Here is a 229,462-nt window from a genome sequence, read left to right on the forward strand (position 1 = left end):
GGCGGTTACCATCTGGAAAGCCTGGGAGAGAAGCGCTGAATATCGACGCAGTTAATGTTATGTTATAACATATACATTAACGAGAACCGAAACGCCGACCCTTTCAGGAGAAAACCAATGCCGCTCACAGAAAAACGACTTCCGGTTACTGTTCTATCGGGCTTTCTCGGTGCCGGGAAAACCACGGTACTGAACCACATCCTGAACAATCGCGACGGCAAGAGAGTGGCGGTCATCGTCAACGACATGAGTGAAGTCAACATCGACGCCGCCCAGGTACAACAGGAAGTCACGCTGAACCGCTCGGAAGAGAAGCTGGTTGAGATGAGTAATGGCTGCATTTGCTGCACACTGCGTGAAGACCTGTTAATCGAAGTGCGCAAGCTGGCCGCAGAAGGTCGCTTTGACTGCCTGGTAATCGAGTCCACAGGAATTTCAGAGCCACTGCCCGTAGCCGAAACCTTCACCTTCGCCGACGAAGATGGCGTCAGCCTGTCGGATATCGCGCGGCTCGACACCATGGTGACTGTGGTGGATGCGGTTAATTTCCTGAAAGACTATGACGAGGCACAATCGTTACAGGAAACCGGAGAAAGCCTCGGCGAAGAAGATGAACGCAGCGTGGCGGACCTGCTGGTAGACCAGGTGGAGTTCAGCGACATTCTGCTGATCAGCAAAACCGATCTGGTGTCCCCAGACAATCTGGCCAGGCTCAAAGGCGTGCTGCGCAGCCTGAACTCCGAAGCAGAGATCCTTCCCATCGAACAAGGCGCCGTGCCGCTGGATAAGGTACTGAATACCAGTCGTTTCAGCTTTGAACGCGCCCAGCAGGCGCCAGGCTGGTTGAAGGAAATGCGTGGCGAACACATCCCAGAAACTGAAGAGTACGGCATTTCCAGCTTCGTCTACCGGGCCCGCCGCCCGTTCCACCCGGCGAAGTTCTATGATTTCCTGCATCAGGGCGTCTCCAGTGGAAAACTGATTCGCTCAAAAGGTTATTTCTGGCTTGCCACCCGCCCGGAGTTTGCCGGCAACTGGAGCCAGGCGGGCGGCATTGCCCGTCACGGGTTTGCCGGAATGTTCTGGAAAGCAGTACCGGAAAAAAACTGGCCCGAAGACCCGGAGTATCGCCAGGCGATTATGGAAAGCTGGGTAGAGCCATTCGGCGATATGCGCCAGGAGCTGGTGTTTATCGGCCAGAATCTCGACCAAGACAGCATCACCCGCCAACTGGACGAATGCCTGTTGGATGAAGAGCAGCTGCTGGCCGGAAAGTCTTTCTGGAAAACGCTGAACGATCCGTTTCCGGCCTGGGACTAACATCAGATGACACTGACAAAAGATGAGTTGTTAAAGGCGCCCGCCGACGAGTACATGAACGAGGCGCAGCTGGCGTTCTTCCGACAGTTGCTCGAAGACCTGCGCCAGGAAACCATGGACAACATTGAAGCGGCAAAGCAACAGCTGGCCAGCCCTCCGGAAATGAACGATGAAGCAGACCGGGCCTCATATGAGGAGGAATCCCGGCTGGCCCTACGCATAGTCGACCGGGAGCGCCGCCTGTTGCCGAAAATAGATGCGGCGATGAAGCGCATTGCCAACGGTGACTATGGGTACTGCCTGGAATCTGGCGAGCCCATCGGGATACCCAGGCTGCTGGCACGCCCCACAGCGGAGCTATGTGCCGAGGTGAAAACCCTGAACGAGCGAAAGGAGCTTAACTTTCGGCACTGAGCATTGCCTTCCCCACGTCCGGGTGGGGAAGCAACTCAGCCAGCGACTTTCAGCGGCCCGTGGTCATCACAATGATCGCCATGGGGGTGATGCTTATGGACATTACAGCTCATCTTGGCCCCCTTGGAAGACAATCTTGTCTCTGGAAAGTTTTGACTGATTCTCTATTTCCTGACAAGAGATTGATCAGCTAACAACCAGTATAGAAGACGGATGCAGACTTTGCTGTCCGCACGATTCAACGAGAGTTCTGCGGGGCACTTCGGCCCCCGGACCTGCCAGCCTTTACGCCGAGACAGGGGCCTATCACGTCAAAGCTTGGTCGGATTGGGCGCATCGCCATAGACATCAGCGGGATCAAAGGTTTTGTCCTGCTCAACAAACACCAAGGCCTCGCCATTTGCCCTGTCAGCCCCCACAAGCACCTGCCGGTAAAAGCATGAGCGGTAACCAACATGACAGCTGGCCCCGGAGCCGGCCACGTTGACCCGCAGCCACACCGCGTCCTGATCGTCGTCAATCCGCATCTCGACAACCTGCTGGACTAGCCCGCTGGTTGCTCCCTTGTGCCAGAGTACTTGCCGGCTGCGGCTCCAGTAATGGGCCTCGCCGGTAACAATGGTTTTCTCCAGCGCCTCGGTGTTCATATAGCCCAGCATCAGGACCTCGCCGCTGTCGGCATCGGTGGTCACACAGGTAATCAGTCCATCATCATCGAATTTGGGGGCCAGTTCTGTCTGCTCCTCCACCTGCTCAATGGAGTTTCTGGGGGCAAAGCTAACGGCATCCGGCCCGGCGGGCTGAGACTGGTCAGACGTTTCTTTCATGATATTTTCACTCTCAATGGTTGTGGCAATTCAAACGGTGACGTTTTTTGTATCGGGCGTTTCCAGAAAGCGGATGGCTTGGCCTTCGGGAGCGCCGACCAAGGCTTCATCCCGTACGACCACTTGTCCACGCACAACGGTGTGAACGGGCCAACCGGTAACGACTTTGCCATCGTAGGGAGTCCAGCTACTGCGACTGGCAATCCAGTCATTTGTGATGGTGCGCCGGGCGGCAAGGTCAACCAATGTCAGGTCAGCGTCGTAGCCAAGGGCAATGCGCCCCTTACCCTCAATCCCGAAGATGCGCGCCGGGCCGGCACTGGTCAGGTCCACCAGGCGTTGCAGGCTGAGGCGCCCGGCATGGACGTGATCCAGCATCACCGGCAAAAGCGTCTGTACGCCGGTCATGCCACTGGGCGATTGCGGATAGGGTTTTGCTTTCTCCGTCAGGGTATGGGGCGCGTGGTCACTGCCAATAACATCCACAACGCCCTTGCGAATAGCCTCCCACAAAGCGTCCTGATGTCGCTGTTCCCGGACCGGCGGGTTCATTTGCGCGAGACTCCCCAGTCGCTGGTAACACTCGGGGGCCGCCATGGTCAGATGATGGGGCGTTACTTCCACCGTCACGCAGCGTTTGTGGCGGGCCAGGTACTGCATTTCCTCGGCCGTGGAAACGTGTAAAACATGGAGCCGGCGGCCTGTGTCTTCAGCCATGGTCACGATCCGTTGCGTGGCGAGGAGTGCGCTGTCCACATCCCTCCATTCCGGGTGCTGGCAAACGTCTCCGCTCGCTTCGACAATCGACCTGCGCTCTTTCAAACGGCCCTCATCTTCGGCGTGCACTGACATGCGCCGGCACCCGTGGCGTACAATTTGCCGCAGCACCGTGTCATCGTCTGCCAGCAGGTCGCCGAATGAGCTGCCCATGAAGACTTTCACGCCGGCACAACCTGGCAGACTCTCCAGGCTCTGTAGCTGCTCCGCATTGACTCCGGAACCGCCAATATAAAAGGCATAGTCGCACCAGGCCCGGCCCTTGGCCGCATCCAGCTTGGCCTGGAGATCCGCCTGCCAGAGCGTCAAGGGGTTGGTGTTCGGCATCTCGAAGACACCCGTCACACCACCCAGTACCGCGCCCCGGGTTCCAGCTTCAAGATCTTCCTTATGGGTTAAACCTGGCTCACGAAAGTGAACCTGACTGTCGATCACCCCAGGCAGAACATGCAACCCGGTCGCATCAATGGTCGTATCGGCGGTCCAGTGACCTCTCAGTGCACCGAGGGCCACAATGCGCCCGCCCCGACAGGCGATGTCCGCACTCTCCGCACCATTCGGAGTAATCAATGTTCCGCCGCTGATCAGAAGATCTGCATGTTGTGGCATTGCGCTCAAAATATGGACCTCCCTGCTTGCCTCCAGCGTGTTCCGTCAGGCGTGTCCTCGATGGCAATATCAAGCAGTTCCAGCTCTTCCCTCAGCGCATCCGCTCGGGCAAAGTCGGCCTGACGGCGGGCTTCCTGCCGCTGGCGCACCAGGGCCTCAATGTGCTCGGATGAACATTCGTTTTCGGCGGGTTCGATGCTTTCGCCATGCAGCTCGTATAGTTCCTGCCGGGCGGATTTCTGGAGCAAACCAAGCAGCCCGGCCGAGGCACGAAACGCCCGCGCCGCTTCTTGCGCATGTTCGGCGGTTTTCGCCTGTTCCAGCAGATGACAGAGCTCGTGCAGACGTTTCAGCGCGCGAGAGACGTTGAGGTCATCCCTCAGGGCCTCCAGCACTTCGCCGTCCGGCTCTGTCTCTGACCAGTCTGCGTGCGCCTCGCCTTCCGTGCGTGCAAGGCGTGTGTACCAGCGGGTCAATGTTGCCCGCGACTGGCTCAGGCGCCGGTCATTCCAATCGAGGGGATTACGGTAATGGGTAGACAGGAGTGCCAGCCGGATGGCCTCGCCGGGAGCCTTCGCGAGCAGGTCCCGGACCAGCATCACATTGCCCTGGGACTTGGACATCTTTTGCCCGTCCACGGTCACAAAGGAGTTGTGAACCCAGGTACGGCAATAAAGGGCTCCATTGGCACAGGTTCCCTGCGCGATTTCGTTCTCGTGATGGGGAAAGATCAAATCCTGCCCACCGCCATGGATGTCTATGGTCTTGCCCAGATGCTTGCCAATCATGGCTGAGCATTCCACGTGCCAACCTGGCCGTCCGCGGCCCCAAGGGCTTGCCCAGCCGGGCTGGTCTTCTGTTGACGGTTTCCAGAGCACGAAGTCCAGCGGGCTGCGCTTGTAGGGCGCGACTTCAACACGGGCACCAGCGAGCATGTCTTCCGGTTTGCGTTTGGACAGAGCGCCATAGGCGGAATAGGACGGCACGTGGAACAGCACATGGCCAGCTGCTTCGTATGCATGGCCACGTGCAATGAGCGCCTGAATCAGCTTTACAATCTCCGGAATATGCTCAGTGACACGGGGTTCCAGATCCGGGGATTCAACGCCGAGGGCTGCCAGATCCTCGTGGTATGCCTGGATATACCGATTCGTAATGGCGTCAATGCCAACACCTTCTGCCGCTGCAGCGGCATTGATCTTGTCATCCACATCGGTGAAATTGCGCGCATAGAGTACACAGGCGTAGTCATGGCGCAGCAGTCTGGCCAGCACATCAAAGATAACCGCCGGTCGCGCATTACCAATGTGGGCAAAGTTGTAGACCGTTGGCCCACATACATACATGGTCACCCGCCCGGGAAGCTCCGTGCTCAGTGGCTCTTTGCGGCCAGCAAGCGTGTTGTAGAGCTGGATACTGTCAGAGCCCATCAGATAACTCCCTGAAAATCCCCACTGGCAGACGCCACGGCATCATGGGAATGGAGACTTTCCAGGTGCCGCACATGAGTCTGGAGATTGTCATAAGAGCTGGTAAGCGCGCTCTGGATTCGCCGGGCTGCATCCTCCACATACATCAGGTTCTGGCCATTAAGCCATGCAAACGCTTGCTCATCCGCTCGTTTAACGGCGGTCTGGACAGGCGTTGCCAGAACCGCCTCCACCTGATCAATGAGCCTCATCAGGCCGAAATCACCGGCAGATTCGGGAATATCGACACTCACACGTGCCTCGCTGCGCTGGCTGTGGGGTGTGGCCAGCGTGGCGTTCTGTTCCAGCCAGACGGCCACATCCTCGCTCATCAGCCCGGCACTCTCAGGGAAACTCTTCCTGAAACCATCGGCCACCAACTGACGGGACAAGGCTGCGGAACAGGGGCAGGTGGAGGAATATTCCACCTGAACCGACGCTCTTAACGAGAACGACTTTTGGTCCAACCTTGCCTCAAACTGCACTGGATAGGCCTTCCACCCCGCCAGTTCCGGTGACCGCAGTGCCACCCGCCGGGCAAGCAGGCTGAAATCCAGAACCACTCTTGCGCCATCGGTGTAGCAGTCGTGGTGGCTATCGACCATCTGTTCCAGTAGTTTTCGTAAATGCCCGGGCGCTATTGCCTCCTGGCTCGACATTTCATCAAGCATTCGGTAGATACGGGACATGTGAATGCCTTTAACCGTCACTGCGGGCAAGTTGACCTGGGCATCCACAACGGCATGAACTGGCCCCGGGCAACCCGGTTCGGACAGATGGATGGGTATATCAATCCGGCTCATCCCGACCCACTCCAACGGTGCACGGATTTGCGGGGCTTCATTGCTGGCAACATCTGGCAATTCTTTGTTCATGCTAAGCCTGTGTCGATTTAGGTTTACACCCGCTCTCGGCATTGCTCGGGGCCGCTCATTAGCTTTTTGATCAACTGTGGATATCGAAGTTGCGCCGGCCGCAAGCACACCAAGATGACGCTTTAAATGTTATGTTATAACATATCATTAGCTATGAGAACCCGCAGGTTGTCAGGTACCAGCGTATCCCTGACCTGCCCTGCTTCTGTCAACATTGAACCCAGACCTCGCCATAGCGAGGGCATTTCACCTGGCCGGGATAAACCTTCCATACCCCATCTCCCGCCCTAATGCGGGAGCCAGCTGTTCGTCATCCACCGCCAGCTTGCCGTTGATCAGTACGGTTTTCACGATTCCGGGGTTGCGGTTAACCAGGCGTTGAAGGTCGAAATTTTCCATGTCACCCCAGTGCACCTGCTCGAGGTTCTGGTTAAATCCTGACGGGTCCAGCACCACCACGTCGGCCTTGTCTCCCTCCCGGATTTTCCCGGCGTCGATGCCAAACCAGTCGGCCTGGTCCCCGGTCAGGCGGTGAACGGCCTGCTCCATGGTCATGATCGGGTCGCCTTCCTCAATGGATTCATGCACCAATTTCAACATGCGTAGCGACAGGTTGTAGAACGCCATATTGCGGATATGAGCGCCGGCGTCGCTGAAGGTAATGAGCGAGCGGGGGTCTTTGACGATCCGCTTGAGTACCTGTTTCCGGTGGTTACCCACGGTGGTATACCAGCGAATTTTCTTGCCGAACTCCACGACCAGGTCCAGGAACAGGTCCACCACGTGGACGCCCCGGGCCTTGGCCACTTCCGCGAAGTTCTTTCCGATCAGGGATTGGTCCGGGCAGTCGATGATCATGGCGTCACCAAAGTCGCGCTGCCACACCCTCGGGCTCAGTTTTTCGCCATAGAACTTACGGAACTTACGCCGGTACGCCTCGTCTTTCAGGAGCTCGTTGCGCTCAACCGCATCTTTCAGGTCAAGGGCCATTTCGCCAGCACCGAACTCCTCAAAAAACACCACATCAATGCCGTCGGCATACACCGTGAACGGCGTGGGCAACACCTGCCAGCGGAAATCCCCCCGTAACGCATTGGTAAATACCGAGGTCAGGCGGGTCAGGTTGGTGAGGTAGGCACTGCCCTTAAGATCCATCTGGCTGATCAGTGTCGTCTTCAGGGGCCGGCGCAACCAACCCAGGCATTCGCGCACGTACTGCAGAATCTGTAGCGGCGTGGCGGCATTCGGCGCCCCCTGATGCACACGGTTATACTGGCGCACCAGCCTGTTCAGGCGCGCTACCTCTTTCCATTTAGCGTATGTGCTGGGCAGGCTCTTGGACCACTCCCGGTCGCCGTCCACCTTGTCCCATTTCAGGCACATGGTGGAGAGCCCCAGGAAGCCTTCATCCAGGGCCTCTTTCAGCAATCGTTCCATGGTTTGCATTTCGTCCTCGGTGGGCTGAATCGCCAGGTCGGTGGCCCGGCTCAGGCCCATAACACCCACCCGCAGGTCACTGTGCCCCAGAAAACTGATCACGTTTGGCCCCAACGGCACCTGTTTGACATGCTCCACCCATTGTTTGGGGGTAGACCAGGTTTTGTGTTCCTTCAGAATCGGCAACACGCGCTCCCGGGGCACGGTTTCCACCCGGGTGAAAATGTCGGAAGCGTCCTCATACTCACTGCATATCATGCTCAGGGAACAACTGCCCACCAGCACTGTGGTTACACCATGGCGCACGGATTCCGACAGGCTGGGGCTAACCAGCAGCTCAGCATCGTAATGGGTGTGAGTATCCAGAAACCCCGGCGTCACCCATTTGCCCGAGGCATCAATCACACGGTCAGCCTCAGCATGATCGATGGCCTCATCAGTGACCTTGGCAACTCGGCCATCCTTGATCGCCAGAGTGCGGATGGAAGCCGGGGCGCCGGTGCCATCGAAATAGCGGCCACCTTCAATAATGAAGTCGTAGTGAGCCATAGCGGTGTTCCCTTTCACTGGTCTTGTTATTGTCAGGGCATTGGCCAGAATCAAATGCGATGCAGTGTCTGGCCTGAGACTAATCAGGATAGCTCAAGAGCGGACGATTATCGCCGCAAAACAGGTCTCAGAGTATCAACGTTAATCCGCCGGTAAACAGCGCGAGCAGAATTGACAAACCTATCAGCGTCTTCCAGGGGAATGGCGGTGGTGTTGGCTCAACAGCCAACTGTTGCTCCAGGTACGTTCTGAGCAATCCAGTGTTGCGGGTATTGGCTTTGTAGATGGCATCAAAGGCGTCGCCAACCACGGGTAACAGGCCGCCCAAAAAATCGATAATCATATTGCGCCGCATGCGTCGCTTCACGGCTTTGCTTGCGCCAACCCGATGCGCTTCGATCAGGACATAACTCGACAACACCAAGCCTACGAAGTCTCCCACCACCGGCACCAGCCCAATAATGGCTTCGACGCCAAACTTGAAGCGGGTAAAGGGAATGCCAATGCTGCTGTCCATCAAACGGCTGAACTTATCCAGCCGCTTCAACGTAGCCCGCTGCTGGGCTTCAGTGGGTTGCTTCGCCATGCTCGCTCCAAACGCCGTTCTGCGGATAACGCCCCATTACTTCGCCATCAATCCAACATAGGCTGCGGTGAAGGCGGTTTCCTGGAAGGCTTTCAAACCGGTCGCTTCAAAATGAATGGGCAGCGGGTTGGCAGCCAGCGTAGATTTGATCAGAGCAGGAGGCAGCAATCTAACGTCCAGATCCGGGTCGGCAATCAGCTGTATCGTCGCCTCCAGTTTGAAGCTGATGGCTCCGCCAGCAAACTTGCCTTTGGGCATGCGTTCCTTGATCGCGACACGGGTTACCTCGTGCTCTGCCATCAGTTCCGCGAACGCCGCCTGGAACTGTTTCAGGTCTTCGCGGGTGTGGTTTTTAACCAGCGATAGCTTGCGCACCTTGCATTCCGGCAAGCTGATCAGCCCCCGATCCAGTTTCAGCAAACACAGCACTGCGTCGCTCGCGGTAAGTTCAACGCCACAAATAATCATAATGTTGCTCTCTTTGTTCGCCACACCTTCAGCCACAGCACTTTTTGAACTTCAAGCCACTACCGCAACTGCACGGGTCGTTACGAGACGGCGTTTTCGTGGTGACGACCGTCGCAACCTTGTTCAGAAGTACCGTCAGCTCGGCTATGGATTCAACCGCACCCTCGCGGCTGTCTACGGTAATGTTGGCATGCAGCCCGGCCTCGGCCACCTGGGCTTCGATCTCTTGCTTGCGTGCCTCACTGGTGACCACCAGCGTTAGCGGAAATTTCTTGCTGCCGCTTTTCTGACTGGCCTTGGTCTTAAACCCGCCGTAATCGGTGTGATGCTGGCGAGCATCCTGCCGGCCTTTATAAAAGAACTTGTCTGACATGCTGATATCCTGATGAAAGGGGAGGCCTAACAGCTCCAAGAATTGCTGCAGCCGCAGAGCCGAGTCGTTTTAGCATGCTTACGGCGTCGAATATATAGGCACAAGCAATGGCAACAGATCCCGACCACCCTGGAAGTGTCGACATTTAATACACTTCATCTTTTAGAAGATTTCATGGTGCCAGTAATCCTTTGAAACAAAAGAACTCCTCTTTGATGGCCCGGCTCTTGCTGAAAACCGCACTGGCCGAGGCCGCTAAACGGACCTTCCTAATGTAGTAAAGGAGTTGATCGACCATGAAAGTGACCAAATCAGTTATTGCTGCCGGCTTGTTAAGCATCGGAGCCGCTACAAGCGCCCACGCTGTCCAGATCACTGTATCTGAAGCCGGTATCTACGAGACGGGCATTGCCGGCGCTACTATCCTGGATTTTCAAACGGCCGCACCATGTGCAGGCTATGCCTCCTGCTCCGGCGATTTTGGCGTGGTGACAGGGTCTCAAAGTGGCCAATACGCGGCTCCGGCGGGCATTCCATCCCCAAATGATGATCCTAACCTATACCTCACTGTGCCAGACGCACAGAATGCAGGTTCCGCAATCTTCGGTCTGGGCACTACAGCTAACTATTTTGGACTTTACTGGGGGTCCATCGACAATTACAACACTCTCGAATTCTACAATGGCCAAGACTTATTGGCTTCAATTGGCGGCCAGTTCCTGCAATCGATTGATCCAAATATTCTGGTTCAGGGCAATCAGGTTAGCCTTAACGACAATCGCTATATCAACTTCTTTTTCGGTGATTCTCTGTTCGATACAGTAAAACTGATCAGCTCTCAAAACGCGTTTGAAAGCGATAACCACGCGTGGGCAAGGATTGCTCAAGTACCGGAACCTGGCACACTTGCCCTGTTGGGGCTTGGGCTTGCCGGTTTAGCTGTTTCTCGGCGCAGAAAAGGCTAACTTTGTCAGGGAAAAAAGCCTGGGTGTCGATGCTTTTTACACATCGACACCCAGGCTTTCTCACTGGAACTGTGCACGCCCCATCAGCTTAGAAGCCGCTCCTTCGCCTCATTGATACGTGCCGCCAGATAATTACTACCGCCACGGTCCGGATGCATTTTCTGCATCATCCGGCGATGGGCCTGAACAATCTCTTCTTCGCTGGCGCCGGGTTCCAGGCCAAGGATATCCAGCGCTTCGGCCTCGGTAAGCGGGCCGCCCGCCCGTGACTGCTGGCCGGATTCGCTGCCAGCGGTATCGCCCTGATCATCCGCGCGCCAGGAATCACCAAAACGGCGGTCCAGATAGGTTTCCAGCAAGCGGGCCGAGTCTTCGTCTTCCATACGACAGTACTGCAGAAGCTCCAGAAATTCGCTCTCGCTCAGATCCGACAACGCTCGCCCGGCCATTCGGCCTTTAAGAACCTTGCCGCTCATGGTTCCGGAATCGTGGTCCAGGCTCATTTCCAGGATATCGCTGGCGACCCGGGATTGATTACCCGTTTTCGCCTGGCCACCGCCCGGTAGGTTCCCAGTCAGTATTGACGGCAACACCCTGCGCAACAGCGGGTAAAGAAACGCCAATAACGCGAACAGAAAATGCAGCCGGCCGGTAACAGCCATAACCAACACCAACCCGATCCCAACAATCAACGTCAGCTTGATAATCGCCGGTTTGCGTTGACTGGCCGGCTGGCTGCGCAGCCAGACCCACGCAACAACCGTTAACACAATAACCAACAGCGTTAGTGGCACTCAGATACTCCGGGTTCTCTCAGTCTACTCAGCAAATGCTAGCGGATTTGCTGAGTAAGACGTTTCACTTCCGCAGAGCTGCGGCTGGAAAAATCCTCCAGGGCTTTTGCTCCCCCGGAAGCATAGACCGCGACAGCCGCCATAAGATCCTTCAGTACCTGCGGGCTGTTTCGGTCAAAGGGTACGTAAGCGCCGCCAGACAACTTGCTCACCTGCTGGAACACCGCCTTGGCGTGGGGATCATGCCCCTCGTGGAACATGAACACCGGCGTTCGCAACAGGCCCAGTTCGCCCGCGGAGTGGCAAAGCTCATCCACCGGCTCCTCGCAACAATCGCCGATAAACACCACGGCTTTTACCGCTTTTGCCCGGGTTTCCTTCACCGCATGGGCCAACACCCGGCTAATCTGGGTGCGGCCACCCAGGCAAGACACGCCGTTCATCAGGTTCAGCAGCTGGCCGGTCTCATTCACAAACCCGGTCGCCTTGAACTCACCAAAGCCACGGTAATAACACAGCTGAATGGCCAGGCCTCCCAAATCTTTGGTAGCCATGAACAGCTCGCTCTGAAGATGGCAGGCCTGGTCCCAGGTTGCTTCCCGGCTGGCGGTGGCATCCAGGGCGAAGATCAGGCGCCCCTCACCACCCCCCTTCGCGGGCAGCGTGCGAACCTGGTGGATAAACTGGTCGATGGCCTGTTTATCGGATTTGGTACGTAGCTCTTTATCAGCCATAAGCCTCCGCCACCTCCCATGTAAGACTAGAACGAGCTCGACATCACCTCTTGCAGATCACGCTTGAGTTCTTCCGCCGGGGTTATCCATAATTCCCCCTCACCACCGGGGAAGACACCCACTTCCAAGCCGTCCCGGGTTAAACCTGGCACCCACTTCTTGAAGAAGTCAGGCAAAGAGACCGCCTTCGGTGAGAGGTCGCCGGAATCCTTGGCGTAATCCGCCGCGAACTCAGCACCCGGCCAAACTGGCAAATACCCAACACCGTCCTCTTCCGAGACAATTTTCAAAAACTGATTGTCGGTATTGATCAGAATCCAGATTTCGCGCTCGTCGGCGACGGCATCCAGAAAGTAGTCATACCGTTCCTCGCCATCCATCTCAAGAATCTGGGCCAAGGGGTTATCGCTCATGAAGACTCCATTATAGGGAACCAATACCGGTTTCACCGCCCGAAGCGGCCATGTATAAACTGAAGCCTATCAGGAAAGAAACCAACTTGCCTGAACAAGCGCTATGGTTAGATGACACCCCGAACAATGGCAGGCCCCATGGTGTTCCGCGACTCCAGTGCCCAAAGCAGACATCGGCCCACAGCAACACAAGCAGCTGCAACGGCCATACTGTTAATCTCACTTGCGCAACCTGGCCCGGTTAACGCTGCAGGCACTTTCTACCTGCAGTATCGTCATTGGCAACCGTATAGCTGGCCCGGCAAAGAGCCCACCGCCAAAGACGTCAGCCGCTCCCAGCGGGAGCTGGGCTGGCGCTATCAAGGCGCAACCTCCACCGTTGGCCTGGACTACGATTACCAGCCGCTTCGCATACGCACGGGCACTCCGGCCCACAACGGCCACCTGCACCGGCTGACATTCGGGGGCGAGTGGCAACACAACCTTTATCACCTGGAGACTCAAGTGGGCGTCGCAGGCACCTCCAATATGTTCAAACATCAGGACTTCCACCGCCAGGTACTCAATGGCCGCCTCGCTGTATTCAGGGCCTGGCACGAGGGCTCAGCCGTGAGCGTGGGTGTTGGCGGTGATCATCGCTTCGGTTCGTTCCGCTGGCTGCCGCGGTTGAGATGGGCGCAGTCCACGGATAACGGCCACTGGTTGATGGATTTGCCCGTTTTGCTGCAATGGCAAAACGCCGATCATCGCTGGACCATCCGGATGGAGCGCGCGGGCGACCGTTGGGCCACACTCGACAAGTCCCGCGAGGTTGAAAGCGCGCTGTATCTTCGGGAATGGCGGGCGGAACTGAGCTACCGGCTCGGCTTTGGCAATGATTCGTGGCCTGCGGTTGTGCTGGGGCTAGGCGCCAGTATCGACACCCGCGTTCGATACCAGGATCTGAACGCGGGCACCCGGGATATTCGCCTCGGCGATCGTATCTTCGGCCGGGTGATGCTCAGCTGGTAGGAATTAAAGCTTTGCCAGGGCATCAACCACCGGCGTGTCGCCTGAAACCACATCGAACACCCGGTTGTCCGTGTTATCCGAGTCCAGCACGGCCAGCAGCACCCGAGCCACGTCCTGCCGGGGAATCTCCGCGAAAGAGGCCAGCCGTTCACTCACCGCCACCTTGCCGGTACCGTCATCATTGGTCAGCCGCCCCGGCCGCACAATGGTGTAATTCAAGCCGCTGTTCTTCAGGTGTTCATCGGCATTTCGCTTGGCCCGAAGATAGTGCTGAAGTTTTTCGGGGCCCTTCTCCGGCTCCTCGGCGCGCATACTGCTCACCATGATGAACCGCTTTATACCCATGGCCCTGGCAGTGTCTACCAGGCGGATAGCACCGTCCTGATCCACATCAATGGTTTTATCCGGGCCAGTATGAGGGCCAGAACCCGCGGTAAAGATGACGGCATCACAGCCGCGCATGGCCTCACTGCAGTCGTGCTCCAGATCCCCCAATACGGTTTCGGTGGCGCCCAGCTTCTGCAGTTCCGGCCCCTGATCGGGATGACGGACCAACGCTCGGGCCTCATGATTGCTGTTTGCCATCTCCTGCAACAGATGTTGCCCGATCTGCCCGTTGGCGCCTGCTATAAACACGTGCATGTAGACCTCCTGCTTCGCTGTTCAGCGTATGTATCTTTTATAGTTGAGTGCCCGCTGAACGCAATTCAAGCCACAAAAGCGGTTTATTCAGAAGCATCATTAAAAATGAATTACATCAAAGGTGAACCAAAAGGCCGCTGACACACTATTCTACTACCCGAACACTCTTTTTAACGGGAACGGAGCTTCCGCATGATTACAGTCCACCACCTCAACAACTCCCGCTCACAACGGGTTCTCTGGATGCTCGAAGAACTGGGCGTGCCCTACGAAATTCAACGTTACGAGCGCGACGCTGAAACCATGCTGGCCCCCGCCAGCCTGAAGAAGGTGCACCCGCTGGGAAAATCGCCGGTGATTACCGACGGTGATCTGGTGGTGGCAGAATCCGGCGCCATCATTGAATACCTGGCCCACACCTACGGCAAAGACACCATGCTGCCCGAAAACGGCGGCCAGCAATGGTTGGACTACACCTACTGGATGCATTACGCCGAGGGTTCACTGATGCCGCCGCTGGTCATGCGCCTGGTGTTTGAAAAAGTGAAAACCAGTCCGATGCCATTTTTCATCCGGCCGGTGGCGAAAGGCATCGCCGACAAGACAAACCAGATATTCATCGGCCCTATGATCAAAACCCATCTGGACTTTGTGGAAGCGCACCTGGCGAAGAACACCTGGTTCCTGGGGGACGAACTGAGCGCAGCCGATATCCAGATGAGCTTCCCGCTGGAAGCCTCAGTGGCACGCGGTATTGTGGGTGCAAGCCGCCCCCACATCTCTGCCTGGGTGGCGCGAGTACATGCCCGGCCGGCTTACCAGCGGGCCCTTGAGAAAGGCGGCGAGTACGACTTCGCCTGAGGATAGCAGCGAGGGCCCGTGGCCCTCGCCTTCAAAACAAAAGGGGGCGGTGCTCAGCCCGCCAGTGCGGCCCGCACCTTCTTGCTCAACTGCCCCATATCCACCCGGCCCGTCACTTTCGGGCGCAGCTCGTTCATCACATTCCCCATATCCTGCATACCTTGGGCACCGGTTGAGCTGATCGCCTCAGCAATCAAGCCGTCCAGTTCTTCCTCGGATAACGCCGCCGGCATGAACTCCTCAATAATCGCCATTTCCGCCCGTTCCTTGTCCGCCAGCTCACCCCGGCCGGCGTCATCGTATTGGCTGGCGGCATCCCGGCGCTGTTTTAGCATCTTGTCCAACACCTTCAGCACATCGTCGTCACTCAGCTCGCGGCGCTCATCAATTTCAATCTGCTTGATGGCAGACTGGGCCATACGCAGAGTAACCAGCCGGTCCTTGTCTTTGCTGCGCATTGCGTCTTTCACCGCATTGCCGAGCTGTTCCTTGAGAGATGCTTGTGCCATGGTTGGGCTCCTGTTTGAAGGAAAAAGAGTGTGGGCATAATATCAAAGAACCAGCCCTGGGCCCTCAAAACCAACTCGACAACCACCGCCATGGAGTTTCAATGCCCTATCAGTTCGAAGACCTCAAAAACGCCTTCCCCAACGAGTGGCGGGATTACATCGAACACAGTTTTGTGCAGCAGCTGGGTAACGGCTCGCTGGCCCCGGATGCTTTCCAGCATTACCTGAAACAGGACTACCTGTTCCTGATCCAGTTTGCCCGGGCCTATGCCCTGGCGGCTTACAAAAGCCCAACCCTGGCTGACCTGTTGCAAGCCAAAGACGGGCTGATGGCCATTCTGGATACCGAGCTGGGGTTACACATCAGCTATTGCAAAAAGTGGGGAATCTCAGAGCAGGAACTTAACAACCTGCCCGAAGCCCGCGCCACCCTCGCCTACACCCGCTACGTGCTGGATACAGGCAATCGCGGCGACCTGCTGGACCTGCACGTGGCCCTATCGCCCTGCATGGTCGGCTACGGCGAGATCGCCAACTGGCTGAACCAGCGCGCAGAAACCCTGCGGGGCGAGGGCAACCCCTACGATGCCTGGATCGCCATGTACGAAAGTGACGAATTCCAAGGCGCCATGCAGGCGGAAATCCGCTGGCTGGATGAACGGCTGGCGGACGTAACCCCGAGCCGATTTGAACAGCTATCCCACATCTTCCGGGATGCCACCCGGCTGGAAATCGACTTCTGGGATATGGGCCTGCATCTGCGCGACTAGGTTTGCGCCCACTACTCCACCGTGATGGTGATTTTCTCAGACATCACCGGCGGCTCATGGGGAATATGCAGGTGATCACCCACCAAAAGCTGGAGCGTGTATTCGCCCGGCTCTAACTCCAGAGTGGTCTGGGTTTGGCCTCCCCCAAAATGAATATGCCGTTCATCCGCAGGGATCGGTTTGTCCATCGGGGGCAGGTCATCCACATTAACCAGCAGATGGTGGTGCCCGGTTTTCTCGCGCTCCACGCCCGCGGGCGCAACGCCCAGGCCCTCCAGGCCAAACCTTACCGTCACCGGAGAGCTCACTGTTTGCCCGTCGAGCGGTGTCACAAAATACACCGCCGCCCCCTCAGGCGCAGGCGTTGCTCCATGGGCACCGGCGACCATCGAAGCGGCAAGGATCAAACCAAACGTGACACGCTGTGTCCTGATCATGGTGTTCATAACCTATTCCTTCAGTGAGTGAACCACTCCCTAATAGTAGGTTAACTTTCCCGGTTATGAAAAACTCAACCACCCTCACCTTTAATCCAGCTGTATACCCGCATGGGCGGAATGTTCAGCAGTTCCAGCGTACAGCTGGTATGAGCCCCCATGACCGGATCGGTAAACCGGGCGACATCTCTCCGGAATTGGTAGGCGATAAACCGCCCGCCCTCTACCAGGTTGTCATTCACCGCCTGTACGACACGATGAGCCACAGCTGCCGGCATCTTTGAGAAGGGAATCCCAGAGATGATCACATCTGGCTGTTGCATATCGTAAACAGCCAGAATCTCGGTGAGATCCTCGGCGCTGCCCAGGTGGTTGCAAAAGCGGGGGTCAACAATGTCGCCAAGCAACTCATGGAAGAAAGGGCTCAGCTCGATTGAGAGAAGCCGTGCGTCTTGCCCCAGGTGACGAAGAAACGCGCGCGTGGTGCCGCCCGTACCGGGGCCCAGCTCTACGACCTGTCGGGCGACAGATAGACCAGACGCCTCAACGATTCGCTGCTCCAGAAATCTTGAACTGGGGATAACAGAGCCCACCTGGCCCGGTTCCCGCAGGAATCCGCGAAAGAAGGCCGCCGGATTCGTCCTCCGGCTCGAATCGGCCTTCGGCTCGCCACTTCCTCCATCCATTTCGCTCGCCCCACTAACGACCTCAACTGTTCATCGAGTATAGCAGTGCGACCCTTAACCCGACTTACCCAGCCGTAAGCAAAGGCTGCAGTGCGCTATCCACGTGGCGTGCCCAATCGTTTGGCGACATTTCCTGGTAACCGTCCTTGTCGGCAAATGCACTGGAAATGACCACATCTGGCTGCAACTCACGCAACATCCGTAAGCTGGCCACCAGAGTGTCACAGTCACTCCAACCCTTTATGAAGCCATTGCTCCATTGCTCTTTTCGGTTTCGATAAACCGTGTCGCCCGTGAAAAGGTAGGTCTTACCAGTCGCCGATCTCACCTGAAAACAAGTACTGCCAGGTGTGTGGCCAGGGGTTGGAATCACCTCGATGTTGCCAGCCAGAGTCTGTCTTCCAGTGAACAGAACATCCGGCTCCAGGATCTCCGCGAAGGATTCCCGCTCAAGTGCATGCCCGCCCAGCTTGGCTCCGTAGCGTTCACGCACCCGCAAGAGCGACTTACCCAATTCATCCTGATGACTCAACAATTGCCAATCAACGCCACCTAGGGTGGCCATGGCATCAATTTCATACTCGTGACCGGTGTTATAGAAGAGCACATTGCCCTCTTCTCTCGTCAGCAGATAGGCGTGGGTGGTAAGTCCGGGGAATGGATTCTCGACGTCAGTTTGCCAAAGGTCTGGAAAAATCTGTTTCATGACATCCTCCTGAATAGTCACTGATTGAACAGTTAGTCACTGCACCGCCAGCCTAATACCTAAAGTTAAGTTGAGGTCAACGAACAGAATCATGGAAAATGGCTATCGGGAGAATAGCCAGACCAAGCCCCTCGGAGGCAATCATGAAGACAGAAAATAACCAGGAGCTGCGAGCCACGCTCAGTGTTGGGGAAGTTGCCAGACGCAGCGGCGTGGCAGTATCGGCCGTCCACTTTTATGAACAAAAGGGGCTGATCAAGAGCTGGCGCAACGCGGGCAACCAGCGGCGCTTCCAGAGAGATGTGTTACGGCGAATCGCCGTGATCAAGGTGGCGCAGCGGCTTGGGATTCCATTGGCCGAGATCGGCGATGCCCTGGCCGCACTGCCAACGGATCGCACTGTTACCGCTGACGACTGGAAACACCTTTCAGAGCTCTGGCGGGCAGACCTGGACCGCCGCATAGACATGCTCACCGGACTGAGGGACCAACTCAGCGACTGCATTGGCTGCGGCTGCCTGTCTATCGACGCCTGCCGGCTAAGGAACCCCTGGGATGAATTGGGCGAGCGAGGCCCCGGGGCTCGGCTCTTGGAGCCGGATGCCGAGTAACCGGGTTACCCCGAGATCATCAATTGCTTTTCAGGTTGATCTGCTTTGTGCCGGTGGAAGTCAGTTGCCCACTTTTACCTTTGCCCACCTGCTCAACACGACCGCCGGACTTTAAAAAGGCTGCAGTCTGCGCTTCAATTTCGGCAGATGTTAAGGTAGCTTTAACAGCTTTCTTACTCATATTGTTTTCCATATCAGGTCTTGGCTTAAGTGCCAGAATCAGCGCTCCCAGTCTATCTGAAACAAAAATATAATGCTGAACTGATTCCAACCGGCGAGCCTAACCCATGACCATCAACCGTGAACGCCTTGCTGCCCTTGCCGCAGAACCCCATTGCCATGGGGGAAGGTATCGAAACCTGGAGCCGGTGCCCCGCCACGGCCTGGGGGATTTCCTGCGCTGGCAATTGGCGCCAGGCCGCCGCTTCCCGCAGGGTAAACGCTTCACGCTGCTACGCCCGGATGGCCATTTGCTGGCAAAGCCACCCCAAAAGCCACAACTGGTCTGGCTGGGGCACTCGTCTTTCCTGTTCCAGCATCGGGGCCTGAACGTGCTGACCGACCCGGTATTGTCAGACCGTGCCAGCCCTTTCCAGTTGATCGGGCCAAAGCGGCACACACCGCCGGCCCTGACCGTAGCAGACATGCCACCAATCCACCTGGTATTGATTTCACACAATCACTACGACCATCTGGACGAAGCAACCGTGCGCCAGTTGCACCGGCGCTTCGGGACACACCTGCGCTTTTGTATTCCCATGGGCTTGCGCCCCTGGTTTGAAAAACGCGGCATCCATAACCTGGTAGAACTGGGCTGGTGGCGGTCTGACCGTATAGCCGACGATCAGGAGGTGTTCTGCCTGCCAGCCCAGCACTTCAGCGGCCGCACCGCAACGGACACCAACACCACGCTCTGGTGTAGCTGGCTTCTGGAAATCGACGATTTCCGTCTCTATTTCGCCGGGGACACCGGCTACGGCGGAATATTCAGGCATATCGGCGAGCTGTTCTCACCCATTGATCTGGCGCTGCTACCGATCGGCGCTTACGACCCGCGCTGGTTCATGGCCCCGGTGCACGTGGCACCGGAAGAGGCGGTCAGGATTCATCAGGACATTGGCGCCCGCCAATCCGTCGCCATGCATTGGGGCACCTTCGTACTCACTGATGAGCCCATGGATGAGCCACCACGGCGACTGCGGCTGGCGCTGGAGAGACAAGGGTTGAGCGAATCGGAGTTTCGGGTAATGCAACATGGAGAAGTCTGGTCGCCAACGTAGCCTCCCTAAGAACCGTCGTCAGCTCTCTGCTGTTTCTGCTCTGCGTCAAGCAACGCTCGCTTTCTCTCCAAGCCCCAACGATACCCACCAAGCCCGCCATCACCCCGCAACACCCTGTGACAGGGAATCAGTACGCCTATCCGGTTTTTGCCGCAGGCAGAGGCCACGGCCCGCACCGCTTTGGGCTTGTCGATCTTCGCGGCCAATTCGCTATAGCTAAGTACATCGCCTTCCTGGATGCTCAACAGGAATTGCCACACCTTCATCTGAAAAGCCGTCCCTCGCATATCCAGCGGCAGATCCGGCCTCGGGGCGCCTTGGCTGATGTGTTGATCCAAAGCCTCCACCCAGGCATCAAGCTCCGGGGCATTCCGGGCCGGTGACGCCCTCACTTCGGCCTTGGGGAATTCTGCTTTCAAACCACTCACCAACGAGGACTCACTGTCACCAAACTGGACAAAACAGACGCCCCTCGCCGTTGCAGCCATCGTCATCAAGCCCAGAGAGGTGGGTCGGCAAGCGTAAACGATGACCTCACCCTCACCCCCAGCCCGATAGGCCCTGGGCGGCATTCCAATATTTCGATGCGCTTCCCCATAAACCCGGCTGACGGACCCAAACCCAGAGGCAAAGATCGCATCCGTGACCTTATCGCCATCTTTCAGGGATTGCTTGAACCGGCGCATCCGCACCGCGTCCTGATAGGCTTTGGGAGAAACGCCAAACGCTTCCTTGAATTGCCTTTGTAACCGCGAGGGAGAAAGCCCAACAATAGCCGCCAAGCCTGCCAGCGTCAGAGGCTCGTCTGCGTGCGTTTCAATATAATGTGCGATTCTTACCAGTCGGGTCATTCGTGAATCCCCCTCCTGGCGGTCGTCCCCGGATTCCAGGACAGCCCGCATCTCCTGCTCCACTGGCAACGGCATGTCATTCCCCTATATTCGCCAAGCACGGGGTTATTACAACGGACATTGCCAGGCGTTTCCATCCGATTCTTGCCCTGTTACTCCTTGCCAAGCCAGCCGACGTTTACTGGCCAGTCCTCTCGCATCGGGAAACAACAAAAATCAGGCTCTTGGGATCGGCATTTCCTGCAGTTGGTGCCAGCATCCGGGAAACGCCTAAACCCGCCTCACTGAATAACCGGCTCCAGTCGTCCAGTGTCCGAACATAAAGAGGAGACGGTTCACCGAAATCGCCGGGCAAGTCGGCCCAGGTGCCTTCCCGCCAACCGCTCTTGGCCACCTCGTTTCCGCTGAACATCATCGGGTGCAGTGTCTGGATAATCAACACGCCGCCTGGGGTCAGCATTTGAGGGACAGACATAACGCATCGGCGCACAGTTTCGTCGCCAAACAGTGAAAAGTTACAGACGACCAAGTCAAATATTCCAAGCCCCAACTTAGCGAGATCAGACTGATCTCCAACCACATAATGCCCCTTGCGATGCTCTTGGGCGTATTCGATCAGCTCGCGGGATGCATCCACGCCGACGGCACGAAAACCGGACCCGGTCAGTAAATCCACTAACCAGCCCTCTCCGCATCCCACATCCAGGACCCGAGAGTTCGGCTGAACATGGTCATTGATTGCGGCAAGCAAAGCGTCACGCGACGCCACGCCCGGCGCACGGATTCCGTGATCCCGAACGGCATCAATCCAGGCCCTCCCGTTCTCATCCCATGCCTGGACAATCAACTTTTCATAGAGATCTGGGGTCTTTTTGAGGGACATCAGGGGCTCCGCAGCGCTTCAAATGCCCCATTGTAACCTGCAGCAACGGCCAGCGGTGCTGCAGTGACGAATGGCAAACAAGCCTCTCTAGCCCTGCCAGATGCCAAGCATCGCTCCTAGTCCCAAAACCAGGCTACCACCCACTTCCCCGAGTATCAGCAGCATCATGAACACCCCAGTCATCCAGGGCGGTAGAAGTCGCTTTCCCAAGCGATGAGGGCGGCGCAGTTGGTTGTCGGTATCCTGAAGCAGGCCATGGAGGATATAGGTGCCGATGGCAAAGGCGAAAAACGCTAAGGCCGAGACAGCCGCCACAACGTTAACCCAGTCCGCAAAAACACTGCGGGCGCTGAACGCAGCCAACAGCAGTGCCGCAAAGCTGTAGAGTAGTGAACTGCGGTGAGCGATGTCGACATAGGTCGGCGACGAAGCGTCCTCGCTTCGGGCCATGTGCCGGTATTTCCAGATGCCAGTGAGAAGCCCCGTCATGAAGAACAGGAACGCCGCTGAAAGACAGATCTTTTCGGCCAGAGACATACATTTACTCCTTGGTTATAGTTGTGAGGCTGAAGTATGCCGGACAAGCTCCGGTACAACTTGTACGTTTGGGCTATTCGATGACACAGGAAAAACGCATCTGGCTGGCGCGTGACCGGGCTCTGTTCCTGGGTGAGCTCCCTCCGGCAAGAATGCACGCACATGCCGCGCCGGTGCTCTTGATTGGCCTGAGTGGCCCCATCACGCTGCATTTCCCGGATGGTCGCCGTGAGACCTGCCACAGCGCCCTGGTGAATGCCGATGTGAAGCACGGGCTGGATAGCGGAGGTGAGTACATAGCCTCCCTCTACCTGGAACCGGATGCGCTGGAGACCCGACTCCTGAAAGCAGGGTGGCTGAGTGATCGCCCGCTGGTGTTCGACCCAATCCCCTCTCCCGCGCGGCCGAGAAGTCTGGAGCGAAGGCTGCAATCCTTTGACATGTCCCAACTCCTCCCCGCGTCGGCGCTTGGGCACCGAGCCGAGCTGGACAACCGCATTGCCCGAAGCCTTGACTACTTGCGGGAAGCGGGAGACCAACCCTTCAACCGCGCCAATCTGGCCAACCAGGTGCACTTATCGGAATCGCGATTCAACCATCTTTTCCGGGAGGAAGTGGGCATCAGTTTCCGGCGTTACCGAAGCTGGTCGCGCCTGCGTTCCGTGTTCTACCACGTAGCGAAGAACCAGTCGCTCACCGAGGCAGCCCTTAGCGCGGGCCTGCACGATTCTGCACACCTCAGCCGGATGTTTCAGGATATGATTGGCATCGCGCCGTCACGGGTGCTTCGGGGCCTGCAAGGGTTGCAGGTTCTGCGTTAACGCCTGAAGAGGAATCTCATTCTTGGAAAAATGGCAGAGTTAACGGCCATCGTAGGGTTGGCATGCGTCTCAGCGAGCTTAGGGGACATCAGGCCCATCTTCCAGCGTTTGCTAGTTGTACCCTGCGGCGAAGTCTCTCAGGAAGATGAGCCCCGCGCCTTCCTCCCTCAAGTCATTCAGATTGATCGGCCACAGCGCGTCCATTGCTCCATCAGCTCCCAAGTCCAGAGATGCGTCGATGATGTTACTGTTCATCGAACCAAAATCGATATACAACAGGCTCTCCCCATCTGAAATGACGGATCGCGAGGATTCCCCGTCGCCCGGCCAGAGTTCAAAGCTTCCATGCTCCGCCAGTGAAAGCAGCCCGCCCCACTGCAGCTTTTTTAGCCCATCATTTTGATAGACCAGAGCCGCATCGAACCCAATGACCGGCACTTCCGAGCCATCCTCTCGGACCAAATTTGAGATTTCACTTTGAAAGGCCGAGCCTTCATTGACTGAAAGCACAAACACCCCCGAGGACATTCGCGGCGTTATCGTGTTGGCGTCAGATACTGCAAAGTGTTCCAGCTCCACGACATAGGCCGTTGACTCAGAGTTCCAGTACACCCCCAGCGTCCCCTGGTAAATCTGATCCTCTGATTTCATACAGCTGTCAAAATCGAACCTGGAACCAAAAAGCTCATTACCCTGAGGATCATCAACCGGCGATTTAACACCGTAAGCAAAGTCGGCCTCCCCTTCTAAACAAATAACATGAAGAATCTGACTCCATGGATAGAGGCCTTCATAGGCGCGGACATACTGATGTAATGAAAGCGCCTCGATGACAGACTTCGTTGCCTGTCTGCTGATTTCCTGCGCGTTATCCAAAGACAGAGTTCCGAGAGACGGCACCTGGGAGCCTTCGTCAGAACCACCGGCCTGTATCGGATCATCAGCGGGAGTAGTGCCTCCGCACCCCAAAACTCCGAGGAACAATCCAGCCGTCACAACCCGGAGCACAGACTGATATCGATTCAACAAGGCACCTACTCCATAGTGAATTTACTTATCCATTTGTTTGACGTAATTCTAAATCAGGCAACCAAATAAACCTTTGTGCAGAGTCTCAGAATATTGCAAAAGAAGCGGCTAGAACTGCGTTAGCTTGGAGAAGTAAATTAGTCCCGGCTGCTCCTCCCACTCCACTCCTTTAGGGCATCACACCTCATTCGCTTTCCGATACTGCCCCCGATAATCAAATATCCGCTCCTGCACTCGCCAATAATGTTTCTGCTTACGGGCAATCACAAAATCCGGCGCCGGCAACAGAGCTTGCAACTCTAGTACCTCCTCCGCCTTACCGAAGGTTTTCGGAGCCTGGCCGTTAGCAAATCTGCGGCCGAACAGTTTGTTAAACACGTGGCGCTGTGCCGGCTTGCTGAAATCAAACGACTCGCCAAGCTCCTCCCCATCCTCACCGTGGTAGGTCATCTTCAGCTTGCTTCCGCCAAGGCCCAGGGTGATCCCGGCGCAACGAATCACCATGGCATCTTTGAGTTTCAGGGCATCCCTTAGCTGATCGTCCGGGTCGATAATCGCTTTATGACAGTGCCCGCAATTTCTGGCCGCAATGTCATTCTCGCCACCACAGTGGGGGCACTCCTTGAAGCGAAAACGGTAGTCGCATTGCAAGGCACGCGCGCTCTCCCCCTCCACGGGCTCCAGCAGCCCCTGGCAACGGCGCCCGTAATGCTCAATCACCTGGCCGTCACTGTCGGTTTTACCCCAGAAAATATTGGCAAACCCACAGCCCGGGCAGAACACCTGCACCGGTTCACTGTCTGGATTTGGTTTCGGCTCCCCAACCTCCGGGTGATGCAGGTTCATATGGTTGCCGGCGTAATCAATCACCAGGCAGTCCTTTTTGCCGTCATCCAGGCGAAGACCTCGGCCCACCATCTGCTGATACAGGCTCACCGACTGGGTGGGCCGAAGTATGGCGATCAGGTCCACATGGGGCGCATCGAAGCCCGTGGTGAGCACAGACACATTCACCAGGTACTTTAGCTGCCGCTGCTTGAAGCGCTGAATCAGCAGGTCCCGATCCTTCTGGTCGGTGGCGCCGGTCACCAGGGCGGTCTGGTTCTCCGGGAAGTAGCCGGTGATCTCCCGCGCATGCTCCACCGTTGCCGCGAATACCATCACCCCCTGACGTTCAGCGGCCAGCTCCACCACCTGATCAATAATGGCGCGGGTCACCCGCTTGTGTTTGCTCAGCAGCTGGTTGACGTCTTTCTCGGCGTATTCACCAAAGCGGTTCTGAGCCAGCGACGAGAAATCGTATTGCGCCACCGCGGCGTTCACCAACTCCGGCCGGGTGAGATAGCCACGATTGATCATATAGCTCAACGGCAGTTCGTAGATGCAGTGCTGGAAGGGCTTGTCCTCTTCACTACGAACAAAGCCCCGGTAGTGATAGCGATAGATCCAGCCCATGGCCAGGCGATAGGGCGTCGCAGTCAGCCCGAGCACTTTGAGGGAGTCGTTCTGCTGTTTTAACAGGTCAATGATTTGTTGATATTGACTGGTTTCCTCACCGCTGACCCGGTGGCACTCGTCGATGATCACCAACGAGTATTCATCCCGGAACTGATCCAGGTTCGCCGCTACCGACTGCACACTGGCAAAGGTGACCTGATGCTGGCTCTCTTTGCGTTTTAACCCAGCGGAGAAGATGCCACCGGCTAACCCATACCCCTCGTATTTGGAATGGTTCTGCTCCACCAGCTCTTTCACGTGTGTGAGTACGAGAATCTTACGGCGAGCAAGGCGGGCCAGTTCGGCAATCACCAGGCTTTTGCCGGCGCCGGTAGGCAGCACGATCACGGCAGATTCGTCCGATTTGCGAAAATGATTCAGCGTGGCGTCGACAGCTTCCTGCTGGTAGGGGCGAAGGTGTATGAGCAAAAGACTTAAACCTCTTTACTGCATTTATTCAGTATCGATTCAAAAATACCCCAATAACCTCCCAAGAGTCAGCGCACCAATCCATACAAACAAAGACAACGCCGCCCCCACTCGCACAGGAAAAGGCATTTTCGCCATCAGAGGCAGGTTCTCCACATCCCGGCGCTTCAATACCTTACCCAGTACCAAAGCATTCGACACACCCAACAGCACCAGCGCGATCTTGGCCTGGAACAGCCACGAACCCGCGTAGTCCACGGCTGCCGTGGCGAATAGCAGCAGCCCGCAAACAATCGCCAGCACCAGCCCCATCGCCGATGTTATTCGAAGTACATCTACGAACATTGTCACGGGGTACCTGCGCCAAAGCCCCAGCAAACGCAGATCCAGCGGCACAATACCGCCAACCAGCATTGCAACCCCGAGAATATGCCCAGCGTTTACCAACGGGTACATGAACGTGGAATTACGCAAGGCCGAGACCAAAGCCAACTCCTGGATGAGGCTCAACGCCGGTTCAATCATCCCCGGGCTCAGGAAGCACGGCCAGGGTAAAGATTGAAGTCCTGACCGTCGATCACAACGCGCTCGGCCTTCACTAACCGTTCACCCTCCCGGGCCGAACGGTGACCATGCACGGTAATCTCCCGCCCCTCGCTCAACATTTCCCTGGTCAGTCCAACCCGCTCATTACGCCAGGGCTGACCCACTTCCACCACCCAATCCTCACCATCCGCGCGTATCGTCACCTCGCCATGGGGATTCCCGAGGCGCACCGATTGGATAACACCAGTGATTTCGAATTCCTCATCTGTGGCCCAGGCCCAACCGTGATGTGCCTGAGCTGTCGAGGTGGCCAGAAATACAGCAAACACTGCAGTACTCAGCAAAAAGATGAAACGAAGCTGAGGCATGATTAGTCCTCCTGTCGCGATAGTGTCAAAGCAATCACTCAGGTTTTACATCAACCTATTGAGCAAATACGAGGATGCCCTGTCACCAGACTAGGACAGATTCCCCAGCAAAGCAGCACGGAAGACTTCGGTTCCCCGGATTGGCCCCAAAACATAAGTAACCAAAGGTTATTTACATGCCGAAAGCGCCGGCGTATATTAAATAACCACAGTTCACTTAAATGGAGAAGAGCATGTCATACGTGATTATCACCGGCGCCAGCGCCGGAATTGGTGAGTGTTTCGCCCGAGCACTGGCATCCGAAAAACAAAACCTGATTCTGGTAGCCCGTCGGGAAGAGCGCCTTAACACGCTGGCTGCCGAGTTGAAGCAACAGCACGGAATAGACGCCATTGTTCTGAAAGCCGATCTGGCAAACCAGGCAGGCACCGATGCACTGGCCCAGCAACTGAACGATGGCGGCTGGGCCCTCACTGGCCTGATCAACAACGCTGGGTTTGGCGATCGTGGTGCCTTTGCCGACATCGAGCTTGAACGGCAACTGGCTATGATCCAGGTGAACGTTACCTCCCTCGTCTCCCTCACCTGGCAGTTGTTGCCGGCGCTGCGCAAGCAGCCAGGCAGCTTTGTAATTAACGTAGCGTCTCTGGCGGCGTTCCAAGCCGGCCCCAATATGGCCATCTACTACGCCACCAAGGCCTTCGTACTCTCCTTCTCCGAGGCACTGCATGAGGAGCTAAAGGGCTCAGGCGTTGCCGTCAGTACGCTGTGCCCGGGTGCCACAGAGTCGGAATTTGCCCAGGAAGCCCACATGACCAACACCAAACTGTTTAAAGCCGGCACCATGTCCGCTGAAGCGGTGGTCAAGAAGTCCCTTGCCCAGCGCCGAAAAGCCATCGTGATTCCCGGGCTGCGTAACCTGCTGATGGTATGGTCTGGTAAACTCTCGCCCCGGGCCGTAACACGGCGCCTGGCCGGCTGGCTACAAGCCTGAACGCGGCCAACAATCGAGTGATTTGAGGTGGTTTTGAAGTACAGACTATGCGGTGGTAAACAGCGCGCCCGTTCCGAGTCGGATAAGGCGCTGCGGGAACAACAGATACTCAATGCGGCGGAAGACCTGTTTCTGGAGCATCGGTTCCATGGCGTCACGCTGGCAGACGTGGCCCGGGAAACCGGGGTCACCAAAGCCGCCCTGTACCGTTATTTCCGCAGCAAGGAGCTACTGTTCATTGCGGTGTACCGCCGAGCCATGTCGGACTGGGTGTCAGAAGTGGAAGCCTCCGGCCCGGCAGGTTTCCCGGAGCGGTTTGTTGATCACATTCTGGCTCATCCCGTATTCTGCGGCCTGACCGCAATCCTGCACATTGCCCTGGAAACCGGCCTGAGCGAAGACGAAGCCCGGGAGTTCAAACTCTTCCTTCTGGCTCAAACCCGCCGCATCAGCACGATTATCGGGGCAGCTACCGGCCAGGAAGAAGCCGCCTGCCTGCGGTACCTGATGCAATGCCAGCAGGCGCTGATCGGCAGTTGGCACATGTGCCACCCACCGGAGCCGGCCCGCAAGGCCATGCAGAAAGAACCGCTGACCGTGTTCCAACTGGAGTTTTCAGACACCCTACGGCAACATCTGGGCGTTTTGACCGAGGCATTTATTTCGTAACAAATCGAAGGTTCGATTGTCAGGTTTATCGTACACCTAACTACCAGGGAGGACCTGACATGAACAAACGCATCACACTGATTGCTACCTTCTGGCTCCTGGCCAGCATGGCCTGGGCTGCTGAACCGCCCGTTTACACCGGCCTGTTGAGCAATACTGGCGCCGGAGGGTACGACACCGTTAGCTATTTCACTCAGGGCAAACCGGTCAAAGGCTCGCCCCGTTACACTACAGAGTACCAGGGTGCGACCTGGCGTTTTGCCAATGCGGAGAATCTTGCGCAGTTCAACGCCAACCCTGAAAAATTCGCACCGGCATACGGCGGCTATTGCGCCTGGGCTATCAGCCAGGGCTACCTCGCCAAAGGCGACCCACAGCACTGGAGCATAAGGGACGGACGGTTGTTTCTGAACTACAACCAATCGGTACAGACGTCTTGGCTGGCGAACACCGACCAACTCATTCGCGAGGCCGATGCGAACTGGCCAGCCGTTCTGAAATAGGAAAAACGCATTGATGACCTCTCACCTGCCCTTTTCCCAAGCCTGCGAAAACAACAAAGGCCCCATACTGGAAAGACTGCGCGAGGTCTTCAATGCACCGGGCACCGTGCTGGAAATAGGCACCGGCACCGGCCAGCACGCCGTGCATTTCGCAGCAGCCCTGCCCCACATAAAGTGGCAGCCAACGGACCACCCTGCGGCCGCGCACCTGGCGATTGGCCGGCTCGAACAGGCTGCGCTGCCAAATATTCTCCCCATCCGAGAGTTGGACGTAAGCAACACTCCGTGGCCCACACTGGATTTCCAATGGGCGTTCTCTGCCAACACCGCCCACATCATGGCCTGGACAGAAGTGGAACAAATGTTCCAGGGCATCGGCGCAAGCCTGCCTGATGACGGCGCGTTTTGCCTGTATGGGCCGTTCAGGCACCAGGGTGAGTTCACCAGTGAAAGCAATCGGGCGTTTGACCGGTCACTCAGATCTCAGGCGCAACATATGGGCATCCGCGATATCGAGGATCTGTCTGCGCTGGCCAAGGCGGTGGGGTTGTTACTGTGGGAAGATTATGCAATGCCGGCAAACAACGAGATGCTGGTGTTTGTTCCAGTGCATGCGACCGGTATACAACCGACAGACTGAGGATCAGGGGCTGTATCCGCGAATAGGAAACCGGCGGTGTCTCGCGCCTAGTGGCTTGCCTTACTCACGACTTTCGGTGTTGCCGATTTACCGCGCTTACCAGCAAGAATACGGTCTGCATCCAGCGAAGCGATTGGCACCCGGGTATCCCTCGGCACGTCACCACTCAGTTGCAGCTCAAGGTAGCGCAGCGCGCAGACACGGAGAAAGGATGTGAAATTGCCCAGATCATGGCCTGCATCAATGGACTCGTGATAAAGCCGGGTGATCATCTGCGGCAGATTCATGCCATCGCGCTCAGCCAGCTCCGACAGCACCTGCCAAAAGGCGTTTTCCATCCGCACACTGGTGACCATGCCGTCAATTCGCAGGGAGTGGGTGCGACTAACCCAAAGCTCCGAATCGGCGTTAATAAAGAGCTTGCACATAAAGGCCTCCCCGAATGTGGTTGATGGCGCTTGAGGGTACTGAGGGGCCAGCGCCCTGGCCCCTGCTGCGTTACTGATCCAGCAACTTGAAGAACTGCGCAAGCCAGGCCGGATGGGCAGGCCACGCAGGTGCTGTTACCAGATTAGCATCGGTGACCGCCTGATCAACCTCGATACTGGCGAAGGTGCCACCTGCGAGCTCAACCTCTGGTTGGCAGGCCGGATAGGCAGAGCATTTACGGCCCTCCAGAACCCCTGCTGCGGCCAGCAACTGAGCACCGTGGCAGATCGCCGCCACCGGCTTGTTGGCTTCAAAGAAATGGCGAACCAGCTTCTGCACATCCTGGTTAAGCCGCAGATACTCCGGAGCACGGCCGCCGGGCACCACCAGCGCGTCATAGTCGGCGGGGTCCAGTCCTTCAAAATCCGCATTCAGCGCAAACCGATGGCCGGGCTTCTCAGTGTAGGTCTGGTCACCCTCAAAATCGTGAATCGCCGTGGCGACCGTGTCGCCTGCTTTCTTGTCGGGGCAGACGGCGTGAACCGTATGGCCAACGGCCTGCAGTGCCTGGAACGGCACCATGGTTTCGTAGTCCTCGGTGAAATCACCGGTAATCATCAGAATCTTTTTCCCGCTCATGGCTGTCTCCTTGTGTTTGTATTGCCAGGTCAGGAAACATTAGCAGCGGTGGTGTCGGGGCGGGTATTAAGGGGTTACTACAGGTCTTAAAGCGGCAATCACAGCTCCAGCATCAGATTCCTGCCCCCAAGAAAAAGCACCCAAACCGTTACCGCAGCCCAGTGAATAATCACCGGAACCCAGATAGAGCGGGAAACGACGTAGGCCCAACCACAGGTAACTCCCATAGCGCACACGATAATCAGAAACCATGGGTCCAGGAAAAGAGGAACGGCCGTCGGGTTAAACAACAGCGCATTGAAGGGATGCCACGCAACAAAAACCAGCGTGCTGATTGCCACACTCCAAGCAGCCTTTCCAGGCCCTGAGGACAATACATTTCGCGGTATCAGTAAGCCCCTGAAGAAGACTTCTTCAAGCAGAGACGGGAAAACAAACAACAGGATGGGCAGCACCGGAGTGATCGGCGAATCCAGCCAACCGAATTGAAACAAGCCGGCGCCGAAACCGACGGAGACCGCGATAACGGCAAACACCGGCACAAGCGCCCAGGCACTCAACGAAGCCCGAAAAGGAGAAGCCAGAAAGCTCTGGCCCAAGTTGTCACGGAAGTATTCTACTATGTGCTTTGGCGCCATAGGATTATCTGCATGGAGCGGACCAACAGGAGCATGCGCCAGGACTACCGCATGTCGGGATAGCGCGGTTTCTTAACGGACTCGCATTCCTCAAAGGCATACCCCCTGGTACCACCGCCCTTGATCTGGTACTTGCCGAAACACGCCATACTTTCCCTATACCGCTGCATCTCCGCCTCATAATTGGCCATACGCTGCTCACGGGTCAGGCGCCCCTGACCCGGCTTCACCTCCTGCGGCAGGGTAGACACATTCTGCTGCGCGGGTACTTGCTCTGACTCATCCAAGCGCTCTTTTTCCCGTCGCTGCTCACCCAACTCTCCTGCTACGCGTCGCAACGATCAGCACGAGCTTCAGCCTGGCGCTGTTCTTCAGCAGAAGGTATGCGAACTGAAAGGTCGACAGACTCTCCTGACTGCTTGTGTTGTTCCGGAATGCGGTCTCCGAAGTGAACGTTGCCAGCATCATCAACCCATTTATAAACTTCAGCAGAGGCTGGTGGCAAAGGGGAGATAAAGAACACGCAAAACGGTAACATCGTCCTGCGAAACCACATAACAAAGTTCCTTTTTTGGCTTCTTGATATCTTCACCATAGCAAAAGGGAGATTGTTTAGCGTAATGCCCGCCTACCAGATTAGCGGCCGCAAAGACTTGGACAAATCAAAGCCCAATTGCTGCCGCAACCCCATCGCCTCCGGAGCCACAAGCAACCAGCCCAACGCGCCCAGATTGGCCAGCACCGCCAACCAGAACACAAACTGATAACTGCCTTTCCGCGTTTTGTGGCAGAAAACCTGCTGCGCCATGAGTGCACCGGGCCAACCGCAGCAGAGCTCAAAGAAGTGCAGCGTTTTCTCAGCGGTGCGCTGGGCTCCTCGCTGGGCAGCCTTTTTGTCAATCCAGTACATGACAAACAAAACCAGACTCGCCCCGCCGTAGGCGGCGGGGATCGAGACCGGCAGATAACCTTGATAGAACAGGCCAGCGAGCAGACTGAAAAACACCAGCACGACAACAGTTGCCACCCAAACTCCCGGCGCAATGTTGGCACCCAGCTTTGCCGCCCCAACGTATTGAAACCGACCAGCCCTCGAACGGCCCTGGTCATCTTTCGTGGTGCTGAATGTCACCTTGCGATTAGCAACCGGCCGGCCCCGGCCTGCATAGCTGCTGATGTGAGCAAACACACGCTCACCGCCACCCTCCGGCGAGATAAAACCAAAACCCTTGGCGTCATTCCAGGCAGTGAGCATTCCTTTCTGATTCAACGCGCTCACAAATACCGCCCGCCAGCCCCAATCCCGACCACAATCAGCCCAAGATCATCACGATACCCAGCGCCTGCATCAGATGGATATGCCAAACCCATAAAGCCCCCCCAAATGTGTTTCGACTAACCCTCTACGTCGCGATTAAATCCGAAAACACTCTGGCAAAGGCCCGAAAATCGCCGAGGTGCTTATTCTGAGGGATTCCAGCTTCTGTGCTACGAGTTGTTCATCCATGCGTTACGCCGACCTTCGAGTATGCGTTTCTGGTAAGGGACAAAGTCTTCATTCTCCATGATGTTTCGATAAATCAGATCACCCCATTGGTGGCGTGTACCGGTCACCTGTATGCCAGTGCTGACAATCTGGTCTAGTAAAGGTTGGCCGGCTGTGCGCAGGTCCACCAAGTCAACGGGGCGATTGAAGGCCAGAGCAATGGCTTCGGTTATGGCAATGCGCTCATCTGCACTCAGTTCTTTGTCAGCCTGAACCGCGACATCAATATCACTGTCTGGCCGGGCTGTTCCTCGGGCCATGGAGCCAAAGAGAGCGGCAACCCGGATTTGAGGAAACCTGGCCATTAACTCACTGAGCTTCTCGGTATCGGGATGTTTGACTGCATTAGGGACCATGATGTTCGCCTGGGTGGTTTACTTTTGAGTGTATCAGAAAGCATTCACACAGGTGGTATGGCTACACAATAGTGGGTCAACCAGCCGACCTACCTCTGCGGGCGCCTATCAGCTTCAAGCTCTGCCAGAATAGTCTGATAAAATTCGGAATTCCGGGATTCCAAAAACACCGCAAACTCAAAAGCGTTAAAGCCATGATAGTCCTTCCCCGGACTATCAATCGGCCGGCTTGGATCCGCCCCCAACTCCAGAAGGGCGCGGAGATAACCCACATCGGCGTAAAGCACGGCCTCATGCACTGGTGCCAGCCCGTTGTGGTAGCCGTTCAACGGCTCTCCTCTTGCGGCAAAGTGTCGAAGTAACGCATAGCCACGGCGCGTCATGATGGACTCAGCATCGTGCCTATCCAAAGAGGCGCCTACGAAATTGACCAGAGGTTGCGAACAGCCACCCATCGCCGTCATCGCTTTACCGCAGCGTTCATAGGGCCAGTCGAAATTGGTGAGAAGCCAGTAGGCCACTGCAGGCCGAATAGCCAGACTATTGAAATCCGAGGGGCTCCAGGGCACTTCTTCGGGGTCAAGAAGCGCTATGACTGTCAGCCCCCAGGCATCGGAACCGAAAGCCCAGGTGCGATAGAACATCGGGTATAGCGTCAGGGCAATCACCAGGCACCCGCCACATAGGGTGAGCGCCTTTTTGTGGCCCAGGAAATATTTGATAAGCACTTTGCTCCTCCTTGAGCATTTTTTGTTTTGGGGGTTAGCTCTCTCTGCCAAAGGTATGCTGTGCTACGCACAAGCATTTGGTACGATACCCCCGCTTGCGTAAGGACTACGCGGCCTGACTGTAAGGGATTATGTATGAAAAGAACTGGCCTTAAATCCAGCATGAATCGGCACCAAAAAGTCCTGTGCGTCATTCTGCTGCCAATGGTCATCCTCTCAGTACCTCAGATATTCGGCCCTGAAAACTTCTTACCCAATCCAGAGGTCGCGACGATCGCTCTATACCTATCGGCATTTGTCGTCATCGTGGTATCGCTTTGGGCCGGGTACCTGCTTCACACGGGAAAGATCACTCCGGATCCCCAATGGCATTCATTTGGCCTTGGCAAAAAATGCCTCACCTTCATAGGTTGCCCCTTGTTGCTCTGGATGATGTGCCACTTATCCTTCGGTTACACGATCCCGCGCATCTGGACGATGCTGAGTAGTGAGACAATAACGGTAGCATACCAAGTCACAAAATACCGTGGCGGTGGTCGCCACTCGTGCACCTATCAACTTGAAAATGATCAACTGGACCGAATGTATTTCCAAATCTGCGTGCCCAGAGATTTCTGGTATCGTTTGCCAGACGGCCCGTTCATCGCAATGTTCAAAGTTGAGCAATCGCCTGTAGGAATGACATTCAAAGGGACTCGAGAAGACTGGATTGAACTAAACTTACCAACAAACTCATCCAGCGATCGGTCGGCTCAGCTCTAAAGGTCCACGCCGAATGGACAGACAAGACTCACATGCCAAAACCAAACCGCATCTACTTAGCCGGCCCGGAAGTCTTCTTCCCGGCAGAGGAACACCAAGCCATCGTGGCCGAGAAAAAACGCCTGCTCCGGGACGCAGGATTCGAGGGCGTCGACCCGCTAGACACAGCGCTGACGTTTTCAGACAAAGAGGCAAAACCGGAGCGCGGCCACCGGATATACCAGGCCAACCGAGAACTAATGGACAGCTGCGACGCCATCATTGCCAACCTCACACCCTTTCGCGGCATCAGCGCCGATCCGGGTACCGTGTTTGAGGTGGGTTACATGATCGGCCAGGGCAAGCCCGCGTTCGGGTTCACCCTGGACAGCCGGCTTTATCAGCAACGGGCAGGTGCAACCTTCCAGGACGACTTGGGCCATACCATTGAGGATTTCGAGATGAGCGATAACATGATGGTTGAGGGGGGAATCCGCGAATCCGGTGGCCAGCTGTTCGTGGCACAGCAATCCGGCGAGCACCGATTTTTCTCGACGGAGGTGTTTAGCCGCTGCGTAAGAGCACTCGCCCATGCCTGAACAGACTCTGGCAAGCCCAAGCCCTGGCGGGCTGTTAACGGCGCGACACTACGGGCCCTCCACAACAACTACCCTTCAAGATCCTCAAAGGCCGAGCGATGAAACTCCGCCGCTTGCTCCGCCTCTCTTACACCCACTTCCCGTATTTCGGGAGCATCGCCGCCTGCCAAGGTCTCCAGCACCGCATGAACGCCTTTGGAGAGCGAGGTCAGGTTGTAGCCGCCTTCCAGAACCATGGCCAGCCGACCGTCACAATGTTTGTCGGCAATATCCTGAACAATACGGGTAATCGCCCTGAACCCGTCGTAGGTCAGGTTCAGCGCCATATCGTTACGGTGGGGATCAAACCCGGCAGAGACCAGAACAAGGTCTGGCCCGAAGTAATCAGCCGCCGGGATCAATATCTCGCGAAAAACCTTCTCAAAGGCAACGTCACCCGCGGATTCCGGCAGCGGAACGTTGATGGTATAGCCTTCACCCAACCCCTCGCCTACCTCCTCAAGATGACCAGAGCCAGGATAGAACGGCGCCGCACAATGGGTATCGAAGAAAAGCACATCCGGATCAGCCCAGAAAATATCCTGGGTGCCATTACCATGGTGGGCATCCCAGTCGATGATCAGAATCCGTTCACAGCCAAGTTTGGCCTGGGCGTGGGCCGCCGCAATCGCAACATTGTTCAGCAGGCAGAAACCACGGGCCCGCACCGGCTCCGCATGGTGGCCCGGCGGCCGCACCAGTGCAAAAGCACTTTGACACTCCCCCTTCACAACACTGGTTACAGCGGCGATGGCATTCCCAGACGCCGCCGTGGCAGCGCTGATGCTATCCGGCGACACCGCCGTTGTATCCTTGTCCAGCCAGGCCCGTTTACCCGCCATGGAAAAAAGATGGTCCAAGTACGAAGTGGTATGCACTCGCGCCAACTGTTCGTAGGTGGCAGGGGCCGCCCCACTATCAAACCGCACACCGTTTATCGGATTCTCATCCAGGTATGCTTTGATGGCAGCCAGGCGGCCCGGATGTTCCGGATAACTCCACTTGAAATTGAGCCCCTGGAGAATCGACCTCACGCGCTTTTCCACCCGGCTGGGCATAAAAGGCAGATCCACCTCCGGGTTGTGCCCGAGCATCACTTCGTCATAAAACACCTTTACGCTGCGATCGCCGATCATGCCCTTTCGTTCTCCTTTAAAACAGGCTCCCTCCGGAACGCATCTGCTCTACTCACTCAACAAAGCTTAGTCGCTTAAGGCGCCCGGCACCCCCTTAAAGTCGCTCAACGTGAATCTGAAACCTGGCGACGGCGTGAATGCTTGCGCCGCAAGCCTGACGAATCAGGCGACGCGGGTAAGCGTTACGTCAATGTTGCCACGAGTGGCGTTCGAATACGGGCACACCTTATGAGCTTCATCAATCAGCTTTCGTGCTTGGGCGTCGTCCATGCCCGGCAGCGAGATTTTCAGCTCCACTTCAATGCCGAAGCCGGCCGGGATCTGGCCGATGCCCACTTCGCCCTCGATGGAAGCATCTTCCGGCAAAGGCAACTTGTCGCGACCGGCAACAAACTTCATTGCACCAATAAAACAGGCCGAATAGCCAGCAGCGAACAGCTGTTCAGGATTAGTGCCCTTGCCGCCTGCGCCACCCAGTTCTTTCGGGGTTGTCAGTTCAACGTCCAACACCCCGTCTGAGGAAATGGCCCGGCCATCACGGCCGCCAGTGGCTTCAGCAGAGGCACGATAAAGCACTTTTTCAATGGACATAAGCAATACTCCGTCTCGGTTTAAAATGAATTCAACAACAACTTATCGCACAAATGTTTTGCGCGCAAGTTATATTAATGCAACTACGTAGTGCAGGATTTGCGAGTTTAAAGTGACGGTTTCAGGTGGCTGCGCAATTTGATTAACTGCCGTTTGAGTTCCATCAAGTCAGGCAGGGGCTGACCGCTGGCCTCTACAATACAACCGGGAATGGCCCGGGCCTTATCCTTAAGCGCTCGACCCTGTGGGGTGAGATGGAGTTCAACCACCCGCTCATCATCGGTGCGGCGCTTACGCGTTAGCAGCTTATCCGCTTCGAGCCTTTTTAGCAGCGGCGTCATTGACCCGGGATCTGTCAGCATCCGCTTGCTGATATGGCTGACGGTAATGCCATCCTCTTCCCACAGCACAAGCATGGCCAGATACTGTGGATAGGTCAGGTTCAGTGCCTTTAGCAGCGGTTTGTAGGTTTTGGTCATCATCAGCGACGTGGAATACAGAGCAAAGCACAGCTGGTTATCCAGCAACAGCTCTGAACAGGAATCGTCGTTCGCCATCGGATGCTCCGGTAGTGAGGTAACAAGGTGGCCGCGCGTTTAATCAGCGCACAAATTAAGTGTACACAAGTTTATAACCAACCTGCATCGAAAAACCGTAGGGGTTATTTTGTTCGCGGAGTTCTCGGTGCCCGCGAGCAAAGATGGACCGCGATGTGGGCCCGGCAACAGCGCTGCAGGCGTCCAGAAAACGGCTAAGGCATGGCCAACACCTGGGTTGCCTCGAAATCCAGATAGTTGGGATTGCGCTTGTCACCCATCCCGAAGCGCCCCGACATCCGGATGCGGGCGACTGTCGCGAGCGGCGTACCGGGAGCCGCCAGCCCGACAACGCCAGCCCGGTCAGAATCAGCAATCCAAGCACTAAAGCAGTCACAGTCACTCTATTACATCCTCAATAAGCCCGAGCAGTCCAAACTGTCCAAGCGCAGCATTTTCTCATCGCTGCGTGCGAGCGCTCTCCCAACACTGAACCTACAAGGCGAAGCCTTCCAGATCAGTCATAGTTAAACCGCTCCGACAGAATCCGACGAGCGGGCGTGCCCCGCTTGATCAGGTGGCTCTCAACTACATCCATCATGACGTTCGGCCCGCACATCACAAAGGCCCAATCCCGGAACTCGCCCACAGCAAAAACGCGGTCTATCAATGGCCCATCGATGACGCCGATCTCTCCCTGCCAGCCCTCAGGCGGTTCAGACAGCACATACACGATGTTCTCCGCTCCCAGCGTCTCGTCTAGCTCCTTACGATAGGCGACCTGATCAATAATCCGGTTTCCGTAGATCAACTTCACCCTGCGGGGGTCACCGGTCAGGCGCAATTGCCTGAGTATGCTCAACAGGGGTGAGAGGCCAACCCCACCAGCGATAAGCGCAATACCGGGCTCCTGCCGGCCATCGACAGTGAGATTGCCATAAGGGCCGTCCAGATAGGCGACGGTGCCAGGCTCTATTTCGCCAATGGTTTGCGTGAAATCGCCGAGCTCCTTGATCATGAAAGAAACCTCCGGACCGGCCGCCGGCGCTGAGGCAATGGAAAACGGGTTTTCCTTCATCGAGAAAGGGCTGTGACCCACATTCAGCCAAACGAATTGCCCTGCCTGGTATTCGAGGCCATCGTGGCCGTCGGGCAACACCGTCACTTGCCACTGTTTAGGCGTTAACCGAACAACCTCCGTCACCCGCCAGGGGCGCGCTTTCTGCCGCCAGGGAACCACCTGGTACACCATCAGCAGCGAGCCAACCGCCACCCCCGTCATAACCAGCCACACCCAGGTCATCACCGGATGCGACCCGTAACGCCCGCCATATACCGTATGGTGCAGCAGCAAAACCGCAATCAGGAGCGCGCCCAGCCCATGCAAAAGGCGCCATGTCTCGTATCGGTAACCCAACTGGGCACGCCCGATCGCCATAACCACAAGACCTGTCAGCAGCAACCAGGCAACAATGCCTGGCGCTAGCGCGAAGAAATCGGTCGTGAGGGTCAACTGGCGCGTTGGGTCCCATGGGCGCTGACCACCGGCCAGCGTTCCCTGGTAAAGAAACGGGTGCACCAACGCCAAGACCAGCGCGATGCGCGCCATGGTCTGGTGGAACCGCATGGTCACATCCATGCCCACGCCATTTGAAATGGCCTTGAAGCGGCCGGAGAGAATGAACTCCACGAGGATCATCGAAAAAGCGAGAATGCCAAGGGCTGAGGCCAGTTCCTGGTGGAACTGGCGCGGCGGCCCGCCGAGCCATACCGACAGAACTAACGGCAGGGTAACGGCAGCAAAGTAAGCAACGATCAGAACGAGCGGCTTCATCCCATCAGTCTTGTCCACATCCTCTGGCTACGCAATCTGCGCCTGCCGCAAGGCCCGGATCAGACCCGCCGCTCAATGGCCTTGAGCAACGAACTGAAAGATTTAAAGAAATGGGTTTTATCGAGAACTACCTTATGGACTACCAGCACGCATTTGTAAAAGTTGAGGGCGAACTTGCAATCCTGCTCTGCAACGGCTGCGGCATCAAGCTCGCAGAGGGCACCAAACACGAGGACCGTGAGCACTACTGTGCTATGTGTATGAGCGGAAACTGCAAAGCAAAATTCAAGAAAGGCGGATAAAAAACGCGAAAAGAGCTGCGCCGAAAATAAGCACAGCACCATGAACCACCAGGTTCCTCCGGGTAGTTGGAGCAGGCTTTGGCGGGAAGCTGAAGTAATCCTCACCAAACAACCCAACGCCGCAGCTCTCACAGTAATTCTTAGAGTAAGAAACCCGCAACGCAGATGGCTCAAACTTCTTCCGACAGCTGTAACAACTGGGTTTAAACATGTCGGGTCCGGGTCAGTTCTTATTGAGAGTGGAATTACCGTCGATCCCGGTGGCCAAATCCGGCGTTTTTCCAAAGTACTCCATCGACACTAACGGGTAGCCATGGAAGCCCTTCTTAACCTGCTTGGCAATACGCTTTTTCGCTTTATCCACGTGCATAGTCGGGCTTGTCGCTGCTTTTGTTATCAGGGTGCCACATGAACACCTATTAGATACTATTTGCCCATTCTATGCCGTTAAATTCACCAGAAAATAGATCTGTCCCCGATACGGTTTTCGCACTATCGATAGTTTTCGATCAAAGTGTTCCGATGTGACTGGAACTCAGTGCTCTGCATGACCGCATCAACCTGATCGATCACCTCCATAGCGAACGGCAGCTTCCGCGAAACGCCAATGTGGAAAGGGATCTGGGAATTGGGAATGAAATCAACCTTCCGAACTTTCAGCTTGTTAGAGTAGCCAAGCTGTTGAGCGGTGAATCGTGCATCTTCAGCAGGCTGCACCATAAAATCCCCTGCCTTACGCAGCATTAGTAGGTGCATCATCGTATTCAGGTGCGAGCCCGACACACGCGCCAGATAGCCGGGAATATTGTCATCTTCCCATTTAGAGCCCCTCTCGACGATCACAGTCAGTCCGGACAAGTCAGCAAAGCTGGTCGCCGATTCAATCACATCGACATTGGGGTTTTCAGCCGAGTAAACCAGATGGCCGAAGTCCTGCGTGAAGAGCGGCAAAGCTGAAAAGATCGCATAGCCCTGCCGCTCTTTCGACGGATAGGTAAGAAGTCCATCGGTAATGCCCTGCCTGACGTTGTACTGCGCCCTTGACCAGGGCAACACCACATTTTCCGTGGTGTAGTCCGGTATAAAACTGAAAGTCAGCTGAACCAAATCCGGAAACAGCCCAACAGCCCTCTCGTCCGATGACGAACTATAAGGTGGAGATGCTTCGCTGAAAGCGAATGTCAGCTTGCAGCTTCCCGCCGCGACACTGGGAAGTGCCGGCAATATAACCAGGAACACAAGGCACAACCGCGTCGCCAATTCTTGTAAGAGATGCTTATTCACCAAGTTATCTCCGGTTCTACTGCTTTCCAAAGACGGCTGTATAACGGCTGACTCTTGCTGATACTGAACCGCTTTTCCGAACTGGCCAGACAGACAGTTCAGTAATCCCTCCAACCACATGATTTTCGCTCAACTACCGCAACCCCACTTTGTGTAGCTATGGAAGTATGCGTTGCATCAGTTATCTTCGGGGTTCTCGCCAACAACCATAAGCCGGTATAACTCGGCCACGGTCGCAGCCATTCTGCTGTCAAAAATCCCTTCCTCAGTGTCTCCGCCGTGGCCGTACAAAACACGCTCCGATACAGAAAAAATCCAATACCCCTTGCTGTAGCGAATATCGTCAGGAGACCCGGAAGTAATCACAACTTTTCCCCGCCGCGGCGTTCCCGGATCAAGCCAGCTAAAAAAACGGAACTCGGCGGGCTCAAATCTATCATGCAGTCTTATCAGTTGCTGGCCTCTTTCTTGTGTCAGAACATCCTGAAAAAAATCATCAATGGCTGTCTCGGAAATCAGGCCGTCTTCGTTTTCAGTGGCCAGCGCCAGTGCCCGGCGACCTTCAACGGTTCCGTGCATTAGGTCCTCGGCGCGCCGATGGTAAAATTCATACATCTGCTCCCTGCGCGAACCACGGAATAATCTGTTAGCGCGTTTTGCGGCATATTGATCTTGCAGGGCGTTCCGGGACTCGCCCAGAGCGATTTCGATCTCTCGAGCTGTGTCCAGATAATGCGTAACCCTGTCCGGATCATAAACAGCCGCTTCTACCGAGAAGAAATTGGCCGTAGGGAATGCATGGCGAATCGCAAGATCATTTCTTGCCCCCAGCGAGGCGATGACCGGCCGGTCACTGTCCAGCAACTGCTCTTGCAGTTGCCGTGAGCTGTCCCGATCCGAGGCAGGGTTTATCAATATAGCCAAGGTGCTTTTCAATAGAGAATTAGAGTCACCATCGGCAAGAGCGGCCCGTTCAAGAATCCGCCCTCCTAGCGAATGCCCCATTAAAACAGTATCGACATTATGATCAGCGGCGTAGTCAGCAATCTGACTAACCGCTTGCCGAAAGTCATCAGCGTCGCCAATCGCGTCGGCAACGTTCTGCCGGCCAGAGTAGGAAAGCTGATGCAGAATCGTGCCTAGCAGGGGAATTCTGGGTTCTACCGATTGGCCACGCCATCCAAGGTAAAGCCCGATGATCGGCGCATCTGAAAATGGAGACTGGTGCTGTATTGTTTCAAGAAAACCGTTGAAATTTCGAAGATTTCCGCCCTCCGGATAGGCGTTATACTTCCAGCCATGGATGTAGATAAAGAGATACCCAGGCTGATTGAGAGCCGAAATTCGCTCCCTGATACCTTCCAGCGGACGCTCGTCCAATAAGCCGCCGTCTTCCTGGAACTCCAGCACGAATAAGTCAGGATTGAACTCGTGCTGGGAGTAATCGTGCGGAGTTTCGTAGCCCGTGTAGCCACCATCGCCCCAATATTGCCGTTCGGGTATTGTTTTTACGCAACCCGAAACGGCCAGCAGTACAAATGGGAAAAAGATCCAGAAATATTGGAATGCATTGGTCGTCCCAATGGCTTCTCGGTGATTCCAATTGCGCCTTCTATCGGTTTGGCCCGGCCCGTATTGCCGGGCGTACGCGGATAGGGTTAGATAGGACATCCCAACACTCCCATTTCACCAGTCTCTAGAAAATTCTGGGCCCCGTATGTAACTCAGACCCAAAATCCGATACCTCCCGTACCAGAAAACAACACAAACCAGCAGATAGCCAGCCACACCTGCTAGGACTTCACAAAAAGTGAACTACAGGCCAACCCGTTCATTGACCTGCCAATCATTGTCGGTGATGGCTACACCACCCTTGGCAGTGACCTGTACTGTGTCACTGAGGCCAATCCCCCACTCCCCAGGCAGGCGAAGACACAGGGGGAGGTGGAAAACCATGTTTTCCTCAAAGCGGCGGGTGAGACCGCGGGCGATGTAGCCGGTGCCTTCAACCCAGCTGGGAGGGAACTGCGCTCCTACTGAGTAGCCAAATACGCCAGAGAAAAATACTCGATCCGCATAGGGTGCCAGGGCCGCCTCGGCAGCCCGTGCTGCATCATCAAAGGTATTACCCGGGCACATAGTTTCTTTCAGGGCGGTATAGAGGCTTTGGCACACTTCCGCGATCTGGTGCATCTGAGCCGTGGCTCTGCCCGCCACAGCGGTGCGCATCATCGGCGCGGTATAGCGCTGATAAACTGAACCAAATTCAAGGAAAACCGGATCCCCTGCCTCAATAACGGTGCGTTTATGATTGACGTGTATCACGCTGCTGCGCTGACCGCAGGTCACGATCGGCTGCAGGCTCATGAACTCGCTGCCCGCCGCGAGCAGTGCACGAGCACCCTCGGCAGCCACCTCATTGTCGGTGATGCCGGGCTCAATAATAGCTTCGGCAGCTCGTAGCCCGATTGCGGTGATGCGTGCGCTCTCGCGCAGGCAGTTCAGCTCGGCTTCGCTCTTGACCAGACGCTGACTATCCAGCAATGCGCCGCCATCATAGTGAAAGCGTGCCTTACCCAGACGGTTTAACAGGGGTTGAATGATGGCGTAGCGCAAACCGGCAGAGTTCGCATCCAGGCCTATGTGCTGGCAGGGTGACAGCAAGGCCAGTAAAGGCTCGATGACTTCACTGATATCTTCCCAGCGGTAACCAATGATTTCGTCTACCCTTGCGGTAACAACAGCCGGCCCGGTCTCAATCGACGGTACCTGCAGGACGATACGTTCGGCCGTGACCAGCAACGCGGTATGCACGGAGACCTCAAAGGTGTGATAGCCGGTCAGGTAGAAAATATCGGCAGGATCGGTCAACAGCAGGGCATCACGTCCGGCTTCAGTCATCAGGGCCCGGGTACGTGCTAAACGGAGACTTAATTCATCTGCCGGAAAGGGTAGCTCGCTGCCTTCCAGGGTGTCGGCTAAAGCCTGGCGGTAAGCGTGGAAATCCATAGTAGTCTCCAGAATCAATAAGGGACTACCTGAGTGTAGGCATAAAACGCCCTGCCCCTAAACCAGGATAATCGTTGAAAGAGCTTGAAGCCTACCGAATCCCCTTCGATTGCAGCCACTGGCTGATCTGCGCCTGATTCATGGCACCGCTCTGACGAGCCACTTCCCGGCCATTCTGGAACAGGATCATGGTGGGTATGCTGCGAATACCAAACTGCCCGGCCGGTCCCGGTGACTGTTCGGTGTTCAGCTTTGCAAAGCGCACTTTACCCCGCCAGGCTTTCGCCGCCTGCTCGAACTGAGGCGCCATCGCCTTACAAGGCCCGCACCAACTGGCCCAGAAATCCACCACTACCGGCACATCGCTGCGCCCGGTGTGTGCCGCAAACGTCTGCTCCGTAAGATCCAGCAGCTGGTCTGGCCAAAGTGCCTGTTTGCACGCGCCGCAGTTACCACCGGCGGACAGCTTGTCGGCCGGCACGCGATTCACTTTGTGGCAATGGGGACACACAAGATGTCGGATGTCAGTCATGATAGGTCGGCCTATGATTCATCAGATGGTTGAATTAATCGGGTCAAATGGCCGGAAATCAAGCGGCGAGCCGAGACCCTCTGCGCCTGCTGTAATTCACGCCAGAATGATTCGACTGATGGAATTGATTGAGAAACATGGAAGGTTATGCTCGGGAAGGCGATCAAACTACCGCCGAGCGAGTGGCCAAGGTAGTATTGGAACAACCTGCCCATGCCCCACAACAAGGAACAGGATGAGCAAACCCGGCATCATTAAACCCGAAATTCGATACCTCCTGTACTTCGCAGTGTTCTGGGTTGTATTGCTCGCCGCTGGTACAGTCAATGTGTGGAGCACGACCATTCAGGAACTCCGCCTGGGCGATATGACATTCTACAATGTACCCGGCACCATCAACCCGGCCATGGATCCCGACATGGTATTGCTGGGAATGAGCGTGCTTGGGCAGCTGAACTTCTCCCAGCAATCGGGTGTTCTAACCCTGAGCCAGGACAATCGTTGATAGGGGGTTAAGGCCCCCGGAAGACGTCTTCATATCGCTTTTCTCCTTCGGTCAGTCACTCGCGCACCCCTCATTTCCGCTACTATCAAAGTAAGCCAGTGCTAGAGACACAGCCGCTATGGGACTGTCGATAAAACAATCGGAATTTACGCCGGAAGAATTTGACCGCTTTGCCGCCAAGGTGCGAACGGACCTGACCGCACTCACCCGCCTTCTAAACCGGCCAGGCTTTGGTGAGGGAGAATCTTCCATTGGTGCCGAGGTCGAGTTCTACATCGTAAACCCGGACCTGCGCGTTCAGCCGATCAACACAGACATAGCCGCCAGCGTTCAGGACCCACAACTGACCGTTGAACTCAACCGCTTCAACCTTGAATACAACCTCAGCCCCCAGGCCTTCAAGGGTGCCCCCTTTGCCAGAACCGAGCAGGAACTGCTTAGGGCCATGCAGCGAATCAACCGGCACGCCGCCCCATTGAATGGCGAACTGGTGCCCATCGGCATTCTACCCACCTTGCGCCAGTCCGATATGGGCGCGAAAGTGATGACCGACGAACCCCGCTACCATGCGCTATCCAACGCCTTGATCCAGCAACGGGGCGAGCCCTTCAGCATACATATCGGTGGCAACGACGTCATCGACCTGGAAGCGGACGACGTCACCATGGAAGGGGCGACCACCTCGTTCCAGCTGCACTGGCGCGTTCCAGCCGAGCGCTTTGCCGACTATTTCAACGCCGTGCAGCTGGTGACGCCCATTGCGCTGGCTCTGGCCAGCAATTCGCCCAGCCTGTTCGGCCACCACCTCTGGGACGAAACCCGTATCGCCCTGTTCAAACAATCCGTCGACAGCCGCTCGCCCAACCACAGAACCTGGAAACACCCGCCACGGGTTTATTACGGCAACGGCTGGGCACGCAGCGCCTGGGAGCTGTTTGCCGCCTCGGCCTCCCTGTATCCCCCCATCCTGCCATTGATGTCCGAAGAAGACCCGATGGCGGTGATTGATCGGGGAGAGGTACCGGAACTGGCCGAACTGCGACTGCACCATGGGACTACGTGGCCCTGGAACCGGGCCATTTTTGATCACACAGACGGCGGCCATCTGCGCATCGAGATTCGGTCCATGCCGGCCGGGCCAACAGCCGTGGATATGTGCGCGAACGGGCTGTTCATCATCGGGGCGGCGTTGGCGGTGCTCGAGGATATCCGTCACCTGACGTCGATACTTCCCTTTCACTACACCGAACACAATTTCTATCGTGCCGCCAAATACGGCATCGGTGCAGACATCATCTGGCCCCACAAAGACCAGGTACAGTTACAGGATACACCCCTGTTGAACGTTGCCCGTGACCTGCTGCCGCGCGCCCGGGAAGCCTTGCAACGAACCGCCGTGGACGAGGCGGAGATCCAGCGCCTGCTCGGCATCATCAAAGGCCGCATACAAACCCGGATGACCGGCGCCCGATGGCAGCGACAGGTCACGGAGTCTTTTTTCCGGTCCCAGACTACCGACGAGGCGTTCAAGAGTATGCTGTCTCTATACATGGCCAATCAGAAGACAAACACACCCGTGCACGAATGGACCCTGTCACCATGAGCCGCTCGAACACCCTGGATTATCTCAACAACCCCTCACCCCAGACCCTGGGCCGCTCGCCCCTGGAGTGGCTGGACCGGCTGCAACGGCCCACGGTGGTTCGCGTTGCTGGCCGCGACCCTTCCAGAACCCGGGCCATGGCAACCCTGCTTCACGGCAACGAACCCTCAGGGCTGTTCGCGATTCACCGATGGCTACTGGAGCAGCACACCCCGGAGGTCAACCTGCTGTTCCTTCTGGGCGGCGTCCACCCCGCGAAAACCCCGCCGGTATTGTCACTGCGCCAAGTGCCAGGCGGACGTGACCTGAACCGGTGCTTCAAAGAACCGTTTGAAGGCGAGGAAGGCGCCATTGCCCAGGCTATGCTGGCCGAGCTTCAGACCGCCAACCCCGAGTGCCTGCTGGATGTGCACAACACCTCTGGCACCGGCCCTGCCTTCGCCGTGACCATCACCAACGACGCTGCCCACCAAGCGCTGGCATCGCTGTTTACCGACCGGCTGATCATGACGGACCTTCGCCTGGGGGCACTAATGGAATATTCCGAGCAGGAGGTGCCCACCGTCACCATCGAGTGTGGCGGTGCTCAGGATGATCACGCGCACCAACTGGCGTACGAAGGGCTGGTTCGGTATGCCTCACAATCTGACGTGCTATCGCTGGAAAAAGCGGAATGGAACGTTGCGGTGCTGCGAAACCCGATTCGGGTGGAGTTGGCGCCCGATGCGACTATCGAGTACCGGTTAACGCCCAGTGGGCAGGCAGACCTCACCTTTCCGCCCGACATCGAACACCGCAATTTCGGGATTGTGTCGCCGGACGAGCCTCTCGGATGGGTTGGGCAAAAAGGCCTGGACGTTCTCACGGCGATCAGCCACAACCGGACTGAGAACATGGAACAGGTGCTTCAAATCAGGGATGGGCGAATCTACCCTGCCCAGGCCCTCAAGACCTTCATGATCACCACCAACCCGGTGATTGCGAAGAGCGATTGCCTGTTCTATGCCGTCAAGGCCACGGGCGATCCCATTTTTTAGATGCCGGCACCTATTTCAGGTAAAGCCACCCACCGATGGGCCTTATGGGCCAATGAGCCATAGCTATAGCTGGTGGCAGTGAAAGCGCAACCTATCCCCTCCCAACAGTGACATGGTAAGCTTTCTCAACTCCAGGTATGGCATGTCGAGACATGCGCAAAGGACTGAAGAGCGAGTAAAAATTCTAGGAGAATTACTGGTGAGTATCGGAATTGAGGATTTTTATGTTGGTGAAGATATTGAGTGCTCAAGAGTATGCGCCATCAGCACCTCCTACCCGAAACACACGCATGAAGAGTATATTATTTCAGCAAACCTTAAAGGAATAGAACGCATTTGGGTTGACAACAAGGATTATGTTGTGCCGGCAGGATATGTCACTGTATACAACCCAATGGCGATACAATCCTCACAATTCTGTAGCGATGGTGTCGAATTCATCAGTCTACACATAAATCCGGAAACAATTAAAAAGGTCGCGATTGACAATAATATTGTTCACAGAGACTCTTATCCATTACTGCAACAGGGCGCCTTAAAAAACGAACAAATCTTCAGGGCTATACAAGAGTGCTATTCAACTGCACGAAGTTCTAGTGAGCACAAGGAAGAGTCAATTCTTTGGCTGCTAGCCACACTATTAGAAGAAGATAAGCCTGTTACTGGGCGCAAAAGGCACTCGGTTAATATGGCAATAAACAACATGAAAGATTGCCTTGATGGTAAGATCGACCTTTCATCCCTTGCATCGTCAGTCGGACTCAGCAAGTACCATTTTGTTAGAGTGTTCCGTCAGGAGGTCGGAATTGCACCAGTGCAATATCATATGCAACTGAGGCTCATTGAGGCCCGAAGAATGATTAGAGACGGAATTAAACCAATCGATGTGATGGCCGATCTAGGATTCTATGACCAAAGCCACTTTATTAATACGTTTAGAAAGGTCATGGCTATGACACCTGACCTTTACTCTAGATCACAAGAAATCAAACTATCCTAGAAACTCTGCATAACCTGTAATAATGACGTACCCCGCAAAATAAGCAAAAATGGCAGCTGAAGCATAGTATGAGTATTTAAGCAGCCTTTCCCCCAGCACCCTTCCTCCTTGACTAGCGACGAAACAGAGTACACCAGCCCAGAATATACCAGCAGCAAAGAAGCCCGTTAGGAAAAGAGAGGCACTTTGGAAACCTTGATCGCCAGACCGTGAAATAATGACTCCACCCACTGCAGCAAACCACAGTATTGCAGTGGGAGAGGACATCGCCAAGAATACACCTTTCGAAAAATCTTGAAGATAACTTGACGATGTACCGTTTTCCTCAATCTCTACGGAATGACTTTCAACGACGGCAGAGCGAAGCATCTTATATGTGAAGTACAAAAGAATTACCGAGCCTCCGACCCAAAGAGTCCATCGAACAGACTCATACTGCAACAAGGCAGCCATACCGAAAAGAGCCAAAACGGCATAAATTAAATCGCCGATACACGTACCAACACCGAGGGAGAAGCCTTGGAAGTATCCTCGCTGCATGGCTAAGGTAATCATTGCAACATTCGCTATGCCAATATCGAGGCATAAGGAAAGGCTCAGCAGGAAGCCATTAAAAAATTCCATTTAGACCTCCCTTATTCGGTGTTCTTATTAGCTCTGAGCATGTCAGTTAAAACAAGAGTTTCATTTATCAAGGCTCTCGCGGTGTTACTACGAGTTCCCGTGAAATCCAGTGGAAGCACATGAACGTCGTATTTAGTAGCGCGTGGCCAGAATTTGGTAGTGTTCATCTATCATCCCCGTTTAATAGATTTTTAGTACATTCTCGGCATTCATGTCATAACAGTATTGGAAAAAATTGCTCTCTTTTAGTAATTAATTTTTGATATATCAGATATTGATTAGAGCATAGGCCAGCGCTATAAATCCGGGACCGGTATTTAAGTAATGGAGCTTTCCTTTTGCAGAAGATTGTTTCGATGCGGCGGGCTTTCTCACGGCCGACCAACACACAAGGCGGCTGAAAAGTTAACGCGGCAATTCGTATTGGAATTGGACTGCTTCAGTTCGCAAGGTAAAAGACGCTGACTGAGCGAGGGCGAAACCCGGACAGATCTGCTTTTTCTGGTAAGGTTTAATATATGCAACAATGTATCCGGGAAGACGCCAGCCTGACACTCGCAAGGGAAGGCAACGATCAAGAACTCGCAACGAGCTTCGCAACTATTGCGGGGCGTACGTCTGAGGAAGCACGGGAGGGTACCGTTCTCGAAGCCTGTATACAGCATGGCAATCGGTACCTTTTATTTCTGACCGACGACATCCCCTTCGAAGATTCGCTCCACATCCACTTGTTGGATGAAGACCTCGACAGAATCGATACAGTGACACTCGGCGCACCCTACACCACCGGGCACTTTCGTAACCTGAAATGCGAGGACTCCAGTGGGATCACTTTTGAGTTTTTCGGGGATTGTGTATGGAAAATCGTGGTGTTGCCGAAAAAGCGGCTGCGGCTCCCTTTTTTTTCGGGGCAGAAGGGTGTTTCTTGGCAGAAGGGGTGGTTTCACGTTCTGGAGCTTAGAGACAGAAAATAGACCTGCCCCAGTTTCCGGAGAGTGTTGGTAGTGACTGATACTAGCTTTGAGGTCTCCCGATAATGCTGAATCATGACAATAGTCTCCCTCCATCGACGTCAAGCACTGTTCCGGTTACAAATTCGTTTTCAAGCAAGAATAAGATTCCATGAGCACATTCCTCTGGCGTACCGGGCCGGGGAATAAGATTTCCCGCGGTAAATTTTTTGTAGTGCTCGATCCTTTCTGCGCCTTTCTTCTGTAGGATTGGAGTGTCAATCAAGCCAGGGCATAGCGCGTTTATACGACGTGGTACGATCTCCTTGGCGACACCGCGGACCATTGCCTCTATCGCTGCACCTACCGACGAAAGCGCCACCTGGCCGGGATCGCAGCGTCTTGCAGGAGACCCACTGACCAGAACAATTGCGCCACTTTCACGTAGCCATTCGATTCCATGCCGCACCACATGGGCATAGCCCCATAGCTTGGCGAAAGACCCCCGGTAACTGTCCATATCCATTTCTGGAAAGCATGAGAGAGTCCGGGAACCTCCTGTAGCGGAACTGATGATGATATCTAGAGGACCGATTTTGGCAAAGGTCGCTCGCACGGCGTCTTCATCGCAAACATCGCAGTTGAAACGACGGATAGTTTCAGGCAGGGTTGTCAAGGCCTCTGCGTTTCTACTTACGACGTACACCTCGGCTCCTTGATCCGCCAAGGCAATTGAAGTCGCTCGTCCAATACCCGATGTTCCGCCGAAAACGACAGCTTTTTTTTTGTTCAAGTTCATGCATTAAGTCCATTTCTAGAGAGAGTCTCTCAGTGTTGTGGGCTAAACACCTTAGATGAAATAACATACTTTTATGCCAAACCTCGCGCAGATAGCCCCTTTCATAGTCGCAATGTGTCATCCTGTCCAAGGGGAAATTTGCGTCAAAAATTTCGAAGATACTTTCGATATTGTGCTGGAGTTCGGCCGATCCTATCTCGAAAAGCACGGGTCATATGGCTTTGGCTAGAAAAACCGCAATCAACTGTAATTGCTGAGATCGGCATATCCGATCGTAGAAGTCGCTTTGCGCGGGATATTCGACGCTCCGTAATCCAAGCGTGTGGGGGGGCACCACGGACCATACGGAACATCCGATGAAAATGGTATTCGGAAATTCCAACTAGCTCCGCAAGATCTCTAAGATGAATTGTCGTGTGGAGATAGGCCTCAATGTAGTCATCCACCCGACGCAGCATATGAGGTGCAAGACCACCAAGAAGATGTGTCTTGCGCCCTGGGAGAGTCCCAATCAAATCCGCCACCGCGCTTTCTGCACGAAGCACGTTGTCTGACATAGCGGCTCGCGCAAGTTCTGCGAGCGGTTGGGCAATATACGGTTTCTTGACGAAATTTTCTTCGACTAAATCTAGTTCGCGAGCATCACAGTCGTTCACTTCGGAATACATACTACCCAACTTTGCATCCGACAGATAAAGATGTACGAAGCGAAATGGATTGGTAATTTCCCACTCAGAACGCTGTCCTGCGGGCAGAATACAAACTGCTCCGGGCCACCCGGCCGCCTTGCCGGCATCCAGCCGCCGCGTCCCTTCCCCTCCTTTCAGATACAAGCTGAACGTGTGGTTGTGTGGTGCTTCATATCGTATGTGGTCGTTCCGGTTTTCCCAGATTACAACGCTGCATCCCTTGCCAAGACTCATCTTGGCTTCGAGACTCACGGTGCTAGAACGACCAAGGAAATATTCCACTGAATTAGGCATTTCGGCTTCCCTACTCATAAATCCCTTTTAGAGTATTCCAATCAATAGTGCTGGGATCACAAGAACAAAGTAAACAACAGATCTATTGATATACAAAACATTAATCGATCTTTTTCTCAGAGCTCTTTTTTAAGCCCCCTTCGTTGATTGCTTAGTGAGGTGGACCTATTCATCATTGCTTTCTAATTACGGAACGTTTCTTTGTTAACACCAAGCGACGGTTGCTAAATATGACCTAGAGAAACTAAACATTCCCTTGGCTAACTCGTATTCTTGAATCGGCGGTCCAAGTGTTTCGTCAGCTCTTAATGTGAAGGAATTGGTTTTCAAGTCAATAGTACAAGAAACGTCTTTATAGGCCAGAAAGTGCTTGTAAGCTGGGAAGTACGCTTTGAAGCCGGATTCCTTCGCAGAGTATCGCAAGGTATGTGCACAGATGCCATTGGAGGAAAGTCGGTCGTTGGAATAGGAGTTTAAATCGCCGGACGAGGCTTCGATCTCAGTGGCAAGCGCTCCACTGATACGGCCATTCTTCTCAAGGTCCAATCCAACACCCCTAAAGTAATTCGCCGATGCCACAATTGCGACCGCATGGTCGTGAGTATGGGTGATTGCTCCAACTATACCTTTGGGCCAGACGGGATCTCGATGAACTCCTATGGGGATAGCAAGAGGCTCAATGCCAAGCTTCCCAAGAGCTTGACGAGCAGCCTTTCGGCCAGCAAAAAACTCGTATCGACGCTTGTCAACCGCGTTTCTCATCGCCATAATTTCGACTGTATAGGGCGACGTCGAATCGTTAGAGATAGAGACTGAAGCGCAAGCAACGTTAGAAGGCACTATGCTCTCAAAAATAGCTCGAATTTCGCATTGTTCCATAACCGAATCCTCACACATGAGTTAATCCGAGAGTTAAGTCTTCGATAAAGTAGGTAATAAAAACCAACTGCAGGTCTTGTCTAAGGCATTAATGTCTACTTTTCGATTATCTCTAAGGCACTCCCTCTGCCAACGAACTAGTGACCGAAACGCTTCTTTTGGCCTATCATGCTTCAAGTGGCGCTTTATATCATCCGGAGGCGATAGTTCCCCGCCACCGAGTTCTGTGCGACATTGATGTAAAGATTTTAAAAAGCCATCTACTTGCTCAACCAATTGCTGGTTTACGGAGAGCGGCTCCCACATGTCACCACCGACCAATAAAGCCAACCTTAATTTTGAATCAGAGATTCTTTGAATATTACATTCAGCGTGCCCAGTAACGAACAGGTCAATGTCCGGATACTCTACTCCGATATCCATAAGCAGAGAAATAACTGCGGGACCCACTTTTTTCATGGAAGAAGAGCTTGCCACAATTGTCTCAGCACCACAGCTTAGTACTCGATCTATGCACCTATAGATGGCGCTGAATTCGACATTCGCACGCCGAGTTTCTTGTTCTTGCGCAGCGCCAAGGAACTTGCAATTTGTTAAAACAGAAAAACTTCCAGTGTTACTGAAACTAATTGACGCAATAGGGACAGAGCCTAACGATTTATCAGCAACCTTAGCGGCTAGTCCTCTTGCCTGAAGAACCTTGTAAAAAGCTGCTTCAGCCTCGTCCCATTTCAGTCCATCAAAGCGACCAGATCTTGTTATCGTGCCATCTCTGATAACTGGTGGCTGAGGCCAAAAGTTAGGATCATCCGAGGCGTAATCTGGTATCAGAGAGAATTTTATAGGTAGACCCACTTTACGACCGAACTCAAGATCGGCCTGACTGTGTGCGGGATTCACCAACACTGCTCCGGTTCCAAAATCTGCTCTAACCCAATCCGCCGTCCAGACGGGAAGCAAATCTCCCGTCAGCGGATGACGAACGTATTCCCCGGTAAAATGGGAGCCAGTTAAAGGAACGTCGAGGCAACGGGATAAAAACGGGTGAAGACGATGCAGGGCTATGGCGCATGCTGCTGGACTAGGACTCCAGTCAGTGGTGAATACGTCAATTGACGCTTGCTTGTCTTCAGAAACGAATTTGAGAATGACGCCATTTGAAATACGGATCTTTCTCCGTGCTTTATTCCCAAGTGTCTTGGACCAAGCATCCTCCCCTGCTTGAATCCTCTCAATAGCTTCCGAGCTCGGTGTATAGTAAATATCAATCTTTGTCCCATCGTCGACTTGGCGTCTTTGAAGCCAGAGACGATCCGACTGGTACAGTCGGTTTAGCAACTCAAAGGATGATTCAATCTTCCCCTCTTGTACGAAACCCGCCTTTTTTTTAGCGAAGTAACGTGCGACTATCTCCGCTCTTAGATCCCCGAGGTTAAATTCAGAGCAGCCTGGATTTTCAAGAAAGGCAATCACTTTAATAGGTCCCCATATCTCGAAAGTGGGACGAGGTATTATCATCCCACTTCAGCATATTTCCTAATAGGCTCAAGCGGCTCTGGGCGGGCGAACCAAGAGGTAAGCCCAACCCCGCTATAGGCCGACACATCGAATAAGGTCTAGCGACCGGAAACACGGTCGATAACTCTCTCTCCTCCTCTCCCATCGGAAACATGGATCAATTTTTGGTGTGGATCACTGGTTGTAATGATGGGCAACAACTCAGCGCTGTCTTCGCTGAAAGGCGACCAAATTGGCGAAGCGCAAATATGGCGCAGATCCGTTACGCTTAGACCACTTATTCTTTCAACTTTAGAGGCTAACGACGGTTCACCTGCTTCTTCGCCTTTGAGCATTGCCACAATCTCTTTCTCTCGCGGCAAGAGCCCAGGTTGTTCAGCGACAAGGTACTCGTGCAAGTTCTGACAGCCGCCGGCAAATGGAGAATAAACCAAGCACACCAGTTGTGGAGTCGTTAGTCCAAATGTGGTTAGAGCGTAGTCTTCGGTCAATGCACGCATAGATTCGACTCCTTCCTCAGTCGAGTAGCGCTGCTCCATGATCTCGACGAGGTGGTCCGGAAAATCTTTCTTCTTCATTAAATCGATCGCGAAATCTGCATACTGGTCAATACCTTCGCGATAGCTGCGCCTGTATACGTATTGAGTTCGCAATCCGCGGAGATGGGCCATCATGGCCGGGTTAGCACAATCTGATTCCGTGAAACTAAAGGCAATATCGTCGAAGACAAAACCCAGAAACTCTGTCAGCAGGTTCCAGTGTGCACCAGATTCATAATTTGTGTGATCATAAATCGAGAAAAAAGCTAGCTTATCAGGGACGTCCGAAACGACGGCGCGTTCTGACAGACGGTCAGATTGGCTGTCACCGTGGATTTCCATAAAATAGGTCTGAGATAGGCCGTTCAAAGTTTCTAAGGTACCCTTAAATTTTCTGCTCTTGGCAGGCTTCTGTCCAATTTTACTAGCGATTCCCCGAATCCAATGTATGTAGTCACGTTGTTCTGAGGGAGAATCTCCGGTCACGATAAGGTCAACACCCTCCCCGTAACGTGCAGCGACACCGAAGGAGCTGGCGACGTTCAAGTTGCACGCATTGCAAAAGGTGGTCCGTCCGTCACCGTAGGAGCGGTGCCCGGACATAAGTAAGTCGATTCGATTATTTTCGATGACTGGAAGAGGCATTGGCGCATTCAAGTCAAACTGGCGTACCCGGTCTCTCTCAATGAGAAGAAGCTCAACCATAGGATCTTCGTATACCCCTAGAGCGGAGTATGTGCGATGGATGTTTTCCATAACCACATATGGCATACCAGAGTGCCGCATGGTTACGATTCGCAATTGGAAGGTGTCTCCACGGAATCGTTCCGCCATCGCCACGTGTACCGCTCTCATGAAGGCTGCAGTATAGGCGCTATCCTTGCCGCCTCCATAGGCGACCATCACAGTATTACGGCCTAGATTTTCTTGGTCGGGAAGGCTTTCGTATAGCCGAGTTACACAATCTTGTACTGCGGGAATATCTTGGTCTGGTAAAGCGCTCTTCAGTGATCTCCAGACTTCATCACGTTTTTGGTTTTCCCAAGAACTACCTCCACCCAGTCCTTTTGATTTGTACTGGCAATCCAACGTTGTCTCATCCTGATACATAGTTAGCCCCCTTTATTTTGGTGATTGCAGTCCCGACCCATTCGATGAATTCATCGGTTATTAGATAATCGGAATGTCCGCCTCGAAAACTCTGGTAGTCGAAATTGCCCTCCGCGAATCCGGCCCATCGCTCGCACTCTTTACCGTTCACCAAGGGATCGGAATCACCAATGCCGATGTAGAGGGGGCATGATAATCGTCCAAATCCCGAGTCTCTGAGGGATTCAAGAAGCGCAAGGTCACGGCGCGTAGTTTCGATAAGAAGGTCCTTCCACGATTGATCGGGAACACGATCAAACAAGCCCGGATCAACTCGATTCCAATAGGACTCCATTTCTTTTTCCGTTACTGGTTTTGGCGCAATTATCGTATGGTCTGGTGCGCTGGCTCCTGTAAGAATCAAACCAATTGGCGCTTCGTTGGCCTCCTGGAGGGTCAGAGCTGTGACATAGGCCATAAAGGCTCCGAAGCTGTGACCAATGAATACTGTCTGTTCGTGACCGCTCTTCTGAATTTGCTGGGCGCAGAGCCGCGCGGCATCGTTAAACGTTTTATTTTTCTGGGACCAGGTCCCACCGTAGCGCCAGCTATAACGTTGTAGGCGTGCCTTTGGTCGGAACGCTTTCAACAATGTCCGAAACTCAGAACCGAAAGAGCCTGCCCCGGGGAAAATTACAAGTGAAACCGTATCGTTGATACTCTCCATGTGATCAACTCCTTAAGGACAACTCGTCGGCAATCATCGCAAGACTGATGGCGCCCAGACGGAAATCCCATTTTTCCTCTTGGTAGGCTTCGGCATCCGGATTCATGCAATTCAGATTCAATGCGTCGACAGAACCAACCAAGTCGCGCCATTCGCTCCAGCACTGGTCGTTAACAACCGATCGTAGATCGTAGGCGGTAAACCCATGCTTGCCGCGATCCAGTACAACATCAGGAATCTTCCCTCTGTATGCGTTTCGCAAGCAGGCCTTCCCTTCAAAGTTTGCTACTTTAGCTCCGTCTGGAACCTGTAGTGCCTGATCTACGACATCATTGCCGAGAAACGGGTAGCGTCCTTCTATCGAGTTTGCCATCACCATGGAATCTCCATGGTCACCCAACAAATGGCCGGCTAATTGAACATACACATCAGTAATTGAACGCAACTGCATATAGCTGAGGCCAGCCACCTCATTATCTGTAAAGGGAATCAAACGATTCCGCCAGAACTCACGACCTTCGATGGCTTCAAGTGCATAGGGCGATAAGAAGTTGCTCCGTCTTTCATCAAGGCGGTACATATCCACCTCCCAAGAAAAGTCTGCCCGCCCCCATGCTTGCTCGTTCATGTGGCTTTTAGGGCGCACTTTGCGCAAAGCAGTGTCAAAGGCGTAGGAGTCGTAACCAAAGAAGAGTTCATCCGCTCCTTCCCCAGAGACAACCCCCTTTACTCCTGCATGATGGACGCTTTCGGACAGTAGAAGAGCGGCAACGTTGTACGTTTCTCGTTGAGGGAAACAGCAATGTCGAACCATTTCCTCAAAGCGATCCGCGATGTCTTCGCGTGAACAACGAACTTCTTGGTGGATGCTGCCAACCCTTTCGGCTACTTGACGTTGGAACGGACCCTCGTCAAGCGCCCGGTCGTCGAAAACAATGGAGAAGGATCGCATACGACTTTTAGCTAGAGCGGTTGCCTCAGTTAAGATCACGGTAGAATCAAAGCCACCGCTCAGGTAGGCCCCAATTTCCGTATCCGAATTCAACCGGCTCGAAATGGATCGTCGCAGACTTAACTGAAGAATTTCACTATTCGGTGCAGTCTCGCAGACTGAGAAATCGCCATATCGCCAGTAGCGAATGTTTTTCGTGCCGGAAAGGTCAATTCTGACGGCACACCCAGGTTGTACAGAAGCAACCCCTTCTACTAAAGTCCTAGGTGCTACTACATTGCCAAGCGCAAAGAATTGATCTATTGCCGAGTAGTCAATGTGCCAGCTTTTGGGAAGAGACAGGACGAGTGCCTTAAGCTCCGAGCAAAAATGTATAACTCCATCGGCTTTCGTGTAAAAAAGCGGACATATACCAAAACGATCTCGTGTCAGATAAAGTGCGTTCTCCTTTCGGTCAAAAATGATCGACGCAAATTGCCCGTCAATCTGCTCCAAAGATAGTATTCCCAACTTAGCCACCAACTCTGGAACAATAGCGACATCGACCCCATTGTCATTATGCGGCCCCACCGCTAGCTTCTCGAAAAGATCTTTTGAGTTATATATTTCACCATTAGTGATAGCGACGTAGCGGCCACAAGAACTTTCTGAAGGCTGCCAGCCATGACCTAGACCAATCATTCCTAGACGACCCAGCTTGGCTGTCAGGGTGCGCTCGTCAAGAGAATAGGTCTCGTCCGGTCCGCGATGATACAGGCGATTATGCATCTCCACGCAAAGGCTACGATCCAACCGACCATCTGGCGCGAAAGATCCGCTTACACCACACATCTAGTAGTCTCCTCTAATCGCTCAACCTCGCTGATTAAATCCTTTAGCTGTTCGGCTCGTATAACGTCGCGAACCCCTGCAGTAGTCCAACCTAATTCCTTCAGTTTTTTTAATAGAATGATTGCTGAAGCGGAATCTCCTCCGATGTCGAAGAAATTATCTTCTTCTGCTGCGTCTTCCGTACCAGTCAAGTGACAGACCAGACTTAGGATTTCTTCACGGGGGGAGAGGTCGTTTGTGTCAGGCTCTTTGGCCCCTCTAAGATTTTGCAGCGCGTTGCGATCAACCTTGCCGTTCTTGGTATAAGGTAACCTGACAAGACGCTTGAATACGGAGGGAACCTTGTAATGTGGGAGTTGACTATTCAGGCATTCGCGGAGAGTGCGTGTTTGCACCTCTCCCTGGAAATAACAGAGTAAGGCGTCGACCTCACTGTCCTCGTCTTCAGGAACGTGCCTATCAGCGACGACTACCGCTTCATCAACACCTTCTATTTGGCAGATCAGGTCTTCTATTTCACCAGGATCAATGCGGTAACCGCGCACTTTAACTTGGCGGTCAATGCGCTCGACAAAGTAGATCTCGTTGCTACGTTTCTCGACTAGGTCGCCAGAGAAATAGACCGATTTGCCACTAGCATTTTGAAAAGTTTCAAGGCCACCTTCGGAAAGATAGCCAATGCCAACGCTATCCCCGATCACCACCAGCTCACCGCGAGATGCGAGCGAGCTGGGGCCATCGCAATCTATCTGAACTTGACAGTTCCCAACCGGGCAGCCAAGAGGAACACCATCATTACAGGATTCTTCCACGAGACCATCGCTCAACAAGTTACAGATTGTTGTCTCTGTGCATCCGTAGGCATTATGAAAGGTGGCTATGCTTCCCCATTTCTTTACGGAGCTTTGACGGCATGCTCCGCCTCCGTTAATGACATGTTGAAGCTGCATTCTATTTGACGGTTGTGTGGCCGTGAGCGCGAAGGGAGTAGTCTTTAGGTGGGTTATGTGATGGCGCTCTAGTGTTTCCTGAAGTCGCTCACCCGGCATTAACTCAGCTTCATCAACTATTACCAGGCACCCACCGGCACATAGTGTCCAGAATATCTCAGTAAGACAGCCATCAAAGGTCAGCCTTGCAAATTGAAGCGTACGGCTCCGCAAATCTATATCGAGGCGACGCACATGATCCTTTATCACCGCACTTAATCCGTCGTATCCAACAAGCACACATTTTGGTTTTCCAGTAGAGCCCGATGTATGGATTGCGTAGGCGATCTGGCCTTGAAGAGTCGTCAGTTCCTCCCGTGGAGAAAAAACCTTCCCGTTATTCCATGCCTTCGGCGTGGGCGATAGCTCAACTGCAGAAATTGGAGCGTCAGCGTGGAGGAAGTGGTTCAGCCGCAGCTCTGAAATCTTATGCTGGTTTAGCTCATCCCCATCTCTAGAGTCAATCACCACAAAAGGACATTGGGCTCTCAGCGCGGCCAGAATTGCGATAATCGTTACTGGGGTGCGATTCGCCTCAATGCCAAGGAACCCACCGGGCTCTATCGTCTCAACGATTCGCTCAGCGAGATCTCGTGACGCACAGACCAAATCACAGTAACTTACCGCTTCTGAGGAGCTCTCGATGGCAATTTTGCACGGGTGAAGTTTGGCCATATGATCAATCATCTTCACGATCTCTAGCTCGGAGCCAAATATATTGTATGTAGCAGAAGTCTTCCCTAACATTCTTGGTGCTTCCCTTTAGTTGTTGAATTTTTTCGCCGTTATAACTTCATGGGAAAGATGGCCGACAGACTCGACTACCGCTTCTACAGTATCGCCATCTTTTATAACAGCTGCGCCCGGCGTACCGGTGCAAATTATCGTGCCTGGAAGGAGAGTTCGTCCGGCAGAGAAGTATGAGACCAAGTATCCAAGATCATAGCGCATGTCTGACACCAACGCCGTGGCGACAGTTTGACCATTACGAATGGTGGAAACGCGCAGTTGACAAATCTCATCGTCCGTAAAGCGCTCAAGCGGAACAAGCGCTGGGCCGATGCTACAAAAAGTATCAAAGCCTTTGGCCCAGGGAATGTAGCGTGGGTTTTCGCGAATCACATCCTCGGCTGTCATATCTAGGACCGTCGTCACGGCAGAAATAACAGAACGCCAGTCTTCCTTAGCAACGTTCTTGCATTTTTTGCCTACCACCAAGCCGAGTTCTGCCTCAGCCGTCACTCGCTGACTCTGGGCGGGCAGTACTATTTTGTCGCCATTGGATATTAGGCACCCATTTGGTCGGAAGTAGGATCCGGGTCCAGAATTCGGTTGCTCGACCTCAAGGTCATTTGCGTGGACTCTGTAGTTCAAGCCAGCACCCCAAATATCACAACCATCTCCAGCGACCGTTGGAGCATATTTGAGAAATTCTGAAGATATTTCAAAGCCATTATTATTTGAAATTTCTTTAATTTCTTTTTTGTCCGCATTCCGGACTATATCTAAGATTGGCATGGATTCATATGTGTCAGAAAGCGGAACCCAAGTCTGGCCATCTTCGCTAGCATATTTAACAAAACCAGAACCATATTTTTTACATGCTAAAATCAAGCTCATATATTCACCATTATTGACTTATGATTACAATTAGTTTCCAAAATTTTTGTGGCCGCGGCGTAAAGATCGTGTTCTTTAAGTTCATACATCGCTAATTTTGAAGCACACTTCATGAGTTCCATAGAGTCAACCATGTATTTTTCGGAAACTTTATCGACTGCTGGAAAGAGTGAACTATGTACGCCAACTACACCACCCATTACCTGCATCAGTCGGTCGTTCTGAATAACGTCCATAGAGTCGCGACAGTGCTCGGCTAATTTCGATAGCGTACGAAAGTCGTGCTTTCCGAACTCCAGCTTTGTTAAAATTCCGGCTAATAATTCTGTTGCGGCATTACCGCCTCCACGCCCAATACCATGTAGTGAGCCGTCTATAATTCGAGCGCCCGCAGCAATTGCTTCAAGACTATTCGCGTTTGCGAGTCCTAAGTTGTCATGTCCATGGAATCCCACTGTCCCAAAATCAGCTGAAAATATGTCAATATAACTTCTTACATCTGCCGGCAACATAGTTCCGCACGAGTCAACGACATAAATTCCTGAAATCTCTCTGGGAACCTTACGGACAATGTTTTCTAGTTGAGGTTTTGGTGTATTATTTGTCTTCATAATTGCCAAGAAGACTGTTTTGCAATGCGATAGTGCGGTTTCCAGATAATCTAGATTAGCTGCAATCTTGTGAGCTTCCATTCCGATTCGGACAAACCCCATACCTTCTTGACACATCCATTTCAACGTGGAGAGGCGTGTAAATGAGGGTTGTGCAAAAATGCCCCAAGGCGTTTGGATTAATTCCTCGTTTGCTAATCGGGACCATTCCGCCAGCTCAATGTTGCAAGCTGTATGGCCAGCACGTTCGGCTTCAGCCCCAATTCCATGCCCTATCTCGACATAATCTAGACCGCATGCGTCTATATCATGGAGCAACCCTCTGACAAAGTTGGGTTCCAATTGGAAATCCACCGCATAGAAGCCATCTCTTAACGTTGTGTCTAGCAGCTGGCTAGGCGATTTACCATCTTGATCACTATAACTTTCTAGTCCGTTGTCCACGAGCCCACTCTCCTTGCATGCTTTACCCATATATACTTATAATAAACAATCTTCCAACTACCCATAAACTTACAAATGGATACTCACGATAACTTACTGACCAATGGTATTATTATATCCAATTAGCACTTTATTTATTAATTATTCCTAACCCCCTCCTGAGAGTAGTGACTTGTTGCACCTGGACGCCAAAACATGACTACATTTCCTACCAGGGTTAGGATAACTCCAGTTATCGCCAGCGGCGTCCACCCATAGCCCTCAAAAAACGTCGAAATAACAAGCGCAACAATAGGAAACATTACGGTTGCATAGCCAGCCCTTGCCGAACCAACTCGCGCAATCAGCATAAGGTAGGTAGTAAACCCCAAAACAGACCCAATTACCGAAAGATAGATTAGTGCCACCCAGTAAACGGGTTGAGTCGACAGGCTCATGGACTGGCCGCTGACTATAATCAAAATGAGAAGTGCCAGGGCGCCTATGCACATACCCCAGCCATTTGCGGTAACAGGTGAAATTCCGAGGCCACTGTTATGCCGAGATGCCATATTACCGAGGGAGAAAATGAAGGTACCAAGCATGGCCCAACCAATACCCTGAAGCGCTGTTGTATCAAAACTGGCAAATAGGTCAGCCCAAAAAACCAACATCAATCCGATAGCGCCGATGCCCCCTGCCAACATAGTCTGGTGAGATATCGTGTCTCCAAAAAATATACGGGCGTTTATTGCATTACAGATTGAAACCAAAGAGAAGACTACCGCTATTAGTCCTGAAGGGATTAGGGCAGCAGCTTTGTAAAGAGCTATGAAATTAAAACAGAAAAGACACATCGCCTGAATAACGACGAAACGCCAGACGTTGGGTCTTTCTAGGCGATGCATCAACGTCAATCCAACTAGCATGATCACTCCGGCCAGCGCAAAACGGTAGAATATGGATACAGTTATCGGCACATCACCAACCTGTGCCGAAATCCCAATCCAAGTAGTCCCCCAGATGACGACGCTGATAGCGAAAAGCGAGATGGTGTTCATAAAGTACCTCAAGATATCAACGAGAATTACCCTACCCTCTTGTTGCGTTCGAGTTTTGCACATTCTTGCGGAAAGTTTGTGAGCGCCCGAGTACCAAGCATTGCAAGGGATATCTAGCTTACAGCTGTGAGACAAAAGCTTGACGATAGCCCGATTTATGTCTGTGGACCGGCGGGACAGGTAGTTGAAAAGGTCCTGAACAATTGCTCGATCTAGTTTTCCATCGGGCTGTTGTCGACGGGCACGCAGTCCCTCGTCTAGGTAGCGCGCCAGCGCTTCCCAGGGCTTGATGTAGCAATTCGGCACCTTCTGGCGGAGCGCCAGCGGCCATTAGCGTAACTCGTCAGTGGTCGACTGGGATTTAGCTTCCCATTCGATCTCATAGTGAAGATCTCAACAAGATTGACCGCGCGACACTCCGTGCGCCCTATTACACCGGGCATTTTCGTAATCTGATGTTAGAAGATTCCGGCAGAGGGGGACTGCTTTTAGGTTTTTCGACTAATGTACATGGGAGGTTTCTATGCCACCTCAAAAGCGACTGCGACTTCCCATTGTTTCCGGCGTGAGGGGAGTATCCTGCCATGAGAGGTGATTTCACACTCTAGAACTTAGAGCCAAGAAATAGACCCGCCCCGGTTTTCGCTAATTGATAAACCGGCAGCTCAAGTATTTCACCTTCTACACCGCCTTCACTCACCTCCAGCCACCCTACCATGACCGGTAGAATATAGAGCCATGGTCCAGCGCCCTCGGAATTGCATTAAAGCACGTCGCTAACGGCTGCGTGCCCTTTGAACGGCACATTAAGATTTGGGCCTCAGAGTTGATCGATGAATATGTGCTCTGACACCTTTTCTCTGCTTCTACAGTTGAGGATTTTCCCTAGCCCGGGATCTCTGTGAAGGTACGCCGATGACCAAAAAAAGACCTCAAGAACATTCAAGCCGACCAACTACAGAAAAGATCTGTCACAGCCCCCTCAAATGAAGAGCCCTTGAATCCTGGCGAAATGCATTTTTGTGTGTATGCTGTATGTTAATTAACATACAAACATGATAGGTTGCCGCCCATGGACAACACCTTCACCTACACATTTCCCGCCATCCGAGGCATTCAGGCTGGCCGAGAGTTCTACGTCTCAATGTGTCCTATGCGCGTTCTCGTTAAGATGTTCACGTTCGCAGACGATGAGATGCCTCCAGAGCTTCGAGCCCAACGCTCTTTGAACAAAACACGCGTGCCGGAAATTGCACGTTACATCGTCGCTAACCCCCAGGATTACACCTTCTCCGCAATCACCGCATCCATCGATGGCGACTGTGAGTTCGAGCCATCGGGTGAAGGAAACGTAAACCAATTCCGCATGGGAACTCTCACGGTGGATATGACCGCAAAGTTCATTGTCAACGATGGTCAACATCGTCGTGCGGCAATCCAGCAGGCACTTGAGATGACACCGTCGCTAGGCGATGAGACCATACCTGTCGTCTTTTTTCTGGACCGTGGACTCAAGCGCTGCCAACAAATGTTCGCGGACCTTAATCGACACGCTGTTAAGCCATCTTCGTCGTTAAGTGTTCTATACGACCACCGAAGCGCTGCCGCACAACTCGCACGTCATCTTAGCCTTTCTTCCGACATCTTTAGAGGCTTGATCGAGATGGAACGCTCCTCTCTTTCGGAGCGTTCGCGTAAACTCTTCACATTGAGCGCCCTACATTTTGCCATTTCTGAGATGTTTCCCAGAAAAGACCTGGAAGATTTTGAAGCTGCTACAATGCGCTGCCTCGAGTATTGGGAAATAATAGGAAACCTTATTCCTGAATGGGTTCACGTAAGGGACGGGAAGATGACAGCTGGCGAGGTTCGGATGGATTTTATCCATTCCCACTCGATCGTATTGCAAGCGCTCGGGCGTGTTGGACGGAATGCCTATCAGGACACGGGGCGAGACATTCGCAGTATTCTCGCTAATCTCGAAAAAATTGATTGGTCGAGGCGCAACATTTCAACTTGGGAAGGACGGGCGATGACTGGTGGTCGCATGTCCAAGAATAGTCAAAATGTCACCCTCACGTGCAATGAGATTAAGCGTGTTTTAGGGCTGGCCTTAACGCCGGAAGAGCAGAACGTCGAGGATGTGTTCCTTGCCGCAAGAGAATCCACAACGTCTGAGCAACCAGCTGGGTAAAATGATGGCCACGTCGACTGAAGATATCATTAAAGAAATTCAGGAAATCTACTGCTCAGATTCGATGCCCTGGGTCGTTGGATATAGCGGCGGGAAGGACTCAACAGCCTCTCTTCAACTAATCTGGAACGCTTTGCTCCAGCTCGATCCAGAGCACCGATCTAAGCCAGTTCACGTTATAAGCACCGATACTCTGGTGGAGAATCCTGTTATTGCAGCGTGGGTTGCTGGCTCTCTCGACACGATGAAAATTGAGGCAGAGAAACAGCGCTTGCCAATTCACCCTCACAGGCTAACACCGGACTTGGAGCATCGATTCTGGGTGAACCTCATCGGTAAGGGATACCCCGCGCCAAGAAATCGATTTCGGTGGTGCACTGAGCGCCTCAAAATCAGCGCTTCGACCCGTTTTATCCAAGAACTTTCAGAAGCAAATAATGAAGCCATTCTGGTACTTGGTCAGCGTCGTGGCGAAAGTGCGACCAGGGACAAGGTGATGGACCACTACAGTGGCAGCACCCGTGATCGGCTCAGCCGTAATAGCGACCCCAAGCTATCCAGAGTATGGGTTTATCTGCCGGTCGAGACGTGGAGCAGTGATGACGTCTGGATGTATATCATGAGCGAACCCAACCCGTGGGGCGTCGATAATCAGGACCTTTTCAGCATCTACCGAGGTGCAACACCAGACGCTGAATGCCCTGTTGTGGTCGATACCTCCACACCGAGCTGCGGAGACAGCCGGTTTGGCTGCTACGTTTGCACGATGGTATCTCAAGATAAATCCATGAGCGCAATGATCCAGAACGACGATGAAAAATCCTGGATGCAGCCTATTCTGAATTTCCGAAACAAGTACCTTAGCGTGCACGATTGGGAAGTTCGGGATTTCCAGCGCATGAACGGACGAGTAAAGCTCATGGGGAAAGAAAACCCTGAGCTAATCCATGGGCCTTACTTGCAAGAATATCGTGCAACTCTGCTTGAACAATTGCTGATCACCCAAAAAACGGTGCGCGAAGCTAAAGTCCCAGGTCATGACCAGATAGAGCTAATCTCCATCGACGAACTGGATGCCATCCGTCGCATTTGGGTTGAGGAGAAAGGCGAACTCGAAGACCTTGTCCCGAAAATCTATGAAAGGGTCTATGAGCAGCCCTATCCCGGAAAACCGATGGAAGCCCCTCTTCTAGAAGAGGAGGATCTGGAACTTCTTAGAGAGGTGGCAAGCGAACTCGATCCAGAAGCCGCTGACAGACTGTATAGGCTCACTAGAAATCTTCTGGCCGCACAATTCCAATCTCTCCAAACTCAAAAGCGATCCAAGCACCTTGATCGCCTGGAAGAAGTACTCAAAGCCAATGCCTTCAGAACGGAAGAAGAAGCTCTGGCGTTCGCAAAAAGCACCGAACAGGATCAAGACGAAAACGAACCCGCCGACGGGGAAGTTGAGCTAATTCCCGTAGTAGCCGTCGAAACGGAAGAGGCATAAACGTGGCAAAACTGACCATCGAGTCAATTTCGATTGAGAACCTAGGTCCATTCCGCGAACAACAGACGTTTGACCTATCAGTCCACCCAGAGCGCCCGGTAATACTAATCAAGGCACTTAATGGAAGTGGAAAAACCACGCTGCTCAACGCTCTTCAGGTTGGTCTTTATGGGTACAAAGCCATTAATCCGGCAAGGCGATCAGACTATGAACAATTTATAGCAAGCCTTCAGAGAACAGATGCTACCGGTATTGCCCGTATCGAGATGAAGCTTGTGGTTGAAATCGGCTCAGACCGCAAAGACCTCGACATCCGCCGAGAATGGATTGAAAAAGATAGCGGGTACCGGGAGCGCTTCCGTGTTTTCGAATCAGGCGTTGAATTGCTGGGCGTTGCTGACGAATGGGACGATTTCATCAACGGAATATTGCCAGTAGAACTGGTTCATCTGTTTCTGTTTGATGGCGAGAAAATTGAGGCACTCGCCAATCCAGACCGCCTTCCCGCGCTACTTAAACGAGCAACGGAAGTTTTTCTTGGCCTGGAAGGCATTGACGCCTTAAACACCGACTTAAAAGCTGTCGAACGCCGGGCTGGCAGCGCAAAAACACTTCGCGAAAGCACGAGTGAAGCCCAAAGCCAAGTAGACGAGTACGGCAATCAACTAACCGAGCTTGAACAGCGTATTAGCCTACTCTCTCAGCAAAAGGCCAACGCACAAAGCCAACTCGACAGTGCACAGCGCAAACTTGATGAGTATACAGTCAGTGCTCAGCAAAGTGGCTTGAAGGCATATGAACAAGCAGCCTCTCTAAAAGCTAAAGTCGAGTTTTGCAAGGAACGTCAGAAGCACGCCCAAGCTGCCGTAGTGGAGGCCCTAGAAAACCCCTACCTTCCTCTCGCTTGGTTAGGTGACCTTTGGGTTAAATACAAAGACCAGTGGCAAAAGGCCCAGAAAACGCGGCACTCACATCTACTTAAAGAGGAGTTCAGCAAGCGGGACGAGCGAGTAGTAAATGCCATCACCGATCCGAGCGTGCGCTCGATCGTTGAGTCAGTGCTGAATGAGGATCTTGCAAGACTACAGACTGATGACGGGAATTCGCCGGCATTATTGGAGGGTGGCAATCCTCTGGAAATTGAACCACGGATAGATAGCGCCAAGGTCCAACTGAACCTGGCACGCCAAGAGCTTGATACAGCCCAAGCAGATCTGGAAAAGGCTCAAAAGCAAGTTGATCAGATCCCCGCGGAAGAGCAAATCTCAGATATTCTGAGAAAAATGCAGGAACTTGCGCAAAAGGTTTCCGACGCCGAAAAGGAACTGCGGAACATCGAAAAAGAGCTGGATGAAGCACGGTCGTACCATGAGCACATTGAAAGCCGCCTGAACGCTGCCCTGTTGCGGATGCGCTCTGAATTCAAGGAAAACACCTTCCAACTGAAAGCGCTTGAGGCATCCGACAGAGCCAAACGCACTCTCGAAATTTTCCGAGAACGACTCCTGGCATCCAAAGCGCAATGGTTGTCCGATATGATTACCCAAGAATTCAAACAGCTATTGCGTAAACGGAACTTGATCTCTCGTGTAAGGGTCGAGCCTGAGAGCTATGCCGTCTCCATAGAAGACGCTAACGGCCATAACCTTCCAATGGAGCGACTGTCTGCGGGCGAGCGCCAGATGCTGGCGATCTCAGTCCTGAGTGCACTTATTCGTGAACGGAAAGGTCGATTCCCCGTTGTTGTTGATACGCCATTAGCCAGACTTGACAGACAGCATCGCGAATCACTTATTCACAACTTCTTTGCGAAAATTTCGCATCAAGTACTAGTGCTCTCTACGGACGAAGAAGTCGAAGGTAATGCTTATAGAGCGGTGAGCAGTCACTTGAACAGGGAGTTTTCATTGGCTTTCGACGAAGCCGAGCGTCGCAGTGTTGCTACTGTAGAACCAGCCCAGCTTAATTTGGAGAGCGTTGTATGATTGATCGTGTCCGGCTAACTGCAACAGCTAAGAACCAGCTGAGCGTACTAAAACGTAGGACTGGCATACAGCACTACAACTCATTGTGCAGGCATGCCCTGTGTTTATCCCTAAAAAATGAGTCCCCCATGCCTCAGGAGGATTATGATTTCAGTAACGGACTAGAGATTGATTGGCAAACACTTGCAGGGTCTGCCTCAACAACTCTTACCAATCTTGTGCTGATGGACCTGCACGTCAATAACTATAGTAACGACGTAAGCCCAAAAGCACTAGCTGTAATGCATATTCATCGGGGACTTTCTTACCTGTTATCACAAAATGAAAGCTACATCTCTGATGCACTATGAACCAGCTAATGCCTTGACGACTGGCCTCAAACCAACTCTCTGCCAAGATATTTTTCGTACTCCTCAATTAAAAGTGAGATTGCATATTTGGCAAAAGATTCTACGTCGAAGCTCAATTTGATCCGAGCGGATCGTTTTGTAGCGCGTGAGAGGAGCTTCTTACTCGCCCCAAAGGCATTGTGATTCAAATAGAACTGCCTATGAATCTCATCTTCGATAGCGAGACGAGCGAACTTTTGTTTGTCGGCATCTTCAACGTCAACACACTCGCAATGTAAACCGATGTAAACAATCTCTCCTTGATACTCATAACCTGAGCCGGGAACTTCCAAATCATTTTGCAACTTACGGAGAAATGAGCTCTCGGCTTTACTAAGATGACTCCCCCATCGAGCAGCTGGCATATTTCCAGTTTCGCCTATGTACGCATGATTAGGAGTGAGAATAACGTATAGGTATGAACAGTTTCTAAACCCCCATACAGTTCCACAGTGACGAATCATTCTTCACCTTGATTTTCATAAGTCCAATCAACAAGAAAGCTATCAATATTCTTGTGCAACCTGTTAAAGGCTGCATCTAATTTTTCATCGCTTATATCTATTTGATAGTAGTAGACATTATTCTCAGCCAAGGCCATGGAGAATATTAATGACTCAATCGTCAGCCTTTCCAATGTTCCATCCTCAAATCTACTTAAAAACTCTTGGTAAAAAGGGTGAGTCTTATTTATATAAACATAAACACCGTGGACTGAGTCGTAGTAAGGCTTCCAAAGTTGACGCTTAGGAATATTCTCTGAATATCTAATCTTTATAAAGCCTGGGCTACCGCTTTCTGTACCTTCTGTATCAGAAGGCACGTCTTCAGATGCGAGCTCTTGCTTCGCCTCTTCATGCTTCTTTTTCTTACGATTGAGGCTTTCGGCATCTGGGGTACCTTTACCCAGCTCTTGTGGGTCGTCCTCCGCAACATCAGATAAACTTGAGGTAAAGCTCGCCCCTTCGACATCTCGTAATTTCAGCTTTTCTTGACAGGCATACCTTATCGATTTCGCAGTACGTAATGCGCGCTTTACAATTTGTTCAAGACCACCTAAAACTTCGTCATCAATCTCGAGTCTTTGCTTAGATACATCAACATGTAAGATATCATCGTGTTGATCTGAAATTTCAAACCTTATTCTAAGATTAATATCATCTTTACCGACTATTGGGTCACCACTAGCGCCCTTCAAAGGGTCTCCCCATCTAATTAATCGTCCATTACGATAAATAAAGAAGCCAGCATTGTCTCGAGATACGCGGTAGCTATTAACTCGCTTCTTATTCTCTGGCGATAAAGGTGATTTGTCTTTCCCCATTACGGCCTGAGGAAAGGCAACCGCAGAGACCTGAATTGGCGGCAATGCATTACCGTTCTTATCCTTGAACGCATCCCAGGGTGCGTCCAATACTAAATATGGGCTACTATAATCATATGTTTCAGGGTCCCAGCCAGTGTTACCCGAAGCTTCATCTATAAACAGTATATCCCGGGCCTTTATTGACTCGAAATCAGAATCCTCGCCATGAGGCTTGACTCTCAGGTTAATGTTAATGGGTTGATGGTCATCCTTTAGAAACGAATAATAAACAACACCAACACGCTCTCTAAGTTTATTAATTGTAGATCCTGGCGAGGATTGATTTATGTTTTCACACCCTGAAATCTCGACCATGGTACCAGATTCGCCTTTTAGAAACTCAGCAACATTTTCCTGGTCTTTATCATCGAGCTCATAACCAATTACAGCCAACTTATTTCTTTTCTCGATTTCATCAAGATCGAACACATACTTCTTCGAAACGCAACCACCCTTTTTGCTTATAATAGAAATCTTTGTGCCCAATGATAAGCCTGCTGCCTTCAGTCCCATACCGTATTTTGATAAGCTGTTTGGCTTGTAATTTCGCTGCGACCCCAACATAAAAGCATTCTTTATTTCATCATGATCCATACCACGGCCATCATCAATGACTTGGTAGTATTCAACACTATTTCTAGACTTTAAGTTCTTTCCTTCCTTTAGCTTCAACGTAACATTTATAGCTTTTGATTCCGCGGCCACAGAATTGTCTATAATATCCATTACAGCGGTATAGGGCTCATAACCAATTTTCGAAATAGCTTCGCACACCCTTAATGCATCAAACCCGACGTCTAACTCTTCTGCTATATTTGAGCTCATTAAATTCTCCTTTTCTCTAATTCTTTTGCCCATTATTCTTACCCAGATAGGGCGGAACGGTAGGCTTCAGTATCGTCACATACCTTTGAAATTTAAAGCATTCGGCTTGAGTTTCCAACCTATTATCCGCAGCGTCTATCAAGAAAATATTGCTGCTAATTTGCCAGCTCTTCCAGCGCCGGACCATGTTGGCGTTGGGGCCATTATCCAGGGAAATTCGGGAAACAGAGGCCCCGGGTTCCAGGCACTCAGCCACAATGCCGGCTTTGAACTCCCGGGAAAACCGGCGACGTTTTTGGTAGGGTCTGGTTACGCTTAAGTTGCTCATGTTAAGTGTCCACTTATTCTTTAGTGGACACTATCCTGACGGCGGCAGCGCCAGGCTCAAGAGGGGATCACCGGACGCTTACGACATTGTAGTCTTCCTGCGTCACCAACACGTTTTGACCCTGCCCCTTGGGAGGTGCTAAACCTTAATCAATCCGTCTGACTAAAACCAAGCTCTCAACTTAAGACCACTTGGTTTCGCTCAGGGGGTTCTCGAAGAGAACGATTCCTAATACCTGACTCGGATATTTCAATGGGATTGCGGAGCTTAGATTATCAAGAGGACTATCGCTCTGGCTATGACCACCTGGTTGGCGACTTCTTCCGCCCCTCGCTCGCGCAATCCAAGGTCTATTGGCGAGCAGTTGGTTACTTCTCAAGTACCGCTCTAGAATCCTTTGGGGCACCTCTCGGCGATTTCATTAAGAGAGGCGGGCACATCAAGCTAATCACCTCGGTGGAGCTATCAGTCAGAGACCTCGAGGCTATCGAACGCGGTGTCCCGAAACAAGAGGTATGCGCCAATCGTCTCGAAGAAATAATTGAGTTGGATTTCGCGAGTGGGATTGGTAACGGAACGATCCGGTTGCTCCGACTACTCCAGTTGGGAAGGCTGGAAATTCGGATCGCTGTTCCTCGACTGGGCACAGGGATCTACCACGAAAAAATTGGGCTCTTTTTCGACGATGACTCCTACGTTGCCTTCACCGGTTCATCTAACGAAAGTCGCAACGCTTTCGAAAACAACCGTGAGTGTATCGACGTGTTTACTTCCTGGGACAGCCCGGTTCGTGCAGCCCGCAAGAAGGCACACTTTGAAGCATTGTGGGAAAGACAGGACAAAGGCGTTGAGGTGTTTAGCTTCCCAGAGGCTGCGCGCCGAAAGCTCTTGAAAATTTGTGAGGAGTGGGAAGCAGGTCGTCAACCATACAGCCAAGAGGATGACAAGTGGCGTCATCAGGATGAGGCCCTTGAAGAATTTCTTGCGAGTGAACGTGGCATTTTGAATATGGCTACCGGCACTGGTAAAACACGCACGGCACTCAAGATCGTTCATGGGCTTTATGAGCAAGAGACCATCGACACAGTTATCGTCAGCACTGACGGGAACGATCTGCTCGATCAGTGGTATGCAGAGCTTCTCGGTATACGTAAAGGTATTGGCGCGAAGGTCTTCCGCCACTACAAGTCGTCACGCGAGGTAGCAGATTTTCTGCTTGAGCCGCGAAATTCCATTCTACTGGTCTCACGGCAGCCGCTCGCGACTGCTCTCAAAGATCTGCCGACACAGGTTGCCAACCGCACCTTGCTGATTCATGACGAAGTTCACGGCCTCGGCAGCCCTGCTAACAGAGCCAGATTAAACGGCTTGTCCGATCATATCCGATTTCGTCTTGGGCTAAGTGCCACACCGGATCGTGAATATGACGAAGAGGGCAATGCCTTTCTTCTTGATCATATAGGCCCTAAGCTCATGCGCTTCGAGCTTGACGACGCAATACGTCGCGAAATTCTCGCGCCATTCAATTATTTCCCATTGCCTTATGAGCTCACAGTGGAGGATCGTCAACGGGTCCAAGACGTGTACAAACGCAAGGCGGCTCGCGCCGCTGAGGGCAATCCAATGAGCGACGAGGAAGTCTGGATAGAAATTGCCCGGGTTTACAAAACATCCAAAGCGAAACTGCCCATCTTCGATACATTCATTCGTGACAACCAGCACTTACTTGAGCGGTGCATCGTCTTCGTTGAAACACAAGAATACGGAAACGAAGTACTCGAAATAATTCACAAATATCGATCTGACTTCCATACTTACTTCTCGGGCGAGGACTCGGTGACCCTGAGGCGGTTCGCTCGCGGCGAGCTTGAGTGCTTGATTACCTGCCATCGCGTTTCCGAAGGCATTGATATTCGCTCGTTGAATACCGTGATTCTATTCTCTTCAGCAAGAGCCAGGCTTGAGACAATCCAACGCATGGGCCGCTGTCTGAGAACAGATCCGGACAACCTCGATAAGGTTGCAAATATTGTTGATTTCATTCGCCAGTCGGACGAGGAAGGAAAAACAAGTTCAGACGAAGAACGCGCTGAGTGGTTAACCAAACTCTCAGAAGTGCGCGGGGAGAAAACATTTGGCTCTTGATCCACGTATTACGCACGCTATCACCGAAGCGGTCGAAGAGGCTGGTCAACCCGAAACCCTTGCTCATCGCCTAATTGCATGGTTCGAAGCAATAACGACAGGCAATGAAGACATTCACGATAGTGAAACATCAGCACGCCACCTCGATCTTTTATTCAGCAGCACCGTCATCGGGGACACCGACGAGGAGGGCGACAGCTAATGCCTGCCATCATGCGCCTACTCGGTTGGAAATCTCAGGGGCTCAGATGCCCAGATCACGAAATCAAATGTGCTGACCAGGATGGTACGCCTTATTCCGTTTGTCTCATTCAAATGCCAAACGGTACCGGCAAGACAACCACTCTTGCCCTGTTGCGAGCTGCACTCTCCGGTTCAGCAACAAACTGGGATCCACACACTATCTCGGAGTTCAGGAAGAAAGACAACAGTGACGAGAACGGATATTTCGAGGTCAGACTATGTCTCAACGGACGGCGTGCAACGATTATCACAGAGTTTGATTTTGAAAATAGTCGGGTTTCTTACAAGACCACGCACGGTCCAGGACGACGCGACGGCTTTCATCCACCCTCAGATTTCCGCCGCTTCATGAATGAGAATTTCGTGAATTTTTACATATTTGACGGCGAGTTGGCCCAGCAACTCTTGGATCGCAACTACACTGATGCACAAGTTGTTGTAGAGAACCTTTTTCAGATCAACTCCTTCGATGCGATGGCCCAAAAGATAGGAGAGTACTGGGATAGCAAGGCACAGGATATCGGGGCAACTGAGGAGCGCGGTCTATCGCGACGAAGAGGACGTTTACAAAAACTCCGGGAAAGATTCTCAACGTTGGCCGTTGAGCAAGACAAATTGAGAAGAAGACTCTCAGAATTGGAAGGGCAGCTGAAGAAAAAAAAGGACGCATATCATCAGGAAATTAAGAAAGAGGATGCTCGGTTCCAAGCTCTGACCGACGCAGAGAAAAAGGTTGAGTACTTAAAGGGGAGAGTGCGTGAAGAGGCACTGGATGTTCTTGACCGTATGCGAGATCCCCACGCACTCAACTCTTCATTTGCGGACTGGATGCTGTCGGTGAAGGATGGCCTTGACAGAGTGAAGTTACCGGAAAGTGCTGCAAGGGAGTTCTTTGAGGATTTGGCGAACGAAGCAGAGTGTGTCTGTGGTAGACCAATCGACGAAAACATCGCTCTAACTATTCGGGAGCGGGCCGGACAGTATCTCGGAACAGACGATGTTTCATTATTGAACTCGATGAAAACAGCGATCAAAGATGCAATAGGTGACGATCCCGGCTTCCATGAGCAAGATCTAAGTAAGCGGTTATCTCGCCTGTCTTCTGCAGTCGATGAGGAACGCGAGGCCAGAAACGACCTGGATGCTTTAAGGCTGGAGGCAGAGCAATCTGATCCCGCTGTAAAAACGGCGCGAGAAGACATCGATGATCTAGAAAAACAGCTGGAGAGCGTGCGTGACGAGTTGGAGAAATTCGACAGTAAAGACCAAAGCCAGAAGGATGAAAATACGTTCGGAATAGAAATCATTGAAGGCCGCATAGAGACGGCAGAGCGGAAATTGGCTGAGATAACTCACACTCTTACTGAAAAAAGGAAAAGAGACACGCTTACCGCAATCATAAAGAGTGCCCATCGCAAAGCGAAAGATGGAATCACTTCCGAGCTGTGCGCTCAAGCCAATGACCGCATCATTAAGCTTATGCCGAATAACAATATTCTGATTGACCGGATTGAACGAAACCTGATTCTCAAAGGACAAGAGGGGGGTAGCGTTGGGGAGACTCTTTCGGTTGCCTACGCTTTCCTTGCAACTCTCTTCTGCCGGGCGGACCATGAGCTTCCATTCGTTGTAGACAGTCCAGCAGGTCCGATTGATCTGGCCGTAAGGCCAAAAATTGGCGAGCTCATCCCCCACTTAACTGAGCAGTTCATTGCATTCACAATATCATCAGAACGTGCCCGCTTTACGGCGCCGCTCAAGGCAGCCACCGACTCGGAAGTTCAGTTTATAACCTTGTTTAGAAAGGGCTCCGCAGAGCTCGAGAGGCTTGCCCATGAAAGGGGCAACGTGGTCGAAACCCCCGATGGCTTAATTGTCTCGGGCGAGGACTTCTTCAATGAGTTTCAGCAGGACGAGGAGGCTTCTTGATGCAGCCATTTCGACTTCGTTTAGATGCCCGCCAATGGTTCAAAGAACTTCGTGACCAGAAGGCCTTTAAAACCGATTTCGATGCTTTTTACTTCTGCTTTATTGCCGGAGTCACTACAAAGCGAAAAGAGGCAGTATCTCAGGAAGAGACTGCGGAACTCGTGGCCTACTTTCCAGATCGATACAGCGCACGCGGAAAGTTACTGTTGGGCCTTTTCCTCAAATCGGAACTCGAACTATTAGGCGTCTCCATGGATGAACGCAGAGATGTCTACTCCACCATATCTCGCCTGGTTACGCCCGAGGCGCCGAATTACTTAAGCGATGAGGGTGTACGTGAGTTCAACAAATATGCGCATGGCGGCTACGACCAACTCATTGAATGGTTCGGTGATAAACCCAGATCACTCGAGACTTTTCTAAGGGGCTTCAAGTTAAAAATTGACCAACACTGATTGAATATTGCGATTTTCGGGTGCATCAGATCACTGTTTAATCCCAGTAGTGATTAAACAGTGAGATGACGCTTGATCAACTCATCCGTCAACCCCGCAATCCCCCCCTCAGCAACCCGCCGCCCCCGATCCAAAATCGCAAACCGATCCGCATACTTCCGCGCAAACGGCAACTTCTGCTCAACCAGCAGAACAGTGAGTCCATCCTCTTCGATAAGCCGGCGGATCACTTCTCCGATTTGAGCGACGATGTTCGGCTGAATCCCCTCCCCCGGCTCATCCAGAATCAGCAGCCTGGGCTCAATCACCAGCGCCCGCCCAATGGCCAACTGCTGTTGCTGCCCACCAGACAGGTCGCCGCCTCTGCGGTGTTTCATTTCCTTCAGCACCGGAAACAGCTCATACACCCGCTCTGGTATTTTCTTGCTGCCGTCTTTGCGCACGGCCAGGCCGGTGCGTAAGTTTTCTTCCACCGTCAGCAGAGGGAAGATCTGTCTTCCCTGAGGCACGTAGCCGATGCCCAGTCTTGATCGGTCTTCGATTTTCTTTTTGGTCAGTTCCACGTCCTGGGCGAATTCAATGCTGCCGCTTTTGGTGGTTTCCTCACCCATGATGCATTTCATCAGGGTGGTTTTACCCACGCCGTTGCGGCCCATTACGCAGGTGCACTGGCCCTGGGGGATGTCCAGGTCCAGATCCCAGAGGGTGTGGCTTTCGCCGTAGTATTGGTTGAGCTGCTGGATCTTGAGCATTACGCCTCCTCCCCTAGGTAAACCTTGATCACTTCCGGGTCGTTGGAGACCTGGTCCATGGTGCCTTCGGCCAGCACGCTGCCCTGGTGCAGTACGGTGACCTGGCGGGCGATGGAGCGCACAAAGCCCATGTCGTGCTCCACCACCACGACGGACTGTTTGCCGGCGAGGCTGGTGAGCAGTTCGGCGGTGCGTTCCATTTCCTGCTCGGTCATGCCGGCTACCGGCTCATCCACCAGCAGCAGGCGAGGTTTCTGCATCAGCAGCATGCCGATTTCCAGCCACTGTTTCTGGCCGTGGGAGAGAATGCCGGCGGGTTTGTCCCTCAGGGTTTTCAGTTTGATCATCTCCAGCACTTCGTCGATGCGGTCCCGGTATTCCGGTTTCATGATAGCGGTCAGGGTTGGGAATATGCGTTTGTCGGCGGCCATGGCCAGTTCCAGGTTTTCAAACACGGTGAGCGCTTCAAACACCGTGGGTTTCTGGAACTTACGGCCGATGCCCAGGCTGGCGATGTCCGGCTCGTTCATGGTCAGCAGGTTATGGCGGCTGCCGAACCACACAGAGCCGGTATCCGGCCGGGTTTTACCGGTGATGATGTCCATCATGGTGGTTTTACCCGCGCCGTTGGGGCCGATAATGCAGCGCAGTTCGCCGTCGTCGATGGTGAGGTTGAGGTTGTTGATGGCCTTGAAGCCGTCAAAGCTCACGTTCACGTCTTCCAGGTACAGGATGGGGCCGTGGCGCACATCCACCGGGGAGGCGGCGGGGGCCAGGAATTCAAATACCCGGTCGCGGTTGGCCAGTTGTTCGAACATGCTCATGCGGTGGCCTCCTGCCCGGTGGTGGTGTCGTCGTCTTTGGCTTTTCGGCGTTTTTGCAGCAGGCCGGCAATGCCTTTAGGCAGGAACACGGTCACCAGCACAAACAGCGCGCCAAGGGCGAACAGCCAGGCATCCGGCATTACGCCGGTGAACACGGTTTTGGCGTAGTTCACCAGGATGGCGCCGATCACCGCCCCGTAAAGGGTTGCGCGGCCACCCAGGGCGACCCATACCACGATTTCGATGGAGAACAGCGGCGAGAATTCGCTGGGGTTGATGATGCCCACTTGCGGCACGTACAGGGCCCCGGCCACACCCGCCAGCATGGCGGACACCACAAACACGAACAGCTGCACCCGTTCTACCCGGTAACCCAGGAAGCGGGTGCGGGCTTCGGCGTCCCGGCAGGCCACGCTTACCCGGCCCAGTTTGCTGGTGACAATGCCCCGGCAGATCACATAGCCAATGGCCAGGGCGATGCCGGTGGCGATGAACAGCCCCAGCCGGGTGGCGTCGCTGCGCAGGTTAAAGCCGAGTATGTCGCGGAAGTCGGTCAGGCCGTTGTTGCCGCCAAAGCCCATTTCGTTGCGGAAGAAGGCCAGCATCAGGGCGAAGGTAAGCGCCTGGGTGATGATGGACAGGTACACCCCGGTTACCCGGGAGCGGAAGGCCAGGAAGCCGAACACGAGCGCCAGAAGGCCCGGGGCCAGCAGCACCATGATGAAGGCAAACCAGGCCATGTCGAAGCCCTGCCAGTACCAGGGCAGCGTGTCCCAGTTCAGGAACACCATGAAGTCTGGCAGTACCGGGTCGCCGTACACGCCCCGGTCGCCGATCTGGCGCATCAGGTACATGCCCATGGCGTAGCCGCCCAGCGCAAAGAAGGCGCCGTGGCCCAGGCTGAGAATGCCCAGGTAACCCCACACCAGGTCTACCGCCACCGCCAACAAGGCGTAGCACAGGTATTTACCCAGCAGGGTGACCGTGTAGGCACTTACGTGCAGGGCGCTGTCCTGTGGCATGAACAGGTGCAAAAAGGTGACCACTATGAGGGCGCCGAACAGCACGCCCAGGAAGATCTGGGTGGAACGCTCCTGCAGGGGCCGGAGCAGCCAGGTTTGTGATGACGCCATAACTCAGCCCTCCGCCGCTCGGCCTTTCTGGGGAAAGAGTCCCCGCGGCCGTTTTTGAATGAACAGGATGATCAGTACCAGCACCATGATCTTGGCCAGTACCGCGCCAGCCCAGGGTTCCAGAATCTGGTTGATGGTGCCCAGGGTCAGCCCGGCCACTAAGGTGCCCCAGAGGTTACCCACGCCGCCGAACACCACCACCATGAAGGAATCGATGATGTAGTTCTGGCCCAGGTTGGGGCCCACGTTGGTGATCTGTGACAGCGCCACACCCGCCAGCCCGGCCACGCCGGAGCCGAGGGCAAAGGTCATGATGTCTACCTTGGTGGCCTTGATGCCCATGGAGCGGGCCATGGCGCGGTTTTGGGTAACGGCGCGCACTTCCAGGCCAAGGCGGGTTCTACGCATGATCAGCATCAGCCCGGCGAACACCACCAGGGCAAAGCCGATCACGTACAGGCGGTTGAGGGTGAGGGACAATGCCTCGTTGATCATGATGGAGCCGCTCATCCATTCCGGGGTAACCACGGTGCGGTTGAGCGGGGAAATTACGGTGCGCACCAGTTGCTGCAGAATCAGGCTGATGCCGAAGGTGGCCAGCAGGGTTTCCAGCGGGCGGCCTTTGAGGTGCTGGATCACGCTGCGCTCGATGATGATGCCCGCCAGCGCGGCCACCATGAACCCGGCGGGGATGGACAGAATCAGCGCCAGGCCCGGTTGGCCGGGAAACAGTTGCTGCATGCCCCAGGTGGTGTAGGCACCCAGCATGATCAATTCACCGTGGGCCATGTTGATTACGCCCATCACACCAAAAGTGATGGCGAGGCCGATGGCGGCCAATACCAGTACGGAACCAAGGGAGAGGCCGAAGTACAGGGTCTCAGCGGCTTTGTTCAGTTTCAGTTTCTGCTCAATGCTCGCCAGGGCTTTTTCGGCGGCCGCGGCGATGGCCGGGTCGTCACTGCTGGCCGCGTTATTCAAAGCAGCCCGCACGCGGGAGTTCAGGCTGCCAGAGAGTTGTTCGATGGCGTTGATGTCGCCTTGTTCCAGTTGGTGGATGGCCAGGGCGTTAGCCAACAAATCGCGCACCCGGTCGTTTTCTTCCACCTCAAGCCGTTCTTCAATCAACGGCGCGGTTACCGCATCCACCCGGCCCAGCAAATGGCGGGCGGCGGCGCGGCGGGTGCGGTGGTCGGCTACCGTCAGGTCTACCACCGAGAGAATGCCTTCCACCTGGCTGCGCAGGGCGTTGTTCACCCGAATGCTGTCCAGCTCCCGGCGAGACATCTCACCCATGCTGTCACCGGTCACGGCGCTGGCCACTTGCCAGTTGCGCCCGGTGTTGTTGGTGACCAGCACCACGTAGCCGGAAGATTTTACGGTGGCGAGCTTGCCGCCGGCAAAGGCTTCCAGCCAGCTGCGGGCCCGTTCGTCGCCGCTTTCTGCAATCTGTTTCAGTACCTTGCTTTTCTCGGCGTTGTTGGCTTCTGCGAGCCGTTGCAACAGCGTTTGGGCGGTGTCGTCCTGCACCTGTGCAGTGGCCACCGCCGGCCCCAGGGCCAGACACCAGGCCAAAGCGAGCCCGGCGAGCAGTCGGAAGATGCTCATGGTTCATTCCTGTTGGCGTTGAAATGAGGGTGGAAAAGCCGGGCAGGCACGCTCACCTGCCCGGTTGGGTCGCTTAGTTGGAAGCCACTTCCGCAGAGCCACCGCACTTGCCAGTCACCACGTTGAAGTTGCCGCAACGCAGCGGGGCGCGCCAGTCACTGATCAGGTCTTTGGAACCCGGCAGGAAGTCAGACCAGGCATCGCCAGCCACGGTAGACGGCGTTTCCCAGACTACGGAGAACTGGCCGTTGTCCTGGATCTCGCCAATCAGCACCGGCTTGGTGATGTGGTGGTTGGGCATCATGGTGGCAATGCCGCCGGTGAGGTTGGGCACGGCTACGCCGATGATCGCGTCTTTGATGGCGTCGACATCGGTGGTGCCGGCTTTCTTCACTGCCTCAACGTACATGTTGAAGCCGATGTAGTGGGCTTCCATGGGGTCGTTGGTGACGGCTTTTTCGTCGCCCTTGAACTCTACCCAAGCGTCGATGAAGTCGTAGTTGGCTTCGTTATCCACGCTCATGAAGTAGTTCCAGGCAGCCAGGTGGCCCACCAGCGGCGCGGTGTCGATGCCGGAAAGCTCCTGCTCACCCACGGAGAAGGCCACCACTGGAATGTCGGAGGCGGAAACACCCTGGTTACCCAGTTCCCGGTAGAAAGGCACGTTGGCATCACCGTTGATGGTGGAAACCACGGCGGTTTTCTTGCCGGCGCTGCCGAAGCTCTTGATGTCAGAGACGATGGACTGCCAGTCGGAGTGACCAAACGGGGTGTAGTTGATCATGATGTCCGCATCCGCCACGCCCTGGTCTTTCAGGTAGGTTTCCAGGATGCGGTTGGTGGTGCGCGGGTAAACGTAGTCAGTGCCCGCCAGAACCCAGCGTTCAACGCCCAGGTCGTTCTTCAGGTAATCCACCGCTGGAATGGCCTGTTGGTTGGGCGCAGCGCCAGTGTAGAAGACGTTTTCAGAAGATTCCTCACCCTCGTACTGCACCGGGTAGAACAGCAGGCCGTTCAGTTCTTCCACCACCGGCAGCACGGATTTACGGGAAACCGAGGTCCAGTTGCCGAAAATCACGTCTACTTTTTCTTTTTCCAGCAGTTCCCGGGCCCGCTCAGCGAACAGCGGCCAGTTGGAGGCGGGGTCTACCACTACCGGCTCCAGTTTGCGGCCCAGTACACCGCCTTCGGCGTTCTGCTTCTCAATCAGCATCAGCATGGTGTCTTTCAGTGCGGTTTCACTGATCGCCATGGTGCCGGAGAGGGAATGCAAAATGCCCACTTTGATGGGGTCTTCCGCCGCCATGGCGTGGAAGGAGACAGACAGTGCCAGTGCAGACAGGCCCATTTTCACGTGTTTTTTGATGCTCATGTTGCGCGTCCTTTTCGTTGGGTTATGAGTCGTCAAACGCAACGGGGTGATTGCATCTGCCGTTCCAACTCCTACAAAAAGCACGATAAACCAATGAGTTATCTAGTATACAAGGAGGCTTAAGCCCGCCATAACCATGATTAACAGAGCATAAAGCGCTGTTTCACCGTCCGGTTTTGGTGCGATCGCACCGGTGTTGGGCGTTATACGCGGGCACTCAAAGCCGGTAAGGAATCAATCACCGACTATTTCCGTAGCCGTTAAAGTTCCCGGGAACCGTACCCCACAGTATTCGGGTAGTTGTATACAAGTTCTCGGCTAGCGAAGGAGGCCGCCGTTCCACCCACCCGCCATCTAAACCATTCATCAGCGTTATACCGGGCCATCAAGCTAATAAAGTTCAGCTTACTTAAAACCGAACCTATGATCCGACGGTTCTTTTTCTACTATAGAGTTTTGGTGGCGGCCCCAGACAGCAAGCACCAGAGGAGTATCCGAATATGACAAGAGTAACCGCCAGACAGGTAATCAAGAGCCTGCTGATTATCTCAGCTGCCGTATTACTTGGGGTTCTCATGCTGGTGACATTCTTCATGCTCATCCCGAGAAACTGGGATGGCATTGGCAGCATGGGCGCACTGGCGCTGATGTTCCCCACTCAGTTGTTCGCAATATCGGCGATTTCCATCCTGCTGGGCCTGATTTGCCACACTCTAAGGATAAGCCTCGGTACCGTGCTGTTTATAGCGGCCACCGCGTTGTCCTTTCTGATGGCAGCCGTCCCCCTGATTGCCACGCTGCACCATGCCGGCCAGCAATCCTTGCACGTATCCCTGTCGACAAGCGTAAAGCTCGATACCAATGACCGGCAGGGCCAGCAGGGCCGCACAGAAACCTATGTCAAACTGGCTGATGGTAGTGCGTTGCAGCTAGACATCTGGGCTCCATCGTCACAAGACTACCCGGGGCCCGCTATCATCAAAGTGCATGGCGGCGCCTGGACCCACGGTGCACGGCACGAGATGACGGCATGGGATCACTGGCTGAGGGAGCAGGGCTATACGGTGTTCGACATCAGTTATCGCCTGTCTCCGCCGGCGCGCTGGCAGCATGCAGTGGGTGATGTCAAAGCCGCTCTGAGCTGGGTTGTTCTGCATGCCGAAAGCCTGAACGTCGATCCAGACCGCCTGTGCATGATGGGCTATTCGGCTGGTGGGCACTTGTCCATGATGGCTGCCTTCACGCCGGAACATCCCTCGTTCCCAACCACTGGGTACGCTACGTCTATCCGCCCTGCGTGCGTGATCAATCTGTACGGCATTTCAGACCTGGGCCGGCTTTATGAAAATTCCGGCAGCCTCTCTTACATTCGCTCTGCCATGCGTGACTACACGGGCGGAACGCCATCAGACTATCCGGAACTATACCAGCTGATCTCGCCGGTCAATCACGTAGACGAAGCCTCTCCACCAACACTGACCATTCTGGGCCAGCAGGACCGGATTGTGCCGGAGGAACAAGCGCTGTTGCTGGATGAGGCATTCCAACGTGCCGGTGCGCATCATGAGCTCTGGTTGATCCCTGCAGCTGATCATGGTTTCGATTTCAACTGGAACGGTTTGGCAACGCAAGCAGCCAGGCAACGGGTGAGCCGGTTTCTGGAGACCTGGGCCAGATGACCGCATAGCGGGCCAATGGCAAAAGACACGGCAGCAACCGCCAGCCGCTGTGTCATAATAACAAGATCGGAGGAAAGACAAGTCAGCACAATAATGAATGTCAGCAAGATTGATCTCAATCTGTTCGTCGTCTTTGACGCCGTATATACAACCCGCAACCTGACCCGCGCCAGCGAGATACTGTGTATTACCCAGCCTGCCGTCAGCAACGCACTGGCTCGGCTGCGGGATATGTTTAATGATCCTCTGTTTGTCCGCACCGGTAACACCATGTCCCCTACGCCAGTGGCCAAAAATGCCATTGGCCCGGCAAGAGAGGCCCTAAGGCTCCTGCAAACCAGTGTCAGTGCCAATCAGCATTTTGACCCTGCCACCGCTGAAATTACGTTTTCGTTCAGCATGGCAGACCTGTACGAAGCAGGTATTTTCCCCCGGCTCTATCCTTTGTTATCCGGCAATGCGCCCAGTGTGCGGCTGACTAACTTCAAGATTCCCCGTGAGGAGGTCCCGTCGGCACTGGCCAAGGGCCAACTGGATTTCAGCGTGGACGGCCCCGCGTTTCACGATGAAGCGGATATCTGCCGCTATCTGTTTGCTCAGGACCGCTATGTGCTGGCTGCCCGCAGAAAACATCCCACTGTCCGAAGCACTATCGAACTGGAGGAGTTTCTGTCCCTGGATCATGTCGGGCTTCTGCAGGATAGAGAACAGCCCGACCAGGTCGAGATTGCCATGGAGCGTCTAGATCGGCGCCGGAATATACTGATCCATTGCAACCATCTTCTGACGATTCCCGGATTGCTGATGAAATCCGATCTGGTTGCCTGCGTTCCCTATCATTTCTGCAAGCACTTTGACCTTCACTGGTGTGAACTGCCCTTCGAGACCCCTCTGCTGGAATACACGCTTTACTGGCACCTGAGCGCCGATCAGGACCCCAGCCACCGCTGGATGCGCGAGCAGCTGATTAACGCCGTTCAAGGCATGCGTGCAACCGTAAACCTCCCTCGCTAACCCCCTCCACTGCCCCATTCATCAGAGTTATTGTCAGCTATCACGCTAATAAAGTTCTGCGAATAGTTCCTCGTTCATAGACTGCAATACAGAGGCTCTCCGGTTCGATCTGCCCATTCCGGCCCTCGTTACTCCGACAAAAAACACAACAGGAGAAGTCATGACAACAAATATAACGTTCGCTCGACGACCGATTGCCTGTGCCATTCTGGCCTGCTCTCTGTTCACGATACCAATAAGCTCACAGGCTGCCCGATTCCAGCTGGGAGACTTACATGGCAGTTTCGACTCCACCATTTCTATCGGCGCCAGTTGGCGCGCTACCGGCATTGATAAAGAACTCGTAGCACCAGGAAATTTCCCCGGCGGCGAGGCCCAATCCAGTACCAACGACGACGGCAACCTGAACTTCAAGCGAGGCAAGACCTACTCAAAGATTATCAAAGGCGTTCATGACCTGAGTTTGAACTATGAGAACGTCGGCGCCTTTACCCGCTTTAAGTACTGGTATGACAAGGAACTGGCAGACGAAGCGCGCCCCCACGGCCATGGCCCGAATCAGTATCAGCCTGGTGCGAAACTGAATGATGATAATTTCAGCGACAATGCCAAGTTTTCCGGCTTCGAATTTCTGGATGCCTTTGTCTACGGAAATTTCTACCTTGGAAATGTTCCCACCAATCTGCGCCTAGGTAAGCAGGTAATCAGTTGGGGCGAGAGCACGTTCATCAGCAACAGCATCAATGCGGTGAACCCGTTTGATGTCGCTGCCTTTCGCAGACCAGGCGCTGAAATCAAAGAAGGCCTTTTGCCCGTCAACATGGTGTATCTCAACGCCGGGCTAACGGAAGATCTGAGCCTGGAGGCGTTTTACCAGCTCGAATGGAAAAAAACGGAAATAGATGCCTGTGGAACCTATTTCTCTACCACAGACGTTGTTGCTGATGGCTGTAACTTCCTGACGCTTTCTCCCGACTTTCCCGATCAGGTGCTTGTTGCCGCCCCCGGCGGTGCGCTGACCCGCTCTGGCGACGTTGAACCGAAGGATGATGGTCAGTTCGGTCTGGCGCTACGCTACTACGCGCAGGCCCTGAACGACACCGAGTTCGGCCTTTACTACATGAATCTCCACAGCCGCCTCCCGTTCGTGGGTGTTTCCACTGAGGGTGGCATCCCGACTTACTACGTGGAATGCCCAGAAGATATCCAGCTGATTGGCTTGAGTTTCAATACCAATGTGGGCGCCTTCGCCTGGTCCGGTGAAATCAGCCACCGAAAAGACTCGCCAGTGCAAATCAATGGCAGTGAAGTCATCGGAGGTCTGTTCGGTGCCCTGGGATTAGCGCCTGCCAATACCTATTCACCAGAGGTTCGGCTGGGGGAACGCACGCCCGGCTATGATCTGTTTGATATCACTCAAATGCAATCCACCCTGCTGCGCATCTACAACCAAGTACTGGGGGCATCCCGTCTGGTGGTGATCGGTGAAGCAGGCTTTACTCACATTCATGGCAGTCTTAACGATCATCCCTACGGTCGCTCTACCAACTATGGTTCGGGCTCGCCGGGTGACGACGGCTTCGTGACCAACAACTCGGCCGGCTACAGACTGCGTGGCGCGCTGGAGTACAGCAACGTCTTCGCTAACGTCAACCTGTCTCCCAACTTGTCCTGGTCGCATGACGTTTACGGGTTCTCACCAAGCGGTGGTGCCTTTAACGAGGGCGACAAGGCCATCAGCATTGGTGTGGATGCTGAATACAACAACACCTTCAAAGCCAGCCTTTCCTACACAAATTTCTTTGGTGGCGACTTCAACACTATCAACGACCGCGACTTTATTGCCGCGAGTGCCAGCGTCACGTTCTGAGCAGTTGTTGCCAAAAAGGAGAACACATCATGAAAACAATAAATGTGATGGCAGCCCTCGGCCTGTCACTACTTGTCAGTACGCCGCTGGTTGCAGCGGTCTCACCGGAACAAGCTGACCGACTGAAAGATAACCTCACACCCCTGGGAGCCGAACGATCAGGCAACACAGAAGGCACCATTCCATCATGGGACGGTGGCTTGACCGAGCCCCCGGCCAACTACAAAGCCGGCGGGCACATGGTGCATCCGTTCCCCGATGACAAGGTGATTGCGACTATTTCGATCGACAACCTGGATGAGTACCGGGACAAGCTCACCGCCGGCCAACAGGCCATGTTCGAGAAGTATCCGGAAAGCTATCGGATGAACCTGTACCAAAGCCGCAGGACTTCCGCGCTTCCGCAGGAGATGCACGAGAAGATTTACCAGAACGCTCTGAACGCCAGACTGGACGACGGCGGCAATGGCGTGACCGGGTTCCAGGAAGTGATCCCGTTTCCCATTCCACAGAACGGGCTGGAGGCTATCTGGAACCACCTGATCCGATACCGCGGCGGCAGTCTTAGCCGGGATATTGTCCAGGCAGTGGTCAAAGAGTCCGGGAACTACACTCTTATCCATTTTGCGGACGAAGCAATCTACCCCAGCAACATGAAGGGTCATGACCCGGAAGCAGACTCCAACATTCTGGTCTACTTCAAGCAGACAACCACAGCGCCAGCGAGACTGACCGGCAACCGTACACTGGTACACGACACCATCAACCAAGTCATCGAACCCCGGCGGGCATGGATGTATAACGCGGGCCAACGCCGCGTTCGGCGGGCTCCCCAAGTGGCCTATGATGGCCCGGGCACCTCATCAGATGGGCTTCGCACCGTTGATAACTTTGACCTGTTCAGTGGCGCCCCGGACAAGTACAACTGGGAGCTTAAGGGTAAGCGGGAAATCTACATTCCCTACAACAATTACGTATTGGCGTCCGACACCCTGAGCTACAGCGACATCGTTCAACCCGGGCACATGAATCCGGAGGTGCTTCGGTACGAGCTTCACCGGGTCTGGGAAGTAGAAGCAACCCTGAAAGCAGACGAGCGCAATGTATACGGCCGCCGTACTTTCTACATTGACGAAGACAGCTGGCAGATAGCGGCCGCCGATTACTACGATACCCGCGGCGACCTCTGGCGTGTGGCTGAGGGGTTTCATGTGCAGTACTACTATGCAGACACACCCTATTACGCAGCCGAGGCGATCTACGACCTTCTGGCTTCACGGTATCTGGCGCTCGGGCTATTCAATGAGTCTGATAGCCCCATCAAATTTGGTTTCACGGCAAACAAGATGGACTACACGCCAGCGGCATTGAGGAGGTCCGGCTTCCGTTAACACCCCCTTTGGCGGATGGGTCTAGCCATTCTTTCCATCCGCCTTTTTTGCCCTCCTCGATTCTTTAACACTCTGAGATCTTCTACCTCTTATCAAAAAAATCAATAAAAACAACAATTAAAATAGTATACAAGCCATTACTGCACCGCAAATGCCAACCCATTACCCGGTATCTGGCTTGATTTTGGTGCCTTTTCAGGCGTTTTGCGCCGTGCTGGTGCGCACCAACCTATCCATCCTCGCCCTCAAAAACGTTAACTGATTGTTTTTACTCAATTAGAGGCTTTTATCCGGTGTCTGGCACGCAGCTTGCCATTGCTCATGTATACAAGTTTGACCACACATGAGGACACCACCCCATGCCAACCACCCTTGGATGGACGATCGCAGACTGGCAACAGGCCTACAGAGAAGGCGCCGAGCCAGAAGCCCTGATCAGCAAACTGCTGGATTACCTGAAAGGTGACGACAGCGCCTGGATCTCCCGGTTGGGCGAAGACGGCTTCCACCAGACCATGGCCGGATTGGCAGACCAGCTGGAAACCGTTGACGGTGATCTGGAGCAGTTACCGCTTTATGGCATTCCGTTCGCGGTGAAAGACAACATTGATGCCGCCGGCTTTGAAACCACCGCCGCCTGCCCGGCCTTTGCCTACACCCCCGAACAAGACGCCACCGTGGTGCGCAAACTGAAAGCCGCCGGCGCCGTGGTGATTGGCAAAACCAATCTGGACCAGTTCGCCACCGGGCTGGTGGGCACCCGGTCGCCCTATGGTGCGGTACCCAACAGTGTTAACCCGAAGGTGATCAGCGGCGGTTCCAGCTCTGGTTCTGCCTCTGTGGTGGCACGGGGCCTGGTGCCCTTTGCCCTGGGCACAGACACCGCCGGCTCCGGCCGGGTGCCCGCCGGCCTGAACAACTTGGTGGGGCTGAAACCCACCAAAGGCCTGTTCAGCATTAACGGTGTGGTGCCGGCCTGCCGGTCGCTGGATTGCGTTTCGGTGTTCGGGCTGACCATTGCCGATGCCGCCCTGGTGGCTGAGGTGATGGCGGGCTTTGATAAAGCCGATGCGTTTTCCCGGAAAGCGCCCAGCGCCCTGCCCCTGGATGCCCCTGCCATTCGCCGCCCCGGCCCGGTGCAGCGTTTGGCCATTCCCGAACACCCCGAGTTCTTTGGTGACCAGCAGGCGGAAGCGGCCTGGAATACCACGCTGAGTCAATGGCGCCAGCTGGATACCGCTGGCGTTGAACTGGTGCCGCTGGATTTCAGCCCGCTGCTGGAGTTGGCCGCCCTGCTTTATGAAGGCCCGTGGGTGGCCGAGCGCCACGCTGCGGTGCAGGCGTTTATGGCCGACAACGCCGACGATATGAACGAGACAGTGCGTTCGATAATCAGCAAAGCCGAACACTTCACCGCCACCGACACCTACAACGCCCAGTACCGCAAGGAAGAGTTGCTGCGGCAGATCGATAGCCTCCTGGCAGAAGTAGACGGCCTGCTGGTGCCCACCGCGCCCATCGCCCCGACCATTGAGGCGGTAAACGCCGACCCGGTAGCACTGAACAGCCAGCTGGGCACCTACACCAACTTCGTGAACCTGGCGGATTTGTGCGCCCTGGCGGTACCCGCCGGCTTCCGGGACGACGGCCTGCCCTTCGGTGTGACGTTGATAAGCGGCGCCTGGAAAGACCGGGAACTGCAAACCCTGGCCAGCCAGTGGCTGAATGCCCACCCAACACCCCTGGGCGCCACAGATAAAGCCCGACCGGAGGAAGTGGTTACTTACCAACCGGCCGTTCCGACCATTCAGGTGGCGGTAGTGGGCGCCCATTTGTCTGGTATGCCCCTGAACACCCAGCTCACCGAACGCAAGGCCCGGCTGCTGGAGCAAACCACCACCACCCCCAACTACCGCCTGTACGCCCTGCCCAACACCACTCCGCCCAAACCGGGCCTGAAGCGGGTGGAAGACGGCGGCGCCGAAATTGTGCTGGAAGTCTGGGAAATGGCCGCCTCGGAATTCGGCTCCTTCGTCGACCTGATCCCCGCCCCCCTTGGCATCGGCAATGTTGAGCTGGCCGATGGCCGATGGGTAAACGGCTTTATCTGCGAAGGCTACGGCTTCACCGGCGCCAGAGACGTCACCGAATTCGGCGGCTGGCGAGCTTTCATTAAATCCAGGGCCTGATCCACCTACTCCGGAGACCAAACAACATGTTCAAGAAAGTCCTGATCGCCAACCGAGGCGAAATCGCCGTTCGCACCATCCGCACCCTCAAAGCCATGGGCATCGGCAGCGTTGCCGTTCACTCCCATGAAGACCGCCACAGTCTGCACGTCACCACCGCCGACGAAGCCGTGGCATTGGTGGGCAAAGGCGCCAGCGAAACCTACCTGGACAAGGCCCAGATTCTGGCAGCGGCCAAGCAAACCGGCGCGGAAGCCATCATTCCCGGTTACGGCTTTTTGTCCGAGAACGCCGACTTCGCCGAAACCTGCGAGGCTGAAGGCATTGTGTTCATCGGCCCGACTCCGGAACAGATGCGCGAATTCGGCCTGAAACACCGGGCCCGGGAACTGGCGGAAGCCGCCGGCGTGCCCCTGGCCCCGGGCAGCGGCCTGCTGGAAACCCTGGACGAAGCCCTGCAAACCGCCGAGCGCCTGGGCTATCCGGTAATGCTGAAAAGCACCGCCGGCGGTGGCGGCATCGGCCTGACCCGCTGCAACAGCGACAGCGAACTGCGGGATGCCTTCGAAACCGTGCGCCGCCAGGGCCAGAGCTTCTTTAACGACAGCGGTGTGTTCCTGGAGCGCTTCATTGCCCGAGCCCGCCATGTGGAAGTGCAGATGTTCGGTGACGGCCAGGGCAATGTGGTGGCCTTGGGCGAACGGGACTGCTCCCTGCAGCGTCGCAACCAGAAGGTGGTGGAGGAAACCCCGGCGCCGAACCTGCCGGCCGCTACTCGCCAGGCCATGCTGGATGCTGCCGTCTCCCTCGGGCAGTCGGTGAATTACCGCTCTGCCGGTACCGTGGAATACATTTACGACGCCGACCGGGACGAATTCTATTTCCTGGAAGTAAACACCCGCTTACAGGTAGAGCACCCGGTGACCGAGTCTGTCACCGGCCTGGACCTGATCGAATGGATGCTGAAAATCGCCGCCGGCGAAAGCCCGGACCTGGCCAGCTTCCAGCCGGAACTGAACGGCGCGTCCATGGAAGTGCGCATTTACGCAGAAGATCCGCTGAAAGACTTCCAGCCCTCCCCCGGTGAACTGACCGATGTGTACTGGCCGGAACACGGCGTGCGGGTGGATACCTGGGTGGAGAATGGCAGTGAGGTATCCGCCCACTACGACCCGATGATCGCCAAGCTGATTGTGCACGGCACCAACCGGGCCGACGCACTGGCCAAACTGCGCCAGGCGCTTGCGGAAACCCGGCTGATGGGCATCGCCACCAACCTGGATTACCTGCGCCAGGTGGTGGCCCAGCAAAGTTTTGAGGATGGTATTGTCTCCACCCGCGCGTTGGAGAGCTTTGAGTTCAAGCCCTCGGTGGCGGAGGTGCTGAAACCCGGCACCTACACCACGGTGCAGGATTACCCTGGCCGTGTGGGTTACTGGAACATCGGCGTACCGCCCAGTGGCCCGATGGACGACTACGCCTTCCGCATTGCCAACCGGATTGTCGGCAACCACAACGACGCCGCCGGCCTGGAGTCCACACTGATCGGCCCCAGCCTGAAATTCCACAAGGATTCCGTAGTAGCGCTGACCGGTGCCCTTACAGACGCGACCCTCGACGGCAAAGCGGTGGAATTCTGGAAACCCATTACCGTCAAAGCCGGCCAGGTGCTGGCCGTGGGCAAGGCTATCAAAGGTTGCCGTACCTATCTGGCGGTACGCGGCGGTTTTGATGTGCCGGTGTACCTGGGCAGCCGCTCTACCTTCGCCCTGGGCCAGTTTGGCGGCCACGGCGGCCGTCCGTTGCGCCCCGGCGACATGCTCGGCATCAGCCAGCTGGAACTGCCAGCCTGCACCACCCCGGGGCCAACCCACGACCCTGCCCCGGCAGACCCGGACCTGATTCCGGATTACCCCAACCACTGGGAAATCGGCGTGCTCTATGGCCCCCACGGCGCCCCGGATTTCTTCTCGGAAAAGTCCATCGAGAAGTTCTTCGAGCAGGATTGGGAAGTACACTACAACTCCAACCGCCTGGGCATCCGCCTGAATGGCCCGAAACCGGAATTCACCCGTGAAGACGGCGGCGAGGCGGGCCTGCACCCGTCCAACATCCACGACACCGAATACGCCATCGGCTCCATCAACTTTACCGGCGACATGCCCGTTATCCTCACCAAAGACGGCCCCAGCCTGGGCGGCTTTGTGTGCCCGGTGACCATCGCCAAAGCCGAGTTGTGGAAAGTCGGCCAGGTAAAGCCCGGCGACACCATCCGCTTTGTGGCCATTGATAACGACACCGCGGTGCAACTGGCCGAACGCCAGGAACTGGCCATCAAGAGCCTGATGGCCCCGCCGGCGGTCACCCTGGTGGCGCCTGACCTGGCACCATTGAATGGTTTGTCTGCCACCATCCTGGCGCACCTGGACGAAACCGACGGCCGCCCGGAAGTGACCTACCGCCAGGCCGGTGACCAGTACATCCTGCTGGAATACGGCGCCAACGTGCTGGACTTGGGTGCACGCATGCGCATCCACGCCCTGATGGAGGCAATCGCCGATGTACAACCCAACGGCCTGCTGGAACTGTCCCCGGGTGTGCGCTCCCTGCAGCTGAGGTACGACGCCCGCCTGCAGTCCCAGGAAGCGCTGATGACCTACCTGCTGGACCTGGAAGCCACCCTGCCGCCCACAGACGAACTGAAAGTCCGCAGCCGGGTCATCCACCTGCCCATGGCGTTCGAAGACAGCGCCACCCTGGAAGCCGTGGAGAAATACCGCCAGTCGGTCCGCGACACCGCGCCCTGGCTACCCAACAACGTCGACTTCATGCAACGCATCAACGGCCTGCCCAGCCGGGACGACGTAAAAGACGTGCTCTTCTCCGCCCGCTACCTGGTACTGGGCCTGGGCGACGTCTACCTCGGCGCCCCCTGCGCCGTGCCCCTGGACCCACGCCACCGCTTGCTGACATCCAAATACAACCCGGCCAGAACCTACACCGCCGAAGGCACCGTAGGCATCGGCGGCATCTACATGTGCATCTACGGCATGGACTCCCCCGGCGGCTACCAGCTGGTGGGGCGAACCCTGCCGATCTGGAACAAGTACCTGAAAAACAAACAATTCGCCGAAGACGCCCCCTGGCTGTTACGGTTCTTTGACCAGGTGTGCTACTACCCGGTCACCGAAGACGAGCTGACGGAAATGCGAGATCAGTTCCGCGCCGGCAAGCTGGAGATCAAGATCGAAGAAGAAACCTTCGATCTGAAATCCCACCAGGCCTTCCTGGACGCCAACGAGAGTTCTATTGCCGAGTTCCGCAAACTGCAGCAGGCGGCCTATGCTAAAGAGGTTGCGTTGTGGAAGGAGAGCGAAGCCGAAGAACTCGACCGCCTGGCCAAGGCCCCGCCAAAACCGGATACCTCTGACTTGGAGCGGTTTGGGGAGTTGGTGAGCGCGGAGATTGCCGGCAACATCTGGAAGTGCCTGGTGAAGCCGGGGGATACGGTGGCGGAGGGTGATCCGTTGGTGATCGTAGAGGCTATGAAGATGGAGTTCGAGGTAAATGCGACTTTGTCTGGCACCATCAGTGCTATGCATGTGGAGCCTGGGAAGTCTGTTACTCCCGGGGAGCCTCTGCTAAGCATTGAGGTTTAGATGGATGTTGGTTTCTGGCTTGGGAGATCGGCGCTTTTGGTGCTGGCCTGCTGTTTGGGTGATAGCGCCGCTGTGCGGGAACCCCTCCACAGACACGCCGTGAACCCATCCATGGGGGCTTGAGCGCAGCATCCATGCTGCGCACAGTCTGTGGAGGGGTTCCCGCACATCGGCTTGTCTGGCTCCAATGATTGCGGCATAAAAAACCGATTACGATTGCCTGAAACTCGATGTGGAATAACTTGGCAACTCCACTTTCTCGGTAGACGCCTCTAACAGGCTTGGGGAGTCGGGACGGATGTTGGGGTGGGCCTTTCAAAAGTGTGCGCAGCAGGGATGCTGCGCTCAAGCCCCCATGGATGGGTTCACGGCGTCTTTTGAAAGGCCCACCCCAACAGCCGGCCCAGCGCCAAACTCCAAAACAAGAGGACACCCCCAAAAGAGGGCAAACTCCGAAAATGAAAACGACCGCCAAAAGAAAGGCCTCCATGGCAGACCGGGTTTACGAAGCCCTGAAGGACGATATTTTTGAGTTCCGCCTGATTCCCGGGGACAAGTTCAGCGAGGGCGACGTGGGTGCCCGCCTGAATGCCAGCCGGACACCGGTGCGCGAGGCCCTGTACCGGTTGCAGCGGGAAGGCTACGTCGACGTCCTGTTTCGCAGCGGCTGGCAGGTTAAGCCCTTTGACTTTCAGCAGGTGGAAGAACTCTACGACTTGCGGATTACCCTCGAACGGGCCGCCATGCACAAAATATGCGCCCTGCCCGAGGAGCCACAAACCCTGCGCACCCTGATTGCCATCTGGAACCCCGACCACCCCTCCGAACGTGCCGTGGGCAGCACCGTGCGGGCACTGGACGAGAGCTTTCATTGCGACCTGGTGGCCGCGGCCGGCAATCGGGAGATGACCCGTATTCACCGGGAGATTACCGACCGCCTGCGGATTATCCGGCGGCTGGATTTCACCCGGGATGACCGGGTGGATGCCACCTATATAGAACACGCCCAGATTCTGGAAGCACTTCGCACCGGCCATGCCACCGATGCCGCCGACCGGCTGACCCGGCACATCCGTTCCAGCCAGAAAGCGGTGCGGGAAATCACCATGGAGAAGATAAAAGAGGCCGCCGACGCGCATCGCGGCGGGCAAGAAATTGCCCAGAAAAGCCCCGTGAAACAATGAACTTAGGTTCACCGGCAGGCTCACAGCGCTGTAGGAAATATCGCACACACCGACAGGCAGATGTCCGATTCTTAATGAACCGGCCAGGCGTAGAATGAGCATTGTCAGGGATGACAAGCCAGCACGGACGTTGGCTCAGGGATGGAAACTCCACGGAACCGGAGTTGCCCGATGGAACAGGGCTTACAGGGACGAACGCAAGGACGAAGTGCTCAGGATGATGCGCGCCTGATGGATCAGGCAGGGGTCAGCCACGGAATTTGGGGACTACACGGACTGTGGTCCCGTTCCGTGCACTTACACAGCCTACCGTTTTACCGTTTCTCTCATCGCTCCAGCCCATTACCCACACCCACGGTTTGTTACTCCTGACGTCTCATAACAACGTCTTTAAAAAGGAGTTCTCCGATGAAACACACAGGCATTCTGGCTACCCTCGTTCTGCTGTTCTCTCTGGCCACAGGCTTCGCCCACGCTGAACAGCCGGCTACCATTAACATCAACCAGGCGGACGTTGCCACGCTGGCCACCCTGAATGGCATTGGCGAAAGCAAGGCCGAGGCCATTGTGGCTTACCGCTCTGAAAACGGTCCGTTCCAGTCTGTGGAAGACCTGGCCAATGTGAAAGGCATCGGTGCTCGCACCGTTGAGCGCAATGCCGACAGGCTGTCTGCCGAGTAAGCGTTAAAGCCCTCCGGGCAGCCCTGGCTGCCCGTTCTTTCCCCTATAGCGCCAACTGCCAGCCACTGTTACCCTTTTTGGTTTTACATTCATTGCGTTGGCCACTTTCATGATTCATGGCGCTTTACTCATCGCGTTCGCGGCCCTGCTGTGGGGCACCACCGGCATTGTTGCCAAATTCCTGTTTACCGGCACCGAGCTGACCGGCCTTACGCTTGCGCTGTTGCGCCTGGTGGTTGCGTTGCCGTTTTTCTACCTGTTGATGCGGCGGGAACAGCAGCAGCTGGAATTACAGCATCCCGGCCAGAAGGTCGCCGGTAGCTCACTGCATGGGCTCAGCGCCAAGGCCCTATTGCCATTAGCCGCAATGGGGTTGTTCCAGGCGTTTTATCAGGGTAGTTATCTGGTGGCGGTCGATCTAACCGGTGCCGGCATCGCCACGCTGATCGCCCTGTGCCTGCCGCCAGTTCTGGTGGCCATTCTGGCGGCACCCATGTTAGGCGAAAAACCGGGCCCGCTGACACTGGCGGCGGCCTTTGCGGCCATCCTCGGCACCGGCATGCTGGTGGCCAGTGATATGGACACCGCAGGCACCTTGCGGCTTGCGGGTATTCTGATGGCGTTGCTGGCAGCCGCCGTATACACCGGCTTTACCCTCACCAGTCGCTACAATTCCGCCGGCACGCCGGTGTTTACCACCGCCTTTATCTGTTTTCTGACCGCCGCCATTCTGCTATTGCCGATAGTGGCGCTTACCGGTGGCTTTGCCGGGCTCGCCAGCCTTGGGCTGTCGCACTGGTTGATGGTGCTGTACATCGGCGTGGTGCCAACCTGTATTGGCTACCTGTGTTTCTTCGCGGGGATGAAGACTACGCCTGCCACGCTTTCCAGCATTATCGTCACGCTGGAACCGTTGTTTGTGGCACTTCTGGCCTGGCTGATTCTGGGGGAGGTGCTAGGGCCCATCGGCATTACCGGGGCTCTGATACTGACCATTGCGGTTATTGTGGCTTCCCGTTACGGCAACGCTCCCGGCAACAGTCGCTCAGACTGACGCCGGGGCTTTGCCAAGCCAGCCTTACTTGCGCTGTTTCTCCAGCATGTCCGGCTGCAGGATTTCAATCCAATAGCCGTCCGGGTCTTTGATAAAGGCCAGGCCTTTCATCTTGCCGTCGTCCGGCTTTTTCACGAACTCCACGCCAAGCTTTTCGAAACGTTCGCAGGCCGCGTACACATCTGGTACGGCCACACCAATGTGACCAAAGCCCTGGGGCTGGTCATTACCGTTGTGGTAGGCAAAGTCTGCGTCATCTTCTGTGCCCCAGTTGTGGGTCAGCTCCAGCATCGCTTCCCGGCCAAAGGTGAAGGTGGTGCGGTGGGCGTCGTCGTGTGGCACAAAGTTCGCCTGTTTATCATCCAGGTAGCCCAGGAAATACAGGGTGAACTTCATTTCCGGGAAGTCCAGTTTGCGCACCAGGCGCATGCCCATCACGCGGGTGTAGAAGTCCATGGAGCGCTCCGGCACTTTAATGCGCATCATGGTCTGGTTGAATACGTAACCTTCGGTCTCGGGAATCGGGGCGTCGTAAAGCCCCGGCGCCTGTTCGAAATGCTTGGGCATGTCGAGTGTCCTTATCGGATTGAGGGTTCAACCCATATACTTGTGTGCCCCCTTCCCGGATTTCAAGGGTAAAAAAAGACCCCGTGAACCAGAGACGCATTCACGGGGCTTTAAGGCCGGGTGTTACCCCGGCATTCTCCAGAGACACTCTGAAGGCGGTATCGCCCCGGCCGAGCCGGCCGGAGCTAATGAGAGGACCGTCAGGAAGTAAGCTGGTGTTCTTCGCCCTGGTAATAGGCTTCTACCCGAGGGTTCATCACCTTGCGCCAGAGGGGCGGGATGCAGGCCAGCACCACCATGGTGGCGTAACCGGCTGGCAACTGCGGCGCGATGTCGTGATGGCGCAGCACCTGGTAACGGCGCTTGGCGAAGGCATGGTGATCACTGTGGCGCTGCAGTTGGAACAGGAACACGTTGGTCAGGAAGTAATTGCTGTTCCAGCTGTGCTCGGGCGTGGTTCGCTCGTAGCGGCCGTTGTCCAGCTTGCGGCGATGCAGGCCGTAGTGTTCCAGATAGTTCACGATCTCCAGCAGGGTAAAGGCAATAAAGCTCTGGCCCAGGAAGAAGGCGGCGCCGAGCCAGCCGAACGCAACCGTGAAGGCCACCAGAGCCAGCAGGCTGATGCCGTACCACCAGATCAGCTCGTTGCGCCAGCTCACCGGTGCCTGCCCCTTGCGCTTCAGGCGCTCGGCTTCCAGTTTCCAGGCGTTCATGAAGTTACGCACGTAGGCCTGGGGCAGGAAGTTGTACAGGGACTGGTTGTAGCGAGAGGATGAAGCATCCTCCGGCGTGGACACGTGCACGTGATGGCCCCGCAGATGCTCCACCTTGAAGCCGGCATAGCACACCAGCGACAACAGAAAGCCGCCCGCCCAGGGTTCCAGCTTGCCATCTTTGTGAATCAACTCATGGGCAACGTTGATGCCCAAGCCACCCACAATACCGATGGACACCACCCAACCAACGGCGCCGGCTACACTGAACACGCCGGAGGCCAGGGTGATCATGCTCCAGACCAGCAAGGCTGCGTAGGCAGCCACCCAGCCCAGCGTGATGACTTTGTAAAATTTTTCCTGATTCAGCCGGGGCACGTCTTCCTGCTCATCCGGGTTCAGGGCGTCTTTGCCGAGCATCATGTCCAGCAACGGAATGATGCCGAACACCACCACCGGTACACCCCAGGCAAACAGATTGATCAGGCCGGTGCTTTCCCCGGCCGCCAGCAGCAACGGAGGCAGCACCAGGGGAATCATGGCAATCAGGTAGCTGTATTTTTTCAGGGTAATCAGAACCCTACGGCGGCCAGCCTCGGTGTTCCAGGTAATCAGACGTGAGCTCATGGTAGCCCCCTTTTGTTGTAGAACGTTGTGTCGGGATGGAAATAATGGCCTTACCTTTTCTGAATTATTGTCCTACAATATATCAGTCGTCAAGCATTGTTCTGGTTATTTTTTGACAATTGTCACGAAACACCCGCCCAGCGCGGGCCTGAATCCATCCATCGAGAGGCTGTGATAAACTCATGCGCGTTCAACCATCTGCCGGCGTACTGCCCTCTTTGGCCAGCCGGATTGTTCAACCTGTTCAGAGAGCCCTTATGGATTTTCAGGTGCCCAACACCCTGGCGGAGCAGATAGCCAACTACCTGGCGGAACGCATCATGACCGGGCAGATCCGCCCCGGTGAACGTATTCAGGAAGCCACCCTGGCGAACGAACTCAAGGTCAGCCGGGCGTCAGTGAAAGAGGCGTTGTATACACTCGAACGCTGGCACCTGGTGGAAATCACCCCGCGCAAAGGCGCCTCTGCCACCAAACTGAACGCCGATTACGCTTCAGAGCTGTATGACGTGTACATGCACCTGCTGATGATGCTGGCCGCCCGTCTGTGTGAGCGTTGGCAGGAATCGGACAAGCCGATGATGCTGGACGCGGTGGCCCAGGTGGTGGACCAGGTAAAGCAACCAGCCGCCGACATTACCGCGGTGGTGGAGGCCAGTTTCGGGGTGATGGAGGCCTGCTGTAAGGTGGTGGACAACCCGTACCTGACGGAAGCCCTTTCCAACTTCAAACCCGCGGTCAGCCGCGCGTACTATCTCAGCGCAGAGCGGTATCGCCAGGGGCTGGCGCAAACCAGTCAGTTTTTCTCGGAACTTCCCCAGGCAGTCCTGGCCAGGGACGCCGACAAGGCCCAGGCGCTGATTCGCGGCTTTGCCGAACATCAGAAACAGCTGATTCGACAGGCCCTGAGCTGAGGCACTGCTTGTCTGCTGTTCAGGGTGTGATCGGTCTCACAGATCCTTCCAGGGCACCGGCATAAAGTAACAGTGTGTAACCATTAACCACCGCAGCCTTGGTCCTGCTGTCCCTGCGGCCCGTCAGAGTGCCCGTAGCCAAGCCTTCAGGCCTCTGAATAACAACAAGAATGTCTGAACGGAATCCGGGGCCATCATGTCTTTTCACAGGGTTTTTCGTCATCCATCACGCCTGGCAGGTGCCTGCCTGTCTGCTACTTTCCTGTCGCTTCCGGCACTGGCGGATTTCCGCCCGCTGGATGATGCCTCCATGGCCGCCGTTACCGGCCAGGCTGGCGTGTCCATCGAGCTGGAAACCAAACTGAGCATCGACCGGCTGACCTGGACCGATGAAGGCTCGCTCAGTGTTAACGGCCTGCGGCTGTCCGGCCACAACGACACGGTACTCGACAACCTGAAGCTGACCATCGACATCGCCGGTGAAGGCGAGGTGCTGGAACACGGCTTTTCCGAGATTGCCCGGCGCGCCAACGCGGGCCTGTTGGATACCAGCAATCCGGATGTAGCCGATGCTCTGGCGAAGTATTCCGTGGCCGGCAGCTTTGGCAAGCAGTTCAATAGCGGTGATTTGGTGATTCACCTGGGCGCCACCGACTACGGCGACCCGACCAGCCTGGACGACTACCTGAAAGCGATGGATTTTGAGCTGGCCATCGACAGCATCACCACCTCCGGCACGGATGGCAGCACCAACCTGTTCTCCGACATCAATCTGCAGGGCTACATCGGCCCTACCGATCTGGTGATTCGTAACGGCGGCAACTCTACCCGCACCCTGGCCAATGGCAATACCGTCTCAGGCTCCGAACTGCAGCTCGACACGCATTTTGAGGTGACCGACGGCAGCCTGAACTGGGACGCCGCAGACGTCATCCTTATTTTCAACTTCGCCGCTGTGGGCATTGAAGGCTTGCAAATACACAACCGCAGGGGTAACGATACCCTCGGTCATTTCGGCATGGCCCACGCCACCGCCAAATTGTCTCGCGGAACCGGTGCCACTTCTGGCAAGGAAGGCCTGTCGATCCATGAGGTGGAATTCCGGGCCGATATAGATATGCCGGTGTTCAAGGTGGGTGGCACCAGCATTGGCTCGGTGCAGTTCACGGATTTTGTCATCAGTGATACCACCATGATGGTGTACGGCCACTGACGGCTCCGCAATTACCCGGATGAACACTCTGCCCAGACTTGATCGGGCTATACTCACAGCACGTATAGTGGTGTAGTACCTGATCATCCAACGGCTGGAGAGTTTTAGTGACCGGTATTCCTGTTGGTATTAGCACTTGCCTGCTCGGCAAGGAAGTCCGCCACGACGGTGGCCACAAGCATTCCCGATACTGCACCCAGGTGCTGGCCAAGCATTTTGAGTTCCGCTCTATTTGCCCGGAACTGGAAGCCGGCCTGGGTGTTCCCCGCCCGGCCATTCACCTGCGCGAGCACGAAGACGGCCTGCACCTGGTGGAAAGCAAGGGCACCAAAGACCACACCGAAGGCATGCAGAACTTCATTGCCGAGGTGATGCCCTCGCTGGCGAACCTGCGTGGTTACATCCTGATGGCCAAATCCCCCAGTTGCGGCATGGAGCGCATCAAGATTCACAACGCGGAAGGTAATTTCATGCACCGGGATGGCCGTGGCATGTTTGCCGAGGCGCTGATGAAGGCCTACCCGTTGATGCCGGTGGAGGAAGAAGGCCGCCTGCACGATGACATGTTGCGGGAGAACTTCATTGAGCGCGTGTTCTCCTACGACGACTGGATGCAGAACGTGGCCGGCGACAAGCTGACCAAGCAATCCTTGCTGGGGTTCCATCAGCGCCACAAGTTCACGTTGCTGGCCCACTCTGAAAAAATCTACCGGCAGCTTGGCCCGATGCTGGCCGACCTGAAAGCCGAGCCGCTGGCGCAGATTGCGGATCGCTACATTCACGGCTTTATGGAAGCCATGACCCAGCGCGTAAGCCGGGGTTCTCACGTGAATGCCATGCAGCATCTGCTGGGCTACCTGAAAGACGGGATGGCAGCGGAAGAGAAAGCGGTGCTGCTGGAGCAGATTGAAGCTTACCGGCGCGGCGAGATTCCGCTGGTGGTGCCGATGACACTACTGCGACTGGCACAGCGTAATGAGCCGGTGGATTATCTGCACACCCAGAAGTACCTCACACCCTACCCGGATGAGTTGGGACTTCGGAACAACGTCTGAGGTTCTGGATAACGAAAAAGGGGCAGATGATTTTACCATCTGCCCCTTTTTCGTTGGCTCCGGGAATCCGGAATCAGAAACCGTACAGCAGCGAGAGCGAGGTCTCGGTGTCGGTTTTGTCTGAGCCAACGGGCGCATCAGACACGTGCTTTACCCGGAAAGCCGCTTTCATGGAGAGGCTACCGACAATGTTGCTCTGCAGCGAGGTCTCGGACTGGCTGATGGTGTTGTTCTCATCCAGGCCAATCTCGGTGCTCAGCTTCTGGCGAAACAGGGCAGTTTCAGACAACGCGTAATCGAACTGGCCAGCCAGGCGGGCGATGGCCTCTTCTTCCACATCCCGGCCATCGGGGTTTTCCTGCCGCAGCTTGTTGTAGCGATAACCACCTCCCACTGAGAGGTCCAGGAAGGAACGATCCCCTGCCTGCCAAACACGGTTTCCATAACCGGTAGTGAGGGTGGATTCGAAGTCATAACCGGAGAACCGGTCGTCTTCATAGGAGCCACGCACAAACCAGTATTGTTTGTCGTCGAATTTGTAATCAGCTTCCAGGGCCGCCTTGTACTCTTCAGCGGTGGTCTGATCTTCCGTCTCTGTGTAACGGGAGCTGAACTCACCGGTGTTGCGCCAGGTTTGGGTCTCATGCTGCAATCCCAGGCGACCGTTCACTTTGGTTTCTTCGGTGTTGCCGGAGGTTACCAGCACACCGAGTTCTGCCTCGCCTGTCCAGTTGCCACTGTCCTGGGCCTGGGCCAGCGGGGCCAGTGCCATACATGCGACTGCCAGTGGTTTTCTGATACCCATGTTATCTCCTTGGTTGGGTTAGTTTTCAGTTGTTAACAACCTTACGAACTTTCTCCCCCTCCAGACTTTTGCGGGCCTGTTCTTCCCTTTCGGCCTTCTTGCGGGCCTTCCGCTCAGCAATAACGCGGGCGGCTTCACCACCCACGTGCGCTTCCCCGCGTTCCCGGGCCAGTTGCATCTGGCGCTCACGTTCCTTGAACCGGGCTTTTTGTTCTTCTGTCAGTGATTCAATGCACTGATGGCAGCTCACGCCCTGTTCGTATTCCGGGCGTTGTTTGTCTTCTTCGGTGATTGGCCGGCGGCAGGCGTGGCACTGGTCGTAATCGCCGCGTTCGAGGCTGTGGTTGACGGTTACCCGGTCGTCAAACACGAAGCACTCGCCCTGCCAAAGGCTCTGTTCCTGGGGCACCTCTTCCAGGTATTTCAGGATGCCGCCTTTGAGGTGGTATACCTCATCGAACCCCTGTTCTTTCAGGTACGCCGTGGATTTTTCACAGCGGATGCCGCCTGTGCAGAACATGGCGACTTTCTTGTGTTTGCTGGGGTCCAGGTTCTGTTTCACATACTCTGGAAATTCCCGGAAGGTGTCAGTGGCCGGATTGACGGCGTTTTTGAAGGTGCCAATCTCAACTTCGTACTGGTTGCGGGTGTCTACCAGCAGTACTTCGGGGTCTGAGATGAGGTCGTTCCAGGCTTTGGGGTCGACGTAGGTGCCAACCACCCGTTTGGGGTCGATGCCTTCGACGCCCATGGTGACGATTTCTTTTTTGAGTTTGACCTTGGTGCGCTTGAAGGGCTGGATGTCTACGAAGGATTCTTTGTAGTCCACGCCGTCGAAGCGCTCGTCGCTGGCGATCCAGTCTTTGATGGCGTCGATGCCCTGGCGGCTGCCGGCGATGGTGCCGTTGATGCCTTCCCGTGCCAGCAGCAGGGTGCCGTGGACGTCTTTTTCCAGCATGAGGTTCAGCAGGGGTTGGCGTAGGTCTTTGTAATCATTCAATACTGCGAACTTGTAGAGTGCGCAGACGACTATTTCGTTGCTCATGGTTTCTCCTGCGGGCCGGATCGTAAATCCGGAGCATGGTTTGATGTTTGTTACGGGGGTGGCCGTTAGGGGGCAAAGTTTAACCAACTGGGGTTTCGGTGCAAGTTGGGGAAGCCCTTATCTTGGCACCCTGGAGCCCGCCGTTGGCCGGGGAAGGCCTCCCAAAAGACGCTGTGTATACATCCCTGTACGCTCCGCTCCGCCATCCATGGCTCCGCAGGCTTTTGGGAGGCCTTCCCCGGCCAACGGCTAGCTACTCAATTTGCCGTCAAGATGAGTCGGCTACAAGTGATTAGTTATCCGCTTTATTCAATTCACGTTCAACGACCGCCGACAACTGACCCCAGCCTGGTCTTGTTAACTGGATGTTGTCTACCATCACTGTTGGGGTGCTCATTACGCGCATCTGGGTGGCCACTTGCAGGCTTTGTTCTACCGCTTCTTTGTGAAGTTCGGTGGTCAGGCAGCGGCGGAAGCGGCGTTCTTCGAGGCCGAGGCCGTTGGCGTAGCGGGTGAAGGTGGCTACCGGGTCGTTGGAGCCGCTCCATTCGCTTTGTGCGTCGTAGAGTTTGTCGTGCATCTGCCAGTATTGGCCCTGGTCTCCGGCGCAGCGGGCGGCCTGGGCGGCGGGGACGGCGTTTTGGTGTTGGCGTAGGGGCAGGTCGAAGTAGACGAAGCGGACTTTGCCGGTGTCTACGTATTCCTGTTTCAGGCGTTTGCTGGCTGAGGCGAAGCTGGCGCAGGCGGGGCATTGGTAGTCGGCGAATTCTCGGACCACAACCGGGGCGTCTGCCGGGCCCACGGAGATGCCGTATTGGTCGAGGAAGGCCGGGAATTCTGATGCGTTGGGGGCGGCTACCGGTAGTGCCTCGGAGGTTGGTTTGGGTGGTTGGGTCAGGAAGTAGACGGCCACTGCGACAACGGCGATAACGGCAACAGAGATGCCGATGATGGCCGGTTTTTTGTTTCGGTGCTTACGCGGTGCGGGGGCGCCGGTTTGTTTGCGTCTTTTTGCTTCACCCATGGTGGGCTCCTTTTGTTTTGTCCTGTCACCCGTTGGAACGATTGTCCACTGCTCGTCGGGCAGGCTAAGATCCCCTATATCCTGAGAAAGTTCCAATAAAAATCAAGGACCAATCATGCCAATGCCCGTTCAGCTCAAAGATTCTCTGTCATTACCCCTGATTGCTGCACCGATGTTTCTGATTTCTTCGCCCCGGCTGGCGCTGGCCTGCTGTAAGGCGGGCGTGGTGGGAAGTTTCCCGGCGCTGAACCAGCGCAGTAGTGAGGGGTTTGAGGAATGGCTGGTTCAGATGAACACAGAGCTGGCGCAATGGAAACAGGCCCATCCGGACTCAGTTACTGCGCCCTATGCGGTCAATCTGGTGGTGCATCGCACCAATCCTCGCTGGCAGGCGGATCTGGAGCTTTGTGTGAAGCACAAAGTGCCGATGGTGATTACGTCACTGGGCGCGGCCAGCCAGGTGGTGGAGGCGGTGCACAGTTATGGTGGGCTGGTGTTCCATGATGTGACCAATCAGAAGCATGCGCGCAAGGCGGCGGAAGCCGGGGTGGATGGCATTATTGCCGTGAGTGCCGGGGCCGGTGGCCATGCCGGTACGGTGAATCCCTTTGTGCTGGTGCATGAGATTCGTGAGGTGTTCGACGGCACGATTCTGTTGGCGGGCGGGCTGTCTCATGGTGAGGACCTGCTCGCGGCGCAGGCGCTGGGGGCGGATCTGGCCTATATGGGTACCCGGTTTATCAATACCGAGGAATCCGAAGCCGAGGATGCCTACCGGAACATGATTCTTGAGGCGGTCTCTGCCGACATTATTCACACCCCGGCGGTTTCCGGGGTTCCCGCCAGTTTCATGCGCCAGAGCCTGGAGGCGGCCGGTTTTGATATGGCAAAGCTGAACCAGGCCGGTGATGTGAATTACGGCGAGAAGCTCAAGCCCATGGACGACGAGGCCAAGGCCTGGAAAACGGTCTGGTCTGCCGGCCAGGGGGTTAGCCTGATTCATGACGTTCCAAGCGTTCAGGCGCTGGTGGACCGGCTGAAAGAGGAATACCAGCAGGCACGTTCACGATTGGGCTGACAGGCTGGCGGCTTCCGCTTCGGCGAAGTTAAGCAGTTCCGGAAAGAACTGGAGAAACCGGGCTTCGAGCTGTTCGTCGTTAGCCCGGATCTCTTCGATGATGCCGGCGAACTGATTGGCAAAGCGGATTCTGCTGGCCACGCGATCAAGGGCATAGCCGATGTTTTCAAAGTCTTCGTAGGCGCCGAACCAGTCATGCTGAACCATCCGGCGGGTCACTTTGACCATGGTTGGCGGCATGACATCTTCGTGACTTGTCAGCTCCCGATACACGCCCCGCACAAACCGGTGAGGATCAACGTCACTGAACCTCTGCCAGTGCCGCAGCAGGTAGTGATCATAGAGGATATCCAGCGCCACACCGGCAAAGCGTCGGCGCTGGCTGGAGAACAGCTGCTTGCTGGCCCGCACGTCCGGATGCTGGTCAGTAAAGGCATCCACCGCCCGATGGTGGCGCACGCCCAGCAACACCGGCTCCGGCAACTCCGCCAGCCTAATACCTCTGCAGAAGTCACCAAGGATGCTGCCCACACGGGCCTCCGGGGAGTCCGGGGCGAGGAAGGTGTGGGCCAGGTGGTTCATTCTGAATGTCTACCATTTTGATCATTGAGCATGTTGCGGTCAGTCCACGGTGAACTCTGCGGGGCCTGTTCCGTATACCTTTGCATAAACACAGCAACCGAGCGACCAGTATGTTGGGATTTTTGAAAGGCGATCCAAAGAAGAAACTGCAGAAAGCGTATGAGGACAAACTGGCCAAGGCGCTGCACGCCCAACGCAACGGCGATTTGCGCAGCCACGGCACCTTGATGGAAGAAGCGGAAAAACTGTACGCGGAAATCCAGAGCCTTGAGCAGGGCAAGCGCTGACAGGTTGAACCGGACAGCGCTCGCCCGAATTACGACTTCCCTGAGTCTCCCAGCAACTGCCTGATCTGTTGATTGAGGCGCGCCACTTCCCGGCGCATGTCGTTGACCTCATCGATCAGATCAAGGGAAACCGCCAGGCCGGGCAGGTTGAGTTTTAGGTCTCGTTGCAACCTTAAGGCTTTCTGCAAACGGGCCAGGGCCTCCATATCAAACTGCCACTCGCGAGCCTCGGCAATGTCCTCTACCGGGCTTATGATGCCGTAGTTGACCAGTTTGATGACAAACTCAGCGTGGCAGTCTCCCCGTTCACATACTTCACGCAGGGTGAAGGTATTACCGTTTTCGTCGGCCACTTCTACGGTCAGGATCTGGTCTTTGCGTGTCATACCCACCCCGCTCACACGTGCAACTTGCTGCGTGGATTAAAGTTCTTCTCTAGCTCCGCCAGCTTTTCATAAAGCGATTCAGCATCAGCCGAGTGCTGCTCTGGCATGGCGACATGCAACACCACAATCTGGTCACCCGGATGCTTGCCCGGGAAACCTTTGCCTTTGAGCCGGAGCTTTCGGCCACTGGTGGAACCCTTTGGCACTTTCACGTTCACCTTGCCACCAATGGTTGGCACGGTAATGGTCGCACCCAACGCGGCTTCCCAGGGGGCCACTGGTACGGTGATCACCACATCAGTGCCTTCCACGGTAAAGTGCGGATGCGGCGCCAGTTCCACCTCGATAAACAGATCCCCATTGTCGCCGCCGCCCATACCCGGCGCGCCCTGCCCTTTCAGGCGGATATGCTGACCCTCGCGCATGCCAGCCGGTATCTTGACGTTAAGGGTCTTCCTGCGTGCGATGAGCCGGCCGTGGTCATCCGGCTCATGTACCGTAAACGACACCTGCTTTTCACAGCCATGGAAGGCTTCCTCCAGAAACAGCGCCAGGCGGGCATGCACATCTTCACCACGCATGGAACGGGCCTGGCGGAAACCACCGCTGTACCCTGCGCCAGAAAACCCGCCAGCACGGCCACCGCCAAAGATCTCTTCAAAAAAGTCACTGAACTGCCGGGCGTCGGCCTCGGTATAGCCGCCACCACCAAAGCCGGATGAGCTCTGCCAACCTGGAGGCGGCTGGAACGAGCCGTCGGCACGGGCGCCGTACTTGCGCAGTTGATCGTACTCGGCGCGTTTTTCGGGGTCTTTCAGAACTTCGTAGGCTTCCCCGACTTCCTTGAATTTGTCGCTGGCGTCCTCTTCCTTGCTGACATCCGGGTGATACTTTCGCGCCAGCTTGCGATAGGCCTTTTTGATGTCCTCGGGTGAGGCAGACTCACTCACCCCCAGGGCGGCGTAATAGTCTTTGAAGTCCATGGAACTCCTCACGTCTGATCAAAGGTAATGCTCTGATACTTAATAGTTGACGCTGGCGCGGAAAATACAAGAGGGCAACTTTAAAGTAGTCCGACTGATGACAAGTGATCATATCTACACTCAGTTTCTATCCCGTCAGTCATTATGTTTCGTGTTCCATACTGAGTAGAATAGCCCTTTTTCAGAACTGCAAGATTTGATCACGGAGTGAGACACCGAACGGATGCCATACCAGCCTCAGGCACAAACAGGCCACCCATCCAAACTGCTCGCACAGCTGGGCGCACCTGCTGCCTCTGACGCCCTGCCCTGTTTTGCAGAGCGCCTGAGCCGGCTGTTTGGCCTGGGCGATACCATGACCCTGGACGCCGCCACGGCCTACCGCGCCGGGCAGCCGGGCCAGGTGCAAGGTGCAGTGGTCGATAAGCTGACCGACGAGCTGGCCACCACCCGCCGGGCACTGGTCCGCCGCGTTCACACCTGGGCCGATGAACTTGAATTTGAAGGCGAGCCGGAATGTGAGCCGGTGTTAAATGCCTGGCTGGCATTACAGCGCAAGATCGCGGCCAATAGCCGCCAGTTCAGGGATAAAGTACGCAAATCCATGAAAGATCAGGGCCAAAACCTGGCCCGCTTGGCTGAGCTGGACGCGGTGTTCGATCACACCATGGCCGGCTACACCGGCCAGTGTTTTTCCACGGTATTCCAGGTGCTGGAACAACGATTCCGGGCCTTACAAACATCCGATGAACAACTCCAAACATCAGGCCAGGCATCCCACGACTGGTTCCACCGTTACTGCGAGGAAGCGCAGGCCTTGTTACTCGCTGAACTGGACGTTCGGCTGGAACCGGTGCTGGGTTTGCTTGAAGCCTGCCACAATGAGGTTAATAACACCCCATGAGTAAACTGTTCTTTACCCTGGCGTTCGCCATCGGCCTTGCTGTCGTGAGCTGGATTGGCGCAGGCTTTATTGGTTCTGACCTGCTGGCCCTGGCGTTCACCGGTCTGATTGGCGCGGTGTATTGCCTGGGTTTTGGCGAGCTGGTGAACTTTCGCCGGCAAACCCGGCAGTTGGCCGGGCAAGTCGGCCAACTGCCGGAAAGCCAGGACCAGGTTTCCCGTTGGTTGAATACCTTGCCCCAGCCGCTTCAATACCCGGCTCAACGTCGCATCGAAGGCCACGCCGCTGCCCTGCCCGGGCCGCAGATCACCCCCTACCTGACTGGCCTGCTGGTGATGTTGGGCCTGCTGGGCACCTTTGCCGGCATGATCGTGACCCTGGGCGGTGCCGCCTCGGCCCTGGATAACAGCACCGAACTCAGCGCCATCCGCAGTGCGCTGGCCGCCCCCATCGCGGGGCTGAGTCTGGCATTTGGCACATCCATTGCCGGTGTGGCCGCCTCCGCCATGCTGGGATTGGCGTCGACACTGAGCCGCCGGGACCGGGCACAGGCATCCCGCACGCTGGATACTGCCCTGCGGGAGAAACTGCACCACCTGTCTGCCGACCATCAACGCCAGCAGGCGTTCCAGGCTCTGGAAACCCAGGCACAAGCCCTGCCGCAGATGGCGTCGGCCATGGAACGTATGACCACGCGCATGGAACAGCTGGGTCAGCAACTGGAACAGTCCCTGACCCGCAACCAGCAGGAATTCCACAGTACCGTTGGCAGCCACTACCAGACCCTGGCCGATTCCGTCGCCCAATCCCTGAAAACGGCGCTGGATGACAGCGCAAAGCAGGCAGCAGAGCGGGTTGAGCCTATTGTCATCAGTGCCATGGAGCAACTTCAGAGCAATGCCCGGTCCCTGCAAAAGAACTGGGCGGATGATGCCCGCCAGCAACTGGCTGAACTGACCACCGGTTTTCAAAAAACCACCAGTGAGGCTGGCGATCGCTGGCAGCAAAATCTGGCGGAATACCAGCAACATTTCAGTCGTAACACCGCAGAGCTGGTGACAAACCAGAAAGCCGGGCTTGAGCAACTGGTCACCACCATTGGCCAACAGCTCTCCGCACTCAGGGAGCAGGAGTCCGGTCGCGCTGATGCCTCTGTGGCACGCATGGAGAGCCTTGAAGCGACGGTGACCAAACACCTGTCAGAGCTGGGCACCGCGCTGGAGGCCCCCATGACCCGCCTGATTGAAACCGCCTCCGAAACCCCGAAGGCAGCCGCCGAAGTGATCCGCCAGCTCCAGTCGGAAATCGCCCGCAACAGCGAGCGGGAAAACGAGCTGCTGGAAGAACGCCAGCGATTGGTACAACAACTGGACAGCCTGCTGGAAAACCAGCGCAGCACCGCCGACAGCCAGCGAGATGCGGTGGCGTCGCTGATCAGTGGCGCCGGCGACACGCTGATCGGCATCAGCGAGCGATTCAACACGCTGATTCAGGAACAAAGCCAGCAGTTGGGCAAATTGGGCGACGACATTACCGGCAGCAGCCAGGAAGTGGGCGCCCTGAGCGATGCGTTCGCTCAGGCCATTGAGCTGTTCAGCCAGTCCAACCAGCAGGTTGTCGCCAGCCTGGCGGATATCCAGAAAGCGCTGGATAACGCCGGCACCCGCCACGATGAGCAACTGGCCTATTACGTGGCCCAGGCACGGGAAGTGATCGACCTGAGCGTCAGCACCCAGAAAGATGTGATTGATGCCGCCGCAGCACTGCGCCGGGCCGAACCCAGCGAGGCTGGCTGATGGAACAGCTGGAAGGCGGCGAACAGCAATCGGCACCGGTCTGGGCCATTTTCTCAGACCTGATGGCGGCGCTGGTGGGTATTCTGGCGCTGATCCTGGTGTGGGTAATCGGCATTCAACTGGAACTCAGCCAATCCTTGGCCCAGGAAATCGAGAAGCGGGAAGCGGAAGAGCAACGTCGAATCGCCCTGGAACAGGCCCTGGAAGACCCGCTCACCAAGGGCCTGGTCACCTTTCGGGATGGCCGCATCGGCATCAGCGGCAACGTACTGTTTGAGCTGAACTCGGACCAACTGCAGACCGAAGGTGAGGAGATTCTGGAATCGCTGATTCGGCCCCTGCAAACCTACCTGGAGCAGCACGATGAACTTCTGATGGTGAGCGGCTTCACCGACGACCTGCCCATGCATCCTGGCAACCGTTACCAGGATAACTGGGGCTTGTCGGCCCAGCGGGCGCTCACCGTCACCCGTTCGTTGACGGAACTGGGCCTGCCCAACGACCGCGTCTTCGCCGCCGCCTTCGGCCCGCACCACCCGGCCGTGCCCAACACGGATGCCGAATCAAGAGCCCAGAACCGCCGGGTGGAAATCAGTACCGTGCCCCGGGCACCTTCGGCGGCCACGGAACCCGAAACCGGGGCAGGCAACGGATGATGAACCAAGCCTCCAGCCTTTCATTGCTAGAGAACCTGAAGCAACAAGGCGCAGACCGGTTCGATCCGGTTCGCTTTCGTTATCTGGAGTCCTTCGAACAGCGCCTGCGCGCGAACGGACTCCAGCAGGGCGGTCACTGGCGGAAGCTAGAGCAGGCCATTTCCGATTATCAAGCCAGGTTAGAGGGTGCCGAACAGCCCAAGCCGGCACCCGCTGCCCCTGAGCCATCCCCCATTTCATCCCTGCTGGACAGGCTGAATCAAATCACAGAGACACCGGCCGAAGCCCCGAGATCAACGTTGGAACAAAGGGTGTTTGGAGAGACTTCAGAGCTGGAGCAAACGCGCACGGCATCAAGCTCCAACAGCCCACAACCGCTCAAGGCGATGATCAGAGCAAGAGCGGATCAGGGCACTCAGGCCCTTCAGGAGCGCATCCGCCATGCGATTGAGAGCACCCCGAAAGAGGCGGGGCCGATGAACGCACACCGGCTGGTTAGCCGCGCTCTAAAAGAAATGCAGAAGTTGTCGCCGGAGTATCTGGATCGGTTTGCCCGTTATACCGATACGTTGCTGGCGTTGGAGCGACTGGCCAAAAGAGGGTTGGAGAAGAACCTCTGACGTAACGAGCCTCACGCCGGAACAAGGCCTCCCCGCTCAGGGGGAGATTTCTTCCAGGTAGGTTTCGCCATCCGAGTATAGCGACGCAAATTCCTCTTCCGGGACAACGGTCACGGCAATCTCCGGCTCATGATCACCACCGCCCAGCAGCACGCCGCGCATCGGTGTGGTATCGGAGAAGTCCCGGCCCCAACCGAGGGTGATGTGTTCCAGATCCGGCCGCAAAGCATTAGTTGGGTCCAGCTCCAGCCAGCCGAAATCCGGCACGAATACGGCCACCCAGGCATGAGTGGCATCCGCGCCAACCAGCCGCTCCTTGCCCTCCGGCGGATGCGTCAGGATATAACCGCTCATGTAACGGGCGGCCAGGCCAATCGAGCGCAGACAGGCAATCATGATGTGGGAGAAATCCTGGCAGACCCCGCGACGGGCCTTGAACGCCTGTTCCACCGGGGTGAAGGTTTCCGTCGCCGTCGCATCAAACTTGAAGTCGCGATGAATCATCCGCATCAGGGCATCCGCCGCCTCCACCAGAGGTCGTCCCGGTAGGAAGGCCTCTCGGGCATAGGCAGCGTATTGCGAATCTATCGGCACATTGGTGGAGACAAACCGGAAGGCGGTGGCCTGCAGGTGGTCCGGCGGGAACTTTCTATCTGCCCGGTATCGCAGGTTGTCACGCGCGATCTCCCACGGCATTTTTGCAGCGGATGCCGAGGGTTGGGGCCGGTCGCGCAGCTCCACCCAGAATTCGCTGATGATCTCCAGGTACTCATGATCGGCGTTGAAATGAATCTTGGTAATCCGGTTGCCAAAGCAATCAAGGAAAGAACGCCTTGCCGACGGCTCTGGAGAGATCGCCAGATGATGCTCAAGGTTCTTTTGCCAAGGCAGAGCCCGCGGCGTAAGCCTCAGCAAATGGTGGGACTCCCCCACCAGCTGATCGTACTGGTACAGGGTCTCATGACGCACATGGTAACGGACAAATGTCATGACGAACGCCTCAATCCGGTTTCACACGCTGGTCGGAATACCGGGTGTGAATGAAATACTGCCGCTGGATCTCATCCGATACACGATAGGCCTCAGACCGGATGTCACACAATAGCTCTGCCAGGCTATCGCAAGCTTTGTCCGGGCGCTTGCGCTCGAAAGGATGTAAATCCAACGCCTGAAGCCGCTGCAGCGATTCGTTCAGATCTGGAGGAAACAGTTGCCCGGTTTTCCGCCCCATCTCCGGCAGATCCTTCTGCAACTGGCGAAGCTGGAACATGATGGAATGGGGGTTACTCCCGTCGATCACGAGGGTATGAAGCACGCCCAGGAGCTCCGGTGTCCGTCGATACCGGGTCCGATAGGTCACTTCCGAGTTAGCCACTTCCAGCAGCCATTCGAGCATTGCGTTGCGGCTGAACCGGTCGCTGAACAACGGCACGCAGATGAGCGTACAGAGGTTGGCCAGCCGCTCCAGGCGCCGGCCAATCACCAGGAACACCCAGCTGCAATCGCGGGTGATGTCGTCCATGGCAAAGCCGGCCAGGGAGATGCAGTCCAGCAACACCAGATTCAACGCCCGGATCGACTGGTCCGGGGTGGTTGGCGCTGGGCTCAATGGCTTGCCTACCCGATTGAGCGTGTGCCAGTTGTCCGAAGACAGCCTGTCCCGCACCTGGCTGGCGTTGAACAACAGTGCCTGATGAATAGACGCAATGGAGCCCGGAGACTTGGCATCACTGACCGCTCTGAGCAACAGGTCGGGCAGCGGCTCCGGCACCGCGTCCTCCTCGGGTTCCGGCAGCGTCCCGAACTGCTCGGCCGCCTGCTGCAGCCCGAGCAGTGCTTCCTCACTGGCCTGGTCGTGGCCCGACAGCCTGTTGAACGCCGCCCGCAATAACCGGGCGGTACCCTCTGCCCGCTCCGAATGGCGGCCCATCCAGAACAGGTTTTCACCAACCCGCGAGGGCGTGTCCCGCTCGCCGTCCAGCAGGTCAGACACCTGCAACCGTTTTTTGATCAGTGATTTGGAGGGCCCCGTGAAGCGTGCTTCCACCCAGGTATCCTTAGACAGCCCCCCCCTTTGCATGGAGATGACTTCCACACCCTCGTCCATGGCCACCCGGGTCAGCCCACCAGGCATGACCCGCCAGCCGGAGGGCGTGGCGGCGGCAAATAACCTGAGACCAATAGAGCGGGTGGCGAGCGGCTGGTCCTGGTCGCCCTTCCAGACCGGCGCCTGTGAAAGGTGGACCAGCTCCTGCCCCACAAAGGCATGGGGATGGGCATGCATCTTCTTGATCAGTGCATCCCGCTCCGCGCCCTTCACCTGATAGCCGAACACCGGCTCCATTCGCATACTTGCAAAAGCGGGCTTGATCACCAGTTCGTCCAGGTGTTCGATCACATAATCCAGGGCAGGTTTCTCACCACACCACCAAGACGCCACCGATGGCATCTCCAACGACGCACCCAGCAGTTTCTTCGAGATCTCCGGCAGGAAACCAAACAGCGCGGCACTTTCCAACACACCGGAGCCCAACGCATTCGCCATCAACACCTTGCCTGCCCGCACCGCTCCCAGCAGCCCTGGAATACCGAGCACCGAATCGGCGCGAAGCTCCAGTGGGTCACAGAAGCCATCGTCCAGCCGGCGGTAAATGGCATGCACCCGCCGCAGACCCTGAAGGGTCTTGAGGTACACCGTGTCATCACGCACGGTCAGGTCCTGGCCTTCAACCAGGGGCAAGCCCAGGTAACGGGCCAGAAACACATGCTCGAAATAGGTTTCGTTGAAACGGCCAGGGGTCAACAGGACGCATAGCGGCGTCTCGGTTCCGGCTGGCGACATACCCACCAGGCTGTTCTGGAAACCCTGGAAGAATTCCGAAAGGTTGGTCACCGGTAGGTTGTGGAAGGGCGCCGGGAAAGCGCGGGAAATCACCAGGCGGTTCTGCAGGGCGTAGCCCGCACCCGAGGGCGCCTGGGTTCGGTCCGCCATCACCCACCAACCGCCGTCCGGCGCCCGGGCCAGATCCACGGCGTATAAATGCAGGAAACGACCTCCGGCGGGTTGAATGCCCTGACAGGGCCACTGGAAACCGGCCTGACCATAGACCAGGGCCGGCGGCAAGAGGCCTTCCTTCAGCAGCGATTGCTCGCCGTAAAGGTCGGCCAGAACGCTGTCCAGGAGCTCCGCACGCTGGGCCACAGCTTTCGACAGCCATTGCCACTCATCGGCGCCCAGGACCAGTGGCAGCAGATCCACTTCCCAGGGCCTGGTATCGCCACGGGGATCTTCGTAGACGTTATAGGTTACGCCATCTTCGGCAATGGCATTGGAAACCGCCTGAGCCCGGATGTTGAGACTGTCGACTGACTCCAGGTTCAGCTGCTGTAACAATGGCCGCCAATGAGCCTGCGGCCCGGAACCCATGGAACCAAGTTCATCAAACCGATCCGGTACCGGATGGTACTGGCGGAGGATGTCCGTTACTGCGCGCTGTTTCGCCACCTTGAATTCAGGCTCCGTTTGTCAGTGAGCTGGAAGCATAGCCGCTTTATACGCTCCGGAGCCAGCCTCAAACTACGCGTCCAGGCATCTTATTGGTGATATCGCAGATCCAGGGTAAATGGGAATTCCCGGTGCTCCGGAACCGGCCGCAGGGGTTGCTTGCCGGAGCTGTGCCCCATTCGGAAGAAGCGCGCCATACGGCGACCTTCAGCCTCGAACGAATTCACCGGCAGAGTCTCGAAATTGCGGCCACCAGGGTGGGTCACGTGGTATTCACACCCACCCAGACTTTGTTCGTTCCAGGTGTCTACGATGTCGAACACCAGCGGCCCGTCCACACCAATGGTCGGGTGCATGCACAACGACGGCTGCCAGGCCCTGTAGCGCACCCCGGCAACGGATTCACCCACCATACCGGTTGGCTGAAGCGGCAGCGGCACCTCATTGCAGGTTATCTGGTAACGATCCGGGGCCGCACCACGTACTTTTACCTGCAAACGCTCCAAGGAAGAGTCCACGTAGCGGGCCGTGCCGCCAATTGCCCCGTGCTCACCGGTCACGTGCCAGGGCTCCAAAGCCGAGCGCAGCTCAAGGGTGATCCCTTTAACCTTGTAGTCGCCGATTCGCGGGAACCGGAACTCGAAATGGGGCGCGAACCAGTCACTCTCCAGCGGGTACCCCTGCGCCTTCATGTCGTCGATGACATCTTCGAAGTCCTGCCAGACATAGTGCGGCAACAGGAACCGGTCGTGGAGCTCGGTGCCCCAGCGCACCAGCCCATTTGGTTTATAGGGTTGCTCCCAGAATCGGGCCACCAGCGCCCGCAACAGCAGCTGCTGGGTCAGGCTCATGCGGGCGTGGGGTGGCATCTCGAAGGCCCGCAGTTCCAGAAGGCCATGGCGCCCGCCAGGGCCATCCGGCGAATACAGCTTGTCGATACAGAACTCGGCCCGATGGGTATTGCCGGTCACATCCGTGAGCAGGTCGCGGAGCAGGCGGTCTACCACCCACGGAGCGACCTTTTTGCCGACCGGACACAGTCGCTCCATCTCCCTGAAAGCCAGCTCCATCTCGAACACATGGTCGTTACGGGCCTCGTCAATCCTGGGGACCTGGGAACTGGGGCCTATAAAGAGGCCGGAGAACAGGTAAGACAGACTGGGATGGTTATGCCAGTAGCTGATCAGGCTGCGCAGCAGATCCGGACGCCGCAGGAACGGCGAATCCTCGGCCTTCTGCGACCCCAGCACAAAATGGTTGCCGCCACCGGTGCCGGTATGACGGCCGTCCATCATGAATTTCTCGGAAGTCAGACGGCACTCGTAGGCGTCTGCGTAAAGCGTCTCGGTCTGCTCGACCAGTTCATCCCAAGTGGTCACCGGCTGCACATTGACCTCGATTACACCAGGGTCCGGGGTAATCCGGAAGTGGTTCAGTCGTGGGTCCGAGGGCGGCTCGTAGCCTTCCAGCAACACCGGCTGCTCCAGCCCGGCGGCGGTTTTCTCGATGGCCGCCACCAGCGCCAGGTAGGGCTCGAGCTCAGCCAGCGGCGGCATGAAAACCCGCAGTATGCCCTCCCGGGGCTCCACGCACAGGGCAGTGCGGACCACCTCCGGGGAGGACTTCCCTTGCTCAAGCGCCTTCTGTTCAATGGCCTCCTGCTCCGACCCTGGCTCTACACGCTGTCCGCGGCTGTTCCACTGGCGGATCTCCTCGTTTTTTGCCAACGGGCCCCGGGGCGCGAACGGATCCTGAGAGTGGATCCAGGGGTAATCCGCCTCCGCCACCCAAGGCTGGCTGTCCAGCGGCAAACGGTGGCCCATTGGGGAGCCGCCCGGCACCAGGTAACAGCGCTCACTGCGCAGGAACCAGGGGCCCGTCTCCCACGTCTCTTCCTTTTCGGAGACCCGCAGGGGCAACACGTAGCCCACCGGCTTATCCAGGCCGCGACTGAAAATCTGCTGGAGCTGTTTCCGCTCCAGTGCGTTTTCCAGACGGGAGTCGAAGGGATCGACGTTGACCGGCAGGCGCCGCTCGCGCCAGAGATAATAGAAGGCATCCTCAAAAGCCGGGAACACCTGTTCGGCATCCAGGCCCAGCTCCTGGGTCAGGCTCTGTATAAAGCGCTCGGCCGCTTCTGCGGTGGCGCCGCTGTTGGTGCGTTCGTCCGCCAGCCAACGTTCATCCTGCCAGATCTGTTCTCCATCCTTGCGCCAGAAACAATTCAGGGACCATCTGGGCAGCGGTTCGCCCGGGTACCACTTGCCTTGGCCGAAGTGTACCAGCCCGCCAGCACCATAGCGGTCCCGCATCCGGTGGTAGAGTTCGATGGCTTTTTTGCGCTTGGTGGGGCCCATGGCCTCGGTGTTCCACTCCGGCTCGTCCCGGTCATGATTCGCCACAAAGGTGGGTTCGCCGCCCTGGGTCAGGCGCACATCGAGCTCAGTAAGGCGCTTGTCGACATCATGACCTAGCCCAACAATGCGCTGCCACTGGTCCTCGGTGTAGGGTTTGGTTACCCGCGGCGCTTCCCAAATGCGCTGGACGCTCATCTGGTGCTCGAACTCAACCTCACAATACTCCACCATGCCAGTAATGGGCGCGGCGGAGGACGGATCGGGGCTGCAAGCCAGGGGAATATGCCCTTCCCCGGCAAACAAGCCGGAGGTAGGGTCCAGCCCCACCCAACCCGCGCCGGGCAGGTAGACCTCGCACCAGGCATGCAGGTCGGTGAAGTCTTCCTCGGCCCCGGAGGGGCCGTCCAGTGCTTTCTGATCCGCCTTGAGCTGAATCAGGTAACCGGACACGAACCGCGCCGCAAGCCCCAGGTGCCGGAGTGTCTGAACCAGCAGCCAGGTGGAATCCCGACAGGATCCAGAACCTTTTTTCAGGGTTTCCTCCGGCGTCTGGACACCCGGCTCCATCCGGATCAGGTAATCGATCCGATCAGAAACACGCTGGTTCACACCCACCAGAAAATCGACACTGGGGGTTTCCTTGCGGTCTATGGTGGCCATCCACTTACGGAAGTCCGGTGTCTCCGGCAGTTTCTGTAAGTATGGTGCCAGCTCTGCCGTCTGCCATTCCTCGTAGTCGAAAGGAATGGTCTCCGCCCGGGGTTCCAGAAAGAAATCAAACGGGTTGATCACGGCCATCTCGGCAACCAGGTCTACCGTGATCTTCAGTTCATCGGTTTTCTCAGGAAATACCAGACGGGCCAGATAATTGGCCTGCGGATCTTGCTGCCAGTTCAAGAAGTGACCTTCCGGCTCAACCTTCAGCGAGTAGCTGAGAATGCGGGTTCTCGCATGCGGACACGGTCGCAAGCGAACGATCTGAGGCCCCAGGGTAACCGGGCGCTCGTAGCGATAGTGCGTGGTATGACTCAGGGCAACGTGAATCGACATGAAACCTATCTCGCAGGCGAATATGTTTGGGAGTTTCAGGCTGTCTCGTAGACAGGAAACCAGGTCTCTGCAATGTCTTCGTGAAGCTCACCGATCTCCAACTGCAAGTTTTCCAGGAACAGGATCCCCTCATCCTTACGAATAAGCGCATCCACGTCTCCTTCCCGGGTGTGACGTACCGCCTGTAATGCCGTGCGTAACGGAATCTCGTTCCTTGGCAAACGACCGAGGGCACTGGCCACCTCGTTGAGGCTGTGCAGCACCGATCGCGGAAACGGCTCGTTCTGCAGCAGAAAGCGAATGACCTGGGGTCCGCTAACCTTGCGTCGAACATTGTGACGGTACATCTGGAAGGCACTCTGATAACGCAGCACGCTGGTCCACAGCAGCCCGCCGTAGGTTTCGGTGCCATCCCAGCCATCCAGGAACTGCAGGGCACCCACTTCAATCTGCCGGGTGGCCATGTCAGCCCGCTCCAGGTTGCGCCCGACCCGGATGAAGTCATACCCCTCGTCGTGACTCATACAGCCGGCAAGCAAGCCATTGAGCATCTGGCAGCGCCCCACGATTTCGTTCAGGAACTCGTATCGCGCGCGCTTGCCAACCCCCTGGTCTATGTGTTCCAGAATGTACCGGTAAAGCTCGTTGATCACCTCCCAGGCATCGGTCGGAATCTGGTCCCGAGTCGTGCGAACATTCTCCCGGGCCGCTTTGATGCAGGAGGCTATGGAACTCGGGTTGTAACCATCGGCCATCAGGAACTTCACACAATTGCGCTCATCGGCCTTCTGGTGGTGCTGATCGAACAGGGCTTCCATTCCGGTAACCGCTACCAGACTCTTCCAGGACAGTTGGGTTTCTCTCGGCATATCCAGCGCCAGGGAATTGAAGGCCATGATCATCCGGGCGTTGTTCTCGGCCCGCTCAAGGTATCTGGCCATCCAGTACAGTCGTTCCGCTACACGTGACAGCACATCAGTTCTCCTCGTCCACGATCCAGGTATCCTTGCTTCCACCGCCCTGGGAAGAGTTCACCACCAGGGAGCCTTTGCGCATCGCCACTCGTGTAAGCCCTCCAGCGGTTACGTAGGTTCGTACGCCCTGCAGCACGAAGGGCCTCAGATCCAGATGCCTTGGCGCCAGGCCCTCGTCGCAAAGGGTCGGCGCCACCGACAGGCTCAAAGTGGGCTGGGCGATGTAGTTGCGCGGGTTCTTCTTGATCAGCCGGGCAAACTCGGTGCGCTGCTTCTTGGTGGAATGGGGCCCAACCAGCATCCCGTAGCCCCCGGATTCGTTCGCCGGTTTCACCACTAACTCGTCGAGGTGTTCGAGGACATACTCCTGGTCCTGCTTGTTCACACACATATAGGTGGGCACGTTCGGGATGATCGGCTCCTCATCCAGGTAGTAGCGGATCATGTCAGGGACGAACGCGTAGATGACCTTGTCGTCGGCCACGCCGGCACCGGGTGCATTGGCCAGGCCAACCTTGCCATTGCGCCAGGCCCGCATCAGGCCCGGCACGCCCAGAGTGGAATCCGCCCGGAACTCCTCCGGGTCCAGGAAATCGTCATCAATGCGGCGATAGATCACATCCACACGTTCCAGGCCCTCGACCGTGCGCATGTAGACACAGTCATCCTCACCAACCACCAGATCAGCCCCTTCCACCAGTTCTGCGCCCATACGCTGGGCCAGGAAGGAGTGTTCGAAATAGGCGGAGTTGAAAATGCCCGGCGTGAGCACCGCAATTTTCGGATGGTCCTGGGGCCTCGGCGAAATCGATGCCAGCATGTCGAACAGCTGGTTGGTGTAGTCATCCACCGGCAGGATGCTGGTGTTGTCGAACAGCTCCGGGAACACCCGCTTGGTCAGCTGCCGGTTCTCCAGCATGTAGGAAACACCCGAGGGAACCCGCAGGTTATCCTCAAGGACATACACCTTGCCGTCCTTATCACGCACCAGGTCCGATCCGCAGATGTGTGCCCAGACCCCCAATGGCGGCGTAAACCCCCGGCACTGCTCGCGGAAGTTCTTGGAGTTGGCGAACACGTACTTGGGGATCACCTTGTCCTTGACGATGTTCTGGTCGTTGTAGATGTCGTTAATGAACATATTGAGGGCCGTCAGGCGCTGGGCCAGTCCCTGCTCGATGGTTTCCCACTCGCGGAGCGAGATCACCCGGGGAATGATGTCAAAAGGCCAGGCCCGGTCGATATTTTCGCCCTCACTGTAGATGGTGAAGCTGATCCCCGTCTCCAGAATCGCCAGTTCGGCAGCCTGCTGGCGCGCCTGAATCTCCTCGGAGTCAAGATTGCCCAGGTAGTCGGTAATCGCCGTGGCTGCGCGCCTGGGCTTCCCTTTGGCGGCGATCAGCTCATCATAGAAGTCGTTTGGGTCGTAGTTTTTCCAGTCAATCGATTTGTTCTTCTTCATTTGATGTCCTTTCATTAACCACCGTGAACTATTCGGTGTACCAGGCGAAGCTTTTCCACCACCGGAGGAGGAAGCACAAAGGGGTAGGCGTCTTCATGCCCCATGCTTCGGTTCAGGCTGTTGAGCGCAAGCGTCAGGGGTAACCAGTGCTTGATCAGCGCATCGAAATCATCGGCCTGGTAAGGATCAAACGCTGGGCCCGGTTCGCTGCTCAACATAGGGCTCTGGCGAGCGTTCACCCGCATCCCGAACTGCCAGGCGGTTTCCAGTGTATCCACCATATGCAGGTAGTGTGCCCAGGTCTCCGCCCAGTCTTCCCAAGCGTGGCTGCTGGCATAGGCGCTGATGTACCGGTTTTGCCAGTCACTTGGCGGGCCGTACTGGTAATGCTGATCCAGGGCTTGCGGGTAGTCTCTGGTATCGTCACCAAAAAGCGCCCTGACTTTATCCAGCCAGGGACTGTTACGAACCAGCAGATCCCAGTAGTAGTGACCGGACTCGTGGCGGAAGTGCCCCAGAACAGTGCGATAGGGCTCAGCCATTTGGTTACGCATCCGTTCCCGTTCCACCGGGTCCGCCTCGGCAATGTTTATGGTGATGACACCATTAGCATGGCCGGTTGCTACCTTGGAGCGCTCGTCAAACATCGCCGGCTGGTCGGCCAGAAAATCGAAGGCCAGTCCAAACTGTTCTTCATTGCGGGGGTCGCAAGGCAGCCTGAGCCGCAGCACCGAATACAACAGGCGTCGCTTCTCCTTTTCCAGACGCAGCCAGAGATCGTGGTTTTTCGGGATACTAAGATTGGGAATGGTGCGATTCAGGCGGCAGGCGACGCAGAAGGTGTGGGGATCGGTTTTGGGGATCAGCCAATTGCAGGCTTGCTGATTCTGATAGTTGTCACACAGCCGATAGAGGTCACCACTGGCGACACTCGCCCAGGTGGCATTACCTTCTGGCTCGATAGCCAGCAAATCCATAACATCCGGAGCAAAGCCCAGGTCCGCCCCGCAGTTGGTACAACGACTGTTTTCAAAATAAAGCAGGTTGGCGCACCGGCCACAATGGAACAGCTTCATTGGAAGGCATCCTTGGCCACCATCGGCAAGACCATGCCTTCAAGTATTGGCCATCCAGGCCAAAATGCAAAGAATCCTCAAATAGGTACGAAAGCGCACCGGATCATCAGGAAAGCCCGAGCCCTTGTTTGGGAGTCGCTAGGCGAGCGAATCTGACAACGTGCACTAGTATGTAGGTATCCAGACATCTGATTGATCGGGAAATCCGGAGGCAAACCAATAATGAAAATCGGTATCCCAAAGGAAATCTTTGAGGACGAGCGGCGGGTGGCCGCTACGCCACCCTCGGTTCACAAACTGATCGGCCTGGGTTACGACGTGATCGTTGAAGGTGGCGCCGGGGAGGCAGCGAACTACTCCGATGCCGCCTACGAGAAAGTGGGCGCTGCCATCGCCGCTGACACCACCATGTTGTGGAAAGAGTCCGATTTTATCCTGAAAGTCCGGGCGCCCATGGAGAACCCGGCGCTGGGCAAGCACGAAGCAGACTTGATGAAGGAAGGGGCGTTTCTGGTCAGCTACCTATGGCCGGCGCAAAACCCGGAGCTGCTGGAAAAGCTGGCCGCCAGAAAGATCACGTCTTTCGCCATCGACAGCCTGCCCCGTATCAGCCGCGCCCAGAAGATGGACGCCCTCAGCGCCATGGCCAACATTGCCGGCTACCGAGCGGTGATTGAGGCGGCTAATCACTTCGGGCGTTTCTTTACCGGGCAGGTAACGGCTGCCGGCAAGGTGCCACCGGCTAAGATTATGGTGATCGGTGCCGGGGTGGCGGGCCTCGCAGCGATCGGCGCCGCTAACAGTATGGGCGCGATCGTGCGGGCTTTCGATACCCGACTGGAGGTGAAGGAACAGGTCGAGAGTATGGGGGCCGAGTTCCTGGTGCTGGATTTTGAAAACGAGGATGGCAGCGGCAGCGGCGGCTACGCCAAGCAGATGAGCGACGAGTTCATCCAGGCCGAGATGGCGCTGTTTGCGGAGCAGGCGGAAGAGGTGGATATCATCATCACCACCGCCCTGATTCCCGGTAAGCCGGCACCGAAACTGATCACCGCCGACATGGTGAAATCCATGAAGCCCGGCAGCGTGATCGTGGATCTGGCCTCCGAGCGCGGCGGCAACTGCGAGCTCACCGAGCCCGGCAAGGTAGCCCATCACCATGGCGTCACCCTGATCGGCTACACCGATCTGCCGAGCCGGATGGCCAAGGTGGCCAGTGACCTGTATGCCACTAACCTGGTGCATCTGCTCACCGAGCTGACACCGGAAAAGGACGGCCAGCCCGTGGTGAACATGGAAGACGAAGTCATCCGTGGCCTGACGGTAGTGCACGAGAACGACATCACCTGGCCACCGCCAAAACCGGAATCGCCGGTCAGCCCAAAACCGGCACCGGGCACCGAGGAGCCCTCAGCCGAAGCAAAAGCCGCCGCCAAGAAAAAGGCCGACCGCCGCAGCCTGATCGGTAAAGGAGTGCTGTTCGTGGTCACGGCACTGGCACTCTACGGAGTCGGCGCCCACGCGCCAGAGAGCTTCCTGCAACACTTCACCGTATTCGTGCTGGCCTGCTTCATTGGCTGGCAGGTGATCTGGAACGTCACGCCTTCCCTGCATACACCCTTGATGAGCGTCACCAATGCCATCAGCGGCATCATCGTGATCGGTGCCATTCTGCATCTGGCCCAGGCGGAAAATATTGCCGTGGGCATCATGGCGTTTGTCGCGGTGCTGATTGCCAGCATCAACGTAGGCGGTGGCTTCCGGGTCACCCATCGCATGCTCAAAATGTTCCGCAAGTAGGAGACGCCCGATATGAGCACAGGACTGGTGAGCGTGGCCTACGTGGTCGCAAGTATCTGTTTCATTCTCAGCCTGGGTGGTCTCAGCCACCAGGAATCGGCACGGCGAGGTAATCTTTACGGCGTAGCCGGCATCATCATCGCGGTGGGGGCGACCCTGGCCAGCGCAGACGGAGGCATCACCGCCATTGTTATTGCGGTGCTGCTTGGTGTTGGCATTGGTATTCCCATCGCCAACAAGGTGGAAATGACCCAGATGCCGCAGCTGGTAGCCCTGCTCCACAGCTTTGTGGGTTTGGCTGCGGTGCTGGTGGGCTTTTCAGGCTACATCGAGCCGTTGATTGCCACCTCCGGTACCGAGCACACCATCAAGCTGGTGGAGATATATGTGGGCATTTTCATCGGTGCCATCACCTTCACTGGCTCACTGGTGGCCTGCGGCAAGCTGGACGGCCGAATCGACAGTAAGGCGCTGACCCTTCCGGGCCGGCACCTGATGAATCTGGCAGCGATCATTGTCTGCGTGTTCCTCGGGGCCTGGTTCCTGGGCACCGAGAGCATGGCCCTGGGCATCGGCGCCCTGATACTGATGGCCATCATTGCCTCGGTCCTGGGCATTCACCTGATCATGGCCATTGGCGGCGCCGACATGCCGGTGGTGGTGTCCATGCTCAACAGTTATTCCGGGTGGGCCGCCGCTTCCATCGGGTTCATGCTGGGCAATGATCTGCTGATTGTCGTGGGTGCTCTGGTCGGCAGCAGCGGTGCCATTCTCAGCTACATCATGTGCAAGGCCATGAACCGGTCTTTCATCAGCGTGATCCTTGGCGGATTCGGCCAGACCAGCAGCAGTTCGGCAGCTGCGAATGGCGACCAGACGGTGCACGAATCCAGCGTGGATGATGTCTGTGAGGAGCTGCGCAACGCCCAGTCGGTGATCATCGTGCCCGGTTATGGCATGGCGGTGGCCCAGGCCCAGAATGGCGTCAGCGAAATGACCAAGATCCTTCGGGACCGGGGCGTGAACGTGCGCTTCGGCATCCACCCGGTGGCGGGCCGCCTGCCCGGACATATGAACGTGCTACTGGCGGAAGCCCACGTACCCTATGACATCGTATTGGAGATGGACGAGATCAACGACGACTTCCCGGATACCGACGTGGTGTTGGTGATCGGCGCCAACGACACGGTGAACCCGGCCGCCGCCGAAGACCCGGGCAGCCCGATCGCCGGCATGCCGGTGCTGGAGGTCTGGAAAGCCCACCAGGTGGTTATTCTCAAGCGGGGCATGGCCACTGGTTATTCCGGGGTGGAGAACCCGCTGTTCTTCAAGGACAACGCCCGTATGTTGTTTGGCGATGCCAAGGAAAGCATCGACAAGCTGGTCAGTGGTCTGCGGGGCTAGAGGAAGGCTTGCGGGGCTGAATTGGCACAACCTGAACCATCATCATCGGGTGGTATTCACCAACCCCAGAAAAAAGCCCCCGACTCGCGGGGGCTTTCTTGTGCAGCTTACTTAACCTTAGGGTCCAGCTCGCCAGCCTCATACCGCTCGAACATCTGCTCAAGGTTCAGAGGCTTGATCTTGCTGGCCTGGCCGGCGCAACCGAAGGCTTCGTAGCGGGCTACGCAGATATCGGTCATAGCGACCATGGTGGCCTTGAGGAATTTGCGCGGGTCGAATTCAGCCGGGTTCTGGGCCATGAAGCGACGGACGGCACCGGTGCTGGCGAGGCGCAGGTCGGTGTCGATGTTGACCTTGCGTACGCCGTGCTTGATGCCTTCGACGATTTCTTCCACCGGCACACCGTAGGTCTCCGGAATCTCACCACCGAATTCGTTGATCACCTTCAGCCATTCCTGGGGTACAGAGCTTGAGCCGTGCATGACCAGGTGGGTATCTGGAATGCGCTTGTGGATGGCTTTGATTTGCTCGATGGCCAGAATGTCACCAGTGGGCGGGCGGGTGAACTTGTAGGCACCGTGGCTGGTGCCGATGGCGATGGCCAGGGCATCCACGTGAGTCTTCTTGACGAAGTCGGCAGCTTCTTCCGGGTCGGTCAGCATCTGGTCGTGGTCCAGGGTACCTTCGGCGCCGATGCCGTCTTCTTCACCGGCCTGGCCGGTTTCGAGGGAGCCCAGGCAGCCCAGTTCACCTTCTACAGACACGCCACAGGCGTGGGCCATTTCAACGGTACGGCGGGTGACGTCGACGTTGTATTCGTAGCTGGTCGGGGTTTTGCCGTCTTCACCCAGGGAGCCGTCCATCATGACGGAGCTGAAGCCGAGCTGGATGGAGCGCTGGCACACGGAGGGGCTGGTGCCGTGGTCCTGGTGCATAACCACCGGGATGTGCGGCCATTCTTCGATGGCGGCCAGGATGAGGTGGCGCAGGAAGGGGGCGCCGGCGTATTTACGGGCACCGGCGGAGGCCTGGACAATTACCGGGGAGTCGGTTTTGTCGGCGGCTTCCATGATGGCGCGCATTTGTTCGAGGTTGTTTACGTTAAAGGCTGGCACACCGTAACCATGCTCGGCGGCGTGGTCCAGAAGTTGCCGCAGCGATATCAGGGCCATGGGTTGTCTCCTTCGTTGACTTTTGAGGTTTGAATTCTGTTCGTTTCAGACTTTGAGAGTCTGCTGCGGAGTGTGGGGTAGGCCTTTCCGAGACACGCTGTGAATACGTCCGTGTACGCTTGAGCGCAGCTTCCCTGCTGCGCACAGTCCCGGAAAGGCCTACCCCACCCTCCTTGCGATTCTGGCCCTGTGCGGGTTTCTCTCAGAATCGCTTTGTTGATTACGCTCCGCGTTCTTCCAGTACCGCTACTGCCGGCAGGGTTTTGCCTTCCACGAATTCCAGGAACGCGCCGCCGCCGGTGGAGATGTAGGAGATCTTGTCAGCTATGCCGTATTTGTCAACGGCCGCGACGGTGTCGCCGCCGCCTGCCAGGGAGAAGGCGTCGCTTTCGGCGATGGCTTCGGCCAAGGCTTTGGTGCCGTTGCCGAACTGGTCGAATTCGAATACGCCAACCGGGCCGTTCCACAGGATGGTTTTGGCGCTCTTGAGCAGGTTAGCGAACTGGCCGGCGGTTTCCGGGCCTACGTCGAGGATCATGTCGTCGTCGCTGACGTCGGAGATGTTTTTCACCGTGGCGGTGGCGGTTTCGGCGAATTCGCTGGCGACCACTACGTCTACCGGCAGCGGGATTTTCACGCGGCTGGCGATGTCTTTGGCGGTGTCGACCAGGTCGTGTTCGCACAGGGATTTGCCGACCGGGTGGCCAGCGGCGGCCAGGAAGGTGTTGGCGATGCCGCCGCCGACGATGATCTGGTCACACACTTTTTCCAGGGCGTTGAGTACGTCCAGTTTGGTGGAGACTTTGGAGCCGCCAACGATGGCAACCACTGGCTTGGCCGGGTTGTCGAGGGCTTTGCCGAGGGCTTCAAGTTCTGCCGCCAGCAGGGGGCCAGCACAGGCTTCTGGAGCGAACTTCGCTACGCCGTGGGTGGAGGCCTGGGCGCGGTGGGCGGTGCCGAAGGCGTCCATCACGTAGACGTCGCACAGGGCGGCGTATTGTTTGGCCAGGTCTTCGTTGTCTTTCTTTTCGCCTTTGTTGAAGCGAACGTTTTCAAACAGCACCACTTCGCCGTCGGCGACTTCAACACCGCTGAGGTAATCCTTGATCAGGCGCACTTCCTGGCCCAGCAGGGTGCTCAGGTGTTCGGCAACCGGCTTCATGGAAGAGGCCTCGTCGTACACGCCTTCTTCCGGGCGACCCAGGTGGGACATCAGCATGACTTTGGCGCCGGCGTCTTTAGCGGCTTTGATGGTCGGCAGCGAGGCACGGATGCGGGCGTCGCTGGAGACTTTGCCGTTTTTGACCGGTACGTTGAGGTCTTCACGAATCAGAACCCGCTTGCCGGCGAGGTTCAGGTCAGTCATTTTTTTGATGGCCATAATCAGGTTCCGTAGTTATGGGTTCACAGGTGCAAATTGTTAAGCCTATGGGTGGGGTCTGACCCAGTTCGGCATACTTTCAAGCTATGGTTGGGGTCTGACCCCGTTCGGGGTCAGACCCCTTTGTATCCGTCTTGTTTGGCAACCACGCCTGGCTGACATCCAGCATCCGGTTGGCGAAGCCCCATTCGTTGTCGAACCAGCAGAGTACTTTCACCATGGTGCCGCCGGTGACTCGGGTCTGGCCGCCGTCTACCACGCCGGAATGGGCGTCGTGGTTGAAGTCGGAACTGGCCAGCAGTTCATCGGTGTAACCGAGGATGCCTTTCAGGCCTCCCTTTGCGGCGTTCTGTAATAGCTGGTTCACCGCCGTTACATCGGTGGCCTCGCGTACATTCACCACCATGTCTATAGCAGAGACATTGAGTGTTGGCACGCGCATGGCCACCGAGCTGAAGCGACCTTCCATATGGGGTAGCAAACGCTCTATGCCACGGGCCAGTCCTGTGTCTACCGGGACGATATTATGAAGCGCGCTGCGGGTGCGGCGCAGGTCCTGGTGGTGGTAAGCATCGATCACCGGCTGGTCGTTCATGGCGGCGTGGATAGTGGTGGTACTGCCCTGCTCTACGCCGAAGGCGTCGTCCAGTACCTTGATCACCGGTACCAGACAGTTGGTGGTGCAGGAACCCGCAGCCACAATCACATCCTCAGCATTCAGCTGGTCGTCGTTGATGCCGAACACCACGGTGCGGTCCACATCCGCCTCACCCGGCTGGGAAAACAACAGCCGCCGGGCGCCCGAAGCGATATGCTTTTCCGCTGTGGCGCGGTCGGAGTAGGCGCCGGAGCATTCCAGCACCAGGTCTACGTCCAGCAAACGCCAGGGCAGATCACTCGGGTCCGGGTGGCGCAGCACCCGGATGCGATCGCCGTTGACCACCAGGTTATCGCCATCCACCGCCACCTCACCGTGAAACCGCCCGTGGGTGGAGTCGTATTTGGTGAGATGGGCGATGGTGTCGATATCCGACAACTCGTTAATCGCGACCACCTGCAGATGGTCGCGATAGCCGTTTTCATAGAGTGCCCGCAACACGCACTGGCCGATGCGGCCGTACCCGTTGATGGCGATGCGAAACGGCGTTGAGTTGGTCATCAGGCGTCCAGGAGCTCGTCAGCCACTTCCAGGATGTTATCGACGGTGAAGCCGAATTCCTTGAACAGCTCGCCAGCAGGCGCAGACTCACCGAAGGTGGTCATGCCCACAACCCGGCCGTCCAGGCCCACGTACTTGTACCAGTAGTCAGCAATGCCGGCTTCGATGGCGATGCGGTTGGTGACTTCCAGCGGCAGCACCTGTTGTTTGTACTCAGCGCTCTGGGCATCAAACACATCGGTAGACGGCATGGACACCACGCGCACGGCCTTGCCCTGCTCGCGTAGTTTGGTGGCAACGTCCTGAGCCAGGGCCACTTCAGAACCGGTGGCAATCAGGATCAACTCCGGGGTGCCTTCGCTGTCAGACAGCACGTAGCCACCCCTGGCGACGTTGGCCAACTGCTCGGCGTCGCGCTGCTGGTGCGGCAGGTTCTGACGGGAGAACACCATGGCGGTGGGGCCGTCGTTGCGCTCAAGGGCGGCTTTCCAGGCTACCGCAGATTCCACGGTATCGGCCGGGCGCCACATGCTCATGTTCGGCGTGGTGCGCAGGCTGGCCATCTGCTCGATGGGCTGGTGCGTGGGGCCGTCTTCGCCCAGACCGATGGAGTCGTGGGTGAAGACAAAGATGGAGCGCTGCTTCATCAGAGCCGCCATGCGTACCGCGTTGCGGCAGTATTCCATGAAGATCAGGAAGGTGGCGCCGTAGGGAACAAAACCGCCGTGCAGGGCGATGCCGTTCATAATGGCGGCCATTCCGAACTCACGTACACCGTAATAGATGTAGTTACCGGAGGCGTCGTCTTTGGTCACGCCTTTGCAACCAGACCAGATGGTCAGGTTGGAACCAGCCAGGTCGGCGGAGCCGCCCATCAGTTCCGGCAGCAGCGGGCCATAGGCGTTCAGGGTGTTCTGGGATGCCTTACGGGAAGCGATGGTGTCGCCCTTGTCCTGGCATTCCTGAATGTAGGCCTGAGCTTTTTCAGAGAAGTCTGCCGGCAGCTCGCCGGCCATGCGGCGCTTGAACTCAGCGGCCAGTTCCGGCTCGGCTTTTTCGTAGCCGGCGAATTTCTCTTCCCACGCTTTCTGGGCAGCCGCGCCTCTTTCTTTGGCATCCCAGGCTGCGTAAATTTCAGAAGGCACTTCGAACGGACCGTGCTGCCAGCCCAGCGCTTCCCGGGTCAGGGCGATTTCATCGTCACCCAGCGGGGCGCCGTGGCAATCTTCCTTGCCCTGTTTGTTGGGGGAGCCAAAGCCGATGATGGTCTTGCAGCAGATGATGGTGGGCTGGTCGGTATTCGCGCGGGCCGCTTCGATGGCCGCACGAATGGCATCGGCATCGTGGCCATCCACATTCGGGATAACCTGCCAGCCGTAGGATTCGAAACGCTTGGGCGTGTCGTCGGTGAACCAGCCCTCTACTTCACCATCAATGGAAATGCCGTTGTCGTCGTAGAAGAACACCAGTTTACCCAGGCCCAAAGTACCGGCCAGGGAGGCGACTTCGTGGGAGATGCCTTCCATCAGGCAGCCATCGCCCAGGAATGCGTAGGTGTAGTGATCAACAATCTCGTGGCCCGGGCGGTTGAACTGCGCCGCCAGGGATTTCTCGGCCAGCGCGAAACCAACAGCATTGGCAATGCCCTGCCCCAGCGGGCCAGTGGTGGTCTCGATGCCCGGCGTATAGCCGTATTCCGGGTGGCCCGGGGTTTTGGAGTGCAGCTGGCGGAAGTTCTTGATGTCGTCAATGGAGACGTCGTACCCACTCAGGTGCAGCAGCGAATACTGCAGCATGGAGCCATGGCCGTTAGACAGCACAAAGCGGTCACGGTTGGCCCACTGAGGGTTGGCCGGGTTGTGGCTGAGGTAATCGTTCCACAGTACCTCGGCGATATCCGCCATACCCATGGGCGCACCCGGGTGGCCGGACTTGGCTTTCTGAACCGCATCCATGCTCAGCGCGCGAATGGCGTTGGCGAGATCTTTACGGGACGACATTGACTATTCTCCAGTGTTTTTCAGGAAAAGAATTCAAGCTGCAAAAACTGCTTAAAAAGAAGGCGCGTATTTTCGCCGATTACGGTATGCCGGGGCAAATCCATATGTAGTGGTTTTCCGATGGCGGCGGCACAAACTCACCAAAGCAACTGATTTCACAAAGCCATAAATCTATATCAAAAAATTTTGATATGGCTATTGATCGACCAACCAATCACCCCTACACTTGCCAACCATGACCTCACTCAATGCACATGCTAACGAACTGTCCTCTGTGGACACCCTGGCACCGATCTTCAAGGCGAGCGGAGACCCCCTGCGCCTGGAGATCCTGCGGGTGCTGCGCCGTGACACCTTCGGCGTGCTTGAGCTGAGCCAGCTGTTTGATATGCGCCAGTCCGGCATGAGCCATCACCTGAAAGTGATGAACAAGGCCGGGTTGCTGGAACCCCAGCGTGAAGGTAATGCCATTTTCTACCGCCGTCCTCTGCATCTGGACAGCGACAAACTGGCAGACCAGGCCATCCGGCAGATATTCGAGACGGTAGACCGCGTGCCCTTGCCGCCGCAGCTGGAAGAAAAGATTGAGGCAATACGTGAGCAGCGGGCGGAGCAGTCCCAGGCGTTTTTCTCCCGGCACTCGGAGCAGTTCCGGGAACAACAGGAATTGATTGCAGCCTTCGACCTCTATGCCGAGCCCACAGCAGAGCTGATCCGCAAGCGCACGACCCGGCAAGAATGGCGCAGTGCGCTGGAAATCGGCCCAGGTGAAGGTGCGTTCCTGCCCGTACTGTCAGCCCTTTTTGAACACGTGGTAGCGCTGGATAACAGCAAGGACATGCTGGCCAAGGCCACCCGCACCTGTATTGATGAGCGTTTGAATAATGTGGATTTGATTGAAGGCGTCACCGACACGCTGCTGGCCCGCGGTGATGCCTTTGACCTGATCGTCGCCAACATGGTGCTGCACCATGTGCCCAGCCCGGCGGACATCTTCCTGGATGCCGCGGCACTGATGAACAGCGGTGGCTGTTTTATCGTCAGTGATTTGTGCAGCCATGATCAGGACTGGGCGAAAGAGAATTGCGGCGACCTCTGGCTTGGCTTTGAGCCGGAAGAGCTGACCGCCTGGGCCGCTGATGCCGGCCTGACCGCCGGAGAGCAACTGTTTATTGGCCTGCGCAACGGTTTTCAGGTGCAGGTCAGGGAATTCTGGAAAACGACCGCAACGGCCTGAGGCCTGCGCGGATACTGGAACATCAAAAAACTTTGATATTGTCGTACGTAGAAATACGTACACTGACTTTGAAAACGCTCACAAAGGAGCACCGCTATGTCTGACTACAACATCTTCACCTCCGAATCGGTCTCTGAAGGCCACCCGGACAAACTGGCCGACCAGATTTCCGATGCGGTACTGGATGCCATCCTGGCCGACGACCCGCACGCCCGCGTGGCCTGCGAAACCATGGTCAAGACCGGCGTTGCCATCGTTGGCGGTGAAATCACCACCAGCGCCTGGGTAGACCTGGAAGACCTGGTGCGCGGAGTGATCAAAGACATCGGCTACACCTCTTCAGACGTGGGCTACGACGGCGACACCTGTGGCGTGATCAATATCATCGGCAAACAGTCTGTCGACATCGCCCAGGGCGTTGACCGCCAAAAGCCGGAAGACCAGGGCGCCGGCGACCAGGGCCTGATGTTCGGCTACGCCAGCAACGAAACCGACGTGCTGATGCCGGCTCCGATCACCTTCTCTCACCGCCTGGTACAGCGCCAGGCCGAAGCCCGCAAGAGCGGCCTGCTGCCGTGGCTGCGCCCGGATGCCAAGAGCCAGGTCACCTGCCGCTATGAGAACGGCCAGGTGGTCGGTATCGATGCCGTGGTTCTGTCCACCCAGCACGACCCGGACGTGACCCAGGAAGACCTGAAAGAAGCGGTAATGGAGCTGATCGTCAAGCACACGCTGCCGGAAGAACTGCTGCACAAAGACACTCAGTTCCACATCAACCCGACCGGCAAGTTCGTGATCGGCGGCCCGGTGGGCGACTGTGGCCTGACCGGCCGTAAGATCATCGTAGACACCTACGGCGGCATGGCCCGTCACGGCGGCGGTGCGTTCTCCGGCAAAGACCCCTCAAAGGTTGACCGTTCTGCCGCCTATGCCGGTCGTTACGTGGCCAAGAACATCGTCGCCGCCGGCCTGGCCGAGAAATGCGAGATCCAGGTGTCCTACGCCATCGGTGTAGCCCAGCCGACCTCCATTTCCCTGAACACCTTCGGCACCGGCAAGATCAGCGACGACAAGATCATCGACCTGGTGCGCGCGCACTTCGACCTGCGCCCGTATGCGATCACCAACATGCTGGACCTGCTGCACCCGATGTACCGGGCAACCGCAGCCTACGGCCACTTCGGCCGCGACCCATACGAGATGACCGTTGGCGGCAAGACCTTCACCGCGTTCCCGTGGGAGAAGACCGACCGCGCTGCGGCCCTGAAGGACGCTGCAGGCATCTAAAGACTGGCACTGGCTTCTTGTCGTGGCCCAGCCCTCCAATTTTGGAGTGGCGGCGGCAAGGAACGTCTTTCCGGGACACGCTCAAGCCGTCCGTGGGCGCTTAGCTTTGGCCATCCATGGCCAAAGATAGTCCCGGAAAGACGTTCCTCACCACCGCTTTTGAACTTGTGGCGAGGGATTATCGAAAACTCTTTCATGCAAGGCGCTGAAAGAAGGCCAAATTCAGTATTTCGGCGTACCGGAGACGGCATACGCCAAAGTTTGAAAGAGGAGATGGGGAACGTCTTTCGCGGAATTTCGAAGGCCAAGGATGGCCTGAGAGAAGCGCACATGGATGTGCTCGTAGCGGTTCCGCGAAAGACGTTCCCCATCTCCGACGCAACCCATACAGGCGGTACCCGATAATGTTCCGGGACCGTAGAGAAAGGCTGACAGGAGAACACCCAAATGAGCACTCCGGCAGAAAAACTGACCACGTTTGAAGACTACAAAGTCCGCGACATCACCCTCGCCGACTGGGGCCGCAAGGAAATCAAGATTGCCGAAGGCGAAATGCCCGCCCTGATGAAACTGCGCGAGAAATACAAAGCCGAGCAGCCGCTGAAAGGCGCCAACATCATGGGCTGCATCCACATGACCATCCAGACCGCCGTGTTGATTGAAACACTGGTCGAGCTGGGCGCCAACGTGCGCTGGTCCTCATGCAACATCTTCTCCACCCAGGACCAGGCCGCAGCTGCCATCGCGGCGCAAGGCATTCCCGTGTTCGCGTGGAAAGGTGAAACTGACGAAGAATACGAATGGTGCCTGCACCGCACCGTAGGTGCGGACGTGGACGGCTGGCAGCCGAACATGATCCTGGACGACGGCGGCGACCTGACCGAGCTGCTGCATAACGAATACCCGGAAATCATCAACAACGTGCACGGTGTCACCGAAGAAACCACCACCGGCGTACACCGCCTGCAGGAAATGCTGCGTGACGGCACCCTGAAGATCCCCGCGATCAACGTGAACGATTCGGTCACCAAGTCCAAGAACGACAACAAGTACGGCTGTCGTCACAGCTTGAACGATGCCATCAAGCGCGCTACCGACCACCTGCTGTCTGGCAAGAAGGCGCTGGTGATCGGTTACGGTGACGTGGGTAAAGGCTCTGCCCTGTCCCTGCGTCAGGAAGGCATGATCGTAAAAGTGACCGAAGCAGACCCGATCTGCGCCATGCAAGCCTGCATGGACGGCTTTGAAGTGGTGTCTCCGTACATCGATGGCATCAACACCGGCACCGAGCAGGGCATCAACACCGACCTGCTGGGCACTACCGACCTGCTGGTAACCACCACCGGTAACGTCAACGTGTGCGACGCCAACATGCTGAAGGCCCTGAAGAGCGGCGCCGTAGTGTGCAACATCGGCCACTTCGACAATGAAATCGACACCGCCTACATGCGCAAGAACTGGGAGTGGGACGAGGTCAAACCGCAGGTGCACGTGGTGTACCGTGACAAGGCCGCCAATGACCACCTGATTCTGCTGTCCGAAGGCCGCCTGGTGAACCTGGGCAACGCCACCGGTCACCCGTCTCGGATCATGGATGGCTCCTTCGCCAACCAGGTGCTGGCCCAGATGTACCTGTTCGAGCGCAAGTTTGCTGACCTGCCGGAAGAGTCCAAGGCCAAGGGCGTTTACGTTCAGGTTCTGCCCAAGCAGCTGGACGAAGAAGTGGCCCGCGCGATGGTGGAAGGTTTTGGTGGCGTGATCACCAAGATGACGCCGGACCAGGCAAAATACATCGGTGTGCCGGTCGAAGGCCCGTACAAGCCGGAAAGCTACAGGTACTAAGCGGAAACGATCATGGAATCCCAGAAGCAATTCAAGCGCCGTTTCAGCTTTGAGTTTTTCCCGCCCAAGACCGATCAGGGCAAGGAAAAACTCCAGGCGGTGCGCAACCAGCTGGCCGAGGTGAACCCGGATTTCTTCTCGGTCACCTTCGGCGCCGGCGGTTCCACCCGGGACCGCACCATTGAAACGGTACTGAACCTGCACAAGCAGGGCATTTCCACAGCACCGCATCTGTCCTGCGTGGGTGGTACCCGCGCAGAGATCGGGGAGCTGCTGGATCTGTATAAAGAGAACGGCATCAACCGGATTGTCGCCCTGCGCGGCGACTTGCCCTCGGGCATGGGCGCTTCCGGTGAGCTGCGTTACGCCAACGAGCTGGTGGAATTCATCCGGGAGCACAGCGGTGATCACTTCAATCTGGAAGTGGCTGCCTACCCGGAGTTTCATCCCCAGGCGCGCAACGCCGAGGAAGACCTGAAGAACTTCGCACGGAAGGTACAGGCCGGTGCCAACAGCGCCATCACCCAGTACTTCTTCAATGCCGACAGTTACTTCTACTTCATCGACCGTCTGGAGAAGATGGGCGTCACCATTCCGGTGGTGCCGGGCATCATGCCTATCGTCAACTTCTCCAGCCTGGTGCGGTTCTCGGATATGTGCGGCGCGGAAATCCCTCGCTGGATCCGCAAGCAACTCGAAGCCTACGGCGACGACACCGACAGCATCCGCAAGTTCGGCGAAGAAGTGGTCACCGAGATGTGCGAAAAGCTGCTGAAAGCCGGGGCGCCCGGGCTGCACTTCTACACCCTGAACCAGGCTGAACCCAGTATCTCCATCTGGAAGAATCTGGGCATCAGCGACCGGGAGAAGATCGCTTTCTGATCTGCTCCCCGAAGCCCTCTGCACCTCTGCAGAGGGCTTTCGTTTTATCCTCCTGCCGCTATAACCAACTGATTTTCTGCAAATCCTCGTTTTCTGGTCTAACCTGTATCTGATGTATTCCCATCAACGCTCCCCGCAAGGCATGCGCTAAAAGCGGTTACCTGTGCGGATTGCCTTACCGGGCAAACGGAGCACAAAAAACAGAAAGGAGAACACATGAGCACGAAATGGCTGAAAACACTGGGCGCTGGCCTGGCATTGTCGGTTGCAGCGTCAACCGTTAGTGCAGAAACCCTCCGAGTGGTGACCGACCCCAGTTTTGTCCCCTTTGAAATGATGGACCAGGAAACCGGCGAGATGATCGGTTTCGACATGGATATCATCTCTGAGGTGGCCGAGCGCGCGGGCTTTGAGTACAACCTGCAGACCATGGATTTCAACGGCATTATCCCGGCCCTGCAAACCGGTAACGTGGATATCGCGATTGCCGGCATAACCATCACCGAAGAGCGCAAGCAGATTGTCGACTTCTCTGATCCCTACTACGACTCAGGCCTGCGGATTCTGGTGCGGGCAAACAACAGTGATGTCGATGAGCTTTCTGATCTTGAGGGCAAAAAAGTTGGCACCAAGATCGGCAGCACCAGTTACGACTTCCTGATGCAGAACCTGGATAACAATGGCGGTGTGACGCCGTACCCGGGCAGCTCCGATATGTATATGGCGCTGATGTCCCGTGCCATTGATGCAGTGTTCTACGATGCCCCCAACGTAGGCTACTTTGCCAGCACCCGTGGCGAAGGTCGGGTGAAAACCGTCGGCCAGCTTTATGAAGGCCAGCAGTACGGTATCGCCCTGAAGAAGGGCAGCCAATGGGTTGGCCCGGTCAATGAAGCACTGGCTTCTATTAAAGAGGACGGCACCTACAAGGCCATTTATGAAAAATGGTTTGGCCCCATGCCTGAAGACAAGTAACCCGCCATCCGTTCTGGTCAGGGCGTACAACGCCCTGACCGGTTCCTCCCAACTCAACGGAGACTCACACTGTGGAATTCCAGTTTCAGTTTGACTGGCAGGCAGCAATCCATGCCATTCCATTTCTGGCCAAAGGCATCCCCTACACTCTGATGATTTCCTTTGGCGGCCTGGCCATTGGCTTTGTGCTGGGCATCCTGTTCGGTTTGCTGAGCATCAACAAAAGCTGGTTCCTGCGCTGGCCAGCCATTGCCTACATCGAGATTTTTCGTGGCACGCCGATTCTGGTTCAGGTCCTGTTTATTTTCTACGGCCTGCCAGACCTGATCGGTGGGCCCATCGACCCACTCACCGCTGGCATTGCAGCCATCGCACTCAATTCCGGCGCTTATATTTCCGAAGTGGTGCGCGGTGGCGTGCAGTCCATCGACAAAGGCCAGACCGAAGCCGGCCTGTCGCTCGGTCTCTCAAGAACCCAGACCTTCTGGTCCATCATCTGGCCCCAGGCGTTCCGGCGCATGATTCCGCCATTGGGCAACCAGGGCATTGTCAGCATCAAAGACACGTCCCTGTTTTCTGTCATCGGCGTAGGTGAACTGGTCCGCCAGGGGCAGGTGTACATTGCCAACACGTTTACCGCGTTCGAGGTGTATTTCGTGGTGGCGCTCATGTACCTGGCCATCACCTTAACTCTGTCCCTGCTCCTGCGTTTGCTTGAGCGCCGTGGCGTAGCGTCTGTCTGAAGGAGCCCGACAAATGACTCAGATTGTGAAAATGAAGGGCATGAACAAGTACTTCGGCAAACTGCATGTCCTCAAGGATATTGACCTTACCGTCGAGCAGGGAGAAGTAGTGGTGATTATCGGTGCCAGCGGCTCCGGCAAGTCCACTTTGATCCGCTGTGTGAACGGCCTTGAAGAATATGAATCCGGCGTCCTGGAAGTAGATAACCAGAAACTCGCGCCCAAAGGTGGCAACCAGCAGGCATTGTCGGAAATACGCAAGGAAGTGGGCATGGTGTTCCAGCAGTTCAATCTGTTCCCTCACCTGACGGTACGAAAGAACATCATGCTGGCCCCCATGAAAGTCAAAAAGGCGTCCCAGGTAGTGGCCAACGCCACCGCAGAGCGCTTGCTGGACAGAGTGGGCATCGGCAACCAGGCCGACAAATACCCCAGCCAGTTGTCGGGTGGCCAGCAGCAACGGGTAGCCATCGCCCGGGCCCTCGCCATGGAACCCCGATTGATGCTGTTCGACGAACCTACCTCGGCGCTGGACCCGGAAATGATCGGGGAGGTGCTGGATGTCATGCGGGAACTGGCCAAGGAGGGGATGACCATGATGGTGGTTACCCACGAGATGGGATTTGCCCGGGAAGTCGCAGACCGGGTGATCTACATTCATGAAGGCCAGATTGTCGAGGAAGGCAGGCCCGACGATGTCTTCGACAATCCCCAGAACGAGCGTACCCAGGCATTTCTGTCACGGGTGCTGGCGCACTGACCGCCTCGCACCCGGTTCTTTTGGTCTCGGTAGTTGTCTAAGGCTTACCGAGGCCAGCCATCACGCTCTGGCCAGGCGGAACAGCAATTCCGGCGACAGCCGCTTGACCCAGAGCGCCGCCATTTCCTTGCCCTTGCCTACCGGGATTTCACGCTTTTTCGCTTGAAGCCCTTTGAAGATCACCTCAGCACATTCGTTTACGTCCATGCCACCGGCAATGTCGGCATCTTCCTCACCATAGGCAGAGCCATCACCGGCCAAGGCATTACGGGAAATATCCGTGCGAATGAAGCCCGGCGTGATGGTGGAAACCTGAACACCCTCGCCTTCCACTTCCGCACGAAGGGCATCAAAAAAGCCCATCACCGCATGCTTGGCGGCGCAATATCCGGTTCTCATGGGGGCACCGACTTTGCCGGCCACACTGGAGGTGACCGCCAAGTGGCCGGAACCGCGCTCCAGCATGAGGGGCAGTACGGCCTTGGTGAGTGCAATCTGGCCCATCACATCCACATCCATCAGTTTCTGATAGACCGACATATCGGTGTCTTTGCACAAAGAGCGTTGAGACACACCGGCGTTGTTAACCAGAAGATCAATGGTTTCGAAAGTATCCAGAACCGTCTGTACCGCCGTGGGCAACGAGGCCCAATCGGTGACATCCAGCGGGAGCACAAGGACGTCATCAGCAGCCAAACCGGCCTCCCGGCAACGGCTCGCGACTCGCTCCAGTTCACTTGCTCGCCGCGCCGATAACACCAAACGCGCACCCTCTTTTGCATATCGCAGGGCGAGCGCCTCACCAATGCCGGAGGAAGCTCCGGTAATCCAGACAGTTTGTGCAGACATAACCAGTGAGTCCTTGAGTTGTCGATTGTTGTTCTTGCCTAATCTGAACCTGAGACTACACCAGCCCTTGTTCCCTCGCCATAGCCATTGCAGCTTTAGGCCCGGTCCAGAGTGAAGGCAGGATAATCAGGGAAACCGGTATGGCTGTGAGCACAATAAACTGTTGAAGCACCCCGATCTGACCAGCACCCATATACAGCAGAATGGCGGCCATCAGCGCCATCGCGCCTCCCCAGAATACCCGAATCCAGGGGCTGGGCTCATCGTGACCCGCACCGACCATGGCAATGGCGTAACTCATGGAATCGCCGGTAGTAGCAACAAAAATGGTGGTAAGCAAAAGAATTGCTGCGGCCATCCAGGTGCCGCCGGGCAACGCCTGAGCGACGGTCAGAGTGGCAACATCAAAGCGGAAACTGTTCAGCGCATCGGTGAGGTCAAAGGTGCCGGCCAACTGGTGATAGATACCGGAACCGCCCAACAGGGTGAACCAGATAGTCGTAGCGATCGGCGCCAGCAAAGCCACGGCAAGAATCATTTCCCGCACGGTCCGCCCACGGGAAATCCTTGCGACAAAAACGGCCATCAACGGTGTGTAGCCGATGAACCAGGCGAAGAAAAACACGGTCCACCATTTCATCCACCAGTCTGGCGCCGTTTGCGCAGTTATGGTGGCCATGGCGAAAAATGACGTGACATATTCACCCATAGACTGGGTATAGGTGTTTGCCAGGAACAACGTCGGGCCAAAGATAAAAATGACCGCCGCAATGGCCAGCGCAAGCAACACGTTAAAACGGCTGAGCAACTGGATGCCTTTGTGTAGCCCGGTCATCGCGGACGTCATGTAAACGCCCGCCAGTACAATCAGCACGGTCAGCTGCGTGCCATAGCCGTCGGTCACGCCAAACAACTCGTGCAGACCAAAGCTCATCTGCGTGGCAAGAAAGCCTATCGGCCCAACGGTGCCCGCCACCACCGCAATCACACAAAACGCATCAACGATGCCGCCAAGGCGTCCCTGGATAACCTTCTCGCCAAACACCGGATACAACAATGTGCGGGGCTGCAGTGGCTTGCCCTGATCATAGTGGGCTCTGGTCAGAACCAGAGCTGTCAGCGAACCGAGCACCGCCCAGGCCAAAAAGCCCCAGTGAGTAAACGCCTGCGCCATGGCCGGTGCGACTGCCGCCGCAGTCCCCGCCTCGGTACTAAACGCCGGGGGCGTCACCACAAAATGATACACCGGCTCACCGGCGGCAAAGAACACGCCGCCACCGGCCAGCAAGGTACACATGATCATAGATAACCAGCGAAAGCGACCAATCTGAGGCCGATCCAGGCCTCCTACCCGCGCAGCCCCGGCGCGACTGAGCGCCGTTCCGATGGCAACGAAGAATGTCAGCAGCAGAAGTAACTGAAAAAAGGAACCCAGATACTTTGCTGTCCAGGTGAAACCGGCACCAATAACACTGGCCACAGATTCGCTGTTGACGATTGAGGCCCCGACAAAGAACAGGATAAAACCGATGGTAAGGATCAGAACCACCGGATCACTGTCGGCCAGGGCGCTGGATTTGTCCCGTATCTCGGGACCGGATGATGTCGCTTTCATGAGTGATGCCTCTCGAGAAAAAAGCCGCGCAGGCTACAGGAAAATTCGCGATCTTGCACGGATCAGCTACTAAGTACGCGGCTATGGAGAAAAGGCATCACAACGTAACCGACTTTCCATGTGCTACTTTGTCACGTGGGAATGAACCACAATGTCAAAGACGGTCGTATTGGAAGTTATAAAACACGCTAAGGGAACTGTCTGAAGATGCACTCACCAACTCAAAAAGAGAAAACCGCCACTCAACTCAGCGGACCTTCCGGATCATTACCAAAGCTACTCAGAACCCCCAAACTCGACGAAGGCTCACCAAGCGACAAGCGTGCAGAGATTGCGGCGTATTTCACCAACACGTTCGATGTCTACACTCGGTTGTTCAGCTGCCTGGCCGATGATGCCGGATATTTTCAGAAATCCATCCCTCTGCGACACCCCCTTATTTTTTACCTGGGTCATACCGCAACATTCTTTATCAACAAACTGGTTCTGGCCAAGCTGCTGCCGGAGAGGATTGATCCGCGCATGGAATCCGTCTTCGCTGTCGGCGTGGACGAAATGAGCTGGGACGATCTGAACGACGATCACTATGACTGGCCAAGTGTGGAAGAGGTCATGGAGTACCGGGCGAAGGTCCGCTCTGCCGTACTGGCGCTCATCGACTCGTTACCGTTAACCCTCCCGATCAACTGGGAAAGCCCCTGGTGGCCAATATTGATGGGGGTTGAGCATGAACGCATCCATCTTGAAACATCATCAGTACTGATCCGTCAGCACGACCTTGCCCGAGTGCAGCCACAACCGGAATGGGCGCCGATTCAGGAGACTGGCGAGGCGCCCGAAAATACGCTGATCACGGTTCCCGCCGGTGAGGTTCGCATTGGCAAGTCCTACAACGACCCCTGGTACGGCTGGGACAACGAATACGGCCATCATCACGCGCAAGTGAGCGAATTCAAAGCCAGCCAGTATCTGGTCAGCAATCAGGAGTTTCTGGAATTCGTTGAAGCAGGTGGTTACCAACAGGACCGGCATTGGAGCGAAGAAGGACTCTCATGGCGGCAGTTCACCAAAGCCAAACACCCGACCTTCTGGTGTTGGCGAAACGGTTGGCATCTGCGCTTGATGACGCAAGAGGTCGAAATGCCCTGGGATTGGCCAGTTGAGGTCAACTACCACGAGGCCAAGGCTTTTTGTGAATGGAAGCGGGAACAGACCGGCCAACCCATTCGCCTGCCCACGGAGGATGAATGGTATCGGTTGTGTTCGGTAGCCGGCGTGTCTGAAGTGGGTGAAGAACCTGCCAGTGGCAACCTGCACCTTGACCATGGCGCGTCGTCTTGCCCGGTAACCAGGTTCCGGCACGGAGAGTGGTTTGATGTAATCGGTAACGTGTGGCAGTGGACCGAAACCCCCACCTACCCGTTTGACGACTTCAAGGTACACCCGCTTTACGACGATTTCACAACGCCGACCTTTGATGGTCAGCACAATCTGATCAAAGGCGGCTCCTGGATTTCCTGCGGTAACGAAGCAAGACTGGCAGCCCGCTACGCTTTCAGACGGCATTTTTTCCAACATGCCGGGTTCCGGTACATCGCCTCGCAAGCCGAGGCCGTTCAGCCCAATGCCTATTACGAGAGCGACCGCTTGCTCACCGAGTATGCCGAATTCCACTTTGGCGACAGCTGGTTTGGTGTCGAGAACTTCCCGAAAGCCATCGCTGCGCTTGCGCTTGAGGCGATGGCAGGCAAGCCAGCGGGCAAAGCACTGGACCTAGGCTGCGCCTGCGGTCGCTCCAGCTTTGAACTGGCGAACGTTTTCCAAACGGTGGAAGGCGTCGATTTTTCAGCCAATTTCATACGTCTTGGCGTAGAGATGGCCGAACAAGAGTCCATTCGCTACGCATTGGCAGAAGAGGGTGAGCTGGTCAGCTACCACACCCGGGCGCTCAAAGACCTCGGATTGGAGAGCACGGCGAGACGGGTGTCATTTCATCAGGGTGATGCCTGTAACCTGAAACCCCAGTTTACCGGTTACGACCTTGTACTGGCGGCCAACCTGATTGATCGCTTGTACAAGCCGCGACGCTTCCTGGACAACATTCACGAACGCATCAACGACGGCGGGCTGCTGGTGATTGCCTCACCCTACACCTGGCTGGAGGAGCACACACCAAAAGAGGAGTGGATTGGCGGATACAAGAAAGACGGCGAAAACCACACCACCCTGGATGGGTTAAAAGAGCACCTCGGCAAACACTTCAAAATGATCGGGGAGCCTCGGAAAGTGCCGTTCGTCATCCGTGAGACACAGCACAAGTTTCAGCACACCCTGTCTGAGGTTACCATTTGGGAGCGGTTGGCGCGCTGATCAGGGCGCCAACCCGCATCCAAACGGATACTGGAAGGTCACAACAACTGCCGGGTAACCTCATACTCCCGCTCAATCTTTGCGTGGGAGTCCTCGGCCAGGAACTTGGCGACCTTTTTTCCCAGGAAAGGCACATCGCAGTGAACAGACAGGTTCACGTAGTTGATGCAGCGATTACCATTGCCCAGCAAACGCATAATGCCCTTGATTCGAGCTGGCACCCCATCAATCCTTACCCGAAACTCGCAGTGCCACTCGCCATCGTCTTTCTTGAACCAGTGCTCTTCCTGGCGCACCCGGTTCCACTCCCGATGAAAGCTCGCCAGCATGCCCGGTACCGGGGCTGAGGCCATCATTTCCCGCTCAATGACCAGCTTGGCTGCAGCATCGTCCCGTTGCAGCTCAGCGACACGAAGGTTCCGGGAACCGAGCTTCTCGTTCTTTTCAATAATGTGATGCTCACTGAAGAACCGTTCGATGATGTGATCCAGCCCTACCTCATAGGGATGCTCCAGAGTCAGCTCCATAATCGCCTCCTGTTGTGTTGAATTCATTGTTGCTTTAGCCGGCCATCCTCACATTGGCCGCCCGAGCGAGCGTTTCTGGCATGGAAGCCATCCGACTGGTTCACACGCCACCGCTGTTCTGGGTCACACCCAGGCGCTGTTAACCGAGCGTTCCGGGAAGTATCATGGGCGGTCTCAAACAAAATGCCCCAGCCGGGACGACAGGAGAACACGATGCGCAATGCTGATCTGGTCGCACGGGACCTCAAATCCGTGTGGCACCCCTGCACCCAGATGAAAGACCACGAAAGCCTGCCGCTGATTCCCATCAAGCGCGGCGAAGGCGTGTGGTTGGAAGACTTCGAGAGCAACCGGTATATCGATGCGGTCAGTTCGTGGTGGGTGAACCTGTTCGGCCATGCCAACCCGCGCATCAACTCCGCTATCCAGGAACAGATTGGCCAGCTGGAACACGTGATTCTGGCGGGCTTTACCCATGAACCGGTGGTCAACCTGTCTGAACGCCTGATCGAAGTCACACCGGAAGGGCTCAGCAAGTGTTTCTACGCGGATAACGGTTCATCCGCCATCGAAGCCGCCCTGAAGATGAGCTACCACTACTGGAAAAACCTGGGCCAGCCCGGCAAGAAAAACTTCGTCAATCTCAGCAACAGCTACCACGGCGAAACCCTGGGCGCACTGGCACTCGGTGATGTGGCGCTCTATAAAGACACCTATCAGCCGCTGCTGATGGAGGTACTTACTGCCCCCTCCCCGGATGCCTACAACAAGGAACCGGGTGAAACCGACGAAGACTACGCCCTGCGCCAGTTCGAGGCCATGGAAAAACTGCTGGCCGAACGCCACGATGAAATCTGCGCTGTGGTGGTCGAGCCCCTGATCCAGTGCGCCGGCGGCATGCGCATGCATCACCCGATTTACCACACCAAACTGCGGGAAGCCTGCGACCGCTACAACGTACACCTGATTGCCGACGAGATCGCCGTGGGCTTTGGCCGCACCGGCACCCTGTTCGCCTGTGAACAATCCGGCATTACCCCGGATTTCATGTGCCTGTCCAAGGGCCTTACCGCTGGCTACCTGCCGTTGTCCGCCGTACTGACCACGGAAACGGTGTACAACGCCTTCTACGACGACTACGAAACCCTGCGCGCCTTCCTGCACAGCCACAGCTACACCGGCAACCCCATCGGCTGCGCCGTCGCCCTGGCCACCCTGGACATCTTCCGAGACGAAAACGTCATCGAGAACAACCGCCAACTGTCCCGCTGCATGGCCGAATCCGTCGCCCACCTGGCCGACCACCCCAACGTCGGTGACATCCGCCAGCACGGCATGACACTGGCCATCGAAATGGTCAAAGACAAAGCCAGCAAAACCCCGTTCCCCTGGCAGGAACGCCGGGGCCTGAAAGTCTACCAGCATGCCCTCACCCGCCAGGCACTGCTGCGGCCGCTGGGCAACGTGGTGTACTTCATGCCCCCGTATGTCATCACCGAAGACCAGATACGCCACCTGGCACAGGTAGCGACCGAAGGCATCGGCATCGCGGTAAAAGGCTGAGGGCGGCCCATGCGCATACCCAGGATATTCACAGACAGCCCGCTCCAGGCGGGCAGCCTCTGCGAGCTTGACGAAAACGCCGCCAACCACGTGGGCCGGGTACTGCGCATGCAGCCAGGCCAGGAGTTACGCCTGTTCAACGGCGATGGCCAGGACTACACCGCCACCATCACCCAGGCCGGCAAGAAAAACGTCCAGGTGGAAATAACTGGTGCTGAAACCAACAACACCGAATCTCCCCTGAACATCATCCTGGGCCAGACATTGTCCAAGGGCGACCGGATGGATTACGCGGTGCAGAAAGCGGTCGAAATAGGCGCCACCACCATCGTGCCCCTGACCACCGAACGCTCCGATGTAAAACTCAAAGGCGACCGGGAAGAAAAACGCCTGCGCCACTGGCAACAAGTCGCCATCAGCGCTGCCGAACAATGCGGCCGGGCGCGGGTACCGAACATATTGCCAGTAATGACCGTTGCCGAATGGCTGCAATACAGCCAGACAGCCGACCTGCGACTGGTACTCCACCACCGCACCGAGCAGTCGTTGAACACCCTCACCAAGCCGGGCAGCGTTGCCCTGATGATCGGCCCGGAGGGTGGTTTGACCGCCGATGAAATCAACCTGGCAGAAAAAAACGGCTTTCTGCCCGTGGCCCTTGGCCCCCGAGTATTGCGCACCGAAACCGCCCCAGTTGCAGCCATTGCTCTGTGCCAGTGGCTGTGGGGAGACATCGGCAGCTGAGGTTTGTGGCCCTGATTGGCAAACCTGCGGGCGTCGCAGTCATTGACAGATCTGGCGGCGGCTAACATTATCCTTGTCTGACAAAAAGCCTGAAGCCATTGCCGATGTTGGCGCAGCTGGTTGCGGAGAGGCTTTCCAAAACCCTGCGGAGCCATGGATGGCGGAGCGGAGCGTACAAGGACGTATTCACAGCGTGTTTTGGAAAGCCTCTCCGCAACCAGCTGCCGGGCACCAAGGACCAGGTAAAAATAAATAGATTCGCGAGCCCAGGATGACAGACCTACTTACCAATCCAGAGTTTTGGCAATACCTCAGCATCCCCGTGATAGCGGCCCTGATCGGCTGGAGCACCAACTGGCTCGCCATCAAAATGACCTTCTACCCCCTGGAATTCATTGGTAAACCACCACTCCTGGGCTGGCAAGGCATCATCCCCTCCAAAGCACGGAAAATGGCCGCCATCAGCGTCGATGCCACCATCTCCAAAATCGGCACCGTCCAGGAAATCTTCGACCAGATCGACCCCAAAGTCCTGGCCGCCCACATCATCTACACCGTCGACCCACGCATCGAAGAATACGTAGACGAACTCATGCTCCGGGAATACCCCACCTTCTGGGAAAACCTGCCAGCATCCGCCCGCAAAATGGTCTACGACAGGGTTCGAAAGTCCACACCACAACTGGTAGACAACCTGGTTGACGACATCTCAGACAACATCGAAGACCTGCTGGACATCAAAGGCATGGTCATCGAACGCCTGGCCCGGGACAAAAAACTGCTTAACCGCATTTTCCTTGAATGCGGCGACGTAGAGTTCCGTTTCATCATCAACTCGGGTCTCTACTTCGGTTTCCTGTTCGGCCTGATCCAGATGGCCGTCTGGTACTTTTACCCCGCCATCTGGGTACTGCCCCTGTTCGGCCTTCTGGTCGGTTGGGCCACCAACTGGATTGCCCTGAACGTGATCTTCCGACCGCTTCATGAACACAAAGTCGGCCCACTTCGGCTCCAGGGCCTGTTTCTCAAGCGCCAGCCAGAAGTTGCCGAGTCTTTCTGTCACATCGTGACCCATGAAATTCTCACCGTGGGCAACATCATCAACTCCATCCTTGAAGGCCCCAAGGGCGGGCGGGCCCGCAACATGGTCAAGAAACACATCAAACCCCTGGTGGATGAAACCGCCGGCATGGGCAAGGCGCTGACCCAGATGGCCTTCGGCCCCACCGGCTTTGCCACCCTGAAAAACCAGGTGGGCGAGAAAGCCATCCAGATCTCCCAGAGCTCCTTCAACAACCCGGTGTTCGAGCAGGACCGTGCCCGCGCAGTGGAATCGATCATGGTTGAGCGGATGATTGCGCTGTCATCGGAAGAGTTCCAGGACCTGCTACGCCCCTGTTTCCAGGAAGACGAAATCAAACTGATTCTGGTTGGGGCTTTCCTGGGCTTCGTCGCCGGTGTGTGCCAACTGGTATTCGTGTTTGGAGAAGCCTTCTTCTGAAGCCACGCAAGGCTGTGCAGGGTTGCGTAACGCAACTATACTGAACCGGTGAACGGTCACTTTTAAATACACGTTAAACCGGAGGCAATGGATGCCGGGCTTTTTTTCCTGGATATCAGGCTTGTTTGCAACGCCGCCACCAGCCGCGGCTGCCACCGAGACACGCCTGTTTAACCCGGCGCAAAGTCACAGCCCCGAACAACACGCGTCAGACGCCGTGGTTGTCAAACAACTGGAAGACCACCTGTTCTGCTGGCTGCTTGACGCCTCTCCCGCTATGCTCCGGTCCGAACCCGCCGGGGCAGAACAAATACTGGCCGAGCTGGAGCGCCGCCTGCGCTCCAGTGAAATGGAAGAGCTACCGCGCAGGCCCGGCAGCCTGCCCATGCTGATGCGGGCGCTGTCTAACGAAACGACCGACCGCAAGCAGATTACCGACATCATCCTGAGTGACCCGTCGCTCACAGACCAACTCCTTCAGGTAGCCAACAGCCCCTACTTCCGGCCCGGTGACAACACCATAGAGTCAGTGGATCAAGCGGTGTTTGTCTTAGGGCTGGATGGCATCCGTAACGTCATTTCAGCAGCCGTTATGCGCCCGATGATGGCTGCAAGAAACAGTCGGGAAGCCCTGTTTGCCCAGCGGGCCTGGCGCTGGGGGCTTACCTGCGCCAGATCCGCAGAATTGATTGCCCGCATTCACCGCGACGACACCAGTGCCCATTTCATGGTGGGACTGCTACCGGCACTTGCCTATATCACCATTCGTCGGGAACTGGGACGCATCTGCCGGACACAGAATACGGGCAGCGAGCCAGAGCCAGCAGTTCTGAGGATAGCCCTGATCCGCCATCAATGGACCGCCTGCCAGCTGCTGGCCAATGTCTGGAACCTGCCGCCGAAGTATCATGCCTGGCTGCTCTCGGCAGAGCGCCCGGCGCCCAGGCAGGCACACTCAGCGCTCACCGATGGTTTGTTGTTGGGCACCCGTGAAGTGCTGCGCCATGCCCGCCAACGCAACCTGCCGGAAGACAAGCTGGCTCAGATCGTGCACCTGACACCGGAGCAGGTTACCCCTGTGCGCAAGGCCGTTGTCAGAATGCTGCAGGAAGGCAAAAGCTCAAAAGCCGACGCCTGACACCGTCGAAGCATCCTTGGCGCTGTCTTGGGAATCTTCCCCGCCAGCCAGCAACTCCGCAAAACTGACATCTTCCCGGTGGCCCACCAGATCTCTCAGCTGCACCGGCATGGCACTGCTTGGAAGGCGGTCAACAACCCGGTCCTCATCCCGGCGGATGGTCTGAAGGACGCTTCCAACCGTGATAAGGTGCAATGCCTTGCCGGGTACCAATTGATCACCATTACGCCCCGCCAGACTCAACAGGCCGGCGCGAATCAGCTTGTCACTGATGCTCCGTGTGACCTCCCCAGGTACACGCAGATCATATTCCAGCGCCTCTTGCTGCGGTGCTGGCTGCCCCAGGCTGAACGGCTTGGCCACCATCCACATCAACGCCAGGCCCACCCGCTCCTGCAACTCCGGAGCCAGCTGCACGTTCTGACGCTTGGCCACAGACCCCGGATTCTGCATGTAAAAGGCCAGGCTGGCGCCGAGCAGCAGGATCATCCAGTTCAGGTAGGTCCATATCAGCAGGATTATGCCCACCGCGAAGCCCGAATATATTGCCGCGTACTTGGTCGAATTGGCTACGAAGGACGCAAACAGCATACCCGCCGCCTGCCAGGAAACACCCGCCACCAGACCAGCAATAAACGCATAACGCAGCTTCACGCGGGTATTGGGGATGAACACATAGACAAACGTGAAGGCCCCCACCACCAGGAAAAATGGGGTAAAGCGGCTTACCATCACAATCAAAGAACCGAACGGCTCAATCTCCATGAACCGCTGCACCACGTGGGATGAAAAAATGGTGGCGGTCACACCAATGGCCGACACCATCAGCAGTGGGCCAACCATGATCACGCTCAGATAGTTGCTGAAGCGCTGGGCCATGGATCGCATCTCGGGCACGCGCCAGATCATGTTGAACGAACGTTCGATTTTCTGGACCAGCGAAATGACGGTGTACACCAGCAGTGCCAGACCAACAGAGCCCAACACGCCAACTCTCATGTTATCGACAAAACCCAGGATGCGCTCTGCAACCTCCATGCCCTGGGGGCCCATCGGCTCAAAAAACTGGTATAGCAAGGGCTCCATGCGCTGGTGCACACCCATCGCTTTAAGCACCGAAAAGCTCAGAGCCAGCAAGGGCACAATGCTTAGCAAGGTGGTGTAGACCAGGCTCATGGCGTGAAGGGTCAGCTGCCCGCTGATGACATCCCTAGCCACGGCATACACAGAACGCCCGGTTTTATAGAGCCAGGTCCAGGGCCACTTCTGGGGTGGATTGGGGTTGGCGAGAATCCACTTCTCCGCCGCCTGAAGCCGCTCTTTGGTTTGAATTGATGCCACGCAAGATCCTGCTTGTCAGTGTTTTCTACAGCTTATCAGCCGAAAGCCAGTAAACAAGGGGATTATAGTGGCGCCGCATCCTTGCCAGGCCGGCACGCTGGTGCCAACCGCTCGCAGCAATCCAGTCCCTGGTTAGTTGGCAACGTAGTGCCGGCGCGTCCATCCCCGCATTTCGTCCAGCCGCTGCAGGCGGACAGCTGCCTGGCTGAGGGTTGGGCGAATCGGCGCATCGCCTTCCAGCATGGTCGAGAAGCGGCGCGTCATCAGGTCCCAGAAGCGTTTCATTTCGGGAATATTGGGCATAATTTCGCCACCACGGGCCGACCGGAAGGTGTGATCGATAAATGGGTCCTGACTCAGCGTCTTCACCACCTCAAGGTGGGCGACCGCTCCCAGTGGTTTGTCATCATTGACTGCGTGAAGCCCCTCCTCCGTCAGCAGATAATCCTCAATAAATTGCCGGGCAAGATCCTGATTCGTGGAAACCGCACTGATGCCTGCAGCCAACACCCCCACGAACGGCCGGCCCACTGTGCCCTCCACTGTGGGCACATCGGCGATACCGACATCGATCCCGGAGGCCCGTAGCTCGCTCCAGGCCCAGGGACCATTGATGATCATGGCCACCTTTCCGGCCTTGAAGCCTTCCATCATGGTTCCATAGTCGGTATCCCGTGCCAGCACCCCCTGTTCCAATAGCCCGCGAATGCCGGCCACGGCGCGAATCGCACCGTCTGTGGCGACCCCCACATCAGACAGGTTGTATACGTAGTCATCAACACCAAAACTGTAGCCGCCGGAACCGGCAAAGATCGGCCAGGAAAAATAGACATTGCGATAATCCCAGGCGATGCCCTGGATATCCTTGCCGGCCAATTGTCGGTGTACCTCTGCCACCTGCTCCAGAGTGGTCGGCGGTTCGGACACCAGGTCCCGGTTGTAGAGCAGGCTCACCACCTCCATGGCGATAGGGTACCCGTAGACCCGTTCACCAACCGACACCGACTGCCAGGCAAATGGGGCAATCTCGTCACGGACAGCGCGGGAAGGTTCAATAGCCGCAAGGTGGCCTTCATTAATCCAGCTACCAAAACGGTCATGGGGCCAGATGATGATATCGGGCGCCTTGGCAGTGTAACCATAGTGATCATACTGGGTGGTGAGGTCATCTGGCGTTTCAACGGTCACGGGCACGCCGGTTGCGACCTCAAAGCGCTTGCCGACTTCGGCAAGCCCCTGATACCCCTTGTCGGAATTTATCCAGATCAGCAGTTCGCCGCGTTCAAACGCCTGCACGGCATGGGATTGGAAAAACAGGCAGACCAACACTGCCAGAGTGGTTCGGATCATCGCGCATAGCCCTTTTGTTGTTATTCGGGTTTTGCGCCATGAGAGCAGATTACGTCAACGATCGCGTCATACACCTGCCATAATCCAAGGGGTGAACGAGGGGGCGTAAGTTCTCCGCCCCCTGCAGGAACCTACCGTGCAAGATTGCCCGCAGTGATCTCCACAATCCGCTGACGGGCCTCACGACTGGCCCAGGCGGAGTGGGGAGTGAGAATCAGGTTCGGAATGTCCCTTGCCAGCAGTGGATTCCCGTTACGTGGCGGCTCCTCAGTCAACACATCAAAGCCAGCCCCGGCGATCTGACCGTTGCGCAGGGCGTTCGCCAACGCCGCTTCATCTACGAGACCTCCCCGGCTGGTGTTGACCAGCAGCGCTGTGGGTTTCATCAACCCCAGTTCCCGCTCACCAATCATATTCCGGGTGTCATTGGTCAGCAGGCAGTGCAGAGACAGTACGTCGGCCTGCGCCAACAGGTCGTCCAGCGGAACCCGGGAATAGCCATCGACCTCCCCGGGCTGCTGACCCGGCCGACAACCCAGCACAATGTTCATACCAAAGGCCTTTGCCCGTTCCGCCACGCCCTGGCCCAGGTCGCCATAGCCGACAATGCCCAGGGTTTTGCCCTCCAGCTCCATAATCGGGTAGTCCATCAGGCAGAACATATCACTCTTGCCCCAGGTGCCGTTTCGGGCATCCCGGTTGTAATCCAGCAACCGCGTAGCCAGCGCCAGAATCAGCGCCATAGTATGCTGGGCTACCGTGGAACGGCCATAGTTGGTCACGTTCATCACCGTGATCCCATGCTCCTTTGCGGCCGCCCGGTCAATGTTGTTCAGCCCCGTGGCCACCACCGCAATCGTCTTCAGCTCCGGGCAGGCGTCGAAGTGCTCCCTGCCCAGCACCACCTTGTTTACCAGCACCGTATCAAAACCCTGAATCCGCTCCACAACCTGCTCGGGCGCGGTTCGGTCATAACAGGTCAGGCCACCGGTCACCTGCTCTAGCGGCGACAGATCCACATCACTGCCAAGGGTTAGGGTATCCAGAAAGACCGCCTTCATACTTTTCTCCCAACTCATGATCGGCACAGATTAAGGTAGACTGGGTAAAACGAGCAAATTCAGGGAGGCAAACCATGGAACACGAATTCTGGCACGAACGTTGGGAAAAGAGCCAAATCGGCTTCCACGAAGGCACGGTAAACCAGTACCTGCACGATCACTGGCCGGAACTGGCCGGCCAGGGCGCCGAAGCCGTATTCGTGCCCCTGTGCGGCAAAGCCCATGACATGTGGTGGCTCCACGACCGTGGCCACCCCATCATCGGCGTGGAACTCAGCGACATCGCCTGCAAGGATTTCTTCGAAGAAGCCGGTGAAAAAGCCAAGGTCCATCCGGGCGAGCCTTTCACCACCTTCAAACACGACGACCTGCAAATCTGGTGCGGCGACTTCTTTCAACTGGTGCCGGATGATCTCAAACACATCCGACTGGTCTACGACCGCGCAGCGCTCATCGCCCTGCCCCCGGAAATGCGCAAAGGCTATGTGGACCACCTGACCGCCATCATCCCGGACGGCACCAGAATCCTGCTGATCACCCTCGATTACGACAGCAACGAAATGCAAGGCCCTCCCTTCAACGTCAGCGACGAGGAAGTGTTCCAGCTGTATAGCGAGGACTACGAAGTTAACCACGTACTGAAGCGCGACATGGCCCACGACAACCCTTTCGCCAAAAGAAGAGGCCTGAGAAACGGCGCCGCAGAAAGCGTGTTTACACTAACGAAGAAGTAAAGGCCCACCGCAGTCCAAAGGCTGGGGCCCCCTCCGAAGCCCTGATCGACGTATGCCGGGGCGGATTTTTTAGATCAAACTGAATGTCTGAGCAAAGCGAGTTTCAGTTTGATCTAAAAAATCCGCCCCGGTGTACGTCAGCCCTAAAATCCGATACGCCCCGTAACATAATTTAATGAACCTAAGGTGAACCCCACCTGTCCAACCCCCGAACTCTGAACTAAGCTCAGAATAAGCAGGCCGGAAAGCTCCGGATAACGTATACCTGTTTAACAGAACCATCCCATCAACCTATTAACCAGAGCACACCGCCCGGACCGGCGGCGTTTCAGCAACGGGGATATTGCGTGAGTTAAAGCGGTTTTATAACAAGCAAGAGCAAGCGAGGGGCCATCTATGAGCATTCTGCAGCACTTCAAAGACCGGTATGCATCCACTCAGGAGGAAGAATACTCCCTTGAGGAATACCTGGAGATCTGCAAAAAGGACCCAACAGCCTACAGCACCGCCGCCGAGCGAATGCTGATAGCCATCGGCGAGCCAGAACTGATCGACACCTCCCGTGACCCTCGCCTGTCACGCATATTTTCCAACAAAGTCATCAAGCGATACCCGGAATTCTCCGAGTTCTACGGCATGGAAGAAGCCGTGGAAAACATCGTGTCGTTCTTCCGCCACGCCGCCCAGGGCCTGGAAGAGAAGAAGCAGATCCTTTACCTGCTGGGCCCGGTGGGCGGCGGCAAATCCTCCCTGGCGGAAAAACTCAAGGCACTGATGCAGAAGGTGCCGTTCTATGCCATCAAGGGCTCGCCGGTCAACGAAAGCCCCCTGGGCCTGTTCGACCCGGACGAAGACGGCCCGATTCTGGAAGAAGAGTACGGCATTCCCGGCCGCTACCTGAAAAACATCATGTCGCCCTGGGCGGTAAAGCGACTGCACGAGTATGGTGGCGACATCAGCCAGTTCCGGGTGGTAAAACGCTACCCTTCGGTGCTCGACCAGATCGGGGTGTCCAAGACCGAACCCGGTGATGACAACAACCAGGATATTTCGGCGCTGGTGGGCAAGGTCAATATCCGCATGCTGGAAGACTACTCCCAGGACGACCCGGACGCCTACAGCTTCAGCGGCGGCCTGTGCAAAGCCAACCAGGGGCTGATGGAATTTGTGGAGATGTTCAAGGCCCCCATCAAGGTGCTGCATCCACTGCTGACCGCCACCCAGGAAGGCAACTACAACACCACCGAAGGTATGGGTTCCGTGCCGTTTGACGGCGTGATCCTGGCCCACTCCAACGAATCCGAGTGGCAGACCTTCCGCAACAACAAGCACAACGAAGCCTTCCTTGACCGGGTATACATCGTCAAGGTGCCCTATTGTGTGCGGGTTACCGAAGAAATCGAGATCTACCGGAAGCTGCTGAAAAACAGCTCCCTGTCCGGCGCCCCCTGTGCCCCAGACACCCTCGACATGCTGGCCCAGTTCTCGGTGCTGTCACGCATCAAGGATCCGGAAAACTCCAGCATCTTCTCCAAGATGAAGGTGTACGACGGCCAGAGCATCAAAGACACCGATCCAAAAGCCAAGTCCATCCAGGAATATCGGGACGCCGCCGGTGTGATGGAAGGCATGGACGGCTTGTCTACCCGCTTCGCGTTCAAGATTTTGTCCAAGGTGTTTAACTTCGACACCACCGAAGTGGCGGCCAACCCGGTACACCTGCTGTACGTGCTGGAAAAACAGATCGAGCAGGAACAGTACCCGTCTGAGATTCAGGAAAAATACCTGCGGTTCATCAAGGAATACCTGGCACCGCACTACGTGCAGTTCATCGGCAAGGAAATCCAGACCGCCTATCTGGAAAGCTACAGCGAATACGGCCAGAACTTGTTCGACCGTTACGTGACCTACGCCGACCTGTGGATACAGGACCAGGAGTTCCGGGACCCGGAAACCGGGGAAATTCTGGACCGGGGCTCCATCAACGACGAGCTGGAAAAGATCGAGAAGCCTGCGGGCATCAGCAACCCGAAAGACTTCCGCAACGAAGTGGTCAACTTTGTGCTGCGGGCCCGGGCCAACAACCAAGGCCAGAATCCCAGCTGGCTCAGCTACGAGAAACTGCGCAGCGTGATCGAGAAGAAGATGTTCTCGAACACCGAAGACCTGCTGCCGGTGATTTCCTTCAACCCGAAAGCCAGCCAGGAAGACCAGAAGAAACACAAACAGTTTGTGGAACGCATGGTCGAACGTGGGTACACCGAGAAACAGGTCCGCTTGCTTGCCGAGTGGTATCTGCGTGTGCGTAAGTCCCATTAACGGCCAGCGGGAGCAGACCCATGGGTATGACCCACATAGTCGACCGGCGACTGAACGGTAAAAACAAAAGCGCAGTGAACCGGGAACGGTTCCTGCGCCGCTATCGCCATCACATCAAAAAAGCGGTGTCTGAAGCGGTCCAGAAACGTTCCATTACGGATATTGAACGGGGCGAGAAGGTCAGCATTCCGGCCCGGGATATACAGGAGCCCATCTTCCACCATGGTCCCGGTGGTCGGCGGGAAGTGGTACACCCCGGCAACCAGGAATGGGTAGCCGGCGACACCATTCCCAAACCCCCGGGCGGTGGCGGCAAAGGTCAGGGGCAAGGCCAAGCCAGCCCGGACGGTGAAGGCATGGATGAATTTGCCTTCCAGATCACCCAGGAGGAATTCCTGGAATTCCTGTTTGATGACCTGGAGTTACCCAACCTGGCCCGCAAGAAACTCAAGGATACCGAAGCCTTCAGTTACGTTCGCGCCGGGTTCACCAGCCAGGGTGTGCCCGCCAAACTGGATGTGGTGCGTTCGCTACGGGGCGCCCATGCCCGCAGGCTGGGCTTGGGCGGCGCCCGCAAGAAGAAAATCAAGGATCTGGAAAGGCAACTGGAAGCCCTGAGAGGCGCGCCGGAGGATCTGGACCCGGCCTTCAGCCATGAGGACCAGATCAAGGTGCTGGAAGACGAAATTGCGCGCCTGAAAGCCAACGTCAAACGCATTCCGTTTATCGACGAGATCGACCTGCGTTACCGCCAGCACCAGAAGCAGCCCAAGCCCGCTACCAGCGCCGTGATGTTCTGCCTGATGGACGTGTCCGGTTCCATGACCCAGATGCACAAAGACATCGCCAAGCGCTTTTTCATCCTGCTGTATCTGTTCCTGAAGAAGAACTACAAGAAGATCGATGTGGTGTTTATCCGCCACCACACCAGTGCCAAGGAAGTGGACGAAGAAGAATTCTTCTACAGCCGGGAAACCGGCGGCACCATTGTTTCCAGCGCCCTGAAGCTGATGCACCGGATCATCGAGGCCCGATACTCACCGGCGGAATGGAACATCTACGCCGCCCAGGCATCGGATGGTGACAACTGGAACGATGACTCCCCGGTTTGCAGCAAACTGCTGACCAACAGCATTCTGCCGCTGGTGCAGTACTACTCTTACATCGAAATCACACCCCAGGACCACCAGATGCTCTGGTACGAGTACGAGAAGATCCTGGAACAGTTTCCCCAGAGTTTTGCCATGCAGCAAATTGCAGACCCTGGCGATATTTACCCGGTATTCCGACAGTTGTTCGAGAGGAAAGCCGCATGAGCAGCCTGATTGATCGCCCGAACGCACCGGAGAGCGAACAACCCAAGGCAGGAACGCCCATTTCCACCGGCTCGGAGTGGACCTTTGAGCTGATCCAGAAGTACGACGAGGAGATTGCCAAGTGCGCCGCCGAGTTCGGGCTGGACACCTACCCTAACCAGGTGGAAGTGATTACCGCCGAGCAGATGATGGATGCCTACAGTTCCGTGGGCATGCCCGTGGGCTACCATCATTGGTCGTTCGGCAAGCAGTTCCTGCAGACTTCCAAAGGCTATCAGCGCGGCCAGATGGGGCTGGCCTACGAGATTGTGATCAATTCCAACCCCTGCATCGCCTACCTGATGGAAGAAAACACCCTGCCCATGCAGGCACTGGTGATTGCCCACGCCAGCTATGGCCACAATTCGTTTTTCAAAGGCAACTACCTGTTCCGCACCTGGACCGATGCCAGTGCGATCATCGACTACCTGGTGTTCGCCCGCAATTATGTGGCCGAATGCGAGGAACGCCATGGCGTGGATGCGGTGGAAGAAATCCTCGACTCCTGCCACGCCTTGATGAACTACGGCGTGGACCGATACAAACGCCCGGCACCCATTTCCGCGGCGGAGGAAGCCCAGCGTCAGAAAGAGCGGGAGGAATACCAGCAACGGCGCATCAACGATTTGTGGCGAACCATTCCAAAGCCGGACGAAGACGACGACCCGGTCAAGCGCAAACCCCGGTACCCGGAAGAGCCCCAGGAAAACTTGCTGTACTTCATCGAGAAGAACGCACCCCTGCTGGAAACCTGGCAGCGGGAACTGGTGCGCATCGTGCGCAAGCTGGCACAGTACTTTTACCCGCAACGCCAGACCCAGGTGATGAACGAAGGCTGGGCCACCTTCTGGCACTACACCCTGTTGCACCGGATGTACGAGAAAGGCCTGGTGACCGACGGCTTTATGCTGGAATTCCTGCAAAGCCACACCGCCGTGGTGTACCAGCCACCGTTCAACAGCCCCTGGTATTCCGGCATTAACCCCTACACCCTGGGCTTCTCCATCTTCACCGACCTGCGGCGCATCTGCGAGAACCCCACCAAGGAAGACCGGGAGTGGTTCCCGGACATCGCCGGCAAGGACTGGCTGGAGACCGTGCATTTCGCTATGCGCAACTTCAAGGACGAAAGCTTCATCCAACAGTTCCTGTCGCCCAAAGTCATGCGGGACCTCAAACTCTTCGCCATCGAGAACGATGACCAGGAAGACCACTACATGGTGACCGCCATCCACGACGACCCGGGGTACCGGGTGCTGCGGGAGAAACTGGCGCGCCAGTACAACCTCAGTTACCGGGAGCCGAACATACAAGTGTGGAATGTGAATGTGCGGGGCGACCGTTCACTCACCCTGCGGCATATTCCCGTGGACCGGGTACCGCTTGGCAAGGAAACAGACGAAGTGCTGAAACACGCCCACCGGCTGTGGGGCTTTGATGTGCACCTGGAAAGCGTGGATGACGGCAAGGTGGTTGAGGAACATCACTGCCCACCCAGAGGCGCTGAGGAGGAGTGACCACAATGGGCCACCCCTGAGATCACAAATCAGAAAGTCAATTCAAGGCCCGCATAGAACGTTCTGCCGGCACCGGGCTCGAAGTAACCGCGATCTTCAACGGCCCGGTCTGCGTTGGCATTAATGCGCACGTTGCTGAAATAATCTTCATCCAGCACATTGCGGACACCGGCGTAGAGATTGAGCGTCTGATTACCCAGACGCACGGAGTCACCCGCGCGGGCGCCCAGCAACCAATAATCGCTTACCTTGGTCTGGTTGCTGTTCTCCGCATAAAAGCTGCCAACGTACTGCCATTCCAGTGCTGCGAACCGGCCAGCCATACCCTGCCACTCCAGTTCAGACACCCAGAGCGTGCCGGGCAAGCCGGGGATGTCATTGCCATCAGCATCATTGCCCTGTTCGTCAGTGAAATCGCGCAGCTCGTAGTCTGCCAGAGTCAGTGCCGTGGTTGCCCGCCAGGCATAGGAGATATCCCAACCCAGGCCAAGTTCAACACCGTTGCGCCGGGTTTCGCCGGCATTTTCATAGAAGGTGCGGCCGTCCAGTTCGTAGGGCAGGATTTCATCCTTAACCCGGATGGAGAACAGTGCCAGGTCGTAACTGAGAGAGTTACCCCATAAACCACGAACACCAATCTCCCGGTTCAGCGCCTTTTGCGGTTCCACATCCGGGTTAAAGCCACCGGCACCAGAGGGGTTGGCAAACTCGGTAAAGGTGGGCGACTCGAACGCCGTGCCAACGGTGGCGTATACCTGATGCCGGGGCGCCAGGCGATAGCTCAGGCCAACCACGCCGCTGACTTCCCGGAACGTCCGGCTGCCGGAATCATCACCGTCCTCAAGCCGGTCATCATCGACCGACAGGCGCAGATGATCCCAGCGGGTCCCGAGTGAAAAATTCAACCGATCCGTCAGCGCCAGATCCCCCTGGGCGAATACAGCCACGTTTGTCGCGTTCTGGGTTTCTGCCTGGGTTTGCCCGGTAATCTCGCCCATGGGTGACACCTGGTAGCGCCGGCGGTCATCCGACTGCCGATGGACATCCGCGCCGGTTACCCAGGTCAAAGGTCGCCCGGCCAGCTCGGAACCTTGCTGGTACTGGGAACTGATTCCGTAAAAATGGCGGTCGTAGGCCACGCGGCTGGCGCCGGGAAAAGGCAACTGCTGGGCGAAATCCCGATGACTGTAAAAGGTGTTCACGGTGACCTCACCGGGCAATACAGCGGCATCCTGATACTGCAGCCCCAGGGTTTGCTGATTCACCGTCTGGCCGCTGTCCAGCCGCTTGGCCATAAAGGTAGCCTGGTTCGGATCATCCTCTACCTGGGACAGGGTCAAGCCGCCCGGGTCCTGGGCTTTCGGGTTATGTAAGGCGTTGAAGGTGGCGGTCAGCTCCCTCTCGGAATCCAGCTCATGGGAAACTCGGGCGTTGAACAGGCCCTTTTCCGCCTCACTTTGTTCCCGGTGGCCGTTTACATTCATCCAGGACAGCGTTGCGATGGCACTGGTGTCGCCGTGAACGCCATTACCCTGAATGGCGGCCTTGCGGTAATCATCGCTGCCGCCATCAAGGCGCAGCCGGGCACCGGGGGGCAAATCATCGCCACGGGCCGTGGTGATATCCAGCACGCCACCGGCGGCATTGCCATACTGCACCGAGGACGGGCCCCGAATTACCTCAATACGCTGGGCGGAATCCAGGTCGATGGCATCGATCTGCGACTGGCCATCCGGCAGGGTATAGGGAATGCCATCTACCTGAATGCGGATACCCCGAATACCGAAGGGCGCACGAGCCCCGAAACCCCGGGTCGACAGTCGCAGATTCTGGGCGAAGTTGTAACGGTTCTGGAAGAAAAGCCCAGGCACGGTATTGAGGGATTCGTCCAGTTGCAGGCGCTGCTGGCCCTGGCGGATGGCGGGGGCGTCCACTACGCTGACCGCAGCGGGGGTATCGTAAAGGTCACGAGCCAGGCGAGGTGAGGTCACTTCCAGAACGATTTCCCCAATCGCCTCGCCCTCGTCCGCAACCTGTGCCGCCAACTCGCTTGACGGCATCATGACCGACACAATGGCGAACGCAATCACCAACCGCTGTGAGTAACCATGCCCCTGGGCTTCCTCTTTCACTTCGCTTCCCCCCCTGCCATCAGTTGCATGATACGCACCAGCCGCGAACCCGATCACATCCACGCAGGCCTGAGCATAACGACTAAGCCGGAGACTGAATACCCAACAATAGTTGGAATATTGTGCTCCCAAAGGCTGGCAGGTACGTCACCATCAACAGCGTAGTGCCCATGACCATCACCGGGAGAATGAAGCGGAAATTGCGCTGCCAGAAGGTACCATACAGGCTCTCCGGCGATGTGGGCACGCCGACCACCTGCCTGGTCAGCAAATGGTTGAGCGCCACGGGTGGAGTCAGATACCCCATTTCAAATGCGAGCACGGTCATCACCCAGAAGTGAAGCGGATCAATACCGTTGTTCAAAGCGATGGGGGCCAGCGTGGCGTTCACCAACAGTACCGCGCCATAGGGGTCCATGATCATGCCTATAAACACAAGCAAAGCCATCAGCAGCGTGAGTGTCAGCCATACCGATCCCAGTTGTTCAGGGAACAACTCAAGCAGGCCCGAACGTTCGATCAGGCCGCCGACACTGACGGACAGCGCCATTAACATCAGCAGGGCACCGATCAGGGCACTGGATTCACGGGTAGCGCGCAACACAGCGGGCGAAAAGCCGCTTGCCAACGGACCACGGGCATCCTCCGGCAAATCATCAGCGTCAGGGTCCGGTGATCTGAGCACCCAACGCTCGAACGCCAGCACCAGCAGCAAAATCAACGGCAGAATGGCTGGCGCAGAGAACTCATCCAGCCCCCGATTCAGCAGTAGATTCCACAGCAGGATCACGCCCGCGAAAATGGCCACGTAAGGCAGCAGTGGCAACAACGCACGCAGCATGCCGGGCACCGCCTCCCGCAGTGGAGCGATTTCTCCTTTCGACGGCCCGCCAATCAGGAACACATAAATCGCGTACACCGACGCGGTCAACAACAATACCCTGGCGCCGGCGCTGAACATTTCATCGGTGGTCACACTGTTGTTGAGGGTGGCAACAATGACCACCAGCAGACAGGGACGCAGCATGGTCCCCATGGAGCCGGAGATCGCCGTAGTCGCCAGTGCCAGTTGCTCCGATGTACCCGCGCGCCGCAACTCCCGGTATAGCGTGAGACCGGCCGCCAGAATAAAGATACCGGACGCACCGCTGTAGGCGGTGGGCAAGGCAGTGAGCAGTAGCACCGCCACCCCGAGCCATTTCGGAGGCAACCGCCAGGGCCGAAGAACATTAAATACCTTCCTGGGAAGATGGGTGCGCGCCAGCAACATGCCAACCCACACGTAGAGCCCAAGATTGAGGAACAATGCCGATAACTCCGCCATCATGGTGAGGTAGACGGCAATACCGTGGTAGAAGCCGTGAAACGCAAACTGGATGGAGGCAGAAATACACATGAAGCTGTAGAGAGGCACGCTCAGCATGGCCCGAGACCAGCTTCTGCCCACGGGAAGGTCATCCCTCCGCCGGCGCAGCTGCCAGAGGGAAATCAGGGTAAGCGTGCCAAAACCGGCCACCCAGATATCATGCATGAACAGATGGGCCAGGGGCATGCCGGCCTCTGCCTGGGCCAGCTCCTGTTGCCGATAAAGCCAGGTAGAGGCGGTCAGTAACCCGTTGGCCACCAATTGGGAAACGGTGGCAACCCGGTCATCCAGACGGCTTTCTACAGGGCGAAGGGCAATGTGCTGACGCCCCAGGGTTGCGGCCGCTGCACAGAACAGCAGCATCAGCCCCAGCAGCACCCGACGATTTCCGGTTACCAGCAGAACGGCCTGAGACAGCCCTGCCTCTACCAGAACGAAAGCCTGAACCCCTGGAGTGTTGAGCGACTGTAAGCGCTCCCAATTAGCAACACGATTCTCGCAGGCGCGGGAGGCGGCCAACACCGAAGTGCGGACCTGTTCACGGTCGATCTGGTCGCCGAACACATCGGCAAATGGGTCGGCAGATTTTTCCGCCTTTTTAACCGCAACCGCCAGGTCTACGGCCGCTTCTTCATCGCTCACGACCTGGCAACCCGGCGCGCTGATCCGGTCGATCACCCGCAAGTTGAAGTAGTCGGGCCAGGTTTCCCCGCCGATCTCCAATAACCGAGAATGCAGGGTTTCGCCCACCGAGGCCAATAACGTAAGCACAAGAATGGCCAGCATCGGCACGCTGGCCAGGGTCATTGACCAGGTGCGACTGGGGGATACCGGGGCGGTCCGGGAGTCGGTGGTCATGGCTTACTCCACCGGATTACTGCATTCCTCCCGGCTACCGTCATCGCGGCAACGGATCTTGCGCTGCAGGGTTAACATATCCCCGCTGTAGTAGCCTTGCTCACGCAATTCCAGCCGCGCCGCCTGCATCATGGCATCGTATTCCCGGCGGTCATCAGCGGGAATTCTGATCCACCACTTGTCCGGCACCTTTTCCTCTTCCATCCGGACGCGACTGATTATTTCATCGGACCCCTGGAAAAAAGCCTCTCGCACAAGCTGCGCCAGTTCGTTGGGGATGACCTCGGCGCGGCCAATCAGCTGCATGGTGATATGGGTCAACGGCAGGTCGATAATGCCACCGTCCGGCTCCAGCCCCTTGTGCAGCTCCAATACTTCATAGGCTGCCAGCGGCGCTGCCAGCACGTCGACCACCCCGGTATTGAACATATTGGGGGCATTAACAATGTCAGCGACCACCGGTGTTGCCCCCACCCCGGAAATCATCTCCGCCTGGGTAGGATCGTAATCCAGCACCACCACTCGCTTGCCGGAGGCCTTTGCCAGGGTATTGATACTGCGGTCGTTCACAAACACATGGGCGGCGCCTGCCGGAGCAATACCCATCACCACATAACCGTTGCTCACCATGCGATCCGCACTGCGGGGATCGGCCATCAGCTGCAAGCCCAACTGCATTTGCTCGTGATTCGGGAAGCCGCCAATCGAATCCAGGGTGCCGGTGTATTGATTGAACAATCGCGCACGCAGCCCACTCATCAGGGCGGCGTCGCAGGTACCGGATTTGAGCTCTTCTACCATCACCGATTCGCTGGTGTATGGCACCATCTCTACGTTGATCCCGTACTGAAGAATTCTGTGCCGCTGATCCTGGGCTGCGCCATAAATAGGGCCGGAGCGCCCAAAGATATCCCAGACACATACCCGGTAGGTCCGGTCTGGATCGGGCTGCAGGCCGGTCAATTCCTGCATGGCGTTGATACGCTGTTCCAGGGGAAGGCTCTGGTCATAAACCTTCGCCCGCAAGTCTTCATTGGCCCAGGTCAGAACCGGGAGGCAAGACATCGCGAAGGTGGTCGCCAGTAAAAGACACCGGGTTATCCAGTGGCAGGAAGGGGGCGTTTGAAGGGCAAGAGGCATCATTATTGTTATCCCGAGCTGAAAATCTTTGTGCTCAGGGTAACAGTGATGCCTTCATGCCCCTCTGTCTCTGGCGGCAGCGGGCGGCTGGCAAATATGTCAATCGACTGGTTGGGAGGCGGTGGTCTGCACATTGGATTTGGGAATAATGCTGCGGCCATAAACCGCCAGCAAGAACCCGATGGGAAACATAAGCACACCGTATACGGCAGCGGGGATGGACATGGCACTGGATTCCAGCAGCGTCAGGGTAACCATCAGGCCAATGGTCGCGTTCTTGACGCCCAGCTCAACCGCCACGGCCAGTGACTCGCGCTGCGTCAGGCCCGCCGCGCGCCCGGCAAGCAGGCCCAGAACAATGCCCACCACATTGAGCATGATGGTTGAAGGACCGGCCTGCTTCAGCAAATCGCCAATCTGGTCACGAACACCGAACAGCAGGGCCACAATCAGAACCGCCAGCACCACGCCCCCGAAAATGCTGACTACACTCTCAGCTTTACGTGCCAGCTCAGGCTTGCGAGTGCGCACAATCATACCAAGAGCCACCGGGAACAACACGATGCCCACCAGCATGCCGATGGTTTTGCCCACTGGTAGCGAGATGTCCTCCGCCGTGCCCATAAAATGCTGCAGGGCCATATTGGCAAACAGCGGCAGGGTTATGATGGTGATCAGGCTGGCTACCACGGTCAGAACAATAGACAGGGCAATGTTGCCCCTGGCCAGTAAAACGAACAAGTTGGATGTGGTGCCGCCAGGGCAGGCTGCAATAATCACCAGCCCCACCGCGATGGCAGGCGACACCCCAAACAGATAGGCCAGCGCAAACGCAGCCAGCGGCATCAACAATATCTGGGCGATGGTGCCGACCACCATGCCACGCGGGTAAACCGCCACCTGGCGAAAGTCCCGAACGGTCAGGGTCATCCCGATACCGATCATGATGATAAAGAGCGCCACCGGCAAACCTGCCGAGATCAGCGGGCTGGATTCCACGAAACCTCCGTCATTCTTTGTTATTCATTGTTTGCAGAGAGAAATTAGCACACTACCCGACAGATCGGCAGCGCCGGATGGCTACATTGTGTAACTGCAAAACCCCGTAAAAGCCAGAACTAAATGGGCGTTTTGATCGTGTGTTACTGCGGTAATCAGTATACTTGCATGTAACAATCAAAAAATGACTATGTGACGGAGATACACAAGGAATGAAACGTCTCGGAACACTGGACGCCTCATGGCTCGCGGTAGAATCTGAAGATACCCCCATGCACGTCGGTAATTTACAGATTTTCTCGCTACCGGAAGGCGCTACGGAGACTTTTCTGCGGGACATGGTGACCCGCATGAAGGAAGCAGGTGATGTCGCAGCCCCCTGGGGATACAAGCTGGCCTGGTCCGGCTTTCTTGGGCGACTGGTGGCACCAGCCTGGAAAATCGACAAGGACATCGATCTCGATTACCACGTCAGACACTCAGCCCTGCCCCGTCCCGGCGGCGAGCGGGAGCTTGGCATTCTGGTGTCGCGCCTGCACTCCAACCCCCTGGATTTCTCCCGCCCGCTGTGGGAGTGCCATGTCATCGAGGGGTTGGAAAACAACCGGTTTGCCCTGTACACCAAGATGCATCACTCGATGATTGACGGCATCAGTGGCGTGCGCCTGATGCAGCGTGTACTGACCACCGACCCGGATCGCACCAACATGCCACCGCCCTGGACGGTTCGTCCCGAGCGGCGCCGTGGCAGCAAGACAGACAAAGAAGCCAGTGTGCCGGCGGCCGTCTCGCAAGCCATGGACGCGCTGAAACTGCAGGCCGATATGGCGCCAAGACTCTGGCAGGCCGGTAACCGCCTGGTTCACTCTGTGCGGCACCCGGAAGATGGCCTGACAGCACCCTTCACTGGCCCCGTGTCTTTGCTGAATCACCGGGTGACCGGCCAGCGCCGTTTCGCCACCCAGCATTATCAACTGGAGCGGCTGAAAGACTTGGCACATGCCAGCGGTGGCTCCCTGAATGATATTGTTCTGTACTTGTGCGGTACGGCTCTGCGCCGGTTCCTGCTTGAGCAGGACCAGCTGCCAGACATCCCTTTGACGGCAGGCATTCCGGTTAACATCCGCCCGGCAGATGACCAGGGTACAGGTACCCAGATCAGCTTCATGATTGCCTCTCTCGCTACCGATGAAGCCGACCCGTTGAACCGGCTTCAGCAGATCAAAACATCTACCCGACGGGCCAAGGAACATCTGCAAAAACTGCCGAAGAGTGCACTGACCCAATACACCATGCTGCTGATGTCACCCTATATCCTGCAGCTTATGTCTGGCCTGGGCGGGCGCATGCGGCCGGTGTTTAACGTGACGATTTCCAACGTCCCGGGGCCGGAGCGAACGCTTTACTACGAGGGCGCAAAGCTGGAGGCCATGTACCCGGTGTCTTTGATTGCCCACGGCGGGGCCCTGAACATTACCTGCCTGAGCTATGCCGGCTCACTGAACTTCGGTTACACCGGCTGCCGCGACACGCTGCCCAGCATGCAGAAGCTGGCGGTGTACACCGGGGAAGCACTGGATGAGCTAGAGAGCCTGATCCTGCCTCCGCCCGCTAAAACGACAAAGGTAAAACCTCAAAGAAGCAGAAAAGCGCCGAAAGCTACGGGCACCAAAAGCCAAAGCTGATCTCCGGGCAGACCTCCCCGGCGCTAATCCAGGGTCTGAAGGTAATCCTGCAATGCGGCCGGATCGGTGAGTTCGATCCGGCCGTACGTCAGTTTCAGTAGCCCCCGCTGCTCAAAATGCTTGATCCACTGGTGCACGCCCTGTCGGGTCATGCCCATCATATTCGCAATGTGTTCCCGGGTAATGCGGATGGTCACCGGCTCGGTGCCAGCGTCACCATCGCCCTGAATCTGGGCCAGAAACAGCAACCTCCGGCCAATCCTTGCGGCAACGCCTCGAAGTGCATCGTCTTCAATAATCGACATCGCCGCCCATAAGCGGCGGCTTACCATGTCCAAAACCACCGGATAGCACTCAGGGTACTTTGCCATTACGCTCCGGAACGCATCGCCCGGTAGCTCTACCAGGGTTGCCGCTTCATGAGCCGTGGCGCCGTACACCCTTTTCATACCGGGAGAAAAAACTGAATCCCCGAACCAGACTCCGGCGCTGAACATGATCAGAGTGGCTTCCCGCCCTGCGGAATTGACGGAACTTATCCGGACCACACCCGAGGCAATCACATTCAGAGTGGCTGTGGCAGATCCTTTGTCGTAGATCGGCTCATCCGCATCGAATATCCGAACTCGGGCAATGTCGGCAAGGTCGTCAAACGCCCGCACAGGGAAACCTGCAAACAAGGGGCAGTCAGCGAGGATGGTCTTGATGTTAGTCATAACCTCAATTGTAAACAATTTGACAGTCTTGGCCGATCACTTATCCCTACACTCGACGCTAAAGAGGATGAATACCACAAGAACAACACCCATAGAGAGAAACACATCATGTCAGAACAGCTCTCCATTCCGTCAAAGAAAAACAACGTCAGTGAACAAGAATGGCAACTGCGGGTCGACCTTGCAGCGGCCTATCGCCTGGTGGCACTCCACGGTTGGGACGACCTTGTCTTTACTCATATCTCCGCGAGGATCCCCGGCGACGAGCACCATTTCCTGATCAATCCCTACGGGATGATGTTCGAGGAAATTACCGCATCAAGCCTGGTACGTGTTGACCAGGACGCAAACAAGATCGACCCCGACGATTTCGACATCAATCCGGCCGGTTTTACCATCCACAGCGCCATTCATTCGGTGAGAGAAGACGCAGCCTGTGTGATGCACCTGCACACCGCCGACGGCATTGCGGTATCGGCGCAACAGGATGGCCTGCTTCCCCTATCCCAGCAAAGCCTGTTTGCGCTGGCCAGCCTGTCCTATCACGATTATGAGGGTGTTGCCCTGAGGGAAGACGAAAAGGCACGTCTACAAAAAGATCTGGGCAACGCGAACTTCATGATCCTGCGCAACCACGGCCTGCTGACCACCGGGACCAGCATTGCCGATGCGTTTCTTGCCATGTACATACTGCAGACCTCGTGTCAGATCCAGATCAAAGCGCTGTCGGGCGACCGCCCATTGACGCCCATCCCCGCCGGCATAGTCGACACCATCAAACAGCAAGCCGAACAGGTTACCAAAGGCCTTGGTGGCAAACTGGCCTGGCCTGGCTTGCTGCGCAAGCTGGACCGAATTGACCCAGGTTTCCGGGACTGACAGGAGCTCACATGCTTGCAAACCTTGGCCTTCTGGCCGGTCTGATTTTGCTGATTGTGATGGCGTTGCGCGGAATCAATATTCTGGTCGCAGCGCTGGTATCCAGCCTGATTGTCGCGGTGACCAACGGATTGGGACTATCCCCGACCCTGCTGGAACACTTTCCTTTTGGTCCGCTGGGCGCGTTCAGCTTTGCCGGCAAGTTTTTTATTTTGTTCCTCGCCGGCGCCATCTTCGGCAAGATGATGGCCTCAAGCGGGGCTGCGGGCTCCATCGCCAATGCCATAACCCGTGGCCTGGGCGCAAAACGCACCATCCTGGTGACCATACTGGTGTGTGCGTTGTTAACCTATGGTGGTGTCGTGGTGTTTGTGGTGATCTTCACCATGTACCCGCTGGGCGTCGCGCTCATGCGCGAAGCCAACCTGCCAAAACGCCTGTTTTGCGGCGCCACTGCGTTGGGGGCTGGCACCTTTACCATGACAGCGCTGCCTGGCACCCCCTCGATTCACAACGTCATCGGAGCTTCCGCTCTTGGCACAGACCTGTTCGCCGGCGCCCTGATCGGGCTGACCGCCGGCGCGGTTATGTTTGCGTTGGGACTGGTGTACCTGGAACGGCAATGGTCACGGGCTCGCGCAGCCGGAGAGGGCTATCAGGTGAATGCCCAGGATGAATACATGGAGAACATGGCGCCTGCGCTGCAGCATGGGCCCGAGTGGCAGCGCAGCATCGTTCCGCTGTTGCTGGTTCTGGGCACCATTATTATTCCAAGACTGCTGACCGCACTCGGCATAGCCGATGGCGAGACGCCTTTGCTGGGCCCCCTGATTTCCTTCGCCGGTAACGAGCCGATCGTCTGGCCAAGCTTTGCCCTGATGATTGGCGCGGGTAGCTGTGTGTTGCTGTTCCCGGATTTTCGCAGCAAGGCCATGGAAAGTCTGGGCGTTGGCGCCAACGACGCTATCATGCCTTTGCTCAACACGGCCGCCGTGATCGGGTTTGGCAGCGTGGTGACTCAGACTACCGGCTTCAACAGCTTTGCGCAGTGGGTACTGGAGCTGCCGCTACCTCCGCTGTTATCCGCGTTCGCCTCAGTCAGCGTGGTGTCGGCGATTGTGGGCTCGGGGTCCGGGGGATTGCAGATCTTCATGCAGACCTTTGCGGAAAAGTATCTTGCGATGGGTATAGAGCCGGAGACCCTGCATAGAATTGCCACCCTCGGTTCCGGCGGCATCGACTCACTGCCCCATTGCGGCGCGGTGATTGCCATGCTGACCATCATGGGCCTCAAGCACAAGGAAGCCTACAAGGACATCTTTGTGGTGACCGTCGCCATTCCAGTTATCGCCACCTTGGTGGCCATTGGCGTGGCGTCGGCAACCTAGCGTTCGCCAGTCTCAGGCGCTGTCGCTGTTCCAGTTGGCAGCGCCGACAAACACCATCTGCAGGAAACGGGTGGTGCGCTTACGCACCTGGCCGATCTGGTAATCGTCGTCTTCGGATATGCTGAGCAGGTCGGTCAGGCTGAAGGCCACGGTTCGCACTACCAGATCGCATGTTACATCCAGATCGGCGTCACTAAGATGCTCCATTAACCTGAGCCGGCGAAGATCGTTGGCCAGCTCGCTGGCGAAGAAACGCATTTCACTGCGAATCCCCTCCTGTACCGCCCGACTTTCCCCCGCCAGGCCCTGAGCCATAAACAGGAAGAAACTTCGGTTGGCCTGGGCATGAGCCACGAAGATACCCACAGACTCTTCAATCAGCTTGTCCGCCTGCAACACATTGGCTCGCGCTTCCCGCATCATTCGGCGTAGCACCAGGCCCAGCTCATCCACCAGCTGCAAACCCAGATCGTCCATGCTCCGGAAATGCCTGTAAAAGGATGTAGGCACCACACCCGCCTGCCGGGTGACCTCCCGAATGCCCAGGCTGGCGAAATGCCGGCCTTTACCCACCAATGCCAGAGCCGCACTCATCAGCTTCTCGCGGGTTTCCCCTGGCTTGCGCCTTTGTTTGTCTGCCATTCCTCTTCCCGTACCGCTTAACCAGGTTCACAAGTGTACACATTAGACCGGAGAAAGAACCACCAGACTTGTCATTTCGAGCCAACCATCACGCCAGGTAATTGTTGAAAGTCAAACTTGTGTGTACAGTCGTACACATTAGTGCACACTTGTACACATGCAGTGGAACAAGTACCAACAAGTATGGAGAACCAATCATGCTGGCACGACTTTCAAACACCAAAGCACTTCACTGGCTTGGCCGGCAGTTACTGAACCGGGACAACCCGGCCGGCTATTTCGACCCACTGGCCGAAGCCATCAACCCGATGTGGGTACAAGAGTACACACCGGCACGGGTAGAGAACATTATTAACGAAACAGCTGACACCAAAACCTTCGTTCTGAAGCCGGCAAAACGATGGGCCGGGTTCCAGGCAGGTCAGCATGTGAACATCTGTACCGATATAGAGGGTGTTCGCCGCACCCGCACCTTCAGCCTGTCCAGCTCACCGTTGTTGTGGCAATCCGAGGGGCAGATCACCCTGACCATCAAGCGCCTGCCCGGTGGACTGGTCACCAACTGGATGCACGACGCCCTGCAACCGGGAGATGTGATTGGGCTTACAGAGGCGTTTGGGGAGTTCCTGATTCCCGAGCCGGCGCAACCCGTGCTGTTCATTGCCGGCGGTAGCGGCATCACCCCTATCCTGAGCCAGCTTCAGACCATGGCAGCAGAGGACTATCGGGCCCCCGTTACCCTGCTTTATTACGTGCGCACCCATAATGACGTGATCGCCCGGGAAGCACTGCAGGCCCTGGCAGCACGCTGGCCGGCGCTGTCACTGACTATCATCGCAACCAATGAGAGCGACGAGCCTCGTTATCTGCGGGACAGCGACCTGGAGACCGTCGCGGGCATCAAGGCCAGAGAAGTATTCCTGTGCGGACCCAAAGGTCTGATGGACCTGGCAACGGACCTTCTGGCCAAGCGCGGCCTGAAGGAGAAGCAGATGCACAGTACCTTCTTTGCGCCCCCGGCACAGGCATCACTGGATAGTGATCAACTGGGCGGTGAGGTGACCTTTTCCAACAGCAACCTGAAAGTGGGCTCAGAAGGCGATGCCAACCTGCTGGAGATTGCCGAAGCCGCTGGCCTGAAACCCCAATACGGCTGCCGCATGGGCATCTGCCACCAGTGCAGCTGCCGCAAAACCAGCGGCATCGTGGTTAATCGACTTACCGGCAAGGTCTCCGGCCCGGGTGAAGAGCCTGTTCAACTTTGTGTTTCGGTTCCCCAAGGGCCCGTCGCCCTGGACGTATAACCCCATTCTTTTGTATTGCGGCGATTATTGCCGCAGGGAGTCATCGATATGAAAAAGCTTAACGAAGACCAACTGAACGAACTGCAGAAAGACCTGGACGCCATCCGTGACGAGGTCATTGCAGACCTGGGCGAGCGGGATGCCAAGTACATCCGCAAGATCATCCGCCTGCACCGTACCCTGGAAGTGGGCGGCCGGGTGATGATGCCCTTTGGCTTCATTCCACCCGTATTCGTGGCCGCTACCGCTACGCTGGGTATCGCAAAAATCATAGAGAACATGGAAATCGGCCATAACGTCATGCATGGCCAGTACGACTGGATGAATGACCCGGCCCTTAACTCTCAAACCTATGAGTGGGACACCGTTTGCACCAGCGATTCCTGGCGCCGGACCCACAACTACGAACATCACACTTACACCAATATCATTGGCAAAGATCGGGACTATGGCTATGCAGTGCTGCGCCTGAGTGATGACGTGAAATGGCACCCGGGCCACCTGTTGCAGTTTATCAACTACATCCTGCTGACCGTGCTGTTCCAGTGGGGCGTCGGCGTACACGAGCTGGAGAGCGAGAAGATCCGCCGGGGTGAGTTGCGCTGGCGCGACAAGCTGCCGTTCCTGAAGGATTTCGTCCGTAAGGGTGGCCGCCAGGGATTCAAGGATTACGTATTCTTCCCGCTGCTGACCCTGCCTGTCGCTCCTATCGTTCTGGCAGGTAACGTGGGTGCTAACCTGATTCGTAACATCTGGGCATCCACCGTTATCTTCTGCGGGCACTTCACCCAAGATGCGGAGACCTTTACCGAGGAAGAATGCGAGGGTGAAAGCAAAGGCCACTGGTATCTGCGCCAGCTCACCGGTTCATCCAACTTCACCGGCGGCAAGTGGCTGCACGTGTTGAGTGGACACCTGAGTTACCAGATTGAACACCACGTGTTCCCCGACCTGCCGGCTCACCGTTACCCGGAGATTTCCGAGAAGGTTCAGGCAGTGTGCGAGAAATACGACATTCCGTACAACACCGGGAGCTTTGCCAAACAGTATGGCACGGTCCTCAAACGTATCGGCAAATTCTCGCTGCCGGACGTGGTAAGAACCCGATTGGAAGGAAAGCGCGAGCTTCAGGCGATCTGAAGCAAGCGCACCAGCTGTGGCCGGTGTTTATCCTGGATAACATCGGCCAGAGTGTATTTGTCGAGCGTTTCAAGGAATGCCTTCAAGGCTTCGGCAAACATGGCCTTCAGGCCGCACACCGGGGTGATCTTGCAGGCATTCTTTGATGAAAAGCACTCAACAATGCTGAGGTCCTGCTCCGTTTCCCTAACAAGAACACCGATGTTGATCTCATTGGGCGCCATGTGCAGGCGCATACCACCTTTCTTGCCCCGAATGGTCTCGATGTAGCCTTTCTTGTTGAGCTGATGAACCACTTTCATCAGGTGATTCTTGGAAATTTCGTAGCTGTCTGCAATTTCCTGAATGGTGGCCAGACGATCACCCTGTTCAGCCAGATAAATCAGAACTCTCAAGGAATAATCTGTATAGCGGGTGATGTGCATTCATAACTCCATAAATATGACGGAAAACTTTAACAGGATGGCCTCGTGAGCAGATAACCTGCAACGCTCAGCAGGAACAGCCCCGAAACCGTCAATACAAATACCGTTGAACCTAGCCAGACCAACATGCTCCAGCTCAACGCCATCATGGCGCAGGCGAGAATCTTCGCCTTAACCGGAATGGCCCTGCGCTCTTGCCACTGGGCAATTGCCGGGCCGAAAGTCGGGTGCTCTTCGAGCCACCGGGCAAACTCCGGAGACCCTTTACTGGCAAAGTAAGCCGCCAGTATGACAAACGGCGTGGTCGGCAACAGCGGAAGAACAACCCCGACGGCACCAATCGCTACAGACATATACGCAAGTATCCGGAAACCGGTTTTACCGGAAGGTGCTTTCATGGCACGGGTCTCGGAACGATTCATAACTGCATCTATTCTACCGTGAATCAGTGTACGGGTCTGCCCAACTTGCTCAGAAAAGCCAGACGGGCAACGTAGGCAATTTTCACCCCAACCGCGAACAACAGGGTTCCCATGTGGGCGGCAATCTGCACTGGCAGTGCCAAGGCATCCGCCAGCGGGTAAGCCAGCATCACCGTCAACAGCAACCCCAGGAACGACACCAGAACCGCGGTATTGGATATGACCAGCCATTTTTCAAAGCGTTCCATAACCCCCTCCACCAACTTACATTTATTACATTTACATCTTTAAGGCTATCTCGAACGGCTGCGAAAATCAAATTCAAAAAAATACCCTTATCAATCAATTATTAGAGCTACTTTAAAGACCTGAAACACAGGCTACTAGAACTTTATATTTGACATTCAACTTACATCTAAATGAAAATCCATTCCGATACATTCATCTGTTATCCATGTTTAGGAGTGCATAATCATGAACCTGACTAACCTTCCGCTCGGCCAGCTGGCCCGTGACATTCCTGGGGCCTCCGCCGTGCTGCATCGCCACAAGCTCGACTTTTGCTGTAATGGTGACGCCTCATTGATGGCGGCAGCCACGGCAAAAGGACTCGACCCGAACGCCATTGCCAGCCAGCTGAGCGCCTTACAAGCCCGGACTGACCAGGCTACGCCAGAAGAGCAAACCAGTAACGAAGCGTTGATTGAGCACATTCTTACTCGCTTCCACGATGTACACCGTGAACAACTCCCTGAGTTGATCCGATTGGCTCAGCGCGTAGAGCGCGTTCACAGCAAGCACCCCCGCTGCCCTTCAGGGCTGGGCGCACACCTTGAAAACATGCAGAACGAGCTTGAATCGCACATGCAAAAAGAGGAACAGATCCTGTTTCCGATGATTGCCCGTGGAATCACTGGCATGGCCGCAGCCCCGGTTTCGGTCATGCGCAATGAACACGAGGACCATGGTGCCGCCCTGGCTGAAATCCACAGCCTCACCTTCAACCTGACCTTGCCAGAAGGTGCATGCAACACCTGGAGAGCGCTCTATCTGGGCCTGACCGAACTGGAAAATGACCTCATGGAACACATCCATCTGGAAAACAATGTGTTGTTCCACCGGGTTGATGGCTTGCTGGGGGGCGCGCAACGTGGCTGACTATCGAAAACTCTGGTGGATTCTGATCGCCATTCTGGCAATCACCTTCACACTGCTTGGTTACTTTGGACGAGAAGTCTACCGAGAGGCACCTCCCATACCTGACCAGGTGGTTTCTGCCACTGGCGACCTTCTGATGACGGATGAGAGCATTCTTGATGGCCAGACTGCCTGGCAGTCCATGGGCGGAATGCAAGTTGGATCCATCTGGGGGCACGGCGCCTACCAGGCACCGGACTGGACTGCAGACTGGCTTCACCGTGAACTGGAAACCTGGCTGGAAATTGCCGCACAGGAGGAGTTCGGGCATGCCTGGCACAGCCTGAGCGGCCAACAACAGAACGCTCTGCAGTACGACCTGAAAACCGAATACCGGAACAACACCTATGATGACGCCACCGGCACCCTGCATCTCTCAGACCGGAGAACCCGCGCCATTGCCGAAACGGCCGACTACTACAGCCGGCTATTCAGCGATGCGCCAGAGCTACAATCCACCCGCGCAAGCTATGCGATGAAGGAGAACACACTGCCCAGCCCCGAGCGCCGGCAGCAAATGACGGAGTTCTTCTTCTGGACGGCCTGGGCTGCAGCAACCGAGCGCCCGGGAAGCAACGTCACCTACACCAACAACTGGCCACACGAACCGTTGATCGACAACAAGCCCAGTGGCGAGAATGTAGTTTGGTCAGTGATCAGCGTCATTCTCCTGATCGCCGGGGTAGGAGGCCTGATCTGGGCCTGGGCATTCTTGCGCAAACACGATGAAGATGAACCTGCGGCGCCACTTAAAGATCCCATCAGCGCCCTTACACTTACCCCCTCGCAAAGGGCACTGGGAAAGTATCTGCTGCTGGTCGTCGGCCTTTTCACCTTCCAGGTCATGCTAGGTGGGTTTACTGCACACTACACCGTCGAAGGTCAGGGCTTCTACGGAATCAACACGTCAGAATGGTTCCCATACTCGCTGGTCCGCACCTGGCACATTCAGGCGGCGCTGTTCTGGATCGCCACCGGCTTCCTGGCAGCCGGCCTGTTCCTTGCCCCCATCATCAACGGCGGCAAGGATCCAAAATTCCAGAAGCTGGGCGTCGACGTTCTGTTCTGGGCACTGGTTGTGGTCGTTGGCGGCTCATTCATCGGTAACTTCCTGGCCATTGCCCAGATCATGCCCCCGCATCTGAGTTTCTGGCTGGGCCACCAGGGTTATGAGTTTGTCGACCTTGGGCGTCTCTGGCAGATCGGCAAATTCCTGGGCATCGTTTTCTGGCTGGTCTTGATGTTACGCGGCATTGTGCCAGCACTTCGCCAACCCGGTGACAAAAACCTGCTGGCATTGCTCACCGCCTCGGTGGTTGCCATTGGCCTGTTCTACGGCGCTGGTTTCTTCTACGGAGAACGTACCCATATTTCCATCATGGAATACTGGCGCTGGTGGATTGTTCACCTTTGGGTAGAAGGCTTCTTTGAAGTATTCGCCACGGCCGCCCTGGCGTTCATCTTCTGCAGCATGGGACTGGTCTCGCGCACCATCGCAACGTCGGCCAGTCTGGCCTCCGCCAGCCTGTTCATGCTCGGTGGCGTACCAGGGACCTTCCATCACCTGTACTTCTCTGGCACCACAACACCGGTGATGGCGGTTGGTGCAACATTCAGCGCACTGGAAGTTGTGCCATTGGTTGTCCTTGGCTATGAAGCCTGGGAAAACTGGCGGCTGAAGACCCGCGCTCCGTGGATGGAAAATATCCGCTGGCCGCTGATGTTCTTCGTTGCTGTCGCGTTCTGGAATATGCTCGGCGCGGGTGTTCTGGGTTTCATGATTAACCCGCCGATCGCCCTTTATTACATTCAGGGCCTGAACACGACGCCCACCCATGCCCACGCAGCGCTGTTTGGTGTCTATGGGTTCCTGGCCCTGGGCTTCACGCTGCTGATCCTGCGTTACATCAGGCCGAGCATTGTCTTTGACGAACGACTGATGAAGATCAGCTTCTGGTGGCTGAATATCGGGCTCGTCCTCATGCTGTTCACCAGTCTGTTGCCCATCGGCATCATCCAGTTCCTGGCAAGTGCCAGTGAAGGCCTCTGGTACGCCCGAAGCGAAGCCTTCCTGCAGAGCGATGTCCTGCAAACCCTTCGCTGGATCCGGACTATTGGCGATGTTGTGTTCATCGTTGGAGCGCTTGGGGTCACCTGGCAGGTGGTAAAAGGCATTTTCTTCCCCAATCTGGAGCCGGCGCCCTACCCTGATGATGAGGTCATCTCCGAGCGGGCATAGAGTGTATTGACCGTTTTCCCCGGGGCCTTTTCTGGCCCCGTTTTTTTGGTTCATACAGGGATTACCCCCCGAGAGGTATCGGATTGGGTTGGGATATCTGTGATACTTTGACTATCCTTTATACATATAACTCCAGACAGGGAAACCTGCCCATGCCGCAAGCCAAGCTGACCGATCGATTTGGCCGCACCATTAATTACGTGCGCCTGTCGGTAACTGACCGCTGCGACTTCCGCTGTGTGTACTGCATGGCGGAGGACATGACCTTTCTGCCCCGCCAGCAGGTTCTGACGCTGGAAGAGATCGCCAGGCTGGCTCGAAACTTTGTTGCCCTGGGTACGGAAAAAATCCGCCTGACCGGTGGCGAACCCCTGGTCCGCAAAGACATCCTTGAGCTGGTCCGCGAAGTAGGCACCTATGGTTTGCGGGACTTTGCCATGACCACGAATGGCAGCCAGTTGCCGACCATGGCGGAAAAACTGCGTAAGGCAGGCCTGCACCGGCTCAATATCAGCCTGGATTCACTGGATTCTGAAAAATTCCGTTCCATTACCCGCACTGGCAATCTGCAGCAGGTGTTGGACGGCATTGATGCCGCCCGGGACGCCGGTTTCCGTGGCATCAAGCTGAACACGGTGGTGATGAAAGGCCGCAATGATGAAGAGATTCCAGAGCTGATTGAGTTTGCCCGCAGTAAGCAGGTGGATATCAGTTTTATCGAGGAGATGCCGCTGGGCGAGATTTCGGAGCATGACCGAGGACTTGCCTTGTGTACCAGCGAGGAGGTGCGGGATATCATCCGTCAGCGCCATGAGCTGATTCCGGTGGCCAAGGATTCTGGCGGGCCGGCACGTTACTATCAGATGCCGGACAGCGATGTTCGGGTCGGGTTCATTTCACCGCATTCCCATAACTTCTGTTCAACCTGTAACCGGGTTCGGGTGACGGTTGAGGGGCGGCTTTTGCTGTGCCTGGGCAATGAGCATTCGGTGGATTTGCGCCGGGTTCTGCGGGGTAATCCGGTGACGGATGACAGGCTTCAGCAGGCGATCATCGATGCGATGGATCTGAAGCCGGAGCGGCATCACTTTTCTACCAATGGTGATGTTCAGATTCTTCGGTTTATGAATATGACTGGCGGTTGACTGTCTGTTTCGGCTCCTAGCCTGCGGGGTTAGGCGTTAGAGCAGGTGAGGGAAGGCTTTCCAAAAACCGCTCCTTCGGCACATCCCTGTGGCGCTTCTGCTCCGCCATCCATGGCTCCGCAAATTTTTGTAAAGCCTTCCCTCACCTGCTCTCTCTTACTTCTCGGACTCCGCCTTTACAGGCTATCTCAAGCCTCCCGTGGTTATCTGATCCAGCCGTCGGGCACCTCAATGGCCATTGTGACTGCTATGATTGTCAGTCATCTGACCGGAACGAATACCGGCATCTTCCTGATTATGCATATCGTGCATGCCATCCATCCCCTCCATGCCATGCATTGCCATACCAGCATTCAGGTGCTCCAGCGTGATATCCGCAAAACCGATGACCTGACCGCCGTATTCTGCGGCAAAGTCAGTCGCTTCGGATTCTGTTTCGAACGAGGCCAAGGTCGGGCCCATGGCGCCGGTGCGTTCTGAGCCGACGACGTAGAAGGCTTCACGGGCGTCGATCAGGTGAGTGTCGTCCGGGTGGTCCCAGTGGGTTTCGGCCATGTTGTGGACGTAGAGGGTGTGGTCGCGGTTTTCGTTTTCCGGCTGCAGGAACCAGGCGAACATGTCTTTGGTGGAGCAGAACTTGCGGGTGTGCTGCTGGCGTTCGGTAAATGCCTGGCCTTTGGGCCCGGGGAAGTTGGTGATGACCATGCCGCATACGTGGCATTCGTCGCCGGAGTCAAAGTGAACCGGGTCGGGTTTGGTGGCAGTTTGTTGTTCGCCGTTGGAGCAACCCGCGAGGGTGATCGCCGTCAGGGCCGCTATAAGCCATTTGGTGAGCGGTGTGGGCATGGTTCTGTTCTCCAGTGGTATCAGATTTTTCGGTTTTTGAATAACAACAGGGCGCCGATCAGCGGTGTGGCACACCAGAGCGCCAGGCCCAGCCAGAGCCCTCCGGTGCCGATGGGCAGGTCTGAGCCCAGGCTGAGTACACCGCTCAGCTGGTTGCCATCACCGAAGGCCACGATATTGAGCAAGCGGTAGATATCCGTGGGGTTCAGCATCAGCAGCCATGGCAGCAGCTCCGGGTTGAGCTTGCCCTCGCTGGCAACGAGGATGCCCAGCAGCATCAAGTCAAAGATCAGTACGAAGAAGAACCAGATGGCCAGGGCCAGGCCTGCGGCTACGGGTTTCTCGCTAACCCTAACGCTGACCAGGTACGCCAGGGCGATGAACCCCCACCCCAATAGAACGGTTGAGCCGATGAACCGGCCCATGGCGGCCGCCAGGGCGCCAACTGCGACATCATCTACAAGTACGGCGATGGCGATGGCCGCAACCCCGAACCCGATGAGTGTGGCCAGGGCCAGGGTCAGGCCGTGGCCAAGGAATTTGCCGAGCAGGAGCTGGTTTTTACTGAGTGGGTAGGTCATCAGCAGCAGAAGTGTGCCGCCCTCTTCTTCACCCACGATGGCGTCGTAGGCAAGCAACAGGGCAATCAGCGGTATCAGGAAGATACCAAGGCTGGCCAGGCTGGCAATGGTGGCCGGCGTGGAGGCGTAACCCACCTGCCCGGACGCCGCCGCACCAAACCAGGCAATGCCCAGAGCCAGGGTGGCAAACACCAGGCTGATCGCCACCAGCCAACGATTGCGAAAGCTGTCGCTGAGTTCCTTGCGGGCAATGGTCCAGATAGCATTCATTGGCCACCTCCCCGGTGGGCCAGTCCGCCCGACCCGATGAAGTGGACGTAGATATCTTCCAGGCTGGGCTGGTGTATTCCCAGGTCCGCCACCTCTCCGGAGTTCATCAATGCGTGTATCAACGCCATTTTTTCCTTCGGTCTCACGTCCACTTGCAGGCGTCCGTTGTTGCTTTTCATGAGTAGCCCGGCGTTGGGGCGTGCACCGTCAATCGCTTTCTCCAGCGCCATCATGGTAGTGGCCGGCTCCAGGCTGAGAGTGACCGGCATGTTGGCCTGGCGGCGTAGTGCCGGCAGGTCGCCGGCGGCTTTCAGGGCGCCGTCGGTGAGGATGGCAGCCCGGTCAATGTAGGGTTCGACACCGGGCAGGACATGGGAGCACAACACAATGCCCGTGCCGTCATCCCGCAGGCGCCGCAGCAACCGGTACAAATCGGCCGTTGCCACCGGGTCCAGACCAACCGTGGGTTCGTCCAGCATCAATAGCTTCGGCTTGCCGAGCAGCGCCTGGGCCAGACCAAGGCGCTGGCGCATGCCCTTGGAGTAGGTTTTGGTGCGGGCATCCATGGCATCGCCCAAGCCAACCTGCTCCAGCAGCTCTGGCACCTGCTTCAGGCTGGCACCTTTGAGCCGGGCAAAATGGCTGAGGATTTCCCGCCCAGTCAGCTGCGGGTAGAACATCACGTTCTCCGGCAGATAGCCTATGTGTTGGCTTACGTGGGGATCACCGGCTTCGCCACCCAACACAGAAACCTTGCCCTGGGTCGGTTTCATCAAACCCAGAATGAGTTTGATCGAAGTGGTTTTACCCGCCCCGTTGTGGCCAAACAGTCCGAGAATTTCCCCCGGCTCCAGCCGCAAGTCCACGCCGTGGAGCACCGTCGCCTTATCGTAGCGGTGGCTCACATTGTCCAGTCGAAAGCAGTTCATCGGATCTCCGATTGCAGGTGTTCGGGAATTCGCATCAACGGTTTGGGATCACTCACCCCGGCAGACTTCACCACCGGGAACGCGTCCTGCACCCAACGCAAGGTATCCACCGCCGGGCTGAACATCAGCACCCGCGCTTCCGGGTACTTCCACAACAAGCGGTCCACGTTGTCATTAGGCTCATAGGGCACATCACCAATGCCATCCTGGTTACGATCCCAGCCCAGATAATCACTCCAGAAATTCCCCCGCCCATCCTTCGCCCAGGACTGGGTACGAGTGGCCACATACTTCACCTGCCGCTCGTTGTTCACAAAGGCATTATCAAACACCTCGTTCTGTTCGGAACCGGCGGTCAGATGAATGCCGATATTGCTGTTGCCGAAGTAGTTACCCTCGAAGGTGTTGTACAGCGAGTTATAGATGAACACCGCCTTGCCCTCGCCTCCGGAAATCATCACCCCACCGGTTTGCCCCTGAGACACCCCGGTGACCACATTGCCTTTGAGGGTGGAATTGGTGATGAAATTCATCAGAATCCCGTAATTCTCATCATTCTCCGACCGGTTATTCACCACCGTCAGATACTTGCTCTGCATCAACGCATACCCCGTGCGAGTGCCACGGGTCACATTGCCTTCCAGCAGGTTGTGCATGGAGTACATGTAGTGAATGCCATAACGCAGATCCGACATCACGTTATTGCGAATCTTGTTGTTATTCGCCGTCTCGATATAAATCGCATCCCGGGTCTGGCGAATGTCATTTCCCTCAATCAACGCCCCGGTGGTATTGAACAGATGAATCCCGTTGCCCCGATCCTGGGACCGAAGGTTTGTATCCCCCCGTATCTCGTTATTCCGGACAACCACATCCGGCGTCGCATCCAACCACACCCCAAAGGCCGGCCCCTGAAGCCGGTTATCCGCAACAACCGCCCCCTTAGCTTCCCGAGCTACAAAAATCCCCGCATCCAACTCATTCAGATCCTGCCCCCAGTTGCGCACCACGCAACCGGAAAACGACACCCCCTCCGCCAGAATCTCCACAGCATGCCCTGCCCCGCCGGCATCAATCACCGAATCCTCAGCACAGGACACAGAAACGCCGGGCACCCGGATAACCAATGGCGGAAGCTGCTCGGAAGGAAGCTCGAACGATGCGCCTGGCTCCAGGGCATCCAGCTGATCTTGCAGGTTGGCACTTGCGGTCAGCGAAATCAGAGCGACTGACAGGGCCACCCCATAACGCAAAAGTTGATACATCAATCGTTCTCTGAGCGATGAAAGTTTTCGAATCCCCGGCCCGAGGTCCGGCAATCCGAGAGGAGACTGCTTTCCAAAACTGTGCGGAGCCATGGATGGCGGAGCCCAAGCGTCACATGGATGTGCCGAAGGAGCGTGTTTTGGAAAGCAGTCTCCTCTTGGATTGCTCCTCCCAATCCAATGGGAGGAGCCGGGACTCAGAGAAAGAGCCCCGGAAAAGAGAAGGTCAGGCCTTCTCGACCAACATGCGACCACCCATCTCCATATGCAGCGCATGGCAGAACCAGTTGCAGTAGTACCAGTAAACCCCAGGCTTACCCGCCGTAAAGGTCACCGATGCCGTCTGCTGAGGACTGATCTCCATACTCACACCATGGTTCACCATACAGAACCCGTGAGTCACATCCTCAATGGAGTCCAGATTGGTCACAACCACCGTAACCTCATCACCCTCCTTCACCTTGAACTCCAGCATCCCGAACTGAGGTGCCACAGAGGTCATGTACACACGAACCTTCTTGCCATCCCGGATAACCTTGTTATCCGCTTCCAGCGTCACGCCGTCTTTCTCGGCCTGCGCACGGGTAGAGGCAAAATAAGGATCGTTACGGTCCCAGATCTTCTTCGGACGGATCTGGTCACGGCGCACAAGGATGCAGTCGTGCGGTTCAGCGAAAGCAGGGCCGTCGTGTACCAGTTTCATTTCCTCGCCGGAAATATCGATCAGCTGATCGTTCTCCGGGTGCAGCGGGCCTACCGGCAGGAAACGGTCCTTGGAGAACTTCGACAGCACCACCAGCCACTTGCCATCGGCATCGCGTGATTCGGTCAGCGACGCGTGGTTGTGGCCCGGCTGATAGTGAACGTCCAGCTTCTGGCGGATGTAGTTCACGTCTTCGCCATTGTAGTGCTTGATCGCATCCGCGATGTTCCACTTGGCCACCTGGCTGTCGATAAACAGCGTGGTGTAAGCATTGCCGCGACCATCGAACGTGGTATGCAGAGGCCCAAGACCCAGCTCCGGCTCCGCAACAATCGGATCGCGGTCACCGATCTTGTCATCAAACAGATCATTGAGCTTGTCGATGGCAATGATGGACACGGTCGGAGACAATTTGCCGTTGGCAATGAAGTACTTGCCATCGGGGGAGGTATTCAGGCCGTGAGGGTTCTTCGGCACCGGAATGTAACGGGTAACGTCGGAACCCTTGCGCCCCTCAACCACGGGCACCTTGGAATCACCGATGGTTTTGAAGTTGCCGGCTTTCACGGCCGCTTCAATACGCTCAACGTTGAACACCACCACCCAGTCACGGTCGTTACGCATGGTACCGGCCAGGTCTACCGCCTTCTCGGAGTTGTAGCAGGTAGAGGCTGCGTACTTGCCGGTGAAGTCCGCATCGGTGTTATCCAGATTGCCGTCGACAATCACCTGCCAGGCTACTTCCATAGTGTCTGCGTCTACGGCCGTAAACATGGTGTAGCTGTTCTCAAGGCTGTAATCGCTGCCATCGTTCGGCTGTGGAATCACGAATTCCGCGTTACAGAAAACATACTTGGTGCGCGGCACCTTCTGAAGACGCAGACCGTGAATCGCCTGAACGTTCGGGATATGGGTGACCTTGTCAGTCTTGAAGATATCCAGGCGGATACGGGCAATCCGGCTGTTGGCCTTGTCGTTGATGAACAGGTACTTGCCATCGTAGTGGCCATCGTCCATCGAGACGTGCGGGTGGTGACAGTCACCGTTCAGGTACAGCTTGTCTTTACCCAGGATTTCCTTGCTTTCGTCAGTGATGCCCCAGCCGGTGGCAGAGTCCACGTTGAACACTGGAATTCGCATCAGCTCGCGCATGGACGGAACACCCAGAACACGCACTTCACCCTGATGCCCACCGCTCCAGAAGCCGTAGTACTCATCCAGCTCCCCTGGCTCAATATGGGCCTTGTTGCGGGCGTCTCGGGCTGCGGCGGCGAACGATTCGCGGGTCATCATGGTGGTGCCGAGGCCAGTTGCACCAGCCACGCCGGCCAGGGCCGCGGCCCCCATAAAGCGGCGACGGCTCAGGCCACCTTCGGGAACCTCCGGTGCGTTCTGGCTCAGATCATCTTTCTTGCTCATAGCGACAACTCCGTTATTGGTTATGGCGGTTTTAGCTTCTCATGGCTTTTTATAGGTACTGCTCAGTTCACCTGAACCACGGGGATCTCCTCCGGGTGGCCCGGTGCGTTGTGACCACGGCGTTTGCCCCGGCGCTTGACGATCAGCGGTGGGCACTTGTGGTCATCGAAATAGGTCATCTGGCAATCCAGGCAGTAGTGGCACTCCATGTAATTGATGTGCCCATCCGGATGGATAGCCTGCACCTCACATTCGTGGTCGCAGAGGCGGCAGGGGTTACCGCACTCTTTGCGGCGCTTGAGCCAGTCGAACACCCGCAGCTTGGAAGGCAGAGCCAGGGCGGCTCCCAGCGGGCACAAGTAGCGGCAGAACACCTTCCGGGTGAACAGGTTGACCACCAGCAACAACAGGGCGTAAGTGACGAAGGGCCAGGTGCGATCGAAGCGGAGCGTAATGGCGGTTTTGAAGGGTTCCACCTCTGCCATTCTTTCTGCGGTAGCAAGCGACTCCAGGGAAACACCAAACAACACCAGAAGAATGATGTATTTGATGGCCCAGAGGCGCTCATGCACGGCAAACGGCACGGTGTACTGGGGCACCTTCAGTTTGCGGGCAATTTCGTTGGTCAGTTCCTGCAGGGCGCCGAACGGGCACAGCCAGCCGCAGTAAACCGCTCGCCCCCAGAGCAATACGATGCCGGCCACCACCGACCAGAGAATGAACAGCATCGGATCAATCAGGAAGGTTTCCCAGCGGAAGCCGCTGATCACGCTGTTTACAAAGGTCAGCACGTTGACGATCGACAACTGCCCCAGCGCGTACCAGCCGATAAAGAACAGGGTGTAGGTCAGAAACGCGTGGCGAACCCAGCGCATCATGCGCGGCTTTTGCACCAACCAGTCCTGGAAGAACAGGATGAACAGCAGCACGCCAATACCCAGTCCCACCACGATGATCTGGAACTGCTTCTGATACCAGACCTGAACCCACATGGGTTGCTCTTCCAACCACTCTTCCTGGGTAAGCTCGGGTTCCGCACGGGTGTAATACTTGTCAGGCAGTTGGTATTCCAGGGGGAACACCGCAAATTCACTGTCCAGAGGGCCGGTCTGGCGTTTTACTGTCAACTCCAGGGACCAGGGCTCGCCGGGGTCGAAATTGTATTGCTGGCGAATGATGAAAATGGCCATTTCCGGCAGGCGCGGCATATCGCCCAGGTACACATCGCTCAGGCGATAGTAGTCCAGGTCACGGAAGTTGAAGGTGTCTCCGAACTGGCGAATCTGCAAGCGATCGAAGATACCGCCACGCACATAGCCTGAACCACGGAAGGAGTAGGAACCATTAGCCAGCACCGCAATGGCATGCTCACCTTCCTTCAACTCAGACATCAACCACTCGTACTGGCGATCACCCAACAGGTTACGGCCAATGGAAGGCACATCCAGGTAAGCGGTGTATAAATCGATCAGGGGTTCGTCACGCTGATCCGGTGCGGCGGTTTCAAAACCCTCTGCCGGCCCACCGGCAAAGGCATCATCCACCTGGCCCCGGGTCAGCAGAATCCGGCGAATGGACCCGTCACCGGTTAATTCTGTCCAGGAACGTTGCCGAAAGCTGTCCTTGATCACTTCAGCCTTGGGTGGCCGCTTACCAACGCCAACGCCTTCGACCAGGCCCAGCTCACCGCCAACTCGATGCGCCGTGCGCATAATGACTTCGTTGATGACCATGACCGTGACGGTCGCACCAGACAGTCCATCCACCGCCACCCTGCGTTCGGACGTTTTTCCCCCAACGGTTACTCGCTGGTCAGCTTTCAGGCCGGCGTATTGATCAGTGAACTCATGCATCTTGGCTTCGGGAATACCGATCAAGAGAATCGGTTCATCGTGATGGATCACCCGTGCGCCTTTGATCTCGCCTTCGGTATCCAGCACCACCATGGCGTTCAAGGGCTTACCGGAGTATGCCGGGGTTTGCACGAAATCGAGGGTCTGGTAGGCGTAGCCCACCAGTTCATCGCCGGCGTAGAGTTCCTGGATGGCCCGGTTGTCTTCCCGGGGCTCATAGCGAGTGACCGACGGAATGGCAACCTGGATCACCTGCCGGCCGGCAACGGGCTCGTATTCACTGAGCGACGTGGCGCTGGCAACCGATGCTAGAAGCATCAATGCCAGCATTACAAGAACAGATTCCCTGAACACTCAAACCCCCAATCCAATCGGAATACAACTAGGGTGGACAATGATTGATAAAAATCACATACCTCTTTTTGGATACGCCAGCGGCGTAACCGGACCGGTTCAGCCCAGGCTCACGGCCTGGCCGGATTGATCGAGGGGTAGGTAATTGCCAACGTTACCCATACGGATGCTTTCGACCATCATGGTCATGGGTTGCTGGGCTTCATCACTGGAGGGTTCTATGCCGCCACGGCCAGACATGGCCGCCACGAACACCATATCCCAGTCTTGGCCGGTGGTTCGGGATTCTTCAGCCAACACAGTGAAGTCTGGCGCTTCCTCAGGGGTTTTATCCACGCAAATCACCGGGGTCAGCGCCCCACCCTCACCACGTTCGAAGGCGGCCCGCTCGGCAGCGGATGCATCATCTGGCAGCTCGGCTTTGCAAAACACGAACAGGAATCGCTGGGGCTCATGTTCGTTCTGGCTGGCCTTCACAAGGTCCTGGTAACTGCTGATCATAATGATGCCCCTGACTTGGCGAAAATTGGAAAAAAGGGCCCGGAGGGCCCGAAAGCTACTGACTGATTTCGATCAGTCGCTGAGGGTCGGAAATAAACAGTTTGCTGCGGTTCACCCGAACCAGGCCGTTGGACTTTAGATCGGCCAATATCCGGGAGAAGGTTTCCGGCTGCATGGCCAGGCGCGAAGCCACCAGGCATTTGGGCAGGGGCAGTTCAACTTCGCCCCCTTCCAGGGCGCCATTAGGCAGCAGGTCAATCAAGTAGCGGATCAGGCGGTCACGGGCGTTCTGGACGGTCATGATTTCCAGGTCGTGGAACCGTGTGACGGCACGCATGGCGTAATGGCGAAGCGCGGCCTGGGCATACTCCGGGTGCCGGTCGAGCAGGTCCTGATAGGCTTTGACCGGGATCATCAGCACTTCGCTGGATTTGAGTGCTTCGGCGTAGCAGGCGTACCTTGGCGGATCGGCGTAGATCATGACTTCGGCGAAGCAGTCGCCGGGGGCGATGCTGTCGAGGGTTCTGTCGATGCCGGAGGAGTCCAGGCGGTAGAGTCTGAGGCGGCCGCTGATCACAAAGAAGAAGTGGTGCGCTGGCATGTCCTGGCGGTAGAGCAGCTGGTGGTGGCCGAGACGCAGGCGCCGGGACTGCTGGATGAGGTAGTCCAGGTCGGGGGCTTTGAGGCTGCGGAACAGGGCGTGGCTGCGTAGTGCTTCCAGGCCGTCTTCTTCATCAAGCGGTTTGTTGATGGCGACGAGTACGGGTTTGGTGTATCGGCTTTCGGCGCTTTGGGTGACGGCCATTGGAGTATCCTCTCTGCATATTCATGCATTCAATATCTTGTTTTAAATAGTAGAGGGATAGTGGTGAAAAATCGCTCCCCCGATGGGGGTATAAGGCGGGTTCTTGTTGAGTAGTTGACTTAACTCAATTATTCGCTTTGCTAACCAAACTGGAAATCAGATCATGGAGTTTGGCCAGCAGTTGTAGACCCTTCCAAAACACGCTGTGAATACATCCCTGTACGCTCTGCTCCGCCATCCCTGGCTCCGCAAGGTTTTGGAAGGGTCTACAACTGCCGGCCTTCGCACTCCGGAGTGATATTCCTATTTATTGCATCAACGGCGAATCCGGCAACTCCAGGTCGACGCCTTCTATGCCGGTTTCAACGGCCAGGACTTGCAGGTACTGGCGGAACGCGCGGCGGGTGACGCTTTCGCTCAGGTATTGGCGAATCTGGGGTTTGACGTGTTCGTACGGGAGCTGTTCGCCGTCGATTCGTTGGTCTACCCGGACGATGTGCCAGCCGTAGCGGGTTTCGATGAGTTCGGGATTCAAACCTTCAGTGAGGCTCAGTACCGGGCGTTCGAATTCTTCGACGGTCTGGCCTTTGCTGATCTGCCCCAGGCTGCCGCCCTGGTGGCGGGATTCGCAGGCGGAGTATTGTTTGGCCAGTTGGTTGAACTGTGAGCGGCCGTCCAGGAGGGCGGTCAGGAGTTGTCGGCCGGCTTCTTCCTGGCGCATGCGTTCTTCGATGTCGTCCGGGGCGGCAGCCAGGAGTATGTGGCTGACGGCCATGATGGTGGGGCTGCAGAATCGGCCGGGGTTGGCGGCGTAGAAGCGTTCGCAGTCCTGTTCTTCGGGGTCCGGGACGTTGAGTTCGAGTTCCAGTACCCGGGCGATGCGGTCTTCTTCGTCTTCGATGTTGTCCAGGTTCAGGCGGCTGACCTGTTGCAGGAGTAACTCGCGGATGACGAGGCTTTTGGCGGCTTCGTGCCAGGCTTCGGCCAGTTCTTCGGCGGGATGGTGCTGCATTTCCCGGGCGATGTCGTCTTCGTGGATCAGCGTGTCACCCACATACACCGGAGGGAACTGGTTTCTGGGTTTGCCGGCTTCGCCGACGGGGATTATTTGCATGTTGCTTCTCCAGAAAGATTCTTTGCCACGGAGCCGGCAGGCTCCGTGGCAATCTCATCATTACGCGCGTTTGCGAACCACCTGGTACTTCCGGCCGAAATACTCCACCGGCACGCTGAGCATGTGCACCAGTCGGGTGAACGGGAAGAGTACGAAGATGGTCAGGCCAAGGAAGATGTGGGTTTTGTAGATCCAGTGCACATCCGCAATGTGGCCAGCCACACCGCCCTGCAGGGTCAGCACGCCTTGTGCCCAGGCAGAGAACTTGAGCATTTCGGAGCCATCCAGGTGCCCCATGGTGGGCAGGATGGTGGCCAGGCCGATGGCGACCTGCACCACCAGGATGATGATGACCAGATTGTCAGCGACGGTGCTGCTGGCACGAACCCGCGGGTCGGTCAGGCGGCGGTAGGCGAGCATGGCGCCGCCAATCAGGCACATAACGCCGGCGATGCCGCCGACCACCACGGCCATGACCTGTTTCTGGCCTGGGGTCATCAGCCATTCGTAGGCCCATTTCGGCGCCAACAGGCCAACCAGGTGGCCGAAGAAGATCACCAGGATACCCACATGGAACAGCACGCTGGCCAGTACCATGTTTTTCTTTCTCAGCATCTGGCTGGAATGGGCTTTCCAGGTGAACTGACCGTGGTCATAACGCGCCCAGGTGCCGATGAACAGGACCGCCAGGGCGATGTACGGGTATACCCCGAAAACCAGTGTGTGTAGATAGGACATTGTCATTTCCTCCTGCGCTTATGCGCGCCCTGCCTGACGGGGGGTAGCGTCCGTCATCAGCTGATCGCTCAGGTGAATGGTCTGGGTCTGTTCCAGCTCACGGCGGCGTTGTCCAACCACGCCACCGGTGCTGCAGGAGCTGCCCTGGTCATCCACAAATTTCACCATTTCTTCTTCCCAGACCTTGTCCAGAGCTTCCGGCGTGTCGTCGCGCTCTTCCGAGGCAACGATCTGGGCCAGTTCCTGGCGGTTGGTCTTGCGGCCGGACAGCACCAGCAGCGAATCCATCACCACGTGGTAGACGCTTTCACGCTGGTACAGCCGCTCGCCGAGCAGGCCGAGGATGTGATGGATGTCTTCCAGCCAGTTCCTGATTTCGTCCCATGGCCGGGTAGACAGGTATTCCAGGAACAGCGGCAGGTAGTCCGGCAGTTCCCGGGCATCAATCTCCAGGCCATTGGCCCGGTATTGTTCCATCAGGTCTACCATGGCCTGGCCGCGGTCACGGGACTCGCCATGAACATGCTCGAACAGCAGCAGGGAGGTGGCCCGGCCCCGGTCGAAGGTGCCTACGTAGGATTCCTGAAGGTCCATCAGGTCTCCGTCGCACAGGCGGTCGATGCAGGTCAGCAGCTGTTCCTTGTTCTGCCGGGGCAGCCGGCTGTCCTCCAGGACAGCGGCTACCAGGGCGTCTTTGGATTGCTGCAGTTCGTCGGTGGGGTACTCGAGCACCCGCGCCAGTACTTTCAGAAGTTGCATAACTTGCTCCTCAATCCTGCAGCTGTTTCGGGTCGACCTGCTTTACGGTCGCCAGCTTGCTGACCATGCTGGTGGTCTGCTTCTTGCCACCGAACAGGCTGAACTCGCTGTCACCACCGTTGCAGCCGTCGCCGAAGCTGAAGCCACAACCACCACGCTCGCCGTAGGCGTCCGCATCCGGGAAAGCTTCCTTGGCCAGCTCGCGATGGCTGGTCGGAATCACGAAGCGGTCTTCGTAGTTGGCGATGGCCAGGTAGCGGTACATTTCGTCCGCCTGGGCTTTGGTCAGGCCGCACTCCTCCAGCGCTCGCAGGTCTTCCTTGCCTTCCACGGTCTCGGCACGCTTGTACAAACGCATGGCCATGATCCGCTTGAGAGCGCGAACGATGGGCTTTTCGTCACCGGCGGTCAGCAGGTTCGCCAGGTACTTGACCGGAATCCGCAGGCTTTCGATCTTCGGTAGTACGCCGTCGAACTCGACCTTGCCGGCTTCCGCCGCAGACTGGATCGGGCTGAGCGGCGGCACGTACCACACCATGGGCAGGGTGCGGTATTCCGGGTGCAACGGCAGGGCCAGTTTCCAGTCGACGGCCATCTTGTAGACCGGGCTCTGCTGGGCGGCTTCGATCACGTTCATCGGGATGCCGTCTTTCTTCGCCTGCTCGATCACTTTCGGGTCGAACGGGTCCAGGAAGATTTCCAGCTGCTTTTCATACAGCTCGTGCTCGCCCGGGGCGCTGGCCACTTCTTCGATGCGGTCTGCGTCGTACAGCAGCACACCGAGGTAGCGGATACGGCCTACACAGGTCTCGGAGCAGACGGTCGGCAGACCGGCTTCGATACGCGGGTAGCAGAAGATGCACTTCTCGGACTTGCCGGTTTTCCAGTTGAAGTAGATCTTCTTGTACGGGCAGCCGGAGACACACATCCGCCAGCCGCGGCACTTGTCCTGGTCGATCAGTACAATGCCGTCTTCTTCGCGCTTGTAGATGGCACCGCTCGGGCAGCTGGCCACACACGCCGGGTTCAGGCAGTGCTCGCACAGGCGCGGCAGGTACATCATGAAGGTGTTTTCGAACTGGCCGTAGATATCTGCCTGCACCTGATCAAAGTTCTTGTCTTTGCGGCGCTTGGCAAACTCGGTGCCCAGGATTTCTTCCCAGTTCGGGCCCCATTCGATTTTCTTCATGCGCTCGCCAGAGATCAGCGACCGTGGCCGGGCGACCGGCTGGTGCTTCACATCACCGGCGGTGTGCAGGTGCTGGTAGTCGTAGTCAAACGGTTCGTAGTAGTCATCGATTTCCGGCAGGTCCGGGTTGGCGAAGATGTTCGCCAGTACCCGGAACTTGCCGCCGATGCGGGGGCGGATTTTGCCGGAGCTGTCGCGCATCCAGCCGCCCTTCCACTTGTCCTGGTTCTCCCATTCTTTCGGGTAGCCGATGCCAGGCTTGGTTTCGACGTTGTTGAACCAGGCGTATTCCATGCCTTCACGGCTTGTCCATACGTTTTTGCAGGTGACGGAACAGGTGTGGCAACCAATGCACTTGTCCAGGTTCAGCACCATGCCGACTTGGGAACGGATTTTCATTTTACTGCCTCCTGAGCATAGTCATTGCCTTCACCGTCGAGCCAGTCCACGTTCTTCATCTTGCGGACCACCACGAACTCGTCCCGGTTGGAACCTACGGTGCCGTAGTAGTTGAAGCCGTAGGAATACTGGGCATAGCCACCGATCATATGGGTCGGTTTCGGGCACACACGGGTGACCGAGTTATGGATGCCGCCCCGGGTACCGGTAATTTCAGAGCCCGGTACGTTCACGTTGCGTTCCTGGGCGTGGTACATCATCACCATGCCAGGCATCACCCGCTGGCTGACCACCGCCCGGGCCGCAATGGCACCGTTACTGTTGAACAGCTCGATCCAGTCGTTGTCTTCAACCCCGATGTCTTTGGCATCGTCTTCACTCATCCACACGATGGGGCCACCGCGGGAGAGGGTCAGCATCAACAGGTTGTCGCTGTAGGTACTGTGAATACCCCACTTCTGGTGCGGCGTGATCCAGTTCAACGCTTTCTCCGGGTTACCGTTGCTGCGCTGATCCTGCATGCTCTCAATCGCCTTGGTGTTGATGGGCGGGCGATACACCAGCAGGCTTTCACCGAAGGCGCGCATCCACTCGTGGTCCTGGTAGAACTGCTGGCGGCCGGTCAGGGTGCGCCAGGGAATCAGCTCGTGCACGTTGGTGTAGCCAGCGTTGTAGGACACATGCTCGTCTTCCAGACCAGACCAGGTCGGGCTGGAGATGATCTTGCGCGGTTGCGCCACGATGTCCCGGAAGCGGATTTTCTCCTCTTCCTTGTTCTTCGCCAGATGGGTGTGGTCCAGGCCGGTCATTTCAGACAGTGCGGCCCACGCCTTCACGGCAACCTGGCCGTTGGTTTCCGGCGCCAGGGTCAGAATCACTTCCGCGGCATCAATGGCGCTTTCAATCTTCGGACGACCCGCGTTGGCACCTTCCAGATGGGTGTAGTTCAACTCCTTCAGGAAGTTGACTTCCTTCTCGGTGTTCCAGTTGATGCCCTTGCCACCGTTACCCAACTTGTCCATCAGCGGGCCAAGCGAGGTGAAGCGTGCGTAGGTGTTCGGGTAATCCCGCTCAACGGTGATGAAGTTGGGCGCAGTCTTGCCCGGGATCAGGTCGCATTCACCTTTTTTCCAGTCCTTCACATCGAACGGCTGGCCCAGTTCCGCCGGCGCATCGTGCAGCAGCGGCAGGGTCACCACATCTTTCTCGACACCCAGGTGGCCCTCAGCCGCCTTGGAGAAGGATTTGGCAATGCCCTTGTAGATTTCCCAGTCACTGCGCGCTTCCCAGGCCGGATCGGTGGCGGCGGTCAGCGGATGGATGAACGGGTGCATGTCTGAGGTGTTCAGGTCATTCTTCTCGTACCAGGTAGCGGTCGGCAGAACGATGTCTGAATACAGGCAGGTGGTGGACATGCGGAAGTCCAGGGTCACCAGCAGGTCGAGCTTGCCCTGCGGGGCTTCGTCGCGCCACTTGACCTCTTGCGGCTTGGCACCGCCTTCCACACCCAGGTCTTTACCCTGCAGGCCGTTCTTGGTGCCCAGCAGGTACTTGAGCATGTATTCATGGCCTTTGCCGGACGAACCCAACAGGTTGGAGCGCCAGATGAACAGGTTGCGCGGGCAGTTCTCCGGCGCTTCCGGATCCTCACTGGCGAAGGCCAGGGAGCCGTCCTTCATGGACTTGGCCACATAATCGGAGACGTCCATGCCAGCCTTCTCGGCTTCCGCCGCAATACCCAGCGGGTTGCGGTTGAGCTGGGGCGCAGAGGGCAACCAGCCCATGCGCTCGGCGCGCACGTTGTAGTCGATCAGGCTGCCACTGAATTTGGACTTGTCCGCCAGCGGCGACAGGATTTCGTCGACACCCAGTTTCTCGTAACGCCACTGGCCGGAATGGGCGTAGAAGAAGGAGGTAGAATTCATGTGGCGTGGCGGGCGCTGCCAGTCCAGGCCAAACGCCAACGGCTGCCAGCCAGTCTGCGGGCGCAGTTTTTCCTGGCCAACGTAGTGGGCCCAGCCACCGCCGCTCTGGCCGATACAACCACACATGATCAGCATGTTGATCAGGCCACGGTAGTTCATGTCCATGTGGTACCAGTGGTTCATACCGGCACCCACGATGACCATGGAACGGCCCTTGGTCTTGTCGGCATTATCCGCAAACTCACGGGCAATGCGGATCACTTTCTCGGCGGGTACGCCGGTGATCTTTTCCTGCCAGGCCGGAGTGTAGGGCTTCACTTCGTCATAAGAAGAAGCTCCGTCGTCATCGCCCAGGCCGCGGCTGATGCCGTAGTTGGCGACCATCAGGTCGTAAACAGTGACCACACGGCCTTCGGAGCCGTCAGCCAGCTTGACCTTGCGGGTGCCCAGCTTGTGCTTGAGGATGTCCTTGATTTCCACGTGCTTGAAGTGGTCGTGCTCAATACCACCGAAGTACGGGAAGGCAACGTCCACAACGTCGTCGTGTTTCTCGACCATGGACAGCTGAAGGTTTACATCGGAGCCCTTGGCGGTCTGCTTCAGATTCCACTTGCCCTTCTCGCCCCAGCGGTAACCGATGGAGCCATTTGGTGCAGTCAGCTCGCCGGTGCTCTCGTCAATGGCGATGGTTTTCCATTCCGGGTTGTTTTCTTCACCCAGTCCGTCCACCAGATCACTGGCCCGCAGGAAGCGGCCCGGCACATAGCTGCCGTCGTCTTTTTCATCCAGCATGACCAGGTACGGCATGTCGGTATAACGGCGCACGTAATCGGTGAAGTATTCACTGGGCTTGTCGACGTGGAACTCTTTCAGGATCACGTGGCCCATGGCCATGCCCAGGGCCGCGTCGGTACCCTGCTTCGGGTTCAGCCACTCATCAGACAGCTTGGAGACTTCCGCGTAGTCCGGGGTGATGGCAACGGTCTTGGTGCCCTTGTAGCGCACTTCGGTAAAGAAGTGGGCGTCCGGGGTACGGGTCTGGGGCACGTTGGAACCCCAGGCAATGATGTAGCCGGAGTTGTACCAGTCAGCGGATTCCGGCACGTCGGTCTGCTCGCCCCAGGTTTGTGGGGAGGCCGGCGGCAGGTCGCAGTACCAGTCGTAGAAGCTCATGCACACGCCGCCAATCATCGACAGGTAACGGCTACCAGCGGCGTAGGACACCATGGACATGGCCGGAATCGGCGAGAAGCCGATGATGCGGTCCGGACCATACTTCTTGGCGGTGTAGACGTTGGAGGCAGCAATCAGCTCGTTGACCTCGTCCCAATTGGAACGGACAAAACCGCCCATACCGCGGCGGGGCTTGTACTCGGCGGTTTTCTTGGGGTCTTCAACAATGGACGCCCATGCTTGTACCGGGTCGTTGAACTGAATACGGGCCGCACGCCAGAGCTTCATCAAGCTCTTGCGCATCAGCGGGTACTTCAAGCGGTTGGCGCTGTACATGTACCAGGAATAGCTGGCACCTCGAGGGCAGCCGCGGGGCTCGTGGTTGGGCAGGTCCGGGCGGGTACGGGGGTAGTCGGTCTGCTGGGTTTCCCAGGTGACCAGGCCGTTCTTGACGTAGATCTTCCAGCTGCAGGAGCCGGTGCAGTTTACGCCGTGGGTGGAACGCACAACCTTGTCGTGCTGCCAGCGCTGGCGGTAGCTGTCTTCCCACTCGCGACTGACTTCATGGGTTTCGCCGTGGCCGCCCGCGAACGGCTCGCGCTTCTTCCTGAAGTAATTCAGTTTGTCGATTAAATGACTCATGGTCTCTCTCTCCGTCTGCCGGATCGTTGCTCCGATTTGAGACCATTGTGTGTGAGAAAAACCGCGAAATCTGCGTGGTTACTACCACATAACCCGGCTGTACCACCGAGGTGGTAGCAGGGCTATATCCCTGGGTGGAGAAGGGTTCTTCGCTCCTCACGACGGGTGTCGCGAGCGAACATCAGAAGGCTGCTGCTGAGCAACAGGAAGAGAATCATGAACACCGCTGTTCGAACACCCAGCCACTGGTTAACCGCGCCAAACAGGACCGGTAGAACAAACGCAACGGAACAGGCAGAAACCAGCAGAAAGCCTGCGAACAAGGCGGCCTCGGCACGATTGGCCAGTATCACCATTCGTTGCAGGCTCCCCATGGCACTCCCCATGGCGACACCCAGCACCACAATCAAACTACCTTCAATCATCAGAGGCAGGGCAAATTCCACAGTGATGATCTCATCTACCCCCCTGACAAATAACGTCATTGGCGGGTAAGACAACACAGCCAGCGCCACCAGGCACAACACCAGTGACCGCGTGGCGACCCTGGCACTGCCAAACCGGTCAGCCAGGCCACCACCCAGAATCTGCGCAAGGGCACCGGGAATAACGAACCACTGAGCCTGGCGTGCGCCCGCGTCCAGGGACAAGCCAAACTGTGCCGACAGGAAATCCGGCAACCAGAGCGCCAAGGCAAAGAAGCTTCCGGCCACCACACCAAAGTAGGCAGTGAGCGGGAGCGAGCGACCACGTCTGAGTATTCGAACCACCTGCCCGACAGACCAGGGCCTGTCCGCACCGGATTCCCTGGATTCCGGATCGGTCAACATCACCAGAAGGGCAATCACCAGCAGCAATACAATCAGGTAGGCCAGGGGCACTCCCTGCCAGGAAAACGCATCGTGAAACAGCGGTACCAGGTAATAGCTGAAGCCAGCCCCTGTGACTCCCGCACCAAAAACGCCAAGCACCAGCCCCAACCGTTTCGGCTTACAGTGACTGACCACAAACTGCAGGCCGGCACTGTAGAATCCACCGGCCAGCCCCAGACCGCCGGCAACCAGAAGGTAACCGTAGAAACTTTCGGTCAGCAGGAGTAAGCCCATACACAGTGCCAACCCTGCCAGGCAGGCGAGCATCACGGCGCGGGCACCATAACGCTGGGCGGCCAACCCGGCCGGAATTGCCAATACAGCACTGACGGCCATGGGCGCGGCCAGCAATATGCCGAACTGAAGACTGCTCAAGGCAAGATCGGCCCTGAGGTGCACTCCCGCCACGGCAAACAGCGTCCAGCATCCTGCCGCAACAACAAAGCCTGTCACTGCCAGCGGCAGAATCACCACCAGCGATGCCAGCTTGTCATCGTCCTGCTCCAGTCGGGTTTGCATCCTGTCACCTCGAATTAACCAACCTTTAGTGTCGGCTTTTGCTCTCCAAAGGGTCAAAGGCTATGATGGAGGACTATCCATTGGGGTAATTGACTATCCTCAAGGAGGTATCGGAACCGCAGTTCCTCGGTCATAATCTGGCCTGGAAAGGCACCTTTCGAACTCCCTAACAGACAACAACCCATGACATCCAGAAGTCCGCTAGTAAACCGACTCGCTGTGGTGATCGGCGCCATCGTGCTGACCGCTATCGTCAGCATGTCTACAACCCTGGCGGTTTCCAACAGCATTGAAGGCAATGCCACGGCCATCAACCTGGCCGGAGCGCTGCGGATGGGCGCCTTCCAGTTAATTGCCCGTTCTGCCACCGAAGATTACGAAAATGGACGGGCTACCTCAGGCGCACGCATCAATGATTATGAGCGCCGCCTTGAGGACACCGCCATCCTTCGCTCGGTTCCCGGCGCAGACGACCACCCTCTGGCACGACAGTACCGTCAGATGCTGGCGGCATGGCAGGACGAACTTAAACCAGCCCTTGAACAACATGAAGTAGGCACACCCATCACCCCGGCTATGGTTCAGGCTGTGGAGGACTACATCCAGGAAGTTGACCGCCTGGTGACTATGCTGGAACAGCGTACAGAAGCACGTGTTGATCTGCTGCACCTGATTCAGATCATCAGCATGGTGTTCTCGGTGCTGATCGTGATCGCCCTGTTCTACGACCTGAAAAACCGGATTCTTCGCCCCCTGCGAAAACTCGTGGCCATCGCCGGCGCCGTTGGCGAGAAAGATTTCTCCCGGAAAGCCGATCTGAAAGGTGCAGACGAGCTTGCACAACTGGGCCAGGCTTTCGACCAGATGACCAGCGAACTGGCACTGACCTACTACGAACTGGAAGCCAAGGCCCGGCAGAAAACTGAAGAGTTGGAAGTCAGCCACCAGGCCCTGCAGGTCATGCATTCGGCCAGCAGAGACCTGTTTGCCAAGCATGATCTGTGTAACGGTGCCATTCCCATGCTGCAGGAACTGGAACTGCTGCTGGGCATTGGTCCGATCCGTCTGTTCCTGCACGACAAGGAATCCGCAGAGCCTGTGGAAGCCATTACCACGGCCACGGACAAACGGCCGTTCTACTGTCGCGACCATCACTGCAATGCCTGCCTGGTGACCCCCGAGGTCTACGATGAGATGCCCCTGGAGAACAATGACGGCCGCCGTTTGTTGCTCCCCATCCGCACACCCGGCCAGTTACTCGGCACCCTGGAGGTGTGGTACCCGGCAGAAAAAGGCTTATCTGCCACTTCTCGCCGGCTGCTGGAGACCCTGACCGACCAACTGGCAACCGCCATTTTCCTGGAACGGCAAATAACCGAGGAACAGCAGCTGACCCTGGCCGAAGAACGCACCGTGATCGCCCGGGAGTTGCACGATTCACTGGCCCAGTCGTTGTCTTACCTGAAGATGCAGGTAACCCGGCTGCGCCGGCTCAATATCACGGGCGACCAGAAACCCGTTCACGATGACATTCTGGATGAGCTCAGTACCGGTCTGAACAGCGCCTACCGGCAACTGCGTGAGCTACTGGCCACGTTCCGCCTGAAACTGGACACACCAGACCTGGCCACGGCTTTGCGCAAGACCATCGACGAGTTTTCCGAGAGACTGGGCCACCCGGTGGACTTTGAATACAACCTGCCGCCTCAGACGCTGTCGCCAAACGAGGAAATCCATACCCTGCAGATTATCCGCGAGGGACTGGCAAACGCCGTCAAGCATGCCGACGCTACGGTCATATCCGTTAAGGTGCTGTTCGAGTCTCCGCAGGTTCGGGCAAGTATTCGCGACAACGGCAAGGGCCTGCCCGGCGGCGACCAGCCGGTTAACCATTACGGCCTGGTGATCATGCAGGACCGCGCCCGAACGCTCGGGGGTAAGGTAAAGGTTGATAACCGGGACGAAGGCGGCGTGGAAGTGACATTAACATTCGTTCCCAAAAGCCGTAACCTGATTCCTACCGAATCTTCACCGGCCTGACCCAAACACCAACATCAACGAGAGAAACCATGGCTGAGACACCCGCAAGTATACTGCTGATTGACGACCACCCCCTGCTGCGACAGGGCATCAAGCAGTTGATCGGCATGGAAGACGACATGGAAGTGATCGGCGAGGCAAGCAACGCCGCCGACGGCATCAAGCTGGCCCTGGAAACCGAGCCGGATTTGATCCTGATGGACCTGAACATGCCCGAGATGGACGGCATTGAAGCTCTCAAACACCTGCGGGACCAGAACATCAGCTCGCGTATTGTCATGTTTACCGTGTCTGACCAGGAAGACGATGTGGTTGCCGCCCTGCGTGCCGGTGCCGACGGCTACCTGCTGAAAGACATGGAGCCGGAAGATATGATCGCCCAGTTACACCAGGCGGCTGTTGGCAAAATGGTCATCAGTGACCGGCTAACAACGTTACTGGCCCAGGCCCTGCGTTCCAACAAACCGCAGCAGTCATCCCGGCCGGACTTCGACAGCCTGACGCCGCGTGAAAAAGACATACTGCGCCTGATTGCCGAAGGCCTCTCCAACAAGATGATCGGCCGCAAGCTGGACATCAGCGACGGCACAGTAAAAGTGCACGTAAAGCACCTGCTCAAGAAACTCAACTTGCGCTCGCGGGTTGAAGTAGCCGTTTGGGCCGTGGAAGAAGGTCTCCACAAGGGCTGAGTTAAATCAAGTCGCCGCTTGCGACCTTTTGATACTCTGGGCGGGTTGTCGTCCTGCCCGGAGTTGAACATGGCCTTTTCACTGCCTCCCATCGCGTCTTTGCACAGCCCATTACTGGAGCAATCCATCGCGGTTCTGAAAGAATACCTGCCCTCCCCGACGCCACTACTGGACACCATCGACCGCAACGTGCCCGTTAGCTTCAAACAACTGGTTGCCGAAGCCCCGCTAAACCGGCTGTTTGCAGAAGCGCTGGCTGAGGGCGAATTCGATGATTTTGAAGGCCGCACAATTCGGCTGGAAGTGAACGGTGGTCAACCAGGCATTACCATCGGTTTCTGGGCAGGCCGGCTTCGCGTTGTGGAAGGCCCAGGCGAAGCGACCATTCGGGGGTCCCTGGCAGCCTTCAAGACCTTGGCAGAGCGCCGGCAAGACCCGGACCAGCTGTTTTTCCAGCGGCGCCTGGTGATTGAGGGGGATACCGAGCTGGGGCTGGCTTTGAAGAATCTTCTGGATAGTCTGGAGTGGAACTTTTCGGTACGCCAGCTACTTAGTCACTCTCGTAGTTGCGCTTGAAATTTTCAAAAATCCAAGGAATTGGCAACTGAGACGTTAGAGCACCCCATCGTCCTGCCACTCCGGAAAGGTTTTCCAGTTGGTGACCCATTCCAGGAGGCGGTCCGGCTCTACAGGGGGAGACATCGCATAACCCTGGGCCTGCTGGCACCCCAGCGACAACAGAATCTGGCCCTGCCTGATCGTTTCAACACCCTCAGCAATGATCTGTTTTCCAAATACACCTGACAGCCCGACAATCCCCCGAAGTATTGATAGGTTCTCGTGACTTCCGTCAGCCCCGGAAACAAACTCGCGATCCACCTTGAGCGTGTCGACAGGGAGTCGTTTCAGATATGATAACGATGAATAGCCCGTACCAAAATCGTCGAGCGAGAAACGAACGCCAAGCTCCCGACACTCGTTGATGGTCTGGACAGCCCTGTCCAGCTCCCCCAGGGCAGCCGTCTCGAGGATTTCCAGATCCAGCCTGGCAGGGTCAATCTGCGGGAACTCTGAAAGGATGTGCTTAAGCCGTTCTGGAAAATCACCACTCTGAAGCTGGAAAGCCGAGACATTGACGCTGACATTCAACTCTACGCCCTGCTTGTCCCAGCGCTGCATTTGCTGAAGAGATTCCCGCAACACCCACTCGCCAACCTGAACGTTCAGGGCATGATGTTCTATGCCTGGCAGAAAATGAATCGGTGACAACAAGCCTTTCTGAGCGTGTTGCCAGCGGATAAGCGCCTCAACGCCCAGTACTTCACCGGTCCGAAGGTTCACCTTAGGCTGATAAAACAGCCGAAACTCTTCATGACTGAGGCCTCTTCGAATGTCATCCAGTAACAATTGGCGGGCGTGGTACTGGTTTTGTTCACCTGCATCCAGATACAACCACCCGCCACGCATTTCATGCTTCGCACGATAAAGCGTGTTATTTGCCTGTCGCAACAGGATGTCAGCATCCTGAACTGCCTGATCAGGAAATAGAACAACTCCAGCCGTAAAAGTAACAGACACTCCTGCCCCATCAAGCTCAAAAGGCTGGCGCGCCGTCAACCGAAGGGCCTCGAGTCGGGATTCCGTCTGGCTGGCATCAGGCAGCAGAAGCGCAAATTCATCACCGCCAGTCCGGGCCAGACAGGCATCAGCCGGTATGGCATCAAGCCAGCGCCGTGCCAACAGGCCAAGTAAACGGTCTGCGGCATCCTCCCCAAGGCACGCGTTCAGATCAATAAAATGATCGAGGTCGATGGACACCAAAGCTGCCGGGTTGTCTGCCCTCTCTGCTTCCGCCATGCAGTCGCGGATTCTTCGAATGATCCCGTTGCGATTCCAGAGGCCTGTCAGGGCATCGTTGTAGGCCAGGGTTTCAAGGTGCTGCTGATATTCGCTGGCCTGTTCTTCCAGAGCCTGACTCAAGCGTTCGTTCTGGATTCGCTGCAAATCGTCTTCGGCCCTGTGGCGCGCCATTTTTTCACGCATCAACTGAATGGTGCTTGAAGACAATTTGCCGTAAATCTCCAGAAGCGCATTAACCAGCACAGATACCGAACCGCTGAGTTCTGAGTCCACCCGGTCCCTGGCCTCATTTAACGCGTAGCCCTTTTCTACCATCTTGGCAGTGAGGGCCATGCGGCGATCAGACTCCAGAATATGAAACGCCAACCAACGAGTCAGAAAATCAAAAAGATTGGTCAGTATGTCTTCGTGGGGTTCGCCACTTTTACGCAATTCATGAATCTGAACAAAGAACATCTGGTGGGCATCGTGATGATTTCTGGCCATACCATCCTCACCCAGTGTCTTATTCCAGATCTTTTCCTCAAACTGGAAGTGAAACGCGGCATAGGAAAGCAACTCATCAAGAACGTGGTCCGCGGAAAGTTCAGAGCTATCCGATGCGAAGTGCCAGGCAAGACGATTAAGGATATTAACCAGCACCTTGTGCTGCTCATCGATTTCCTGAATGCCGGTTTCGAAATTACGATTCCAGGGGAAAATTTCGAAGGCATCCGAGGTATCTGGTGCTTTGATCACGAAGTACGCTCTCCCAAAACGGACACTGCCACTTTGAGCATAGCGCAATCACCAAAATGTGCTCTTGCTAATTGTCATAGAACCGGGAATATCAGAGCACGATTACCCAGGCATTCCATCCGCCCTGGCGGTCACAAGAAAACGCCCGTAAGCGATTGCGTAAAGCAGATAGGAAACCAACCAGAGCACAAAGGGCAGCACGACGCCCGCCAACAGGTAGTACTCCGGCCACCAGACCGGTACAAACGTTCGCAACAGTGCCGTTGCGACCAATGCTACTAGCGCAGGCCAGATCAGCCACGGCAGCGCCAGCGACCTTCCGGTATGGCGCAGCCCGGCAATACAGAACACAGCAAGAATTGCGGTACCCGCTGCACCGGCCGACAAGGCATGGCGGCCGGTGTAACCGGGCAAGGTGTCGATGAGTGCGGTGACACCCACCAGAACCAGCCCGACCACCATCCACAGATACGCCAGCGTCAGCAGCAACAGGTATAACCGGGTCATCGCCCTGCCCCACGGCCATTCACTCAGGCGGTCGGCCTGGGCTGCCGCGGCAGCGAGGGCAATCCAGCCGGTAACCACGTGACCGGGAGCCCAGAAATCCGCAATCACAAACAGAATCAACGCGGCCACCGCCAGATGCTCCCGGGCAGGTGTTAATCGACCAGGGCCTGAAAAGCCAATTTCCTTTCGTGCCTCCATGGCCACCACACGGACAATGCGGGTAGCCGTAAGGGCAATCAGTACCAGCAGCAGATTGACGGTGGTGTTAAGCACCGCCACCGGAGTGATCGTGCCAGTGACCTCCGGCCACAACCAGGCCGTATAGAAAAGCACCTGAACCAGCACATAGCCGATCAGTGCCATGCCGATACTCAGGTGTCGGCGGCCAGCCTCGGACAGCAAGGCCGGGGCCGCCCAGAGTATCAAAACAAGAGGCAAGGCAAGGTTCACAATGGCCACCAGCCAGCCCGGTATCAGGGCGGATAACCAGAACAGCAATCGCCCCGCCAGCCAGAGCAAAACCAGGGCTGCCAGCGACTTACCCGCGATGGGTGTCACACTGGCCCAGGACGGTATCGAGGTCAGCAGAAACCCTACCAGAGCTGCACTGACAAACCCGAACAACATTTCATGGCCATGCCAGGCCAGCGGAGGCAGCGCCATGGGCAAGGTGAATTGCTGCATCAGCGCACCAATCCAGGGCAGAAGCGCAATTGGTGCGTACAGGGCACCTAACAGGAAAAAGGGCCGGAAGCCGTAAGCCAGCCAGGGATGGTCAAACATGGTAGAAATCCGCATCCGGCAACTTGCCTCCAATGAACCCAGACGACAATTCAGACAGTGCCGAGAAAAAGTCCTCCAGAGCTGGCCGGGCTTCCTGCGCATTGACCATTTTCAGCGCGGTGCGGGCAATCGCTCCTTCATACACCTGACGGCTCAGGGGCGACCGATCCGCCCCCAACCTCGCCGCTGCCTCCGACTCACCGACTACCCAGTCAACCGCCCGGCCAATGGCCGCTTGCAGCGCTGCAACCTGCTCGGGTGCCTGCTCCAGCAACTCCCGCCGGCAGAGTACCCCTGCCTGGGGCAGCAGTGGCTCACCACCGGCCAGCCGCGCCCACTCCTGCTGAAGATCCAGCTCATTAGGTGACTGCCCGAACTGCATGCTCTGTAGCCGGGTTGCCGTGCGCATGGGTTCTGGCAACACCGCAGCGTCCAGGCGTTGCGCCACATACATCTGTACCGTCTCGAACGGGCTGGACTGATAGCTCACCCTGACGTCACGCCCCACTTCCAGGCCGGCCTTACCGAGCAAGTAGCGGAACACCAGATCCGGCATATCCCCGCGCCAGGGCACGCCCACATGCCTGCCAGCCAGATCTTCCATCTTCGCCAACGGGCCTTTCTGCTCGAGGCCCAGCATGCCCAGGGTGCCCCACACATTCACGTTCATCAGCACCACGGGTACGCCACGGTTATACAGGTTGGCGGCCACATTGGTTGGGGTCGCCGTCACCATCACTTCGGCCCGGGCCAGCCAGGCCCGCAACTGATCCGGGTCTTTCCAGTCCAGAAGTTCCCGTTCAGGGATCAGGTTATTCAGCTCCGGATCTTCCAGCGCCCGGGCCAGGATCACCTGGGGCAAGCCAAGAGGTGTAGCTGCAATCAGTTTGCCGGGTTTGGCTGCAAACGCCCTTTGTAGGGGAACGGCTGAAATCAAAGCCGAACAGGCCGCCAGTTTGAGCAGTTCACGACGATTCATGCCACCTCCGAATCCGGATGAAACAGAAAACTCTCGCTGACCACCGGTTGCCTCAGCAGGTGGCCAGCTTCTTCATACAGCCAGGCATGGCTGCGTTCCCGGTAAGGGGTGGTGACTGGATGTTCAAACACCACGGTACCGGGCGAGCCGGAAACGACAATAATTCGATGGGCCAGACGCAGGGCTTCAGTGAGATCGTGAGTCACCATCAAGGTTGCTATACCCTGATCGACCACAAGCCGTTCCACCAGATCCTGGGCTTCGCTGCGCAGCCCCACATCCAGGGCACTGAAAGGCTCATCCAACAGCAGGAAATCGGCGCCTACGGCCAGCGCCCGGGCCAGAGCCACCCGCTGTTGCATGCCACCGGACAACTCGTGGGGAAAATGCTCGTCATAATCTGAAAGCCCTACCTGATCGGCCAACTCTTTCGCCTGCGTCAGTCGATCTCGCCGAGGCACGCCCCGGGCTTTCAGGCCCAGGGCAATGTTGTCGAGCAGCCGCCGCCAGGGCAGCAACCGGGACTCCTGGAATACTGCCGCGGTGGTTGTAAAGTGATTTCTCACCTGTCCCGAAGTAGCCGCAAGCACCCCCGATGCCAGACGCAACAGGCTGGTTTTTCCGCAGCCGGACGGCCCCACCAGGCACACGGATTCACCTGGTGCCACCTGAAGATCCACGCCGGACACAATGGTGTTCGGGCCAAGATCCAGTGAAACCTTTTGCAGCGTCAGCATCGCAAACTCCTCAGCCCGGCATGGCAGGGCCTTTGACCTGCCGCCAGGGTTCCATTTTTTTCTGCAAGGGGCGCAGAAATCCGTGTTCGGCCACCAATAGCAACACCACGACCACCAAAATCCAGGCCATGGCACCGGCAGTGTCCAGGCTCACCCGGGCCATGGCCATGCCCGCCCCTACCCCATCTTCTGTGGCAAACAATTCCGCCATTACGGTGACTTTCCAGGCCACCCCCAGAGCGGTAATCAATGCCGGGAATACGTAGGAAACAATGTGGGGCAGATAGAAATCCCAAAGGCGCATGGCAAAGGGCACGCGGAACACATCGCCCATCTCCTGCAGGCGCTGGTCCAGGGTCCGGGCCCCGATCTGAGCACCGGCGAAAGCGACAGGAATGGTGGTGGCCACCACCGTGTAGATCGCTGCCAGGGAGCCGCTGCCGAACCACAACAGTGCCAGCACAATCCAGGCGATGGGCGGTATGCCCAGAAGTACCGTTGAAACCGGCTCCAGCGCTCGGCCAACCGTGTGGGACAACCCTGCAATAAGGCCCAGAGAGACACCAGCCAGCGCAGCAATGGCAAAGCCGGTCATGGCCCGCCAGGTGGTGGCCCAAACGGCCGTCCAGAGCTCACCGTTGTCGGCAAAGCCTACGATGGCCGATAGCGCATCCCGCGGGCCGGGGAGCAAAAAGCTACCGTATGACAAACTCCCCCACTCCCAGAGCGCCACGAATAATAAAACTCCGGTAAGGCTGCCACCCCAACCCAGACCACTGCGAATCAAACTACCCATACACTCACACCCTGCAATAACTGACATGAGTGTACCCGCACGAACACAAACTCCTGTTGATGAAAATCAAATACGAATCAGTTTCATTTGCAGTATATTGCGAACCATTCTCAACCGTAAGCAGTTATCGGAGAACTCCATGAATCGACGCCCCCATCCACTGGCTTTAGCCATCTTTGCCTTTTCCGCTTTACCCGCAGCACACGCTGCAACCGGCCATTCTTCAGAACTTAAGGAACTGGTCGTAACCGCCAAAGGCTACGAATCCGACACGCTGGAAACCGCGAGCGCAACAGAGCGTTTAACCACGGACCACACTGTCGCTTCAAAAACCGCCGGCGATCTCTTCCGTGGCAAACCCGGTCTGGCGGTCCAGGGCGATGGCGGCGCCTGGGGTGGTAACCCGGTTATTCGCGGCCTGAAAAAGGAGAGTGTGGTACTTCTGGTGGACGGTGTCCGCCTGAACTCTGCCCAGCCCCAGGGGGCCATTGCATCCCTGGCAGACATGAGCCTGCTGGAAACCGTCGAAGTGGTCAAAGGCCCGGCCTCGGTACTGCATGGCACCGGCGCCATGGGCGGCGCTATCAACCTGCGGACTCCAGAGGCGACTTTCTCAGAACAACCTGAAGCCCATGGTCGATTCTCCGGCAGCACTGGCACGGTGGACAGCAGTCTGGCCGGCGGCGCCCTGCTGGAGCTTTCCAGCAAGAACCACGGCCTTGTCATCGGTGCCGCCGCCAAAGATGTGGACGACTATGAAACACCCGACGGTGATGTTGAAAACAGCGGCTTCCGCTCGGAATCCTTTCTGGCGAAATACGCTTTCAGGTTAACCGACAACCAGAAACTGACCCTGAACCTGCAGAACCATGAAGACCGGAAAGTCTGGTATCCGGGGTCTGCCAAGCCCGGCCCGGGCGGCAACGGAACCCTGACGATCCATTCGCCCAAGCAGAAGCGCACACTTGCGGAGCTTGGCTACGAGGCCGGTATCGGTACCGGTACCCTGGAGACCAGCATTTATCGGCAGGAAGTGGACCGGCAAATCCGCGCCTGGTGGGATTTCAAGGAGCGCAACCAGGTGTGGAACGATGTCAGTTTCCGCACCGACGGTGTTAAAGCGCAGTACAGGTTGCCTGTGGGTGATAACCACCTGGTCACGGTTGGGGCCGAGGGCTGGGAAATGACCGGTGACCCTGAGCGTTTTACCTACAACCCGCCCATGTCAGATAACGCTGTTGCCAACTCACCCTTCCGGGATGGCGAAATCGAGAGTCGGGGCCTGTTCGTGCAGGATGACATCATGGCCGGCAACTGGAACATACAGCTCGGTGCACGCTATGACAAAGTGACAGGCGATGCACGGGTGGTGGGCAACGGACCGGCAGCCAGAACCGAGGGGTTAAAGAACACTTCCGAAACGCTGTCCTGGTCTGCCGGTGCCATCTACAACCTGAGCGACATGGTCAATCCTTACCTTAATATCGGTACCGCCTACCGTGCACCTGACATGCGCGAACGCTTTGAAGATGCCACCCGGGGTGACGGGTTCTTCCACCGTGGTAACCCTCAACTGGATCCGGAAAAATCCACCAGTGCGGAAGTTGGCCTGAAAGGTCGCGGCCGTCTGGGCCAATACCAGGTTGCAGCCTTCTACACCCGGATTGATGACTATATTGCAGGGCGTATCACAGGCCAGAACCACCCCCAGAATAACCTGCCCATCAAACAGACCGAGAACCTGGATGAAGTGGTCATCTACGGTGCCGAAGCCGGTTTCGTGATGCCACTGGAAGCCCTGAACACCACCGCCCCCGCCATCGACCTGGATGGCAGCCTGACCTGGCTGCGGGGTAAAAACAAACAGGACAACGAGCCGCTGTACCAGATGCCGGCACCGGAACTGACCCTGGGACTGGGCCAGCAAAACCGCCTCGGCTTTAACTGGCATGGGCAAGTGCGAGCGGTAGCCGAACAGGATCGGACTGCCGATGTCTTTTCCAACGGCACGGAAAACAGCACCCCCGGCTATGCAACTGTGGACGTTGAGCTGGGCTGGAACTTTGGCGCTACCGGCAGCCTCAGTGCACTGGAAGTCTCGGTTGAAGGCAACAACTTGCTGGACAAGCGTTATCGGGAGCACCTGACAGACGGCGGTATACTATCGCCGGGCCGGGGGCTGGTCGCTAAAGTCTCCGGCCGCTTCTGATTTCGATGAGCCGTGCCAGGGAAGGCAGCGGCTCAGATCATACCAAGCTCGAGGCGCGCTTCCTCATCCAGGCTGTCATAACTCCAGGGCGGATCGAACACGATATCCACCTGACACTCCTGTACATAAGGCACCTGCAAGGTCTTGCTCCTGACATCATCAGCGATAATGTCGCCCATGCCACACCCCGGCGAGGTCAGAGTCATAGTGACCTTCACCAACTGTTTTTCCTGGTTGATATCCAGGCCGTAGACAAGACCCAGACTGACGATATTGACGGGGATTTCCGGGTCATATACCTGGCGCAGGCTGTCCCGGCATTGATCTTCACTGATCAGGCCATCCTCCGGTGGTTCAAACATGATGATATCAGTTTGCAGGCCCAACTGACGGGCCACCTCCGGAGACAAACGGTAAAGGTTACCCTCGTAGTTCACTGTAAAACTGCCGCCAAGTGCCTGAGTAATGGTGACCTCTGCCCACTCCGGGATCGTAAAGTCCGTTCCGTAGGGAACGCGCAAGGCAGGACAATCCTGAGATACCGTGAAGGTTTTGGGTGGTTTTGCCGGCTTCTTGCTGTTCGGGGCCTTAATGGTCAGAGTCTGCAGCTTGCCTTCGCCATGCACACCAATTTCCATATCTTTGAGGTAAGGCACACTGGAGGCATCAAAGAACAGGGTCAGATCTTCAAAATCCCGACGGATATCATTGGCGGACTCCTCTCCCGGCGGGCAGAAGGCCAGGCACGCTTCTGCCTGAGAGGTACCGCCCTTATCCACATACACTCTGGCGGCCATACCCGGCACCTCCTGCTTTGCCAACACCGCATTCAGATAGTCGCGGGCAGCCGGTGTTACTTCAGCGTTGATCTCCACAGTTCACCACCTCCCGCTCTCTCTGTTTTTCCCGAAGATATTTCGCCCAGTTGGATTTGCATTCATCCCGAACCAGCTCCAGCCAGCTCAGGTGCTGCGCCCAGAGCTCTTCTTTTATGTGTTCCGGCTTACTGCACGTCATCACCATCTCCTCCCTCACACGACAAGAAAATGAGAATAATTCTTGACTATATGTAACATGTATTTTATATGTATTTTAAAGCAAGAGAGGAGGATGAGCAATGAACTATCAGGATATTCTTGGACGCTGCAGCGAAACCACTGTCAGCCAGCTGGCAAGCAGAAGCCCGGAAACACTCGACGTGTTCCGCCGATACGTGCCACATATCGACAAACACCGTCAGGCCACCGTGGAAATGGTCGCCTCCATTGCCAATGTTGAACCAGGGCAGTTATGCCAGGAGCTGTTTGACACAGTCATGGAGCAGACATCTATTGAAGAGCTGGATACTGACGTACTGCTGGAGCTGATACTGCGGGGGTACGATGCTGCTCACCTCGCAAAACTGCCCGAAATCCACCGGCTCGCCCGCAAGATTGAAGCGGTTCACAGAGCCAACCCGGACGTACCGAAAGGCATCACGCTGGCGGTCAAAAAGCTGGAGCGCCTGCTTCGAGATCATATCGAGAAGGAGAACACTCACGTACTGAACCAGATGGCGCATGACCAGCCCCCACGCCCGGAAACGCCCATCGCCCAAATGAACGAAGAACATTCAATCATCAAAAAACAACTGAAAAAGCTCCGCGACATGACCAGAAACTACCGGGCACCGGAGTCGGCATGTCGTTCATGGAGGCGCTTCTACCATGAACTGAAAGCTCTGGATTTCAGGCTTTCCGAACAAATCTACCTGGAGCGGGATGTACTGTTCCCGCGTTTTCAGTTCTGAACAGAGGGGACAGAATTATGGCCTTTAAACAACTGAAAAACCTGATCGAGTGGATAACCGAATACCACGAACTGCTCGAAAAACAGTATGAGATGCTGGCTGAAGTGCAGGAAGACGAACGTATGCAAATGGCGCTCAGTTTTCTTGCAAGTCGGGAGCATCGCCAGGCGGAAGCCATGGAGGACTTCCTGCAGGATACCGACGATGATTTGATGGACGCCTGGCTGGTTGACTCTCAGGATTTCGAAAGCCGCCGGATCCCGGACCGGATACCAGCCTGTACAGGGTGCCATGACATACAGGATGTTCTGAAGAACATCCTGGGTTCACACAAAACCCTGACGGAAATGTATGAACTGCGCGCCAAACTTGCCCAGAATAATCGTGAGGCGGAACTCTTCAGGGAGCTGGCAGCCAACCAACAGGCAGAAGCCCGCCTGCAATCCAGGGATATTGGGCGGCTGGAAATGTACTAACGACGCACCACCAACGCTTACGGTCCGCATGAAACCCCGGTCAAGCCGGGGTTTCGTTTTTCTGAAGATACTCCCGGTATACCTGGATGGAGGCCATCAGGCTTTCCCGATAAGCGGCACCGTATTGATTGCCACAGGAATCCGATTCCCGAATGGCAGACTCGTACTGGGCAATACCCTGATGAGCAAAGACCAATGCCGCTGCCCTACCATCACGGTTCTCAACAAAGGCCAGCCTTTGCCATTCCCGACTCTCCCGGGTATCCATCCGTTGCCTCCTGGGTTACTTCACCGCTTGATGCAGCATAGCTGGTGTGTGTTCGGCGTTAAACACTTCCGTGCAGCGCGAGAATGGCACAAGTTACACCTGCGTTTTCCCACCGTCTAATACTCCAAACACACTTTCCTCTGCTAACCTGACATTAAACTAATACAGGAAATGAATCATTTTCTGGAGAATAGCAAAATGTCTGCCTTTATCGCTCGTGTGTATCGCTACAACCCGGAACAGGATGACGCCCCTTACAACCAGGATATCCAGGTCGACGGTGAATTCCGCAATCGCATGGTGCTCGATGTCCTGGAACACCTGAAAACCCGAGATGTTACACTGGCCTTCCGTCGCTCCTGTCGGGAGGGCGTGTGTGGCTCAGACGGTCTAAACATCAACGGCCGTAACGGGCTCGGCTGTATCACACGGGTAGAGGATGTGCTTGGGAAGAGGGGTATTCTCCAAATCCGGCCGCTACCGGGCATGCCGGTTATCCGGGATCTGGTGGTGGATCAGTCTCTGTTCTTTAAACAGTATGCCCGGGTACAGCCCTGGCTCATCAATGACAAGCCGGAACCGGCCATTGAACGCCTCCAAAGCCCGGAAGACAGAGCAAAGCTGGATGGCCTTTACGAATGTATTCTCTGTGCCTGTTGCACCTCAGCCTGCCCTTCATGGTGGTGGAACCCGGAAAAGTACATCGGCCCCTCCGGTTTGCTTCAGGCTTATCGTTTTCTGGTGGATTCGCGGGATACGGCCACCAGAGAGCGGTTGGAGAAGCTGGAAGACCCCTTTAGTGTATTTCGTTGCCGAGGTATCGGTAACTGCACGGCCTACTGCCCCAAGGGATTGAACCCCATGAAAGCCATCGGCCGAATCAAGGCGATGCTGGTACGGGAACAGGTTTGAGCACCGCAAGCCAGGCAAAGTAACCAAACTGGCGGCCCCGCAGCGGGCCGCCGCGTTGATTATTTCCAGTAATCGTTGGCCGCTGCAACCGTCTGGAAGTGAACCGCGATCACTTCTGATGCATGCATCAGGGCCTCACCATCCTCTGAATATTTTGCCCGCTCCCGGAACAGAACCTCTTTACTGGACTGGGTGCTTTTTACTCCCATTCGGGACAGCTTGATGGCTAGCTCAAAACCCTCCTGTGGGGTATCCGTAATCAGGCTGGGCAACCAGACGTCAGCTTTCTCCTCTGCCTGAATCACCATCGGTATGAGCATGGCCAGTGCGGCCAATACGGCGGCTAGCTGTTTTTTTGTTTTCATCATCAGAATCTCCTTGCATCTCATCAGTCAAAACCCTCTAAAGGGAAGCACCTCCATTAATGGACCATAATACAATTATTTTCAATGAATCTTTAAGATCATGGCGTTGCTACTAAAGATGCAGATTCGGCAGCGCCACACTGCCACCGTGGTTTATTCACGGCTTCATGGTACTGCTGATGATTGCCGGCCCGGGCGGCCTCAATGCTGGCGTTCAGAGCGAGTAGCGAAGTCTGGTCAGACACACCGTCAATAACATCCACCAGCGAAGTTATGCTTCCGGTTTCTGTTTCCAGCGCCTCCATCTGCCCGGCAGAACTCACTACTCTCTGGCGCGCTCCATCCAGACGCTGTACTAGCGTTGCCATGCCGTCGCGCACCTGGCCGGATTCATCCCGGGTTTTCAGGGCTTCACTGCGCCGGGAGCCGAGCAAATCCGACAACTCGCTGAAGGATCCTTTGAGTTCGCTCAGTGAGGAACTAAATTGACCAAGGCCTGCCATCAATCGGTGACCAAGCTCAAGTTCTGAGCGGGTCTTTACCAGCGCACTGCGCTCTTCTTCCAGTTCCACTTCCAGCCTGCGATTCTGCTCATCTCGCTCAGCATATGCCTTGTTCAATGCCGACAGCTCCGCTTCAAGCGCTTCCACACGCTTTGTGGACGGCCAAAAACCCATAATCTTACTCCAGCCCATTAATAATGATTCATATTCTATACATGTTTAAGATCGTGACAGTAAGGGTTTGTAACAACTGGCCCAACCCAAAGCGGATAGCGGATGGCTTCAGAGCGTTTCGTTCAGGATATAACCCCGCAGCGCCACCGCGTTGTTGTGCTCGGTGTCTTTGGCAGCAAACACCAGCGTTATGCGTTTGTGCTCATCAAGGATCTTCCAGAGTGTTTCCAGGTCCTCTGCGGCATCGTCGGACTGAAGCTCTTTCAGGTAGCTGTCGCAGAACTCCGGCCATTTGTCCGGATCATGGCCGAACCACTTACGCAATTCAGTAGACGGAGCAAGCCCTTTCAGCCAGTGGGCGATGTCGGCATCTTCCTTGGCAACGCCCCGGGGCCAGATGCGGTCTACCAGTATACGCGGGCCGTCTGAGCGGGCGGCGGTGTCGTAGGCTCGTTTGAGTCGGATATATATTAACGCTCTCCGATTGAACAAGTCTGCTCCCAGACTACTCCCGCATGTCGAGGGTTTCAAAAAGCGGAGTGAGTTTGTTACGGACGTTTTGCTTGTTTTCCATGCTCAGATACCCGGCCCCGATGGTGCCATTCAGCATCTGATCACTTCGGGCGATCTGCACCGCAAACCGGCGCACGCCCTGATCTGACAACTGCTCCCCCACGGTAATCACCTGCTCCGGTGACTGCAGGGCGCCATGCCAAGTCATCCGGCATTCAAAGTCCACGCCGGCCTTTTGCAGTGCGGAGATAGCCGCCCAGCTTTCCTGCCCGGCATGGCGGTTGGTGGTGATGATTTCATAGTCTGAAGGCAGCGCTTTGATGTCCAGGCCCACCCAGTCCAGCCAGGGCAACAGAGGTTCCAGCAGTTTCAGATGCGGGGCGCCGGTGTGCAGGCCGTTACGAAAACCCAGCTCGCGGGTTTGTTGCAGGGCGGGCAACAGCGCTTTCTGGATGGTGGGTTCGCCACCGCTGAATACCACGGCATCCAGTAAACCCTGCCGGCTTTTCAGGTGCTGGTGAGCTTTTTCCCAGGTTATTTTTTCGTCACCGGCTTCCAGTGGTATGAGATGAGGGTTATGGCAGTAATGGCAACGCCAGGGACAACCCTGCAGGAACAGGGTTGCCGCCAGGTGTTGCGGATAATCAACGGTGGAAAAGGCGGCCATGCCTCCAATCACCAGGTTATCCGCCGTCATTTCAACGCTCCCGGAAGTGGGTGCGTTCGCGATGCTCGGATTGCTTGCCTTTGTTAAAGGCTGAGACCGGGCGGTGGTAGCCCATTACCCGAGTCCACACTTCGCAGCGCTGGCGCTGGCTGTCACCGGGAAGTTTCTGGTTATCCATGCTGAACTCCTTCTTTGCTTTTTGGGGAAGTGCCGGCCGTTGCCAGCTGTGATAGCTGCCCGGCGAGCAACAGTTCGTCGCATTTCGGGCAGAATTCGTGTTCTCCGTTCAGATACCCGTGCACCGGGCAAATGGAGAAGGTGGGTGTGACCGTAATGTATGGCAGCCGGTAATTCTCCAGCACCGTTTTCACAAACCGGCCGCAGGTGGCGGCATCGCTGATGCGTTCACGCATATACAGGTGCAGCACCGTGCCGCCGGTGTAGCGGGTTTGCAGCTCATCCTGAAGATCCAGGGCTTCAAACGGGTCGTCGGTGTAGCCCACCGGAAGCTGGCTGGAATTGGTGTAATAGGGGGCATCCGGTGTACCTGCTTGCAGGATATCGGCAAACCGCTTCTGGTCTTCCTTGGCGAACCGATAGGTGGTGCCTTCGGCTGGGGTTGCTTCCAGATTATAGAGATGGCCGGTTTCTTCCTGGTATTGCTTCATCCGCTCCCGCACATGATCCAGTAGCTCCAGCGCAAAGGCCCGGCCCTTCTCGGTGCTGATATCTTCCTGATCACTGGTACAGTTGCGAATCATCTCGTTCAGGCCATTCACACCAATGGTGGAGAAATGGTTTCTCAGGGTACCCAGATAGCGTTTGGTATAGGGGAACAAGCCTTCCACCATCAGCCGGCCGATCTCCTGGCGCTTGGTCTCCAGGCTGTCCCGGGCCAGATCCATCAGCTCGTCCAGCCGGGCAAACAGTGCCGGCTTGTCACCTTTATAGAGGTAGCCCAGCCGGGCACAATTAACAGTGACCACCCCTAGGGAGCCGGTCTGTTCTGCTGAGCCGAACAGGCCATTGCCCCGCTTGAGCAGTTCCCGCAGGTCCAGCTGCAGACGGCAGCACATGGAGCGCACCATGTTGGGTTCCAGGTCCGAGTTGAGGAAATTCTGGAAGTACGGCAGGCCATAGCGGGCAGTCATCTCGAACAATCGCAGGGCGTTGTCCGATTCCCAGTTAAAATCCCGGGTGATGTTGTAGGTGGGAATCGGGAAGGTAAATACCCGGCCCTTGCTGTCACCTGCAGTCATTACCTCGATGTAGGCCTGGTTGATCAGGTCCATCTCGGCCTGCAGGTCGCCATAGCTGAACGGCATTTCCTCACCGGCGATAACCGGTATCTGTTCACGCAGGTCGTCCGGGCATACCCAGTCGAAGGTGATATTGGTGAACGGAGTCTGAGTGCCCCAGCGGGATGGCACGTTCAGGTTGTAGACAAATTCCTGGATACACTGGCGCACGGTGGCGTAATCCAGATTGTCCTTGCGGATAAACGGTGCCAGGTAGGTGTCGAAGGAGCTGAAGGCCTGGGCCCCAGCCCATTCGTTCTGCAGAGTACCGAGAAAGTTGACCATCTGGCCGATGGCACTTGAGAGGTGCTTTGGCGGGCCCGCCTCCACCTTGCCCGGCACGCCGTTCAGGCCCTCGTGCAGCAGCGTGCGCAAAGACCAGCCGGCACAGTAGCCGCTGAGCATGTCCAGGTCGTGGATGTGGAGGTCGGCTTCCCGGTGGGCCTGGCCAATTTCCGGGGTATACACCTCGTTCAGCCAGTAGTTGGCAATCACCTTGCCGGCAGTATTCAGAATCAGGCCACCGAGGGAGTAGCCCTGGTTGGCGTTGGCGTTCACCCGCCAGTCGCTGCGGTGCAGGTATTCACCAACAGTAGCGGAAATATCCAGCAAGGCCGGATCAACAGGGTGCGAGGTGGTGTGGGCAGACATCAGGTTCCTCCTGGAAGCGCGTCAGGTTGTCGCAATAGCTGCAGCAACGTTCGCGAATACAGGAGGCCAGGCGCGGGCGAGTGCCCGAGACATGATCAGCTGTTCACCCTGAGTCGCGAAGGTGCAGTGCTTGTGGTCCTGGCAGGTCTTCGGACTCAGGGGCGTGAGCCTTCCGGCTCTGCCTTACGTGGCGACTTCCCGGCTTGCGCCAGTGTCATCATGCCACGTTCGTTCCCCAATACCGCTGCGCGTCAGTTCCGGACTCTCACCGGATTCCTTGCCACAAACACAACATGTTGTGGCTTACCAAGACGAGAACACTATATACGCCGACAAATCTGGATTCAAGGAAATCCTGCAGGCTCTTGTCACTTTCACAGAATGGATTAAAAAGAGGGAGGCGGCACTCGGTAACCGCTTGGCGCCACGCCCTGCCATCGTTTGAATGCCTGGGAAAACGTAGAGGTATCACTGAACCCCAGCCGGATTGCAATGTCACTGATGGTCAGATCACTCTGCTGCAACAGCCGGCAGGCCTCAGCATTGCGGTACTGCTCTAACAGCTCCCGGAACGAGGCACCCTCCTGCTGCAAATGGCGCTTGAGGCTACGCTCACTCATAGCGAGATGTCGCGCCACTTCCGCCAGCACCGGCTTCTGCCAACGCCGGTCACGGAGAAACTGCTCAACCGCTGCTTTCACTCCGGCGTTAATCCGCCGATGCTGCATCAGTTGCCGGCACTGCTGCTCACACATGGCTGCCGTCACCGCATTGGCCTGGGGCAGACTGAGGCCCAGCAGGGACTTCGGGAACGCGGCTTCATTGCGGCTGGCACCATAATGAACCGGGCAGTTCAGGATCTGGGCAAAGGAGTCTCCCGGCATCTGGCTGCAAGCAAGCACCAGCCGCTCAATGTGGAAATCTTCGCCCACCAGCTCCCGAACCAGCAAGGCCGCGGCCACCATGTCCCGGGCCAGCACAAACTGGCTGATCTCCGGTTCCAGCGGTGCTGGCGTGAAACACAAAAACCCCTTACCGCCTTCTTCCCGGTAGCTGATACCACTGAACGCATAGGTCAGCGGCAGATAGTTCAGGGCCAGTGACAATGCCTGTGCTGCCGTGTTGCAGCACACCAGACCATAGCCCCACAAACCATAGGCAGAAAAGTGATAGCGATTGCCAAGAGCCGCCGCATGGCTTTGCGCATCCGGCACCTGAGCCAGAATGTTCGCGACCAGACGCAGCTCCTGGCGAGCCAGAATGTCGGTATTGGGATCGTTGAGGTCACCCTCGGCCAGCCCAGTTCCTGCCAGTAGCCGTGTCACACTGGCGCCCTGCGCCTGAAAGTAATCCACCATCAGCCGGGCACTGGTTATTCCGCGCCGATATTCATCGAAGTAGCTCATGGTATCGCTCCAGTCCGCAGGCATTTGGCCCGAAAACTAAAATTATTGACCCAGCCCCGCATTTGTTCCAGTCCGGAGTCAACGTAGTCTGAACCAAACCACAAAAACAATGATTACAGGTGCATAAAATGAGTCAAACCGCTGAAGACAGCGCAGACCTGGATCTATTTCTGGACGAAGCCAGGCGCTTTGTTCACAACCGCCTTCAGCCGGCGGTGTCACGTCACGAAACCCTGATTTCACCGCCACTACTGGCCGATATTACCCGCGAGGCCGCGAACCTCGGCCTGTTGCCCATGCCGGGGCAGGAAGCCGGCTATGGTCTTTGGGAGCAACCGGAGCAGGCTGCCAACACGGTCTTCAGCCTGGCTTTTCTGAAACTGACGGCCAGCATCAATGCCGGCGTCGCCTTCAGCTGGCACCGCTATGCACTCGCCGTCGCCGTTGCCCGTCACGCCAGCTTGAGCATCAGCAGCGAGCCCCTGGCCATCTCTCTGCAGCCAGGCGGTCATTATGGTTTGGCCCGGGGTGCCCTCGCCCGCTGGATTGCCAGTCAGCCCGGCGACGATGACCGGCATCTGCTGGCCGACTGGCTCGACTGGCGAAATCACCGTTGCTTGCTGCTGGCACCCGAAACCTGGACACAAGTGATCTTGCCCGTCTGGGAGAATGACACTGTGAACTGGCAGCTCTGCACCCGCGACCAGTTAATCTGCAAGGCGGCCGCACCCCAACACGGCCTGAACGAACTCGCCCTGTTTCCGATAAATGTTGGCGCAAAAGACAGCCTGACCGTTCCCTCCCCGGCCAACGAATACCCGGCTATCCTTGCAGCTGATGCCCTGGCACTGGCCAGCATAGCCAGCGGCATCAACCAGCATGGCTCTGCCCTGGCCCAGGATTACGCCAGCATTCGCCGCCAGGGCGGCACCATCATCCGCCAGCACCCGGCAGTTCAGCAGATGCTGTCGGATATAGCCCAGGCCCAGTGGCAGACAGACACACTGCTGCAGTCCCAGACCGACCCGGTCACTCAGCTGCACCTTGCCCAGGCCCTGATGATTCGACAACAGGCCCATATTCATTTAACCCACAGCGCCAATCAGGTGATGCAGGTGCATGGCGGCATTGGCTACATGCAGGATTGCGGCCCGGAAAAGTTGCTGAGAGACCAGAACACCCTGCGCATGATTGCCGGGGGCATCCGGGATATTCCACTGTTCATCAACGCCTGGCAGGAGACGTTACTGTGAGTACCCATCACCTTGTTGGCCACCTGCCGTCGGACCATGCCCTCGCCCCACACTGGCAGTTCGGCAAAATGCCAGCCATGGCCCGGGCCCTGGCTGACTATCGTCAGGACGACTTATGGGAAACCGATACCCGCAACCTGCCGGCCCCGCTGGCCAGGCTGCGACGCAGGGCCCGGGCTTTTGCCGAAACCCATATCGCCCCCCTCGCTCGGGAACTGGACCTTGCCCTCCACCTGCCGCCGGGAGAGTGTTCAGAAAAGGCCCGCGACCTTCTGAGCCTGGCCGGCCGGGAAGGCTGGTTGAGTTATTTCCTGCCTGCACCCATGGGCAGTATGGACTGGCGGCAGGGCCGGTTTCCGCCTGTCTGGCAGAGCGCCCTGGTGGTTGAGGAATTCAGCCGTGCCTGCGGCGGCCTGATGCTGCTGCTTTCTGCCCATCACCTTGGGTGCATGCCGCTGTTGTTGTCCGGCGACCTCAGCCTGATCCGCCGGCTCATGCTGCCGGTCTACCGCCAGTGCAAACAGGGTGACACCCACCTGATGGCTTTTGCCATCACCGAACCGGGCGCGGGCTCAGATGCTGAAGAGGGCCATGGAGCTGAACATTACCGCCCCGGGGTTGTTGCCCAACGGCAACCAGGCGGCTGGGTGTTGAATGGTCGCAAGTGTTACATCAGTGGCGGTGATCTGGCCCGCAGCCTGACCGTGTTCGCCGCACTGGAGGGCGAGGGCATGGAGTCCTGGACCTGCTTCTACGTATCGGCGGACTTACCCGGTTTCAAGGTGGCTCGCACCGAACTGAAAATGGGCATGCGCGCGTCCGGAGCAGCCGAGCTGGAATTCAACAATGTTTTCGTGCCCGACCAGAATGTCGTCGGCGGTTTGCGTAAAGGGTGGGCTCTGAACCGGGCCACCCTGAATGCCTCGCGCATACCGGTGGCCGCCATGGGTGTCGGTTTTGCCCGAGCCGCCACCGAAAAAGCCATCGCCTTTGCACGGGACTATCAACTCGGCGGCAAAGCGCTGATTCACTACCAGGATGTTCAGCAGACTCTGGCCACCATGGCGGCAGAAACCCGGGCCATCCGCAGTCTGGTCCATACCGAGGCCAGCCACGCCTGGCAGCCCCGGCAACTGACGGCCTCGATCTGTAAGTTCCATGCCACTGACCGGGCCCAGAAAGTCGTGGAAATGGCGATGGATCTGATGGCCGATCATGGCCCCGTTTACGAATCCGGTATCGAAAAAATCTTCCGGGACGTAAGACTGACCCGGATTTTTGAAGGCACCAACCAGATCAACCGGCAGGCTGTCATCGAAGACTGGCAGCCCTCGCTGCTCCCCCTTAACAACCCGAACTGGCAAACTGCAGGAGTTTAACCATGAGCAAGTGGCAACAAGACCCGTTCTTTCAGTACCCGCTGACCCCCTTCGAAACCAGCGAAGGCAAGGTTGACCTGCCTATCCTTTACTACGACAACTCCAATTTTCTTGGCATGTGGGAAGTGGATTACGCCAAAGCCGAGGCCCTGCTCGAAGGCCAACCGGTCAAACCTGTGCGGTTCCCCGGCAACAAGGCCGTAGTGGCCATCGCTTTCTATGAATACCGGGAAACCGCCGTTGCCAGATACAACGAAACCGGTATTGCCCTGGTCACTGTGCCAGAGAATCTCGAAATGCCCGCACATCCATGGCTCTCGCTATATCAATCCATGGATTCCCGCACCGAGGGCCTCACCATCATCGATTTGCCGGTAACCACAAAGCTGGCCCGTGCGGCTGGCCGTGATATCTGGGGATTTCCGAAATTCGTGACACCCATCGACTTCACACTCACGTCAAAGAACTTCAAAGGCATTGTCCATGACCCGGACAGCGAGGACACCATACTCACCCTCAGCGGCAACCCCGGACCCGGAATGCCGGGGCCCCAACTGGATCTGGTGCTTTACTCATGGCATAACAGCGAACTGTTACGCACCCAGGTGATCACCCGTGGCGGTGGCAAGGCATGCCTGCCGGGCAGTGTTCGCGCCCGGGTGGGCAGCAGCCAGCACCCGATGACCGAACGGCTCCGGTCCCTGGGCATTGATAACCTGAAGCCCCGGGTTGTTTTCCACAGCCACAAGCTTCAGCTGCGACTGTATGCCGGTGCGGCGATCCATCACTCATAAAAAGCAGAGACACAGCATGACGAAAACCCGGGTAGCTGCCCTACAGATGCAAGGGCGATTGGGTGACCTTAACTACAACCTGGATCATATCCGGGAGCTACTGGATGAAGCGGTTCACCAGAAGGCCCGGGTTGTTGCCGTACCAGAGTTTTTTACCACCCCGATTGTTGAAAACCCGAGACTCTGGGCCGCCAGCCTGCCGACCGAAAACCCGGCGCTGGATTTACTCCGAGAATACGCCACCGACCATAACCTGCTGGTGGGCGGGTCCTATTTGGAGCACCGGGGCACGGGCAAGTCTGCCGATGTCTACAATTGCTACACTCTGGTGCAGCCTGATGGCACCGTCAGCCGGCATGACAAAGACCTGCCCACCATGATCGAAAATGCCTACTACACCGGTGGCAGTGATCATGGCCTGCACGACACAGCATTTGGGCTGGTCGGCACTGCCGTATGCTGGGAAACCATTCGCACCGGCACCGTGCATCGGCTCAAAGGCAAAATCGACTTCGCCATGACCGGCAGCCACTGGTGGTCGCCGCCATTCAACTGGCCAGTTCTGAGGGGTTTTATGGACACCATGGCCAGCATGAATGCCGACTACATGGCAGCGGCACCGGGTCAGTTTGCGCGCATGCTGGGCGTTGCCAACATTCACGCGGCACACTGCGGCCCGCTGGAAGGCACCATCCCGATGGCACCTTTCGGCCTGCCCTCTCCCCGATATCAGGGAGAACTGATGGGAGAGGCGCAGATTATCGACCATACAGGCAACCGGCTGGCCCGCCGCCACCGCCAAGAAGGCCCCGGGGTCATTACCGCCGACCTGGAGTTGACGCCCGGAGAGCCCTCACTGGAAACGCCCGAGCGCTTCTGGATTCCAGAGCTCGCCTGGCACTTCCGGTTCTTCTGGCAGCAGCAGAACTGGTGTGGGCGTAGTCTGTATCAGAAAGCTCGGAAGCAAGGCTGGCTCCAGCACCAGTAAGCGCAGCCCTCAACGCATATCAAAAAACTCCCGGTGCATCCGTTTCGCCGGCATACCCCATTTCCGGAACTGGCTGAACAGGGTCTTGGCCAGACCTACCGGACCGCAGAACCAAAGGCTGGCCTGCTGCCAGTCGGGCACGGCATCCCGGATTTCCTCCGGCGTCAGTCGGCCTTCGGTGCGACTGCATCGAATGACCAGGTTAACGCCCGCGGCTTCGGCATCCGCCCGCAACTTGGCCAGGGCCTCTTCGCTGACATCCGCGGTGGGGTGGAACAGGTAAACAGCGCGGTTGTCAGGACAACCCGCCAGGCGTCCCATCCGGGCAATAAACGGCGTAATACCAATACCCGCCCCCACCCAGATCTGGGTGCGGCAATCATCTTCAAAATCAAAGCCGCCATAGGGGCCCTCCAATGCAATGGGCATGCCCTCACAGATCCGGCGGCTGGCCCGGCGGGTGTGATCTCCCAGTTCCTTGACCACAAATTTCAGGCACCGGGTTTCCGGATTCCAGTCTGATGCAATGGTGTAAGGGTGCGGGCCTTCCGCCGCATCCGAGGTGATAAAGGCAAACTGCCCGGGGTTGTGACCGGACCAGCCCTGTGCAACCTTTACCAGAAATTCGAAGACTTTCAGGTCAGGATAGTGGGCCACGGAAACCACCTCACCAGATACCTTTCGGGCTTTACCCGGCCAGCCGGCCAGCAGCAAGACTGCTGCCACGCTGCCAGCCACAACAGCGACCTGAGTCAGCCAGCCAATGGGCGCTGCCCAGTAATCAAACTCCATCAGGATAAAGCTGTGCCAGGCCAGGGGCAGGAACACCACCGCCAGCAGCTTGTGGGTTTTACGGAACAGGTGGTAGGGAAAAGCCTTCACCAGCGCCAGCACAATCAGCACGGCAGCCGCATAGAAGGCCCATTCGCCCAAAGTTTCTGCCAGCCCCCGCTGGCCGCGGAACCAGGCTTCAAGGCCGGTGAGTTGCTGCCCGGCCCCTTTGCCGGCCGGCTTCTCCAGCCAGCCCCAGCCCACCATCCACTTGGTGCCCTGCGCCCACCACCAATGCAGCGTGGCCAGCACCAGCGAACCAATGCCCAGCCATTTGTGCAGCCGGTACACCTTGTCCAGGCCACCAACCCAACGTTCCAGGACCCGCAGCCGCAACGCCAGCACCAGGGCCGCCGCCATCATGACCACCGCCAGGATGCCGGAATACTGCACAAACACCGACCGGAACGGGAAGTAAGCAAACGGGCTCACCCAAAGGCTATCGGCTGCGAACCAGACAGCACTGACGACTGCAACCAGCCCCCAGAAAAACAACGGAATACGCGACATGACAATTTCCTCTGCGTCGCCATCAACAAATAGCAAACTACGCTTACCACCGGTCGTAATGCTTGAGGTAAATCAAACCGGGTGACCTTTACACGGCTTTTACCTACACCCTGAACCACGGCTTGTTCACCTTGCTTCTTGCGTAATCGGCAATCACCTACCAGAATAAAGCAATTGATTACTTTCTTTCAGGGAAGCTCCAATGGCAACCACAAAAGCGCCCGATAAACGTACCTACCAAAGCACCGAACTGCGCCAGTCCGCCACTATCGAAGCGGTTGTTCAGCTGTGTGCCGAGCAGGACCCGGCCACCCTGACCACCGCCCGGATTGCCGATGAAGTGGGGCTGTCACAGGGGGCGCTGTTCAAGCATTTCCCGAACAAGAACCGGTTGTGGGAATCCGTGGCAGGCTGGGTCTCGGAGCAACTGACCAGCCAGGTGTTCCGGGAGGCGGACCGGCACGAGCAGGCTGACCAGGCCCTGGAAGCCATGTTCCTTGCCCATGTGGGGTTTATCGCCCGGCACCCGGGCATTCCCCGCCTGATGCTGGGTGAGCTGCAAAAACCCGGCAATGGCCCTGCCAAAACCATCGTCCGTCAGACCCTTGCCCGCTACCGTAAAAAGGTGGTCGGCTTACTGCAGCTCGGCATCGAACAGGGGTGCATAGCCGCCGGTATCGATACCGAAGCGGCGGCGGTGTTGTATCTGGGTGCCATTCAGGGGTTGGTGGTTCAGGGCATGGTCAGCGGCGAAATGGCTACCCTTGAACAGACCGCCCCCCGAATCTTCAAACTTTACAGCGCCAGTTTTCAGGAGATGAGCAATGACCCGGAAAAATAAACTGACCCTGGCGCTGGCCCTGATTGCCGGCATTGCCTTTGTGGTAATCATGGTAAAGCTGAAGCAGCCCCCGGAAAGGGTCGAGGCACAGGCAGCCGCAACGCCGGTGCGGATTATGGAAATCACTCCTCGCGAGTTCCGTACCGAAGCCCGCGGCTATGGCCAGGTGCTGCCGGCCCGAAGCTGGAATGCGGTGGCCAACGTGGGTGGCCGGGTTATCTGGAAACACCCGGAGCTGGAAAGCGGCAATCTGATCCCGGAGGGCACGCGGCTGCTTGAGATCGACCCGACCCGCTATGAACTGGCCGAAGCCTCCGCCAGGGCGGACCTGGCCGGCATTGAAGCGGAGCTGCGACAACTGGACCAGGAAGAGCGCAATACCGGCGAGTTACTCAAGCTGGAAGAACGCCGGTTAACACTGGCCCGGCGGGAGCTGGACCGGGCTGAAACCCTGGTGGCGCGGGATGCCCTGTCGCAAACCCGGTACGACGAGCAGCAAAGAGCCACCTTGCAACAGCAGCAGGCAGTCCAGACCCTGCGCAACCAGCTGAACCTGGTTCCGGTCCGGCGTGACACCCTGCAAGCTCGCAAGGCCCGAGCGGAATCTGCCCTGGCCAGTGCCCGGGAAGACCTGGACGACACCCGCTTTGAAGCGCCCTGGGATCTGCGGGTACACCAGGCCGACATCGACACCGGCCAGCATGTCAGCCCCGGGCAGACGCTGTTCATTGCCGACGATATCACCCGCGCCGAAGCCACTGTGCAGCTGGAAGTGGCGGAACTGCGCCGGGTGCTGTCGCAGCTGTCCGGGGGCAGCCTGCCGAAAACTGGTTCCACCAACCACTTCACCGACTTTCATGATCAATTACCCCTGGACGAACTCGATATCCGGGTAACCCCCACCAACGTGCCGGATGCCCACTGGCCGGGCAAACTCACCCGGGTCACCAGCAGCCTGGACCAGGCCACCCGCACAGTTCAGGCCGTTATTTCTGTAGACGAACCCTACCGAAACGCCAATCCGCCAGCACGCCCGCCCCTGGTCCGCAACATGTTTGTGCAGGCAAGCATTACCGCGCAGACTCCGGAGCCTGTCATCGTCATCCCGGCCAGCGCGGTGCATCAGGGCGTGGTGTACCTTGCCGACGAGGACAACCGCCTGCAGCGCCAGCCAGTGTCTGTCGCCTGGCAACAAGGTGAAGATGTCATTATCGATGACGGACTGGCACCGGGAGACCGGCTGGTTCTGGATGACCTGGTTCCGGCCATCGACGGCACCCTACTGACCCCGGGAGATCAGCCATGATCCGCTGGTTCGCGGGACACCCGACCGCCGGTAACCTGCTGCTGATCCTGATTCTGGCAGTAGGCCTGTTCGCTGCACCCAACCTGAACCGGGAAACCTTCCCCGACTACCTGCCGCCGGAAGTCAGCATCACCATGGAATACCGGGGGGCCACCGCAGCGGATGTGGAAGAAGCCATCTGTCAGCGACTGGGTGAAGCGCTGCAACGGGTGGATTACATGAAGGAGGTTTCCTGCACCGCCCGGGACAACCAGGCCCAGACCATCGCCAGCATGGCACCACAGGGTGATATGGGCCGGTTTCTGGATGATATCCGCACCGAAATCGAAGCCCTGACCGACCTGCCCGAAGAAGCAGAAAACCCCATAATCCGTGAGTTGTACCGCACCAGCCTTGTAGCCGCCATCGCGGTATACGGGCCCATGAGCTTTTCTCACCTGGAAGCCTACACCAGTCAACTGGAGGACCGCCTGTTCGCCATGGACGGGGTGGCCGATGTGATTCCCGTGGGCCTGTCCCAGCGCCAGTGGCACATTGAAGTATCCCGGGACCTGCTGCGCCAGTATGGCCTCGGTGTGCGGGATATTGCCCGGGCCATCAACAGCCAGAACCTGGACATGCCCCTGGGCACCATCGAGACCGACAGCCAGGACATCCAGCTGCGGTTTGTGGATGAACGCCGTTCCCTGCATGCCCTGGCCGAACTGCCAGTGATCGGCGGAGCAGCCGGCGCTGTGCTGACGCTAGGCGACATTGCCACCATCACCGAGGCCCACGAACGGGAAGAGGAACGGGTGGATTTCAACGGCCAACGCGCCATCATCCTGGAGATCCACAAAAACCGCCACGACGATGCCCTGCGGGTGATGGATTCCCTGGAAGCTTTTATCGACGAGGAAAAGGCCAGCCATGGCGGCAATGTTGAGCTGAAAATCACCCAGAACATGACCTCAATCGTCGAAGACCGCCTGCAAATGCTGGTGGGCAACGGCATCACCGGTTTGCTGCTGGTAGGCCTGGTGATGGCCCTGTTCTTCCGCCCCCGCCTTGCCTTCTGGGCCCTGTTCGGGCTTCCGACTGCGTTTGCCGGTGCCTTTGTGGTGATGGTTCTCACCGGCCTGTCCCTGAACATGATCACCCTGGTGGCCCTGCTCATGGCCATCGGTATTGTGATGGACGATTCGGTAGTGATCACCGACAACATTGCCCAGTGGCACGCCGACGGCAACAGCCCGCTGGAAGCGGCTGCCAAAGGAACCCGGGAGATTCTGCCCGGGGTGTTGTCCTCCTTCCTGACCACGGTGTCCGTGTTTATCCCGCTGGCGTTTCTGGCCGGAGAACTGGGCGCAGTGCTGGAGGTGCTGCCGGTGGTGCTGATTGCGGCACTGGCCGCCTCACTGATCGAAGCCTTCTGGATATTGCCTCACCACCTGAAAAGCGGCCTTGGCAAAAAGCGCGAGAAAGCGCCTTCCCGCTTTCGCTCCGCCTTCGACAACGGCTTTGAAAAAACCCGGGAGAAAGTGGGGCAACTGGCCGACGGGGCTATCCGTTTCCGTTACGGCGTGCTGGCAGGCATGCTGCTGATACTTCTTGGCTCCGTGGGGCTGATAGCCGGCGGTCATGTGCGCATGGAAGCCATGCCGGAAATCGACGGCGACGTGCTGGAAGCCCGGGTGCTGATGCCCCAGGGCACGCCACTGCACCAGACCCAAGCCATTACCGAGCGCATCACCTCGGCCATGCTCCGGCTCAATGAGGAATACACACCAGACCAGCCCGACCAGCAACCCCTTGTGCAGAACATCCAGACCCGCTTCAACCAGCACGCAGGAGCGGGCGAAAAAGGTGCCCATGTGGCCACCGTGATGGCTGATTTGCTAACAGCAGAGCTGCGCACTGTAGATCTCGCCGCCCTTACCGACCGCTGGTATCAGGAAATCGGTGAGATTCCGGGGCTGATTGCCCTGAATATACAGGAACCCGGCTTCGGCCCCGCCGGCATTCCCATCGAAGTCCGCCTGCAGGGCAGTGATCTGGATGAGCTGAAAGCGGCCGCCCGGTATCTGAGCGACGAAGTTGCCACCTATAACGGCACCTTCAACGTGCTGGATGATCTGCGCCCTGGTAAGCCCCAACGCACCCTGTCACTGAATGACCGTGCCCTGTCCCTCGGCTTAACAGCGGCCGAAGTGGCCAGCCAGATCCGAACCGGACTGCTCGGTGATATCGTGGATACGGTACAGATCGGTGATCAACACATCGAAATCCTGGTGCGCCAGACCAGCGCAGAGCGCAACACCCGACAGTTCCTGGAAGATACCGTAATCACCACCGGCCAAGGCCAGATGGTGCCGCTGCGGGAAGTCGCCACCATCACCGAGGAACGGCAATGGTCACAGGTTACCCGTATTGATGGCCTGCGCACGGTCACCGTCTCCGCAGATGTCAACGGCCGGGAAACCAATGCCGATGCCATCGTGGCCGACCTGCAGAGCCAGGCGTTCCCGAAACTGCGTGAACAGTGGCCAGAGATTACCTTGCAGATAGAAGGCCAGACCGCCCGCTCCCGGGAAACCGGCCAGTCCATCGCCCGGGGACTGTTGATTGGTCTGTTGGGGATTTTCCTGATTCTATCGTTCCAGTTCCGCAGCTACCTGGAGCCGATCATCGTGATGCTGGCCATCCCGGTGGCCTTTATGGGTGCCGTCTGGGGCCACCTGCTGATGGGCTACAACCTGTCCATGCCGTCACTGATTGGTGCCGCGTCACTGGCCGGGATTGTGGTGAATAATGCCATTCTGCTGGTGCAGTTCATCAAGAGTTACCGGGAACAGGGCATGAGCGCACTGGAAGCTGCTGGGGCCGCCAGCCGGGCCCGTTTCCGGGCCATCCTGATTACCACCAGCACCACTGTTGCCGGCATGCTGCCCCTGCTTGCAGAAACCAGCACCCAGGCCATGGCGGTGATTCCGCTGGTGATCTCGGTGGTGTTCGGCCTGCTGGTGTCCACCGTGCTGATCTTGGTGGCCTT

209 protein-coding genes, 1 pseudogene and 1 riboswitch (1 of these 211 running past the window's edge) are annotated in these 229,462 nt (G+C 56.6%); of the genes and pseudogenes, 86 read left to right on the top strand and 124 right to left on the bottom strand.

Features of this window, described 5'->3' with window-relative positions; all coding sequences use genetic code 11:
* Nucleotides 1–117 precede the first annotated feature (117 nt).
* Together zigA and dksA are read left to right on the top strand one after the other, a co-directional pair.
* Nucleotides 118–1,320: a zinc metallochaperone GTPase ZigA gene (gene zigA / locus ACNSOI_RS14375; RefSeq protein WP_420194340.1), complete on the top strand. Its 1,203-nt coding sequence runs from the start codon at nt 118–120 to the stop codon at nt 1,318–1,320.
* A 6-nt stretch (nt 1,321–1,326) separates the two neighbouring features.
* A complete protein-coding gene (gene dksA / locus ACNSOI_RS14380) occupies nt 1,327–1,734 on the top strand; it encodes an RNA polymerase-binding protein DksA (protein WP_072676566.1) in 408 nt (135 codons plus the stop codon).
* 311 nt (nt 1,735–2,045) lie between these two features.
* Here the strand turns inward: dksA and hisI are convergent, their stop codons facing one another.
* From hisI to ACNSOI_RS14420, 8 genes are all read right to left on the bottom strand, one after another.
* Entirely contained in the window at nt 2,046–2,561 is a 516-nt protein-coding gene (gene hisI, locus ACNSOI_RS14385; RefSeq protein WP_420194341.1) for a phosphoribosyl-AMP cyclohydrolase, read from the bottom strand.
* 30 nt (nt 2,562–2,591) lie between these two features.
* A complete protein-coding gene (locus ACNSOI_RS14390) occupies nt 2,592–3,947 on the bottom strand; it encodes a dihydroorotase (RefSeq protein ID WP_420194342.1) in 1,356 nt (451 codons plus the stop codon).
* 5 nt (nt 3,948–3,952) lie between these two features.
* On the bottom strand, nt 3,953–5,377 hold the full coding sequence (gene cysS / locus ACNSOI_RS14395; protein WP_420194343.1) for a cysteine--tRNA ligase: 1,425 nt from the start codon (nt 5,375–5,377) through the stop codon (nt 3,953–3,955).
* Nucleotides 5,377–6,291, bottom strand: a complete 915-nt coding sequence (gene folE2, locus ACNSOI_RS14400) for a GTP cyclohydrolase FolE2 (protein WP_420194344.1) — start codon at nt 6,289–6,291, stop codon at nt 5,377–5,379. Before folE2 ends, cysS begins: the two co-directional genes overlap by 1 nt.
* Before the next feature lie 246 nt (nt 6,292–6,537).
* Nucleotides 6,538–8,277 (bottom strand): N-acyl-D-amino-acid deacylase family protein, encoded by a 1,740-nt coding sequence (locus ACNSOI_RS14405; protein ID WP_420194345.1) that lies wholly within the window; start codon nt 8,275–8,277, stop codon nt 6,538–6,540.
* Nucleotides 8,278–8,404: 127 nt separating this feature from the next.
* On the bottom strand, nt 8,405–8,863 hold the full coding sequence (locus ACNSOI_RS14410) for a DUF4112 domain-containing protein (protein WP_106694878.1): 459 nt from the start codon (nt 8,861–8,863) through the stop codon (nt 8,405–8,407).
* A gap of 36 nt (nt 8,864–8,899) precedes the next feature.
* Nucleotides 8,900–9,331 carry a DUF3010 family protein gene (locus tag ACNSOI_RS14415; protein ID WP_058092217.1) on the bottom strand — a complete coding sequence of 144 codons (432 nt, stop codon included), beginning with the start codon at nt 9,329–9,331 and terminating at the stop codon, nt 8,900–8,902.
* A 28-nt stretch (nt 9,332–9,359) separates the two neighbouring features.
* On the bottom strand, nt 9,360–9,704 hold the full coding sequence (locus tag ACNSOI_RS14420) for a PBPRA1643 family SWIM/SEC-C metal-binding motif protein (RefSeq protein WP_286251337.1): 345 nt from the start codon (nt 9,702–9,704) through the stop codon (nt 9,360–9,362).
* Between the two features lie 296 nt (nt 9,705–10,000).
* Between ACNSOI_RS14420 and ACNSOI_RS14425 the strand changes: the two genes are divergently transcribed.
* Nucleotides 10,001–10,669 carry a PEP-CTERM sorting domain-containing protein gene (locus ACNSOI_RS14425; protein ID WP_286251339.1) on the top strand — a complete coding sequence of 223 codons (669 nt, stop codon included), beginning with the start codon at nt 10,001–10,003 and terminating at the stop codon, nt 10,667–10,669.
* An 83-nt stretch (nt 10,670–10,752) separates the two neighbouring features.
* On the opposite strand, the gene ACNSOI_RS14430 is transcribed toward ACNSOI_RS14425, so the two are convergent.
* Genes ACNSOI_RS14430 through ACNSOI_RS14440 form a run of 3 tightly spaced genes read right to left on the bottom strand, consistent with a single transcriptional unit; the run spans nt 10,753 to nt 12,610 of the window.
* The gene (locus ACNSOI_RS14430; protein WP_420194346.1) at nt 10,753–11,463 is read right to left on the bottom strand and encodes a DnaJ domain-containing protein; all 711 of its coding nucleotides are present in this window, start codon (nt 11,461–11,463) and stop codon (nt 10,753–10,755) included.
* 38 nt (nt 11,464–11,501) lie between these two features.
* Complete coding sequence (locus tag ACNSOI_RS14435) at nt 11,502–12,197, bottom strand: VWA domain-containing protein (RefSeq protein WP_138437063.1); 696 nt, start codon at nt 12,195–12,197, stop codon at nt 11,502–11,504.
* A gap of 26 nt (nt 12,198–12,223) precedes the next feature.
* Complete coding sequence (locus ACNSOI_RS14440; protein WP_138437062.1) at nt 12,224–12,610, bottom strand: DUF2750 domain-containing protein; 387 nt, start codon at nt 12,608–12,610, stop codon at nt 12,224–12,226.
* 111 nt (nt 12,611–12,721) lie between these two features.
* Here ACNSOI_RS14440 and ACNSOI_RS14445 point away from each other — a divergent pair, with 111 nt between their 5' ends.
* A complete protein-coding gene (locus ACNSOI_RS14445) occupies nt 12,722–13,621 on the top strand; it encodes a hypothetical protein (RefSeq protein WP_286251344.1) in 900 nt (299 codons plus the stop codon).
* Nucleotides 13,622–13,624: 3 nt separating this feature from the next.
* Here the strand turns inward: ACNSOI_RS14445 and ACNSOI_RS14450 are convergent, their stop codons facing one another.
* Nucleotides 13,625–14,263 carry an SDR family oxidoreductase gene (locus tag ACNSOI_RS14450; protein ID WP_106694872.1) on the bottom strand — a complete coding sequence of 213 codons (639 nt, stop codon included), beginning with the start codon at nt 14,261–14,263 and terminating at the stop codon, nt 13,625–13,627.
* 192 nt (nt 14,264–14,455) lie between these two features.
* Between ACNSOI_RS14450 and ACNSOI_RS14455 the strand changes: the two genes are divergently transcribed.
* A complete protein-coding gene (locus ACNSOI_RS14455) occupies nt 14,456–15,124 on the top strand; it encodes a glutathione S-transferase (protein ID WP_152438822.1) in 669 nt (222 codons plus the stop codon).
* Nucleotides 15,125–15,177: 53 nt separating this feature from the next.
* On the opposite strand, the gene ACNSOI_RS14460 is transcribed toward ACNSOI_RS14455, so the two are convergent.
* Nucleotides 15,178–15,633, bottom strand: coding sequence for a GatB/YqeY domain-containing protein (locus tag ACNSOI_RS14460; protein ID WP_152438823.1), 456 nt, complete (start codon nt 15,631–15,633; stop codon nt 15,178–15,180).
* Between the two features lie 101 nt (nt 15,634–15,734).
* Between ACNSOI_RS14460 and tenA the strand changes: the two genes are divergently transcribed.
* A complete protein-coding gene (gene tenA, locus ACNSOI_RS14465) occupies nt 15,735–16,403 on the top strand; it encodes a thiaminase II (protein ID WP_152438824.1) in 669 nt (222 codons plus the stop codon).
* Between the two features lie 11 nt (nt 16,404–16,414).
* Here the strand turns inward: tenA and ACNSOI_RS14470 are convergent, their stop codons facing one another.
* The 3 genes from ACNSOI_RS14470 to ACNSOI_RS14480 all read right to left on the bottom strand — a co-directional run bounded on the left by ACNSOI_RS14470 (nt 16,415) and on the right by ACNSOI_RS14480 (nt 18,232).
* Entirely contained in the window at nt 16,415–16,849 is a 435-nt protein-coding gene (locus tag ACNSOI_RS14470) for a DUF4399 domain-containing protein (RefSeq protein ID WP_152438825.1), read from the bottom strand.
* Between the two features lie 65 nt (nt 16,850–16,914).
* Complete coding sequence (locus ACNSOI_RS14475; protein WP_106694867.1) at nt 16,915–17,526, bottom strand: class I SAM-dependent methyltransferase; 612 nt, start codon at nt 17,524–17,526, stop codon at nt 16,915–16,917.
* A gap of 64 nt (nt 17,527–17,590) precedes the next feature.
* Complete coding sequence (locus ACNSOI_RS14480) at nt 17,591–18,232, bottom strand: MBL fold metallo-hydrolase (RefSeq protein WP_106694866.1); 642 nt, start codon at nt 18,230–18,232, stop codon at nt 17,591–17,593.
* 143 nt (nt 18,233–18,375) lie between these two features.
* On the opposite strand from ACNSOI_RS14480, the gene soxR reads away from it, so the two are divergent.
* Entirely contained in the window at nt 18,376–18,843 is a 468-nt protein-coding gene (gene soxR / locus ACNSOI_RS14485) for a redox-sensitive transcriptional activator SoxR (protein WP_152438826.1), read from the top strand.
* A gap of 19 nt (nt 18,844–18,862) precedes the next feature.
* Here the strand turns inward: soxR and ACNSOI_RS14490 are convergent, their stop codons facing one another.
* Nucleotides 18,863–19,114: a hypothetical protein gene (locus ACNSOI_RS14490; protein WP_420194347.1), complete on the bottom strand. Its 252-nt coding sequence runs from the start codon at nt 19,112–19,114 to the stop codon at nt 18,863–18,865.
* Between the two features lie 16 nt (nt 19,115–19,130).
* On the opposite strand from ACNSOI_RS14490, the gene ACNSOI_RS14495 reads away from it, so the two are divergent.
* Nucleotides 19,131–20,123 (top strand): MBL fold metallo-hydrolase, encoded by a 993-nt coding sequence (locus tag ACNSOI_RS14495; RefSeq protein WP_152438827.1) that lies wholly within the window; start codon nt 19,131–19,133, stop codon nt 20,121–20,123.
* A 5-nt stretch (nt 20,124–20,128) separates the two neighbouring features.
* Here ACNSOI_RS14495 and ACNSOI_RS14500 read toward each other — a convergent pair whose 3' ends face one another.
* From ACNSOI_RS14500 to ACNSOI_RS14510, 3 genes are all read right to left on the bottom strand, one after another.
* The gene (locus tag ACNSOI_RS14500) at nt 20,129–21,049 is read right to left on the bottom strand and encodes a bifunctional transcriptional activator/DNA repair enzyme AdaA (RefSeq protein ID WP_152438828.1); all 921 of its coding nucleotides are present in this window, start codon (nt 21,047–21,049) and stop codon (nt 20,129–20,131) included.
* Between the two features lie 103 nt (nt 21,050–21,152).
* Nucleotides 21,153–21,857, bottom strand: a complete 705-nt coding sequence (locus ACNSOI_RS14505; RefSeq protein ID WP_061333683.1) for a class I SAM-dependent methyltransferase — start codon at nt 21,855–21,857, stop codon at nt 21,153–21,155.
* An 87-nt stretch (nt 21,858–21,944) separates the two neighbouring features.
* On the bottom strand, nt 21,945–22,394 hold the full coding sequence (locus ACNSOI_RS14510) for a hypothetical protein (protein ID WP_152438829.1): 450 nt from the start codon (nt 22,392–22,394) through the stop codon (nt 21,945–21,947).
* Between the two features lie 80 nt (nt 22,395–22,474).
* Between ACNSOI_RS14510 and ACNSOI_RS14515 the strand changes: the two genes are divergently transcribed.
* A complete protein-coding gene (locus ACNSOI_RS14515) occupies nt 22,475–23,215 on the top strand; it encodes a helix-turn-helix domain-containing protein (protein ID WP_420194348.1) in 741 nt (246 codons plus the stop codon).
* A 111-nt stretch (nt 23,216–23,326) separates the two neighbouring features.
* On the opposite strand, the gene ACNSOI_RS14520 is transcribed toward ACNSOI_RS14515, so the two are convergent.
* From ACNSOI_RS14520 to ACNSOI_RS14535, 4 genes are all read right to left on the bottom strand, one after another.
* Nucleotides 23,327–24,091 (bottom strand): hypothetical protein, encoded by a 765-nt coding sequence (locus ACNSOI_RS14520; protein WP_420194349.1) that lies wholly within the window; start codon nt 24,089–24,091, stop codon nt 23,327–23,329.
* 330 nt (nt 24,092–24,421) lie between these two features.
* Nucleotides 24,422–26,170 (bottom strand): DEAD/DEAH box helicase family protein, encoded by a 1,749-nt coding sequence (locus tag ACNSOI_RS14525; protein WP_420194350.1) that lies wholly within the window; start codon nt 26,168–26,170, stop codon nt 24,422–24,424.
* A 39-nt stretch (nt 26,171–26,209) separates the two neighbouring features.
* Nucleotides 26,210–26,695, bottom strand: a complete 486-nt coding sequence (locus tag ACNSOI_RS14530; protein WP_420194351.1) for a hypothetical protein — start codon at nt 26,693–26,695, stop codon at nt 26,210–26,212.
* 8 nt (nt 26,696–26,703) lie between these two features.
* Nucleotides 26,704–27,084, bottom strand: a complete 381-nt coding sequence (locus tag ACNSOI_RS14535) for a DUF6152 family protein (protein ID WP_061333674.1) — start codon at nt 27,082–27,084, stop codon at nt 26,704–26,706.
* A gap of 233 nt (nt 27,085–27,317) precedes the next feature.
* On the opposite strand from ACNSOI_RS14535, the gene ACNSOI_RS14540 reads away from it, so the two are divergent.
* The 4 genes from ACNSOI_RS14540 to ACNSOI_RS14555 are packed head-to-tail and all read left to right on the top strand — an operon-like array spanning nt 27,318 to nt 29,891.
* On the top strand, nt 27,318–28,079 hold the full coding sequence (locus tag ACNSOI_RS14540; RefSeq protein WP_420194352.1) for an SDR family NAD(P)-dependent oxidoreductase: 762 nt from the start codon (nt 27,318–27,320) through the stop codon (nt 28,077–28,079).
* Between the two features lie 27 nt (nt 28,080–28,106).
* Complete coding sequence (locus tag ACNSOI_RS14545; protein ID WP_138437043.1) at nt 28,107–28,748, top strand: TetR family transcriptional regulator; 642 nt, start codon at nt 28,107–28,109, stop codon at nt 28,746–28,748.
* A gap of 59 nt (nt 28,749–28,807) precedes the next feature.
* Nucleotides 28,808–29,251, top strand: a complete 444-nt coding sequence (locus ACNSOI_RS14550; protein ID WP_420194353.1) for a YHS domain-containing (seleno)protein — start codon at nt 28,808–28,810, stop codon at nt 29,249–29,251.
* 13 nt (nt 29,252–29,264) lie between these two features.
* Entirely contained in the window at nt 29,265–29,891 is a 627-nt protein-coding gene (locus ACNSOI_RS14555; RefSeq protein WP_420194354.1) for a DUF938 domain-containing protein, read from the top strand.
* A gap of 47 nt (nt 29,892–29,938) precedes the next feature.
* On the opposite strand, the gene ACNSOI_RS14560 is transcribed toward ACNSOI_RS14555, so the two are convergent.
* From ACNSOI_RS14560 to ACNSOI_RS14595, 8 genes are all read right to left on the bottom strand, one after another.
* Nucleotides 29,939–30,319, bottom strand: coding sequence for a ribbon-helix-helix domain-containing protein (locus tag ACNSOI_RS14560; protein ID WP_058092303.1), 381 nt, complete (start codon nt 30,317–30,319; stop codon nt 29,939–29,941).
* Between the two features lie 70 nt (nt 30,320–30,389).
* A complete protein-coding gene (locus ACNSOI_RS14565) occupies nt 30,390–30,959 on the bottom strand; it encodes a DJ-1/PfpI family protein (protein WP_138437040.1) in 570 nt (189 codons plus the stop codon).
* 98 nt (nt 30,960–31,057) lie between these two features.
* The gene (locus tag ACNSOI_RS14570; RefSeq protein ID WP_420194355.1) at nt 31,058–31,495 is read right to left on the bottom strand and encodes a type II CAAX prenyl endopeptidase Rce1 family protein; all 438 of its coding nucleotides are present in this window, start codon (nt 31,493–31,495) and stop codon (nt 31,058–31,060) included.
* Between the two features lie 146 nt (nt 31,496–31,641).
* Complete coding sequence (locus ACNSOI_RS14575) at nt 31,642–31,914, bottom strand: hypothetical protein (protein WP_420194356.1); 273 nt, start codon at nt 31,912–31,914, stop codon at nt 31,642–31,644.
* 8 nt (nt 31,915–31,922) lie between these two features.
* A complete protein-coding gene (locus tag ACNSOI_RS14580) occupies nt 31,923–32,192 on the bottom strand; it encodes a DUF4124 domain-containing protein (RefSeq protein WP_420194357.1) in 270 nt (89 codons plus the stop codon).
* Nucleotides 32,193–32,225: 33 nt separating this feature from the next.
* A complete protein-coding gene (locus tag ACNSOI_RS14585; protein ID WP_420194358.1) occupies nt 32,226–32,876 on the bottom strand; it encodes a DUF1294 domain-containing protein in 651 nt (216 codons plus the stop codon).
* 209 nt (nt 32,877–33,085) lie between these two features.
* Nucleotides 33,086–33,499, bottom strand: a complete 414-nt coding sequence (mntA, locus tag ACNSOI_RS14590) for a type VII toxin-antitoxin system MntA family adenylyltransferase antitoxin (RefSeq protein WP_420194359.1) — start codon at nt 33,497–33,499, stop codon at nt 33,086–33,088.
* Nucleotides 33,500–33,588: 89 nt separating this feature from the next.
* Nucleotides 33,589–34,227, bottom strand: a complete 639-nt coding sequence (locus ACNSOI_RS14595) for an ankyrin repeat domain-containing protein (protein ID WP_420194360.1) — start codon at nt 34,225–34,227, stop codon at nt 33,589–33,591.
* Between the two features lie 135 nt (nt 34,228–34,362).
* On the opposite strand from ACNSOI_RS14595, the gene ACNSOI_RS14600 reads away from it, so the two are divergent.
* A complete protein-coding gene (locus ACNSOI_RS14600) occupies nt 34,363–34,989 on the top strand; it encodes a hypothetical protein (RefSeq protein WP_420194361.1) in 627 nt (208 codons plus the stop codon).
* Nucleotides 34,990–35,021: 32 nt separating this feature from the next.
* The gene (locus ACNSOI_RS14605; protein ID WP_420194362.1) at nt 35,022–35,567 is read left to right on the top strand and encodes a nucleoside 2-deoxyribosyltransferase; all 546 of its coding nucleotides are present in this window, start codon (nt 35,022–35,024) and stop codon (nt 35,565–35,567) included.
* Between the two features lie 68 nt (nt 35,568–35,635).
* Here ACNSOI_RS14605 and ACNSOI_RS14610 read toward each other — a convergent pair whose 3' ends face one another.
* From ACNSOI_RS14610 to trxC, 9 genes are all read right to left on the bottom strand, one after another.
* Nucleotides 35,636–36,742, bottom strand: a complete 1,107-nt coding sequence (locus ACNSOI_RS14610) for a histone deacetylase (protein ID WP_420194363.1) — start codon at nt 36,740–36,742, stop codon at nt 35,636–35,638.
* Nucleotides 36,743–36,904: 162 nt separating this feature from the next.
* Nucleotides 36,905–37,333 carry an organic hydroperoxide resistance protein gene (locus ACNSOI_RS14615; protein ID WP_420194364.1) on the bottom strand — a complete coding sequence of 143 codons (429 nt, stop codon included), beginning with the start codon at nt 37,331–37,333 and terminating at the stop codon, nt 36,905–36,907.
* A 107-nt stretch (nt 37,334–37,440) separates the two neighbouring features.
* Nucleotides 37,441–37,890: a MarR family winged helix-turn-helix transcriptional regulator gene (locus ACNSOI_RS14620; protein WP_106694841.1), complete on the bottom strand. Its 450-nt coding sequence runs from the start codon at nt 37,888–37,890 to the stop codon at nt 37,441–37,443.
* A 496-nt stretch (nt 37,891–38,386) separates the two neighbouring features.
* Complete coding sequence (locus ACNSOI_RS14625; protein WP_420194365.1) at nt 38,387–39,703, bottom strand: ferric reductase-like transmembrane domain-containing protein; 1,317 nt, start codon at nt 39,701–39,703, stop codon at nt 38,387–38,389.
* A gap of 59 nt (nt 39,704–39,762) precedes the next feature.
* Nucleotides 39,763–40,179, bottom strand: coding sequence for a hypothetical protein (locus tag ACNSOI_RS14630; protein WP_420194366.1), 417 nt, complete (start codon nt 40,177–40,179; stop codon nt 39,763–39,765).
* Between the two features lie 318 nt (nt 40,180–40,497).
* A complete protein-coding gene (locus ACNSOI_RS14635; RefSeq protein ID WP_420194367.1) occupies nt 40,498–41,289 on the bottom strand; it encodes a substrate-binding periplasmic protein in 792 nt (263 codons plus the stop codon).
* A gap of 177 nt (nt 41,290–41,466) precedes the next feature.
* Nucleotides 41,467–42,960, bottom strand: a complete 1,494-nt coding sequence (locus ACNSOI_RS14640) for a hypothetical protein (RefSeq protein WP_420194368.1) — start codon at nt 42,958–42,960, stop codon at nt 41,467–41,469.
* 144 nt (nt 42,961–43,104) lie between these two features.
* The gene (locus tag ACNSOI_RS14645; protein ID WP_420194369.1) at nt 43,105–44,298 is read right to left on the bottom strand and encodes a M24 family metallopeptidase; all 1,194 of its coding nucleotides are present in this window, start codon (nt 44,296–44,298) and stop codon (nt 43,105–43,107) included.
* 91 nt (nt 44,299–44,389) lie between these two features.
* Nucleotides 44,390–44,830: a thioredoxin TrxC gene (gene trxC, locus ACNSOI_RS14650; RefSeq protein WP_420194370.1), complete on the bottom strand. Its 441-nt coding sequence runs from the start codon at nt 44,828–44,830 to the stop codon at nt 44,390–44,392.
* Between the two features lie 235 nt (nt 44,831–45,065).
* Between trxC and ACNSOI_RS14655 the strand changes: the two genes are divergently transcribed.
* The 4 genes from ACNSOI_RS14655 to ACNSOI_RS14670 all read left to right on the top strand — a co-directional run bounded on the left by ACNSOI_RS14655 (nt 45,066) and on the right by ACNSOI_RS14670 (nt 48,975).
* On the top strand, nt 45,066–45,335 hold the full coding sequence (locus ACNSOI_RS14655; RefSeq protein WP_420194371.1) for a retropepsin-like aspartic protease family protein: 270 nt from the start codon (nt 45,066–45,068) through the stop codon (nt 45,333–45,335).
* Between the two features lie 118 nt (nt 45,336–45,453).
* Nucleotides 45,454–46,938, top strand: coding sequence for a hypothetical protein (locus ACNSOI_RS14660; protein WP_420194372.1), 1,485 nt, complete (start codon nt 45,454–45,456; stop codon nt 46,936–46,938).
* Complete coding sequence (locus ACNSOI_RS14665; RefSeq protein WP_420194373.1) at nt 46,935–47,975, top strand: succinylglutamate desuccinylase; 1,041 nt, start codon at nt 46,935–46,937, stop codon at nt 47,973–47,975. Before ACNSOI_RS14660 ends, ACNSOI_RS14665 begins: the two co-directional genes overlap by 4 nt.
* 199 nt (nt 47,976–48,174) lie before the next feature.
* Entirely contained in the window at nt 48,175–48,975 is an 801-nt protein-coding gene (locus ACNSOI_RS14670) for an AraC family transcriptional regulator (RefSeq protein WP_420194374.1), read from the top strand.
* Here ACNSOI_RS14670 and ACNSOI_RS14675 read toward each other — a convergent pair.
* Complete coding sequence (locus ACNSOI_RS14675) at nt 48,967–49,599, bottom strand: LysE family translocator (protein WP_420194375.1); 633 nt, start codon at nt 49,597–49,599, stop codon at nt 48,967–48,969. The two genes, ACNSOI_RS14670 and ACNSOI_RS14675, sit on opposite strands and share 9 nt — an antisense overlap.
* 518 nt (nt 49,600–50,117) lie before the next feature.
* On the opposite strand from ACNSOI_RS14675, the gene ACNSOI_RS14680 reads away from it, so the two are divergent.
* The gene (locus ACNSOI_RS14680) at nt 50,118–50,573 is read left to right on the top strand and encodes a hypothetical protein (protein ID WP_420194376.1); all 456 of its coding nucleotides are present in this window, start codon (nt 50,118–50,120) and stop codon (nt 50,571–50,573) included.
* Between the two features lie 70 nt (nt 50,574–50,643).
* Here ACNSOI_RS14680 and ACNSOI_RS14685 read toward each other — a convergent pair whose 3' ends face one another.
* The 11 genes from ACNSOI_RS14685 to ACNSOI_RS14735 form a co-directional block, all read right to left on the bottom strand.
* Nucleotides 50,644–51,348, bottom strand: coding sequence for an SDR family NAD(P)-dependent oxidoreductase (locus tag ACNSOI_RS14685; RefSeq protein WP_420194377.1), 705 nt, complete (start codon nt 51,346–51,348; stop codon nt 50,644–50,646).
* A 143-nt stretch (nt 51,349–51,491) separates the two neighbouring features.
* Nucleotides 51,492–52,331, bottom strand: coding sequence for a helix-turn-helix transcriptional regulator (locus ACNSOI_RS14690; RefSeq protein ID WP_420194378.1), 840 nt, complete (start codon nt 52,329–52,331; stop codon nt 51,492–51,494).
* 204 nt (nt 52,332–52,535) lie between these two features.
* Nucleotides 52,536–53,210, bottom strand: a complete 675-nt coding sequence (locus ACNSOI_RS14695) for a 4'-phosphopantetheinyl transferase family protein (RefSeq protein ID WP_420194379.1) — start codon at nt 53,208–53,210, stop codon at nt 52,536–52,538.
* Between the two features lie 33 nt (nt 53,211–53,243).
* Nucleotides 53,244–54,728, bottom strand: coding sequence for a hypothetical protein (locus ACNSOI_RS14700; RefSeq protein WP_420194380.1), 1,485 nt, complete (start codon nt 54,726–54,728; stop codon nt 53,244–53,246).
* 98 nt (nt 54,729–54,826) lie between these two features.
* On the bottom strand, nt 54,827–56,377 hold the full coding sequence (locus ACNSOI_RS14705; protein ID WP_420194381.1) for a hypothetical protein: 1,551 nt from the start codon (nt 56,375–56,377) through the stop codon (nt 54,827–54,829).
* Complete coding sequence (locus ACNSOI_RS14710; RefSeq protein WP_420194382.1) at nt 56,364–57,083, bottom strand: thioesterase II family protein; 720 nt, start codon at nt 57,081–57,083, stop codon at nt 56,364–56,366. Before ACNSOI_RS14710 ends, ACNSOI_RS14705 begins: the two co-directional genes overlap by 14 nt.
* Before the next feature lie 4 nt (nt 57,084–57,087).
* Entirely contained in the window at nt 57,088–58,866 is a 1,779-nt protein-coding gene (gene asnB / locus ACNSOI_RS14715; RefSeq protein ID WP_420194383.1) for an asparagine synthase (glutamine-hydrolyzing), read from the bottom strand.
* A complete protein-coding gene (locus ACNSOI_RS14720; protein ID WP_420194384.1) occupies nt 58,854–60,542 on the bottom strand; it encodes a non-ribosomal peptide synthetase in 1,689 nt (562 codons plus the stop codon). Before ACNSOI_RS14720 ends, asnB begins: the two co-directional genes overlap by 13 nt.
* A 75-nt stretch (nt 60,543–60,617) precedes the next feature.
* Complete coding sequence (locus tag ACNSOI_RS14725) at nt 60,618–61,475, bottom strand: fumarylacetoacetate hydrolase family protein (protein ID WP_420194385.1); 858 nt, start codon at nt 61,473–61,475, stop codon at nt 60,618–60,620.
* Complete coding sequence (locus tag ACNSOI_RS14730; protein ID WP_420194386.1) at nt 61,472–62,530, bottom strand: hypothetical protein; 1,059 nt, start codon at nt 62,528–62,530, stop codon at nt 61,472–61,474. The genes ACNSOI_RS14725 and ACNSOI_RS14730 overlap by 4 nt, the downstream gene beginning before the upstream one ends.
* Before the next feature lie 137 nt (nt 62,531–62,667).
* Nucleotides 62,668–63,570, bottom strand: coding sequence for a DMT family transporter (locus tag ACNSOI_RS14735; protein WP_420194387.1), 903 nt, complete (start codon nt 63,568–63,570; stop codon nt 62,668–62,670).
* A gap of 1,072 nt (nt 63,571–64,642) precedes the next feature.
* Between ACNSOI_RS14735 and dndB the strand changes: the two genes are divergently transcribed.
* Genes dndB through dndE form a run of 4 tightly spaced genes read left to right on the top strand, consistent with a single transcriptional unit; the run spans nt 64,643 to nt 69,591 of the window.
* Nucleotides 64,643–65,764, top strand: a complete 1,122-nt coding sequence (gene dndB / locus ACNSOI_RS14740) for a DNA sulfur modification protein DndB (protein WP_420194388.1) — start codon at nt 64,643–64,645, stop codon at nt 65,762–65,764.
* Nucleotides 65,721–67,256, top strand: coding sequence for a DNA phosphorothioation system sulfurtransferase DndC (dndC, locus tag ACNSOI_RS14745; RefSeq protein ID WP_420194389.1), 1,536 nt, complete (start codon nt 65,721–65,723; stop codon nt 67,254–67,256). The genes dndB and dndC overlap by 44 nt, the downstream gene beginning before the upstream one ends.
* Before the next feature lie 2 nt (nt 67,257–67,258).
* Nucleotides 67,259–69,241, top strand: a complete 1,983-nt coding sequence (gene dndD / locus ACNSOI_RS14750) for a DNA sulfur modification protein DndD (RefSeq protein ID WP_420194390.1) — start codon at nt 67,259–67,261, stop codon at nt 69,239–69,241.
* Complete coding sequence (dndE, locus tag ACNSOI_RS14755; RefSeq protein WP_420194391.1) at nt 69,238–69,591, top strand: DNA sulfur modification protein DndE; 354 nt, start codon at nt 69,238–69,240, stop codon at nt 69,589–69,591. The genes dndD and dndE overlap by 4 nt, the downstream gene beginning before the upstream one ends.
* Nucleotides 69,592–69,617: 26 nt before the next feature.
* Here the strand turns inward: dndE and ACNSOI_RS14760 are convergent, their stop codons facing one another.
* The 3 genes from ACNSOI_RS14760 to ACNSOI_RS14770 all read right to left on the bottom strand — a co-directional run bounded on the left by ACNSOI_RS14760 (nt 69,618) and on the right by ACNSOI_RS14770 (nt 72,149).
* Nucleotides 69,618–69,995 carry a hypothetical protein gene (locus ACNSOI_RS14760; RefSeq protein WP_420194392.1) on the bottom strand — a complete coding sequence of 126 codons (378 nt, stop codon included), beginning with the start codon at nt 69,993–69,995 and terminating at the stop codon, nt 69,618–69,620.
* A gap of 95 nt (nt 69,996–70,090) precedes the next feature.
* Nucleotides 70,091–71,821: an ATP-binding protein gene (locus ACNSOI_RS14765; RefSeq protein WP_420194393.1), complete on the bottom strand. Its 1,731-nt coding sequence runs from the start codon at nt 71,819–71,821 to the stop codon at nt 70,091–70,093.
* Nucleotides 71,822–71,837: 16 nt separating this feature from the next.
* Nucleotides 71,838–72,149 (bottom strand): transposase, encoded by a 312-nt coding sequence (locus tag ACNSOI_RS14770; protein WP_420194394.1) that lies wholly within the window; start codon nt 72,147–72,149, stop codon nt 71,838–71,840.
* A 252-nt stretch (nt 72,150–72,401) separates the two neighbouring features.
* On the opposite strand from ACNSOI_RS14770, the gene ACNSOI_RS14775 reads away from it, so the two are divergent.
* From ACNSOI_RS14775 to ACNSOI_RS14790, 4 genes are read left to right on the top strand one after another with little or no spacing between them, the layout of a single operon-like run.
* Nucleotides 72,402–74,294: a DEAD/DEAH box helicase family protein gene (locus tag ACNSOI_RS14775; RefSeq protein ID WP_420194395.1), complete on the top strand. Its 1,893-nt coding sequence runs from the start codon at nt 72,402–72,404 to the stop codon at nt 74,292–74,294.
* Nucleotides 74,284–74,496 (top strand): CxC ATPase DNA modification system associated small protein, encoded by a 213-nt coding sequence (locus tag ACNSOI_RS14780; protein WP_420194396.1) that lies wholly within the window; start codon nt 74,284–74,286, stop codon nt 74,494–74,496. The genes ACNSOI_RS14775 and ACNSOI_RS14780 overlap by 11 nt, the downstream gene beginning before the upstream one ends.
* The gene (locus ACNSOI_RS14785) at nt 74,496–76,466 is read left to right on the top strand and encodes an AAA family ATPase (protein WP_420194397.1); all 1,971 of its coding nucleotides are present in this window, start codon (nt 74,496–74,498) and stop codon (nt 76,464–76,466) included. The genes ACNSOI_RS14780 and ACNSOI_RS14785 overlap by 1 nt, the downstream gene beginning before the upstream one ends.
* Nucleotides 76,466–76,921: a hypothetical protein gene (locus tag ACNSOI_RS14790; protein WP_420194398.1), complete on the top strand. Its 456-nt coding sequence runs from the start codon at nt 76,466–76,468 to the stop codon at nt 76,919–76,921. The genes ACNSOI_RS14785 and ACNSOI_RS14790 overlap by 1 nt, the downstream gene beginning before the upstream one ends.
* Nucleotides 76,922–76,974: 53 nt before the next feature.
* On the opposite strand, the gene urtE is transcribed toward ACNSOI_RS14790, so the two are convergent.
* The 5 genes from urtE to urtA all read right to left on the bottom strand — a co-directional run bounded on the left by urtE (nt 76,975) and on the right by urtA (nt 82,610).
* Complete coding sequence (gene urtE / locus ACNSOI_RS14795) at nt 76,975–77,673, bottom strand: urea ABC transporter ATP-binding subunit UrtE (RefSeq protein WP_420194399.1); 699 nt, start codon at nt 77,671–77,673, stop codon at nt 76,975–76,977.
* On the bottom strand, nt 77,673–78,497 hold the full coding sequence (urtD, locus tag ACNSOI_RS14800; RefSeq protein WP_058092764.1) for an urea ABC transporter ATP-binding protein UrtD: 825 nt from the start codon (nt 78,495–78,497) through the stop codon (nt 77,673–77,675). Before urtD ends, urtE begins: the two co-directional genes overlap by 1 nt.
* Nucleotides 78,494–79,630, bottom strand: a complete 1,137-nt coding sequence (urtC, locus tag ACNSOI_RS14805; protein ID WP_286251397.1) for an urea ABC transporter permease subunit UrtC — start codon at nt 79,628–79,630, stop codon at nt 78,494–78,496. Before urtC ends, urtD begins: the two co-directional genes overlap by 4 nt.
* A 3-nt stretch (nt 79,631–79,633) precedes the next feature.
* Nucleotides 79,634–81,238 carry an urea ABC transporter permease subunit UrtB gene (gene urtB / locus ACNSOI_RS14810; RefSeq protein ID WP_420194400.1) on the bottom strand — a complete coding sequence of 535 codons (1,605 nt, stop codon included), beginning with the start codon at nt 81,236–81,238 and terminating at the stop codon, nt 79,634–79,636.
* Between the two features lie 73 nt (nt 81,239–81,311).
* Nucleotides 81,312–82,610: an urea ABC transporter substrate-binding protein gene (urtA, locus tag ACNSOI_RS14815; RefSeq protein ID WP_138435329.1), complete on the bottom strand. Its 1,299-nt coding sequence runs from the start codon at nt 82,608–82,610 to the stop codon at nt 81,312–81,314.
* Nucleotides 82,611–83,110: 500 nt separating this feature from the next.
* Between urtA and ACNSOI_RS14820 the strand changes: the two genes are divergently transcribed.
* The 9 genes from ACNSOI_RS14820 to ACNSOI_RS14860 all read left to right on the top strand — a co-directional run bounded on the left by ACNSOI_RS14820 (nt 83,111) and on the right by ACNSOI_RS14860 (nt 97,331).
* Entirely contained in the window at nt 83,111–84,289 is a 1,179-nt protein-coding gene (locus ACNSOI_RS14820) for an alpha/beta hydrolase fold domain-containing protein (RefSeq protein WP_420194401.1), read from the top strand.
* Nucleotides 84,290–84,382: 93 nt separating this feature from the next.
* Entirely contained in the window at nt 84,383–85,303 is a 921-nt protein-coding gene (locus tag ACNSOI_RS14825; RefSeq protein WP_420194402.1) for a LysR family transcriptional regulator, read from the top strand.
* Nucleotides 85,304–85,463: 160 nt separating this feature from the next.
* The gene (locus ACNSOI_RS14830; RefSeq protein WP_420194403.1) at nt 85,464–87,173 is read left to right on the top strand and encodes a DUF1302 domain-containing protein; all 1,710 of its coding nucleotides are present in this window, start codon (nt 85,464–85,466) and stop codon (nt 87,171–87,173) included.
* 29 nt (nt 87,174–87,202) lie between these two features.
* Nucleotides 87,203–88,564, top strand: a complete 1,362-nt coding sequence (locus ACNSOI_RS14835) for a DUF1329 domain-containing protein (protein WP_420194404.1) — start codon at nt 87,203–87,205, stop codon at nt 88,562–88,564.
* A 359-nt stretch (nt 88,565–88,923) separates the two neighbouring features.
* Complete coding sequence (gene atzF / locus ACNSOI_RS14840; protein ID WP_420194405.1) at nt 88,924–90,753, top strand: allophanate hydrolase; 1,830 nt, start codon at nt 88,924–88,926, stop codon at nt 90,751–90,753.
* 26 nt (nt 90,754–90,779) lie between these two features.
* Nucleotides 90,780–94,412 (top strand): urea carboxylase, encoded by a 3,633-nt coding sequence (gene uca, locus ACNSOI_RS14845; protein ID WP_420194406.1) that lies wholly within the window; start codon nt 90,780–90,782, stop codon nt 94,410–94,412.
* A gap of 488 nt (nt 94,413–94,900) precedes the next feature.
* Nucleotides 94,901–95,596, top strand: coding sequence for a GntR family transcriptional regulator (locus ACNSOI_RS14850; protein WP_420194407.1), 696 nt, complete (start codon nt 94,901–94,903; stop codon nt 95,594–95,596).
* A 408-nt stretch (nt 95,597–96,004) separates the two neighbouring features.
* Complete coding sequence (locus ACNSOI_RS14855; RefSeq protein ID WP_061332622.1) at nt 96,005–96,277, top strand: ComEA family DNA-binding protein; 273 nt, start codon at nt 96,005–96,007, stop codon at nt 96,275–96,277.
* Nucleotides 96,278–96,386: 109 nt separating this feature from the next.
* On the top strand, nt 96,387–97,331 hold the full coding sequence (locus tag ACNSOI_RS14860) for a DMT family transporter (protein WP_420194408.1): 945 nt from the start codon (nt 96,387–96,389) through the stop codon (nt 97,329–97,331).
* Between the two features lie 24 nt (nt 97,332–97,355).
* On the opposite strand, the gene gloA is transcribed toward ACNSOI_RS14860, so the two are convergent.
* Together gloA and ACNSOI_RS14870 are read right to left on the bottom strand one after the other, a co-directional pair.
* A complete protein-coding gene (gloA, locus tag ACNSOI_RS14865) occupies nt 97,356–97,898 on the bottom strand; it encodes a lactoylglutathione lyase (RefSeq protein WP_420194409.1) in 543 nt (180 codons plus the stop codon).
* Between the two features lie 200 nt (nt 97,899–98,098).
* Nucleotides 98,099–99,238: an alkane 1-monooxygenase gene (locus ACNSOI_RS14870; protein ID WP_374815987.1), complete on the bottom strand. Its 1,140-nt coding sequence runs from the start codon at nt 99,236–99,238 to the stop codon at nt 98,099–98,101.
* Nucleotides 99,239–99,495: 257 nt separating this feature from the next.
* Between ACNSOI_RS14870 and ACNSOI_RS14875 the strand changes: the two genes are divergently transcribed.
* The 3 genes from ACNSOI_RS14875 (at nt 99,496) to ACNSOI_RS14885 (ending at nt 102,420) form a co-directional block, all read left to right on the top strand.
* The gene (locus tag ACNSOI_RS14875; protein ID WP_072676502.1) at nt 99,496–100,152 is read left to right on the top strand and encodes a GntR family transcriptional regulator; all 657 of its coding nucleotides are present in this window, start codon (nt 99,496–99,498) and stop codon (nt 100,150–100,152) included.
* Between the two features lie 196 nt (nt 100,153–100,348).
* Entirely contained in the window at nt 100,349–101,365 is a 1,017-nt protein-coding gene (locus ACNSOI_RS14880; RefSeq protein WP_228263741.1) for a DUF6160 family protein, read from the top strand.
* Nucleotides 101,366–101,472: 107 nt separating this feature from the next.
* The gene (locus ACNSOI_RS14885) at nt 101,473–102,420 is read left to right on the top strand and encodes a YbgA family protein (protein ID WP_420194410.1); all 948 of its coding nucleotides are present in this window, start codon (nt 101,473–101,475) and stop codon (nt 102,418–102,420) included.
* A gap of 73 nt (nt 102,421–102,493) precedes the next feature.
* Here ACNSOI_RS14885 and ACNSOI_RS14890 read toward each other — a convergent pair whose 3' ends face one another.
* From ACNSOI_RS14890 to ACNSOI_RS14900, 3 genes are all read right to left on the bottom strand, one after another.
* Nucleotides 102,494–103,225: a DUF481 domain-containing protein gene (locus tag ACNSOI_RS14890; protein WP_286251406.1), complete on the bottom strand. Its 732-nt coding sequence runs from the start codon at nt 103,223–103,225 to the stop codon at nt 102,494–102,496.
* Nucleotides 103,226–103,250: 25 nt separating this feature from the next.
* Nucleotides 103,251–104,270 carry a rhodanese-related sulfurtransferase gene (locus ACNSOI_RS14895; RefSeq protein WP_420194411.1) on the bottom strand — a complete coding sequence of 340 codons (1,020 nt, stop codon included), beginning with the start codon at nt 104,268–104,270 and terminating at the stop codon, nt 103,251–103,253.
* Between the two features lie 292 nt (nt 104,271–104,562).
* Entirely contained in the window at nt 104,563–105,294 is a 732-nt protein-coding gene (locus ACNSOI_RS14900) for a DsbA family protein (RefSeq protein ID WP_286251408.1), read from the bottom strand.
* A 115-nt stretch (nt 105,295–105,409) separates the two neighbouring features.
* Here ACNSOI_RS14900 and ACNSOI_RS14905 point away from each other — a divergent pair, with 115 nt between their 5' ends.
* Nucleotides 105,410–106,372 carry an NAD(P)H-dependent flavin oxidoreductase gene (locus tag ACNSOI_RS14905; protein ID WP_420194412.1) on the top strand — a complete coding sequence of 321 codons (963 nt, stop codon included), beginning with the start codon at nt 105,410–105,412 and terminating at the stop codon, nt 106,370–106,372.
* Here the strand turns inward: ACNSOI_RS14905 and ACNSOI_RS14910 are convergent.
* Complete coding sequence (locus tag ACNSOI_RS14910) at nt 106,358–106,954, bottom strand: ACP phosphodiesterase (RefSeq protein ID WP_420194413.1); 597 nt, start codon at nt 106,952–106,954, stop codon at nt 106,358–106,360. The genes ACNSOI_RS14905 and ACNSOI_RS14910 overlap by 15 nt on opposite strands.
* A gap of 110 nt (nt 106,955–107,064) precedes the next feature.
* Here ACNSOI_RS14910 and ACNSOI_RS14915 point away from each other — a divergent pair, with 110 nt between their 5' ends.
* Nucleotides 107,065–107,241, top strand: a complete 177-nt coding sequence (locus ACNSOI_RS14915; protein ID WP_286251411.1) for a DUF6435 family protein — start codon at nt 107,065–107,067, stop codon at nt 107,239–107,241.
* Nucleotides 107,242–107,270: 29 nt separating this feature from the next.
* Here ACNSOI_RS14915 and ACNSOI_RS14920 read toward each other — a convergent pair whose 3' ends face one another.
* Together ACNSOI_RS14920 and ACNSOI_RS14925 are read right to left on the bottom strand one after the other, a co-directional pair.
* Complete coding sequence (locus tag ACNSOI_RS14920) at nt 107,271–107,627, bottom strand: chaperone modulator CbpM (RefSeq protein ID WP_420194414.1); 357 nt, start codon at nt 107,625–107,627, stop codon at nt 107,271–107,273.
* A gap of 11 nt (nt 107,628–107,638) precedes the next feature.
* On the bottom strand, nt 107,639–108,610 hold the full coding sequence (locus tag ACNSOI_RS14925) for a DnaJ C-terminal domain-containing protein (protein ID WP_420194415.1): 972 nt from the start codon (nt 108,608–108,610) through the stop codon (nt 107,639–107,641).
* A gap of 223 nt (nt 108,611–108,833) precedes the next feature.
* Here ACNSOI_RS14925 and ACNSOI_RS14930 point away from each other — a divergent pair, with 223 nt between their 5' ends.
* Genes ACNSOI_RS14930 through ACNSOI_RS14945 form a run of 4 tightly spaced genes read left to right on the top strand, consistent with a single transcriptional unit; the run spans nt 108,834 to nt 112,586 of the window.
* On the top strand, nt 108,834–109,514 hold the full coding sequence (locus ACNSOI_RS14930; RefSeq protein WP_420194416.1) for a DUF3348 family protein: 681 nt from the start codon (nt 108,834–108,836) through the stop codon (nt 109,512–109,514).
* The gene (locus ACNSOI_RS14935; protein ID WP_420194417.1) at nt 109,511–111,310 is read left to right on the top strand and encodes a DUF802 domain-containing protein; all 1,800 of its coding nucleotides are present in this window, start codon (nt 109,511–109,513) and stop codon (nt 111,308–111,310) included. The genes ACNSOI_RS14930 and ACNSOI_RS14935 overlap by 4 nt, the downstream gene beginning before the upstream one ends.
* The gene (locus tag ACNSOI_RS14940) at nt 111,310–111,966 is read left to right on the top strand and encodes an OmpA family protein (protein ID WP_286251420.1); all 657 of its coding nucleotides are present in this window, start codon (nt 111,310–111,312) and stop codon (nt 111,964–111,966) included. The genes ACNSOI_RS14935 and ACNSOI_RS14940 overlap by 1 nt, the downstream gene beginning before the upstream one ends.
* Entirely contained in the window at nt 111,963–112,586 is a 624-nt protein-coding gene (locus tag ACNSOI_RS14945) for a DUF2894 domain-containing protein (RefSeq protein WP_420194418.1), read from the top strand. The genes ACNSOI_RS14940 and ACNSOI_RS14945 overlap by 4 nt, the downstream gene beginning before the upstream one ends.
* 36 nt (nt 112,587–112,622) lie before the next feature.
* Here the strand turns inward: ACNSOI_RS14945 and ACNSOI_RS14950 are convergent, their stop codons facing one another.
* The 6 genes from ACNSOI_RS14950 to ACNSOI_RS14975 form a co-directional block, all read right to left on the bottom strand.
* Nucleotides 112,623–113,576 (bottom strand): transglutaminase family protein, encoded by a 954-nt coding sequence (locus ACNSOI_RS14950; RefSeq protein ID WP_106694788.1) that lies wholly within the window; start codon nt 113,574–113,576, stop codon nt 112,623–112,625.
* A 10-nt stretch (nt 113,577–113,586) separates the two neighbouring features.
* Nucleotides 113,587–116,091 carry a circularly permuted type 2 ATP-grasp protein gene (locus tag ACNSOI_RS14955; RefSeq protein WP_420194419.1) on the bottom strand — a complete coding sequence of 835 codons (2,505 nt, stop codon included), beginning with the start codon at nt 116,089–116,091 and terminating at the stop codon, nt 113,587–113,589.
* Nucleotides 116,092–116,180: 89 nt separating this feature from the next.
* Nucleotides 116,181–119,498, bottom strand: coding sequence for a DUF2126 domain-containing protein (locus ACNSOI_RS14960; protein WP_420194420.1), 3,318 nt, complete (start codon nt 119,496–119,498; stop codon nt 116,181–116,183).
* A gap of 35 nt (nt 119,499–119,533) precedes the next feature.
* Nucleotides 119,534–120,472, bottom strand: a complete 939-nt coding sequence (locus ACNSOI_RS14965) for an alpha-E domain-containing protein (protein WP_286251430.1) — start codon at nt 120,470–120,472, stop codon at nt 119,534–119,536.
* Nucleotide 120,473: 1 nt separating this feature from the next.
* Entirely contained in the window at nt 120,474–121,934 is a 1,461-nt protein-coding gene (locus tag ACNSOI_RS14970; RefSeq protein ID WP_106694784.1) for a circularly permuted type 2 ATP-grasp protein, read from the bottom strand.
* Nucleotides 121,935–121,948: 14 nt separating this feature from the next.
* Nucleotides 121,949–123,010, bottom strand: a complete 1,062-nt coding sequence (locus ACNSOI_RS14975) for a zinc-binding metallopeptidase family protein (RefSeq protein WP_420194421.1) — start codon at nt 123,008–123,010, stop codon at nt 121,949–121,951.
* A gap of 222 nt (nt 123,011–123,232) precedes the next feature.
* On the opposite strand from ACNSOI_RS14975, the gene ACNSOI_RS14980 reads away from it, so the two are divergent.
* A complete protein-coding gene (locus ACNSOI_RS14980; RefSeq protein ID WP_420194422.1) occupies nt 123,233–124,810 on the top strand; it encodes a Re/Si-specific NAD(P)(+) transhydrogenase subunit alpha in 1,578 nt (525 codons plus the stop codon).
* Between the two features lie 12 nt (nt 124,811–124,822).
* Nucleotides 124,823–126,214, top strand: coding sequence for a Re/Si-specific NAD(P)(+) transhydrogenase subunit beta (pntB, locus tag ACNSOI_RS14985; RefSeq protein ID WP_420194423.1), 1,392 nt, complete (start codon nt 124,823–124,825; stop codon nt 126,212–126,214).
* A gap of 107 nt (nt 126,215–126,321) precedes the next feature.
* Here pntB and fba read toward each other — a convergent pair whose 3' ends face one another.
* The 4 genes from fba to tkt form a co-directional block, all read right to left on the bottom strand.
* The gene (fba, locus tag ACNSOI_RS14990) at nt 126,322–127,386 is read right to left on the bottom strand and encodes a class II fructose-bisphosphate aldolase (protein ID WP_138435297.1); all 1,065 of its coding nucleotides are present in this window, start codon (nt 127,384–127,386) and stop codon (nt 126,322–126,324) included.
* A gap of 220 nt (nt 127,387–127,606) precedes the next feature.
* A complete protein-coding gene (locus ACNSOI_RS14995) occupies nt 127,607–128,767 on the bottom strand; it encodes a phosphoglycerate kinase (RefSeq protein ID WP_420194424.1) in 1,161 nt (386 codons plus the stop codon).
* A 79-nt stretch (nt 128,768–128,846) separates the two neighbouring features.
* Nucleotides 128,847–129,926 carry a type I glyceraldehyde-3-phosphate dehydrogenase gene (gene gap / locus ACNSOI_RS15000; protein WP_420194425.1) on the bottom strand — a complete coding sequence of 360 codons (1,080 nt, stop codon included), beginning with the start codon at nt 129,924–129,926 and terminating at the stop codon, nt 128,847–128,849.
* A complete protein-coding gene (gene tkt, locus ACNSOI_RS15005; protein WP_420194426.1) occupies nt 129,926–131,926 on the bottom strand; it encodes a transketolase in 2,001 nt (666 codons plus the stop codon). Before tkt ends, gap begins: the two co-directional genes overlap by 1 nt.
* A gap of 235 nt (nt 131,927–132,161) precedes the next feature.
* Here tkt and ACNSOI_RS15010 point away from each other — a divergent pair, with 235 nt between their 5' ends.
* The 7 genes from ACNSOI_RS15010 (at nt 132,162) to ACNSOI_RS15040 (ending at nt 139,652) form a co-directional block, all read left to right on the top strand.
* Nucleotides 132,162–133,163 (top strand): metalloregulator ArsR/SmtB family transcription factor, encoded by a 1,002-nt coding sequence (locus ACNSOI_RS15010; RefSeq protein WP_420194427.1) that lies wholly within the window; start codon nt 132,162–132,164, stop codon nt 133,161–133,163.
* 96 nt (nt 133,164–133,259) lie between these two features.
* The gene (gene metK, locus ACNSOI_RS15015) at nt 133,260–134,450 is read left to right on the top strand and encodes a methionine adenosyltransferase (protein ID WP_061332607.1); all 1,191 of its coding nucleotides are present in this window, start codon (nt 133,260–133,262) and stop codon (nt 134,448–134,450) included.
* Between the two features lie 447 nt (nt 134,451–134,897).
* Nucleotides 134,898–136,292 carry an adenosylhomocysteinase gene (gene ahcY, locus ACNSOI_RS15020; RefSeq protein WP_420194428.1) on the top strand — a complete coding sequence of 465 codons (1,395 nt, stop codon included), beginning with the start codon at nt 134,898–134,900 and terminating at the stop codon, nt 136,290–136,292.
* 12 nt (nt 136,293–136,304) lie between these two features.
* Nucleotides 136,305–137,174, top strand: a complete 870-nt coding sequence (gene metF / locus ACNSOI_RS15025) for a methylenetetrahydrofolate reductase [NAD(P)H] (protein ID WP_061332605.1) — start codon at nt 136,305–136,307, stop codon at nt 137,172–137,174.
* A gap of 216 nt (nt 137,175–137,390) precedes the next feature.
* The gene (locus tag ACNSOI_RS15030; protein ID WP_420194429.1) at nt 137,391–138,149 is read left to right on the top strand and encodes a transporter substrate-binding domain-containing protein; all 759 of its coding nucleotides are present in this window, start codon (nt 137,391–137,393) and stop codon (nt 138,147–138,149) included.
* Nucleotides 138,150–138,220: 71 nt separating this feature from the next.
* On the top strand, nt 138,221–138,892 hold the full coding sequence (locus tag ACNSOI_RS15035; protein WP_072676474.1) for an amino acid ABC transporter permease: 672 nt from the start codon (nt 138,221–138,223) through the stop codon (nt 138,890–138,892).
* Between the two features lie 13 nt (nt 138,893–138,905).
* Entirely contained in the window at nt 138,906–139,652 is a 747-nt protein-coding gene (locus tag ACNSOI_RS15040) for an amino acid ABC transporter ATP-binding protein (RefSeq protein WP_058092726.1), read from the top strand.
* Between the two features lie 60 nt (nt 139,653–139,712).
* Here ACNSOI_RS15040 and ACNSOI_RS15045 read toward each other — a convergent pair whose 3' ends face one another.
* Entirely contained in the window at nt 139,713–140,501 is a 789-nt protein-coding gene (locus tag ACNSOI_RS15045; RefSeq protein ID WP_420194430.1) for an SDR family oxidoreductase, read from the bottom strand.
* A 55-nt stretch (nt 140,502–140,556) separates the two neighbouring features.
* A complete protein-coding gene (locus ACNSOI_RS15050; protein WP_420194431.1) occupies nt 140,557–142,116 on the bottom strand; it encodes a BCCT family transporter in 1,560 nt (519 codons plus the stop codon).
* A gap of 207 nt (nt 142,117–142,323) precedes the next feature.
* On the opposite strand from ACNSOI_RS15050, the gene ovoA reads away from it, so the two are divergent.
* On the top strand, nt 142,324–144,486 hold the full coding sequence (ovoA, locus tag ACNSOI_RS15055) for a 5-histidylcysteine sulfoxide synthase (RefSeq protein ID WP_420194432.1): 2,163 nt from the start codon (nt 142,324–142,326) through the stop codon (nt 144,484–144,486).
* A 38-nt stretch (nt 144,487–144,524) separates the two neighbouring features.
* Here the strand turns inward: ovoA and ACNSOI_RS15060 are convergent, their stop codons facing one another.
* Nucleotides 144,525–145,013: a DUF2505 domain-containing protein gene (locus ACNSOI_RS15060; RefSeq protein ID WP_106694771.1), complete on the bottom strand. Its 489-nt coding sequence runs from the start codon at nt 145,011–145,013 to the stop codon at nt 144,525–144,527.
* Nucleotides 145,014–145,226: 213 nt separating this feature from the next.
* On the opposite strand from ACNSOI_RS15060, the gene ACNSOI_RS15065 reads away from it, so the two are divergent.
* From ACNSOI_RS15065 to ACNSOI_RS15080, 4 genes are all read left to right on the top strand, one after another.
* Entirely contained in the window at nt 145,227–146,576 is a 1,350-nt protein-coding gene (locus ACNSOI_RS15065) for an adenosylmethionine--8-amino-7-oxononanoate transaminase (protein ID WP_230713812.1), read from the top strand.
* Between the two features lie 9 nt (nt 146,577–146,585).
* Nucleotides 146,586–147,320, top strand: coding sequence for a 16S rRNA (uracil(1498)-N(3))-methyltransferase (locus tag ACNSOI_RS15070; protein ID WP_420194433.1), 735 nt, complete (start codon nt 146,586–146,588; stop codon nt 147,318–147,320).
* Between the two features lie 271 nt (nt 147,321–147,591).
* Nucleotides 147,592–148,821, top strand: coding sequence for a DUF445 domain-containing protein (locus ACNSOI_RS15075; protein ID WP_072678147.1), 1,230 nt, complete (start codon nt 147,592–147,594; stop codon nt 148,819–148,821).
* Between the two features lie 91 nt (nt 148,822–148,912).
* Nucleotides 148,913–149,959: an HDOD domain-containing protein gene (locus tag ACNSOI_RS15080; RefSeq protein WP_106694768.1), complete on the top strand. Its 1,047-nt coding sequence runs from the start codon at nt 148,913–148,915 to the stop codon at nt 149,957–149,959.
* Here the strand turns inward: ACNSOI_RS15080 and ACNSOI_RS15085 are convergent.
* From ACNSOI_RS15085 to ACNSOI_RS15095, 3 genes are all read right to left on the bottom strand, one after another.
* On the bottom strand, nt 149,942–151,300 hold the full coding sequence (locus tag ACNSOI_RS15085; RefSeq protein ID WP_420194434.1) for a YihY/virulence factor BrkB family protein: 1,359 nt from the start codon (nt 151,298–151,300) through the stop codon (nt 149,942–149,944). The genes ACNSOI_RS15080 and ACNSOI_RS15085 overlap by 18 nt on opposite strands.
* 132 nt (nt 151,301–151,432) lie before the next feature.
* Nucleotides 151,433–152,650 (bottom strand): maltose/maltodextrin ABC transporter substrate-binding protein MalE, encoded by a 1,218-nt coding sequence (gene malE, locus ACNSOI_RS15090; RefSeq protein WP_420194435.1) that lies wholly within the window; start codon nt 152,648–152,650, stop codon nt 151,433–151,435.
* 131 nt (nt 152,651–152,781) lie between these two features.
* Nucleotides 152,782–153,711: a D-2-hydroxyacid dehydrogenase gene (locus ACNSOI_RS15095; RefSeq protein ID WP_420194436.1), complete on the bottom strand. Its 930-nt coding sequence runs from the start codon at nt 153,709–153,711 to the stop codon at nt 152,782–152,784.
* A 74-nt stretch (nt 153,712–153,785) separates the two neighbouring features.
* On the opposite strand from ACNSOI_RS15095, the gene tmpT reads away from it, so the two are divergent.
* From tmpT to ACNSOI_RS15115, 4 genes are all read left to right on the top strand, one after another.
* Nucleotides 153,786–154,445, top strand: a complete 660-nt coding sequence (gene tmpT / locus ACNSOI_RS15100; protein WP_106694764.1) for a thiopurine S-methyltransferase — start codon at nt 153,786–153,788, stop codon at nt 154,443–154,445.
* 396 nt (nt 154,446–154,841) lie between these two features.
* Complete coding sequence (locus tag ACNSOI_RS15105; RefSeq protein WP_286251479.1) at nt 154,842–156,764, top strand: PrkA family serine protein kinase; 1,923 nt, start codon at nt 154,842–154,844, stop codon at nt 156,762–156,764.
* A gap of 26 nt (nt 156,765–156,790) precedes the next feature.
* On the top strand, nt 156,791–158,080 hold the full coding sequence (locus ACNSOI_RS15110) for a YeaH/YhbH family protein (RefSeq protein ID WP_420195728.1): 1,290 nt from the start codon (nt 156,791–156,793) through the stop codon (nt 158,078–158,080).
* On the top strand, nt 158,077–159,636 hold the full coding sequence (locus ACNSOI_RS15115; protein WP_420194437.1) for a SpoVR family protein: 1,560 nt from the start codon (nt 158,077–158,079) through the stop codon (nt 159,634–159,636). The genes ACNSOI_RS15110 and ACNSOI_RS15115 overlap by 4 nt, the downstream gene beginning before the upstream one ends.
* Before the next feature lie 29 nt (nt 159,637–159,665).
* On the opposite strand, the gene ACNSOI_RS15120 is transcribed toward ACNSOI_RS15115, so the two are convergent.
* From ACNSOI_RS15120 to ACNSOI_RS15135, 4 genes are all read right to left on the bottom strand, one after another.
* Nucleotides 159,666–161,768: a TonB-dependent receptor family protein gene (locus ACNSOI_RS15120; protein WP_420194438.1), complete on the bottom strand. Its 2,103-nt coding sequence runs from the start codon at nt 161,766–161,768 to the stop codon at nt 159,666–159,668.
* Between the two features lie 82 nt (nt 161,769–161,850).
* Nucleotides 161,851–163,992: a TRAP transporter large permease subunit gene (locus tag ACNSOI_RS15125; RefSeq protein ID WP_420194439.1), complete on the bottom strand. Its 2,142-nt coding sequence runs from the start codon at nt 163,990–163,992 to the stop codon at nt 161,851–161,853.
* 3 nt (nt 163,993–163,995) lie between these two features.
* Nucleotides 163,996–165,135 (bottom strand): putative solute-binding protein, encoded by a 1,140-nt coding sequence (locus ACNSOI_RS15130; protein ID WP_286251486.1) that lies wholly within the window; start codon nt 165,133–165,135, stop codon nt 163,996–163,998.
* Nucleotides 165,136–165,231: 96 nt separating this feature from the next.
* Nucleotides 165,232–166,131, bottom strand: a complete 900-nt coding sequence (locus tag ACNSOI_RS15135) for a bile acid:sodium symporter family protein (protein ID WP_106694759.1) — start codon at nt 166,129–166,131, stop codon at nt 165,232–165,234.
* A 212-nt stretch (nt 166,132–166,343) separates the two neighbouring features.
* On the opposite strand from ACNSOI_RS15135, the gene ACNSOI_RS15140 reads away from it, so the two are divergent.
* Nucleotides 166,344–167,816, top strand: coding sequence for a WS/DGAT/MGAT family O-acyltransferase (locus ACNSOI_RS15140; protein ID WP_106694758.1), 1,473 nt, complete (start codon nt 166,344–166,346; stop codon nt 167,814–167,816).
* A 23-nt stretch (nt 167,817–167,839) separates the two neighbouring features.
* Here ACNSOI_RS15140 and ACNSOI_RS15145 read toward each other — a convergent pair whose 3' ends face one another.
* Nucleotides 167,840–168,532 carry a Crp/Fnr family transcriptional regulator gene (locus ACNSOI_RS15145; RefSeq protein ID WP_420194440.1) on the bottom strand — a complete coding sequence of 231 codons (693 nt, stop codon included), beginning with the start codon at nt 168,530–168,532 and terminating at the stop codon, nt 167,840–167,842.
* A gap of 108 nt (nt 168,533–168,640) precedes the next feature.
* Here ACNSOI_RS15145 and ACNSOI_RS15150 point away from each other — a divergent pair, with 108 nt between their 5' ends.
* Together ACNSOI_RS15150 and ACNSOI_RS15155 are read left to right on the top strand one after the other, a co-directional pair.
* Nucleotides 168,641–169,411 carry a class II aldolase/adducin family protein gene (locus ACNSOI_RS15150; protein WP_106694756.1) on the top strand — a complete coding sequence of 257 codons (771 nt, stop codon included), beginning with the start codon at nt 168,641–168,643 and terminating at the stop codon, nt 169,409–169,411.
* Nucleotides 169,412–169,422: 11 nt separating this feature from the next.
* Nucleotides 169,423–170,799 (top strand): GntP family permease, encoded by a 1,377-nt coding sequence (locus tag ACNSOI_RS15155; protein WP_286251495.1) that lies wholly within the window; start codon nt 169,423–169,425, stop codon nt 170,797–170,799.
* 12 nt (nt 170,800–170,811) lie between these two features.
* Here the strand turns inward: ACNSOI_RS15155 and ACNSOI_RS15160 are convergent, their stop codons facing one another.
* The gene (locus tag ACNSOI_RS15160) at nt 170,812–171,441 is read right to left on the bottom strand and encodes a TetR family transcriptional regulator (protein ID WP_058092709.1); all 630 of its coding nucleotides are present in this window, start codon (nt 171,439–171,441) and stop codon (nt 170,812–170,814) included.
* A 197-nt stretch (nt 171,442–171,638) separates the two neighbouring features.
* On the opposite strand from ACNSOI_RS15160, the gene ACNSOI_RS15165 reads away from it, so the two are divergent.
* Together ACNSOI_RS15165 and ACNSOI_RS15170 are read left to right on the top strand one after the other, a co-directional pair.
* Nucleotides 171,639–172,745 carry a ferredoxin reductase gene (locus tag ACNSOI_RS15165; RefSeq protein ID WP_286251498.1) on the top strand — a complete coding sequence of 369 codons (1,107 nt, stop codon included), beginning with the start codon at nt 171,639–171,641 and terminating at the stop codon, nt 172,743–172,745.
* Nucleotides 172,746–172,793: 48 nt separating this feature from the next.
* A complete protein-coding gene (locus ACNSOI_RS15170) occupies nt 172,794–173,885 on the top strand; it encodes a fatty acid desaturase family protein (RefSeq protein ID WP_072676455.1) in 1,092 nt (363 codons plus the stop codon).
* Here the strand turns inward: ACNSOI_RS15170 and ACNSOI_RS15175 are convergent.
* Genes ACNSOI_RS15175 through ACNSOI_RS15185 form a run of 3 tightly spaced genes read right to left on the bottom strand, consistent with a single transcriptional unit; the run spans nt 173,873 to nt 174,980 of the window.
* Nucleotides 173,873–174,310, bottom strand: a complete 438-nt coding sequence (locus ACNSOI_RS15175) for an RrF2 family transcriptional regulator (RefSeq protein WP_058092706.1) — start codon at nt 174,308–174,310, stop codon at nt 173,873–173,875. The two genes, ACNSOI_RS15170 and ACNSOI_RS15175, sit on opposite strands and share 13 nt — an antisense overlap.
* A 29-nt stretch (nt 174,311–174,339) precedes the next feature.
* The gene (locus tag ACNSOI_RS15180; protein ID WP_230713844.1) at nt 174,340–174,732 is read right to left on the bottom strand and encodes a YbaN family protein; all 393 of its coding nucleotides are present in this window, start codon (nt 174,730–174,732) and stop codon (nt 174,340–174,342) included.
* Nucleotides 174,733–174,755: 23 nt separating this feature from the next.
* Complete coding sequence (locus ACNSOI_RS15185; protein ID WP_072676454.1) at nt 174,756–174,980, bottom strand: hypothetical protein; 225 nt, start codon at nt 174,978–174,980, stop codon at nt 174,756–174,758.
* Between the two features lie 226 nt (nt 174,981–175,206).
* Between ACNSOI_RS15185 and ytfE the strand changes: the two genes are divergently transcribed.
* The 3 genes from ytfE (at nt 175,207) to moaA (ending at nt 179,313) form a co-directional block, all read left to right on the top strand.
* On the top strand, nt 175,207–175,890 hold the full coding sequence (ytfE, locus tag ACNSOI_RS15190; RefSeq protein ID WP_072676453.1) for an iron-sulfur cluster repair protein YtfE: 684 nt from the start codon (nt 175,207–175,209) through the stop codon (nt 175,888–175,890).
* Nucleotides 175,883–178,168: a nitric-oxide reductase large subunit gene (locus ACNSOI_RS15195; RefSeq protein WP_286251508.1), complete on the top strand. Its 2,286-nt coding sequence runs from the start codon at nt 175,883–175,885 to the stop codon at nt 178,166–178,168. Before ytfE ends, ACNSOI_RS15195 begins: the two co-directional genes overlap by 8 nt.
* Before the next feature lie 152 nt (nt 178,169–178,320).
* Nucleotides 178,321–179,313: a GTP 3',8-cyclase MoaA gene (gene moaA, locus ACNSOI_RS15200; RefSeq protein ID WP_420194441.1), complete on the top strand. Its 993-nt coding sequence runs from the start codon at nt 178,321–178,323 to the stop codon at nt 179,311–179,313.
* Nucleotides 179,314–179,541: 228 nt separating this feature from the next.
* Here moaA and ACNSOI_RS15205 read toward each other — a convergent pair whose 3' ends face one another.
* From ACNSOI_RS15205 to ACNSOI_RS15270, 14 genes are all read right to left on the bottom strand, one after another.
* Nucleotides 179,542–180,159 (bottom strand): nitrous oxide reductase accessory protein NosL, encoded by a 618-nt coding sequence (locus ACNSOI_RS15205; RefSeq protein ID WP_420194442.1) that lies wholly within the window; start codon nt 180,157–180,159, stop codon nt 179,542–179,544.
* A 20-nt stretch (nt 180,160–180,179) separates the two neighbouring features.
* Nucleotides 180,180–181,010, bottom strand: coding sequence for an ABC transporter permease (locus ACNSOI_RS15210; RefSeq protein ID WP_058092703.1), 831 nt, complete (start codon nt 181,008–181,010; stop codon nt 180,180–180,182).
* Nucleotides 181,007–181,939 (bottom strand): ABC transporter ATP-binding protein, encoded by a 933-nt coding sequence (locus tag ACNSOI_RS15215; RefSeq protein ID WP_138435265.1) that lies wholly within the window; start codon nt 181,937–181,939, stop codon nt 181,007–181,009. Before ACNSOI_RS15215 ends, ACNSOI_RS15210 begins: the two co-directional genes overlap by 4 nt.
* Nucleotides 181,936–183,204 (bottom strand): nitrous oxide reductase family maturation protein NosD, encoded by a 1,269-nt coding sequence (locus ACNSOI_RS15220; RefSeq protein ID WP_286251520.1) that lies wholly within the window; start codon nt 183,202–183,204, stop codon nt 181,936–181,938. Before ACNSOI_RS15220 ends, ACNSOI_RS15215 begins: the two co-directional genes overlap by 4 nt.
* Before the next feature lie 226 nt (nt 183,205–183,430).
* Nucleotides 183,431–185,326, bottom strand: coding sequence for a TAT-dependent nitrous-oxide reductase (nosZ, locus tag ACNSOI_RS15225; RefSeq protein ID WP_286251522.1), 1,896 nt, complete (start codon nt 185,324–185,326; stop codon nt 183,431–183,433).
* A gap of 62 nt (nt 185,327–185,388) precedes the next feature.
* Nucleotides 185,389–187,509, bottom strand: coding sequence for a transcriptional regulator NosR (gene nosR, locus ACNSOI_RS15230; protein ID WP_420195729.1), 2,121 nt, complete (start codon nt 187,507–187,509; stop codon nt 185,389–185,391).
* Between the two features lie 123 nt (nt 187,510–187,632).
* Nucleotides 187,633–188,034 (bottom strand): ribonucleotide reductase subunit alpha, encoded by a 402-nt coding sequence (locus ACNSOI_RS15235; protein ID WP_106694745.1) that lies wholly within the window; start codon nt 188,032–188,034, stop codon nt 187,633–187,635.
* Between the two features lie 55 nt (nt 188,035–188,089).
* Nucleotides 188,090–188,839, bottom strand: a complete 750-nt coding sequence (locus ACNSOI_RS15240; protein WP_286251527.1) for a Crp/Fnr family transcriptional regulator — start codon at nt 188,837–188,839, stop codon at nt 188,090–188,092.
* Between the two features lie 307 nt (nt 188,840–189,146).
* Complete coding sequence (locus ACNSOI_RS15245; protein WP_420194443.1) at nt 189,147–189,953, bottom strand: peptidylprolyl isomerase; 807 nt, start codon at nt 189,951–189,953, stop codon at nt 189,147–189,149.
* 60 nt (nt 189,954–190,013) lie between these two features.
* Nucleotides 190,014–190,691: a respiratory nitrate reductase subunit gamma gene (gene narI, locus ACNSOI_RS15250; protein WP_420194444.1), complete on the bottom strand. Its 678-nt coding sequence runs from the start codon at nt 190,689–190,691 to the stop codon at nt 190,014–190,016.
* An 18-nt stretch (nt 190,692–190,709) separates the two neighbouring features.
* Complete coding sequence (gene narJ / locus ACNSOI_RS15255) at nt 190,710–191,450, bottom strand: nitrate reductase molybdenum cofactor assembly chaperone (RefSeq protein WP_138435261.1); 741 nt, start codon at nt 191,448–191,450, stop codon at nt 190,710–190,712.
* A gap of 10 nt (nt 191,451–191,460) precedes the next feature.
* Entirely contained in the window at nt 191,461–193,038 is a 1,578-nt protein-coding gene (gene narH / locus ACNSOI_RS15260) for a nitrate reductase subunit beta (protein ID WP_072676441.1), read from the bottom strand.
* The gene (locus ACNSOI_RS15265; protein WP_420194445.1) at nt 193,035–196,778 is read right to left on the bottom strand and encodes a nitrate reductase subunit alpha; all 3,744 of its coding nucleotides are present in this window, start codon (nt 196,776–196,778) and stop codon (nt 193,035–193,037) included. The genes narH and ACNSOI_RS15265 overlap by 4 nt, the downstream gene beginning before the upstream one ends.
* A 122-nt stretch (nt 196,779–196,900) precedes the next feature.
* On the bottom strand, nt 196,901–198,169 hold the full coding sequence (locus ACNSOI_RS15270) for an MFS transporter (protein WP_106694740.1): 1,269 nt from the start codon (nt 198,167–198,169) through the stop codon (nt 196,901–196,903).
* A 183-nt stretch (nt 198,170–198,352) separates the two neighbouring features.
* Between ACNSOI_RS15270 and ACNSOI_RS15275 the strand changes: the two genes are divergently transcribed.
* From ACNSOI_RS15275 to ubiT, 3 genes are all read left to right on the top strand, one after another.
* Nucleotides 198,353–200,209 (top strand): histidine kinase, encoded by a 1,857-nt coding sequence (locus ACNSOI_RS15275; protein ID WP_420194446.1) that lies wholly within the window; start codon nt 198,353–198,355, stop codon nt 200,207–200,209.
* Nucleotides 200,210–200,238: 29 nt separating this feature from the next.
* Nucleotides 200,239–200,898, top strand: a complete 660-nt coding sequence (gene narL / locus ACNSOI_RS15280; protein ID WP_058092689.1) for a two-component system response regulator NarL — start codon at nt 200,239–200,241, stop codon at nt 200,896–200,898.
* 69 nt (nt 200,899–200,967) lie between these two features.
* Nucleotides 200,968–201,474, top strand: coding sequence for a ubiquinone anaerobic biosynthesis accessory factor UbiT (ubiT, locus tag ACNSOI_RS15285; protein ID WP_286251563.1), 507 nt, complete (start codon nt 200,968–200,970; stop codon nt 201,472–201,474).
* Between the two features lie 36 nt (nt 201,475–201,510).
* On the opposite strand, the gene ACNSOI_RS15290 is transcribed toward ubiT, so the two are convergent.
* The 5 genes from ACNSOI_RS15290 to ACNSOI_RS15310 form a co-directional block, all read right to left on the bottom strand.
* Nucleotides 201,511–203,496, bottom strand: a complete 1,986-nt coding sequence (locus ACNSOI_RS15290; protein ID WP_420194447.1) for a putative bifunctional diguanylate cyclase/phosphodiesterase — start codon at nt 203,494–203,496, stop codon at nt 201,511–201,513.
* Nucleotides 203,497–203,598: 102 nt separating this feature from the next.
* The gene (locus tag ACNSOI_RS15295; RefSeq protein WP_167392893.1) at nt 203,599–204,786 is read right to left on the bottom strand and encodes an NnrS family protein; all 1,188 of its coding nucleotides are present in this window, start codon (nt 204,784–204,786) and stop codon (nt 203,599–203,601) included.
* Nucleotides 204,779–205,765, bottom strand: coding sequence for an ABC transporter substrate-binding protein (locus ACNSOI_RS15300; RefSeq protein ID WP_106694732.1), 987 nt, complete (start codon nt 205,763–205,765; stop codon nt 204,779–204,781). The genes ACNSOI_RS15295 and ACNSOI_RS15300 overlap by 8 nt, the downstream gene beginning before the upstream one ends.
* Nucleotides 205,762–206,502, bottom strand: a complete 741-nt coding sequence (locus ACNSOI_RS15305; protein WP_106694731.1) for an ABC transporter ATP-binding protein — start codon at nt 206,500–206,502, stop codon at nt 205,762–205,764. Before ACNSOI_RS15305 ends, ACNSOI_RS15300 begins: the two co-directional genes overlap by 4 nt.
* A gap of 10 nt (nt 206,503–206,512) precedes the next feature.
* A complete protein-coding gene (locus ACNSOI_RS15310; protein ID WP_106694730.1) occupies nt 206,513–207,298 on the bottom strand; it encodes an ABC transporter permease in 786 nt (261 codons plus the stop codon).
* Nucleotides 207,299–207,437: 139 nt separating this feature from the next.
* Here ACNSOI_RS15310 and ACNSOI_RS15315 point away from each other — a divergent pair, with 139 nt between their 5' ends.
* A complete protein-coding gene (locus ACNSOI_RS15315) occupies nt 207,438–209,507 on the top strand; it encodes a TonB-dependent receptor plug domain-containing protein (protein WP_106694729.1) in 2,070 nt (689 codons plus the stop codon).
* Between the two features lie 32 nt (nt 209,508–209,539).
* On the opposite strand, the gene ACNSOI_RS15320 is transcribed toward ACNSOI_RS15315, so the two are convergent.
* Both ACNSOI_RS15320 and ACNSOI_RS15325 read right to left on the bottom strand, forming a co-directional pair.
* A complete protein-coding gene (locus ACNSOI_RS15320; protein ID WP_420194448.1) occupies nt 209,540–210,382 on the bottom strand; it encodes an iron-sulfur cluster assembly protein in 843 nt (280 codons plus the stop codon).
* Nucleotides 210,366–210,524 (bottom strand): hypothetical protein, encoded by a 159-nt coding sequence (locus tag ACNSOI_RS15325; protein WP_286251579.1) that lies wholly within the window; start codon nt 210,522–210,524, stop codon nt 210,366–210,368. Before ACNSOI_RS15325 ends, ACNSOI_RS15320 begins: the two co-directional genes overlap by 17 nt.
* 100 nt (nt 210,525–210,624) lie before the next feature.
* Here ACNSOI_RS15325 and ACNSOI_RS15330 point away from each other — a divergent pair, with 100 nt between their 5' ends.
* Both ACNSOI_RS15330 and ACNSOI_RS15335 read left to right on the top strand, forming a co-directional pair.
* Nucleotides 210,625–211,296 (top strand): hemerythrin domain-containing protein, encoded by a 672-nt coding sequence (locus tag ACNSOI_RS15330; RefSeq protein WP_106694727.1) that lies wholly within the window; start codon nt 210,625–210,627, stop codon nt 211,294–211,296.
* Between the two features lie 17 nt (nt 211,297–211,313).
* Nucleotides 211,314–211,772, top strand: coding sequence for a hypothetical protein (locus ACNSOI_RS15335; protein WP_106694726.1), 459 nt, complete (start codon nt 211,314–211,316; stop codon nt 211,770–211,772).
* 40 nt (nt 211,773–211,812) lie between these two features.
* Here ACNSOI_RS15335 and ACNSOI_RS15340 read toward each other — a convergent pair whose 3' ends face one another.
* The gene (locus ACNSOI_RS15340) at nt 211,813–212,040 is read right to left on the bottom strand and encodes a hypothetical protein (RefSeq protein WP_106694725.1); all 228 of its coding nucleotides are present in this window, start codon (nt 212,038–212,040) and stop codon (nt 211,813–211,815) included.
* Nucleotides 212,041–212,238: 198 nt separating this feature from the next.
* Between ACNSOI_RS15340 and ACNSOI_RS15345 the strand changes: the two genes are divergently transcribed.
* Nucleotides 212,239–212,952 carry a succinate dehydrogenase iron-sulfur subunit gene (locus tag ACNSOI_RS15345; RefSeq protein ID WP_106695154.1) on the top strand — a complete coding sequence of 238 codons (714 nt, stop codon included), beginning with the start codon at nt 212,239–212,241 and terminating at the stop codon, nt 212,950–212,952.
* Nucleotides 212,953–213,011: 59 nt separating this feature from the next.
* Here the strand turns inward: ACNSOI_RS15345 and ACNSOI_RS15350 are convergent, their stop codons facing one another.
* The 7 genes and pseudogenes from ACNSOI_RS15350 to ACNSOI_RS15380 form a co-directional block, all read right to left on the bottom strand.
* A complete protein-coding gene (locus ACNSOI_RS15350; RefSeq protein ID WP_244178244.1) occupies nt 213,012–213,320 on the bottom strand; it encodes a hexameric tyrosine-coordinated heme protein in 309 nt (102 codons plus the stop codon).
* A 95-nt stretch (nt 213,321–213,415) separates the two neighbouring features.
* Complete coding sequence (locus ACNSOI_RS15355) at nt 213,416–213,994, bottom strand: methyl-accepting chemotaxis protein (RefSeq protein WP_420194449.1); 579 nt, start codon at nt 213,992–213,994, stop codon at nt 213,416–213,418.
* 108 nt (nt 213,995–214,102) lie between these two features.
* Nucleotides 214,103–214,486 (bottom strand): DUF488 domain-containing protein, encoded by a 384-nt coding sequence (locus ACNSOI_RS15360; RefSeq protein WP_420194450.1) that lies wholly within the window; start codon nt 214,484–214,486, stop codon nt 214,103–214,105.
* Nucleotides 214,487–214,499: 13 nt separating this feature from the next.
* Nucleotides 214,500–215,204, bottom strand: coding sequence for an anaerobic ribonucleoside-triphosphate reductase activating protein (locus ACNSOI_RS15365; RefSeq protein WP_420194451.1), 705 nt, complete (start codon nt 215,202–215,204; stop codon nt 214,500–214,502).
* A 1-nt stretch (nt 215,205) separates the two neighbouring features.
* On the bottom strand, nt 215,206–215,352 hold the full coding sequence (nrdD, locus tag ACNSOI_RS15370; RefSeq protein ID WP_420194452.1) for an anaerobic ribonucleoside-triphosphate reductase: 147 nt from the start codon (nt 215,350–215,352) through the stop codon (nt 215,206–215,208).
* A pseudogene (locus ACNSOI_RS15375) lies at nt 215,345–217,096 on the bottom strand (ribonucleoside triphosphate reductase); the annotation flags it as partial. The gene nrdD and the pseudogene ACNSOI_RS15375, both read right to left, overlap by 8 nt.
* Nucleotides 217,097–217,245: 149 nt before the next feature.
* A riboswitch (cobalamin riboswitch) is annotated at nt 217,246–217,449 on the bottom strand.
* Between the two features lie 60 nt (nt 217,450–217,509).
* Entirely contained in the window at nt 217,510–218,529 is a 1,020-nt protein-coding gene (locus ACNSOI_RS15380; RefSeq protein WP_420194453.1) for an AraC family transcriptional regulator ligand-binding domain-containing protein, read from the bottom strand.
* A gap of 128 nt (nt 218,530–218,657) precedes the next feature.
* Between ACNSOI_RS15380 and ACNSOI_RS15385 the strand changes: the two genes are divergently transcribed.
* Genes ACNSOI_RS15385 through ACNSOI_RS15400 form a run of 4 tightly spaced genes read left to right on the top strand, consistent with a single transcriptional unit; the run spans nt 218,658 to nt 222,943 of the window.
* The gene (locus ACNSOI_RS15385) at nt 218,658–219,782 is read left to right on the top strand and encodes an acyl-CoA dehydrogenase family protein (RefSeq protein WP_420194454.1); all 1,125 of its coding nucleotides are present in this window, start codon (nt 218,658–218,660) and stop codon (nt 219,780–219,782) included.
* The gene (locus ACNSOI_RS15390) at nt 219,779–221,161 is read left to right on the top strand and encodes an acyl-CoA dehydrogenase family protein (protein ID WP_420194455.1); all 1,383 of its coding nucleotides are present in this window, start codon (nt 219,779–219,781) and stop codon (nt 221,159–221,161) included. The genes ACNSOI_RS15385 and ACNSOI_RS15390 overlap by 4 nt, the downstream gene beginning before the upstream one ends.
* Before the next feature lie 2 nt (nt 221,162–221,163).
* Entirely contained in the window at nt 221,164–221,955 is a 792-nt protein-coding gene (locus tag ACNSOI_RS15395) for an acetoacetate decarboxylase family protein (protein ID WP_420194456.1), read from the top strand.
* Between the two features lie 16 nt (nt 221,956–221,971).
* Entirely contained in the window at nt 221,972–222,943 is a 972-nt protein-coding gene (locus tag ACNSOI_RS15400) for a carbon-nitrogen hydrolase family protein (protein ID WP_420194457.1), read from the top strand.
* Between the two features lie 9 nt (nt 222,944–222,952).
* On the opposite strand, the gene ACNSOI_RS15405 is transcribed toward ACNSOI_RS15400, so the two are convergent.
* Nucleotides 222,953–224,284 carry a ferric reductase-like transmembrane domain-containing protein gene (locus ACNSOI_RS15405; protein WP_420194458.1) on the bottom strand — a complete coding sequence of 444 codons (1,332 nt, stop codon included), beginning with the start codon at nt 224,282–224,284 and terminating at the stop codon, nt 222,953–222,955.
* A gap of 202 nt (nt 224,285–224,486) precedes the next feature.
* Between ACNSOI_RS15405 and ACNSOI_RS15410 the strand changes: the two genes are divergently transcribed.
* The 3 genes in view from ACNSOI_RS15410 to ACNSOI_RS15420 are tightly spaced (each overlapping or abutting the next) and all read left to right on the top strand, a layout consistent with a single transcriptional unit that may run on beyond the window.
* The gene (locus tag ACNSOI_RS15410) at nt 224,487–225,125 is read left to right on the top strand and encodes a TetR/AcrR family transcriptional regulator (protein ID WP_420194459.1); all 639 of its coding nucleotides are present in this window, start codon (nt 224,487–224,489) and stop codon (nt 225,123–225,125) included.
* On the top strand, nt 225,109–226,431 hold the full coding sequence (locus ACNSOI_RS15415; protein WP_420194460.1) for an efflux RND transporter periplasmic adaptor subunit: 1,323 nt from the start codon (nt 225,109–225,111) through the stop codon (nt 226,429–226,431). The genes ACNSOI_RS15410 and ACNSOI_RS15415 overlap by 17 nt, the downstream gene beginning before the upstream one ends.
* A protein-coding gene (locus tag ACNSOI_RS15420; RefSeq protein ID WP_420194461.1) for an efflux RND transporter permease subunit crosses the window boundary here: on the top strand, nt 226,428–229,462 show its 5' portion. The gene runs 58 nt beyond the window's last position; 3,035 of the gene's 3,093 nt are visible here — the first part of the coding sequence; the start codon lies at nt 226,428–226,430; the stop codon falls past the right edge of the window. Before ACNSOI_RS15415 ends, ACNSOI_RS15420 begins: the two co-directional genes overlap by 4 nt.

The sequence above is a fragment of the Marinobacter sp. GH_1 genome, from assembly GCF_048595985.1.
GTDB classification, from domain to species: domain Bacteria; phylum Pseudomonadota; class Gammaproteobacteria; order Pseudomonadales; family Oleiphilaceae; genus Marinobacter; species Marinobacter shengliensis.

Coding starts and splice junctions, on each gene's coding strand:
- zigA (WP_420194340.1), top strand. CDS start 118: ATGCCGCTCACAGAAAAACGACTTCCGGTTACTGTTCTATCGGGCTTT.
- dksA (WP_072676566.1), top strand. CDS start 1,327: ATGACACTGACAAAAGATGAGTTGTTAAAGGCGCCCGCCGACGAGTAC.
- hisI (WP_420194341.1), bottom strand. CDS start 2,561: ATGAAAGAAACGTCTGACCAGTCTCAGCCCGCCGGGCCGGATGCCGTT.
- ACNSOI_RS14390 (WP_420194342.1), bottom strand. CDS start 3,947: ATGCCACAACATGCAGATCTTCTGATCAGCGGCGGAACATTGATTACT.
- cysS (WP_420194343.1), bottom strand. CDS start 5,377: ATGGGCTCTGACAGTATCCAGCTCTACAACACGCTTGCTGGCCGCAAA.
- folE2 (WP_420194344.1), bottom strand. CDS start 6,291: ATGAACAAAGAATTGCCAGATGTTGCCAGCAATGAAGCCCCGCAAATC.
- ACNSOI_RS14405 (WP_420194345.1), bottom strand. CDS start 8,277: ATGGCTCACTACGACTTCATTATTGAAGGTGGCCGCTATTTCGATGGC.
- ACNSOI_RS14410 (WP_106694878.1), bottom strand. CDS start 8,863: ATGGCGAAGCAACCCACTGAAGCCCAGCAGCGGGCTACGTTGAAGCGG.
- ACNSOI_RS14415 (WP_058092217.1), bottom strand. CDS start 9,331: ATGATTATTTGTGGCGTTGAACTTACCGCGAGCGACGCAGTGCTGTGT.
- ACNSOI_RS14420 (WP_286251337.1), bottom strand. CDS start 9,704: ATGTCAGACAAGTTCTTTTATAAAGGCCGGCAGGATGCTCGCCAGCAT.
- ACNSOI_RS14425 (WP_286251339.1), top strand. CDS start 10,001: ATGAAAGTGACCAAATCAGTTATTGCTGCCGGCTTGTTAAGCATCGGA.
- ACNSOI_RS14435 (WP_138437063.1), bottom strand. CDS start 12,197: ATGGCTGATAAAGAGCTACGTACCAAATCCGATAAACAGGCCATCGAC.
- ACNSOI_RS14440 (WP_138437062.1), bottom strand. CDS start 12,610: ATGAGCGATAACCCCTTGGCCCAGATTCTTGAGATGGATGGCGAGGAA.
- ACNSOI_RS14445 (WP_286251344.1), top strand. CDS start 12,722: ATGACACCCCGAACAATGGCAGGCCCCATGGTGTTCCGCGACTCCAGT.
- ACNSOI_RS14450 (WP_106694872.1), bottom strand. CDS start 14,263: ATGCACGTGTTTATAGCAGGCGCCAACGGGCAGATCGGGCAACATCTG.
- ACNSOI_RS14455 (WP_152438822.1), top strand. CDS start 14,456: ATGATTACAGTCCACCACCTCAACAACTCCCGCTCACAACGGGTTCTC.
- ACNSOI_RS14460 (WP_152438823.1), bottom strand. CDS start 15,633: ATGGCACAAGCATCTCTCAAGGAACAGCTCGGCAATGCGGTGAAAGAC.
- tenA (WP_152438824.1), top strand. CDS start 15,735: ATGCCCTATCAGTTCGAAGACCTCAAAAACGCCTTCCCCAACGAGTGG.
- ACNSOI_RS14470 (WP_152438825.1), bottom strand. CDS start 16,849: ATGAACACCATGATCAGGACACAGCGTGTCACGTTTGGTTTGATCCTT.
- ACNSOI_RS14475 (WP_106694867.1), bottom strand. CDS start 17,526: ATGGATGGAGGAAGTGGCGAGCCGAAGGCCGATTCGAGCCGGAGGACG.
- ACNSOI_RS14480 (WP_106694866.1), bottom strand. CDS start 18,232: ATGAAACAGATTTTTCCAGACCTTTGGCAAACTGACGTCGAGAATCCA.
- soxR (WP_152438826.1), top strand. CDS start 18,376: ATGAAGACAGAAAATAACCAGGAGCTGCGAGCCACGCTCAGTGTTGGG.
- ACNSOI_RS14495 (WP_152438827.1), top strand. CDS start 19,131: ATGACCATCAACCGTGAACGCCTTGCTGCCCTTGCCGCAGAACCCCAT.
- ACNSOI_RS14500 (WP_152438828.1), bottom strand. CDS start 21,049: ATGCCGTTGCCAGTGGAGCAGGAGATGCGGGCTGTCCTGGAATCCGGG.
- ACNSOI_RS14505 (WP_061333683.1), bottom strand. CDS start 21,857: ATGTCCCTCAAAAAGACCCCAGATCTCTATGAAAAGTTGATTGTCCAG.
- ACNSOI_RS14510 (WP_152438829.1), bottom strand. CDS start 22,394: ATGTCTCTGGCCGAAAAGATCTGTCTTTCAGCGGCGTTCCTGTTCTTC.
- ACNSOI_RS14515 (WP_420194348.1), top strand. CDS start 22,475: ATGACACAGGAAAAACGCATCTGGCTGGCGCGTGACCGGGCTCTGTTC.
- ACNSOI_RS14530 (WP_420194351.1), bottom strand. CDS start 26,695: ATGATTGAACCGGCGTTGAGCCTCATCCAGGAGTTGGCTTTGGTCTCG.
- ACNSOI_RS14535 (WP_061333674.1), bottom strand. CDS start 27,084: ATGCCTCAGCTTCGTTTCATCTTTTTGCTGAGTACTGCAGTGTTTGCT.
- ACNSOI_RS14540 (WP_420194352.1), top strand. CDS start 27,318: ATGTCATACGTGATTATCACCGGCGCCAGCGCCGGAATTGGTGAGTGT.
- ACNSOI_RS14550 (WP_420194353.1), top strand. CDS start 28,808: ATGAACAAACGCATCACACTGATTGCTACCTTCTGGCTCCTGGCCAGC.
- ACNSOI_RS14555 (WP_420194354.1), top strand. CDS start 29,265: ATGACCTCTCACCTGCCCTTTTCCCAAGCCTGCGAAAACAACAAAGGC.
- ACNSOI_RS14560 (WP_058092303.1), bottom strand. CDS start 30,319: ATGTGCAAGCTCTTTATTAACGCCGATTCGGAGCTTTGGGTTAGTCGC.
- ACNSOI_RS14565 (WP_138437040.1), bottom strand. CDS start 30,959: ATGAGCGGGAAAAAGATTCTGATGATTACCGGTGATTTCACCGAGGAC.
- ACNSOI_RS14580 (WP_420194357.1), bottom strand. CDS start 32,192: ATGGTGAAGATATCAAGAAGCCAAAAAAGGAACTTTGTTATGTGGTTT.
- mntA (WP_420194359.1), bottom strand. CDS start 33,499: ATGGTCCCTAATGCAGTCAAACATCCCGATACCGAGAAGCTCAGTGAG.
- ACNSOI_RS14600 (WP_420194361.1), top strand. CDS start 34,363: ATGAAAAGAACTGGCCTTAAATCCAGCATGAATCGGCACCAAAAAGTC.
- ACNSOI_RS14605 (WP_420194362.1), top strand. CDS start 35,022: ATGCCAAAACCAAACCGCATCTACTTAGCCGGCCCGGAAGTCTTCTTC.
- ACNSOI_RS14610 (WP_420194363.1), bottom strand. CDS start 36,742: ATGATCGGCGATCGCAGCGTAAAGGTGTTTTATGACGAAGTGATGCTC.
- ACNSOI_RS14615 (WP_420194364.1), bottom strand. CDS start 37,333: ATGTCCATTGAAAAAGTGCTTTATCGTGCCTCTGCTGAAGCCACTGGC.
- ACNSOI_RS14620 (WP_106694841.1), bottom strand. CDS start 37,890: ATGGCGAACGACGATTCCTGTTCAGAGCTGTTGCTGGATAACCAGCTG.
- ACNSOI_RS14625 (WP_420194365.1), bottom strand. CDS start 39,703: ATGAAGCCGCTCGTTCTGATCGTTGCTTACTTTGCTGCCGTTACCCTG.
- ACNSOI_RS14640 (WP_420194368.1), bottom strand. CDS start 42,960: ATGTCCTATCTAACCCTATCCGCGTACGCCCGGCAATACGGGCCGGGC.
- ACNSOI_RS14645 (WP_420194369.1), bottom strand. CDS start 44,298: ATGGATTTCCACGCTTACCGCCAGGCTTTAGCCGACACCCTGGAAGGC.
- trxC (WP_420194370.1), bottom strand. CDS start 44,830: ATGACTGACATCCGACATCTTGTGTGTCCCCATTGCCACAAAGTGAAT.
- ACNSOI_RS14655 (WP_420194371.1), top strand. CDS start 45,066: ATGAGCAAACCCGGCATCATTAAACCCGAAATTCGATACCTCCTGTAC.
- ACNSOI_RS14660 (WP_420194372.1), top strand. CDS start 45,454: ATGGGACTGTCGATAAAACAATCGGAATTTACGCCGGAAGAATTTGAC.
- ACNSOI_RS14665 (WP_420194373.1), top strand. CDS start 46,935: ATGAGCCGCTCGAACACCCTGGATTATCTCAACAACCCCTCACCCCAG.
- ACNSOI_RS14675 (WP_420194375.1), bottom strand. CDS start 49,599: ATGGAATTTTTTAATGGCTTCCTGCTGAGCCTTTCCTTATGCCTCGAT.
- ACNSOI_RS14680 (WP_420194376.1), top strand. CDS start 50,118: ATGCAACAATGTATCCGGGAAGACGCCAGCCTGACACTCGCAAGGGAA.
- ACNSOI_RS14685 (WP_420194377.1), bottom strand. CDS start 51,348: ATGAACTTGAACAAAAAAAAAGCTGTCGTTTTCGGCGGAACATCGGGT.
- ACNSOI_RS14690 (WP_420194378.1), bottom strand. CDS start 52,331: ATGCCTAATTCAGTGGAATATTTCCTTGGTCGTTCTAGCACCGTGAGT.
- ACNSOI_RS14695 (WP_420194379.1), bottom strand. CDS start 53,210: ATGGAACAATGCGAAATTCGAGCTATTTTTGAGAGCATAGTGCCTTCT.
- ACNSOI_RS14700 (WP_420194380.1), bottom strand. CDS start 54,728: ATGATAATACCTCGTCCCACTTTCGAGATATGGGGACCTATTAAAGTG.
- ACNSOI_RS14705 (WP_420194381.1), bottom strand. CDS start 56,377: ATGTATCAGGATGAGACAACGTTGGATTGCCAGTACAAATCAAAAGGA.
- ACNSOI_RS14710 (WP_420194382.1), bottom strand. CDS start 57,083: ATGGAGAGTATCAACGATACGGTTTCACTTGTAATTTTCCCCGGGGCA.
- asnB (WP_420194383.1), bottom strand. CDS start 58,866: ATGTGTGGTGTAAGCGGATCTTTCGCGCCAGATGGTCGGTTGGATCGT.
- ACNSOI_RS14720 (WP_420194384.1), bottom strand. CDS start 60,542: ATGATTGATCATATGGCCAAACTTCACCCGTGCAAAATTGCCATCGAG.
- ACNSOI_RS14725 (WP_420194385.1), bottom strand. CDS start 61,475: ATGAGCTTGATTTTAGCATGTAAAAAATATGGTTCTGGTTTTGTTAAA.
- ACNSOI_RS14735 (WP_420194387.1), bottom strand. CDS start 63,570: ATGAACACCATCTCGCTTTTCGCTATCAGCGTCGTCATCTGGGGGACT.
- dndB (WP_420194388.1), top strand. CDS start 64,643: ATGGACAACACCTTCACCTACACATTTCCCGCCATCCGAGGCATTCAG.
- dndE (WP_420194391.1), top strand. CDS start 69,238: ATGATTGATCGTGTCCGGCTAACTGCAACAGCTAAGAACCAGCTGAGC.
- ACNSOI_RS14760 (WP_420194392.1), bottom strand. CDS start 69,995: ATGCCAGCTGCTCGATGGGGGAGTCATCTTAGTAAAGCCGAGAGCTCA.
- ACNSOI_RS14765 (WP_420194393.1), bottom strand. CDS start 71,821: ATGAGCTCAAATATAGCAGAAGAGTTAGACGTCGGGTTTGATGCATTA.
- ACNSOI_RS14770 (WP_420194394.1), bottom strand. CDS start 72,149: ATGAGCAACTTAAGCGTAACCAGACCCTACCAAAAACGTCGCCGGTTT.
- ACNSOI_RS14775 (WP_420194395.1), top strand. CDS start 72,402: ATGGGATTGCGGAGCTTAGATTATCAAGAGGACTATCGCTCTGGCTAT.
- ACNSOI_RS14785 (WP_420194397.1), top strand. CDS start 74,496: ATGCCTGCCATCATGCGCCTACTCGGTTGGAAATCTCAGGGGCTCAGA.
- ACNSOI_RS14790 (WP_420194398.1), top strand. CDS start 76,466: ATGCAGCCATTTCGACTTCGTTTAGATGCCCGCCAATGGTTCAAAGAA.
- urtE (WP_420194399.1), bottom strand. CDS start 77,673: ATGCTCAAGATCCAGCAGCTCAACCAATACTACGGCGAAAGCCACACC.
- urtD (WP_058092764.1), bottom strand. CDS start 78,497: ATGAGCATGTTCGAACAACTGGCCAACCGCGACCGGGTATTTGAATTC.
- urtC (WP_286251397.1), bottom strand. CDS start 79,630: ATGGCGTCATCACAAACCTGGCTGCTCCGGCCCCTGCAGGAGCGTTCC.
- urtB (WP_420194400.1), bottom strand. CDS start 81,238: ATGAGCATCTTCCGACTGCTCGCCGGGCTCGCTTTGGCCTGGTGTCTG.
- urtA (WP_138435329.1), bottom strand. CDS start 82,610: ATGAGCATCAAAAAACACGTGAAAATGGGCCTGTCTGCACTGGCACTG.
- ACNSOI_RS14820 (WP_420194401.1), top strand. CDS start 83,111: ATGACAAGAGTAACCGCCAGACAGGTAATCAAGAGCCTGCTGATTATC.
- ACNSOI_RS14825 (WP_420194402.1), top strand. CDS start 84,383: ATGAATGTCAGCAAGATTGATCTCAATCTGTTCGTCGTCTTTGACGCC.
- ACNSOI_RS14830 (WP_420194403.1), top strand. CDS start 85,464: ATGACAACAAATATAACGTTCGCTCGACGACCGATTGCCTGTGCCATT.
- ACNSOI_RS14835 (WP_420194404.1), top strand. CDS start 87,203: ATGAAAACAATAAATGTGATGGCAGCCCTCGGCCTGTCACTACTTGTC.
- atzF (WP_420194405.1), top strand. CDS start 88,924: ATGCCAACCACCCTTGGATGGACGATCGCAGACTGGCAACAGGCCTAC.
- uca (WP_420194406.1), top strand. CDS start 90,780: ATGTTCAAGAAAGTCCTGATCGCCAACCGAGGCGAAATCGCCGTTCGC.
- ACNSOI_RS14850 (WP_420194407.1), top strand. CDS start 94,901: ATGGCAGACCGGGTTTACGAAGCCCTGAAGGACGATATTTTTGAGTTC.
- ACNSOI_RS14855 (WP_061332622.1), top strand. CDS start 96,005: ATGAAACACACAGGCATTCTGGCTACCCTCGTTCTGCTGTTCTCTCTG.
- ACNSOI_RS14860 (WP_420194408.1), top strand. CDS start 96,387: ATGATTCATGGCGCTTTACTCATCGCGTTCGCGGCCCTGCTGTGGGGC.
- gloA (WP_420194409.1), bottom strand. CDS start 97,898: ATGCCCAAGCATTTCGAACAGGCGCCGGGGCTTTACGACGCCCCGATT.
- ACNSOI_RS14870 (WP_374815987.1), bottom strand. CDS start 99,238: ATGAGCTCACGTCTGATTACCTGGAACACCGAGGCTGGCCGCCGTAGG.
- ACNSOI_RS14875 (WP_072676502.1), top strand. CDS start 99,496: ATGGATTTTCAGGTGCCCAACACCCTGGCGGAGCAGATAGCCAACTAC.
- ACNSOI_RS14880 (WP_228263741.1), top strand. CDS start 100,349: ATGTCTTTTCACAGGGTTTTTCGTCATCCATCACGCCTGGCAGGTGCC.
- ACNSOI_RS14890 (WP_286251406.1), bottom strand. CDS start 103,225: ATGGGTATCAGAAAACCACTGGCAGTCGCATGTATGGCACTGGCCCCG.
- ACNSOI_RS14895 (WP_420194411.1), bottom strand. CDS start 104,270: ATGAGCAACGAAATAGTCGTCTGCGCACTCTACAAGTTCGCAGTATTG.
- ACNSOI_RS14900 (WP_286251408.1), bottom strand. CDS start 105,294: ATGGGTGAAGCAAAAAGACGCAAACAAACCGGCGCCCCCGCACCGCGT.
- ACNSOI_RS14905 (WP_420194412.1), top strand. CDS start 105,410: ATGCCAATGCCCGTTCAGCTCAAAGATTCTCTGTCATTACCCCTGATT.
- ACNSOI_RS14910 (WP_420194413.1), bottom strand. CDS start 106,954: ATGAACCACCTGGCCCACACCTTCCTCGCCCCGGACTCCCCGGAGGCC.
- ACNSOI_RS14915 (WP_286251411.1), top strand. CDS start 107,065: ATGTTGGGATTTTTGAAAGGCGATCCAAAGAAGAAACTGCAGAAAGCG.
- ACNSOI_RS14920 (WP_420194414.1), bottom strand. CDS start 107,627: ATGACACGCAAAGACCAGATCCTGACCGTAGAAGTGGCCGACGAAAAC.
- ACNSOI_RS14925 (WP_420194415.1), bottom strand. CDS start 108,610: ATGGACTTCAAAGACTATTACGCCGCCCTGGGGGTGAGTGAGTCTGCC.
- ACNSOI_RS14930 (WP_420194416.1), top strand. CDS start 108,834: ATGCCATACCAGCCTCAGGCACAAACAGGCCACCCATCCAAACTGCTC.
- ACNSOI_RS14935 (WP_420194417.1), top strand. CDS start 109,511: ATGAGTAAACTGTTCTTTACCCTGGCGTTCGCCATCGGCCTTGCTGTC.
- ACNSOI_RS14940 (WP_286251420.1), top strand. CDS start 111,310: ATGGAACAGCTGGAAGGCGGCGAACAGCAATCGGCACCGGTCTGGGCC.
- ACNSOI_RS14945 (WP_420194418.1), top strand. CDS start 111,963: ATGATGAACCAAGCCTCCAGCCTTTCATTGCTAGAGAACCTGAAGCAA.
- ACNSOI_RS14950 (WP_106694788.1), bottom strand. CDS start 113,576: ATGACATTTGTCCGTTACCATGTGCGTCATGAGACCCTGTACCAGTAC.
- ACNSOI_RS14960 (WP_420194420.1), bottom strand. CDS start 119,498: ATGTCGATTCACGTTGCCCTGAGTCATACCACGCACTATCGCTACGAG.
- ACNSOI_RS14970 (WP_106694784.1), bottom strand. CDS start 121,934: ATGAAGAAGAACAAATCGATTGACTGGAAAAACTACGACCCAAACGAC.
- ACNSOI_RS14975 (WP_420194421.1), bottom strand. CDS start 123,010: ATGAAGCTGTTCCATTGTGGCCGGTGCGCCAACCTGCTTTATTTTGAA.
- ACNSOI_RS14980 (WP_420194422.1), top strand. CDS start 123,233: ATGAAAATCGGTATCCCAAAGGAAATCTTTGAGGACGAGCGGCGGGTG.
- pntB (WP_420194423.1), top strand. CDS start 124,823: ATGAGCACAGGACTGGTGAGCGTGGCCTACGTGGTCGCAAGTATCTGT.
- fba (WP_138435297.1), bottom strand. CDS start 127,386: ATGGCCCTGATATCGCTGCGGCAACTTCTGGACCACGCCGCCGAGCAT.
- ACNSOI_RS14995 (WP_420194424.1), bottom strand. CDS start 128,767: ATGGCCATCAAAAAAATGACTGACCTGAACCTCGCCGGCAAGCGGGTT.
- gap (WP_420194425.1), bottom strand. CDS start 129,926: ATGACCAACTCAACGCCGTTTCGCATCGCCATCAACGGGTACGGCCGC.
- tkt (WP_420194426.1), bottom strand. CDS start 131,926: ATGTCGTCCCGTAAAGATCTCGCCAACGCCATTCGCGCGCTGAGCATG.
- ACNSOI_RS15010 (WP_420194427.1), top strand. CDS start 132,162: ATGACCTCACTCAATGCACATGCTAACGAACTGTCCTCTGTGGACACC.
- metK (WP_061332607.1), top strand. CDS start 133,260: ATGTCTGACTACAACATCTTCACCTCCGAATCGGTCTCTGAAGGCCAC.
- ahcY (WP_420194428.1), top strand. CDS start 134,898: ATGAGCACTCCGGCAGAAAAACTGACCACGTTTGAAGACTACAAAGTC.
- metF (WP_061332605.1), top strand. CDS start 136,305: ATGGAATCCCAGAAGCAATTCAAGCGCCGTTTCAGCTTTGAGTTTTTC.
- ACNSOI_RS15030 (WP_420194429.1), top strand. CDS start 137,391: ATGAGCACGAAATGGCTGAAAACACTGGGCGCTGGCCTGGCATTGTCG.
- ACNSOI_RS15040 (WP_058092726.1), top strand. CDS start 138,906: ATGACTCAGATTGTGAAAATGAAGGGCATGAACAAGTACTTCGGCAAA.
- ACNSOI_RS15045 (WP_420194430.1), bottom strand. CDS start 140,501: ATGTCTGCACAAACTGTCTGGATTACCGGAGCTTCCTCCGGCATTGGT.
- ACNSOI_RS15050 (WP_420194431.1), bottom strand. CDS start 142,116: ATGAAAGCGACATCATCCGGTCCCGAGATACGGGACAAATCCAGCGCC.
- ovoA (WP_420194432.1), top strand. CDS start 142,324: ATGCACTCACCAACTCAAAAAGAGAAAACCGCCACTCAACTCAGCGGA.
- ACNSOI_RS15060 (WP_106694771.1), bottom strand. CDS start 145,013: ATGGAGCTGACTCTGGAGCATCCCTATGAGGTAGGGCTGGATCACATC.
- ACNSOI_RS15065 (WP_230713812.1), top strand. CDS start 145,227: ATGCGCAATGCTGATCTGGTCGCACGGGACCTCAAATCCGTGTGGCAC.
- ACNSOI_RS15070 (WP_420194433.1), top strand. CDS start 146,586: ATGCGCATACCCAGGATATTCACAGACAGCCCGCTCCAGGCGGGCAGC.
- ACNSOI_RS15075 (WP_072678147.1), top strand. CDS start 147,592: ATGACAGACCTACTTACCAATCCAGAGTTTTGGCAATACCTCAGCATC.
- ACNSOI_RS15080 (WP_106694768.1), top strand. CDS start 148,913: ATGCCGGGCTTTTTTTCCTGGATATCAGGCTTGTTTGCAACGCCGCCA.
- malE (WP_420194435.1), bottom strand. CDS start 152,650: ATGATCCGAACCACTCTGGCAGTGTTGGTCTGCCTGTTTTTCCAATCC.
- ACNSOI_RS15095 (WP_420194436.1), bottom strand. CDS start 153,711: ATGAAGGCGGTCTTTCTGGATACCCTAACCCTTGGCAGTGATGTGGAT.
- tmpT (WP_106694764.1), top strand. CDS start 153,786: ATGGAACACGAATTCTGGCACGAACGTTGGGAAAAGAGCCAAATCGGC.
- ACNSOI_RS15105 (WP_286251479.1), top strand. CDS start 154,842: ATGAGCATTCTGCAGCACTTCAAAGACCGGTATGCATCCACTCAGGAG.
- ACNSOI_RS15110 (WP_420195728.1), top strand. CDS start 156,791: ATGACCCACATAGTCGACCGGCGACTGAACGGTAAAAACAAAAGCGCA.
- ACNSOI_RS15115 (WP_420194437.1), top strand. CDS start 158,077: ATGAGCAGCCTGATTGATCGCCCGAACGCACCGGAGAGCGAACAACCC.
- ACNSOI_RS15125 (WP_420194439.1), bottom strand. CDS start 163,992: ATGACCACCGACTCCCGGACCGCCCCGGTATCCCCCAGTCGCACCTGG.
- ACNSOI_RS15130 (WP_286251486.1), bottom strand. CDS start 165,135: ATGATGCCTCTTGCCCTTCAAACGCCCCCTTCCTGCCACTGGATAACC.
- ACNSOI_RS15140 (WP_106694758.1), top strand. CDS start 166,344: ATGAAACGTCTCGGAACACTGGACGCCTCATGGCTCGCGGTAGAATCT.
- ACNSOI_RS15145 (WP_420194440.1), bottom strand. CDS start 168,532: ATGACTAACATCAAGACCATCCTCGCTGACTGCCCCTTGTTTGCAGGT.
- ACNSOI_RS15150 (WP_106694756.1), top strand. CDS start 168,641: ATGTCAGAACAGCTCTCCATTCCGTCAAAGAAAAACAACGTCAGTGAA.
- ACNSOI_RS15155 (WP_286251495.1), top strand. CDS start 169,423: ATGCTTGCAAACCTTGGCCTTCTGGCCGGTCTGATTTTGCTGATTGTG.
- ACNSOI_RS15160 (WP_058092709.1), bottom strand. CDS start 171,441: ATGGCAGACAAACAAAGGCGCAAGCCAGGGGAAACCCGCGAGAAGCTG.
- ACNSOI_RS15165 (WP_286251498.1), top strand. CDS start 171,639: ATGCTGGCACGACTTTCAAACACCAAAGCACTTCACTGGCTTGGCCGG.
- ACNSOI_RS15170 (WP_072676455.1), top strand. CDS start 172,794: ATGAAAAAGCTTAACGAAGACCAACTGAACGAACTGCAGAAAGACCTG.
- ACNSOI_RS15175 (WP_058092706.1), bottom strand. CDS start 174,310: ATGCACATCACCCGCTATACAGATTATTCCTTGAGAGTTCTGATTTAT.
- ACNSOI_RS15180 (WP_230713844.1), bottom strand. CDS start 174,732: ATGAATCGTTCCGAGACCCGTGCCATGAAAGCACCTTCCGGTAAAACC.
- ACNSOI_RS15185 (WP_072676454.1), bottom strand. CDS start 174,980: ATGGAACGCTTTGAAAAATGGCTGGTCATATCCAATACCGCGGTTCTG.
- ytfE (WP_072676453.1), top strand. CDS start 175,207: ATGAACCTGACTAACCTTCCGCTCGGCCAGCTGGCCCGTGACATTCCT.
- moaA (WP_420194441.1), top strand. CDS start 178,321: ATGCCGCAAGCCAAGCTGACCGATCGATTTGGCCGCACCATTAATTAC.
- ACNSOI_RS15205 (WP_420194442.1), bottom strand. CDS start 180,159: ATGCCCACACCGCTCACCAAATGGCTTATAGCGGCCCTGACGGCGATC.
- ACNSOI_RS15210 (WP_058092703.1), bottom strand. CDS start 181,010: ATGAATGCTATCTGGACCATTGCCCGCAAGGAACTCAGCGACAGCTTT.
- ACNSOI_RS15215 (WP_138435265.1), bottom strand. CDS start 181,939: ATGAACTGCTTTCGACTGGACAATGTGAGCCACCGCTACGATAAGGCG.
- ACNSOI_RS15220 (WP_286251520.1), bottom strand. CDS start 183,204: ATGTATCAACTTTTGCGTTATGGGGTGGCCCTGTCAGTCGCTCTGATT.
- nosZ (WP_286251522.1), bottom strand. CDS start 185,326: ATGAGCAAGAAAGATGATCTGAGCCAGAACGCACCGGAGGTTCCCGAA.
- nosR (WP_420195729.1), bottom strand. CDS start 187,509: ATGCTGGCATTGATGCTTCTAGCATCGGTTGCCAGCGCCACGTCGCTC.
- ACNSOI_RS15235 (WP_106694745.1), bottom strand. CDS start 188,034: ATGATCAGCAGTTACCAGGACCTTGTGAAGGCCAGCCAGAACGAACAT.
- ACNSOI_RS15240 (WP_286251527.1), bottom strand. CDS start 188,839: ATGGCCGTCACCCAAAGCGCCGAAAGCCGATACACCAAACCCGTACTC.
- ACNSOI_RS15245 (WP_420194443.1), bottom strand. CDS start 189,953: ATGCAAATAATCCCCGTCGGCGAAGCCGGCAAACCCAGAAACCAGTTC.
- narI (WP_420194444.1), bottom strand. CDS start 190,691: ATGTCCTATCTACACACACTGGTTTTCGGGGTATACCCGTACATCGCC.
- narJ (WP_138435261.1), bottom strand. CDS start 191,450: ATGCAACTTCTGAAAGTACTGGCGCGGGTGCTCGAGTACCCCACCGAC.
- narH (WP_072676441.1), bottom strand. CDS start 193,038: ATGAAAATCCGTTCCCAAGTCGGCATGGTGCTGAACCTGGACAAGTGC.
- ACNSOI_RS15265 (WP_420194445.1), bottom strand. CDS start 196,778: ATGAGTCATTTAATCGACAAACTGAATTACTTCAGGAAGAAGCGCGAG.
- ACNSOI_RS15270 (WP_106694740.1), bottom strand. CDS start 198,169: ATGCAAACCCGACTGGAGCAGGACGATGACAAGCTGGCATCGCTGGTG.
- ACNSOI_RS15275 (WP_420194446.1), top strand. CDS start 198,353: ATGACATCCAGAAGTCCGCTAGTAAACCGACTCGCTGTGGTGATCGGC.
- narL (WP_058092689.1), top strand. CDS start 200,239: ATGGCTGAGACACCCGCAAGTATACTGCTGATTGACGACCACCCCCTG.
- ubiT (WP_286251563.1), top strand. CDS start 200,968: ATGGCCTTTTCACTGCCTCCCATCGCGTCTTTGCACAGCCCATTACTG.
- ACNSOI_RS15295 (WP_167392893.1), bottom strand. CDS start 204,786: ATGTTTGACCATCCCTGGCTGGCTTACGGCTTCCGGCCCTTTTTCCTG.
- ACNSOI_RS15300 (WP_106694732.1), bottom strand. CDS start 205,765: ATGAATCGTCGTGAACTGCTCAAACTGGCGGCCTGTTCGGCTTTGATT.
- ACNSOI_RS15305 (WP_106694731.1), bottom strand. CDS start 206,502: ATGCTGACGCTGCAAAAGGTTTCACTGGATCTTGGCCCGAACACCATT.
- ACNSOI_RS15310 (WP_106694730.1), bottom strand. CDS start 207,298: ATGGGTAGTTTGATTCGCAGTGGTCTGGGTTGGGGTGGCAGCCTTACC.
- ACNSOI_RS15315 (WP_106694729.1), top strand. CDS start 207,438: ATGAATCGACGCCCCCATCCACTGGCTTTAGCCATCTTTGCCTTTTCC.
- ACNSOI_RS15325 (WP_286251579.1), bottom strand. CDS start 210,524: ATGACGTGCAGTAAGCCGGAACACATAAAAGAAGAGCTCTGGGCGCAG.
- ACNSOI_RS15330 (WP_106694727.1), top strand. CDS start 210,625: ATGAACTATCAGGATATTCTTGGACGCTGCAGCGAAACCACTGTCAGC.
- ACNSOI_RS15335 (WP_106694726.1), top strand. CDS start 211,314: ATGGCCTTTAAACAACTGAAAAACCTGATCGAGTGGATAACCGAATAC.
- ACNSOI_RS15340 (WP_106694725.1), bottom strand. CDS start 212,040: ATGGATACCCGGGAGAGTCGGGAATGGCAAAGGCTGGCCTTTGTTGAG.
- ACNSOI_RS15345 (WP_106695154.1), top strand. CDS start 212,239: ATGTCTGCCTTTATCGCTCGTGTGTATCGCTACAACCCGGAACAGGAT.
- ACNSOI_RS15350 (WP_244178244.1), bottom strand. CDS start 213,320: ATGATGAAAACAAAAAAACAGCTAGCCGCCGTATTGGCCGCACTGGCC.
- ACNSOI_RS15355 (WP_420194449.1), bottom strand. CDS start 213,994: ATGGGTTTTTGGCCGTCCACAAAGCGTGTGGAAGCGCTTGAAGCGGAG.
- ACNSOI_RS15365 (WP_420194451.1), bottom strand. CDS start 215,204: ATGACGGCGGATAACCTGGTGATTGGAGGCATGGCCGCCTTTTCCACC.
- nrdD (WP_420194452.1), bottom strand. CDS start 215,352: ATGGATAACCAGAAACTTCCCGGTGACAGCCAGCGCCAGCGCTGCGAA.
- ACNSOI_RS15380 (WP_420194453.1), bottom strand. CDS start 218,529: ATGAGCTACTTCGATGAATATCGGCGCGGAATAACCAGTGCCCGGCTG.
- ACNSOI_RS15385 (WP_420194454.1), top strand. CDS start 218,658: ATGAGTCAAACCGCTGAAGACAGCGCAGACCTGGATCTATTTCTGGAC.
- ACNSOI_RS15395 (WP_420194456.1), top strand. CDS start 221,164: ATGAGCAAGTGGCAACAAGACCCGTTCTTTCAGTACCCGCTGACCCCC.
- ACNSOI_RS15400 (WP_420194457.1), top strand. CDS start 221,972: ATGACGAAAACCCGGGTAGCTGCCCTACAGATGCAAGGGCGATTGGGT.
- ACNSOI_RS15405 (WP_420194458.1), bottom strand. CDS start 224,284: ATGTCGCGTATTCCGTTGTTTTTCTGGGGGCTGGTTGCAGTCGTCAGT.
- ACNSOI_RS15410 (WP_420194459.1), top strand. CDS start 224,487: ATGGCAACCACAAAAGCGCCCGATAAACGTACCTACCAAAGCACCGAA.
- ACNSOI_RS15415 (WP_420194460.1), top strand. CDS start 225,109: ATGACCCGGAAAAATAAACTGACCCTGGCGCTGGCCCTGATTGCCGGC.